Raw genomic sequence first — 181,054 nt, 5'->3', positions numbered from 1 at the left:
CGGAGCCCTGGGCCTCCATGACGGCGACCGGGGCGAAGTTCTCCGACGCGATCATCTCGAGGGTGGACTGCTGGCGGTGCAGCTCGGCGTCGAGCGCCGCCGCCACGTCCGGGTCGAGCTCGCGCAGGGATTCGTTCAGTACGGACATCAGAGGGTCAGCTCCCGGAGAACTCGGTGTACTCGGCGGCGGTCAGCAGGTCCTTCGGCTCCTCGGAGACGCGGACCTTGAACAGCCAACCCCCCTCGAACGGCGCCGAGTTGACCAGAGACGGGTCGTCCACGACGTCCTGGTTGGTCTCGGTGACCTCGCCGGTGACGGGGGAGTACAGATCGGAGACCGACTTCGTCGACTCCAGCTCGCCGCAGGTCTCGCCCGCGGTGATGGTGTCGCCGACCTCGGGGAGCTGGACGAACACGATGTCACCGAGCGCGTTCGCCGCGTGCTCCGTGATGCCGACCGTCGAGACGCCGTCCTCGGCGCCCGACAGCCACTCGTGCTCCTTGCTGTAGCGCAGCTGCTGGGGGTTGCTCATGATCTGAATTCTCCTGTACGCGGGTGGGTGCTGCGGAACGAGAGGGGTGTGCGCTGGGTTACTTCCGGCGCCCCCGGTGAGGACCGGGCGGGGCTACTTCTGGCGCTTGTAGAACGGCAGCGCCACGACCTCGTACGGCTCGTGGGTGCCGCGGATGTCCACGCCGACGCCCTTCGTGCCGGGGGCGGCGTGCGCGGCGTCCACGTAGGCCATGGCGATCGGCTTGCCGAGCGTGGGGGAGGGGGCGCCCGAGGTGACCTCGCCGATGACCTCGCCGCCGGCGACGACGGAGAACCCGGCGCGCGGCACGCGGCGGCCCTCGGCGACCAGGCCGACGAGCTTGCGCGGCGGGGCGGTCTCGGCGCGCTCGGCGGCGGCCTGCAGAGCCTCGCGCCCGACGAAGTCACCGGCCTTCTCGAACTTCACGACCCGGCCGAGACCGGCGTCGAAGGGGGTGAGCGCCGTCGTCAGCTCGTGCCCGTACAGCGGCATGCCCGCCTCCAGGCGGAGCGTGTCGCGGCAGGAGAGGCCGGCCGGGATCAGGCCGACCGGCGCGCCCGCGTCGGTCAGCGCCTGCCACAGCTTCTCGGCGTGCTCGGGGGCGACGAACAGCTCGAAGCCGTCCTCGCCGGTGTAGCCGGTGCGGGCGATGAGGGCGGGGACGCCGGCGACGGTGCCGGGCAGGCCCGCGTAGTACTTGAGGCCGTCCAGGTCGGCGTCCGTGAGCGACTTCAGGATGCCGGGGGACTCGGGGCCCTGGACGGCGATCAGCGCGTACGCGTCGCGGTCGTCGCGGACCTCGGCGTCGAAGCCGGCGGCGCGCTCGGTGATCGCGTCGAGGACGATCTGCGCGTTGCCCGCGTTGGCGACGACCATGTATTTAGGAAGATCGGCCTCGGTGTCACCGAGGCGGTAGACGATCAGGTCGTCGACGATCCCGCCGTCCTCCTGGCAGATCATGGTGTAGCGGGCGCGGCCGGGGCCGATCGTCGACATGTTGCCGACGAGGGCGTAGTCGAGGAGGTCGACGGCCTGCGGCCCGGTGACCGTGATCTCGCCCATGTGCGAGAGGTCGAAGAGGCCCGCCCTGGTGCGGACCGCGACGTGCTCGTCGCGCTCGCTGCCGTACCGCAGGGGCATGTCCCAGCCCGCGAAGTCGGTCATCGTGGCGCCGAGCGAGCGGTGCAGGGCGTCGAGGGCGGTCTTGCGGGGGGTGTTGCTCATGAGTGGTGCTCCAGGATCCCAGGGCATGACAGACGAGGTCGATGGTGGCCCTCCCCATCTGTCATCGGAACCTGAGAGGTTCGCCGGCGCCACACGGGCGGTCACGGCTTGCACCTTGGGTGGAGCGGCCGAGGGCCACCCGCTTTTCAGATATGCCTCGCCCGCGCGGTACGGGGCCTGAGAGATTCAAGGGAGGAACTTGCTCCTTCGGCGCTCCCGGGGACGCGTAGGCGTCCGGGAGCTCTCCCGCGCGGATTCAAGCGGCCGGTATGCAGTTGGTGGTGCCTCTCGGCGCGCACATCATTGCATGCCCGCCGTACGGGGAAACCACTTGTCCCGCATTACCTTCTCTTTACACTTGGCGGGACAGTGAACGGGCAGGCGTGGCGTGACCGGAGCGGGGAGGGCGATCACGGTGCACAAGGCAGTCGCGGGCGCGTACGTGGCGGCGGGGGCCGCGCGGCGCGCGGTGCCCGGCCAGCGGGCGGCGACGGGGCGCGGGCCCGTCGTCAGGGACCTGCGTGGCAGGGCGGGCCGCACCCCGCGCCGCCTCGGCTTCGCGCGGGGCGACCTGATCGTCGTCTCGGGCCTGCCCGGCAGCGGCAAGTCCACGCTGATGCGCCGCGTGGTCGGCGCGGGCGGAGCCGTGCGCGTCGACTCGCAGGACACCCGGGACCGCTGGGCGGCCCGCCTTCCGCGGCTGCTCCCGTACGCCGTCTACCGCCCGCTCGTGCGGCTCGCGCACTTCGCCGGGCTCCGGCGGGCCCTGCGCTCGGGCGGCAGCGTCGTCCTGCACGACTGCGGCACGCAGGCCTGGGTGCGGCGCTGGCTGGCCAGGGAGGCCGGGCGGCGGGGCGCCGAGCTGCACCTGATGCTGCTCGACGTCGACGCGGACACGGCGCTCGCGGGCCAGCGCGACCGGGGCCGCGGGGTCTCCCGGTACGCGTTCGCCCGGCACCGCCGCGCGGTCGCGGGCCTCGTGGAGTCCGCCGAGCGCGGCGCCCTGCCGTGGGGCTGCGCGTCCGCCGTCCTGCTCGACCGGGACGCGACGGACGTGCTGAACGGGATCGGGTTCGAGGGGAGCTGATCCGCGCGGCGTGCCGTGCGCGCGTGTGCGCAGGGACGCGCAGGGTGCCGGGGTGCCCGTACGCGCTAGGGTTCGGCCGCAGACAGAGCGGTTCCCGAGCGGGTGGTAGGCACATGGACATTCCGGCGCAGGCTCACGCACATCCCTACGGCGGGTGGCCGGCCAACGAGCTGGAGGAGGTGCTCGCCGCCTCCGTCGGGGTCGACTCGGCGGGCGGCCGGATCGTCGAGGTCCTCGGGCGCAGCCCCCTGTGGATACCGCTGCCCCAGGGCGGCGGACCCGGCAGCCCGAACCTCGACCTGCCGACGCTCGAGATCGACGGCCAGGCGTATGTGCCCGTCTTCAGCTCGGAAGCGCAGTTCCTCGCGGTCGTCGGCGACCGGATGGGCTGCACCGTGGCTCCCGCCGTCGAGTTCGCGCGCGGGCTGCCCCCGCAGGTCGGCATCGTGGTGAACCCGGACGGCGCGGTCGGCATCCCGCTGCCGCCGCTCGCCGTCGCCGAACTGTGCCGGTCGGGCCGCACCCCGCTGGACGGGCCCACCTCGGGCGGCCGGGTCACGCTCTACGAGCCCGACTGGCAGGAAGACCCGATGGACTTCCTGACCGCCGTGCGGGAGGAGTTCGAGGCGACCGGCATCGTGCGCTCCGCCCGCCGCTGCCTCGCCAGCGTCGAGGGCGACGACCCCGTCCTGTTCGTCGGCGTCGAGCTCTCGCAGTGGGAGGGGCCCGCGCGCAACCTCCCCATGGACGCCCTCGGCCGCGCCCTCGGCCGGTGCCCGGCGCCCTGGCCGGTGAACCTCGTCCTGCTCGACATCACCGAGGACCCGGTCGGGGACTGGATGCGCGCCACACTGCGGCCGTTCTACACGCAGGGCCACTGACGGCCCGGGTCCGACGGGCCGGGGTCTGACGGCCGGGGTCTGACGGTCCCGGCGGGCTTCCCGACAAGGAAAGGCCGACCGCGCGTACGTCAAGTCGGTGTCAGGATCGCCGCTTAAGCTGGTTTCATGACCTGTCTGGGCGGTTCCGCCGCGGGGAGCGGGTCGACATCGTCGGATACGTCACGAAGGGGCGGTTACGGGTGAGTGCGTCGGGCACGGCTGCGGCCGGGACGGTCGAGCACATGCTGCGCCAGGTGACGCCCGGGCGTTTCGACGCCTACGAGGCGCTCCTCCAGGCGCTCGCCGACCCGGGCACCGGCCAGGTGTGGATGCTGCTCTGGCACGGCCAGGCCGGCTCCCCCGACGCCCAGTACGGGAACATGGAGGTCGACGGCTTCTCGTACGCCCCCTGCGTCACCTCCGCCCAGGAGCTGTCCGCGTCCGGCTGGAGCCGGGCCTACGAGGTCGTCGGCGGCGTCGACGCGGCCCGCACCCTCTACCCCGACCACTACGGCCTCTGGCTCAACCCGCACGCGCCCGGCGGCGGCGTCGGCGTCCCGTGGCTCGACCTGCGCCGGATCGCGGGCGGCCTCGACCGCCAGCCGGCCGGACCGCTGCGCCTGAGCGACCCCGCCATCGAGATCCCGCAGTTCTACGCCCTGCTCGCGCAGAACGCGCACCGCACCACGGCGATCCGCTCGCTGCGCCGCGCCTGGGTCCAGCCCACGCTCGGCGCGCCCTACCTGGCGATCGGCCTCGACGTGTACGACACGTCGCCGGTGTCCGTGGACGCCGTGCGCGCCATGATGCAGCAGTCGGTCGTCGCCGTGCCCGACGGGCTGCCCGTCTCCACCGTCGCGATGTCGGACGAGCACGACCCCGTCGCCATGTGGCTGCGCGCCAACGCCCGCCCGTTCTACGACCGTGAGTCCCACGCGGCCCCCGCCGCCCCCTCCCCGGCCGCGGGCTACGGATACCCCCCGCCGCACGGGACGTACTGAGACGCCGGGACGTCCGGAACCGACCGGTCGTCAAGTGGCCTGACGCAGCGGCGGGTTGAACGAACCCGGCGCGGTGGGGGCTGCCGGTGAAGAGCCTGCTGCCGGCCGCCAACTGCGTGGCGGTGGGCGCCGTGTGGGAGACCGAGACACCCGTCGTCGGCCTGCTCCTCAATGGCCGGCCGGAGCGCACCGGCGCCGACGTCACCCTCGGGCTCTTCCTCAGCCAGCAGCCGATGCGCCTCGACCTGCGCGGCGCCAACTGGCGCACCGCGGCCCGCCGCGCCCTCGACGCGGAGAACGCCCTCCTGCCGCACCGCCGCTTCCCGCACTCGGAACTGCGCAGGCTGCTCGGCCGCAACCCCTTCGAAGTGACCTTCAACTACGTCCACTTCCACCCGCGCGACGAACTCCTCGCCGTCGGTCCGGCTCGTCCAGCGGCTGCTCGCCGCGCTGCACGCCCTGGTCACCGCCGAGGAGGCCGCCGCGCGCCTGCCCTGGTCGTGACCCGCCCTGGTTGACGGGCAGTTGGCGCATCACACCGGGTATGGGCGCAACCCCGGTCACGGTGGTGCATTCCGGACCCGGCGGCGCGTGACACGGCGCGCGCCGTCAGGGGAGCGAATTGTCCGCTCAGCCGGATTACGCGTCCGCATACTGCACGACTCCCGCCTCATCACGGTTGCGCAACCTTTCCCGGTGAGGTCTGGCGGCTGGTCACAGACGCATTGAAGACTCCCTGCAGACACGGGGTTTCGACTCTGTGTACGAGCTGAACGGTCGACTTCGAGGCCATGCCCCCGGACCGTCCAGCGTGTGAAACAGGATCAAGCCGCTACCCGCGGCGGGCATGGGCCGGCCACCGTCGGCCGAGAGGGGTCAACCACACCGTGACCGCACCGATCGACACCACCGGGGCCCAGGCCGAAGTGCAGCCCGAGGCTGTACTCGCCGGCGCCAAGGGGCAGCAGATCGAGGGGCGTTCCCTCGGGCGTATCGCCTGGAACCGTTTCAAGAGGGACAAGGTCGCCGTCGCAGGCGGCGTCATCGTCATCCTCCTGATCCTGGTGGCCGCACTGGCGCGCCCGATCCAGTCCCTCCTCGGCCTCGACCCGAACGCCTTCCACCAGGACCTCATCGACGCCAGCACCTCACTGCCCAAGGGCGGCATGGGCGGCATGAGCGCCGACCATCCCCTGGGCGTCGAGCCGAAGTTCGGCCGCGACATCCTGGCCCGCATCCTCGAGGGCTCCTGGGTCTCCCTGGTGGTGGCCTTCGGCGCGACCGTCCTGTCGAACGTCATCGGCGCGATCCTCGGCGTGGTCGCCGGGTATTACGGCGGCCGGGTCGACGCGGTCATCAGCCGCCTCATGGACACGTTCCTCGCCTTCCCGCTGCTGCTCTTCGCCATCTCCATCTCGGCGACACTGCAGGGCGGCGCGTTCGGGCTCGACGGGCTCCCGCTGCACATCTGCGTGCTGATCTTCGTGATCGGATTCTTCAACTGGCCCTATCTGGGCCGGATCGTGCGCGGCCAGACCCTTGCCCTGCGCGAGCGGGAGTTCGTGGACGCGTCCCGCGGCATGGGCGCCCGCGGCCCGTACATCCTGTTCCGGGAGCTGCTGCCCAACCTGGTCGGGCCGATCATCGTCTACTCGACGCTGCTCATCCCGACCAACATCATCTTCGAGGCTTCGCTGAGCTTCCTGGGAGTCGGCATCCAGCCGCCTCAGGCGTCCTGGGGCGGCATGCTCAACCAGGCCGTCGACTACTTCCAGGTCGACCCCCAGTACATGATCGTCCCGGGCCTCGCCATCTTCGTCACCGTGCTCGCGTTCAACCTGCTCGGTGACGGTCTCCGCGACGCTCTCGACCCGCGCAGTCGCTGAGTCAGGCCGCACGGAGAGCCAGAGAGCTCCACAAGTTTCCGACAATGGAGGGGATCCCGAGCATCATGCGACGGTCATCAATTGCCGCTGTTGCGGCCATCGGCAGTGTGAGCCTGCTGCTCGCCGGCTGCAGCAAGGCGGACGACGGCACCGGCGACGGCAAAGCGAAGGCGGCCGGGGCGGACGCCGCGACGAAGCACATGGTCAACGCGTCGACGAAGAAGGGCGGCACGGTCACCTACGCGATGTCGGACGTCCCCGACTCGTTCGACCCGGGCAACACGTACTACGCGTACATGTACAACTTCAGCCGGCTCTACGCGCGCCCGCTGATGACGTTCAAGCCGGACGCGGGCGAGAAGGGCAACACGCTCGTCCCCGACCTGGCCTCCGCGCCGGGCAAGGCGTCCGACGGCGGCAAGACCTGGACGTACACGATCCGCAAGGGTCTGGAGTTCCAGGACGGTACGCCGATCACGTCGAAGGACGTCAAGTACGCCGTCGAGCGCTCCAACTTCGCGCGTGACGTGCTGCAGCTCGGCCCGAACTACTTCCAGCAGTTCATGCAGGGCGGCGACAAGTACAAGGGTCCCTACAAGGACAAGAAGGGCAAGGGTCTCGACTCGATCGAGACCCCGGACGACAACACGATCGTCTTCCACCTGAACCAGGCGTTCCAGGAGTTCGACTACCTGGTCGCCACGCCGCAGACCGCGCCGGTGCCGCAGGCCAAGGACGACGGCATCGACTACGTCAAGCACATCGTGTCCTCGGGCTCGTACCAGTTCCAGAGCTACCAGGAGGGCAAGCAGGCCGTCCTGGTCCGCAACAAGAACTGGAACCCGAAGACGGACCCGCTGCGCAAGCAGTACCCGGACAAGATCGTCGTCAACCTGAAGGTCAACCAGTCGACGATCGACAAGGACCTCCAGGCCGGCGACACCCTGATCGACCTGCAGGGCAAGGGCGTCGAGACCCAGACCCAGGCGCAGCTCGTCAACGACAAGTCCAAGCTGGCCAGCACGGACAACACCTACGGTGGCCGACTCGTCTACATGGCGATCAACACCACGCAGAAGCCGTTCGACAAGGTCGAGTGCCGCAAGGCCGTCGAGTACGCGGTCGACAAGGTCTCCGTGCAGACCGCCGAGGGCGGCGCCATCCGCGGTGACATCGCCTCCACCGTCCTGCCGCCGGACATCACCGGCTACAAGAAGGCCGACACGTACGCGACGCCCGGCAACAAGGGCGACGTGGCCAAGGCCAAGGACCAGCTGAAGGCCTGCGGCAAGAAGTCGATCACGACGACGATCACCGCGCGCAGCGACCGTCAGGAAGAGGTCGACGCGGCCACGGCGATCATCGAGTCGCTGAAGAAGGTCGGCATCAACGCCAGCCTGAAGCAGTTCCCGTCGGGCAAGTACTTCACCGACTACGCGGGCGTCCCGGCGTTCGACAAGAAGAACAACGTCGGCCTGATGATGATGCAGTGGGGCGCCGACTGGCCGTCCGGCTACGGCTTCCTGCAGCAGATCCTCAACAGCAAGGCGATCGGCACCTCGGGCAACACGAACCTCTCGTACCTGAGCAACAAGCCGATCGACAAGCTCCTCGCCCAGTCGATCGCGGCCGGTGACGAGAACCAGCGCAACGACCTGTACGGCCAGATCGACCAGGCCGCCATGGACCAGGCCGCGCTCGTCCCGCTGACGTACTTCAAGATCCTGCTGTACCGCTCGCCCTACGCGACGAACCTGGTGTCGACGGCCGCCTTCAGCGGTCAGTACGACTACCTCAACATCGGCACCACGAAGAAGTAGCCCCGGAAGGCAGGTGAAGGCATTGGTGCCCGCGGGCTTCACGGCCCGCGGGCACCGGCGCCGGTCCCCGTGATCTCGTACATCCTCCGCCGGCTTGTCGCGGCAGTGATCCTGCTGCTGGTCGTGACCGCGGTCACCTTCGGCATCTTCTTCCTGCTGCCGAGGCTCGCCGGGCAGACCGCCGACCAGTTGGCACAGCAGTACATCGGCAAGAGCCCCACCCCGGCCGACGTCGCGATGGTCAAGCACAACCTCGGGCTCGACCAGCCCGTGTACCTCCAGTACTGGCACTTCATCAAGGGCATCGTCACCGGGGCCGAGTACAACCTCGGGCCCACCACGGCGCACTGCGACGCGCCGTGCTTCGGCTACTCGTTCAAGAACCATGTCGCGGTGTGGCCCGAGCTGACCGACCGGATTCCCATCACGCTGTCGCTGGCCGTGGGTGCGGCCGTGATCTGGCTCGTGGCCGGTGTGACCGTCGGTGTCGTCTCGGCCCTCAAGCCCGGCTCGTTCTTCGACCGTTCCTTCATGGGTGTCGCCCTGGCCGGTGTCTCGCTGCCCATCTTCTTCACGGGACAGCTCGCGCTGCTGCTCTTCACCTATCAGTGGCCGATCTTCGGCCGCACCTATGTGCCGCTCACCACGAACCCGGCGCAATGGGCCAACACCCTGTTTCCCGCCTGGTGTTCGCTCGCCCTGCTCTACTCCGCCATCTACGCGCGGCTCACCCGCTCGGGGATGCTGGAGACGATGAACGAGGACTTCATCCGCACGGCCCGCGCCAAGGGCCTGCCGGAGCGCACCGTCGTCGCCCGGCACGGGCTGCGCGCCGCGCTCACCCCGATCATCACCGTGTTCGGCATGGACCTCGGTCTGCTGCTCGGCGGCGCCCTGATCACCGAGCGGGTCTTCTCGCTGCACGGCATCGGTGAGTACGCCGTGCAGGCCATCAACGACAACGACCTGCCGCCGGTGCTCGGCGTGACGCTGCTCGCCGCGTTCTTCGTCGTGCTCTGCAATCTCCTGGTGGACCTTCTCTACGCCGCCGCCGACCCGCGGGTGAGGCTCTCGTGACCGAACTGTCCAAAACCGGTGCCGCCGTGGGCGAACCGGTCGCCGAGGGGCCCTCGAAGCCCCCGACCGCGTTCCTCGAAGTGCGGGACCTCAAGGTGCACTTCCCGACCGACGACGGCCTGGTCAAGTCCGTCGACGGGCTCAGCTTCAAGCTGGAGCGGGGCAAGACCCTGTCGATCGTGGGCGAGTCGGGCTCCGGCAAGTCCGTGACCTCGCTGGCGATCATGGGCCTGCACCGGCTCGGCGCGCGCGGCAAGAACGTGAAGATGTCCGGCGAGATCTGGCTCGACGGCAAGGAGCTGATCGGCGCCGCCCCGGACGACGTGCGCAGGCTCCGCGGCCGCGACATGGCGATGATCTTCCAGGACCCGCTGTCCGCGATGCACCCGTACTACACGGTCGGCAACCAGATCGTGGAGGCGTACCGCGTCCACAACAACGTGTCCAAGAAGGTCGCGCGCACGCGGGCCGTCGAACTGCTCGACCGCGTCGGGATCCCCGAGCCGGCCAAGCGCGTCGACAGCTACCCGCACGAGTTCTCGGGCGGTATGCGCCAGCGCGCGATGATCGCGATGTCCCTCGCGAACAATCCGCAGCTGCTCATCGCCGACGAGCCGACCACCGCCCTCGACGTCACCGTCCAGGCGCAGATCCTCGACCTGATCAGGGATCTGCAGAAGGAGTTCGAGTCCGCGGTCGTCCTCATCACCCACGACCTGGGTGTCGTGGCCGAGATCGCCGACCAGGTCCTCGTCATGTACGGCGGACGCTGCGTCGAGCGCGGCCCGGTCGAGCAGATCTTCGCCGAGCCGCAGCACCCGTACACCTGGGGCCTGCTCGGCTCGATGCCGCGCATCGACCGTGAGCAGACCGAGCGGCTCGTCCCCGTCAAGGGCCAGCCGCCGTCCCTGATCAACGTCCCCTCGGGCTGCGCCTTCCACCCGCGCTGCCCGTACGCGGACCTGCCCAAGGGCGGCATCACCCGCACCCAGCGGCCCGAGCTGCAGGAGGTCGGCGGCGACCACTTCTCCGCCTGCCACCTCAGCCCGGAGGACCGTACGCGGATCTGGACCGAAGAGATTGCGCCGAAGCTGTGAGTGAGCCCGTGAGCGAGACGCCCGTGAGCGTGACGAAGAAGGCGGAGCCGCAGGCCGCCGCCGTGCCCGCGCAGGCGACGTCCCCCGAGAACGGCGAGGTGCTGCTCAGGGTCGAGGGCCTGGTCAAGCACTTCCCGATCAAGAAGGGGATCCTGCAGCGGCAGGTCGCCGCGGTGAAGGCCGTCGACGGCATCGACTTCGAGGTCCGCAAGGGCGAGACCCTGGGCGTCGTCGGCGAGTCCGGCTGCGGCAAGTCGACCATGGGCCGGGTCATCACGAAGCTGATCGAACCCACCGGCGGGAAGATCGAGTTCGAGGGCCAGGACATCACCAAGCTCGGCACGCGGGGCATGCGCCCCCTGCGCCGGGACATCCAGATGATCTTCCAGGACCCGTACGGCTCCCTGAACCCCCGGCACACCATCGGCTCGATCGTCTCGGCGCCGTTCCGGCTCCAGGGCGTGGAGCCCGAGGGCGGGGTGAAGAAGGAGGTCCAGCGCCTCCTGGAGCTCGTGGGCCTCAGCCCCGAGCACTTCAACCGCTACCCGCACGAGTTCTCCGGCGGCCAGCGCCAGCGCATCGGCATCGCCCGCGCGCTCGCCCTCAAGCCGAAGCTCGTCGTGGCGGACGAGCCGGTCTCCGCGCTCGACGTGTCCATCCAGGCGCAGGTCGTCAACCTCATGGACGACCTGCAGTCCGAGCTGGGCCTGACGTACGTGATCATCGCGCACGACCTCTCCGTCGTACGCCATGTCTCGGACCGCATCGCGGTGATGTACCTCGGCAAGATCGTCGAACTCGCCGACCGCACCTCGCTGTACGAGGCGCCGATGCACCCGTACACCAAGGCCCTGATGTCGGCGGTGCCCGTCCCCGACCCCACGCGCCGGGGCGCCAAGAGCGAGCGGATCCTGCTCAAGGGCGACGTGCCCTCGCCGATCTCGCCGCCCAGCGGCTGCCGTTTCCACACGCGGTGCTGGAAGGCGACGGAGATCTGCAAGACGTCCGAGCCGCCGCTCCTCCAGTTGGCCCCGGGACGCCAGGTGGCCTGCCACCACCCGGAGAACGCCGAGGACCAGGCCCCGGACGACACCACGCTGCTCGCGGTCGCCAAGGAGGCGATCGAGGTGGTGACGCTGGCGCGGACGGACACGGAGCCGGAACCGGCGACTGAGTCGGAGCCGGATTCGGAGCCGGAGACCTCGGATGTGGCTGACGTGACGGACGCGGCTGACGAGACGGACGCGGCTGACTCGGGTGACGCGGCTGACTCTGGTGACGAGAGCGAAGTACAGCCGTCCGCCGATGCGGACGAGCCGGATGACGTACAGGAGTCAACCGACAAGTAGCGTGATTTGACCGAGAGGGTCATGTACACGCCCGGACGGGAGAGTGCAGAGTCTGCGTGTCCGTTACACCGGAACACGCGCGAAGGGACGACTCATGGCACTCTCCCGTTCGGCACGTCTGGCGGCGGTCGCAACCGCGGCCGCCTCGTTCTGCCTCATCGCCGCAGCCCCCGCCCCCACCCCCGGCTCCGACGGCATCGGCGACCCGTACTTCCCGCAGCTCGGCAACGGCGGCTTCGACGTACGCCACTACGGCCTCGACGTCGCGTACAACCCGGACACCGACCGGCTCGACGGTGTCACCACCGTCACCGCCCGCGCCACCCAGAACCTCTCCTCCTTCGACCTCGACCTCCAGAAGCTGGACGTCACCTCGGTCGAAGTGAACGGCAAAGACGCGCAGTTCACCCGCACCGGCGACGAGATACGCGTCACCCCGCGCGGCGCGCTGCACAAGGACAGCACGTTCACCGCGACCGTCACCTACGGCGGTGTGCCCGAGGCGCTCAACGGCCCCATCGTCTTCGGCTCCGACTACGGCTGGATGAAGACGGCCGACGGCGTCTTCGTCGCCTGCGAACCCAACGCCGCCTCCACCTGGTTCCCCTCCAGCGACCACCCCGCCGACAAGGCGACCTACGACATCACGATCAAGGCGCCCAAGGGCCTGACGGGCGTCTCGAACGGCCGGCTCGTCGAAACGCACGACGTCAAGGGCGGCCAGACGGTCACCCATTGGCGCGAGAGCAGGCCCATGGCGACCTATCTGGCGACCGCGAGCATCGGCAAGTTCGACGTGAAGACCGGCACGACCCCCGGCGGCACCCCCATCTACGTAGCCATCGACCCGGTTCTGAAGAACAGCAACAACGTGGACGTGTACGCCGTCACGGCGGAGGCCACCGACTACTGGTCCCAAGTCTTCGGCCCGTACCCCTTCGAGGAGACCGGCGCGGTCGTCGACGACATGCCGGAGGCCGGTTTCTCCCTGGAGACCCAGTCCAAGCCGAGCTACTCCGCCGTCCGCTCGGAGTCGACGATCGTGCACGAGCTGGCGCACCAGTGGTTCGGCGACTCCGTCTCGGTGAGGCAGTGGAAGGACATCTGGCTCAACGAGGGCTTCGCCAGCTACGCCCAGTGGCTGTGGGAGGAGCACAAGGGCCGCGGCACCGCGCACGATCTCGCCCGCGCGTACTACGGCAATCGGCCCGCCAGTGACCCGTTCTGGCAGATCACCGTCGACGACCCGCAGCGCGACACGATGTTCGCCTCCGCCGTCTACCGGCGCGGCGCCCTGACGCTCCAGGTGCTCAGGGAACGCATCGGCGACGACGCCTTCTTCACGCTCCTGAAGACCTGGACGCAGCAGCACCGTTACGGCAACGCGAGCACGGCCGACTTCACCCGGCTCGCCGAGAAGATCTCCGGACAGAACCTCGACGGTCTCTTCCGGACCTGGCTCTCCACGAAGGGCAAGCCCGCCTGGTGATGAAGGGCGAGCCTGCCTGGTGACGACGGGCGAGCCTGCCTGGTGACGACGGGCACCCGACCGTAGGTAACAATGTCGGGTGCTTCAGGAACTTTTCACCCCCTCCGTCCAGCATTGGCTGGACCTCGTCGGGATCTTCGTGTTCGCGATCTCCGGCGCGCTCCTCGCGGTCCGCAAGAACTTCGACGTCTTCGGCATCGCCGTACTCGCCGAGGTCACCGCGCTGGGCGGAGGGCTGTTCCGTGACCTGATCATCGGAGCCGTGCCGCCGTCCGCGTTCACCGACCTCGGGTACTTCGTGACCCCGCTGGTCGCCGCCGCCCTCGTGTTCTTCCTGCACCCCGAGGTGGAGCGCACCCAGGTCGCGGTGAACATCTTCGACGCGGCGGGTCTCGGCCTGTTCTGCGTCACCGGCACCGTCAAGGCGTACGACTACGGGCTCGGGCTCACGGCCTCCGCGGCGCTCGGCCTCGCGACCGCCGTGGGTGGCGGTGTGCTGCGCGACATCATCGCCAACGAGGTCCCGTCCCTGGTCCGCTGGGACCGCGACCTGTACGCGGTGCCGGCCATGGTGGGCTCGACGATCATCGTCGTGGCCATCCACTTCGACGCGCTGTCCGCGTTCACCAGCGGCGCCGCGGTGGTCACGGCGTTCGTGCTGCGGCTGCTCGCGATGCGTTTCCACTGGCGCGCGCCGCGGGCCTGGCACCGCAGGTCGTCGGCGACAGAGCTGCCGGAGGAGACGCCGTGAGTCCGGTGAGCTTCTCGGCAAAAGCTACCGCTTAGTAGTGACGTGTTGTACCGTACCTGCATGGCACAGGTATCGGTATCGTCCGCCGCGCAGGCGGTCATCGGTGACAGCGAGTTCGACCGCGACACCACGGTCACCCGGCGCGAGCCCGGCGTGTACGACATCGACCTCTCGGCCGGCTGGACGATCATCAACGCCGTCAACGGCGGCTATCTCCTCGCCGTGCTCGGCCGCGCCCTCGGTGACGCCCTGCCGCACAGCGACCCGTTCACCATCTCCGCGCACTATCTGACGGCGTCCCACCCCGGCCCGGCCGTGATCAGGACCGACGTCGTGCGCACCGGCCGCACCCTCTCCACCGGCCAGGCCTCCCTCTTCCAGTACGACGACGAGGGCGCCGAGGTCGAGCGGATCCGGGTCCTCGCCTCCTACGGCGACCTCGACGCACTCCCGGACGACGTCCGCACCAGCGCGAAGCCCCCGCACTTCCCGCCCGTCGAGCAGTGCTTCGGCGCCCAGGACGGGCCCTCGCCGGTCCAGGGCAGCTCCGCCATCACCGAGCGGCTCGACCTCAAGCTCGACCCGACGACGCTCGGCTGGGCGCTCGGCTCGCCCTCCGGCAAGGGCGAGATGCGGGCCTGGTTCGGCCTCGCGGACGGGCGTGACGCCGACCCGCTCTCGCTGCTCCTCGCCGTGGACGCGCTGCCTCCGACCGCGTTCGAGATGGGCCTGAAGGGGTGGGTCCCGACCGTCGAGCTGACGGTCCATGTGCGCTGCCGCCCCGCGCCCGGCCCCCTGCGCGTCTCCATCACCACCCGCAACCTCGCGGGCGGATTCCTGGAGGAGGACGCCGAGGTCTGGGACAGCGCCGACCGCCTCGTGGCCCAGTCCCGCCAGCTCGCCCGGGCGAAGCTCAGCTGACGCGTTCTTCTGACCCGTTCCTCTGATCCGTTCTTCGCCGGCCGCGCTCGCCGCTGCGTACCCTCCGCCCGGAGGAACTCGCTGAGCGCGCCGGTCAGTTCGGCCGGGGCGCCGCTCAGTCCAGCCAGTGCTTTCTGCCGAGTTGGACGAGCCGCAGTTGGCGAGTGGCCAGGTCGACCGCCGCGTCCATGTCCTCCTGTGCTGTCTCCAGGAACACGCACGCGGTCGTCAGCATGAGCTGGACGTGATGCCACGCCAGCATCCGCAGGTCGTCCCGGCTCCAGCCCGCCGACTCGGGGTCCGCCGCCAGCGCCTCGGCCACCTCCTCCGTGAACCGCGCCAACTGCCCGCCGATGGCCTCCCGTACCCGCTGCACGCCGCCGTGCCGCTCGCGCGCGACGAAGCGCACGTGGGAGGGGTGCGTGCGGACGTGACGGGCGATCAACTCCACGGTCCGGCCGAGGCGTTCCTCGTTGCTCCCGGTCGTGTTCAGCAACGTCGTGATCATCGCGTGCAGGCTGCCGAGCGCCTCCTCGACGAGCGCGACCCCGAGGTCCGCCGTCGAGTCGAAGTGCCGGTAGAACGCGGTCGGCGTGACCCCGACGGCCCGGGTGACCTCGCGCAGTCCGAGGCTCGACAGGCTCTGGTTCTCCAGCAGCTCCAACGCCGCGTCGAGCAGGGCCTGTCGGGTCTTCTGCTTCTGGGCCTGCCGGACGCCGAGGGTGTGACTCATGCCATGCAGTTAACACTTGTTCTCTGTAATCCGGAAGCCGGTACGAGCGTTAGACTCAAGAGTCAGTGAACGGTTGTAATCCCAACGGTCGCCGACCGGACCGGTCACCCCGACCATGAGAGGCACTCATGCTGTTCCTCGTAGCCGCCCTGCTTCTGCTGGGCGTCGCGCTGGGCTCCGTCGCCCACGCGCCGCTTCCCGTCACCTTTGTCGCCGCCGCCGTCATCGGCGTCTGGCTCGTCGTCTTCGCCGTGCGCGAGCGGTCCGCCCGCCGGCGCCACCAGCACTGATCCGTCCCGCTTCACCAGAGGGGGTACCACCATGCAACTCACCGCTGACACCGAAACCGTTCGTGATCCGCTGCCGCGCACCGCTGCGCGCGACGCCGACGGAATGGCCGTCGCCTCGTTCGTTCTCGGGCTGCTCGGACTGCTCGTCCTCAACCTCTTCCTCGGGCCCGTCGCCATCGTGCTCGCCGGACTCGCCCTGTGGCGCGGCACCGCCCGTCGCGGCCGTGCGCTGCTCGGACTCGGCCTCGGCATGGCCGACCTCGCGGTCCTCGCCGCGTTCGTCGCCGCCGACCACACGGTCTCCTGGAGCCTCGCGGGCTGACTCCCGTAACGGCCTGATGTAGCGCCCTGCGTGGGACGGGACCCCACGCGGCGCGGAGCACCGCGGCCGGGGCTCGTAGAATCGTGCCCACCATGGCCTACCTCGACCACGCCGCGACCACTCCGATGCTCCCGGAGGCCGTCGAGGTGATGACCGCCCAGCTCGCCGTCACCGGCAACGCGTCCTCGCTGCACGCAGCGGGCCGGCGCGCCCGACGCACCGTCGAGGAGTCCCGGGAGACCCTCGCCGAATCCCTCGGCGCCCGCCCCAGTGAGGTCGTCCTCACCTCCGGTGGCACCGAGGCCGACAACCTCGCGGTGAAGGGCCTGTACTGGTCCCGCCGGGACGCGGACCCCGCCCGGACCCGCGTCCTCGCCAGCCCCGTCGAGCACCACGCCGTCCTCGACGCCGTGCACTGGCTCGGAGAGCACGAGGGCGCCACCGTCGAGTATCTGCCCGTCGACACGTACGGGCGCGTGCACCCGGACGCCCTGCGCGAGGCGATCTCCCGCAACCCCGACGACGTGGCCCTCGCCACCGTCATGTGGGCCAACAACGAGATCGGCACGATCCAGCCCGTCCGTGAACTCGCCGACGTGGCCGCCGAGTTCGGCGTCCCGCTGCACGCCGACGCCGTCCAGGCCTACGGTCAGCTCCCCGTCGACTTCGCCGCGTCCGGCCTCGCCGCGATGACCGTGTCCGGCCACAAGATCGGCGGCCCCTACGGCATCGGAGCGCTGCTCCTCGGCCGGGAGTACACCCCCGTGCCCGTACTGCACGGCGGCGGGCAGGAGCGGCACGTGCGCTCCGGGACGCTCGACGTGCCGGCCGTCGCCGCCTTCGCCGTCGCCGGACGGCTCGCCGCCGAACATCAGGAGTGGTTCGCCCGCGAGATCGGCGGCCTGCGCGACGACCTGGTCGAGGCCGTGCGCGCGGCCGTCCCCGAGGCGATCCTCGGCGGCGACCCGGCCCCCGGCGGCCGGCTGCCGGCCAACGCCCACTTCACCTTCCCCGGCTGCGAGGGCGACTCGCTGCTCCTGCTCCTGGACGCGCAGGGCATCGAGTGCTCGACCGGCTCCGCGTGCACGGCGGGCGTGGCCCAGCCCAGCCACGTCCTGCTGGCCACCGGCACCGACCCGGACCTCGCCCGCGGCACCCTGCGCTTCTCCCTCGGCCACACGTCGACCCCGGCGGACGTCGAGGCCGTGGCGCGCGCGATCGCACCGGCGGTGGAACGGGCCCGGACGGCCGGACTGACGTAGGGCTCGCCCCCTCCTGGGGGCTACGCCTTCGCCGCGCGTCTCTCCGTGTACGCACGCCGCACCAGCTTCATGTACCGGTCCCAGTCCCAGTGCGGGCCCGGGTCGGTGTGATCCGTGCCCGGCACCTCGACGTGGCCGATGATGTGCTTGCGGTCGACGGGTATCCCGTAGCGCCGGCATATCCCGGCGGTGAGCCGCGCGGAGGACGCGTACATGGCGTCCGTGAAGTCGGCCGGGCGGTCCACGAACCCCTCGTGCTCGATCCCCACACTCCGCTCGTTGAATTCCCTGTTCCCCGCGTGGAACGCCACGTCCAGCTCGCGGATCATCTGCGCTATGTGCCCGTCCTTGCGCACCACATAGTGCGCGGCCGCACCGTGCCACGGGTCCTTGAAGACCTTCAGCGTGCCCTGGTAGCTGCCCTGCGTGACATGGATGATCACGCGGTCGATCGCGTAGTCGGCGGGGCGGTCCGCCCGCCGCCAGTTCGCCGCCGCCGCGGCCACCCACTCCGCGCCCCTGAAGTCGACCTCGCCGGCCTTGCGCGGCTTGTCGACGCCGGGCACCTGCCACCACATGTGCGCCAGGTCGCCGCGCGCGAGCAGCCCCACGCCCACGGCCGCCGCCGCGCCCCCGACGAGGAGTGTCCGCCGGCTGACGCCCCGGCCCGCGTCGCCCTTCCCGCGCCCCCCGGACTTCCCCCCGGGTTTTCCCTTCGCTCCCACGACCCGCCCCCGTTCACGTCGTACGAGATCCACAACGGATACTCGCGGGATTCGGTTCCCGCGGCCCCGTACCCTGTTAGGGCTATGACTTCGCAGACCCCGCAGAGCGCTCCCGCCCCCGCCCGCCCCCTGAGGGTCCTGGCCGCCATGTCGGGCGGCGTGGACTCCGCCGTCGCCGCCGCCCGCGCCGCGGAAGCGGGCCACGACGTGACGGGCGTCCACCTCGCCCTCTCCGCGAACCCGCAGTCCTTCCGCACCGGCGCCCGCGGCTGCTGCACGATCGAGGACTCCCGCGACGCCCGGCGGGCCGCCGACGTCATCGGCATCCCCTTCTACGTGTGGGACCTCGCCGAGCGCTTCCGCGAGGACGTCGTCGACGACTTCGTCGCCGAGTACGAGGCCGGCCGCACCCCGAACCCGTGCCTGCGCTGCAACGAGAAGATCAAGTTCGCCGCGCTCCTCGACAAGGCGCTCGCCCTCGGCTTCGACGCGGTCGCCACGGGCCACTACGCGAAGGTGATCGAGCACCCGGACGGCACGCGCGAGCTGCACCGCGCCTCCGACATGGCCAAGGACCAGTCGTACGTCCTCGGAGTGCTCGACGACCGGCAGCTCGCGCACGCGCTGTTCCCCCTCGGCGACACGGTCACCACGAAGGACGAGATCCGCGCGGAGGCCGAGCGCCGCGGCCTCGCCGTCGCCAAGAAGCCCGACTCGCACGACATCTGCTTCATCGCGGACGGCGACACCCAGGGCTTCCTGGCCGACCGCCTGGGCAGGGCCGAGGGCGACATCGTCGACGAGTCCGGCGACAAGGTCGGCACGCACGAGGGCGCGTACGGCTTCACGATCGGCCAGCGCAAGGGCCTGCGCATCGGCACACCGGCCTCCGACGGCAAGCCGCGCTACGTCCTGGACATCTCGCCCGTGAACAACACGGTGACCGTCGGCCCCGTCGGCTCCCTCGACGTCACCGCCCTCACGGCGATCAAGCCCCGCTGGTGCGGCACGGCCCCCTCGGGACCGGGCACGTACACGGCGCAGCTGCGGGCCCACGGCGGCGAGACGACGGTGACGGCGGAGCTGGTCGACGGCACGCTCGAGGTCTCCTTCGAGGAGCCCGTGCGCGGCGTCGCGCCCGGTCAGGCGATCGTGCTCTACGACGGCACGCGCGTGGTCGGCTCGGCGACGATCGCGACGACCACGCGCGCGAAGACGGCGGCCGCTCAGTAGTCGGCCGTCGGTCGGTCGTCAGCCGGTCGTCAGTCGGTCTCCACCTCGTAGAAGCACAGGTGGTCCTTGATCTCGGCCACCTCCGGCTTGGGATCGGGGTACGCCCACACCAGGTCGGGGGCGTCCGGCAGGGACCAGTAGGAGGCCGTTCCCTTGAAGGGGCAGTACGTGTGCGTGCCGGACGGCGTCAGCAGGTCCGTGCGGACGTCCGCCGCGGGGATGTAGTAACGCACCGGGCAGCCCGTCTCGCGCAGCAGCAGCGGGCGGGAGCTCTGCGCGAGCACCTGTCCGTCGTGGACGACGCGTACGGCACCGGTGCCCTGTTCGATCGTGATCGTGTGTCCATCAGCCATACCTGGGACAGCGCGCGCGGGGGCGCGGTTCTTCCCCCCGTACGGTAGGACGCATGAATATCTGCGTCTTCCTCTCCGCCGCCGACCTCGACGAGCGCTACACCCGGCCCGCCCGTGAGTTCGCCGAACTGCTCGGCAAGGGCGGGCACACGCTCGTGTGGGGCGGTTCGGAGAGCGGCCTGATGAAGGTCGTCGCCGACGGCGTGCAGGAGACCGGGGGGCGTCTCGTGGGCGTCTCCGTGGACTTCCTCGCGGCCAAGGCGCGGGCTGACGCCGACGAGATGGTGATCGCCCAGGATCTCGCCGAGCGCAAGCGGCTCCTCCTGGAGAAGGCCGACGCCGTCGTGATCATGGTGGGCGGTACCGGCACGCTCGACGAGGCCACCGAGATCCTGGAGCTGAAGAAGCACGGCAAGACCACCAAGCCGGTCGTCCTGCTGAACTCGGCGGGCTTCTACGACGGCCTCAAGGAGCAGTTCCGCCGCATGGAGGACGAGGGCTTCCTGCCGCTGCCTCTGACCGAGCTCGTGTTCTTCGCGGAGGAACCTGTCGGCGCGCTGGCGTACCTCGAAGAATCTCTCGGGGCCCGGTGATGCGAGCATGGCCCGTATGGCAACACATGTGATCACCGGGGCCGGATCAGGCATCGGCGCGGCCGTCGCGCGCCGTCTGCACGCACGCGGGGACGAACTCGTCCTCCACGCGCGCGACGCGGCCCGCGCGAAGCAGCTCGCGGCCCAGTTCCCGGGCTCGGGCACCCTCGTCGGCGACCTCGCCGACCCGGACAAGCTGTCATGGGCGTTCTCGCACCAGTCCCTGCCCGACCGGGTGGACTCACTGCTGCACATCGCGGGCGTCGTCGACCTCGGCCCGGTCGGCGACCTCACCCCCAAGTCGTGGCGCCACCAGCTGAACGTCAACCTGATCTCGCCCGCCGAGCTGACCCGGCACTTCCTGCCCCAGCTCCGGCTCTCCAAGGGCCACGTGATCTTCGTCAACTCGGGCGCAGGCCTCAGCGCGCACGCCGACTGGTCCGCGTACGCCGCCTCCAAGCACGGACTGAAGGCGCTCGCCGACTCCCTGCGCCAGGAGGAGCACGGCAACGGCGTGCGGGTCACGTCGGTCTACCCAGGCCGCACCGCCAGCGCCATGCAGGTCAAGGTGCACCAGCAGGAGGGCAAGCCGTACGACGCCGCCCGCTGGATCGACCCCGAGTCCGTCGCCACGACGATCGTCATGGCCCTCGACCTGCCGCGCGACGCCGAGATCAACGACCTGACGGTGCGTCCGGGCCGCTGAGCCCCCGGCACCCCGGGCCGGCCCGCGAGCCTTTACGTAGGCTTCGCGGGTGAGCGAAAACAGCAAGTTCAGGCCGGGGCCCGCCACCGGCGTCGGATCCATGCCCGGTGGCGACGCCCGCGAGGCGGCCAAGACGGTCGCCGGCAGCATCGAGGAGTTCCCGTACCTGGCGGAGCTGCCCGCGCGCGGACCCGGCGCCGACATGATCGGCCGGACCACCGGACTGCTCGTCGAGCTGTACGCGCGCGTGGAGCCCAGCGGCTGGCGGCTCGGCGACCGGCCCGGCCGGGACACCCGGCGGGCCAGGTCCTGGATGGGCGAGGACCTGGACGCCCTGGAGGAGTTCACACAGGGCTACGAGGGCCCGTTGAAGGTGCAGGCGGTCGGGCCCTGGACGCTCGCCGCCGCCCTGGAACTGCGTAACGGCGAGGTCGCCCTCTCCGACGAGGGCGCCTGCCGCGACCTCGCCGGCTCGCTCGCCGAGGGACTGCGCCTCCACCTCGACGACGTGCACCGCCGCGTCCCCGGCGCCGAGATCGTGCTCCAGCTCGACGAGCCGTCCCTCATGGCCGTGCTGCGCGGACAGGTCAGGAGCGCGAGCGGCTACCGCACCCACCGCGCCGTCGACCGGCAGCTCGTCGAGAGCACGCTCCGCGACGTACTGGCGGTCCACGACGGACCCGTCGTCGTGCACTCCTGCGCCCCCGACGTCCCGTTCGCCCTGCTGCGCCGTGCGGGCGCCGACGCCGTCTCCTTCGACTTCTCGCTCCTCACCGAACGTGACGACGACGCGATCGGCGAGGCCGTCGAGGCCGGCACGCGGCTCTTCGCCGGTGTCGTCCCCGGCACCGACACCCCATTGTCAGACCCTGCCGGTAGCGTCATGGGAGTCAGGACGCTGTGGCGCAGGCTGGGGCTGAATCCCGGCTCCCTCGCGGAGTCGGTCACGCTCACTCCGTCGTGCGGACTCGCGGGGGCCTCTCCCGCGTACGCGCGCGCCGCGCTCGCCCACTGCGTCCGGGCGGCGCGCTCACTCGCGGACAACCCGGAGTGACGGGCAGGGGACCGCACAGGGACGAACGGGAGGACGAGACGGTGGCCGGCGAACAGCAGCACGCACAGCCCGCACAGGTGCCCGCGACGGCACGGGAGCAGCACGCGCAGCTCGCCGAGCAGATCGAGGAGCACCGCTTCAGGTACTACGTGAGCGACCAGCCGGTCGTCAGCGACGGCGAGTTCGACACGCTCCTGCGCTCCCTGGAGGCGCTGGAGGAGCAGTACCCCGAGCTGCGCACACCCGACTCGCCGACCCAGAAGGTCGCGGGCGCCTATGAGACCGAATTCACCTCGGTCGAGCACCGCGAGCGCATGCTCTCCCTCGACAACGCCTTCGACGACGCCGAGTTGGCCGCCTGGGCCGACCGCGTCGCCAAGGACGTCGGCACGTCCGACTACCACTTCCTGTGCGAGCTCAAGGTCGACGGACTCGCGGTCAACCTCACGTACGAGGACGGCAGGCTCACGGGCGCCGCGACGCGCGGCGACGGCCGCACCGGCGAGGACATCACGCCGAACGTGCGCACGATCGCCGAGATCCCGCACCGCCTCAAGGGCGACCGCATCCCCGCACTCGTGGAGATCCGCGGCGAGGTCTTCTTCCCCATGGAAGCCTTCGAGGAGCTGAACGCACGCCTGGTCGAGGCCGGCGACAAGCCCTTCGCCAACCCGCGCAACGCGGCGGCGGGTTCGCTCCGCCAGAAGGACCCCCGCGTCACCGCGACCCGCCCGCTCCACATGGTCGTGCACGGCATCGGCGCCCGCGAAGGCTTCGACATCGACCGCCTCTCCCAGGCCTACGAGTTGCTCAGCGAATGGGGCCTGCCGACCGCGCGGCACAACAGGGTGGTCGACGACCTCGACGGCGTACGGGAGTTCATCGCGTACTACGGGGAGAACCGGCACTCCGTGGAGCACGAGATCGACGGCACCGTCGTCAAGCTCGACGAGATCCCGCTGCAGGGCCGCCTCGGCTCCACGTCGCGCGCGCCGCGCTGGGCCATCGCCTGGAAGTACCCGCCGGAAGAGGTCAACACCAAGCTGGTCAACATCCGGGTGGGCGTCGGCCGCACCGGCCGCGTCACGCCGTACGCGCAGGTCGAGCCGGTCACCGTGGCCGGCTCCGAAGTCGAGTTCGCGACCCTGCACAACCAGGAAGTCGTCAAGAAGAAGGGCGTCCTCATCGGGGACACCGTCGTCCTGCGCAAGGCCGGCGACGTCATCCCGGAGATCCTCGGCCCCGTCGCGGACCTGCGCGACGGCACCGAGCGGGAGTTCGTGATGCCCGCCGAGTGCCCCGAATGCGGCACACCCCTGCGGGCCATGAAGGAGGGCGACATCGACCTCCGCTGCCCGAACGCCCGCTCCTGCCCTGCCCAGTTGCGCGAGCGCCTCTTCTACCTCGCGGGCCGCAAGTCCCTCGACATCGAGAACTTCGGCTACGTCGCGGCCGCCGCCCTCACCAAGCCCCTGGAGCCGAGCGAGCCGGTGCTCGCCGACGAGGGCGACCTGTTCGACCTGACCATCGAGCAGCTCCTGCCCATCAGGGCGTACGTCCTCGACCAGGACAGCGGCCTGCCCAAGCGGGACCCCAAGACCGGCGAGGAGAAGATCGCCACGGTCTTCGCCAACCAGCAGGGCGAGCCCCGTAAGAACGCGCTGTCGATGCTGGAGAACATCGCGGCGGCCAAGGACCGGCCGCTCGCCCGGGTCATCACCGGACTGTCCATCCGGCACGTGGGCCCCGTCGCCGCCGAGGCGCTGGCCCGCGAGTTCCGCTCAGTCGACCGCATCGAGCAGGCCACCGAGGAGGAGCTCGCCGCCACCGACGGCGTCGGGCCGATCATCGCCGCCTCGCTCAAGCAGTGGTTCGCGGAGGACTGGCACCGGGAGATCCTGCGCAAGTGGCGGGCCGCCGGGGTCCGCATGGAGGAAGAGGGCGCGGGTGAGGAGCAGGGGCCGCGCCCGCTCGAAGGCCTCACGGTCGTCGTCACCGGCACCCTCGAGCACCACACCCGTGACGGCGCGAAGGAGGCCCTGCAGAGCAGAGGCGCCAAGGTGACGGGTTCGGTCTCGAAGAAGACCTCTTTCGTCGTAGTAGGTGACAATCCGGGATCGAAATACGACAAGGCGATGCAGCTGAAAGTCCCCGTTCTGAACGAGGACGGGTTCGCTGTCCTGCTCGAACAGGGGCCGGAAGCCGCCGCGGACGCCGCTCTTCCGACCGAGGAGTAGCGGTTGAAGGCCACCCGTTCGGCGCATACCAGATGCATACGGGTGGCTGGGGCGCATTCGGGCAACCGTCGCCGACCGCTGCCCCTGGAAGCCTTGTGCGGCCTACTGTTGTGGGGTGCGCCCTGCCGTGCCCGGCTGCGGATGGGGCACCCCCTGCCCATGACGGGCCCGGGGTACGGAACGAGGACGCGGTACGGCTGACGGAAATCGTCCGCATCGGATCGCGTGGCGTGGGCACCGCCGGCTGTGAGAGGGACGGGAATGGAACCGACCGAGAGCGCCGCTCCGGACTCACGGCTGCGCACGCGCTGGCGCGCGTGGCGAGGCACGGGAAGCACGGCGTCCGCCGCGCACGCCGTGCCGGGCACGGAAGGGTCCGCCCGGGACGAACACCCCACGGACGACGGCCCGGGAGGCGCCGGGCACGGCGGACCGGCGTACCGGCGCGGCTGGTGGCGCGGGGTTCTCGGGATCGGCGGCGCGGCACGCGCCGACGGCACGGACTCCTGTGCTTCGGGCGCGAGCGGCCGGCCGCGGAGCGCGGCCGGCTCCGGCGCCGCCCCCGGATCCGGTGCGCCCGCCCCGGGCTGGCCCGAGTCGGGTACGAACGGCGGAGCCGGGATCGGCGCCTACGGCGTCCCCGGCTCCGGCACGGCGGGCGCGTACGGCGCCTCCTCCGGAGCGGCGGTGAGCGGCGGTACCGGCTGGACCGGGGCCGTCGCTGACGGCCGGTCCGGCTGGACGGGCACCGACGCGGCGAACACCGGCGGCTGGCCGCACCGCGCGTCAGGACGCGGCGCGTACGGGGCCTTCGGCGAGAGCGGCGACGGCCGGGACCGTTCCTGGCTCGGCGCGCTGCCCCTGCTGCCCCTCGCGATCGTCTCCCTCGCCTGCATCACGCTCGGCACCGGCTTCTACCGCGCCTTCCTGGGCGACCACGCGCTCTTTCCGTCCGCCGCCGTCGGCTGGTCCCTCGCCGTCCTGACCGGCGTCATCGTCGGCCACCTCGTCGCGCTCGGCCGCGACCGCTGGTGGGGCGGCACGGGCTCGGGCGCGGCCTTAACGCTCGCGGTCCTGCTGCTCTACGGCTGGGTCCCCGCCGGCATGGTCAGCCTCACCGTCGTCGTCCTCGTCGGCATCGCCCGCCGGCACCGCTGGCGCCAGGGCGTCCTGCACGGCTCCGTCGACATCATCGGCATCGGCGCGGGCGCCCTCGTGCTCGCCGCGTTCGGCGAGGTCCCGTCCGTGGAAGCCCCATGGAGGCCGGAGACCTGGACGGTCTTCGACGCCCCCGAGGTGGCGCTCGTCGCGGCCGTCTACCTCGCGGTCACCCGCATGCTGCTCTGGTACGTCCACGCGCCGCGCACCCCCGGGCTGCCCACCGTCGCCCGCACCGCCCTCGTCCGGCAGGGCCTCGTCGGCGTCGCGCTGCTCGGCATCGCCCCGCTGATCTGCGTCGTCGCGGTCGCGCTGCCCGTGCTGCTGCCGCTGTTCGCCGTCCCGCTCATCGCGCTCGACTCCACGCTGTGGATCGCCCGCGCCCGCGCCGAGGAGCAGCTGCGTGACCCGCTCACCGGCCTGCCCAACCGGCAGTGGCTCCTGGAGCGGACCTGGTCCGCGCTCGACGACGCCGAGCGGATCGGCGCCCGCAGCGCCCTCATTTTGATCGACCTGGACCGCTTCCGGTCGGTCAACGACACCCTCGGTCACCTCGCCGGCGACCGGCTCCTGCTCCAGATCGCCGACCGGCTCCGGCTCGCCCTGCCGCGCGGCGCGGAGGCCGCCCGCCTCGGCGGTGACGAGTTCGCCGTCCTGCTGCCCGTCGCCGACTCCACGACGTCCGCCACCCGGGTGGCCCGGATGCTGGTCGCCGCGCTCGGCTCCCCGCTCGACCTGGACGGACTCACCCTCGTCCTGGAGGCCAGCGCCGGGCTCGCCGTCTTCCCCGACCACGCGCTCGACGCCGAAGGGTTGCTGCGCCGCGCGGACGTCGCCATGTACCAGGCGAAGCGGGACCGTACGGGCGTCGAGGTGTACGAGTCGAAGCGGGACTCCAACACCCCGGACCGCCTCGGCCTCCTCGGTGATCTGCGGCGCGCGCTCGACGCGGGCGACGTGGAGCTGCACTACCAGCCGAAGGTCCGCTTCGACGGACAGGTCGCCGGCCTGGAGGCGCTGGTGCGCTGGGTGCACCCCGAGCGGGGGAAGGTCCCGCCGGACGAGTTCATCGCCATCGCCGAGTCGTCCGGACTCATGCCCCATCTGACCGAGTACGTCCTGGAGACGGCGCTCGCGCAGGTCGCGCGCTGGCGGGCCCAGGGCCTGCGCGTACCGGTCGCGGTCAACGTGTCGCCGCGTGACGTGCACACCCCCGGATTCGCCGGCGCGGTCGCCGCGCGGCTCGCCCGGCACGGTGTCCCGCCCGGCGCCCTGCAGCTGGAGATAACCGAGCACGTACTGCTCGAAGACCCCCAGCGCGCCGCCGACACCCTCGCCGGCCTCACCGGGCACGGCGTGAAGATGTCCCTCGACGACTTCGGCACCGGCTACTCGTCCCTGGTCCATCTGCGCCGGCTCCCGGTCAGCGAGCTGAAGATCGACCGCTCGTTCGTGGCCCGCCTCGCCGTGGACAACGAGGACGCGGAGATCGTCCGCTGCACCATCGACCTGGCCCACTCGCTCGGCCTCCTCGTGGTCGCCGAGGGAGTCGAGGACGACGAGACATGGGAACGCCTGCGCGACCTCGGGTGCGACGCGGTGCAGGGCTGGCTGGTCGCCGCCGCGATGCCGCCGGACGAGACCACGGCCTGGCTGCGGGCACGCGGTTCCCGCGGCTGGCAGCGCCCCTCGGTCCTGGCGGCCGAGGCCGAGGACCAGTCGTCGGGACAGGCGGTCAACTGAGCCGTGCAGGGGTGACCGGGGGCATCACGGACCTCCGAAGGGGAAACCGTTTAACAGGCACGCCACCGTGCCCCATAGGATTGGGGCCAGTCGTCCCTTCCTGTCTGTCGTGCGACGCCCGGCACGCACGCTCGCCGCGTTGCCGAATCGTCCACGTGGCTCCGCCACGAGGACGCTCCGGCGCCTTGCGATCGCACGCACCAGACGGCGCACGACCCGCCCTCCGGGCGGACGACGGGAAGAAGACGACTGGCCCCGGCCCGAACCACACTCACTCACCCCAGAGGATCGCTGCATGCCTGGCATCACGCGCGAGGAGGTCGCACACCTCGCACGGCTGGCGCGTCTGGAGCTGAAGGACGAAGAGCTCGACCACTTCGCCGGACAGCTCGACGACATCATCGGCGCGGTCGCCCGCGTCTCGGAGGTCGCCGACCAAGACGTACCGCCGACCTCCCACCCGCTTCCGCTGACGAACGTCATGCGGGCGGACGAGGTCCGTCCGTCGCTCACCCCCGAGCAGGCGCTCTCCGGCGCCCCAGCCCAGGAGCAGCAGCGTTTCAAGGTGCCGCAGATCCTGGGGGAGGACTAACCACCATGACGGACAGCAACATCATCAAGCTCACCGCCGCCGAGATCGCCTCGAAGATCGCCGCCGGCGAGCTCACGGCCGTCGAGGTCACCGAGGCCCACCTGGCCCGGATCGAGGCCGTCGACGAGAAGGTGCACGCCTTCCTGCACGTCGACCGTGAGGGCGCCCTCACGCAGGCCCGCGCCGTCGACGCCAAGCGCGCCGCGGGCGAGAAGCTCGGCCCGCTGGCCGGCGTACCGCTCGCCCTGAAGGACATCTTCACCACCGAGGGCGTGCCGACCACCGTCGGCTCGAAGATCCTCGAAGGCTGGATCCCGCCGTACGACGCGACGCTGGTCAAGAAGCTCAAGGCCGCCGACGTCGTCGTCCTCGGCAAGACCAACATGGACGAGTTCGCCATGGGGTCGTCGACGGAGAACAGCGCGTACGGCCCGACCGGCAACCCGTGGGACGTCACCCGCATCCCCGGCGGCTCCGGCGGCGGTTCCTCCGCGGCCCTCGCCGCCTACGAGGCCCCGCTCGCCATCGGCACGGACACCGGCGGTTCCATCCGCCAGCCCGCCGCCGTCACCGGCACCGTCGGCGTCAAGCCGACCTACGGCGGCGTCTCCCGCTACGGCATGGTGGCGTTCTCGTCCTCCCTCGACCAGGGCGGGCCCTGCGCCCGTACGGTCCTGGACGCGGCGCTCCTGCACGAGGTCATCGCCGGGCACGACCCGCTCGACTCGACGTCCATCGACGCCCCGGTCCCGCCGGTCGTCGAGGCTGCCCGTAACGGCTCGGTCCAGGGCATGCGCGTCGGCGTCGTCAAGCAGTTCGCGGGCGAGGGCTACCAGGCCGGCGTCGTCCAGCGGTTCAACGAGTCGGTCGAGCTGCTCAAGTCGCTCGGCGCCGAGATCGTCGAGCTGGACTGCCCGACCTTCGACCTGGCCCTGTCGGCGTACTACCTGATCGCGCCGTCCGAGTGCTCCTCGAACCTGGCCCGCTTCGACGCCATGCGCTACGGCCTGCGGGTCGGCGACGACGGCACGAAGTCCGCCGAGGACGTCACCGCCCTCACCCGTGAGGCCGGCTTCGGCGACGAGGTCAAGCGCCGCATCATCCTCGGCACGTACGCGCTCAGCTCCGGCTACTACGACGCGTACTACGGCAGCGCCCAGAAGGTCCGCACCCTGATCACCCAGGAGTTCGAGCGGGCCTTCGAGCAGGTCGACGTCATCGTCTCGCCGACGACGCCCACCACCGCCTTCCCGATCGGCGAGCGCGCCGACGACCCGATGGCGATGTACCTGGCCGACGTGTGCACGATCCCGACCAACATGGCGGGCAACGCCGCCATGTCGCTGCCGTGCGGCCTCGCGCCGGAGGACGGCCTGCCCGTCGGGCTGCAGATCATCGCCCCCGCCATGAAGGACGACCGCCTTTACAAGGTCGGCGCCGCCGTCGAGGCCGCCTTCGTGGAAAAGTGGGGTCACCCGCTGCTCGAGGAGGCTCCGTCGCTGTGAGTGCCATGGCAAAGAAGGCCAAGAACTTCAAGAAGTCGAAGACCGGCGTGTACGTGTCCCTGGCGAGCACCGCTTTCGGCGCGATCAGTGTCGCGAAGCAGGCCAGGCTGGCCCGCAACGACCACGACACGCTGCGGCTGATCGACGCCGCGGTCTCCGCCGCCGCCATCGTTACCGGCCTGGCGATCCTCTACCGGGAGCTGAAGCGCCTGGGCGACGACGACGTCCTGCTGGGCTGAGAGGGAAAGTCTCACCGTGACCGTCACTGAACTGATGTCGTACGACGCGGCACTCGCGACGTACGACCCCGTCATGGGCCTCGAGGTCCATGTCGAGCTGGGTACGAAGACGAAGATGTTCTGCGGGTGCTCCACCGAGCTGGGCGCCGAGCCCAACTCGCAGACCTGCCCCACCTGTCTCGGCCTGCCCGGCTCGCTCCCGGTCGTCAACGCGATCGGCGTCGAGTCCGCCATCAAGATCGGCCTCGCGCTCAACTGCGAGATCGCCGAATGGTGCCGCTTCGCCCGGAAGAACTACTTCTATCCGGACATGCCGAAGAACTTCCAGACCTCCCAGTACGACGAGCCCATCGCCTTCAACGGCTACCTCGACGTACAGCTGGAGGACGGCGAGGTCTTCCGCGTGGAGATCGAGCGCGCCCACATGGAGGAGGACACCGGCAAGTCGCTGCACGTCGGTGGCGCGACGGGCCGTATCCACGGCGCCTCGCACTCCCTGCTCGACTACAACCGCGCCGGCATCCCCCTCATCGAGATCGTCACCAAGCCGATCGAGGGCGCCGGGGAGCGTGCCCCCGAGGTCGCGAAGGCGTACGTCGCCGAGCTGCGCGAGCTCATCAGGGCGCTCGACGTGTCCGAGGCCCGCATGGACAAGGGCCAGATGCGCTGCGACGTGAACCTGTCGCTGCGCCCGCACGGGCGCGAGGAGTTCGGCACCCGCAGCGAGACGAAGAACGTCAACTCGCTGCGTTCCGTCGAGCGCGCCGCCCGCTTCGAGATCCAGCGGCACGCCGCCGTCCTGTCGTCCGGCGGCACGATCGTGCAGGAGACCCGTCACTTCCACGAGGAGGACGGCTCCACCACGGCGGGCCGCATCAAGGACAACGCCGAGGACTACCGCTACTTCCCCGAGCCGGACCTGGTGCCCGTGGCGCCCGCCCGCGCGTGGGTGGAGGAGCTTCGGTCGACGCTGCCCGAGATGCCGCGCGTGCGCCGCAACCGGCTCCGCGAGGAGTGGGGCGTCAGCGAGCACGACATGCAGTCGATCCTCAACGCGGGCGCGGTCGACCCGATCGTCGCCACGATCGAGGCCGGCGCGGACGCCGGCTCGGCCCGCAAGTGGTGGATGGGCGAACTCGCCCGTCACGCCAACGAGTCGGGCAAGGCCCTGGACGAACTGCCCATCACCCCGGCGCAGGTCGCCCGGGTGGCGGCGCTCGTCGCGGCCGGCGACCTGAACGACAAGCTGGCGCGCCAGGTCATCGAGGGTGTCCTCGCGGGCGAGGGCACGCCGGACGAGGTCGTCGAGAAGCGCGGCCTGAAGGTCGTCTCGGACGAGGGTGCGCTGTCCACTGCCGTGGATGACGCGATCGCGGGCAACGCCGGCATCGCCGACAAGATCCGCGGCGGCAAGGTCCAGGCGGTCGGCGCGCTGGTCGGTGCCGTCATGAAGGCGACGCGCGGCCAGGCCGATGCGGCACGCGTCAAGGAACTGATTCTCGAGAAGTTGGGCGTCAGCGAGGGCTGAGGCGGTTGGTGCGGGGGCTCCGCCCCCGTACCCCCGCGTCCTTTGGCCTCAAACGCCGGCCGGGCTGAAAACAGCCCGGCCGGCGTTTGGCGTTGAAGGACACAGGGGGCAATTGGACCTTTGTCACGGACACTTGGACGTTTAGGTTTCGGCTGGTTCGTGTACTTCCGGGGGACATCTCGCGTGGCTACCGTCGCGGCTGAACCAGCCAATGGGTCGCATCAAGACCATTACGCGCGGAGGTCCCGTGTCCCCGTCCCCGTCCCCGGAGTTGTCCCGCAGGCGTCTGATGGCCGTCGGAGGCGGTGCCCTCGGCGTCGCCGTGGCCGGATCCTTCCTGCCGCCGTCACTGCAGCAGGCCGTCGCCGCGCAGCAGGAACCGCCGAAGGGCGGGCTCGACGCGATCGAGCACGTCGTGATCCTCATGCAGGAGAACCGGTCCTTCGACCACTACTTCGGCGCCCTGCGCGGCGTCCGCGGCTTCGGTGACCGCAACGCCGTCCGGTTGCCCGGCGGCAAGAGCGTGTTCGAGCAGCCCGGGCCCCTGCGGACCGTGCTCCCGTTCCCCGTACGGGAGGCCGCCGCCACGCAGAAGAAGGACCTCCAGTACATCGGCGCCCTCGACCACTCCTGGAGCGGTGGCGCCAAGGCCTGGCACGACGGCTGGATGGACGGCTGGGTCACCGCGAAGACCGCGGCGACGATGGCGTACTACACCCGCGAGGACATCCCGCTGCACTACGAGCTCGCCGACACCTTCACCGTCTGCGACGCCTACCACTCGTCCATCCACTCCTCGACGAGCCCCAACCGCAACCACCTGTGGAGCGGCAAGACGGGCTTCGAGGCCAACGGCAACCGTGCCGTGGGCAACGACGCCTACTCCGAGGGCACCCACCCCGGCTACGGCTGGGGCACGTACGCCGAGCGCCTGGAGCAGGCGGGCGTGAGCTGGCAGACGTACACGGAGTGGGAGAACTTCACCGACAACCAGATCGAGTTCTTCACGACCTTCAAGGCGATCGCCCGCAAGGTGCTCGCCGGGACCGGCCTCACCTACATGGAGGCCTTCTACACGAAGGTGCGCGACGCGAAGGACGACGCTGAGCGGGGCAAGCTCCTCGCGACGCTCGAGGACGGGGTCGCGACCCTGAGCAAGGGCGAGCGCTCGCTGTTCGAGCGGGGGCTGCGGCGCGTGCCCACCGGCAAGCTCGCCGACACGTTCGCGAAGGACGTGGCCGACGGCAAGCTCGCCCGCGTGACCTACCTGGTGCCCTCGGCCGTCGACTCCGAGCACCCCTCCGTCTCGTCGCCGATCCACAGCGCGACCATCGTCTACAAGGTCCTCGACGCGCTCGCCTCCCACCCCGACGTGTGGAAGCGCACCGCCGTCTTCATCAACTACGACGAGAACGACGGCTTCTTCGACCACGTGCCGCCGCCCGTGCCGGGCCCGGACAACACCGAGGAGCGCTATAAGGGCCTGCCCACCGGGCTCGGCGCGCGCGTGCCGATGCTGGTCGTCTCGCCGTGGACCGTCGGCGGGTACGTCTGCTCGGAGATCTTCGACCACACGTCCGTGATCCGTTTCCTGGAGCGCTGGACCGGCGTCCACGAGCCCAACATCAGCGACTGGCGGCGCCAGGTCACCGGCGACCTCACCGGCGCCTTCGACTTCCAGCGCGCCCAGCGGCGCCCCGAGATCCACCAGCCCGGAGCCGTCCCGGCGTTCAGCGGCCGCTGGTCCCCGCAGCCGCCCGCGCAGCAGTCGATGCCCGAGCAGGAGCCCGGCACCCGGCCCGCCCGCGCGCTCCCGTACCAGCCCGACGCGTACGCCTCCGCGGCCTCCGGCGGCCTTTCCGTCCGGCTCCTGAACACCGGCAGCTCCAGCGTGCACTTCGCTCTCCAGCCGTACGCCGGCGAGTTCGCGATACCGCAGCACCAGGACGTCGTCCGCGACGGCAGCTGGGACGTGCCCGTGCGGGGCGGCGCGTACGACTTCGTGGTGACGGGGCCGAACGGGTTCCGGCGCGAGTTCGCCGGCAAGGCCGACGCGGGCGCCGAGGTGACCACGACCCTCGACACGCGCGCGCGTGCCGTGCGGCTCAAGCTGCGCAACACGGGCGGTGACCCGCTTGTCCTCACCGTGGCCACGCTCGCGTACGGGAAGGCGGCGGACCGGACGGTGACCGTGCAGCCCGGGCGGTCGGTGACCGTGGTCCACGAGACGGGCGACGCCCACGGCTGGTACGACCTCCAAGTCACCGCCGGTCCCGGGGGAACCTTCCGGCGCCGCCTCATGGGGCACATCGAGAACGGCCACGCGAGCGTGTCCGGCTGACGAACCCGGCGGGGCCGCGCGGGAGTTCACATAAAGAAGTTGTGAGCTCCCGCGCCCCCGCGACCTGCGCCACGGCCCCTGTGAGTAAGCACACGAAAGCGACAAAGGATCTCTTGTTGCTGTAAGAGTGGCTTGCCATTGCTCATGTGTTCTTTGCGGGCGTTCCCGGTAAAGATCCAGAAAACACCCAGGGAGCACGTCCGTGGCAGCACTCGCACGCTGGTGTGCAAGGCACCGCCTCGTTGTCGTCCTGCTGTGGCTTCTCGCCCTCGGCGGCACCAGCGCGGCGGCGGCCGTTGCGGGCTCCTCGTACTCGAACGACTACGAGGCGCCCGGCACCGAGTCGGGTCGCGCCACGCAGCTCCTGAACGCCGGCTTCCCCGGCCTCGGCGGCGACAGCGACACCGTCGTCTGGCACACCGACGGCAGCATGGTCCGCGCCGCCGACGTGAAAGAGCGCATGACCCACACGCTCGACAAGATCGAGCACCTGCCCGGCGTCGCCGCCGTCACCAGCCCGTACGACGCCCAGGGCGCCGCGCAGATCAGCGCGGACGGACGCACCGCCTACGCCACGGTCACCTTCGACCGCCAGTCGAGCGACATCCCCAAGGCCGACGCCCGGCGCCTAGTCGACACCGCCAAGGCCGCCGAGACCAACGGCCCCGACGGGCTGCGCGTGGAGCTCGGCGGCAGCGCCGTCGCCCTCACCGAGTCGACCGGCGGCCATCTCTCCGAGATCGTCGGCGTCGTGGTCGCCGCCGTCGTCCTGCTGCTCGCCTTCGGATCCCTCGCCGCCAGCGCCCTGCCCATAGCGACGGCCCTGGTCAGCGTCGGCACCGCCGCCTCCGGCATCGTGCTCCTCGGGCACGTCATGACGGTCGCCGACTTCGCCCCGATGCTCGGCATGCTCGTCGGCCTCGGCGTGGGCATCGACTACGCGCTGTTCATCGTGACCAGGCACCGGCGCGGCCTGAAACAGGGCCTCCCGGTGAACGTGGCCGCGGAACGCGCCGTCGCCACCACCGGGCGCGCCGTCGTCTTCGCGGGCGCCACCGTCTGTATCGCGCTCCTCGGCATGCTGATCCTGCGCCTCAGCTTCCTCAACGGCGTCGCGATCGCCGCGTCCCTGACCGTGCTCCTCACCGTCGCCGCGTCCGTGACGCTGCTGCCCGCACTCCTTTCCTTCATCGGCATGCGTGCCCTCAGCAGGCGCCAGCGGCGCCGACTGGCCGAGCACGGGCCCGAGCCGGAACTGCCGACCGGGCTCGCCGCCCGCTGGGCCGCCTTCGTGGAGCGCCGGCCCCGCCTGCTCGGCGGCCTCGCCGTCGCCGTGATCGCGGTGCTCTCCGTCCCCACGTTCTTCCTCCACCTCGGCACGTCCGACCAGGGCAACAACGCCGCGTCCTCCACCACCCGGCAGGCCTACGACCTGCTCGCCGGGGGCTTCGGGCCCGGTGTGAACGGGCCGCTGACCCTCGTCACCCCCATAGACGGCGCCGGTGACCAGGTCGCCCTGAGCCGCCTGGAGTCCACGCTCGGCTCCGTCCAGGGCGTCGCCTCGGTGAGCCCGGCGACGTACGACCAGGCCGGCACCGCCGCCTTCCTGACCGTCGTGCCGGATTCCGCCCCCCAGTCGCAGAAGACCAGCGAACTCGTCGATCGGCTCCGCACCGACGTCATTCCCGCCGCCGAGAAGGGCACGACCCTCGACGTGCAGGTCGGCGGCGTCACCGCCAGCTACGACGACTTCGCCGGCGTCATCGTCGGCAAGCTGCCGCTCTTCGTGGGCGTCGTCATCGGCCTCGGCTGCGTCCTGCTGCTCCTGGCGTTCCGCTCGATCGGCATCCCCCTCAAGGCCGCCGCGATGAACGTCGCGGCCGTCGCCTCCGCCTTCGGGGTCGTCGTCGCGATCTTCCAGTGGGGCTGGGGCAGCGACCTGCTCGGCCTGGGCAGGGCGGGCCCCATCGAGCCCTTCCTTCCCGTGATCATGGTGTCGGTCCTCTTCGGCCTCTCGATGGACTACCAGGTGTTCCTGGTCAGCCGCATGTACGAGGAGTGGCTGGAGACCCGCGACAACCGGCGGGCCGTCCGCGTCGGGCTCGCCGAGACCAGTCGCGTGATCAACTCCGCCGCCGTGATCATGATCTCGGTGTTCCTGGCCTTCGTCCTCAGCGGCGACCGCGTGATCGCGATGTTCGGCATCGCGCTCGCCGCCGCCGTCGCCCTCGACGCGTTCGTCCTGCGCACCCTCCTGGTGCCCGCCCTGATGCACATGCTCGGCGGCGCCAACTGGTGGCTGCCGAAGTGGCTCGACCGCCGCCTGCCCCGCATCAGCATCGAGCCGCCCGAGTGCCGCACGCCCCATGACACGATTCCGGGACAGCGCCCGGAAGAGGACGACGCGATGCTGGACGCTCTGATCAAGGCCGAAGCCGAGGAACGGAAACAGGATGTACGCGATCTCCCTGGGTGACGACGGTGCGGAGCTGCGCCCCATGGAAACCTGGCACGCCGAGCAGTTCCTCGCCCACCTGGAGCGCGGCCGCGAGTTCATCGGGCAGCACATCGGCTTCGGCGCGCACGTCACGGACGTCGAGTCGGCGCGCGCCCTGCTCCGCTCCTACGCCGACAAGCGCGCCGCGGACACCGGCAGCATGCACGGGCTCTGGCTGGACGGGACGCTCGTCGGCGGCGTGATCTTCCGGATCTTCGACGCGGAGCACGGGACCTGCGAGGCCGGCTGCTGGCTGGAGCCCGCGGCCGCCGGCCGCGGTCTCGTCACGCGCGGCACGCGGGTCCTCATCGACTGGGCGGTCGAGGAGCGCGGCATCCACCGCGTCGAGTGGGTCGCCTCCTCCGCGAACGAGGCCAGCCTGAACGTGGCGCGGCGGCTCGGCATGAAGCGGGACGGGGTGCTGCGCGAGGCGGGCTCCCACCGGGGCCTGCGGCAGGACCTGGAGGTCTGGTCGGTACTCGCACCGGAGTGGCGCACGGGGCGGTGACCGGGGCGGTGACCGGGAACTTCGCGGTGGCTTCGCGCGTCATGGATCATGACTGCTTGATCATTTGAATGTGTGGAGTGCCGCACGGCGGCCGGGCCGCCGTCGGGGGAAGCGAGCGAACGCATGGCCATGGTGGGCCTCTTCTGGATCGCCGAGGGCGACGTCTACGTGGGCGCCAAGCCGTCCGGCCTGGCTCCCGGGGTGCGCCTGACCTCAGAGGGCGTGATGGGCCTCGGCGACCGGCAGTCGGGCCTCCAACTGTGGGAGGACGTGAGCGCCCTGACGGTGACGGACGTCCCGGTGAAGTCCCTGATGCGGCAGGTCGGCGTGGTCAAGGACCTGGCCCTCGGCACGGTGAAGCAGCTGGCGATGCCGGTGGGCGTCGGCATGGTCGACGAGGCCCCGCCGATCATGACGGTGCGCGTGACCTCGTCGGGCACCGTCCGCGAGCTCCAGGCCTACGGCGCCGCGGCCGTCGGCTACCCCCAGACCGAGGTCGACCTCTCCCTCGCCGTCCTGTCCCGCCTCACGGAGGGCGCCGCCACGATGGAGACGACGCTCGCGGCGATGTCGGACTGGGGCCGCGCGGGGGCGGGCGCGACACCCCGCGCGACGGAGCGGGAGCAACTGCTGCGGACGTGGGCGGGCCGGGAGTAGGGGCTGCCGCTTTCCGGCTTGACCGGCCTGATCCGGTCCGATCCGAGTCGGCCGAGCCGGAGGTTCTGGCCGGCCGGGCCCTCTGGAGGGCAGAGGTTCACACCGGACCCGTGCGGGCCCTCCCGAGGGGCGGGTCGCCGGGCGCCTGCCTAGCGTGGCCCTGTGAGCGAACAGGCAACCGACGGCCCGACCGGCACCCGGCACAGCGCGAAACACGGCTGGGCCGCCGCCCTCGCGGCTGTGCTCGCCGGCCTTGTGGCCATGGTGGTCACGGCCGCGCTCGGCCTGTGGGCCGCCGGCGCGACCGGGCTCCCCGGAAGCGCCTTCCCCCGAGTGGTCGCCGCCGTCGTGGTGATGGCGGCCGGCGGCTCCGTCGAACTGTCCGGGAATGCCGGGGAACTCGCCCGCACCCACGCCGACATCTCGGTCCTGCCGCTCTCCGTGACCCTCGCCGGGGCCCTCGTGATCGCCGCCGGATTTCTGCGGCCCCTGCGGCACCGGGCCATCGCGAGCGGCCGCGAACTCGCCGGCTGGGCCGGGCGCCTGGCCGTTCCGTGGGTGGTGGTCCTCGTCGTCCTCTCGGTCCTCGCCCGGCAGGACTTCGAGATTCCCGTGCAGGACCCGACGGGCGGCATCATCGAGGGCATCCTGGGCGGCGGACCCACGGTCGGGTTCCGGACGGACGTGCCCCTCACGCTCCTCTTCGGCGTGCTCTGGCTCGCGGGCGTCCTCGTCCTCGCCGTCCTCGTGTCGCGCGGCGCCCCGCTCCCCGCCCGCCTCGTCCGCTTCCAGGAGTCCGTGCGCCCGGCCGCGTACGCGATGGTCGCGCTGCTGCTCGCGTGCGTGGCCGTGGGCGTCGTCATCGGTCTCGTCGTCGCCGCGACCCGCGGCCACGCCGCCGAGACGTTCGCCGTGATCCTCCTCGGCCTGCCCAACCTCGTCTGGTTCGCCTACACCCTCGGCCTCGGCGCGTCCTGGGAGGGCAAGGTCGACGGCCCCTTCGGCCTGCCCATGCCGCACGTCCTCGCCGAGGTGCTGCGTACGCCCGACATCTCCACCGTCAACATCCGCACGCTCGCCGAGCACGACGGCCGCGTCTGGTGGACGGTCGCCGTGGCCGCGGTGCTGACGCTCGGGGCGGCGTTCGTCATGGCTCTGCGGTCACCCGCCCGGATGCGGGCCTGGCAGCACGCGCTCCACATGGCGGCGGCCCTCCTACTGACCGTGCTCGCCATCTGCCTGCTCGCCCGCATCTCCGCGCACTACGGCCTGTCGCTCCTCGGCATCGGCGACATCGGCGGCGGCCTCAGCGGCGAGGTGTCGCTGCGCCCGAACACGTGGACCGCCCTCGGCCTAGCCGTTCTGTGGGGACTGGTCACGGGGTTCCTCGGCGGCCTGCTCGCCTCCCGCCGCCACCGCCGCGGAGAGGTCGTCGAGGACCGCACCTAGTGCCTGCCGCCAGAGCCACCGGAGCCACCGGAGCCGCGGAGCCGTCAGAGCTGGGGGATGCGGGCCTTGAGCAGGCAGAACTCGTTGCCCTCGGGGTCGGCGAGCACGTGCCACTGCTCCTCGCCGGTCTGTCCGATGTCGGCCGGGCGCGCCCCGAGCTTCAGGAGGCGTTCGAGCTCGGCGTCCTGGTCGCGGTCGGTGGGGTTGACGTCGATGTGCAGCCGCGTCTTCCCCGGCTCCGGCTCGTCCCTGCGGCTGAGGATGATCGTCGGCTGGGCGCCGCCGAACCCTTCGCGCGGCCCGATCTCGAACATGTCGTCCCCTTCGCGGTCGAGTACGACGAAGTCCAGGACCTCGCACCAGAACCGCGCCAGCACCTCGGGTTCGCGGCAACCGAGCACGAGTTCACTGATACGACATGCCATGGACGAAACCTGCTCTCAGCGTCGGAACTGCCGGACACACGCTCGGGACCGTACCGGGAGGGGCGCGCGGGTGCGACGGGTTTTCGAAGGCCGTGGTGGCCGGACGGGTGCCCCTGCCGCTCACAGGCCGGGCACAGCGCGGACTCAGGTCGTTAAGAGAGCTCTCAGACTCCGTCCGTACGGTGCGGGGCATGGTTACGAAGACTGAAGACGAGACGACGGCCGAGACGGCCAAGACGACCGAGACGGCCGAGACCCCTGAGGCCACGAAGGACACGAAGGACACGAAGGTCACCAAGGACGCGGACGCCATCGAGGTCACCGATGGCACCGAAGGCACCGACGGCACCGAAACGGACGCGGACCTGGACGACGAGCCGTTCAAGGTCGCCGAGCCCGCGGAGAACTCCTCCGGAGTGGGACAGGGCGCCGGCGCCGTCGTCTCCGCCGCGCTCGGCGTCGTCGCGCTCAGCGGCAGCTGGGTCGCGACCGTCGCCTCGGCCCGCGAGTCCCTGATCGGCCAGCTCCAGACCTCTCAGAGCGCGAGCGTCGCCAAGCAGATCTCCGCGGTCTACGGCGACTCCTGGCACGCCACCGCCCTGGTCGGCGGGATCTTCTCGCTCCTCGCCCTGATCGTCGGCGCGGTGGTTCTGGTCAGGCCCGCCTTCGGCGCCCCGGGCAAGCCGCAGGCCGTGTGGATCAAGTCGGTCGCCTGGGCGGGTGTCTCGCTCGGCGTCATCGGGCTCGTCCTGGCGGTGGCCAAGTACACCGACATCCTGATGGCACTCCCCTCGGCCTCTTCCTGAGTCAGGTCGCTCTGAGGCCCTCACGGGTGCGGGTCCGTCCGAGGCCCACGGGTGCGGGGCCGTCTGAGTCCCCCCGTGGGCACGTCTAAGGCACCCCGTACCGGGAACATGCGGCACTCTCCCGATGTGGCCGACCCCCCTGGGAGACGAGTGTTGAGGCATCGCGACAGGCGATACCGACACCCACCCGTCACCAGGAGCACGAGATGTTCGAGTACCAGACCCGGATCCACGAAGTCCGCGCCGCCGAACTGGTCCGCCGGGCCGAGCGCAGCCGCCAGGTCCGCGAGGCGCGCGACGCCCGGCGCACGGAGCGGGCGGAGCGCCGCGCCGCCCCGGCCGGCCAGGACGCGGAGGGCCAGGATCAAAGTCCCGCGCGCCGCCACCGGTTCGCCCGCGCGGCGTGACGATGACGACGGACACATGGCCGGCGACAGCAGGTGCCGCCGCGTCGGGCCCCTGTGCGATGCTCGGGCCTGTGGAGACCAGGTGCGTCAGCCCGGTGTTCGTCGGCCGAGCCGGCGAACTGGGCGTACTAGAAAAGGCGCTCGCCCGTGCCACCACGGGGGAGCCTCAGGCATTGCTGCTCGGCGGGGAGGCGGGGGTCGGCAAGACCCGTCTCGTCGAGGAGTTCGCGCTCGCCGCACGCCGCGAGGGCGCCGTCGTCGCGCTCGGCGGCTGCGTCGAGATCGGCGCGGACGGACTCCCGTTCGCCCCCTTCTCGGCGGCGCTGCGGGCCCTGCGCCGTTCGCTGCCCGAGGAGTTCGGCGCCGCGGCCGCCGGACAGGAGACCGAACTCGCACGGCTGTTGCCCGAACTCTCCCCGGCGCCGGCCGGACGCGACGGCCGCCCCGACGAGGAGAGCATGGCCCGGCTCTTCGAGTTCACCGCCCGTCTCCTCGAACGCGTCGCCACCGACCGCACCGTCCTCGTCGTCCTGGAGGACCTGCACTGGGCCGACGCCTCCACCCGCCACCTCCTCTCCTACCTCTTCCGCACGCTGCGCAGCGGCCGCCTCGTCATCGTGGCCACCTACCGCGCCGACGACATCCACCGCCGCCACCCGCTGCGCCCTCTGCTCGCCGAGCTCGACCGGCTGCGCACCGTCACCCGGATCGAACTCGACCGGTTCAGCCGCGACGAGGTGTCCCGCCAGATCGCCGGGATCTTCGCGGCCGAACCCCGACAGGCCGTCGTCGACGACATCTTCGAGCGCTCCGACGGCAACGCGTTCTTCGTCGAGGAACTGGCCGTCGCCACCAGCGACGGCTGCTGCACCGGCCTGTCCGAGACGCTGCGCGACGTGCTCCTCGTCCGCGTCGAGAGCCTTCCCGACGACGCCCAGCGCGTGGCCAGGATCGTCGCGGAGGGCGGCTCCACCGTCGAGTACGCGCTGCTCGCGGCCGTCGCCCGGCTCGGCGAGGACGACCTGATCGAGGCCCTGCGCTCGGCCGTCGGCGCCAACATCCTGCTCGCCACCCCCGACGGGGACGGCTACCGCTTCCGGCACTCCCTGGTCCGCGAGGCCGTCGGCGACGACCTGCTGCCCGGCGAACGCTCCCGCCTCAGCCGCCGCTACGCCGAAGCCCTGGAGGCCGACCCCTCGCTCGTCCGCGCCGACGAACGCGTCACGCGCCTCGCCAGCTACTGGTACCGCGCCCACGACCCCGCCAAGGCCCTGCCCGCAGTCCTCGACGCGTCCGTCGAGGCCCGCCGCCGGCACGCCTACTCCGAGCAACTGCGGCTCCTGGAACGGGCGATGGAGCTCTGGGACGAGGCCCCCGAGGAGATCCGCGCCCGGCTGCGCCCCGTCGACTACACCGAGGTCTACCCTCCCTGTGGCTGCGACCCCGCCACCCCCCTTCGCTACCTCGACCTGATGGCCGAGGCGGCCGTCGCGGGCCGTCTGTGCGGCGAGCGCGAACGCGCCCTCAAGATCACCAAGCGCGCCCTGCGCCTCATCGACGACTCCGACGCCGAGAAGGACTCCCTTCGCTCGGCCTGGTTCTGGATCCAGCGCTCCCGTCTCGTCTCCTCCCTCGGCCGTGGCGACGGCTGGGCCGAGATCGCCACCGCCCAGGAACTCGTCCGCGGCCTGCCACCGTCCGAGGTCCACGCCGAGGTCCTCACCAACGTGGCCTCCTGGGGCATGCTCCACAACCCCGGCGAGGAGACCCTGGCCGCCGCCGAACGGGCCGTCGAGTACGCCCGCATGGTCCGGGCCGAGGAGATCGAACTCAACGCCAGACTCACCTTCGGCAGCCTCCTCGTCGACGCCGGCGACACCGACCGCGGCTTCGCGGAGATGTACGCCGTCCGTGACCGGGTCGTCGAGACCGGCCTCGTCCCGCAGATCGGCCGCGTCCACATCAACCTCTCGTCCGTCCTGGAGGGCGCCGGCCGCTCCCACGAGTCCGTGTCCGTCGCCGAGGCCGGCATGGACCTGTGCCGCCGCTACGGCCTCCTCGACGCGGAGGGCTGGATCCTGACCAACATGGCCGAGTCCCTCACGTCCCTCGGCCGCTGGACGGAGGCCGCCACTGTCGTCGACACGGCGCTGCGGTCCGCCCTGAGCGCCAAGCCGCGCGGCACGGCCGGCACCCGCCTCGCGGTCGTCGCTCTCGGCCGCGGCGACCACACCGAGGCGGCCGCCCAGCTCACCGCCGCCCGTACCCACTACGGCGCCCACGACTCCATGCCCCAGTACACCCTTCCGCTGTCCGCCCTCGCCGTGGGCATCGCGGCCGCCGCGGGCGGCACCCAGGGACTCCTCGACGCCCGCGCCGAACTCGCCCGCGTGGTCACCGAGGGCATCCCGCCCAGCAACCAGCGCTACGTCTGGCCCCTGCTCGCCACGGCAGCCGCGGCCGAGGCCGACGCGCGGGGCCTGCCTGCCGCGGACGCCGGCCGTGCCGGAGCCGTCGACCGCATCCGCACGGCCGCCAAGCGCCTGGGTACCCCCGTGCCGGTGTGGCTCGCCCACGAGCAGTGGGTACGCGCCGAACTCCTGCGCGCCGAAGGCCGCGACACCCCCGACGACTGGTCCCTCCCTCTCACCACCTTCGAGTCGCTCGACCGCCCCTACGACCTGGCCCGCGTCCGCTTCCGCGCGGCGGAGTCCCTTCTCGCGGCGGCCGCCATGCCGCCGACGGCCCAGGGCCCGGCACCGGCCCCCGCCGACGCCGACAGAACCCTCGAGGGCGAGCGGGAACGCGCCACGGAACTGCTGCGGCTCGCGGGCGCCGTCGCCGAACACCTCGGCGCGCGCCCCCTCGCCGAATCGGTCGCCCTCCTCGCCCGGCGCGCCCGCCTCACCCTGAACCCCGCCGCTCCCCGCCCCCGGACCCCGGCGGAACCGGCGGACCCGGCCCAGGAACTCGGCCTGACCAGCCGCGAACGCGATGTCCTGCGCCTCGTCGCCGCCGGACGCAGCAACCGCCAGATCGCCGAGGAGCTCTTCATCTCCCCGAAGACGGCGAGCGTCCACGTCTCCAACATCCTCGCCAAGCTCGGCGTCGCCGGCCGGGGCGAGGCGGCCGCCCTGGCCCACCGGCTGAGGCTGTTCGCCGCCGTGGGCTGAGGCGGGGCGGCGGGCGGGTCGCGGCCAGGGATGGCAGCCGGGGTGGATCGTTCAAGATCATTCCGGTTGGTCCCGATGTGCACTGCCGTACGCTGGTTCGAGTTCTCGGCCACCAGGAGGCGCCGTGTTCAACATGTTCGAGGAGCTGTTCTCGCCCGGACGCAAGCACACGAACGAGGAACGCAAGCGGCTCGAGCTCACGCGCGTCGACCTCAACGACGGCGACCCGGGCCGCGGCCCGATAGACCTCACCTCGGGCAAGGTGGTCGTCCGCGTCCCCACCCAGACCCCACCGGACGGGGCGCAACCCGAACCCGATCCCGATCCCGAGCCCTGAGCAGCGCCCGACCCCGACCCTGGTCCCGCCACCGGCATCCCCTGACCACCGTCTCCGGCGCGCCCAGCCGCTCACCGGCCGCCCCGAGCCCCTCAGCCCAAGACCCCGTCTCTCAGTCCCAAGACCCTCGAGCCCGTGGCAGCGACGCGATCTCCGCCAGGTCACGTTCCGTGAGCCGCAGCTCCGCCGCCCCCGCGTTCTCCACCGCCCAGCGCTCCCGCTTCGCACCCGGCACCGGCACCACGTGCCGGCCACGCCCCAGCACCCACGCCAGCGCCACCTGGGCCGGAGTCACCTCGTCCCCGTGCCGGGCGGCGATCCGGCGCAGGCCGGCCACGATCGACTGGTTGGCCGCCATCATCTCCGCGGTGAACCGTGGATGCCGGGCCCGCAGATCGTCCGGTTCGAACCCCTGCCCGGGCGTCAGCGTGCCTGTGAGGAACCCGTTGCCGAGCGGCATCGCGGCCAGGAATCCCACACCCCGCGACTCGCACCACGGCAACAGTTCTCCGAGCGCCTCCGGCGACCACACGGACAGCTCTGCCTCCACCGCGCTCACCGGGAAGACCTGCTGCACCCGCTCCAGCTGCCGGAGCGTTCCCGCGTGCAGCCCGGCGCCGCCCCGCCGCGTGGCCCGCGCCCCCACCGCGCACAGCCCGAGCGCCCGCACCTTCCCCGCGCCCACCAGCTCCGCCATGGCGCCCCACGTCTCCTCGACGGGCACCTCGGGGTCGGCGCGATGCAACTGGTACAGGTCGATGGTGTCCGTCTGCAGCCGGCGCAGCGACGCGTCGCAGGCCCGCTTCACATACCCGGGGCGCCCGTTGGCGACGACGTGCTGCTCCCCGACGAGGAGCCCGCACTTGGTCGAGACGAACGCGTCGGCCCGGCGCTCCTTCAGGACCCGCCCCAGGAGCAGCTCGTTCGTGAACGGCCCGTACATGTCCGCCGTGTCCAGCAGGGTCGACCCCCGGTCCAGCGCGGCATGCACGGTGCGCACGGACTCTTCCCCCCGCTGCCGCGAGCCGGTGTAGGCCCAGCTCATCGGCATGCATCCGAGCCCGATCGCGCCCACCTCGAGCGCTGCCGCCCCGATCGTCCTGCGCTCCACCTGGAAGTAGCCTCCCCCTGTGTGTTCGACAGGCACCCAAACTAACCTCTGGGACCCGGCCCGCCGCGCACAGCCTCCCGCCCACTAGCCTCCTGACCATGAGTGCTCAGGTATCCGCCGACGTATGGCTCCCGTTCCGTGAAGACGAGGTCCCCGGGCTGCCCGAGGGGCTCGACTACCGTTTCTGGGACGGCGGCCCCGACTTCCCCGCAGACCCGGCCGACTGCGCCTTCTACGTGGTCCCTTACATGAAGGGCGCGAACGTCGGTGTGCGCCCCTTCGCCCAGATGACGTCCGTACGGGTCGTGCAGACGCTCTCCGCCGGCGTCGACCACGTCCAGGGAGGCCTCGCGTCGCTCCGGCCCGGCGTACAGCTGTGCAACGCGCGCGGGGTGCACGAGGCGAGCACCGCCGAGCTCACCCTCGCCCTGATCCTGGCCTCACTCAGGGGCATCCCGGGGTTCGTGCGGGGACAGCAGAGCGAGGAGTGGCGCTCCGGCTTCTATCCGGCGCTCGCCGACAAGAACGTACTGATCATCGGCTACGGGTCCATCGGTGCCGCCATCGAGGACCGGCTCGCTCCCTTCGAGTGCGCGCGGGTGGTGCGCGTCGCGCGCTCCGCCCGCACCACCGAGCGCGGCCCGGTGCACCCGCTCGCCGAACTGCCCGTGCTGCTCCCCGAGGCGGACGTGGTGATCCTCTCGACGCCCCTCAACGAGGCGACCCGTGGGCTCGCGAACGCCGGCTTCCTGGCGCGACTCAAGGACGGCGCCCTGCTCGTGAACGTCGCGCGCGGCCCCGTCGTCGACACCAAGGCGCTCCTGGCCGAACTGGAGAGCGGCCGGATCACCGCCGCACTCGATGTCACCGATCCCGAACCGCTGCCCCAGGGGCACCCGTTGTGGCACGCTCCGGGAGTGCTCGTCAGTCCGCACGTCGGCGGTTCCACCTCCGCTTTCTGGCCGCGGGCCAAGCGCCTGCTCGCCGCCCAGCTCACCCGGTTCGCGGCGGGAGAGCCGGTGGAGAACGTCGTTCTGACAACTGAATGACAGCCGACTGACAGCCGCCTCACGACCGACTTGCAAGAGACCGACGACGGGCCGGGCCCACGCCCCCCGAACACTCTCTGCGCCCGTCCGGACGCGTCCCGTACGGGCATCACCGCTGGTCGTCACGGAGAGTAGAGAGGCTATGTCCCTGAGTGACGAGTCTGGTGTATCGTCCCGACTGGGGTAGCGCCGTGGAGAGTTCGGCGCCGGGGACGGACAACCGGGACTGCGAGGGGGGCGACGGGCGATGCACGGTCTATGGGCGAACGATCCGACGCGGCGGGGCCGCCGGCGACGGCCCGCGCGCGCACCGGCCCACAGAATCCGGCACGGCGGCCACGCCCCCCGCAGGGGCGGACGGCACCGGAGCGGCGCACGCCGCAGGCCTCAGCACGCCGGGCACGGACACCGGGACTCGGGGGCGGTGCGGACCGGAGTGGCCCCGTGAGCGCCCCCGTAGCCCTGCTCACCGGCCGCCGCCTGTTCCAGGGCGGAGGGGCGAGCCTCGCCTCACAGCTCGTGCTCGCGCTCCTGTGCGCCGGGTACGCCACGGGGGCGGCCCTCGGCTGGGGATCCGACCGACTGGCCCTGTTCATGGGCGACTTCGGCCTCAGTGCCGCCGCCGCAGTCGCCGCCGTGTCGAACTTCGCGTACGCGCGCAGCGGGCGCAGCCGCTTTCGACCCGCCTGGATCCTGTTCGCGGTCTCCTCCGCCATGGCATCCCTGGGCAACGGCGTGTGGGGCTGGTACGAGGTCGTCCTGCAGCGCCCCGTACCGACCCCGAGCCTCGCCGACCTGTTCTTCCTGTGCTTCGCCCCGCCCGCCATCGTGGGGCTGCTCGTCCTCGCCAAGCGCCCCGTGACCAAGGCCGGCTGGGTCTGCCTCGCGCTCGACTCCTGGCTCATCGCGGGCTCGCTGATCACACTGTCCTGGAGCCTCGCTCTCGCGCACGCCGCGCGGTTCGACGGCCCGAGCGTCGCCCGCACCGCGCTCTCCCTCGCGTACCCGCTGCTCGACATCGCGCTCGTCAGCATGGTGCTCGCGCTGCACTTCCGCCGTTCCCCCGGAAACCGCACGGCGGTGAACACGGCGATCGGCGCGCTCGCCCTGACCGTGATGTGCGACGCCCTCTTCACCTCGCCGCTGCTGCACGCGAGTTACCACTCGGGCGAGATCCTCGACGCCGGCTGGTTCGCCGGGTCGCTGCTGCTCGCGTACGCGCCCTGGGTGGGGCCGCGGAGAGGGGAGCACGAGGACGAGACGGCGTTCGCGCGGCGCGGCGGCCGCTACCAGGTCACCCGGCCCATCTCCGGATCCCTCGCGGCCCTCACCCCCTATCTCGCCGCCGCCGTCTGCACGCTGGGGATCCTCTACAACGTGCTGAACGGGCACCGAGTGGACCGGGTCGTCCTCTTCACGGCCTGCATGGTCGTCCTGGCCCTCGTCGTGCGCCAGGGCATCATGCTCCTCGACAACATCACCCTCACCCAGGAGCTGGCGCACAAGGAGAACCACTTCCGCTCCCTGGTGCAGGGCTCCAGCGACGTCATCATGATCGCCGCTCCGAACGGCATCCTCAGATACGTCAGCCCGGCCGCCGCCGGGGTCTACGGGCGGGACGCCGAGGAACTCGTGGGGTCCGAACTCGCGTCGATCATCCATCCCGAGGACCTGGGACGCGTCGTCCACGAGGTGCGCCGCTTCCTCGCCGCCAGCCAGATCGAGGAGCCCACGACCCGCATCGAATGCCGCTTCCGCTCGGGCGGTGGGGGAGGCTGGCTCAACGTGGAGTCGACGGTCAACCGCCACCACGGCGGCCTGATCTTCAACAGCCGCGACGTCACCGAACGGGTGCGCCTCCAGGCGCAGTTGCAGCACAACGCCGAGCACGACCCGCTCACCGACCTGCCGAACCGCGCCCTGTTCACCAAGCGGGTCGGCCACGCCCTCGGCGGCCGCCGCGCCACCGACCGCGGCACGGCCGTCCTCTTCATCGACCTCGACGGCTTCAAGCAGGTCAACGACACCATCGGCCACCAGGCGGGCGACGAGCTCCTCGTCCAGGCCGCCCGCAGACTGGCCGAATCGGTACGCTCCGGAGACACCGCCGCCCGCCTCGGAGGCGACGAGTTCGCGGCACTGATCGTCGGCGACGGCGGCCGGGACGACACCGCGCGCGAGCAGCACATCTACGAGCTCGCGGACCGACTCAGGGTCACCCTCTCCCAGCCGTACTCCATCGACGGCAACGATGTCCGGGTGGCCGCCTCCATCGGCGTCGCCTTCGCCGAACCCGACGTGTCCGCAGGGGAGTTGCTGCGGAACGCGGACCTCGCGATGTACCGCGCGAAGGCCGCGGGCAAGGGCCGTGTGGAGCTGTACGCGCCCCAGATGCAGGCCGACGTCGTCCGCAAGGCGCAGCTCGCCTCCCGGCTGCGCACCGCCCTGCACGACGGCGAGTTCGCCCTCCTGCACCAGCCCGTGGTGTCCCTCGGCAGCGGCCGGATCACGTCGGTGGCCGCGCAGGCGCGCTGGCGGTCGGCCCAGGGCATCCTCTTCACGCCCGCCGAGTTCCTGCGCACCGCGGAGGAGGGCGAGCGCACCTCCGAGCTCGGCCGGTGGATGCTGGAGGAGGCCGTCGAGCAGGCCGCCGAGCGGGGCCGCAGGGGCCATGCCGTACCGGTCGCGGTCCGGATGAGCGCCCGCAGACTCCTGGACCGGTCGCTGCCCCTCGGCTCCATCGAGGCGCTCCTCACCCGGCACGGGCTCGCCTCGGGCGCGCTCGTCATCGAGCTCGCCGACAGTGACCCCAGGGTGCCCCTCGACGAGCTGGAGCGCCGCCTCACCGCCCTGCGCAGGCTCGGGATCCGTATCGCCCTGGACGGCTTCGGAAGCGGATACGCGGCCATCACCGCGCTGCGCAGGCTGCCTGTCGATGTACTGAAACTCGACCGCAGTCTCGTAGAAGGAGTCGTGGAATCCGCCCGCCTGCACAAGATCACCAGCGGCCTGCTGCGCATCGCCGGCGACCTCGGTCTGAAGTCTGTGGCCGACGGCGTCGACCTGCCCGAGCAGGTCGTCGCGCTGCGCGCCATGGGCTGCACGCACGGGCAGGGCATGGCGTTCTCCGGTCCCCTCGACGAGTACCGGCTGCGCCGCGCGCTGGCCTCCGGGAGCTATCCCGTGCCCAGTGGACCGGCCGAGCCGGTGTTCGCGGGCATCCCGTCGCCGGCCGGCCGGACGACACTGCTCCGTTCACATGATGAGACTCCCGTCCCACCTACTTGACACACGCAGTGCGCCGGAGGGAGGGTCAGTGCCATGCGCACCCGAATTCTCGTACTTGGAAAGCGCGTCGGCTGAAGCTGGGACGCCGGTCCTGACACCGGATCCCCAGCGACCGCACCCGACGCGCTCCCCTCGCTTGCCTCACGGCACGAGGGGTTTTTTGTTGCACAGGCGCCTTTCCGGCAACTGACGCACACCGCCCAAACCTCGCAAAAACCCTCAGCATCGAGAAGAGAATGCCGATGACCGAGCAGGCCACCGGGGCCCACCATCCGCAGCCGCGGCCCCGAGGACAGCAGTCCGCCCCCGTCGAGCACGTCACGGGTGCGAAGTCCCTCATCCGTTCGCTCGAGGAGGTCGGGGCCGACACGGTGTTCGGCATTCCCGGCGGTGCCATCCTTCCGGCCTACGACCCGATGATGGACTCCACCCGGGTCCGTCACGTGCTCGTCCGCCACGAGCAGGGCGCCGGCCACGCGGCCACCGGCTACGCGCAGGCCACCGGGAAGGTCGGGGTGTGCATGGCCACGTCGGGCCCCGGCGCCACCAACCTGGTCACGCCGATCGCCGACGCGCACATGGACTCCGTGCCGCTCGTCGCGATCACCGGCCAGGTCGCCTCCAAGGCCATCGGCACGGACGCCTTCCAGGAGGCGGACATCGTCGGCATCACGATGCCGATCACCAAGCACAACTTCCTGGTGACCAAGGCCGAGGACATCCCCAAGACGATCGCCGAGGCGTTCCACATCGCCTCCACCGGCCGTCCGGGCCCCGTCCTCGTCGACATCGCCAAGGACGCCCTCCAGGCACAGACCACCTTCAGCTGGCCGCCGCAGACCGACCTGCCCGGCTACCGCCCGGTGACCAAGCCGCACGCCAAGCAGATCCGCGAGGCCGCGAAGCTGATCACCGCCGCGAAGCGGCCCGTCCTCTACGTCGGCGGCGGTGTGCTCAAGGCGCACGCCACGGCCGAGCTGAAGGTCCTGGCCGAGCTCACCGGAGCGCCCGTCACCACCACCCTGATGGCGCTCGGCGCATTCCCCGACAGCCACCCGCTGCACGTGGGAATGCCGGGCATGCACGGTGCGGTCACCGCCGTCACCGCGCTGCAGAAGGCCGACCTGATCGTCGCCCTCGGAGCCCGCTTCGACGACCGCGTCACCGGCAAGCTGGACAGCTTCGCCCCGTTCGCGAAGATCGTCCATGCCGACATCGACCCGGCCGAGATCGGCAAGAACCGCGCCGCCGACGTGCCGATCGTCGGTGACGCCCGCGAGGTCATCGCCGACCTGGTCCAGGCCGTGCAGAAGGAGCACAGCGAGGGCAACAAGGGCGACTACACCGCCTGGTGGAAGGACCTCAGCCGCTGGCGCGACACGTACCCGCTGGGCTACGACCAGCCCGAGGACGGCTCGCTCTCGCCGCAGAACGTCATCGAGCGCATCGGCCAGCTCGCCCCCGAGGGCACGATCTTCGCCGCGGGTGTCGGCCAGCACCAGATGTGGGCCGCGCACTTCATCCGCTACGAGCAGCCCGCCACCTGGCTCAACTCCGGCGGCGCCGGCACGATGGGCTACTCGGTGCCCGCCGCGATGGGCGCCAAGGCCGGTCAGCCCGACCGCACGGTCTGGGCGATCGACGGCGACGGCTGCTTCCAGATGACCAACCAGGAACTGACCACCTGCGCGCTCAACAACATCCCGATCAAGGTCGCCATCATCAACAACGGCGCCCTCGGCATGGTCCGCCAGTGGCAGACGCTGTTCTACAACCAGCGCTACTCCAACACCGTCCTGCACAGCGGCCCCGACGACGTGCAGGCCAACAAGGGCACGCGCGTCCCGGACTTCGTGAAGCTGTCCGAGGCCATGGGCTGCCACGCCATCCGCTGTGAGCGCCCGGAGGACCTGGACAAGGTCATCGCCGAGGCCAACTCCATCAACGACCGCCCCGTCGTCGTCGACTTCATCGTCCACGAGGACGCCATGGTGTGGCCGATGGTCGCCGCCGGCACCTCGAACGACGAGGTCATGGCCGCCCGCGGGGTCCGCCCCGACTTCGGCGACAACGAAGACGACTGAGACCGAGAGCGAAAGAGAGACCTTCAGTCATGTCCACCAAGCACACGCTCTCCGTCCTGGTCGAGAACAAGCCCGGTGTCCTCGCCCGGATCACCGCCCTGTTCTCGCGCCGCGGCTTCAACATCGACTCGCTGGCCGTCGGCATCACCGAGCACCCCGACATCTCGCGCATCACCATCGTGGTGAACGTGATCGAGGCCCTGCCCCTCGAACAGGTGACGAAGCAGCTCAACAAGCTGGTCAACGTCCTGAAGATCGTCGAGCTCGAGTCCGGCTCCGCGGTCCAGCGCGAGCTCGTCCTCGCCAAGGTCCGCGCCGACAACGAGACGCGCTCGCAGATCGTCGAGATCGTCCAGCTGTTCCGCGCCAAGACCGTGGACGTCTCCCCGGAGGCCGTCACCATCGAGGCCACCGGCTCCAGCGACAAGCTGGAGGCGATGCTCAAGATGCTGGAACCCTTCGGCATCAAGGAGCTCGTCCAGTCGGGCACCATCGCGATCGGCCGCGGCTCGCGTTCGATCACCGACCGGAGCCTGCGGGCGCTCGACCGCAGCGCCTGAGCCCCCAGGCGCTCTCCAGCGCCCTCTCGTATACCGAGACCCGAAACCTTTCCCGCTCACTCCCGCCGTACGGTGGGACGCAACACCTGCACACCAAGGAGAAAATCCAGTGGCCGAGCTGTTCTACGACGACGATGCCGACCTGTCCATCATCCAGGGCCGCAAGGTCGCGGTGATCGGTTACGGCAGCCAGGGCCACGCCCACGCGCTGTCGCTCCGTGACTCCGGTGTCGACGTCCGCGTCGGTCTGCACGAGGGATCCAAGTCCAAGGCCAAGGCCGAGGAGCAGGGTCTGCGCGTCGTGACGCCGTCCGAGGCCGCCGCCGAGGCCGACGTCATCATGATCCTGGTCCCGGACCCGATCCAGGCCCAGGTCTACGAGGAGTCCATCAAGGACAACCTGAAGGACGGCGACGCGCTGTTCTTCGGCCACGGCCTCAACATCCGCTACGGCTTCATCAAGCCCCCGGCCAACGTGGACGTGGCGATGGTCGCGCCCAAGGGCCCGGGTCACCTGGTGCGCCGTCAGTACGAAGAGGGCCGCGGCGTTCCGTGCATCGCGGCCGTCGAGCAGGACGCCACGGGCAACGGCTTCCAGCTGGCCCTCTCCTACGCGAAGGGCATCGGCGGCACCCGCGCCGGCGTCATCAAGACGACCTTCACCGAGGAGACCGAGACCGACCTGTTCGGTGAGCAGGCCGTCCTCTGCGGCGGTACGGCCGCGCTGGTCAAGGCGGGCTTCGAGACGCTGACCGAGGCCGGCTACCAGCCGGAGATCGCGTACTTCGAGTGCCTCCACGAGCTGAAGCTCATCGTCGACCTCATGTACGAGGGCGGCCTGGAGAAGATGCGCTGGTCGATCTCCGAGACCGCCGAGTGGGGCGACTACGTCACCGGCCCGCGCATCATCACGGACGCCACCAAGGCCGAGATGAAGAAGGTCCTCGCCGAGATCCAGGACGGCACGTTCGCCAAGAACTGGATGGACGAGTACCACTCGGGCCTGAAGAAGTACAACGAGTACAAGACCCAGGACGAGAACCACCTCCTGGAGACCACCGGCAAGGAGCTGCGCAAGCTCATGAGCTGGGTCGACAACGACGAGGCGTAAGCCTCGGGACTGCGGGGCCGGGGCCATCGCCCCGGCCCCGCAGTCGGTTCGGACGGCCCCCGGCGCTCCCGCGTCAACCGGCTTGTCCACCCCGTCCAGCCACGGACGGGTGATCCTTCCACCGTGGCGCAAGAGCACTTACGAAGCGCCACTAGACTGCTGAACACATTCGCGTCGGGCCCACAGCGTCGTGCGTCTTCCACGCGGCTCAGGGAGTGTTTTCGTCACTCCCTCAACCCTCCACCGCCTGCGGCCATCGGGACGGCCGTCCGCAATGGGACTTGTGAGGACTCACACGTGAGCACTGCTGCTGCAACCGGCAAACCCGTCGTACTCATCGCGGAAGAGCTGTCGCCCGCGACCGTCGACGCGCTGGGCCCCGACTTCGAGATCCGCCGGTGCAACGGCGCCGACCGGGGCGAGCTGCTCCCGGCCATCGCCGACGTCGACGCGATCCTGATCCGCTCGGCCACCAAGGTCGACGCCGAGGCGATCGCCGCCGCCAAGAAGCTGAAGGTCGTCGCACGAGCCGGCGTCGGCCTGGACAACGTCGACGTCTCCGCCGCCACCAAGGCCGGCGTGATGGTCGTCAACGCCCCGACCTCCAACATCGTGACCGCCGCCGAGCTCGCCTGCGGCCTGCTCATCGCCACCGCGCGCAACATCCCGCAGGGCAGCCAGGCCCTCAAGGCCGGCGAGTGGAAGCGCTCCAAGTACACGGGCGTCGAGCTGGCCGAGAAGACCCTCGGCGTCGTCGGCCTCGGCCGCATCGGCGCGCTCGTCGCGCAGCGCATGTCCGCGTTCGGCATGAAGGTCGTGGCGTACGACCCCTACGTGCAGCCGGCGCGCGCCGCGCAGATGGGCGTCAAGGTCCTCACCCTCGACGAGCTGCTCGAGGTCGCCGACTTCATCACGGTGCACCTCCCCAAGACCCCCGAGACCGTCGGTCTGATCGGCGACGAGGCGCTGCGCAAGGTCAAGCCGAGCGTCCGCATCGTGAACGCCGCGCGCGGCGGGATCGTCGACGAGGCGGCGCTGTACTCGGCGCTCAAGGAGGGCCGCGTGGCCGGCGCCGGCCTCGACGTGTACGCGAAGGAGCCCTGCACGGACTCCCCGCTGTTCGAGTTCGACCAGGTCGTCGCCACGCCGCACCTCGGTGCCTCCACGGACGAGGCGCAGGAGAAGGCCGGTATCGCCGTCGCCCGCTCCGTGCGGCTCGCGCTCGCCGGTGAGCTCGTCCCGGACGCGGTGAACGTGCAGGGCGGTGTCATCGCCGAGGACGTCAAGCCGGGCCTGCCGCTCGCCGAGCGCCTCGGCCGCATCTTCACCGCGCTCGCCGGTGAGGTGGCCGTCCGCCTCGACGTCGAGGTCTACGGCGAGATCACCCAGCACGACGTGAAGGTGCTCGAACTCTCCGCGCTGAAGGGCGTGTTCGAGGACGTCGTCGACGAGACGGTGTCGTACGTGAACGCTCCGCTGTTCGCGCAGGAACGTGGCGTCGAGGTCCGCCTCACGACGTCGTCCGAGTCGCCCGACCACCGCAACGTCGTCACCGTGCGGGGCACCCTCGGTGACGGCCAGGACGTGTCGGTCTCCGGCACGCTCGCCGGCCCCAAGCACCTCCAGAAGCTCGTCGCCGTCGGTCAGTACGACGTGGACCTCGCGCTGGCCGAGCACATGGTCGTCCTGCGCTACGAGGACCGTCCCGGTGTCGTCGGCACCGTGGGCCGCGTGCTCGGTGAGGCGGGCATCAACATCGCCGGCATGCAGGTCGCCCGGGCGGACGTGGGTGGCGAGGCGCTGGCGGTTCTGACCGTCGACGACACGGTCCCCGCGGGGGTTCTCGCCGAACTGGCCGAGGAGATCGGCGCGACGTCGGCGCGCTCGGTGAACCTGACGGACTAGTACGTACGTCGGAGGGGCCCGGTCACCTGTGTGGGTGGCGCGGGCCCCTTTTTTTGTTCCCCCACCCCGCCCCTTCCCGAAAGCCCTGGGGGCCGCGCCCCCTGACCCCCGCGATCGCCCTTCGGGCTCGTCCTCAAGCGCCGGACGGGCTGAATTTCCCGGCCCGGCCAAGCAAATTCAGCCCGTCCGGCGTTTGAGGACCGGGGTCTGGGGCGGAGCCCCGGTTCGGGAAGGGGCGGGGTGGGGGAGAAGGCCCCGCAGGGCCAGCACAGCCGCCCCCACAAGGACCACCGCCCCCGCCACCGCCGCAACATGCATCCCGCTGGTGAACGCCTCCCGGGCCGAGGCGAGGAGCGCGTCGCCAGCGCGAACCGGCAGGTGCCGGGCGACCGCGAGCGCCCCGCCCAGCGTCTCCCTCGCCTCCGCCGGCGCGTCACCGATCTCGCCGCGGTAGACCGCCGTGCCGATCGAGCCGAGGACGGCCATCCCGAGCGCGCCGCCGAACTCCTGGCCCGTTTCGAGGAGGGACGACGCCGCGCCGGCCTGCTCCGCGGGGGCCGCGCCGAGCGCCAGGTCCGTGAGCTGGGACCCCACGATCACCGCTCCGGAGGCGAGGACGCCCGCACCGGCCAGGACGGTCCACAGCGAGTCCGTGCCGGTCAGCGTCAGCAGCCCGTAGCCGCACGCGCTGGTGAGGAAGCCGACGGTGACGACGGTGCCACGGTTCACGCCCCGCTGGACGAGGACGGTGGCGACGGGTGCGGCGAACCCGATGAAGACGGTCGGGGCGAGAGCCCACAGCGCCGCTTCGAGCGCGCTCTTGCCGAGGACAGCCTGGAGGTACTGGGTCGTGAAGTACGCCGAGCCCATCATCGCGAACGCCGAGACGAGGTTCAGGGCGACGGCGGGCCCGAAGCCGCGGCCCCGGAACAGGGCCGGCGAGATCATCGGTGACGCGACCGTGCGCTGGCGGCGCACGAACAGGACGCCGAAGACGAGGCCGGCCAGGATCGAGGCGACGTAGGCCGGCTCGATGCCCTCGGACGGGATCTCCTTGATGCCGTAGACGAGGGGGAGCACAGCGGCCATCGACAGCGGGACGCTCAAGAAGTCGAAGCGGCCCGGCTTCGGGTCCTTGAACTCGGGGAGCAGGACCGGCGCGAGCAGCAGGAGCAGCGCCATCGCGGGCAGGTTGACGAGGAAGACCGAGCCCCACCAGAAGTGTTCGACGAGGATGCCGCTCATCACCGAGCCGAGCGCGATGCCGCCGGTCATGACACCGGACCAGATGCCGATGGCGGTGGCGCGCTGCTTGTCGTCGCGGAACATGTTGCGGACCAGCGCCATCGTCGTGGGCATCAGGGTGGCGCCGCCGATGCCGAGGACCGCGCGGGCCGCGATCAGCATCTCGGCGCTGTTCGCGTAGGCCGCGCCCACGGAGGCCGCGCCGAACGCGGCGGCGCCGATCAGCAGGAGCTTGCGGCGGCCGATGCGGTCGCCGAGCGCCCCCATCGTCATCAGCAGCCCGGCGAGCACGAACGCGTAGATGTCGAAGATCCACAGCTGCTGGGTGCCGGTCGGCTCCAGGTCCGCGCTGATCGAGGGGATCGCGAAGTAGAGGACGGAGACGTCCATCGAGACGAGGAGCAGCGGAAGCATCAGGACCGCGAGAGCCGTCCATTCGCGGCGCCCGGCCCGGGAGTTGGTGCTCGGAGTGTTCGTCATGTTCGCCATGGGCAGGACTGTACGGGCGTCTTACACGCCTGTCTAGTACGCGCGTATAGGTCGGGCGTATAAGCCGGGCGTATAGGTCGCGCGTATAGGACGGCCGTATGGATCGCGGTACCGTGACCGCATGGGACATCGCGAGGATCTGCTCGAAGGCGCCAAGCGCTGCCTTCTGGAGAAGGGGTTCGTGCGCACCACGGCGCGCGACATCGTCAAGGAGTCGGGGACGAACCTGGCGTCCATCGGCTACCACTACGGGTCGAAGGACGCGCTGCTCGGTCAGGCCTACATCGCCCTGGTCGAGGATTCGTCCGACCAGTTCGACGGGGGCGGGGAGCTGGCCACCGCGCCCGGCTCGCTCGAACGCTTCCACGAGGTGTGGGGCAACGTCATCGAGTCGATGGGCAAGCCGGGCTCGATCTGGCACCTCGGCATCGAACTGGTCGCCATGGGTGACAAGCTGCCCGCTGTGCGGGACCTCGTGGCGAAGGCGCAGCGCGAGGGCGGGCGCGGGGTCATCCCGATGTTCATGGGCGGCGAGGAGCCGCCCGCCGACGACCCCGCCGTCGACACCCTCGGCAAGCTCTACATGACCCTGATGTCCGGGCTCATCACCCAGTACATGCTCGACCCCGAGACCGCGCCGACCGCCGACGAACTCACCGAAGGCGTACGGCAGTTGATGGCCGCCACGGACCGGACGTCACAGGCGTGAAGCCTTCAGCCCCATGTGCAGCAGGAGACGGTCCTCGCCGTCGTCCAGGTCGAGGCCGGTGAGCTGCTCCACGCGCGACAGACGGTAGTAGAGGGTCTGGCGGTGGATGCCCAGCTCCGCCGCCGTGCGGCCCGCCTGCCCCGCGCAGTCGAGGAACGCCTCGGCGGTGCGGGCCAGTTGGCGGTTGGCGGGCATCAGCAGCGGGGCCAGGGCCGGGTCGTGCGCCGTGGCCGGGGGCAGTGCGGTGAGCAGCCGGTACGGGCCGATCGCCGCCCAGTGCGCGTCAGGCCCGAGGCTCGGCTCGGCGAGGGCCGCCCGCGCCGCCGCCGTCGCCTCCTGCCAGGCCGCGCCCAGCTCGCCCAGCTCGCGCCGCGCCGTCGCGAACCCCGCCGCGACGTCCGCCGAGCCGGCGCGCCCCCGCAGCTTCGCCGCCGCCGTGAGCGCCGGACCGAGCGCGTCCGCCGCGCGCAGCCGCACCAGGAGGGCGAGGGCCTGCCCGGCCGCGCCCCACGGCACCGTGCACAGCGCGTCGGCCGCCGGGATCGTACGGAAGGAAGGCGCGTCGTCCGGGTCGGCCGAGGGCCAGGGCGCCACGCACACCACCGCGTGCAGGCCGTCCGCGCGGGTGCCGAGCGCCGTCCGCAGCGCCGCCACCGCCATGTCCCGCTGCCAGCCGCGCTCGGCCGTGAGCACCTCGCGGAACTCGCGCGTCAGATCCGCGCCCGCCTGCGCCTCGTCGGCGAGCAGCGCGCCGACGCGGGACGCCACCTCCATCGCGGCGGTGAGCTGCTGCTCGGTCGGCCCCGGCTCGTCGTCGAGCAGCCACACGTAGCCGAGGACGACACCTCGATGGCGTACGGGCAGGCAGATGCGTCCCCGGTAGACGCCGGCCTCCGGGGTCGCCGGGATGCGGACCGGGCCGGTGGCGCGGGCGATGCCGAAGCCCTCGAACCAGGTGCGCACCGCCGGGGTGGAGCGCCGGGTCAGGATCGACCGGGTGCGGACCGGGTCGAGGGTGGATTCGTCGAACTCGCTGTCGCTGTCCTGCGCGCCGAACGCGATCAGCCCGAAATCCCGGTTCTCCAGTGTCGCCGGGGTGCCGAGCAGCGCGGAGATCTCGTCGACCAGTTCCTGGTAGTCGCCCTTCACCCCGCCATTCTCGCGCACCTCACGGAGCCCTTCATACATGTGTCTGAGGTGGCGGCCACAGATGCGTGACAGCTGTCGATGGCACAGGATCGGAGGGATCCTTAGATTTCACGGTGGTTCTCCGTGCCGTACCGGTTTGTTCCGGTGTACTTCGTTTACAGCGATCTACATCGTTCACACCGATACGGCCCCTCGTTCGTACTCCCCGTGGAGGTGCCCCGTGCTGGGTCCCGTGATTCTCGCCGCGTCACGCAGCGACAAGATGCGCCGTTTCATCTCGGCGGCCCCCGGCACCAAGCAGGTCGTCGACCGGTTCATCGCCGGTGAGACCGTCGACGACGTCGTACCGATCGTCGTGGACGCCTGCGCCAAGGGCCTCGAAGTCACCCTCGACGTGGTCGGCGAGGACATCACGACCCCCGAGCAGGCCGCCGCCGCGCGCGACGCCTACCTGGAGCTCGTCGCGCACCTCAAGGACCTCGGCCTCGGCACCAAGGCCGAGATGTCCGTCAAGCTGTCGATGTTCGGACAGGCGCTTGAGGGCGGCCACGAGCTCGCTCTCGCCAACGTCCGCCCGGTCGTCGAGGCCGCCGCCGAGATCGGCACCACGGTCACCCTCGACGCCGAGGACCACACCACCCTCGACTCGATGTTCGCCATCCACGAGGAGCTGCGGAAGGACTTCCCGCAGACCGGCTGCGTCATCCAGGCGTACCTCTTCCGCACCGAGGAGGACGCGACCCGGCTCGCCGCCGCCGGCAGCCGCGTGCGCATCGTGAAGGGCGCCTACAAGGAGCCCGCCTCCGTCGCGTACCAGGACAAGGCCGAGATCGACAAGGCGTACGTCCGCATCCTGAAGATTCTGATGGAGGGCGACGGGTACCCGATGATCGGGTCCCACGACCCGCGCCTGATCTCCATCAGCCAGGAGCTGGCCCGCCGCGCCGGGCGAAAGCTCGACGAGTACGAGTTCCAGATGCTGTACGGGATCCGCAGCGACGAGCACGTGCGGCTCGCCGCCGAGGGCCACCGCATGCGCGTCTACACCGCGTACGGCACCGACTGGTACGGCTACTTCATGCGCCGCCTCGCGGAGAAGCCCGCCAACCTGCTGTTCTTCGCCCGCTCCATCCTCACCAAGGGCTGAGCCCCACCCCTCTCAAAGGAGTTCAGAGACTCATGGACGCTGTAACCCAGGTCCCCGCTCCCGTCAACGAGCCGGTGCACGGCTACGCCCCCGGCACCCCGGAGCGTGCGCGCCTCGAGGCCAAGCTCAAGGAGCTGGCCGAGAACCCGATCGAGCTGTCGATGACCATCGGCGGCGTCAAGCGCCTCGGCGGCGGTGACGAGTTCACCGTCGTCCAGCCGCACAACCACAAGGCCGTCATCGGTACGGGCCGCGGCGCCACGCAGCAGGACGCGCAGGACGCGATCGACGCCGCGCTCGCCGCCGCCCCGGCCTGGCGCGCGATGTCCTTCGACGACCGCGCCGCGATCATCCTGCGCGCCGCCGAGCTGCTCTCCACCACGTGGCGCGAGACGCTTGCCGCGTCCACGATGCTCGGCCAGTCGAAGACCGCCCAGCAGGCCGAGATCGACACCCCCTGTGAGCTCGTCGACTTCTGGCGCTTCAACGTGCACTACGCGCGCCAGATTCTCGCCGAGCAGCCCCCGGCGAACTCCACCGGCGTGTGGAACCGCATGGACCACCGCCCGCTCGAGGGCTTCGTCTACGCGATCACGCCGTTCAACTTCACCGCCATCGCGGGCAACCTCCCCACCGCCCCCGCCCTCATGGGCAACGTGGTGGTCTGGAAGCCGTCCCCGACGCAGACCCACGCCGCCGTGCTGCTCATGCAGCTCCTGGAGGAGGCCGGTCTGCCCAAGGGCGTTATCAACCTCGTCACCGGTGACGGCATCGCGGTCTCCGAGGTCGCCCTGAACCACCGCGACCTGGCCGGCATCCACTTCACCGGCTCGACCAGGACCTTCCAGCACCTGTGGAAGACGGTCGGCACGAACATCGACAAGTACCGCACCTACCCGCGGCTCGTCGGTGAGACCGGCGGCAAGGACTTCGTCGTCGCCCACCCGAGCGCCGACCGCGCCGTCCTCAAGACGGCCCTGACCCGCGGCTCCTTCGAGTTCCAGGGCCAGAAGTGCTCCGCGTCCTCGCGCGCCTACGTCCCGGCCTCCATCTGGAACTCCGGCTTCAAGGAGGAGTTCGCGGCCGAGGTCGACGGCATCAAGATGGGTGACGTCACCGACCTGACGAACTTCATCGGCGCCCTCATCGACGACCGCGCCTTCGCCAAGAACAAGGCCGCGATCGACCGCGCCAAGGCCGACGACTCCTGCACGATCGTCGCGGGCGGCACCTACGACGACTCGGTCGGCTACTTCGTCCGCCCGACCGTCATCGAGTGCGCCGACCCGGCGAACGAGGTCTTCACGACCGAGTACTTCGGCCCGATCCTCGCCGTGCACGTCTACGACGACGCCAAGTACGACGAGATGCTGGAGCAGATGGAGTCCGTCTCGGACTACGCGCTCACCGGCTCGGTCATCGCGAACGACCGCGCCGCCGCCGCGCACACGATGGAGAAGCTCCGCTACGCCGCGGGCAACTTCTACATCAACGACAAGTCGACCGGCGCCGTCGTCGGCCAGCAGCCCTTCGGCGGCGGCCGCGCCTCCGGCACCAACGACAAGGCCGGCGCCCCGCAGAACCTGCAGCGCTGGACCCTGACCCGCGCCATCAAGGAGACGCTGGTCCCGCCGACCGAGTACGGCTACCCGCACATGGGCTGACACCCGCCCGGCGCCCTTCCGGCGCCTTCCTGACTCCCGCCTCCGACCTGGGCCCTGACCCCGGTCGGAGGCGGTGTCGTTTTCTGGGGCCCTCGGTGTCAGCTCAGCGCGTCCACGGCGATGCGGGTGATGTCGGCGGCGATCCGGTCCTCGCCCGGGGTGTCCGCGTCGAGCCGGGTCGTGTAGACGGAGATCACCAGCGGCGCCCGGCCGCCCGGCGGCCAGGCCACGGCCACGTCGTTGACCCCTCCGTAGGCCGGGGACCCGGTCTTGTCGCCGACCCGCCAGCCGGGCGGGAGACCCGCGCGGATCCGTTTGTCGCCGGTGGTGTTCTCCACCAGCCACCGGGTCAACTGGCCGCGGTCGAGCGGGTGGAGGGCGTCGCCGAGGACCAGCGCGCGCAGGTCCGCCGTCATGGCGGCCGGCGTCGTGGTGTCCCGCGGGTCGCCGGGGAGGTTCGTGTTGAGGTCGGTCTCCCACCGGTCGAGCCGGGTCTCGCGGTCGCCGAGCGAGCGGGCGAACGCGGTGACGCCGGAGGGGCCGCCGATCCTGCGCAGCAGCAGATTGCCCGCGGTGTTGTCGCTGTACGTGATCGTGGCGTCGCACAACTCCCGTACCGTCATGCCGGTTTCGAGGTGCATCGTGGTACGGGGCGAGGCGGCCACGAGGTCGTCGCGCGTGTAGCGGACCAGTACGTCGAGCAGCCCGGGCTCCTGCTCGCGCGCCCTGCGCAGGACCGCCGCGGCGGCCAGCACCTTGAACGTCGAGGCGATCGCGAAACGTTCGTCCGCGCGATAGGCGAGGCAGGCGCCGGTACCGGTGTCCAGGGCGTGCACCCCGATGCGGCCGGGGTACCCCGCCTCCAGCTCACGCAGCCGGCGCCGGGCGTCCGGAGCGGGTGCCGCGCTCACGGTGCCGGGCACGGAGAGGAGGCCGGGCGCCAGGGCCGCGGCGCCGAGGAGGGTCCTGCGGGAGGGAGATAAGTTCATGAACCCGAAGGTACGTGGGTGGGGGCGGGGAGCCGTGGTGATCGCGCAGGCCGGTCGGCCGGCGAGGCCGAGGACCCCCCACCGCGACCGGCCCCGCCCGCCCCGCCGTCTCCCCGGCGCCTCCCGGCGACGAATACGGCACTCACCGGGCACCCCGGCCCCGCGCACCCTGGTCCACGGAGGACTGCGCGCGGGCGTGCGTGATGCCACCGGACACCTCGCCCGGGTCGAGACAGGAGCGCCGATCGGCTTGCCGGGAAGGGGAGTTGGGGGAGTTGAGGGTGGCGAAGGGGCGGCGCCGGGGGAGCGGGGCGGGGGCCGGGGGCTTTGCCGGGGACGTGACGGGCTCGACCCGCACCACAGACTCCCTCGCACCCTGCCCCTGCCCCGGCCCCTGCCCCTGCCCCCGCCTCTGTGTCTGCCCCTGGCCCAGCCTCCGCCACACCCACCCCAGCCGTATCAGCGCCGTCACCGCCGAACCCGCCGCCATGACCGCGAGTACCGGCACGGCCAAGCCCGAGGCCGCGGCCACGATCGCCAGGAGGCAGCGCTCCGTCCTGCCGACCGGGCCGCCGCTGCGGCGCGGGGCGCCCGCCGCCGCGCCCGCCAGGGACACCCATGAAGGCAGCGTCGCCGCGAACGCCGCCGTCGCCACAAGCCACAGCGGGGCCGGCGGCAGAAAGCCCGCGACGACGAGCAGGTCGGCCGCGCGGTCACCCAGTTCGTTCAGGACCGCGCCGCGCCGCGTCGTCCGTCCGGTGTCGCGGGCGAGCGCGCCGGCCAGGTGCGCGCACGCGAGCCGCGCCGCGAGCAGCACGGCCACCGGCAGCGCGGCCAGTGGCGCCGGCAGGAAGGCGAGCGCCGCCGCCGCACCCCCCGCGCACCCGACACCGGCCGCCGTCAGCGCGCCGGGCGGGACCTGTCGGGCGGCGAGCGCGCGGCGCACGCCGGAGAGCCGGTCCGCGTACCGGGGCTTGAGAGCGTGGAGGCCGTTCATGCATACGACTGTGCCGCCGCCGGAGCGGCCTGAAATCGGCACGCGTACTCAACTGGCCTGTGAGTACCGTGTCCCGGTGACCATGCCGCGCACCGCACACACCGCCGACCTCACCCACGCCGAACTCCGGGACATCCGGGCCCTGTTGGACGACGCCTTCGACGGCGGGTTCAGCGACGACGACTGGGACCACACCCTCGGCGGCGTGCACGCCCTCGTCCATGACGGCACCGGCGCCCTCGTCGCGCACGGCTCGGTCGTGCAGCGCCGGGTCACGCACGCCGGCCGCTCGCTGCGCACCGGTTACGTCGAGGGCGTCGCCGTCCGCGCCGACGCCCGAGGGAGCGGACTGGGCGGGCAGGTCATGGCGGCTCTGGAGCGGGTGATCGACGGGGCCTACGTGCTGGGCGCGCTGTCGGCGTCGGAGGACGGAGTGGGGCTGTACCGGGCGCGTGGCTGGGAGGAGTGGGGCGGGGACTTCGCCGCGTACGGCCCCGGCGGGACGGTGCGGCTTCCGGACGACGAGAACCCGCCCTACCTGCGCCGCGTCACCGCCGCACTCGACCCGGCCCACCCGCTCCTCTTCGAGTGGCGAGGCGGCGACATCCTCTAGGGCGTGTCCGGCGCCCTAGGTCCTCAGACGTCGGCGCCCCGCACGATGATCTTGCCGACGTTCTCGCCGCGCAGCATGCCGAGGAACGCCTCCACGATCGACCCGAACCCGTTGACCACCGTCTCGTCGAGCCCCAGCCGCCCGCTCCGCAGATGCGGCACCGCGAACTCGTACAACTCCTCCTGCACATCACGGTAGTTGCGGACGAGGAAGCCCTCCATGCGCAGGCTCTTCTCCACGATGTCCGCGTGGTCGAAGAGGGGGACCGGCGCGTCCGGGGTGTTGTACTGGCCGATCGTGCCGATCCGCACCACCCGCCCGTGCTCGCGCAGCGCGCCGATCGCCGCGGCCAGCTGCTCACCGCCGACGTTGTCCACGAAGAGGTCGATGCCGTCGGGTGCCACCTCGGCGAGGGAGGCGGCGACGGGACCGGCCCGGTAGTCGAAGCCCGCGTCGTACCCCGCGTTCTCCACCGCGTACGCGACCTTCGCCGCCGACCCGGCGCTGCCCACGATCCGGCCCGCGCCCATCAGCCGGGCGAACCGCCCCGTCGCCGTGCCGACCCCGCCCGCCGCGGCCGACACGAACACGTCGTCGCCCTCGCGCAGCCGCGCGATCCGGGTCAGCCCGACGTACGCGGTCAGGCCGGTGCCGCCGAGGACGCTCAGGTGCGCCGAGAGCGGCACTCCCTCGAAGCGCGGCACGGTGCGGAGTTCGGCGGCGGGCACGACCGAGTGGGTACGCCAGCCGTGCCGGTGGAAGACGATCTCACCCTCGGAGAACCCCGGCGCGCGGGACGCGAGAACGCGGCCGAGCGTGCGGCCCTCCAGGGGCGCGTCGAGCGCGAAGTCGCCGTCCATCATCTCTCGGTGGTACGGGTCCACGGACCAGTACAGGTTCTCGACGAGCACCGTGCCGGGCGCCGGCGCGGGGACCGGCGACTCGACGAGGCGGAAGTGGTCGGCGGCGGTGGGGAAGCCGTGCGGGCGGGCGATCTGGTGCACGGTGAGCGCGTTCTCGGTCATGTCGGTGACCGTACGGAGGAATGCCCGGGCCGGGCAGAGGGTTTGGCTCATGGAACCGCCGTATCCATGAGCGGTCCTCATAGAAGCAGGTGAGCCAGCCGTCATGCCCGATATCGCGCCGCACGAACTCCGCATCCTCGTGGCCGTCGCGGACGACGGCGGCTTCTCCGCGGCGGCGGCCTCGCTCGGCCTGACCCAGTCCGCCGTCTCGCACTCGGTGCGCGGCAGCGAACGCAAGCTCGGCGCCGTCCTCTTCGACCGCGGCCGCTCCGGCGCGAGCCCCACGCCCGCCGGCGCCCGTGCCGTCGCCCACGCCCGCCGTGTGCTGCGCCTGCTCGACGTGATGGCCGCCGAGACGCGCGGCGCCGCCTCCGGGGCGGTGGCCGGTCCGCTGCGCATCGCCGCCTTCCGCAGCGCGGCGCTCCAGCTGCTTCCGCCCGCCCTCGAGCGGCTCGCCGCCCTGCACCCGGGCATCGAGCCCGAGGTGCGCGTGGTGCGCGAGTGGGGCGCGGGGACCGCGGGCGAGGTGGCGGAGGGGCGGGCCGATCTGGGCATCGCCACGATCGGCACCAGCTCGCCGGTGCCGCCGGGCCTGGTCGGCGACGTGCTCCTCGACGAGCCGTACGCGCTGGTGCACCCGGCCGGGCACCCGGAGCCGCGGTCGCTGCCTCTCGTGGACTGGGCGGAGAACTGCTCCTCCTATACGCGCGAGTGGTGGGACGGGCAGGACTGGATCCCGCGCGCGACGGTGCGGGCCGAGGATGACGGAGCGGTGCTCTCGATGGTGAGCAGTGGTCTCGGTATGGCGATCATGCCCGCGCTGTCCCTGACCGGAGCACCGCACACCGTCGAGATCACTGATCTCGGTCCGGAGCGGCCGTCGCGGTCGGTGGGCTATGTGACCACCCCCGAGCTGGCCGCGACCGACGCGGTACGCGCCCTGATCCGCGAACTCCGTCGCCTCAGGACGGGCCCGGAAGGCGCCCCCCAAGCGCCCCCCAAGCGCCCCCGAGGCGCCCGCACGCCTCCCCGCAAGCCGCCCCGAAAGTCGCCCCGAACACCCCCTGACCTCGGTGTTGATCACCCTCCCGCGTGAGTCCCGTCTCAGATAGTAGGAAGTCCGAGTAATGGTGGAGACAGATGCCGGGTCCTCGCTTAGCTTTGGAGGAGCCGAACGTCTCGCTCGATCCAGCGAATGGCGGTCGTGAGCGGAGCAGAAGGCAGGTAACCCCTGTGGCTCCAGGCTCCCCGCCTCTTCCGGCGCCTCGAAATCCCCCGTGATCTCAAGGAGTCGATCTCTCATGGCCACAGCGACGCCCGTCCGCCGCCGAGTCCGTCACACCTCGCCGTCCGGCGAGGACCGCAAGAACGCCGCCGCCGCTCTGCAGCGGGCGCTCGACCGCCGGGACAATGGTGGCGAGACCGGTCACGAAGTCAGCTGAGCGCCACGCCCGGCCTGTTCACTGCGGGTTGTGTGTGGCTGATCGCGCAGTTCCCCGCGCCCCTTACGGGGCGCTCCTGACCACCTCGAAATAGTCGATGCGCTGCCCGGTCTCGGCCAGTGCCGAGACCTTCAGCCTGGGGGACACGCCCGTCCCGCCGGCCTCCGCCTCGACCGCGAGGAACGAGAAGCCGGTGTACCGCACCCGCGACCACTGAACGGTGTCCGGGGCCGGCAGGCGTGACTTCGTCCAGTGGAACGTCACGATCGACTCGCGGTCGCGGACATGCCCCTCGTAGCTGTCCTCGACCCCGGGCCCGAAGCTGTAGAGGTCCTTGCCGGCGCCGCCCGCGGTGACGTACACGATGCCGTCGCGCGTCGGATCGGTCGACGCGCCGACCGGCACCGGCTTGCCGACCTCTCCGTTCCTGATCGCGTCCGTGCGCTCGTACACGTGGTTGTGGCCGTTGATCACCAGGTCCACCTGGTGCTCGGCGAACAGCGGCAGCCACGCCGCGCGCACCCCGCCGTCCGAGGCGTGCGTCGACGTCGAGTAGGCGCAGTGGTGGAAGAAGACCACCACGAAGTCGATGTCGTCGCGGGCGCGCAGCTCACCGAGCCGCCGCCCCAGCCAGGCGGTCTGCTTCCCGTCCGTGTAGCCGCGGTTGGCGGGGATCTCGTACGAGACGTCGTTGGCGTCGAGCGCGACGACGCCCACGTTCCCGTACACGAACGAGTAGACGCCCGGCGCGTTCGCCGGGTCGGGGCCGTTGTCCGGCAGGGTCCAGCGGGCCGACTGGCCGCCGTAGCCGTTGGGGGAGTACCAGGCCTCCATGTCGTGGTTGCCGGTCGTCACCATCCACGGCACCGACTTCGCGACCGACTCCGTCTGCGCGAGGAACTGGTCCCATACGCGCGCGTCGTACGTGTCCGACTCCCTGCCGTGCCCGGTGCCGTCGGCGTAGCAGATGTCGCCCGCGTGCAGGTGGAACGCGGGATTCTGACCCAGGATCAGCTGGTCGTTGGCGAGCGCGTCATAGCTGACGCCCTGGTCGCCGAAGGCCGTGAAGGTGAACTTCTCCGTGCGCGCCGGCGCCGTGCGGAAGGAGCCGACCGTCCCGATCCGCTCCGCGGACGCCGGGTCGAAGCCGTCGTGGCCCACCCCGTAGTAGTACGTCGTGCCGGGCGCGAGGCCGTCCAGGGCCGCGTGCAGGTAGTGCTGTTCGACCGCCGGGAGCTTGCCGGACAGGGCCGGGGTGTGCAGGGCGCGCACTTCCGCCTCGATCTTCCGGCTCAGGTCCCAGGGTTTCAGGCCCACCCGTACGAAGGGCCTGCGCACCGCGAACGGCACCTGCCAGGAGATCCGCATCTGCGTCTTCGGGTCGGCGCCGAAGGCGAGATGCCGGGCGAAGGGGGCGACGAGGGAGCCGTCGACCCGCGCGGCCGCCGAGCGCACGGGGGCGGCGGGCGCCGCGTACACCGTGGAGGCCGAACCGCTCAGGAGCGCCAGGCCGCCGAGGCTCCCCGCGGTCCCGGCCAGCGCGCGCCGCCTGCTGAACCGGGCCCGCAGGTACTCGTGCTGTTCCGGCATGCTCAGGCGGCGGGCCAGCTGCTCGGGTATCCCGACGTTCGGAGTGGGGGGTCCGGGGGGTGTCCCCCTGGAAGACACAGTCATAGGAAGGCAACTTCCCAGCAACACGGAACGACGGCCATACCTACGGGTGAACAGAATCTGACGGCTCGACAGTCACGGCGGCCCGGCACTCCACATACCGCCGTCCGAATGGCGGACAGCCAGTGTCATTCCATGGGACGGCGAGTAGGGTGCCCGTATGTCGGCAAGCTCTCGCATCCTCAATCTCGCAGTGATCCCCGGTGACGGCATCGGCCAGGAGGTCGTGGCCCAGGGGCTCAAGGTCCTCGGCGCCGTCCTCCCGCAGGATGTGAAGCTGGAGACCAAGGAGTACGACTTCGGCGCGCGGCGCTACCACGCCACCGGTGAGACCCTCACCGACGCGGACGCCGAGGCCCTCAAGCAGCACGACGCCATCCTGCTCGGCGCCATCGGTGACCCCTCGGTCCCGTCCGGCGTCCTGGAGCGCGGCTTCCTGCTCAAGCTCCGCTTCCTCTTCGACCACCACGTCAACCTCCGCCCGAGCAAGCTGCTCCCGGGTGTGGCGACGCCCCTCAAGGGCGAGCCGGAGATCGACTTCATCGTGGTCCGCGAGGGCACCGAGGGCCCGTACACGGGTAACGGCGGCTCGATCCGCACCGGCACCCCGCACGAGGTCGCCACCGAGGTCTCCGTCAACACGGCCTTCGGTGTCGAGCGTGTGGTCCGTGACGCGTTCGCCCGCGCCCAGGCCCGCCCCCGCAAGAAGCTCACGCTGGTCCACAAGAACAACGTGCTGTCCTTCGCGGGCCACCTGTGGACGAACATCTTCAACAAGGTGGCGGCCGAGTTCCCCGAGGTCACCACCGACTACCTGCACGTGGACGCGGCGACGATCTTCCTCGTCACCGACCCCGAGCGCTTCGACGTGATCGTCACCGACAACCTCTTCGGCGACATCATCACCGACCTCGCCGCGGCCGTCTCCGGCGGCATCGGCGTCGCGGCCTCCGGGAACATCAACCCGTCCCGCGAGTTCCCGTCGATGTTCGAGCCGGTCCACGGCTCGGCCCCCGACATCGCCGGCCAGGGCAAGGCCGACCCCACGGCCACCGTCCTGTCCGTCGCGCTCCTGCTGCGCCACCTCGGCTACGAGGCCGAGGCCGTCCGTATCGAGGACGCCGTCTCCGCCGACCTGGCCGAGCGCGGCACCACGGCGCGTACGACCGACGAGATCGGCGACGCGCTCGCCGGCCGAGTAGCCGGCTGACACCCGCCGAGCCACTTAGAGCACTTCCAGCATTTAAGTAGCCGCCGGGTCGCTTCCGCACCCGGCGGCTTCACCTTTGCGGTCCCCGGGTGCCACCATCAACCCCAGGACCGCACCTCACGCCGCACCCGTACGGGCAGTTTTCGTGCGCCGGACCTCACGAGCGATAATCGAACGTGGGGCCGCGGTGAACGCAGAAGCTCGGACGACCAAGTAGTCGGTTGGTTCGGGCTTCCGTTGCGCGAGCGTGGATGCGGTCCGTCACACACAACCGGTGAAGGACACGCAACCATGACGACGCCCACGATCGAGCTCAAGCCCTCCTCCACCCCGCTGTCCGACGCGGAGCGTGAGGCGATCCTGGCCGGCCCCGGATTCGGCCGCCACTTCACCGACCACATGGTGACGATCAAGTGGACCGAGGGCCGCGGCTGGCACGACGGACAGCTCGTGCCGTACGGGCCGCTCTCCCTCGACCCGGCGACCAACGTCCTGCACTACGCGCAGGAGATCTTCGAGGGCCTCAAGGCCTACCGGCAGCCCGACGGTGGCGTCGCCACCTTCCGCCCCGAGATGAACGCCAAGCGCTTCCAGGCCTCGGCCCGCCGTCTGGCGATGCCCGAACTGCCGGTCGAGACGTTCATCGAGGCGTGCGACCTGCTGGTCCAGCAGGACAAGGCGTGGGTCCCGGCGCACGGCGGCGAGGAGTCCCTCTACCTGCGTCCCTTCATGATCGCGACCGAGGTCGGCCTGGGCGTGAAGCCCGCCAACGAGTACCTCTTCATCGTGATCGCCTCGCCCGCGGGCGCCTACTTCGCCGGTGGCGTCAAGCCGGTGTCGATCTGGCTGTCCGAGGACCGCGTCCGCGCCGTCCCCGGCGGCATGGGCGACGCCAAGACCGGCGGCAACTACGCGGCGTCCCTGCTCGCCCAGGCCGAGGCCAGCGCCCACGGCTGCGACCAGGTCGCCTACCTCGACGCCGTCGAGCACAAGTGGGTCGAGGAGCTGGGCGGCATGAACCTGTACTTCGTGTACGGGGACAAGATCGTCACCCCGGAGCTGACCGGTTCGCTCCTCGCGGGCGTCACCCGTGACTCGCTCCTCACGGTCGCCCGCGACCTCGGCTTCGAGTCCGTCGAGGGCCGCGTCTCCATCGACCAGTGGCAGGCCGACACCGAGAACGGCACGCTGACCGAGGTCTTCGCCTGCGGCACCGCCGCCGTGATCACCCCCGTCGGCACCGTCAAGCGCGCCGGCGGCGAGTGGCAGCAGTCGGCGGGCGAGCCCGGCAAGGTCACGCTGAAGCTGCGCGAGGCCCTCCTCGACATCCAGCGCGGCACGACCGAGGACAAGCACGGCTGGATGCACCCGCTGGGCTAGTCCCGGACACCCCGCCGGCCCGCCGGCGGGGGCGAGCGCATCGTGGTGAGAACGAATGACCCGGCAACGTCGAGTTGCCGGGTCATCTGTCATCTCGGGTGTGCGCGGTGGGACGGTGGTGTCCCGGCGGCCGCGACCCGATGACGCCCCGCCGGAGGCGTCATCGGGTCGCGGCCGCCACGGCCTCCGCCGCCGGCTGCGCCGCCTCGGTGGTGGCCGGGACAGTGGGGGGCTTCTGCCCGATGTTCAGCGTCAGGTAGGCGACGGTCGTGATGGTGGCGGACAGCAGGAAGCTGAAGTCGATACCACCGGTGTGCGCGACCAGGGGGCCGGTGTAGGTCGGGGTCGCGTCGACGCAGAGGACGCCGACGATCGCGCCGATCGCCCAGGCGACGGCGGCGCGGACGTTCCAGCCGGCCTGGAACCAGTAGATGCCTCCGACGGTGCCGCGGTTGTAGACCTGGAGCGACTCGGAGTCGTACACGCCCTTGCAGCGGAAGTGGTTGAGCAGCGTGATGACCGCCCACGGGGTGCCGAGGGCGGTCAGGATCAGTACGAACGCGGTCATGGCGTCCGTCGCGTTCCACAGGAAGTGGCCGGCGTAGACGAGGACGGTGGAGGCGCCGGCGATGACGTACGTGCACTGGGTGCGGCTCGCCTTCGGCAGGATCGCGTCCATGTCCAGGCCCATGCTGTAGAGCATCAGACCGGCGTTGCCGACCGAGCCGGCGGACGCGGCGAGCACCAGCGGGACCAGGTACCAGCCCGGGGCCGCCGAGACGAGGCCCACGGCCCAGTCGTCGGCGTGCACGGCGATGGCGCTGAACGTGCCGAACAGCTGCGGGATCAGCAGGCCGGCCATCAGGCCCGCGTAGGTGCACAGGTAGACGGCCTTGCTGCTGTGGCGCCTGGGCGAGATGTAGCGGGTGTAGTCGCCGAGCAGGGTGATGAAGGCGATCGGACCGCTGAGGCCCGCGGCGACGGCGGAGAGGATCCAGGTCGGCCAGAAGCCGCCCAGCGCGTAGCCGCTCGGATCGGGCGCGGCGGTGGTGAAGTGCGGTGCGTAGGCGACGACGCCCAGGATCAGCAGGATCGTCATCCCGATGGCCAGTACCCGGCTCATACGGAGCAGCAGCCGGAAGCCGAACACGGCGCCGAAGGCGGTGGCGAAGGCCAGCACGGCGTAGACGATGCCGGTGGTCACGCCGTTCGCGGGGAGCCCGACGACGCGGTGCAGGGCGCCGACCACCGAGTCACCGCCGACCCAGAGGGTCAGCGCGGTGTAGCCGAGGGAGAGCAGCAGGCCGATGATCGAGCCGAGGAGCCGGCCCCGTACGCCGAAGGCCCCGCCACTGCTGGTGGAGAGGTTGGTCGCGGTGCGCAGGGAGACCAGGGAGAGCGGCGCGACGAGGATGCTGCCGACGACGGTGCCGGTGACCAGCGCCGTGAAGGAGTCCCACCATCCGAGACCGAACGTCACCGGCAGCGCGCCGAAGATGATCACGCCGAGCGCGAGGTTGGAGCCGAGAAGGATGCTGACCAGGTCCCGTGGACGACTCGTGCGTTCTTCGTCCGGGACGGTGTCGACACCGCGCGTTTCGATCGGCATGCGTGCTCTCCTGGGGGGCGGATTCACGAGTTAGAGCGTCGCTCAATGACGTTTTAATGTGACTGACATGCCAACGCGCGTCAACACTTCACGGACAGGAAATCGATTGTTAGAGTGATGCTCTAAATTGAAGCCCGTCCAGTGGTAGTGGCTCACGTCGAAAGCGACGGACAGCGGGCGGGACGGCTTCAGGCAACGACTTGGGACACGGAGGTGTGGTGGCGTGCGTCTGACCCCCACGGAGCGCGACCGGCTGCTGCTGTTCGGGGCCGCCGAGCTGGCCAGGGCCAGGAAGGCCAGGGGCCTGCGGCTCAATGTCCCCGAGGCGACGGCCCTGATCGCGGACACGGTGTGCGAGGCGGCCAGGGACGGCCGGCGGCTCGCCGAGGCCATCGAGGCGGCCCGCTCCGTCCTCGGCCCGGGCGACGTGCTCCCCGGCGTCTCCGACGTCGTGACCGAGGTCCATGTCGAGGCCGTCTTCGACGACGGGTCCCGGCTCGCCGTCGTGAGCGACCCGATCGGCTCGTCGCTCGGCGAGGACGCGCCGGGCGCGCTGCTCCCGGGCCCCGAGCACGACGACCCGCCCGCCGAGGTGACGCTCACGGCGACCAACACCGCGACCGTCCCCGTCTCCGTCACCTCCCATTTCCACTTCTTCGAGGCCAACCCGCGCCTCGACTTCGACCGCGAGGCCGCCTACGGCATGCGCCTCGCCGTCCCCGCCGGGTCCTCCGTGCGGTTCGGGCCGGGGGAGAGCGTCGAGGTGGGCCTGCTGCCCATCGGCGGCGCGCGCGTGGCGATCGGCTTCGCCGGCCTCGTCGACGGCCCGCTGGACGCGCCGGGCGCCAAGGCGGAGGCCCTCCGCAGGGCCGCCGCCTGCGGATATCTGGGAGTGAAGGGAGCGGGCGCATGAGCAGGCCCACCAAGCACAGCGATCACTGCGCGCCGGGCAGCCGGCACATCGACCCCCACGCGTACGCCGCGACCCACGGCCCGCGCGCCGGTGACCGCGTCCGCCTCGGCGACTCGGGCCTGACCGTCCGGGTCGAGTCCGACGCGCAGGCGTACGGCGACGAGTTCCTGGCCGGGTTCGGCAAGACGGCCCGCGACGGACTGCACCTCAAGGCCGCCGCCGTCCGCGAGACCTGCGATGTCGTGATCAGCAACGTCGTCGTGATCGACGCTGTGCAGGGGATCCGGAAGGTTTCCATCGGCATCCGCGAGGGCCGGATCCACGCCATCGGGCGCGCCGGCAACCCCGACACCCTCGACGGCGTCGACGTCGTCGTCGGCACCGGCACGTCCATCGTGTCCGGCGAGGGCCTCATCGCCACCGCGGGCGCCGTCGACACCCACGTACACCTGCTGTCGCCACGGATCATGGAGGCGTCGCTCGCCTCCGGCGTCACCACGATCATCGGCCAGGAGTTCGGGCCCGTGTGGGGCGTCGGTGTCAACTCGCCCTGGGCGCTGCGCCACGCCTTCAACGCCTTCGACGCCTGGCCCGTCAACATCGGCTTCCTCGGCCGGGGTTCGTCCTCGCACGACGCCCCGCTCGTCGAGGCGCTCGCCGAGGGCGGCGCGTCCGGCTTCAAGGTGCACGAGGACATGGGCGCCCACACCCGCGCCCTGGACACCGCCCTGCGCGTCGCCGAGGAGCACGACGTCCAGGTCGCCCTGCACAGCGACGGCCTGAACGAGTGCCTGTCGGTCGAGGACACCCTGAAGGTGCTCGAGGGGCGGACCATCCACGCCTTCCACATCGAGGGCTGCGGCGGCGGACACGTACCGAACGTCCTGAAGATGGCCGGCGTCCCGAACGTCATCGGGTCGTCCACCAACCCCACCCTGCCCTTCGGCCGCGACGCCGTCGCCGAGCACTACGGCATGATCGTCTCGGTCCACGACCTGAAGACCGACCTGCCGGGCGACGCCGCGATGGCCCGCGACCGGATCCGCGCCGGGACGATGGGCGCCGAGGACGTCCTGCACGACCTGGGCGCCATCGGCATCACGTCCTCGGACGCGCAGGGCATGGGCCGCGCCGGCGAGACCGTGCGCCGCACCTTCGCCATGGCCGCGAAGATGAAGGGCGAACTCGGCCCGATGGACGGCGACGGCGCGCACGACGACAACGCGCGCGTCCTGCGCTACATGGCGAAGCTGACCATCAACCCCGCCATCGCGCACGGCCTCTCCCACGAGATCGGCTCCATCGAGGTCGGCAAGCTCGCCGACATCGTGCTGTGGCGCCCCGAGTTCTTCGGCGCCAAGCCCCAGCTCGTCCTCAAGTCCGGCTTCCCCGCGTACGGCGTCGTCGGCGACCCGAACGCGGCCACCGACACCTGCGAACCCCTCGTCCTGGGGCCGCAGTTCGGCTCGTACGGCGCGACGGCCGCGGACATCTCCGTCGCCTTCGTCGCCCAGGCCGCCATCGACCAGGGCAACGACAAGATGCCCACCCGCCGCCGTCGCGTCGCCGTCCGCGGCACCCGCGGCATCGGCCCCGCCGACCTGCGCCTCAACTCCCGCACCGGCTCCATCGACGTCGACCAGCGCACCGGACTCGTCACCCTCGACGGCAGTCCCGTCCAGTCCGAACCGGCCGACTCCGTCTCCCTGAACCGTCTCTACTTCCTGTGAGGACCCCCTCATGAGCAGCTTCCACATGCCCCCCGAGTGGGCCCCGCACGAGCGCACCTGGATGGCGTGGCCGAGCCCCAACCCGACCTTCACCAACGACGCCGAGCTGGCCGAGGCGCGCGAGGCCTGGGCGTCCGTCGCCCGCGCCGTACGCGGCTTCGAGCCGGTCACGGTCGTGGTCGGCACCGGCCAGACCGACTCGGCCCGCGCGCTCCTCGGCGACGACATCGACCTCGTCGAGCGCGACCTCGACGACGCGTGGATGCGCGACATCGGCCCCACGTTCGTCGTCGGCGACGACGGTGAACTGGCCGCCGTCGACTGGACGTTCAACGGCTGGGGCGCCCAGGACTGGGCCGTCTGGGAGCACGACTCGAAGATCGCCCGCCACATAGCGGACCTCGCCGGCGTGCCCGTCCACTCCACCTCGCTCGTCAACGAGGGCGGCGGCATCCACGTCGACGGCGAGGGCACCGTGCTCCTCACCGAGACCGTGCAGCTCGACCCCGACCGCAACCCCGGCCTCACCAAGGCCGAGGTCGAGCAGGAGATCCACGCCCGGCTCGGCACCACCAAGGCGATCTGGCTGCCGCGCGGCCTGGCCGGCGACTACGGCACGTACGGCACCCGCGGCCACGTCGACATCGTCGCCGCGTTCGCCGCGCCCGGCGTCGTCCTGGTCCACTCGCAGCAGGACTCCGCCCACCCCGACCACGAGCTGAGCCTGCAGCTCATCGCCCAGCTCAAGGGCGAGACCGACGCCAAGGGCCGGCCCCTGGAGGTCGTCGAGGTCCCCGCGCCGACCGTCCTCAAGGACGACGAGGGCTGGGTCGACTACTCGTACATCAACCACTACCTGTGCAACGACGGCGTCGTCCTGTGCTCGTTCGACGACCCGAACGACGAGGTCGCGGCCGGGATCTTCCGCGGTCTCTTCCCGGACCGGACCGTGCAGCTCGTGGACGCCCGTACGATCTTCGCCGGGGGCGGTGGCATCCACTGCATCACCCAGCAGCAGCCGAAGATCACGTCCGCACACTGAAACATCCGCAGGAGTCCCCGTGGCCCAGGCCCGCCGGAAGCACGCCCCTCCGCGCGAAGAAGTCCTCGCCGCCGCCATGGAGATGATCGCCGAGCGCGGCCTGGAGAAGCTCACCATGGCCGCGCTCGGCCGCGAGGTCGGCATGAGCAGCGGCCATCTGCTCTACTACTTCGGTTCCAAGGACGAGCTGCTGCTGCGGACCCTGGAGTGGAGCGAGGGCCGCCTCGGCGGGGAGCGGGCGCGGCTCCTCGTCGGCGGCGGCACGGTCCGCGAGCGCATCGACGCCTACGTCGACCTGTACGTCCCCGACGCGGAGGGTGATCCGCACTGGACGCTGTGGCTGGAGGTCTGGAACCGCTCGCAGAACGCGGACGACGACGCGCGCGAGCGGCAGGCCGCGATCGAGCGGGCCTGGCACCGCGACCTCGTCGCCCTGCTCGCCGAGGGCATCTCCAGCGGCGAGATCCCGTCGCTCGATCCCGACCGCTTCGCGTCCCGGCTGCGGGCGCTGCTCGACGGCTTCTCCATCCACGTCGCGATCGGCCTGCGCGGCACGGACCGCGGCCGGATCCTGTCCCACGTACGGGAGTTCCTGGACGAGGCGCTCGGTTAGGGCCTCTCGTTCGGATCATGGCCGGGGTCGCGACTCCCGCAGCTACCGCTGGGGGTGCCCCCATTCGCACGGCGCCTCGCCGCGTTGCCGAAACGCCCGGACAGCTCCGCTGTCAGGACGCTCCGGTGCCCTGCGATGCACCGCACCGGACGCCGCGACCTGTCCGACCCTGATCCGCCGGACACGCCCTAACCGGCCGAAACGAACCGCAGGAGCGTGCCCGGGGTGGCCTGGGCCGCGGCGGCGAGGGCGGTCTCGGGGACCACGCCGATCACCGGGTAGCCGCCGGTCGTCGGGTGGTCGTGCAGGAAGACCACCGGGCGGCCGTCGGGCGGCACCTGTACCGCGCCGAGCACCATGCCCTCGCTGGCCAGCTCGCCCGTCAACTCCCGTTCCAGGGCCGGTCCTTCGGTGCGCAGGCCGATGCGGTTGCTGTGCGCGGACACGCGGTAGGCCGCGGCCGTGAACGTGCGCAGGGCCCCGGCGGTGAACCAGTCGGCGCGGGGGCCGAGCCGCACGGGCAGCGTCAGCGCGGCCGGCGGGGCGGGCCAGGGGGCGGCGGGCGGCAGCGGCGGGCAGGGGCCGGGGGAGCCGACGGGCAGCACGTCGCCGTTGCCCAGGGGAGCGGGACCGAGCCCCGACAGAAGATCCGTCGAGCGGCTGCCGAGCACGGGCTCGACGGTGATCCCGCCCGCCACGGCCACGTACGAGCGCACGCCCGAGGCCGCCGTCCCCACGTCGAGGACCGCGCCCGCGGGCACCCGCACCGGGGCGCCCCACGGCACCGGCGTGCCGTCGACGGTGACCGGGCAGGGCGCACCGCCGACGACGACGGTGACCGCCCGGTCGGGCCGCAGGGCGCACCCGGTGAGCGTGGTCTCCAGGACGGCGGCGTCACCGGGGTTGCCGAGCAGCCGGTTGGCGAGCCGCATCGCGGGCGCGTCCAGCGCTCCGGAGCGCGGAACTCCCAGGTGGGCATGGCCCGTTCGGCCCGCGTCCTGGATCGTGGTGAGGGCCCCGGCGCGGACCACGGTGAACTTGGCGGCGGTCATGCGTCACCTCTGACGAAGCGCACGCGGGTGCCGGGGGTCAGCAGCGCCGCCGCGTCCCGGGACGGGTCCCACAGCGGCGCCGGGTCCGGCATCGTGCCGATCAGCTGCCAGCCGCCGGGCGTCGCGCGCGGGTAGACGGCGGTGTAGGGGCCGGCGAGCGCGAGCGCCCCGGCGGGGACACGGGTGCGCGGGGTCGCGTGGCGCGGCACGTGCAACGCGTCGGGCAGGCCCGTGAGATAGCCGAAGCCGGGGGCGAAGCCACAGAACGCGACGCGGTACGTGTACGAGGAGTGGCGGGCCGCGACCTCGTCCTCGCCGATGCCCCAGAGGGCGGCCACCCCGGCGAGGTCCGGACCGTCGTAGACCACGGGGATCTCGACGACGGCGCCCTCCCCGGGAGCGTGCAACGGGACGTCCCAGGTGGCGAGTTGGCGGGTCAGGAGCTCCGGGTCGCCCACGCCGTCGAGCAGGACCGTGCGCGCGCCCGGCACGATCTCGGCGACCGGAGGCAGCGTCCCGGCGGCGCGGCGGCGCAGCAGTTCCGCGTGGAACGCGCCGGTGCGCTCGGCGTCCGGCAGCTCCACGAGCAGCGCGTGCCGCCCGGCGGGGCGTACCGCCATCGACGGCGGGGCGGCCGTCACGCGAACGCCCCGACCTTGACCCCGGCCTCTTCGAGCGCCTGACGCACCCGGGCCGCGAGCCGGGCCGCGCCCGGGGTATCGCCGTGCAGGCACAGGGAGCGGGCGGCGACCGCGACGGGAGTGCCGTCCACGGCGTCCACCGCACGGTCGACGGCGAACGCCACCGAGCGGCGCACCACGGTGTCCTCGTCGGCGACCACGGCATGCGCCTCGCCGCGCGGCACGAGCGTGCCGCCGGAGGTGTAGGCGCGGTCGGCGAAGGCCTCCGGCACGGCTTCGAGACCGGCGTCCCGGGCGGCGTCGAGCAGCCGGGAGCCGGGAAGGCCGAGCACGGGCAGCGAGCCGCCCGCGAGCCGGACGCCCGCGACGACGGCGCCCGCCTGATCCTCATCGTGGACCGTGCGGTTGTAGAGGGCGCCGTGCGGCTTCACATAGGCCACCTCGGCCCCGGCCGCCTCGGCGAACACCCTCAACGCGCCGATCTGGTACGCGACTTCGGCCGCCAGCTCGCCGGCGGGCACGTCCATCGCGCGCCGCCCGAACCCGGCCAGGTCGCGGTACGACACCTGGGCCCCGATCCGTACGCCGCGCTCGGCCGCGAGGTCGCACACGCGGCGCATCACGGAGGGGTCGCCCGCGTGGAAGCCGCAGGCGACGTTGGCGCTGGTCACGACGGAGAGCAGCGCCTCGTCGTCGGTGAGGGTCCAGCGGCCGAAGCCTTCGCCGAGGTCGGCGTTGAGGTCGAAGAGTTCGAAGAGGTCGGGGCGCACGTCGGTAAACGTAGAGGATTGTTGAACGATCCGACAAGGGGTCGATTTTTGTCACGGACGCCCCCGACCCCTTGTTCGATCGTTGAACGATCCTCTACGGTCCGTGCATCCCCCACGGAGCCGGAAGCGCATGATCCGGTCCGTGTCCCCTCGTGCCCTGAAGAAGGCCGCCGCATGATCGTTCTTCTCGGCGTGCTCGTGGTGATCCTCGGATTCGTCACGCGCCGCAACCCCGTCCTCGTGGTGGGCGTCGCCGGTATCGTCACCGGACTGCTCGGCAGAATGAACCCGCTGGAGGTCCTCGCGGCCTTCGGCAGGTCCTTCGCCGACAGCCGCTCGGTCACCGTCTTCGCCATCGTCCTGCCGGTGATCGGCCTCCTGGAGCGGTACGGCCTGCGCGAGCAGGCCCGCACCCTCATCGGCCGGCTCGGAAAGCTCAGCGCGGGCCGCTTCCTCGCCGTCTACCTGCTGATCCGCCAGGTCACCGCGGCCTTCGGACTCAACAGCATCGGCGGCCCCGCCCAGACCGTGCGCCCGCTCGTCGCGCCCATGGCCGAGGCCGCCGCCGAACGCACCACCGGCGGCCCGCTGCCCGACCGGCTGCGCGAGAAGGTCCGGTCGTTCGCCGCCTCGTCCGACACCGTGGGCCTGTTCTTCGGCGAGGACTGCTTCATCGCGATCGGCTCGATCCTGCTCATCACCGGGTTCGTGAACTCGACGTACCACCAGCAGCTCGAACCGACCCAGCTGGCCCTGTGGGCGATCCCGCTCGCCGTCTGCGCCCTCGTCGTCCACGGCGCCCGGCTGCTGCTCCTGGACCGGAAGCTGGAACGCGAGATGGCGCTGCACGCCGCAGAGAACGAACTGCCGCCGCCCCCGCGGGCCGCGGCGTCCCGCACGGGCAACGGGTCCGAGGAGGCCGGCAAGTGATCAAGGTCGAATGGCTCTACTGGCTCATCGGGCTCGTCTTCGTCGTCATGGCCGCCCAGATGGCGGCCGACCGCACCAACCCCAAGCGCTGGACGTCCGCCGCGTTCTGGGGACTGCTGGGACTGACCTTCCCCTACGGCACCGGCGTCGTGAACGCCGAGCTGAACGCGGCGCAGCCGGGCTCCGCGAGCTGGACGCTGCCCGCCGAACCCCTCGGCCTCGCCGTCCTCGCCCTCATCGTGCTCGCCGGATTCAACTTCATCGGCAAGGGCGTCCCCGTCACCACCACCACCGCCCAGCGCGAGGCCTCCGCGGCCCGGCTCGGCAGCAAGATCTTCATCCCCGCCCTGACGATCCCGGTCGTCGCCATCGTCTGCGCGTCCTTCCTCGACGGGTCGGGCCTGTTCGAGACGGGCAAGGCCACGCTCATCGGCCTGGGCCTCGGCTGTATCGCCGCCCTCGCCGTCGGCATGTTCGTCACCGGCGAGCGGAAGATCTCCGTCCCCCTGCACGCGGGGCGCTCCATGCTGGAGGCCATGGGCTCGGCCCTGCTGCTGCCTCAGCTGCTTGCCGTGCTCGGCTCGATCTTCGCCGTCGCCGGCGTCGGCACCCAGGTCGGCACGCTCGTGAACGACGTCCTGCCGAACAACTCCAAGTACCTCGCCGTGATCGCGTACTGCGTCGGCATGTTCCTGTTCACCGTGATCATGGGCAACGCCTTCGCCGCGTTCCCCGTGATGACGGCGGCGATCGGCTGGCCCGTCCTCATCCAGCAGATGCACGGCAACGAGGCCGCCGTCCTCGCGATCGGCATGCTGGCGGGCTTCAGCGGCACGCTCTGCACGCCGATGGCCGCGAACTTCAACATCGTCCCGGCCTCGCTCCTCGAACTGAAGGACCAGTACGGCCCGATCAAGGCACAGCTGCCGACCGGACTCGTGCTGCTCGGCTGCAACATCGTGATCATGGCGCTGTTCGCCTACTAGGCAGCGTTCGGAAAGCGTTCGGAAAGCGATCGGAAAGCGATCGGAACGAGTCCAGAAAGCCAGAAAGGGCTGACCCGATGACCCGTGTCCTCATCACCGGCTTCGAGCCGTTCGGCGGCGAGCGCGTGAACCCCTCGTGGCAGGCGGCCTCCCTCGTCGCCGACCAGCCGCCCGCAGGGCTCACCGTCACCGCGGTCCAGCTCCCGTGCCTCTTCGGGGAGTCCCTCGCCGTCCTGCGCCGCGCCGTCCAGGAGACCCGCCCCGACCTGGTCGTGTGCGTCGGCCAGGCGGGCGGCCGCCCCGGCGTCACCGTGGAACGCGTCGCCGTCAACGTCGACGACGCCCGGATCCCCGACAACGCGGGCGCCCGGCCCATCGACGAGCCGGTCGTCCCGGGCGGGCCCGCCGCCTACTTCTCCACGCTGCCGATCAAGGCGTGCGTCGCCGCGATGCGGGAGGCCGGGGTGCCGGCCGCCGTCTCCAACACGGCGGGCACGTTCGTCTGCAACCACGTGGCGTACGGCCTCGGCCACCTCATTGCCACCGAACTCCCCGGCGTACGCGGCGGGTTCGTGCACGTGCCGTGGGCGCCGGAGCAGGTCCCCGACGGGACCGCCGCGGCCCTGCCCGCCGAGACCGTCGCCCGCGGACTGCGGGCCCTGCTGCTCGCCGCCGCGGGCACGACGGTGGACGTCAGGGTGACGGAAGGCGCGACGCACTGACCCCGGCCCCGGCCGCCCACCAGGAAGGACCTCCCATGCCCGACGCCGCCGACGTCGCCCGCCTCGCCCTGGCCAACGTCACCCGCGAATACCCCAACTTCCCCGCCCACCTGGTCAGTTCGGCCGACGAGGACACCCGCCCGAGTGCCCTCCACCCCGCCTTCTACGGCGCCTACGACTGGCACTCGTCCGTCCACATGCACTGGCTGCTCGTCCGGCTCCTCAAGGAGCTGCCCGACCCCGCGCAGGTGGCCGAGGTCACCGCCGTACTCGACCGGCACCTCACCCCCGGCCACCTCGCCACGGAAGCCACCTACCTCCAGGGCCGGCCGTCCTTCGAGCGGCCGTACGGCTGGGCCTGGCTGATCGCGCTCGCGGCCGAGTGCCGCGCCCACGGCGGACCCGACGGCGAGCGCTGGGCCGACGCCCTCGCCCCCGCCGTCACCACCGTCGACCGGCTGCTCCTGGACTGGCTGCCCAAGGCCACCTATCCCGTGCGCCACGGCAACCATCCCAACAGCGCGTTCTCGCTCGGCCTCGTCCTCGACACGGGGGAGCGGGCCGGGCTGCCCGCGGCCACCCTGGACGCCGTACGGGAGCGGCTGCGGTCCTGGTTCGGCGACGACCACGACGCGCCCGCCCACTGGGAGCCGTCGGGGCAGGACTTCCTGTCCCCGGCGCTGACCGAGGCCGACGCGATGCGGCGCGTGCTCGCGGGGCCGGAGTTCGAGCCGTGGCTGGACCGGTTCCTGCCCGCCCTGCGCGCCGGAACTCCCTGCCCCCTCCTGGAGGTTCCGGTCGTCTCCGACCACGCCGACCCGCAGATCGGCCACCTCCTCGGCCTCGCCCTCAGCAAGGCGGCGGCGCTGCGCACCGTCGCGGGCGCGCTGCCGGACGGTCCCGTCCGCACGCGCCTCGCCGAGGCGGCGGACGCCCACCTGGCGGCGGGCCTGCCCGCCGTGGACCGCGGCGACTTCACCACCGATCACTGGCTGGCCACCTTCGCCGTGCTCGCCCTCGACGCCTGACCGCCAAGCCATGACCACAAAGAACGCAAGTAGGCGCGATCGTTGCCTGTGACGCCCTTGTCACGGAGTGAAGCGGTCCGGCAGCGTGGCCGTCCATGGGACGAGAGCAATGGAAGAAGATCCTGGTCGGGTCGGCCGGGAACATGGTCGAGTGGTTCGACTGGTTCGTGTACGCGAGCTTCGCCACCTACTTCGCCGGGGCCTTCTTCCCCGACGGGAACCCGACCGCGCAGCTGATGAACACGGCCGGCATCTTCGCCGTCGGCTTCTTCATGCGGCCCGTGGGCGGCTGGCTGCTCGGCAGGGTGGGTGACCGCAAGGGCCGCAAGGCGGCACTCACCCTGACCGTCACCCTCATGTCGGCGTCCGCCGTGCTCATCGCGATCGCGCCCACCTACGCGGTGGCCGGGTACGGCGGCGCCGTCGTCCTGCTCGTCGCCCGTCTCCTGCAAGGACTTTCGGTCGGCGGCGAGTACGCGGCCAGCGCCACCTACCTCACCGAGGCGTCCGACCCGAGCCGCCGCGGCTTCGCCTCCAGCTTCCAGTACGTCTCCATGACCGCAGGTCAGATCGTCGGCCTCGGCCTCCAGATCGTGCTCCAGCGCACCATGTCCGACGGCGCGCTGCACAGCTGGGGCTGGCGCATCCCGTTCATCGTCGGCGCGCTCGGCGCCGCGGTCATCTTCTACCTGCGGCGCAACATGCTGGAGACCGACGTCTACGAGGAGTCCGCCGACGACGCGGGCGCCGATCAGAAGGGCACCATCAAGGCTCTGTGGGCGCACCGGCGCGAGGCGTTCCTGGTGATGGCGCTGACGATGGGCGGCACCGTCGCCTACTACACGTACACGACGTACCTCACCAAGTACCTGTCGAACTCCGCCGGTCTGAGCAAGGAGACCGCGACGCTCGTCTCGTTCTGCGCGCTGATCGTCTTCGCCTGCATCCAGCCGCTCGCGGGCCGGCTCTCCGACCGGATCGGCCGCCGCCCGCTCCTGATCACCTTCGCGGTCGGCTCCACCTTCCTGACCGTGCCGATCATGACGATGCTCAAGCACGCGGGCTCGTTCTGGCCGGCCCTCGGCCTCGCCCTGCTCGCCCTCGTCGTGGTCACCGGCTACACGTCGATCAACGCGTGCGTGAAGGCCGAGCTCTTCCCGACCGGCATCCGCGCCCTCGGCGTCGCCCTCCCGTACGCCATCGCCAACGCCCTCTTCGGCGGCACGGCGGAGTACGTGGCCCTGTGGTTCAAGGACGCGGGCGCGGAGTCGGGCTTCTACTGGTACGTCGCCGGGTGCGCGGCGGTGTCCCTGATCGTCTACCTGACGATGCGTGAGACGAGGGACATCGACCTGAACCGGGTCGCGGTCCCGGCGCCCGGGGCCGCGCAGCGCCCGGCCGAAGCGGTCTGAGCCCACATCGTGAGACCACGGCCCGGGCCACGCCCGGGCTGTGGCACACTGCCGACGTGCTCTCGTTCGCCATGATTATTGGCAGCAGGCGCGCCGGTCCGCAGTGACCGCCACGTACGACCACGTACGGGCGGACATCGTCGTCTCGACCCGCGCGCAGACCTCTCGCACCCGCGAGGGGTTTTTTCGTTTCCTGGCCCACCTCAAGCCGGGACCGGAGCGCGAGGGATCATAGGGGGACGGTGGAGCCGGTCATTCCGGTAGACCGAGATCCGACACAGGAGCCAGATCAGCATGACGGACGCAACCGACGACCATTACCCCGCTTCCCGCGTCGACGACGACTTCCACGTCTTCGACACCACACTGCGCGACGGCGCGCAGCGTGAGGGCATCAATCTGACCGTCGCGGACAAGCTGACCATCGCCCGGCACCTGGACGACTTCGGCGTGGGCTTCATCGAGGGCGGCTGGCCGGGCGCCAACCCCCGCGACACCGAGTTCTTCGCCCGCGCCCAGGCGGAGATCGACTTCAAGCACGCCGAGCTCGTCGCGTTCGGCGCCACCCGCCGCGCCGGCTCCAAGGCCAGTGAGGACCCGCAGGTCAAGGCCCTCGTCGCGTCCGGCGCCCCGGTCGTCACCATCGTCGCCAAGTCGCACGACCGGCATGTCGAACTCGCCCTGCGCACCACCCTCGACGAGAACCTGGAGATGGTCCGCGACACCGTCTCCTACCTGCGCGAGCAGGGCCGCCGCGTCTTCGTCGACTGCGAGCACTTCTTCGACGGCTACCGCGCCAACGCCACGTACGCCAAGGCCGTCGTCACGGCCGCGCACGAGGCAGGCGCCGACGTGGTCGTCCTGTGCGACACCAACGGCGGCATGCTCCCCGCGCAGGTCCAGGCGATCACCGCCACCGTCCTCGCCGACACCGGGGCCCGCCTCGGCATCCACGCCCAGGACGACACCGGCTGCGCCGTCGCCAACACCCTCGCCGCCGTCGACGCGGGTGCCACCCACGTCCAGTGCACGGCCAACGGCTACGGCGAGCGCGTCGGCAACTCCAACCTCTTCCCGGTCGTCGCCGCCCTGGAGCTCAAGTACGGCAAGAAGGTCCTCCCCGAGGGCGCGCTGCGGGAGATGACCCGCATCTCGCACGCCATCGCCGAGGTCGTCAACCTCACCCCGTCCACGCACCAGCCCTACGTGGGCGTCTCGGCGTTCGCCCACAAGGCGGGCCTGCACGCCTCCGCGATCAAGGTCGACCCGGACCTCTACCAGCACATCGACCCCGACCTCGTCGGCAACCGCATCCGCATGCTCGTCTCCGACATGGCGGGCCGCGCGTCCATCGAGCTCAAGGGCAAGGAGCTCGGCGTCGACATCTCCGACGACCGCGAGCTCGTCGGCCGCGTCGTCGAGCGGGTCAAGGAGCGCGAGCTCGAGGGCTACACGTACGAGGCCGCCGACGCCTCCTTCGAGCTGCTGCTGCGCGAGGAGGCCGAGGGCCGGGCGCGGCGCTACTTCCGCGTCGAGTCGTGGCGGGCCATCGTCGAGGACCGCCCCGACGGCACCCACGCCAACGAGGCGACCGTGAAGCTGTGGGCCAAGGGCGAGCGCATCGTCGCCACGGCCGAGGGCAACGGCCCGGTCAACGCCCTCGACCGCGCCCTGCGCGTCGGCCTTGAGCGGATCTACCCGCAGCTCGCCAAGCTGGAGCTCGTCGACTACAAGGTGCGCATCCTGGAGGGCAAGCACGGCACGTCCTCCACGACCCGGGTCCTGATCTCCACGACCGACGGCGCGGGCGAGTGGTCCACCGTCGGCGTCGCCGAGAACGTCATCGCCGCGTCGTGGGGCGCCCTCGAGGACGCGTACACGTACGGCCTGCTGCGGGCCGGGGTCGAGCCGGTCGAATAGCACGCCTCAGGGCCCCGTGTGCTGCCCTCCGGTACGGGCAGCACGCGGGCCCCTCCTGCGTTAGCGTCGAGGTATGAGGCCCACGCGCCGGGCATCGCGCCTGATATCCGCCCTGTCCGGAACACTGCTCGCCCTGGGGGCCATGGCGGCGGTGACACCGGGGGCCAGGGCTGCCGCCCCCTCCGATGTCTCCACCGTGGCCGACGCCCTGCGGCACAGCCCCGTGTACGTCGACCCGGCCGCCTCCGAGCAGCTGGCCGCCGGGGACGCCGACGCCCTCACCAAGAAGATCAAGGACGCGGACAAGCCCGTCATGGTGGCGGTGCTGCCCGCTGGCTTCCCGACGCAGGCGCTGTTCACGAACCTGCGCACCAAGACCGGCATCACCGGCGTCTACGCGATCCGCCTCGGCCAGAGGTTCGACGCCAGGGCCGACCGGCAGGTGATGTCGCCGGCCGCCGTCAGAAACCTGACCAGCAGCGTCCAGGGCGAGAACGTCACCAAGCAGCTCAACGACTTCGTCGACACGGCCGTCCGCAACGCGAACGGTACGGCGCCCGCCGAGTGGGGCGCGGGCGGCGGCGGCAGCCCGGTCGGGCCCCTGATCGGCATCGGCGCGGTCGTCGTCGCGGGCGGCGGTGTCACATACGCGGTGCTCCGCAGGCGGCGCCGGCAGCACGAGGAGGAGCAGCGGGCCGCCCTGGAGCAGCTGCGCGTCGTCGTCGACGAGGACATCACGGCGTTCGGCGAGGAGCTGGACCGGCTCGACTTCCACCCCGCCGAGCCGGGCGCGGACGACGCGATGCGCGCCGACTACGAGCGGGGGCTCGACTCGTACGAGAAGGCGAAACAGTTCATGGCCGCCGCCGAGCGCCCCGAGGACGTGCGCGGGGTGACGCAGGCCCTGGACGACGGGCGGTTCTCGCTGGCCATGCTGGCCGCGCGCCGCGAGGGCCGGCCGCTGCCCGAGCGCCGGGCGCCCTGCTTCTTCGACCCGCGGCACGGGCCCTCCGTGACGGACGCGCCCTGGGCGCCGCCGACCGGCGCCGAGCGGGAGGTCCCGGTCTGCGCGGCCGACGCGGCCCGGATCAAGGACGGCGCCGACCCGATGGTCCGCACCGTCGACACGGGCTACGGCGAGCGCCGCCCCTACTACGAGGCGGGCCCCGCCTACGGCCCCTGGGCCGGCGGCTACTTCGGCGGCGGCATCCTGCCCGGCCTCCTCTTCGGCACGCTGCTCGGCACGATGATGTCGAGCCCCGCCTACGCGGCCGAGTACGGCTCCGGGTACGGGGACTTCGGCCCCGGAGCCGGGTACGACGGCGGGGACTACTCGGGGGCGGACTTCGACTCGAGCGACTTCGGTGACTTCGGGGGCGGCGGCGGGGACTTCGGCGGGGGAGGCGACTTCGGGGGCGGCGGCGACTTCGGCGGAGGCGGCGGCTTCTGAGCGCCGCCGGGTGCCTTGCCCGGCGCCCACGCCCGCAGGTATTCCCCGGCGGTCGGCTTCGGGACGTGCGCCCCCTCGCCGTACAGCGCGTGCGAGAGGCGCACCCGGAGCCGTTCGCCGCGCGGCACCCGGCGCCGCACACCGTTCGCGTCGGTCGCGGGCGGGAGCTCCAGGGGCGCGGGCTGCTCGTGCGCGGTCAGGGTGTGCAGCTCCGCCTGGCTGAGCGGGACATGGGTCTCGACGTACTCGCCGTTCGGGAGGCGCGTGATCCGGCCCGACTCCCTGCCGTGCAGCACCAGGTCACGGTCGCGGCGCAGCAGACCGAGGCAGATCCGCCGGGTCACGACGAAGGTGATCACCGGGCCCACGACGAGCGCGCCGCGCACGCACCAGGTGACCGCGTTCAGCGAGATGTGGAAGCGGGTGGCCCAGATGTCGTTCCCGCCGCCCACCAGGGCCACGAGGAAGAACGTCAGCCACGCCACCCCGAGCGCCGTGCGCACCGGCCTCTCGCGCGGCCGGTCCAGGAGATGGTGCTCGCGCCGGTCACCCGTGACCCAGGCCTCCAGGAACGGATACGCGCCGATCACCACCAGGACGGCGGGGAACACGACCAACGGGATGAGCACGCCGAGGGCCAGCGTGTGCCCCCACAGCGTGATCTCCCAGCCCGGCATCACCCGCAGCAGCCCCTCCGCGAACCCCAGGTACCAGTCGGGCTGCGCACCCGTGGACACCTGGTCGACGCGGTAAGGCCCGTAGTTCCAGACGGGGTTGATGGACGCGACGGCCGCGATGAACGCGACGATGCCGAACACCAGGAAGAAGAAGCCGCCCGCCTTGGCCAGGTACACCGGGAAGAACGGCGCGCCCACCACGTTGCGTTCGGTCTTTCCCGGACCGGGGAACTGCGTGTGCTTGTGGTACACGACGAGGATCAGATGGGTCAGCACGAGCGCCGCCATGATGCCGGGGAACAGCAGCACGTGCACCGAGTAGAACCGCCCCACGATGTCGTGCCCCGGGAACTCCCCGCCGAACAGGAACATCGACAGATACGTCCCGACGACCGGCACCGACAGGATCGCCCCGTCGAGGAAGCGCATGCCGGTGCCGGAGAGCAGGTCGTCCGGCAGTGAGTACCCCAACAGGCCCTCGAACAGGCCGAGTACGAGGAGCAGCCAGCCGAACAGCCAGTTGAGCTCGCGCGGTTTGCGGAACGACCCCGTGAAGAAGTGCCGCATCATGTGGACGAGCATCGCCGCGACGAAGAGCAGCGCCGCCCAGTGGTGGATCTGCCGGATCAGCAGGCCGCCCCGCACGTCGAAGCTGATGTCGAGCGTGGAGGCGTACGCCTCGGACATCCGGATGCCGTTCAGCGGGACGTAACTGCCGTGGTACTCCACCTCGTTCATCGACGGGTGGAAGAACAGGGTGAGATAGACCCCGGTCAGGACCAGGATCACGAACGTGTAGAGACAGATCTCGCCGAGCAGGAACGACCAGTGGTCGGGGAAGACCTTGCGCAGGTACTTCCTGGAGAGGGTGTGCAGTCCCAGGCGGCCGTCGGCCCAGTCCGCGACGCGTTCACCGGCCGGGGCCCGCCCCCTCCCGCGCACCGTCCCCGTGCTGCCTTCCGTGGCCCTTCCGGACATGGGCTCGCTCCTCCCGTGTGGCGCTCACCCCTTGGACGGCCACGGCGGGCGGGTTTGTGACACCACGGAGCCACGATGTGGCACAGGTCACATGGCTAGGGCCTCTCGTTTGGATCATGCCGGGCTCGCGGGGCCTGGCACCGCACCTCGCGGCGTTGTCGTCAGTCGCCTACTCCCCCAGCTACCGCTGGGAGGTGCCCCCACCGCGTGGGCTCCTTCCTCCGCCTTGCGATGCACGGCACCAGGCCCCGCTCCCCCCGCGGCGGCAGCCGCACATGACGCCGTCGGCCTGATCCAAACGAGAGGCCCTACCCCAGCAGCTTCGCCTGCCAGCGGTGGAAGACCTCTTCGGGAGCGCCGTGGCACGACCACGGGACCCGGGCCGCCTGCCCGTCCAGGAGCTGGAACAGGTACGTGGCCTCCTCGGTCAGGTCGGCGTAACACGACGCGTGCGCCAGGGTGTTGAGGTCCGCGATGTCCTGCGCGTACGCGTAACTCCGCTGGGCGATCCACAGGTTCCAGGTGCGCCGGGCCTGCGACGCGGTGTTCTCGTTGTTCCAGAACTGGAGCAGGCCGATCGCCTGCGCGCCCTCCCGCTCGACCCGGTAGCGGTACTCCTCGACCCGGGCGACCTGAGGCAGCACGGCGAGCGGCGACCCGGGCGGGAGGGTCGCCGTCACGTCCTGCGCGAAGTTGTACATGACCCCGTGCGAGCCGTGCCAGCGCGCTGACAGATGACGCAGCACCTGGTGGTGGCCCTCGCGGTTGTACGGGTCACGCTGGTGCAGCTCCTTCCACCAGAGCTCCATCGAGGGGTGCCCGCCCGGGAAGAGGCGCGCGACCGTCATCAGGGAGACCCAGGGCACCGGATCCGCGGGGTAGGCGTCCGCGGCGCGCAGCGCGGTGCGCACGGCCAGCTCCAACTGGCCGGGGTCCACGGGGTTTCCGGGGCCCGCCGCCATGGCCAGGTTGAACGCCCGCATCACCTCGGTCTCGGCGCGCAGGACGAGCGCGTCGGCGTTGCGGGGCTGAGACTCGTGCCAGGACTCCGCGACCGACGTGCCGGCGGTGGCCTGGGCGAGCAGCCGCATCCGGAACGTGCGCCGGTCCCAGTCGGAACCGGTCGCGGCGCACAGCTCGGCGAGGCCCTGCCAGCGGCCGATCGCGATGTCCTGCCGGGCCGACGCCAGGGCCCGGTCGCCGTTCGTGGGATCGAAACGGACGGTCATCGGGGCCTCGCCAGTCGGTAGTGAGTGGTGACGTGTGAGTGGTGGTGGACGACGACGGGGGTCAGAAGTCCGTGGACAGGGTGTCACCGCTCGACGCCGCGTACACCGGCGTCTCGTTCCCGTACTCGGCGTGCACCTGCTCGGCGCGGGCCGCGTCCAGGCGGGCGGGCCGGTAGTACGCGGCGCCCTTGGCGCGGTACCAGAGCATCGGGACGATGCCCACGGCGATGCCGCCGACACCGATCGCGATCGCCGTGGACGACAGGCTGCCGAGGGACTCGACGAACACCCAGATCATGAAGAGCGCGCCGGCCAGCGGCCACAGACCGCCGAAGAAGAAGTTGGCCGCCGACTTGAACAGCAGCTTGCGGTACGCGACCACGACGGCGAGGCCCGCGAGGCCGTAGTAGACCGCGATCTGGAGTCCGATCGCGGCGACGGCGTCCTCCAGGACGGCCGAGACCGAACCGAGCGCGGTCGACGCCACGAAGAGCCCGAGGGCGACGACGCCGACGACGACGATCGCGACCCACGGCGTCTGCCAGCGCGGGTGCGACTTGCCGAGGGCGGACGGCAGCGTCTTGTCACGGCCCATCGAGAACAGGGAGCGCGTCACCTGGATCAGCGTGGTCTCCAGGGTGGCGATGGTGGACAGCATCACGGCGACGATCAGCAACTTGCCGCCGGGGCCCGGCAGTACGCGGTCGCCGAGCAGCCCCATGATGTTGTCGCTGGTCGCGATCTCCTTGGGCGTGAGCAGCATGTTGGTGGCGATCGTGAAGACCTCGAAGAGGACGAACACGATGGCGACGCCGATCAGCCCGGCGAGCCCGGACGTCTTGCGGCTGTTACGGGTCTCCTCGCTGAGGTTGCTGGTGACGTCCCAGCCCCAGTAGTAGAACGCGGCGATCAGCGCGCCCGCGGCGAACCCGGAGGGCCCGTCGAAGTGGGAGAACCCGAGCCAGGACCAGGAGAACTCGTTGACGCGCTTGTCGCTGAACACGGCGGCGAAGGCCACCACGAGCAGGATGACCAGCTCGATCCCGGACATCACGAGCTGCGCGTGGACGGTCAGCTTGGCGCCCATGAGGACGACGCACAGCATGGCCAGGAACCAGACGGCGCCGACGGCCGCGGCGAGCGCGGTGTTCCCGGCGTGGGACGGCGCGACGAGTTCGAGCGTCATCGCGCCCGCGGGGAGCGAGCCCGCGACCATGAAGATGGTCGCCGAGATCACCAGGGACCAGCCGCTGATGAAGCCGAGGAAGGGGTGCAGGGCGCGGCCGACCCAGGAGTAGCTGGCGCCCGCGTTCACGTCCAGGCGGCCCAGGTAGTTGAAGGCCCAGGCGATGCCGAGCATGGGTATCGCGCAGTAGAGGAGCGCGGCCGGCGCGGCCAGGCCCACCGTGCCGATCAGTACGGCGGTGGTGGCGGCGATCGAGTAGGCGGGCGCGCTGCCAGCGACCGCCATGACGATGCTGTCGGAGGTGCCGAGGGCGTTGGCCTGAAGCCCTCTGTTCGTGCTCATCGGACGGTGGCGCCTTTCGGGGAGCGGCAGACGGCCCGACCGGCGACGCCGACATGACCCGGCGGGGTGAGGGAGCCCGGGGTCATGGGGTGGGGCCGCTTGTGCGGAGCGCGGGGGGACGGACCGGCGAGCGACGGAAATCGCCCGGCAGTCCGACGCAGCGTAACGCCGCATGGTGCCTAAGTGAAGGGAGTGTAAGGAGGCGTCTCATCTTCCGATATACCGGAATGTAACCTTCAACTTCCCGTGGCGAGGCCAGGGTTACGTGTGCGCCAACGCCGAGCGCCCGCCCTTCGTCCGTGGGGGAACGGGAAGGGCGGGCGCGCTCAGGGGGTGGGCGGCGCGGGGCGCCGGCTCACCGAGGGGGCGATCAGGCGTTCTTGATCGCCGAGATGTCGAAGACCAGCTTGATCTTGTCCGAGACCAGGACGCCACCGGTCTCCAGGGCCGCGTTCCAGGTGAGGCCCCACTCGGAGCGCACGATCTGGGCCTTGCCCTCGAAGCCGACGCGCTCGTTGCCGAACGGGTCCTTCGCCGAGCCGTTGAACTCCAGGTCGATGGAGAGCGGCTTGGTGGTGCCGAGGATCGTCAGGTCACCGGTGATCCGGTAGTCGTCGCCGCCGAGCGCCTGCGCGGACGTGGAGCGGAACGTCATCGTGGGGAACTCGTCCGTCTTGAAGAAGTCGGAGCTCTTCAGGTGTCCGTCGCGGTCGGCGGAGCCCGTCTCGATGCTGTCCATCTTGACGTCGATCGACGCGGTCGACTTCGACGGGTCGCCGCCGTCCAGGTGCAGGGCGCCGGTGAAGTCCTGGAAAGAGCCCTTGACGTTGGTCACCATGGCGTGGCGGGCCACGAAACCGATCGTGGAGTGCGACGGGTCGATGGTGTAGTCGCCGGACAGGGCGGCGAGGTCGGCACTGACCGCGTCGGTGGTGGTGGCGGTGGTGGCGTCGTTCTTACGGCCGAAGAGACCCATGACGTGCTCCTTGGGGACGGGGCGGGGCGGTTGGTCGTTGAATGTTTAACCTTCAACGAGAATGACTGTAGCGCCATTCTGTTCAACTTTCAACATCAAGCGCAAAGTCTCCCCACGATTACACCGCGTCATGGCGTGACGCGCTCTGGCGGACGCGCGTAGAACTCGGGCACTATCTCCCTGCCCCACCTGCACAGCCGTCTCACAGTCAGCACGGTCTCCAGCAGGAAGGACCCCTCCCATGAGAATCCGCTCGGCCGCGAGCGCGCTCGCGCTCGTCCTCTGCGCCCTCTTCGCCCCAGGCTTCGGGGTGCTCGGCTCCGCCACCGACGCCCAGGCCGCCACCAAGATCAGTCACGCCACCGCGACGTCGATGTTCCGCGAGGTCGGCATCACCTGGTCGTCCTCCGGCGGCTGCTCCGACCGCAACAACCCCACCTGTACGTCCTTCGAGCAGCTCAACCTCGCCACCGCCCAGGGCGCCCAGACCCTCAAGCGCGCCACCGGCTGCGCCCTGAACATCACCGGCGGCACCGAGACGGGCCACGCGAGCGGCACGTACTCGCACTGGAACGGCTACAAGCTCGACTACGGCAAGAACACCTGTGTCACCAGCTACATCAAGAACACCTTCACCTACATCGGCCTGCGCGGCGACGGAGCCCCGCAGTACAAGTCGGGCTCCGGCAACATCTACGCCGACGAGGGCAGTCACTGGGACGTCCTCTACTACAACTGCGGCGGCTGCTGACCGAACCGGCGGCTACACGCGGTGACTTGGACTTCCGGGCGGTGGTTGTTGGACTGCCGCCGCCCGGAAGGCCCTGCTCCGTTGACCGGGCCGTGTCACCGCGGATACCCAGTCCTCTATGTCACGAAGATCTCGCGCCGCAGGCTCCGTCGCCGTCGTCGCCGCATCGTCCGCCGTGTTCGCCCTCACGGGCCCCGTGCTGCCGGCCGCCGCCGACCCCACGCCCGCCGTGGCGCAGGCCGTCATCGGATCCGCGCAGCTGTCCGTCGCCGTCGCCGACGACTTCCCGCGCGTCCTGTCGTACACCGACCGCGCCTCGGGCGCGCAGCTCCTCGGCAGCACGAGCCCGGTGGACAAGGTCACCCTGAACGGCAAGGCGTACGCCGTCGCGGTCAAGGGCACCCCCGAGGTCACCGGCTCCACGGCCGCGTACACCCTGACCTTCCCCGACCTCGCCGGTGTCGAGATCGACGCCTCGCTGAGCGTCAGCGGGCGCGCCACCACCTTCAAGGTGACCGCCGTGCGCGACACCGACGCCTTCCGGGTCGGCACGATCGACATCCCCGGGCACGACCTCGTCTCCGTGGGCAGTTCGGACGGCGGCGCCGAGACCGCGTTCACGACGCTCGACAACGACTCGACGCGCACCGCCGACGTGTTCGGCAAGGTCACGGCCGGCACCCCGGCCGACGCCTCGCCGGCCGGCGCCTCGTACGCCATCGTCAACACCGGCTCGCTCGCCGCCGCCGTCGAGTCCAACTCGACGTACGACAAGCCCAGCGGCAAGACCAATGGTGACGACGCCCGCTTCTGGCACCAGGCCCGCAAATCCGCCGACGGTTCCACCCGCGTCGGCGTCTGGTCGGGCCAGTGGACCTACCGCGGGGACGGTGCGCCCACCCCCGCCACCGGCAATGACCTGCCGTGGGCGAAGGTCGTCGTCACCCCCGACGCCAACGGCGACGGCAAGGTCGACTGGCAGGACGGCGCGGTCGCCTTCCACGACATCGGTGTGAAGGCGAAGGGCAGCGACGGCACCCCCGACCGGGTCATCACGCACATCCCGTTCAACTTCGCCAGCCAGGCCACGCACCCCTTCCTGCGCACCCTCGACGACGTCAAGCGGATCTCTCTCGCGACCGACAACCTCGGCCAGTTCGCCCTCCTCAAGGGCTACGCCTCCGAGGGCCACGACTCCGCGCACCCCGACTACGGCGGCAACACCAACAAGCGCGCCGGCGGCCTCAAGGACCTCAACAAGCTCCTCAAGACCGGCAAGAGGTTCGGCACCAGCTTCGGCGTCCACGTGAACGCCACCGAGGCGTACCCCGTCGCCAAGAACTTCAGCGGCGACCTCGTCGACCCCAAGGCCCCGGGCTGGAACTGGCTCGACCAGAGCTACTACATCAACCAGCGCCGCGACATCAACAGCGGCGACCTCGCCGCCCGCTTCAAGCAGCTGCGCGACGAGACCGACCCGAACCTCACGACGATCTACGTCGACGTCTACTACACGCACGGCTGGATCGCCGAGCGGACCGCCGAGGCCATCCGGTCGCAGGGCTGGAACATGGCCACCGAGTGGGCCGACAAGTTCGAGCGCCAGTCCCTGTGGTCGCACTGGGCCAACGACCTCGACTACGGGCCCAGGACGAATAAGGGCCTCAACTCGAAGATCATCCGGTTCATCCGCAACGGCGAGAAGGACGTCTGGAACAACGACCTCGTCCTCGGCCAGAGCGCCATCGACGAGTTCGAGGGCTGGACCGGCGAGAACGACTGGAACTCCTTCTACGACAACATCTGGCAGCGCGACCTGCCCGCCAAGTTCCTCCAGCACCAGCGGATCACCCGCTGGAACGGCGACGACATCACCCTCACCGGCGGGCTGCGCGGCACCGTCGAGGACGGCCGCCGCACCTTCTACGACCACGGCAGGAAGGTCCTCGACGGGACCGACTACCTGCTCCCGTGGGACGGCGGCAAGAAGCTCTACCACTACAGCAGGAGCGGCGGCACGACGAGCTGGGACGTGCCCGGCTCCTCGTACACGGTGTACAAGCTCACCGACAACGGCCGCGTGAAGACCGGCACCGTGCGCGCCTCCGGTGGGAAGATCACGCTGAAGGCCGACGCCAAGCAGCCGTACGTGCTCTACCCGGCCGACGAGACGCCCGACGCGGTCGACCCCGCCTGGGGCGAGGGCACACACGTCAAGGACCCCGGCTTCAACGACGACCGCCTGACGGCCTGGGACAAGACCGGCACCGTCAAGCGCGACACCGACGACCACGGCCGTAACAGCGCCGCCCTGAGCGGCACCGGCACCGCCGCCGTCGAGCAGCGCGTCAGCGGCCTGGACGCCGGCAAGCACTACACCGCCTCCGCCTGGGTCGAGGTCGAACCGGGCAAGTCCCGCCGCACGACGCTGAGCGCGGGCGGCAGGTCCGTGGCCGTCGAACGCTCGACGCTGGAGAACACCATCGCCGCAAGCGACTGGGGCGGCACCTCCATGCAGCGCGTGAAGGTCAACTTCACGGCGCCCGCGAACGGCCGCGCCACGCTGCGGATCGAGGCGGCCGAGGGCTCGCCGGCGACCGTGCGCGTGGACGACGTACGCCTCGTCGCCGACGCGCCCACCATGAAGCCCGGCACCGTCGTCCACGAGGACTTCGAGAACGTCGACCAGGGCTGGGGCCCCTTCGACAAGGGCGACGCGGGCGGTGTCACCGACCCGCGCACGCACATCGCGCAGCAGCACGCCCCGTACACCCGGGCAGGCTGGAACGGGAAGCTCGTCGACGACGTCATCGACGGCGGCGAGTCCCTGAAGTCCCACGAGGAGAACGACGGCGTCGTCTACCGGACGTCCCCGGCCGACGTGCCGATGACCGACGGGCACGCCTACAAGGTCGAGTTCGACTACCAGTCGAGCCACGCGGGCGCCTACCAGTGGGTGAGCGGCTACGACCGCGTCGCCGCCGACGGCACCCCTGACCAGGTCGAGACCGCGAGCACCCCGATCGGTCAGCAGCGCACGACCGGCCACTACGAGGGCACGGTCACGGCCGGCTGCGGTGACACCTGGACGGGCCTGCGCAAGCTCGAAGGGGCCCCGGACGGCGCCGACTTCGTTCTCGACGACTTCACCGTCACCGACCTCGGCCCGGCCAAGGACAAGGCGGCCTGCGGCACCCTCGCCCTGACGTCGGACGAGACCCTGGAGCCCGGTCAGAAGAACAAGGTCGAGGCCACCTTCACCAACTACGAGGCGAGCGAGGTCGACGGCGCGTCCGTCGCGCTCGACCTGCCCGAGGGCTGGAAGGCCGAGCCGGCGGGCCCGGTCGCGCTCGGTCCGGTCGCCCCCGGCGCCAAGGCCACCGCCACCTGGCAGGTCACCCCGCCGGTGGACGCCAAGTACCAGCCGTACCAGCTGAGTTCGAAGGTCACGTACCAGGTCGGTGACAGCGCGCGGACGCTGACCGCGGGCGCCACCGTGCGCACCCTCCCGCCGCCGCCCACCAAGGACACGTACGCCAGTGACCTGGACTGGACGTCCGCCACGAACGGCTGGGGGCCGGTCGAGCGCGACCTGTCCAACGGCGAGCAGGGGCAGGGTGACGGCACGCCCATCAAGATCGGCGGCGTCTCGTACGCCAAGGGTCTGGGCACGCACGCGCCCGCCAAGGTGCGCTACTACCTCGGCGGCCAGTGCACGTCCTTCACCGCCGAGGTCGGCGTCGACGACATCCAGACGACCCGCGGCAGTGTGCAGTTCTCCGTCGCGGCGGACGGCACGGAGAAGGTGAAGTCGCCGGTCCTCAAGGCCGCCGACAACGCCTGGTCGCTCACCGCCGACGTCACCGGCGCCAAGTACGTCGACCTGGTCGTCGGCGACGGCGGCGACGGCAACGGGAACGACCACGCCGACTGGGGCAATGCCCGCTTCCATTGCGGCAGTTGATCCCACCGGCTCCCGGGCCCCGCTCCCCGGAGCGGGGCCCTTTCCGCGCACACCGTAGACAGCGCTTTCTACGACTGATTAGGTGCAGCTCCATGACACCCACGCGTCGCACGTTCCTCATCGCGTCCACGCTCCTCGCGGGCACCGCGCTCGCCCTGCCGGCCGAGGCCGCCTCGGCCCGGTCGGCCTCGGCCGCCTCCGCCGCGGACGACGAGTACGACACCCTGCGCAGGCGCTGGCTGGAGATCTCCCTCGGCACCGGCTACGACGCCACCGCCGAGCCCTACGCCTCCCGCCTGAAGCAACTCGGCGACCTCGCCCGCGGCTTCAGAGCGACGATGACGCCCACCGCCACATCCCTGTGGCCCGGCTACCCCTTCGACCCCCCGGCCGGCATCACCCAGGGCTACAGCCGCCTGTGGACGATGACGCAGGCGTACGTGCAGCAGGGCACGGGATCGACCGGCGACGCGGGCCTCCTCGCCGACGTCATCAAGGGCTTCGACCATCTCTCCACGACCGTCTACAAGGCGACCACCGCTCCGTACGGGAACTGGTGGGAGTGGCAGATCGGCAGCCCCCGCCTCCTGATGGACATCGTCGCGGCCCTGTACGACCACCTCACCCAGGACCAGCGCGACGCCGCGTTCGCCGCCGTCGACCACTTCATCCCCGACTCGGTGCTCCGCACCTACTCGGGCACCTCCACCGGCGCCAACCGCGTCGACCTGTGCCGTTCCGTCGCCCTGCGCGGGATCCTCGGCAAGAACCCCGACAAGACGGCCCTGGCCCGCGACGCCCTCTCGCCCGTCTTCCCCTACGTCACCAGGGGCGACGGCCTCTACGCCGACGGGTCCTTCGTCCAGCACACGTACATCGCCTACTCCGGCACCTATGGGCAGGTCATGCTCGACGGGCTCGGCCGCCTCTTCGCGCTGCTCGCCGGGTCGACCTGGGCCGTCACCGACCCGAACCGGCAGATCATCCTCGACAGCGTCGAGCACGCCTACGCCCCGCTGATCCTCGACGGCCTGATGATGGACAGCGTCAACGGCCGTGCCATCAGCCGTGGTTACCTCAAGAGCGACGACCTCCACGTCATGCGCAGCGACCACTTCCACGGCCAGGGCCTGATCGCCGCCATGGCACAGCTCGCGGCCGGCGCGAGTCCCGCCGAGCGGGAACGCTGGCACGGGCGCATCAAGGGCTGGATCGAGCGCGACACCGTGACACCGCTCCTGACGGCGAAGCAGTTCGGGGTCGCGGACCTGTCCCGGCTGCACGCCATCGCGGACTCCGCCGTCGAGGCGGCCCCGGAGCCCGTCGGCCACACCCTGTTCGCCTCCATGGACCGCGCGGTGCACAAGCGCCCCCGCTTCGCCGCGAACATCTCCATGTCCTCGGACCGCATCGCGTACTACGAGTGCGGCAACGGCGAGAACCCGCGCGGCTGGCACACGGGGGCCGGCATGGTGTTGTGGTGGGCGGCGGGGGAGCGCTCCGATCAGTACACCGACTGGTTCTGGCCGACCGTCGACTACTACCGGCTGCCCGGCACGACCGTGTCCACCAAGCGCCTCGCCGACAAGGCCGGCGGCGAGTGGGGCGCGTCCCGGCCCGCCGTGAAGTGGGTCGGCGGCGCCACGGACGGCGAGTTCGCGGCGGTCGGCCAGCACGTCAAGGGCCTGGGCTCGACGCTCCAGGCCCGCAAGTCGTGGTTCTGCCTCGCCGACAGCGTGGTCTGCCTCGGCGCCGGGATCACCGCGGCCGACGGCGTACCCGTCGAGACCGTCGTCGACAACCGCAACCTCGGCGAGGGAGGCACGCAGGACTTCACCGTCGGCTCCGGAACGCGTCCGGGCTGGGCCCACCTCGAAGGCCACGGCGGCTGGGTCTTCCCGGGCGGCGCCCCGCTGAAGCACCTGCGCGAGGACCGCGCCGGCGCGTGGTCCGACATCAACACCACCAGCTCCACCGAGCGCCGCACCCGCCGCTGGCAGACGCTCTGGCTGGACCACGGCACGGACCCCACCGACGCCGCCTACTCCTACCTCCTGATGCCGGGCGCCTCGAAGGAGGCGGTGGCGGAGCGCGCGGACGACCGCGGCTGGCTGTCGGTCCTCGCCAACACGGCCGCCGTCCAGGCAGTCGCCGTGCCCTCCCAGGGGGTGACCGCGGCGAACTTCTGGCAGGAGGGGAGCGCGGGAGACCTCACCGTGTCGGCCCCGGCGAGCGTCCTGGTGCGCAGGAAGGGGCCTGCGGCGACACTGGTCGTCAGCGAACCGCCGCGCACCGGGCAGTCCGTGGACGTCGTCTGGGACCGGCCCGTGCGCTCCGTCGTCAGCCACGACCCGTCCGTCGAGGTGGTCGCCACGGGCCGTAGGCTGCGGCTGCGCGTCACTCCGGGGACGGCATGCGTGAGCCATCGGTGTGAGGTGACTCTCAACTGACCCATTTGTGTGACCCCTACAAGGCGGCAGGGCCCTGAGCAGTCACTTCGGCTGCATAAGGGCGGCGTTCTGTTCGGGCTAACCAGGAAAACGGGCCGGAGACTGTACGGAGTCGACGGCCCGTTTTGCTTGGTCGCCTTCGTAAGGTCGCTACATGACCGTTTTGGACGACACCGCATCGGCCGGTTCCCCCGGAGATGAGCCCACTGACGCGCGCGGGCGCGTCGCAGAGCTGCACGCGATCCGTGAGCAGGCGCTGCGCGGGCCCAGCGACAAGGCGACCGAGGCCCAGCGCGCGAAGGGCAAGCTGACCGCGCGTGAGCGGATCGAGCTGCTGCTCGACGCGGGATCGTTCAACGAGGTCGAGCAGCTGCGCCGGCACCGGGCCACCGGCTTCGGCCTGGAGACCAAGAAGCCGTACACCGACGGTGTCATCACCGGCTGGGGCACGGTCGAGGGCCGGACGGTCTTCGTCTACGCGCACGACTTCCGGATTTTCGGCGGCGCCCTGGGCGAGGCCCACGCCACCAAGATCCACAAGATCATGGACATGGCCATCGCGGCCGGTGCCCCGCTGGTCTCCCTGAACGACGGCGCGGGCGCCCGTATCCAGGAGGGCGTCTCCGCCCTCGCCGGTTACGGCGGCATCTTCCAGCGCAACACCAAGGCGTCCGGTGTCATCCCGCAGATCAGCGTGATGCTCGGCCCGTGCGCCGGCGGCGCGGCCTACAGCCCCGCCCTCACCGACTTCGTCTTCATGGTCCGCGAGACCTCGCAGATGTTCATCACCGGCCCGGACGTCGTCAAGGCGGTCACCGGCGAGGAGATCACCCAGAACGGCCTCGGCGGCGCGGACGTGCACGCCGAGACCTCGGGCGTCTGCCACTTCGCGTACGACGACGAGGAGACCTGCATCGCCGAGGTCCGCTACCTCATCTCGATGCTGCCCTCGAACAACCGTGAGAACCCGCCGACCGTGGCCTCGGAGGACCCCGCCGACCGCCGCTCGGACGTCCTCCTCGACCTGGTCCCGGCCGACGGCAACCGCCCGTACGACATGGCCAAGGTCATCGAGGAGCTCGTCGACGACGGCGACTACCTCGAGGTCCACGAGCGCTGGGCGCGCAACATCATCTGCGCCCTGGCCCGCCTGGACGGCCAGGTCGTCGGCATCGTCGCCAACCAGCCCTCGTCCCTCGCGGGCGTCCTGGACATCGAGGCCAGCGAAAAAGCTGCCCGCTTTGTCCAGATGTGCGACGCTTTTAACATTCCGATCGTGACTTTCCTGGACGTCCCCGGCTTCCTGCCGGGCGTCGACCAGGAGCACGGCGGGATCATCCGGCACGGCGCCAAGCTGCTGTACGCGTACTGCAACGCGACGGTGCCGCGGATCTCCCTCATCCTGCGCAAGGCGTACGGAGGTGCCTACATCGTCATGGACTCCCAGTCGATCGGTGCCGACCTCACCTACGCCTGGCCCACCAACGAGATCGCCGTGATGGGTGCCGAGGGCGCCGCCAACGTCATCTTCCGCCGTCAGATCGCGGACGCCGAGGACCCCGAGGCCATGCGCACCCGCATGGTCAAGGAGTACAAGGCAGAGCTGATGCACCCGTACTACGCGGCCGAGCGGGGCCTGGTCGACGACGTCATCGACCCCGCCGAGACCCGCGAGGTGCTCATCCGCTCCCTCGCGATGCTGCGCACGAAGCACGCCGACCTGCCTTCGCGCAAGCACGGCAACCCCCCGCAGTAACCCCACAAGGAGATCACTGCACATGTCTGCACCCGACATCCGCGTTGAGAAGGGCCACGCCGAGCCCGAGGAGGTCGCGGCCCTGACCGCGATCCTGCTGGCCCGCGCCGCCGCCGCACCGACCGACATCCCCGCGTTGCGCGGCCGCGACAAGGCCGGGTGGCGCCGCCTGGAGCGCCAGCACGGCTTCCGGGCGCCCCACAGCTGGCAGGGCTAATCAGCCCGTGGGGGTCCCCCCGGACGGAGTCTGGGGGAGTTTGAGGACGAGCCCGAAGGGCGAAAAAGCCCCCGGTGACCCGAAGGTCACTGGGGGCTTTCCCATGTCCGGGGCAGCGCCGCAGGCTAGCGCAGGCGAGCCATCAGCGCGTGCTCCACGAGAGTGATGAGCGCCGACTTGGCGTCCGCGCGGTGTCGGGCGTCGGTGGTGATGATCGGGGTGTCCGGGCCGATCTGCAGCGCCTCACGGACCTCGTCCGGCTGGTACGGCTGATTGCCCTCGAAGCCGTTCAGCGCCACCACGAAGGGCAGTCCGCTGTTCTCGAAGTAGTCGACGGCGGGGAAGCAGTCGGCGAGACGGCGGGTGTCGACGAGCACGATCGCGCCGATGGCGCCGCGGACGAGGTCGTCCCACATGAACCAGAAGCGGTCCTGTCCGGGGGTGCCGAACAGGTAGAGGATCAGGTCCTGGTCCAGGGTGATGCGGCCGAAGTCCATGGCCACCGTGGTGGTGGTCTTGTCTCCGGTGTGGGTGAGGTCGTCGATGCCCGCGGACGCGGACGTCATGACGGCCTCGGTGCGCAGCGGGTTGATCTCCGAGACGGCGCCCACGAAGGTGGTTTTGCCGACGCCGAAGCCGCCGGCCACCACGATCTTCGCGGACGTGGTGGAGCGGGAAGGCCCTCCGCTAGAGCTTGCGAAGTCCACTGAGCACCCTTTCGAGCAAAGTCACGTCTGGCTGGCCGCCGGCGTTCTCGTCGCCGCCGGGCTGATGAATGGCGACCAGGCCCGCCTCCGCCAAGTCGGCGACGAGAATCCTGGTCACGCCGAGGGGGATGGAGAGCAGGGCCGAGACCTCGGCCACCGACTTGATCTCTCGGCAGAGGGTGCAGATCCGCTGGTGCTCGGGCAACTGGCCCTGCAACTGGTGCGGCTGCGCGGTCGTGCTGACCAGCGCCTCGATGGCGAGCTGGTAACGCGGCCTGGTGCGGCCACCCGTCATGGCGTAGGGACGCACCAGGGGGTTGTTGGCAGCCGGCGCAGGGGTCTCGGGACGCCGCTGCGGCTGCACGGGCTGGATGCGCGGTGCGGCCGGCTGGTCGTACGGCCCCGGCTGCCGCGGCTGCGGCGGGTTCGGGGGCGCGTACGACGGACGCCGGTGGCTCGGCGCGGAGGGGAAGTTGTACCGGTTCGGCGCGTCACCCTGACCCGGACCCTGACCCTGACCCTGGCCCTGGCCAGGCCCGTAGGACCAGTTCGCCGATGAACCGCTCGGGGGTGTTGCAGAACCAGTCACGTACTCCTCCTCCAACTGTGCCGGACACCATCACCGTGGAGCCGCGTCCCGAAACCTTACGGCCACGGAACGCGAAAACGCACCGCCTGTCTGTCAGTTGAGAAGGCTCCCCTGAAGCTCCTGCCGCAGGTCCGGAGTGAGAACCGTTCCCGCGCGGTCGACAAGAAGTGCCATCTCGTACCCGACGAGGCCAATGTCCGCCTCCGGGTGTGCGAGGACAGCAAGAGAAGAACCGTCGGAGATGGACATGATGAAGAGGAATCCTCGCTCCATCTCCACAACTGTCTGGTTCACGCTGCCGCCCTCGAAGATGCGGGACGCTCCCGCGGTCAGCGAGGTAAGTCCCGACGCGACGGCCGCCAGCTGGTCGGCACGGTCACGCGGGAACCCTTCGGACATCGCCAGAAGGAGTCCGTCGGCGGAGACCACCACCGTGTGCGACACCCCGGGGGTGTTGTCCACGAAGTTGGTGATCAACCAGTTCAGGTTCTGTGCCGCCTGGCTCATCGGGCTCACACTAACGCTCCTGGTTGTAGGTGCTGTCAGGACCACTGTGCTGATTCGTGGCCTGGCCGTTCGTGTCACTTCCTGCTTCACGTCCCCGCTGCACGCCCCGGCGCAGGTTGCTCAGCCTGCCCCTGACGTCCTCCGGCGCGCGGGAGACCTGGGGGCCGCCCTGCGGGGTCGATTCCGCCGTGCCCTCGACCAGGTTGGCCTTGGGCACCCGGCGCGGCAGGCCGGAGGAGGTGACTCCGCCCGCCTTCGGCTTACGGAGCTGCTCCGCGCGAACCCAGCGCTCGTCGTTGGACGAACGCCAGTCGTCGGTGCCGCCGCCGGTGCTGCCGCCGCCGTTGTCCTGGGTGGTGTTGTCGGCACGGTCGTCCGACGAACTCGCCGTCGGTGCACCGCGCCGCGGAAGTCCGGCGTCGGTGAGCGAGTGTGCGGCCGACGGGGCGGGCCCGGCCGGCGCGGCGGGACCGTGCGCGTCGAAGCCTACGCGCTCCTGCTCACCGGCGTCAGCGAGCTGAGCGGATTCCGCTTGTGCGGGGTACTCGGATCCGTACTGATCCTGGTAACCGTCGCGCGTGGGCCAGTCGTCCTGCTGCGAGCCGCGCCGCGGGCCGCCGCCGAAGGCCGGGAAGGTCTCCTGCGCCGGTTCCGCATAGCCGTCCTGGGACGCGTAGCCGGACTGCGAGGCGAAGAACGAGTCGTCGTAGGACCCGGTCTGCGGCTGCTCTTCGTACGTCTGACGGTCCGTCGCGTAGACGGCCGAGGAGTCCTCGTACGTCTGCTGCGGACGGTCGTCGTACGCGGGCTGCGCGGGGTTGTACGCGGCCTGTTCCTGCCGCTCGAACGGGTCGGCGGCCGGGGCGGTCACCTCGTCGCGGAACAGCGGACGGCCGTCGTCCTCGCCGGTGTGCGTCTGGGCCTCGAGGGCCGCGCGGCGCTCCTCGCGCATCAGGGAACGGCCGACCGGGTCCAGGTCGCGCAGGTCGTCAGGGACGTCGCCGTACTGACTGTCGTCGAAGCCGAGCTCCGCGGCGGTGCGCAGCGGGGCCGGCTCGTACGCCGACTGCGACGGGATCATCGAGGAGACGGTGAACTCGGACTCGGGGAGCTGGTCGCCGCTGCCACCGTGGGTGATGACGTCGGGCAGCATGACGAGCGACGTCGTGCCGGCCTGCTCGCCCGAGGGACGCAGCTGGACCCGGATGCCGTGCCGGTCGGACAGGCGGCCGACCACGAACAGGCCCATGCGCTGCGAGATCGCGGCGTCCACGGTCGGCGGGTTGGCCAGCTTGTGGTTGATGTCCGCGAAGTCCTCGGCGGTGAGGCCGATGCCCTTGTCGTGGATCTCGATCATGACGCGGCCGTCGGGGAGACGGGTCGCGGTGACGCGGACCTTGGTCTGCGGCGAGGAGAACGTGGTGGCGTTCTCCAGGAGCTCGGCGAGCAGGTGCACGAGGTCGGTCACGGAGCGGCCGTGGATCTCGGCCTCCGGGACGCCCGACAGCTCGATGCGCTCGTACTGCTCCACCTCGGAGGAGGCGGCGCGCAGGACGTCGACCAGGGGGACCGGCTGGTCCCAGCGGCGGCCGGGCTCCTCGCCGGCGAGGACCAGGAGGTTCTCGCCGTTGCGGCGCATACGGGTCGCGAGGTGGTCCAGGCGGAAGAGGTTCTCCAGCTGGTCCGGGTCGGCCTCGTTGTTCTCCAGGTCGGTGATCAGGGTCAGCTGGCCCTCGATCAGCGACTGGTTGCGCTGCGACAGGTTGGTGAAGATCGCGTTGATGTTGCCGCGCAGCAGGGCCTGCTCGGAGGCGAGCCGGACGGCCTCGCGGTGCACCTGGTCGAAGGCGCGGGCGACCTCGCCGATCTCGTCCGTGGAGTTGATCGGGATGGGCGTGACACGGGTGTCGACGCGGCCCGGGTCGGTACGGGAGAGCTGGTCGACGAGCATCGGCAGGCGCTGCTCGGCGACGTCGAAGGCGGCGGTGCGCAGGCGGCGCATCGAGCGGCTCATCTGCTGTGCCATGAGGCCGGCCAGGACGAACGCGGCGAGCAGGGCGACGAGCACGATGGCGCCGGTGACGAAGGTGGACTGCTTGGCGTCGTCGGCGATGCCGGCGGCCTCGTTCACCGCCTTGTCGGCGAGGTCGGACTCGATGGTGCGGTACGCGTTGAACTTGGCGGTGTTGACCGCCCACCAGTTCTCCGCGGTGACGCCGCGCTGCGCGATGGCCTGCCGGGCCAGGGGCTGCGTGGAGGGCAGCATGGCGATGACGGCGACCATGTCCCTGGGGTCGGCCGGCGGCGGGACGTACGTCTTGCCCTGGGCCTTCGCGGCCATGGCGGCCTGCTTGGCCTGCTTCGCGCCGTCGGTCTTCAGCTGCTTCTTGGCGGCGTCGAGCTTGTCGACGTCGGCCTGGGTGCCACCGCCCTGGTACTCCTCGATGGCGATGCCCTCGAGGTAGGCGTAGGAGGAGAGGGCGATCTTCTGCTTGCCGAAGCTGGTCGCCGACGGGCCCGGCTTGACCAGCAGGTGCGTGCCGATGGAGCGCTCGAGGGACAGCGCGGCCTTGGAGAGCGAGATCGCGTAGACGGTGCGGCCGTAGCTGGTGATGTTTCCGGTGCCCAGACCGAGCTCGTTGGCGAACTCCATCAGCGGGTGCTGGATCGCGACGTAGCCCTCTTCGGTCATCACGCCGGGCAGCTTGCTCGTGTAGGCGGCGGCCCGCAGTTTCTCCAGGCCGGGCTCGACCTTCTTGAACTGCGCGAGACGGCGCTCCAGGCCTTCCTTGGCCGGCATGTTCTTCGCGGCGGCGTCGAAGGCGTGGGCCGCCTCGTCCGTCGCGGCGCGGGCCTTGAGGACCTTCGGGTCGTTCCGCTTGCCCAGGAGCAGCGGAGCGGCGGTGATGTCGCGCTCGTCGATGAGGGTGTTGGCGTACGTCAGCGACGCCTGCACCAGACGCGCCGTGTTCTCGGCGTCGTTGGCCTCGTTCCAGGTGTCGATCGAGCTCTTGACCTGGAAGCCACCCATGATCAGACCCACGAGCACGGGTATGAGCAGGATCGCGTTCAGCTTCGTCGGCACACGCCAGTTGCGCGGCGACATGCGGCCGCCGGACGGCGCCGGGGCCTGCTCGGCCCGTGACGCCCGTGCGGCAGGCGCCGCCGTACGCGGCGGCGGGGTGAAGTTGCCCCGCGCCGAAGACGGCTCGGGACCGTTCTTGCTTCGCCTCACTCGACCAACAACCTCTCGGCGTCGGCACCTACGCTGTGCCGCTGTCTCCAGGCCCTAACCTACTGGGCAGTTCAGCGCATTCCAGCACGTCAGGCGGTTCTCTTCCAAACACTGGGAACCGGAAGCTCCGAGTGACGTATGCCCCAGATAAAACGGTCATAAAGAGCGAGCCCCGCCAAAAGGCGGGGCTCTTGTGCGCGCAGTGGAACCGGGTGTGCGCGACGTGTGTCGGAGGCACCGGAATTCTCTGTCGAAACGTTATGAACGCGGAGGCCGACCGTGTCATAGGACACAGCGGCCTCCGGGAGCACTACGACAACTGCCGTATGGATCTACCCACTTGGTGGCCGGATTTCCGGCGTTCCGGCTACTTCAGACGGGCCATCAGGGCGTGCTCGACCAGGGTGATCAGGCCACTCTTTGCATCCGCACGGTGTCGGGCGTCGGTGGTGATGATCGGGGTGTCCGGGCCGATCTGCAGCGCCTCACGCACCTCGTCGGGCGTGTAGGGCTGGTGCCCCTCGAAGCCGTTGAGGGCGACGACGAAGGGCAGTCCGCTGTTCTCGAAGTAGTCGACGGCGGGGAAGCAGTCGGCGAGACGGCGGGTGTCGACGAGCACGATCGCACCGATGGCGCCGCGCACGAGGTCGTCCCACATGAACCAGAAGCGGTCCTGTCCGGGCGTACCGAAGAGGTACAGGATCAGGTCCTGGTCCAGGGTGATGCGGCCGAAGTCCATGGCGACGGTGGTCGTCGTCTTGTCTCCGGTGTGGGTGAGGTCGTCGATGCCCGCGGACGCGGACGTCATGACGGCCTCGGTGCGCAGCGGGTTGATCTCCGAGACGGCGCCCACGAAGGTGGTTTTGCCGACGCCGAAGCCGCCGGCCACCACGATCTTCGCGGACGTGGTGGAACGGCCGCCTCCGCCGTTAGAGCTTGCGAAGTCCACTGAGCACCCTTTCGAGCAGTGTCACGTCAGGCTGGCCGCCGGCGTTCTCGTCGCCGCCGGGCTGGTGGATCGCCACCAGTCCCGCTTCCGCCAGGTCCGCGACGAGGATCCGGGCCACACCGAGAGGCATCGTCAGCAGGGCCGAGACCTCCGCCACCGACTTGACCTCGCGGCACAGGTGGCAGATGCGCTGGTGCTCGGGGAGCAGCCCGATCAGCTGGGCCGGGTCGGCGGTCGTGCTGACCAGCGCCTCGATGGCGAGCTGGTAGCGCGGCCGGGTCCGGCCACCGGTCATCGCGTAAGGACGCACCAGCGGCTGGTCGCCTTCAGGACCGTACGAGGCGTGCGGAGACACACCGTACGGGTCGTGAGAGGCGGTGGGCGGGGTCATGGATCCTCCGGGCGGGACAGCAGGTGGTCTGCATGCCGTCTGACGGGGCCGGTGGGGGGACGTGGCGGCCGGACGGTGCGGTCGTACGTGCGTGTGGGGGAGGTCGTGACTAGTGCAGCAGGCTGCCCTGCAGTTCGGCGCGCAGGTCAGGGGTGAGTACGGAACCCGCGCGGTCCACGAGCAGCGCCATCTCGTAGCCGACGAGGCCGATGTCGCACTCGGGGTGCGCGAGCACCGCGAGGGACGAGCCGTCCGATACCGACATGAGGAAGAGGAAGCCACGCTCCATCTCCACCACGGTCTGGGACACCGTGCCGCCCTCGAAGATGCGGGACGCGCCCGCGGTCAGCGAGGTGAGGCCCGACGCGACGGCCGCCAGCTGGTCGGCGCGGTCCCGGGGGAACCCCTCCGACATGGCGAGCAGCAGGCCGTCCGCGGACACGACGACGGTGTGGGAGACCCCCGGCGTGTTGTCCACGAAGTTGGTGATCAACCAGTTCAGGTTCTGTGCCGCCTGGCTCATCTGGGTCAACTAACGCTCCTGCTGGTGAGTGGGCCTCGGAAAACTGCCGGTCTGGCCCGTGCTACCGGCCTGGCGACCCTGCTGAATGCCCCGACGGAGATTGGTCAGCCGGCCACGGACTTCGTCAGGCGAACGCGAGACCTGCGGCCCGGCTGGGTGCTGCTGCTGTTGAGCCGTACCCGCGACAAGGTTCGCACGCGGGACGCGACGCGGGAGCCCGGAGACGGTGACCCCGCCGGCCGAGGGCTGGCGGACCCGCTCGGCCTGGCGGCCGAGCTCGTCGTTGGGCGACTGGCGCCAGTTGGCGGGCGCCTGGGCCTGCTGGGGCGCCGCGGGTGCGGCTGCCGCCGGGCGGGCGGGCGCGGGGGACGCGGGCGACGGAGACTGCTGCTGCTGCTGCTGCTGCTGCTGCGGCGAGCGCTGCGGCAGGCCCGAGCCCGGGCGGCCGTTGTTCTGCTGGGGCGCGGGACCCTGCGGCTGGTCCGGCTGCTGCTGCCCGGCCTGCTGTCCCGACTGCTGGCCGTGGAACCAGTTGGTCTCGAGGGTGTCGAACAGCGGCGTACGGCCGTCGCCGGGCCCGGCCGGCGGCAGGGCGTCCTGGCGCTCGGGGCGCGGCTGGGCCGGGAGTCCCTGGTCCTGGGAGCCCTGGCCGGGCGGGCGCGGCATGGAGAAGTCGGCCGCGTCACGGGAGCCGAGCTGCGGCAGGTCACGCGCGGGACCGCCGCGACGGCCCTGCTGCCCGGCGTCGTCGTGACTCGGGGCCGCGAACTGGCCGGTGGCGGCAGGGTCCTGCGGGACGGGGCGCAGCCCGTCGTCGTAGGAGGGAGCCGCGAACTGGCCGGTGTGGTGGCCCTGGTGCTGCGGGTTCTGGTTCTGCGGGCTCTGGTGGTTCGGGTTCTGGTGGTTCGGGTTCTGCGACTGGCCCTGGTGGCCGCCGAAGACGTCGTTACGGACGAAGGGACCGTCGTTCTGACCCTGACCCTGGTCGTGCGGGGCGGGACCACCGGGGAACGGCGCGTCGAAGTCGGGCCGGGCGAACTCGGCCGTCGAGCCGGGGCCCTGCCGGTCGTCCACCTGCGGGAACTGCGACGTGGAGTCCGACTCGTCGTGCCCGCGCGGCGCGTCGAGCGAGGCACGCGGCACCGGCGGCTGAGCGTCGTCGCTGCCCCAACTCGGCACGCGAGGCTGGGGGTTGCCCCCGGGCAGCTCGGCGCGCGGCCCGCCACGCGGCGGCAGGACCGGGCGGCGGCCCTGCTCGGGCGCCTGGTTCGTCCGCTCCTTGGACGGCACGGGACCGTTCTGGCCCGGGCCCTGGCCGAGACCCTGGCCCTGCGGCTGACCCTGGCCGGGACCGCCCTGCGGACCCTGCGCGCCGAACATGCCGGCGCCGGCCGGACGGCCCTGCTGCGAAGACTGCTGAGACTGCGGGGCCTGCGGAGACAGCTGCGGCTGCTGGGACCGGGGTTCCTGAGGCGCCTGCGGGCCGTTGCCGTCGCGGCTGGGCAGCGCCGCACGCGGACCCGAGCCCGCGACCTGCGGACGCGCCGCGCCCGGACCGGCGTTGAGCCGGCCCGCACCACCGGGTCCGCCGGGTCCACCGGGACCACCCTGAAGGGCGGGGCCGGTCCCGCGCCGGGCGGCGGCCACACCGGCGGCGGCCTGCGCCGCGGCGGGACCACCGGTGGGGGCAGCACCGGGGCCACCCTTGCCGGGAGCCTTCTTGCCGCCCTGGGCGACGTCGACGGGCAGCATGACGAGCGCCGTCGTACCGCCGGAGTCGGACGGGCGGAGCTGGATACGGATGCCGTGGCGCTGCGACAGACGGCCGACCACGAACAGACCCATGCGGCGGGAGACCGACACGTCCACGGTGGGCGGCGACGCGAGCCGCTCGTTGATCGCGGCCAGGTCCTCGGGGGAGAGGCCGATACCGGTGTCGTGGATCTCGATCAGCACACGGCCGTCGGGCAGCGCGTGACCGGTGACCTTGACCTTGGTCTGCGGCGACGAGAACGACGTGGCGTTCTCGAGGAGCTCGGCGAGCAGGTGCACGAGGTCGTTGACGACGCGTCCGGCGACCTCGGTCGCGGGGACCGACGCCAGCTCGATGCGCTCGTACTGCTCCACCTCGGAGGCCGCGGCACGGAGCACGTCGACCAGCGGGACCGGGCGGGTCCAGCGGCGGCCGGGCTCCTCACCGGCGAGGACGAGGAGGTTCTCACCGTTACGACGCATGCGGGTCGCGAGGTGGTCGAGCTTGAACAGCGAGGACAGCTGGTCGGGGTCGGCCTCGCGCGACTCCAGCTCGGAGATGAGCGAGAGCTGGCGCTGGATCAGACCCTGCGAACGGCGCGAGAGGTTGGTGAACATCGCGTTGACGTTGCCCCGCAGGAGGGCCTGCTCGGCGGCGAGGCGGACCGCCTCGCGGTGCACGTCGTCGAAGGCCGAGGCCACCTGGCCGATCTCGTCGCGCGAGTGCACACCGACGGACTCGACGGAGGTGTCGATGTCCTGCGGGTCCGACTCGGACAGCTGCTTGACCAGCTCGGGCAGGCGGTCCTGGGCGACCTTGGTCGCGGTGTCCTGGAGCCGGCGCAGCGAGCGGATCATGGACCGGGCCACGACGAACGCGCCGACGAGCGAGACGCCGAGGACGAGCAGGATCAGCGCACCGTTGATGATGGCCGTGCGCTCGGACTCGTTGCGCAGCTCGCGGGCCTGCTGCTCCATCTGGTTGAGCAGCGTCAGCTCGATCTTGGACATTTCCTGCAGACGCTGGCTGTCCGCGTCGACCCAGTCCTTGTAGGACCGCTTGTCCTGGATCCTGATGCCGCCCTCCTGGCTGAGGGCGCGGCGGGCGTACTGGTCGGCGGCCTTGATGGTCGCGTTGCCCGAGTCGATGGGCTTCATCAGCTCGGTGGCGGCGACGTTGCCGTAGACGGAGCTGAAGCCCTTGAGGTCCGACTCCTGGTTCTCCAGGGCGGCCTCGCCGTAGCGGCGGTCCGTCTCGGAGAGCTGGCCGTAGTCACGCTTGTTGGGAGGCAGGGCGGCCGCGATGATGGCGCGCTGCACGGACGCGTACTCCTTGGCGGAGGAGAACGACGCCAGGGCGCGCGTGCGCTTGATCATCTCGGGGTTGCTGGTCGCCTGCGCCATGTCGGTGGAGAGCGAAAGCAGCTGCTCGACGAGGCGGCTGTAGGCGTCGATCGTCTGGGACGAGGTGCTGCGGTCCCGGAACGCGTCCTGCCGGATGCCCTTGAGGTTGTTGAGCTGGCCGGCGATCTGCGTGACGTGGTCCTGCACACCGTCGAGACCACTGTTGTTGGTCCCGTCGGTGATCTCGTACGTGCCTTCCATGAAGGCCTTGCGCGCGCGGTCGGTCCTCTCGCGCGCGCCCTTGACGGTGTAGTCCTCGGACGCCTTGCCGCCGTTGGCCAGCGGGCCGGCCGACTGGTCGCGCTCCTCCTGGAGCGCGGACGCGAGCTCGGTGGCCTGCTTGGTCATGTCGGTGAGCAGCTTCATGTTGTCGAGCTGCTGGATGTCGCTCATCGACTCGGTGATGCGCAGCGCGCCCAGCGAGGTCGCGGCGACCACGGGGAGGGCGAGCAGCGACACGAGGCGGGTGGAGATACGCCAGTTGCGCAGGGCCATGCGCGAGCCGGGGCCGGTGGGGGCCTTGGGCCGGGGGGCGGCCTTGGGCGCACTGCCGGCCGAGGGCCCCGTACCGCCCTCGACGGACGCGGTCCGGCCCGGGTTCTGGGCGTGCTGGGGCGAGGAACTGCCTGTCATCGGGCCAGTCCCGCCGCGCGGCTCCGGCTCCGCCGCAGCGCTGCCATCCCTGTTCTTACGTCCCTGCACTAGCGTCGCAACCTCTGGACCAGGCGTCCCCCCGCGTGCGCGGATGGGACGGTGTCGGCGTAGTTCGGGGCGAGCTGACACGCCCCCTGTCGGTCGTCGGTGACCGGCGCTCCTCCCCCTTTCCGCCGCGACTCGGCGCTGCGTTGCGCCCCGTGCGCGCCGGCTCGATCTCGCGGCGGTCCCGCGAATTCCAGCACAGTGCAGGATCTCCAACAAGGGCCGCGGTACAGGGCGGGGTCAGTGTGACGCCGTGTGAGGATTGCGTCACGAGACGTAGAAAGTGATCTAGTCGATAACGGACTTCTCCGGACGTTCCACCTACACCCCGGGGGTGTCCCAGTCGCCATGATCGGCCGCGGAATGGTGGCTTCAGTCAGGGAATGTCTGTTTCAGCTGGCCGTATTTCGGGTCCGAATTGACACGAATGCCCGCCCTCTGGTGAGCAAACTCACATGAAGAAGATCGCCTCCCCCTCGCTTTTGACGGGAATCAGATGTTTAGCCTGACGCTTTACAGGGATGGCGAATCCGACAACCGGCGCCCTGCGGGCGCCCGCACCGACAAGGTCACGAGCGACAGATGAAGACTGTGAAGTCCGCGATGTTCCGCAACATCGCCAACCCGCGGCGCACCACCCTGGCGCACCTCAAGGACGCCGACGAGCTGCAGACGGCGCCGGAGCAGCCGGAGTACTCCGTGGACCTCCCCACCCAGACCGCCAACACGCGCCGCACGATCCTGATGGTCGCCCCCGAGACGACCCCGGTGGCCTGAACCCAGATCCGCTGAAACCCGCGCCCCTGACTCCGCGCCCCGAAGGGGCGCGGGGCCGTATCGATGTGCGGCTCCGCCGCGCGGGCGCGACCAGCCCCCACCGGCGGCGAGCAGGGCAACAAGCCCCTGGCCCCCCACCCGCGCTAGCCTGAAGCGTCACACTCCACCAGGCACAAGCAACAAAAGGGGCGCAGCCAACCCGTGCGGATCGCCAGATTCTCCATCGACGGCAATGTCGCCTTCGGCGCGGTCGAGGGCGACAGTCCCCCCGGAACGACCGAGGGACTTGTCCTCGACATCATCAAGGGCATCCCCTTCGCGGACTTCGAGCTCTCCGGCACGAAGGTCCCGCTGAGCAAGGTCAGGCTCCTGCCGCCGGTCCTCCCGAACAAGGTCGTCGCCTTCGGCCGCAACTACGCGGCGCACGCGAAGGAACTGGGCAACGAGGTCCCGGACACCCCCTTCGCGTTCTTCAAGCCGTCCACCTCGGTGATCGGCCCCGGCGACCAGATCGCGTACCCCTCCTTCTCGCAGGAGCTGCACCACGAGGCCGAGCTCGCCGTGGTCATCGGCCGCATGTGCCGCGAGGTCCCGCGCGAGCGCGTCAAGGACGTCATCCTCGGCTACACCTGCGCGAACGACGTCACCGCACGTGACGTGCAGAAGCGTGAGAAGCAGTGGGCCAGGGCCAAGGGCTTCGACACCTCCTGCCCGCTCGGCCCCTGGGTGGAGACGGACGTCGACCCCAGCGACCTGACGATCCAGTGCACGGTCAACGGACAGCAGCGCCAGCTCGGCCGCACGTCCCAGATGATCCACTCGATCGAGGACCTGATCGTCAACATCTCCGAGGCCATGACGCTGCTTCCCGGCGACGTGATCCTCACGGGCACCCCGGAAGGGGTCGGCCCGCTCAACGTCGGCGACGAGGTCGCCGTCACCATCGAAGGCATCGGCACTCTCACCAACAAGGTGATCAAGCGTGGCTAACGCGACGAACGTACGCGTACGTTTCTGTCCCTCCCCGACCGGCAACCCCCACGTGGGCCTGGTCCGCACCGCCCTCTTCAACTGGGCCTACGCCCGGCACAACCAGGGCACCCTGGTCTTCCGCATCGAGGACACCGACGCGGCCCGCGACTCCGAGGAGTCGTACGACCAGCTGCTCGACTCGATGCGCTGGCTGGGCTTCGACTGGGACGAGGGCCCCGAGATCGGCGGCCCCCACGCCCCGTACCGCCAGTCGCAGCGCATGGACATCTACAAGGACGTCGCCGAGAAGCTCCTCGCCGCCGGCAACGCCTACCCCTGCTACTGCACCACCGAAGAGCTGGACACCCGCCGCGAGGCCGCCCGCGCCGCCGGCAAGCCGTCCGGCTACGACGGCCACTGCCGCGACCTCACGGACGAGCAGAAGCAGGCGTACGAGGCCGAGGGCCGCAGCCACATCGTCCGCTTCCGCATGCCGGACGAGGCGACCACCTTCACCGACCTGGTCCGCGGCGACATCACCGTCCAGGCGGAGAACGTCACCGACTACGGCATCGTGCGCGCCAACGGCGCCCCGCTGTACACCCTGGTCAACCCGGTCGACGACGCCCTCATGGAGATCACCCACGTCCTGCGCGGCGAGGACCTGCTCTCCTCCACCCCCCGCCAGATCGCCCTGTACAAGGCGCTGATCGAGCTCGGCATCGCCAAGGGCATCCCCGAGTTCGGCCACCTCCCGTACGTCATGGGCGAGGGCAACAAGAAGCTGAGCAAGCGCGACCCCCAGGCCTCGCTCAACCTCTACCGGGAGCGCGGCTTCCTCCCCGAGGGTCTGCTCAACTACCTCTCCCTCCTTGGCTGGTCCTTCTCCGCGGACCAGGACGTCTTCTCGATCCCGGACATGGTCGCCAAGTTCGACCTCGCGGACGTGAACGCCAACCCGGCCCGCTTCGACCTCAAGAAGGCCGAGGCGATCAACGCGGACCACATCCGCATGCTGGACGTGAAGGCGTTCGCGACGGCCTGCGAGCCGTGGCTGCGCGCCCCGTTCGCCAACTGGGCGCCCGAGGACTTCGACCAGGCGGCCTGGGAGGCCATCGCCCCCCACGCGCAGACCCGCGTCACCGTCCTGTCCGACATCACGGCCAACGTCGACTTCCTCTTCCTGAAGGAGCCGGTGGAGGACGAGGCGTCCTGGACCAAGGCGATGAAGGGCGACCCGGCCGCCCTCCTGACCACGGCCCGCGCCAAGCTCGAAGCGGCGGACTGGACGTCGGCCGACTCCCTCAAGGAGGCCGTCCTGGCCGCCGGCGAGGAGCACGGCCTCAAGCTCGGCAAGGCGCAGGCCCCGGTCCGCGTCGCCGTCACCGGCCGCACGGTCGGCCTCCCCCTCTTCGAGTCCCTGGAGATCCTGGGCAAGGAGAAGACGCTGACCCGCATCGACGCGGCCCTGGCGAAGCTGGCGGCGTAACGCGCCTGACTAAGCTCGGCCGCATGCCGATCCGCGCGGTCCTGTGGGACGTAGACGACACGATCTTCGACTACGCGAACGCCGACCGCGCCGGGATGAGCGAGCACCTGCGGGCCGAGGGCCTGGCCGACGGATTCACCTCCGTCGGCCAGGCCCTCGCCCGTTGGCGGGCCCTCACCCGCGAGCACTGGGCGCGCTTCGAGTCGGGCGAGACCGACTGGGAGAGCCAGCGCAGGGACCGTGTGAGGGGCTTCGTGGGGCGCGGGAGCGAGGACATGAGCGACGCCGAGGCGGACGCCTGGTTCGGGCGCTACATCGTCCATTACGAGGCCGCCTGGGCACTGTTCCCCGACACCGTCCCCGCGCTCGACCTGCTCGCCGGCCGCTACCGGCACGCGGTCCTGTCGAACTCCTCGCTCCACAACCAGGACCGCAAGCTGCGCGTCCTCGGCGTCAGGGACCGCTTCGAGGCAGTCGTCTGCGCCGCCGAACTCGGCGTGGCCAAGCCGGAGGCCGCCGCCTTCCACGCCGCCTGCGACGCCCTGGAACTGCCCCCGCACGAGGTCGCGTACGTCGGCGACCAGCCGGACATCGACGCCCGCGGCGCCATGGAGGCGGGCCTGACTGGCATCTGGCTGGACCGCGCGGAGACCGGCGGCCGGCCCGAACTCACCCGCATCACGGGCCTCGACCAGCTTCCCGCCCTGCTGGCCCCTGATACCCGTTTTGGAGCGCCGTCCACCTTCGGGTAATGTTCTTCCTGCGCCGAGGGGAGCGGGACAAGAGCCCGGGACCGAAGCGTAAATCAAAAAGAACCCCGCAAGGGGTTGTGTTTTGATGGCCTATGGTGTAATTGGCAGCACGACGGTTTCTGGTTCCGTTAGTCTAGGTTCGAGTCCTGGTAGGCCAGCTCGCAGAGCTTATCTGCATCGCGGATTCCAGATCCGCAAAGCCCCCGTTGTGTAGCGGCCTAGCACGCTGCCCTCTCAAGGCAGTAGCGCCGGTTCGAATCCGGTCGGGGGTACAGATCCTTCCCAGGGGGACAGTCCGGGTCGCACCCGCTGTGTCTCATGCAGGATCGCTAGGGCCCCCGTTGTGTAGCGGCCTAGCACGCCGCCCTCTCAAGGCGGTAGCGCCGGTTCGAATCCGGTCGGGGGTACTGATCACAGGCCGGAAGGCTTGGATCGCAGTGGGCTATGGTGTAATTGGCAACACGACGGTTTCTGGTTCCGTTGTTCTAGGTTCGAGTCCTGGTAGCCCAGCTGGATCGCGACAGTAGTCAAGATCCTTGCCCCCGTTGTGTAGCGGCCTAGCACGCCGCCCTCTCAAGGCGGTAGCGCCGGTTCGAATCCGGTCGGGGGTACAACACAGCAAGAGGCCCTCCCCAGCAGGGGAGGGCCTCTTCGCGTATCCGGTCTCACGTGCTCGCCGAGGGCTCAACTCGGGCCGGTCGCCGCGGCGTTGGGGCGACCGGCCCGAGTGGGCACGAGGTGGCGGGAGAAGGGTCAGCCGGAGCGGCGCAGGGCCTCGGAGAGGCGGCCCGCCGCATCGATGACGGCCTGCGCGTGCATCCGGCCCGGGTGGCGCGTCAGGCGCTCGATCGGACCGGAGACCGACACCGCGGCCACGACGCGGTTGGAAGGGCCGCGTACAGGCGCTGAGACGGACGCGACGCCCGGCTCCCGCTCACCGATCGACTGGGCCCAGCCGCGGCGCCGTACGCCCGACAGGGCCGTCGCCGTGAAGCGGGCGCCCTGGAGGCCGCGGTGGAGGCGCTCGGGCTCCTCCCAGGCCATCAGGATCTGCGCCGACGAGCCGGCCTTCATCGTGAGCGTGGAGCCCACCGGCACGGTGTCCCGCAGGCCCGACAGACGCTCGGCGGCGGCCACGCAGATGCGCATGTCGCCCTGCCGGCGATAGAGCTGCGCGCTCTCGCCCGTCACGTCACGGAGGTGGGTGAGCACGGGGCCCGCCGTCGCAAGCAGGCGGTCCTCGCCCGCCGCGGCGGCCAGCTCGGCCATCCGCGGGCCGAGAATGAAACGGCCCTGCATGTCACGCGCCACCATGCGGTGGTGTTCCAGTGCCACGGCGAGACGGTGAGCCGTGGGTCTTGCCAGTCCGGTCGCCGCGACCAGCCCCGCGAGGGTGGCCGGACCGGACTCCAGGGCGCTGAGAACAAGGGCCGCCTTGTCCAGAACGCCGACGCCGCTAGAGTTGTCCATGCGTCGATACTCGCGTCTCACTCTGTGAAACGCAAGTTCAATTTCCCGTGGAACTTGCCACTCTGTACGTATAGCGGCCCGCGGACCAACGGGCCGGGACGTTCACGTCCGGTACGAGGGGTACGGACGTCGGCGACCACGATCTCTAGTTGGGCCGGCTCACGATGCCGGCCGGAGGGAAAGCGATGGGTAGGACACTCGCGGAGAAGGTCTGGGACGACCACGTCGTCCGGCGCGCCGAGGGCGAGCCCGACCTCCTCTTCATCGATCTGCACCTGCTGCACGAGGTGACCAGCCCGCAGGCCTTCGACGGCCTGCGCCAGACCGGTCGCCAGGTGCGGCGGCTCGACCTCACCATCGCGACCGAGGATCACAACACCCCGACCCTCGACATCGACAAGCCGATCGCCGACCCGGTCTCGCGCGCCCAGCTGGAGACGCTGCGCAAGAACTGTGCCGACTTCGGTGTGCGCCTGCACTCGCTGGGTGACGTCGAGCAGGGCGTGGTGCACGTGGTCGGCCCGCAGCTGGGTCTGACCCAGCCGGGTACCACGGTCGTCTGTGGCGACTCCCACACGTCCACGCACGGCGCGTTCGGCGCGCTGGCCTTCGGCATCGGCACCTCCCAGGTCGAGCACGTACTGGCCACCCAGACGCTGCCGCTGGCCCGCCCGAAGACGATGGCCATCACCATCGACGGCGAACTGCCCGAGGGTGTCACCGCCAAGGACCTGATCCTCGCGATCATCGCGAAGATCGGCACGGGCGGCGGCCAGGGCTACATCCTGGAGTACCGCGGCTCCGCCATCGAGAAGCTCTCGATGGAGGCCCGCATGACCATCTGCAACATGTCGATCGAGGCCGGTGCCCGCGCGGGCATGATCGCTCCCGACGAGACCACCTTCGCCTACCTCGAGGGCCGCGCGCACGCGCCCAAGGGCGAGGACTGGGACGCCGCGGTCGCGTACTGGAAGACGCTGAAGTCGGACGATGACGCGGAATTCGACGCCGAGGTGGTCATCGACGCCGCCGCGCTGTCGCCGTTCGTCACCTGGGGCACCAACCCCGGCCAGGGCGCGCCCCTGTCGGCGAACGTCCCCGACCCTGCTTCGTACGAGGACGCTTCGGAGCGCCTGGCCGCCGAAAAGGCCCTGGAATACATGGGGTTGACCGCCGGACAGCCGCTGCGCGACGTCAAGGTCGACACCGTCTTCGTAGGTTCGTGCACCAACGGCCGCATCGAGGACCTGCGCGCCGTCGCCGCGATCGTCGAGGGCCGCAAAGTCGCCGACGGCGTACGGATGCTGGTCGTGCCGGGCTCGGCGCGCGTGGGTCTGCAGGCCGTCTCCGAGGGCCTGGACAAGGTCTTCAAGGAGGCCGGCGCCGAATGGCGGCACGCGGGCTGCTCGATGTGCCTGGGCATGAACCCCGACCAACTCGCCCCCGGCGAGCGCTCCGCGTCCACCTCGAACCGCAACTTCGAGGGACGGCAGGGCAAGGGCGGCCGTACCCACCTGGTCTCGCCGCAGGTCGCCGCGGCCACGGCCGTCCTCGGCCACCTGGCCTCCCCGGCCGACCTGTCCGACACCGACGCCCGTACGCCCGCTGGAGTCTGATCAGCCATGGAAGCTTTCACCACGCACACCGGCCGGGCCGTCCCGCTGCGCCGCAGCAACGTCGACACCGACCAGATCATCCCCGCCCACTGGCTCAAGAAGGTCACCAGGGACGGTTTCGAGGACGGGCTCTTCGAGGCCTGGCGCAAGGACCCCGAGTTCGTGCTGAACAAGGCCGAACGGCAGGGTGCCACGGTCCTGGTGGCCGGCCCCGACTTCGGCACCGGCTCCTCCCGCGAGCACGCGGTGTGGGCCCTGCAGAACTACGGTTTCAAGGCCGTCATCTCCTCCCGGTTCGCCGACATCTTCCGCGGTAACTCGCTGAAGAACGGCCTGCTGACCGTGGTCCTCGACCAGAAGGTCGTCGACGCGCTCCAGGAGCTCGTGGAGAACGACCCGCAGGCCGAGATCACGGTCGACCTGGAGGCGCGCGAGGTGCGCGCCGAGGGCATCACCGCGGCCTTCGAACTCGACGAGAACGCCCGCTGGCGGCTGCTGAACGGCCTGGATGACATCAGCATCACGCTGCAGAACGAGGACGACATCGCGTCCTACGAGTCGAAGCGTCCCGCCTACAAGCCGCAGACCGTGCAGATCTGAACTCTGCAAGGCTGATTCCGGCCATCGCGACGAGCATCTGTACCCCCAATCGTGGACGGTTGGGGGTACAGCTGTGTCGGGCCCCGGAACGCTCCGGCCGGGCCGCTCGGGCGGCCCCAACTTCCCTGGTCCTCAAGGGTGTTCATGAGGTACGTGCCCCTGGCGGCCCCCTCCCGCGCAGGGCGCCCGGAGGGGCCCAGAAGGCGCGCCAGACACGGCAGTTACCCCCTGCGGAGGCGACAACTCGCCCCAGATGGCACAATCTGTGCATGGGACACGACGGCCAACTCCAGCTCTATACGGCGGTCGCGAACCAACTCAAGGAAGCGCACTCCAGAGTGCGTGCACTGCAAGTCCCGGAGGGCGTACGGATGGCGCTGACCCGGAAGCTGCTGGTCATTACGGCCGCGGCCAAGCACGATCTCGCCGATGCGGCAAGGCGTCTGGACCGATTCATGGTGGACCTCGACGAGGGTCGATTCTCGGAAGAGGACCACTGAAGAACTTCGTGACAGCCCGAGTACGTTGCGGCACAAGGGTGATTAGCCCGTTTCGTGTTTGATTTGCGGTATATATCTGCCTAACGTGCGAAAACGCCGGAGCGGATACGTTCCGGCAATGTCTCCGAAGGGGAAGACGTGAACAAGGCGCAGCTCGTAGAAGCGATTGCCGACAAGGTCGGCGGCCGTCAGCAGGCCGCGGACGCCGTCGACGCGGTCCTGGACGCCATCGTCCGTGCCGTCGTCAGCGGGGACCGGGTCTCGGTCACCGGCTTCGGCTCGTTCGAGAAGGTCGACCGCCCGGCCCGCTACGCCCGCAACCCGCAGACGGGTGAGCGCGTGCGGGTCAAGAAGACCTCCGTTCCGCGTTTCCGTGCCGGTCAGGGCTTCAAGGACCTGGTCGCGGGCTCGAAGAAGCTCCCCCGTGGTGGAGAGGTCGCGGTCAAGAAGGCGCCCAAGGGCAGCCTGACCGGCGGCGCCGCCGCGACGGTCAAGAAGGCCGCGGCGAAGAAGGCCACCGCCAAGAAGGTCACGGCGAAGAAGGTCACCGCCAAGAAGGTCACGGCCAAGAAGACGACGGCCGCGGCGAAGAAGACCACGGCCAAGAAGACGACGGCCGCGGCGAAGAAGACCACCGCGACGGCGAAGAAGACCACCGCCAAGAAGGCCGCGCCGGCGAAGACCGCCGCGAAGAAGGCCACCGCGAAGAAGACGGCGCCCGCCAAGAAGGCCACGGCCAAGAAGGCGCCCGCCAAGAAGTCCACGGCGCGCAAGACCACCGCCAAGAAGACCACCGCCCGCAAGAAGTAAGGGACGGGCGGCCTCAAGGGCTCCTCACGCGCCGGGCCGGGCTCCCCCAGGGGAGCCCGGCCCGCGGTGTGTCCGGGGAAGGCCCGGCCAAGGGCCGCTCAGAGTGTCTGCAGCGTCACCAGCGTGATGCGCCGCGCGTCCCCTTCGCCCTCGACCTCGATACGGACCCGCTGCCCGGGCCGCAGCAGCCGCAGACCGCCCGCGTCGAACGCCGGGGCGTCGAAGGACACGGGGGTCCCGTCGTCGAGTAGCACGCTGCCGGAGCGGGAGTCGGAGTCGTATGTGTACGCGGTGGCCTGCATGAAGTCAGCGTACTCAGTCCGGGATCAGCAGCCCGGCGGCCGCCCCCGCGGTGCGCGGGCCGACGCCGAGCGCCAGCGCCACCCGCAGGTCCTCGCCGGTGTCCACGTCCTGGCGTACGGAGTCGACGCCCGTCAGCGGGAGTTCCACGGCGCCCGAGGCGGCATGCCGAATGCGGGACGCGGTGCCGAATGCGGGGCGCAATTCCGTTCCCGGAGCCGATGCGAGAAGAGTGGTGCCGATTCCCGCCGCATCGGGGAGAAATGCCCGGGGAAATAGGGTCGCCTCCGCGAGAACCCGGGACAATTCCACCGGCCGGAGCGCCGGCAGATCGGCGTTGAGTGCCGCGACGGCGGCACCGGGGCGCCGGGCCCGCGCCGCCGCCGCACCGTGCGCGAGGGCCGCGTTCAGGCCCGCCGCCGGGGCGTCGGGGACGATCAGGGCGCCCAGGGCGGCCAGCTCACGCCCGGCGAGGACATCGTCCGTGACGACCACCACATCCCGCACGCCCGCCGAGGCGCTCGCGGCGGCCACCGTGTCCTGCGCGAACGCCAGCGCGAGTCCGGGACGCACCCCGTCGCCCGCCGTGGGCGCCAGCCTGCTCTTGGCCCGCACCAGGGGTTTCAGCGGTATCACCAGGGTCCACTGCACGTGAGGTCCGTCCCTTCGCGTCGCGCTCATTGTGGCCCGGTGTGTGAGGTGGGCATAAACGTCCGGGCGTACGGTGTTCTCGACAGACCGGCGGCCTGGGGCGACACTTGTGCGGCTGACCAGGTCCGAGAGGGCCTTCAGGGTCCATGGAGAAAGGTGTCCGAGTGTCCCGCCGCAGAATCGGCTTCTGGTACCGCCTGGCGGCGGTCATCGCTAAACCGCCGCTGGTGGTTCTGATCAAGCGGGACTGGCGCGGAATGGAGAACATTCCGGCCGACGGCGGATTTATCACCGCGGTGAACCACAATTCGCACATCGACCCGTTCGCGTACGCCCACTTCCAGTACAACACCGGGCGCGTTCCGCGATTCCTCGCCAAGCACGGGCTCTTCAAGAAGGGCTTCATCGGCGCCGTCATGCGCGGCACCGGACAGATCCCCGTCTACCGCGAGACCACCAACGCGCTCAGCGCGTTCCGTGCCGCCATCGACGCCGTCGAGCGCGGGGAGTGCGTCGCCTTCTACCCCGAGGGCACCCTCACCCGCGACCCCGACCTGTGGCCCATGACCGCCAAGACGGGCGTCGCGCGCGTCGCACTGCAGACCAAGTGCCCTGTCATTCCCGTCGCGCAGTGGGGCGCCAACCTCGTACTCCCGCCGTACGCGAAGAAGCCCGACCTGCTGCCGCGCAAGACGCACCACGTCCTCGCGGGACCGCCGGTGGACCTGGAGCGCTTCTACGACAGGGAGATGACCCCGGACCTCCTCAAGGAGGCCACCGAGGCCATCATGGACGCGATCACCGCACTGCTCGGTGAACTGCGCGGCGAGCAGCCCCCGCAGCGGCGTTACGACCCCCGCGAGGCCCGCATCGCGCAGCGCCGCAAGGCCAGCGCGGCCGTGGAGGCCGTGGAGGTCAACACCCTTGAGGGGCAGGCCGGTTCGGCCACCCTGGAGCACGGAAGTCCTGAGGAGAGCAAGTGACCCGACCCGTCAAGGCGGCCGTCTTCGGAACCGGCTCCTGGGGCACGGCCTTCGCCATGGTGCTCGCCGACGCGGGGTGCGACGTCACCCTGTGGGCGCGCAGGCCCGAACTGGCCGAAGCGGTCAACTCCACGCGTACGAACCCGGACTACCTCCCCGGCATCCAACTCCCGGAGAACATCCGGGCCACCACGGACCCCGCAGAGGCCGCGGACGGCGCCGAGTTCACCGTTCTCGCCGTGCCGTCCCAGACGCTGCGCGCCAACCTCGCCGAGTGGGCGCCGCTCCTCGCGCCCGACACGATCCTCGTCTCCCTCATGAAGGGCGTCGAACTCGGCTCCGCCATGCGGATGAGCGAGGTCATCGAGGACGTCACCAAGGTCGGCGAGGACCGCATCGCGATCGTCACCGGACCCAACCTCGCCCGCGAGATCGCCGCCCGCATGCCCGCAGCGGCCGTCGTCGCCTGCCGTGACGAAGCGGTGGCCCAGCGTCTCCAGGCGGCCTGCCACACGCCCTACTTCCGCCCGTACACGGAGACGGACGTGGTCGGCTGCGAACTCGGGGGAGCCGTGAAGAACGTCATCGGGCTCGCAGTCGGCATCGCCGACGGCATGGGCCTGGGTGACAACGCGAAGGGCTCGCTCATCACCCGCGGCCTCGCGGAGACCGCCCGGCTCGGCCTCGCGCTGGGCGCCGACCCGCTCACCTTCTCCGGACTCGCGGGCCTCGGCGACCTCGTCGCCACCTGCTCCTCGCCCCTGTCGCGCAACCACACCTTCGGCACCAACCTGGGCAAGGGCATGACGCTCCAGGAGACCATCGCCGTCACCAGGCAGACCGCCGAGGGCGTCAAGTCCTGCGAGTCGGTGCTCGACCTGGCGCGCCGGCACGGCGTCGACATGCCGATCACCGAGACCGTCGTCGGCATCGTCCACGAGGGGAAGTCGCCGGTCGTCGCCCTGAAGGAGATGATGTCGCGCAGCGCCAAGCCCGAACGGCGCTGACGCGGGGCTCTCCGGACGCTGACTCCGGCCCTACCAGCAGGTACGCTCAATCCGATATGAGCAGCGAGAACCTTCCCCAGAGCAGCCGCCCGTCGGGCCAGAAGCCCCGTGTGGCCGTCGTCTTCGGCGGTCGCAGCTCCGAGCACGGCGTTTCCGTCGTCACCGCAGGCGCCGTGCTGCGCGCCATCGACCGCACCAAGTACGACGTGCTGCCGATCGGCATCACGCGGGAAGGTCGCTGGGCCCTGACGGCCGACGAACCCGAGCGGATGGCCATCACCGACCGCAAGGTCCCGGACGTCGCCGACCTCGCCGAGTCCTCCGAGGGCGGCGTCGTCCTGCCCGTCGACCCGTCGAGCCGCGAGGTCGTCTACACGGAGCCCGGCTCCGTGCCCAAGGTCCTCGGTGACGTCGACGTCGTGTTCCCCGTCCTGCACGGCCCGTACGGCGAGGACGGCACCATCCAGGGCCTGCTCGACCTGTCCGGGACGCCCTACGTCGGCTGTGGCGTCCTCTCCTCGGCCGTCGGCCAGGACAAGGACTACATGAAGCGGGTGTTCACCTCGTTCGGGCTGAAGGTCGGCCCCTACCTGGTGATCCGGCCGCGCGAGTGGGAGCGCGATCAGGAAGGCGCCCGCCGCCGCGTCGCGGACTTCGTCGGCGAGCACGGCTGGCCGCTGTTCATCAAGCCCGCGCGCGCGGGCTCGTCGATCGGCATCACCAAGGTCGACTCCTTCGACGGCCTCGACGAGGCGATCGAGGAGGCCCGCAGCCACGACCCGAAGATCATCGTGGAGGCGGCGCTCGTCGGCCGCGAGATCGAGTGCGGCGTCCTGGAGTTCGAGGACGGGCCGCGCGCGAGCGTGCCGGCCGAGATCCCGCCGGTCCAGTCGCACGACTTCTACGACTTCGAGGCCAAGTACATCGACTCGGCGTCCGGCATCGTCCCGGCGCCGCTCACCGACGGGCAGACCGCCGAGGTGCAGCGGCTCGCGGTCGAGGCGTTCGACGCGGTGTCCTGCGAGGGCCTGGTGCGCGCCGACTTCTTCCTCACCGAGGACGGCGAGTTCGTGATCAACGAGATCAACACGCTGCCCGGCTTCACCCCGATCTCCATGTACCCGCGGATGTGGCAGGAGAGCGGCGTGAGCTACCAGGAGCTGGTGGACCGCCTCATCCAGGCGGCGCTGAACCGGTCGACGGGGCTGCGCTAGCGGCGCCCGCACCCGGGCACGTCAGTCGGCGATCCCTTCGGGGATCGCCTTCTTGATGGGTTCGGCGAAGTCGACCAGGGGACCGGCGCCCTCTGCGGCCAGCGCCTTCGGCAGGGTCACCTCCACGTACGCGAGGCGCAGCGTGGTCGTGAGCACCTGCGTGCCGTCGTCCCGCTTCTCGTAGGCCCAGCCCACGCCGTTCACCTTCACCGGGAGCGCCTGGGGGTCGTCCATGAGGGCGGGCCGCGCGACACCGCAGCGCAGTATGATCGCCGGATCTCCCCACCCCGCGGTCAGCTCGGACCGCGGAGAGGGGTCGTTCCTTCCGTGCCCGTCCACATTCTCCGGAAGGCGCTTGTGCAGGTTCCGGCACAGGCCGGTGACCTTGGCGTCCGGGGTGGGAACCGCTGCGTGCGCCGTGTCGTCTGCTGAGGAGCAGCCCGAGACGGCGAGCAGCACGGTCAGGGCGGGGAGCCCGAGGGCAAAGCGCGGCCGGTGACGGAAGAAGTTCACCGGCCAAGGTTAGACGGGGGCTACAAGTGCACGACCGGGCAGGTCAGGGTGCGGGTGATGCCGTCCACTTGCTGGACCTTGGCGACCACCATGCGGCCCAGCTCGTCGACTGTGTCGGCCTGTGCGCGCACGATGACGTCATAGGGACCTGTCACGTCCTCGGCCTGGATCACCCCCGGGATCTTGCCGATCGTCTCGGCTACGGTCGACGCCTTGCCGACTTCGGTCTGAATCAGGATGTACGCCTGTACCACGGAACCTCCAGGGCGGCCACGAGGATCATGTGGGGAGAAGAGACGCCACGGTATCGCGTCGCCGCTCGCCGCGGGGAGACCCGCGGTGGCTGTGGCGTACACACTGCGACTGACGGACGGCGGGCACCGGTCGACGGGCCGGTCCCGCCCATGACAATGACCGTACCCATGACAGAGACGGCTCGCGACCGCAAGCGGACCGGGGCAGAAGGGGCAGTACGCGCATGAAGGGCACCGTCGGCGAGCTCGGCGAGTTCGGGCTCATCCGAGAGCTCACCTCCCGGCTCACCACCACCCCGGCCGTACGACTCGGCCCGGGCGACGACGCGGCCGTGGTGGCCGCGCCGGACCGCAGGGTCGTCGTGAGCACGGACATCCTCCTCGAAGGGCGGCACTTCCGCCGCGACTGGTCCACGGCCTACGACGTCGGGCGCAAGGCGGCCGCGCAGAACCTCGCGGACATCGCCGCGATGGGCGCCGTCCCGACCGCTCTCCTGCTCGGCCTGGTCGTCCCGGCCGAACTCCCCGCCAGCTGGCCGAACGAGCTGATGGACGGCCTGCGCGACGAGTGCCAGGTCGCCGGCGCGGCCGTCGTCGGCGGCGACGTCGTACGCGGGGACACGATCACCGTCGCGATCACCGCGCTCGGCGACATGCGCAACCACGAGCCGGTCACGCGCTCCGGCGCGCAGCCCGGCGACGTCGTCGCGGTGACCGGCTGGCTCGGCTGGTCCGCGGCCGGCCACGCGGTCCTCTCGCGCGGCTTCCGCTCGCCCCGCGCCTTCGTCGAGGCCCACCGCAGGCCCGAGCCGCCGTACCATGCGGGCCCCGCGGCCGCCGGGCTCGGCGCCACCGCCATGTGCGACGTCAGCGACGGCCTCATCGCCGACCTGGGCCACATCGCGGAGGCCAGCAAGGTCCGGATCGACATCAAGTCCGGCAAGGTCGACGTGCCGTCGCAGATGAACGACATCGGGCAGGCCGTCGGCGTCGACCCGATCCAGTGGGTGCTCACCGGGGGAGAGGACCACGCCATCGTGGCCACCTTCCCGCCGGACGTGAAGCTGCCCGCTCGCTGGAAGGTCATCGGCGAGGTCCTCAACCCGTCCGCGCTGCCCCAGGTGACCGTCGACGGCGCCGCCTGGACGAACAAGGGCGGCTGGGACCACTTCGGGGACATAGAAGCCTGACGGACGGCGTCCAGGGGCGCGGCGGCACCACCGCCGCGCCCCCGTGACCCCGTGGGCCCGCCTCAGCGGCCCGCGAACGGGCCGGGCGCGCCCAGGAGGGCCGGATAGTCCTTCAGGTCGAGCGCGGTCGCGGCCTTCTCCGTCAGACGCTTGAAGAACCCGGCGAGCAGGCGCGAGCTGAGCAGCCGGTACATCCGGTCGCGGCTGCGGATCCGCCGCTCCGTGGGCGGCGCGAAGAACGGGCCCGCGTTGCCCGAGATCTTCTGGCAGCCCTTCGCGAAGTCCGCGATCTGCGCCTCGTAGGCGGCGAAGGCGCTGCGGTGGTCGCCGCCGGCCAGCGCCAGCTCACCGGCCAGGACGTACGCGCCGACGATCGCGACGCCGGTGCCCATGCCGCCCATCGTGGCGCCGTACCCGGCGTCGCCGAGGAGCACCACGCGGCCCTCGGCGAGCCGGTCGACGTGGATCTGGGCGATGGCGTCGAAGTACAGGTCGTCGGCGTCCCGCAGCGCCTCGATGACGCGCGGCGCCTCCCAGCCCATGCCGGCGAACCGGTCGGTGAGGATCTTCTTCTGCTGCGCTATGTCCTTGCGGTCGTAGTCGAGCCGCTCCGAGCGGAAGACCAGCAGGGCGCCCGCGCGGTCCGGGTCCCCGTCGTAGTTGCTGACGCCGACCGCGCGGCCCGGGTCGCTGTGGAGCAGCCCCGCGCGGTCGAGGCCCAGGTGGTTGGGGACGGCGAAGCCGGCCACGTAGTGGTCGAGGAAGCGCAGGTACCGGGACTCGTCGCCGAAGGCGAGGCGGCGGGTGGGGGAGTGGAGTCCGTCGGCGGCCACGACGAGGTCGAAGCGGCGCGGCGCGGCCCGCTCGAAGGTGACATCGACCCCGTTCCCGTCCTCGTCCATGGTGGCGATCGAGTCGCCGAAGACGTACTCGACCCTGCCCACGCTGTGCTCGTAGAGGATCCGGGCGAGGTCGCCGCGGAAGATCTCCACGTCGCCGCTCATCATCTCGGCGGGCAGGTCGACGCGGGGGGTGCCGTCGGCGTCGACGACCGTCTGGCGGCCCATGTGGGTCTGCCGGGTGTGGATGTCGTCCCAGATGCCGAGCGCGGTCAGGACGGTGCGGTGCACGGAGCCGCGGAAGTCGACGGCGAAACCGCCCTCGCGCAGGGCGGGGGCCTTCTCGACGACGGTGACATGGGCGCCGTACCGGGACAGGGCGAGCGCGGCGGCCGGGCCGGCGACGCTGGCGCCGGAGACGAGGACACGGAGGTGGGAGAGGCGGCCTGCGGAGCCGGCGGTCAGGTGTGCGCTGGTGTTCGTCATGTGCCGAGCGTCGCGGGCGCCGCTGACCGCACGCTTACCGGTCGCTGACCGCCGCTGACCGCATCGCCCGGCCCTCCTCGAACGCCTTCTCGTACGTCTCCGGGGACAGCGCCTCACGGGCCCGCGCCGCTACGGGGGCGGTGTCCCGGTCCCCGGCGAGCGAGAGGCCGCGCAGCCCCGCACCGGCCCCCAGGAGAACGGCGGCCTCCCGCGGATCGTCCGCCACGGAGGCGAACGCCTCGGCCACGTCGGCGAGTTCGAGGGCGCGGGAGGGGCCGTCACAGAGCGCGCGGGCCTGCCCGAACCAGTCGTGGGCCTCCTCGGCCCCCGACACGGCGAGGGCGACGCGGCCCAGGCCGATCAGGGTCCGTACGGTCTCGCCGACGCTGAACCAGTTCGCGGCGCACAGTTCGAGAGCCGCCTCGTAGTGCGCGCGGGCCCGCTCCGTGTCCCCGCCGGCGCGGGCCACGTCGCCGAGCCCGCGCCACGCGCTCGCCACCTTGTCGGGGACGGCTGCCGCGCGGGCCATCGCGGCCGACCGGGTGAAGTGGTCGGCGGCGTCCCGGAGTTGGTCCTGATGCAGGAGCACGTACGCGCGGCGGTGCAGCAAGTCGGCCGTCTCCTCCGGGGCTTCGAGCGCGGCCACGTGCGTGAGGCCCTCGTCGAGGAGTGCGAGGGCCCGCTCCCGCTCACCGCGCCAGTCGGCGAACATGCCCAGCGGATCGAGGCAGTTGGCCATGCCCCAGCGGTCCCCGGTCGCCCGGAACCCGTCGAGGGCGCGCGCGAAAAGCTCCTCGGAGGCGTCGGGGCGGCCCGCGAAGAACTCCTGGAAGCCGAGGCCCACATCGAGCAGCGCGAGCCCCCACGGCGCCTCCCCGACCTGCCGGCGCACCCGCTCCTTCACGGCGTGCTGCGGGCCGTGCGCCACCGACCACAGGACGACCACGAACGGCCGCCGCAGCGCGTGGTCCAGACGGGCGAGCACGGCCTCCGCGCGGGCCAGACGCGCCGGTTCGGCCGGGTCGTTCCCGTCGCCCGCGACCGTGTTGATCACACACAGGACGTACTCCTCCGCCATCCCCTCCGGCGGCTCGTCCCCGAGCGCGGCGAGCAGTTCGCGCGCCAGTGGCACGTGCTCGCCGTGCAGCCCCCGCAGCCGCCAGAACCACGACAGGTCCGCCATGAGCCGCAGCCCGGCGCGCGCGTCCGTGCGCACGAGATGGCGCAGGGCCGCCGACAGGTCGTCCCGCTCCGCCCAGAGGCCGGCCAGCCACGGCAGTTGCCCGCCCCCGCGCAGATGCGGCTCCGCCTCGGCGGCCAGCGCCCGGAAGTACGCGGCGTGCGCGTCCCGCAGCCGGGACACCTCGCCCTCACCGGCCAGCCGCTCCGCACAGAACGCGCGGATCGTCTGGAGCATCCGGTAACGCCCGTCGGCCGCCTCCAGGAACGACTTCTCCGTGAGCGAGGCCAGCAGGTCCTCCGGGTACGGCACCCCGCACACCGCCCCGACCGCGGCGAGGGTCGCGCCCCCGGACGACCCTCCGGAGAACACGGCCATCCGTCGCGCGAGTTCCCGCTCCTCGTCCTTGAGGAGTTCCCAGCTCCACTCGACGACCGCGCGCAGCGTGCGGTGCCGGGGCGCCTTGGTGCGGTCGCCCCGGGACAGCAGCCTGAAGCGGTCGTCCAGGCGGGCGGCGAGCTCGTCGACGGTGAGGGTGCGCAGCCTGGCGGCGGCGAGTTCGATGGCGAGCGGCAACCCGTCGAGCGCCTCACAGATCCCGCGGACGGCCTCCACGCGCGCGTGCAGATCGGCATCGGGCCGTACGGCGGCGGCCCGGTCCATGAACAGGCGTGCGGCGGGACCGGCCGCGAGCGGGGGCACCGGGCACAGCGCCTCACCGGTGATGCCGAGCGCCTCCCGGCTCGTGGCGAGGATCCGCAGCCCCGGACAGGCGCCGAGCAGCAGGCCCGCGGTGCGGGCCGCGTCGTCCACGACGTGCTCGCAGTTGTCGAGCACGAGCAGCACCTCCCGCTCCTGCAGCGCGTCGATCAGGCGGCCCACCGGATCCCCCTGAGGCCCGCGGAATCCCCCGCGCACCCCGAGCGCCGCGAGGAGCGCGTACGGCAGCTGCTCACCGTCGGCGAGCGGCGCGAGCTCGGCCCAGCACACCCCGGGCCGGTCCCGCGCGGCCTCGGCGGCGAGCCGCGTCTTGCCCGCGCCGCCGGGCCCGGTCAGCGTCACGAGCCGGGATCCGGCGAGCAGCGCACCGATCCGGGAGAGCTCGTCGGTCCGGCCGACGAACCGCGTCAGCTGGGCGGGAACGCCTCGCCCGCGCGCGGGTTCCCGCCCCCGCAGGAGTTCGAGGTGCAGCGCCGAGAGCTCCGCCGACGGGTCGGCCCCCAGCTCGTCGGCGAGGACGCGCCGCACCTCCTCGTACACGGCGAGCGCCTCCGCGGGCCGCCCGCCCGCGTGGAGGGCGCGCATCAGCTGACCGTAGAGGCGTTCGCTCAGGGGGTGCGCGGCGATCAGGTCCCGCAGTTCGGGGACGAGGCCGGCCCCGGAGCCGAGGGCGAGTTCCGCTTCGATTCGGGTCTGTGCGGCGGTGAGCCTGACCTCTTTGAGATGGCTGCCGAAAGCGGCCGGGAGGTCGGCGAGCGCGGGACCGCGCCACAGCCCCAGCGCCTCGTGGAGGAGGGCGGAGGCGCGCGCGGGGTCCCCGGCGGTGAGCGCCTGCCCGCCCTGGGCGGCCAGCCGCTCGAAACGGTGCACGTCCACGTCGTCGGGCCCGACGGCCAGGCGGTAGCCGGCCGGGATCGCACCGATGTCCAGGGAGAGCCGCTTGCGCAGCCGCGAGACCTGCGACTGCAGCGCGTTCGCCGCACCGGCCGGGGGCGCTTCCCCGTACAGGCCGTCGATGAGGCGCTCGGCCGGGACGGTGCGGCCCGCCTCCAGGAGCAGCAGCGTGAGCAGCGCGCGCGGACGCGGACCGCCGGGGTCCAGGGGCGTGCCGTCGGGGGCGCGTACGTCGAGGGGGCCGAGGATGCCGAAGCGCATTGGGCAGATTGTGGCAGGGGTTACACGCGGCCCTCCATAAAACGGCCGGGCACAAAGCGGCTGGGCATAAAAAAGACCGGCCCCCGAAGGGACCGGTCTTCTAAGCAACCAGCTAGGTGGCCGCGCTACGCGTTACGTCAGCGCGAGACCTTGCCGGCCTTGATGCACGAGGTGCAGACGTTGAGGCGCTTCGGCGTCCGACCGACCACTGCACGCACACGCTGGATGTTCGGGTTCCAGCGACGGGACGTACGGCGGTGCGAGTGCGAAATGTTGTTGCCGAAGCTCGGCCCCTTGCCACAGACGTCGCAGTTGGCAGCCACGGGTCACTCCAAGACTTCAGATGCACTTACGGTTGATCCCGGCATGCCGGGATCGGATCGGAGGATCTGAGTGGCGGTGCCAGGGGAAGGCCCGATGGATATCGGGCAACCGGAGCAGCATACAACGGCTGCTTCGGTTCAACGAAACTACCATGGCTGCCCCGGCCATCGCCCCCGGCCCTCTTCCGGAGGGGCCCCCACCGAGGTCTACGCTGCGATGCCAGTCCGGCTGTTCAAGGAGGCTGCAGGTGCCGCAGGTGCTCGACGTCCACGCGGTGCGCGCCTGGTGCGCACTGGCCCTGGAGGCGCTCGGGCGGGACCGCGAGGAGATCGACGCGATCAACGTCTATCCCGTCGCGGACGGGGATACCGGCACGAATCTCTATCTGACCGTCGAGTCCGCCGTGCAGGCCGTGGAAGCGGTCTTCACGGGCCACGAGCCCGCACCTCCCGCCCTCCCCGACGTCGTGCACGCGATGGCCCACGGAGCCCTCATAGGAGCCCGCGGAAACTCCGGGACGATCCTCGCGCAGCTCCTTCGCGGCATGGCCCAGGTGCTCGCGGCCGAAGCGGGCGAAGCGGGTGAAGGGGGCGGCGCCGGTGGCGCGGGCGGCGTCGGCGGTGAGGCGGATCACAGCGGAAGCGCCGACGGGAACAGCCTGCGCCTCGCGCTGCGCCGGGCCGCCGAGTCCGCCCGGGAGGCGGTCGCGCACCCCGTGGAGGGCACGGTCCTGACGGTGGCCGCCGCTGCCGCCGACGCGGCGGAGGCTGCCGGGGGCCCGGCCGGCGACTGCGGAACCGTGGCCCGCGCCGCGTACGACGGCGCCCTCGTGGCCCTCGACGCGACGCCGGGACAGCTCGCGGTCCTCGGGCGCGCGGGCGTCGTGGACGCGGGCGGGCGCGGGCTCGTCGACGTCCTCGGCGCGCTGACCCAGGCGCTCTCGGGCTCCCCGGTGCCGCCGGCGGGCGGCCGGGGCGTGCACCACGCGCGCGTGGCGGTCGACCTGCCGCTGGACTGCACCGAGGGCGAGGGCCCCGCCTTCGAGGTCATCTACCTCCTGGAAGCCGACGACGAGGATGTCGCCCGGCTGCGGACCCGGCTCGACGGCCTCGGCGACTCCCTCGTCGTCGTCGGCGGCGACGGCCTGTGGAACGTCCATGTGCACGTCGACGACGCGGGCGCCGCCGTCGAGGCGGGCGTCGAGGCCGGCCGCCCGTACCGCATCCGCATCACCCACTTCGCCGCCGGCGACGCCCACACGAGCCATGCCGTGTCCGCGCCCACCGGGGAACGCGCCCAGCGCGCCATCGTCGCCGTGGTCCCCGGCGAGGGGCTCGCCGGGCTCTACGGCGAGGCCGGCGCCACCGTCGTACCGGAGCGGCCCGGCGAGGCGCCCGGCAGCGGAGAGCTGGTCGAGGCGATCCGGCGGGCGCACGCGCGCGAGGTGGTGCTCCTGCCGAACGACGCCGAGCTGCGCCACACCGCCGCCGCCGCGGCCGAGCAGGCCCGCACCGAGGGCGTGCGGGTCGCCCTGATCCCCACCCGGTCCGCCGTCCAGGGCATCGCCGCGCTCGCCGTCCACGAACCGGAGCGCCGCTTCGACGAGGACGTCGTCGCGATGACGTCGGCCGCGGGCGCGACCCGCTACGCCGAACTCGCCGTCGCCGAACGGCAGTCGTGGACCATGGCCGGCATCTGCCAGGCCGGTGACGTCCTCGGCCTCATCGACGGGGACGTCGCCGTGATCGGCGACGAGGTGGCGCACACGGCCCGTACGACCCTCGACAGGATGCTGGCCGCGGGCGGCGAGATGGTCACCCTCGTCCTCGGCGACGCCGTGCCCGACGAGGTCGCCGACCAGCTCGAACGGCACGTACGCGAGACGTATCTGGCCGTCGACACCGTGGTCTACCGCGGCGGACGGAACTCGGCGCTCATGCTGATCGGCGTGGAGTAGCCCCCGCGTCGCCCCCTTTGTCAGTGGGGTGGTGTGCAATGGATCTCGTGCCCGCGCTCGAAGAACCGCTGAAGAAAGCGCTCGGTCCCGCCACCGCGAAGGTGATGGCCGAGCACCTAGGCCTGCACACGGTCGGTGACCTGCTCCACCACTATCCGCGCAGATACGCGGAGCGCGGCGAGCTCACCCGCCTCGCCGACCTGCCGCTCGACGAGCACGTCACCGTGGTCGCCCAGGTCGCGACCGCCCGCATCCTGAAGTTCAACGGAGGCACCGGCCAGCGCCTCGAAGTGACCATCACGGACGGCAGCGGCCAGCTCCAGCTGGTCTTCTTCGGCCGCGGCATCCACAAGCCGCACAAGGACCTGCTGCCCGGGACGCGCGCGATGTTCGCGGGCAAGGCCTCCGTCTTCAACCGCAAGATGCAGCTCGCCCACCCGGCGTACGAGCTGCTGCGGGCCGACGCCCTGGACGCGGGCGAGGCCGACGAGGCGATCGGCTCCTGGGCCGGCGCCCTCATCCCGATCTACCCGGCCACCGCCAAGCTGGAGTCCTGGAAGATCGCCAAGGCGGTCGACATGGTGCTGCCCAGTGCCCAGGAGGCCCTCGACCCCCTGCCGGACTCCCTGCGTGAGGGCCGCGGCCTCGTCCCGCTGCCCGAAGCACTCCTGAAGGTCCACCGGCCCCACACGAAGGCGGACGTCGCCGACGCCCGGGCCCGCCTCAAGTGGGACGAGGCGTTCGTCCTCCAAGTCGCCCTCGCCAGGCGGAGGTTCGCCGACGCGCAGCTGCCCGCCGTGGCCCGCGTCCCCCGGCCGGACGGCCTGCTCACGGCCTTCGACAAGAAGCTCCCGTTCACCCTCACCGACGGCCAGGAGAAGGTCTCCAAGGAGATCTTCGACGACCTGGCCACCGAGCACCCGATGCACCGGCTGCTCCAGGGAGAGGTGGGCAGTGGCAAGACGATGGTCGCCCTGCGCGCCATGCTCGCCGTCGTCGACGCGGGCGGACAGGCCGCGATGCTCGCGCCCACCGAGGTCCTCGCCCAGCAGCACCACCGGTCCGTCACCGAGATGATGGGCGAGCTCGCCGAGGGCGGCATGCTCGGCGGCGCGGAGCACTCCACCAAGGTCGTCCTGCTCACCGGCTCCATGGGCGTCGCGGCCCGCCGCCAGGCGCTTCTCGACCTGGTCACGGGCGACGCGGGCATCGTCATCGGCACCCACGCCCTGATCGAGGACAAGGTCCAGTTCCACGACCTGGGCCTGGTCGTCGTCGACGAGCAGCACCGCTTCGGCGTCGAGCAGCGCGACGCCCTGCGCGGCAAGGGCAAGCAGCCGCCGCACCTGCTGGTCATGACGGCCACCCCCATCCCCCGTACGGTCGCGATGACGGTCTTCGGCGACCTGGAGACCTCCGTCCTCGACCAGCTGCCCGCCGGGCGCTCGCCGATCGCCACCCATGTCGTGCCCGCCGCCGACAAGCCGCACTTCCTCGCGCGCGCCTGGGAGCGCGTGCGCGAGGAGGTGGAGAGCGGGCACCAGGCGTACGTCGTCTGCCCCCGCATCGGGGACGACCAGGACGAGAGCGCCAAGAAGGGCAAGAAGAAGTCCGCCGAGGACGAGGCCGAGAAGCGGCCCCCGCTCGCCGTCCTCGACGTCGCCGAGGAGCTCGCCCACGGCGCGCTCCGGGGACTGAAGGTCGAGGTCCTGCACGGACGGATGCAGCCCGACGACAAGGACGCCGTGATGCGCCGCTTCGCCGCGGGCGAGACGGACGTCCTGGTCGCGACCACGGTCATCGAGGTCGGGGTGAACGTGCCGAACGCCACCGCCATGGTGATCATGGACGCCGACCGCTTCGGCGTCTCCCAGCTCCACCAGCTGCGCGGCCGCGTCGGCCGTGGCGCGGCGCCCGGCCTGTGCCTCCTCGTCAGCGAGATGCCGGAGGCCAGTCCGGCCCGCGCCCGCCTCGGCGCCGTCGCCGCCACGCTCGACGGGTTCGAGCTCTCCCGTATCGACCTGGAGCAGCGCCGCGAGGGCGACGTGCTCGGCCAGGCCCAGTCCGGCGTCCGCTCCTCCCTGCGCATGCTGGCCGTCATCGAGGACGAGGAGATCATCGCCGAGGCCCGCGAGGAGGCCACCAAGGTCGTACGGGCCGATCCGGATCTGGAGCACCTGCCGGGCCTGCGCACGGCCCTCGACGCGCTCCTCGACGAGGAACGCGAGCAGTACCTCGACAAGGGCTGAGGGCAAGGTACGGCGAGAGGTGGGGCAGGATCCGGGCAAGGGCTGGCACGCCGCGCCCCGGCGAGGGCTGACAAACTGGAGGTCGTCAGCCCCTTCCCCCTCCCTCGCCCTCCCTCTTCTCCCTCTAGGACTCAGATGACCCGCGTGATCGCCGGCCGGGCCGGCGGACGTCGCCTGTCCGTCCCGCCGGGCAACGGCACCCGTCCCACGTCCGACCGGGCGCGCGAAGCCCTGTTCTCCACCTGGCAGTCGCTGCTCGGCGGCGCCCCCCTGGACGGCGAGCGCGTGCTCGACCTGTACGGCGGCTCGGGCGCCGTGGGCCTGGAGGCGCTGTCACGCGGTGCCGCTCACGCGCTCCTCGTCGAGGCCGACGCCAAAGCGGTCCGCACCATCCGCGAGAACGTGAAGTCCCTCGGTCTGCCGGGCGCGGAGGTCAGAGCGGGCAAAGCGGAACAGATCGTCCGGGGTTCGGCCCCGTCCACCCCCTACGACCTGGTCTTTCTCGACCCGCCGTACGCCGTCTCCGACGACGATCTTCGGGAGATTCTGCTCACACTCGCCGCCGGGGGCTGGCTCGCGGACGAAGCGCTCGTCACCGTGGAGCGCAGCACCAGGGGCGGTGTCTTCGCCTGGCCGGACGGTTTCGAGGCCCTGAGGTCCCGTCGTTACGGCGAGGGAACGTTTTGGTACGGTCGCGCCGCCCTGAAGAGCACCGTCACGTGCGAGGAAGCACCGTGACCGGACCGGAGAGCGAGGGACTCACGTTGCGCCGCGCCGTCTGTCCGGGGTCGTTCGACCCCATCACCAATGGCCACCTCGACATCATCGGCCGAGCGTCCAAGCTGTACGACGTCGTGCACGTCGCGGTGATGATCAACCAGTCGAAGCAGGGCCTCTTCTCGATCGAGGAGCGCATCGAGCTGATCCGCGAGGTCACCGCCGAGTTCGGCAACGTGGAGGTCGAGTCGTTCCACGGACTGCTCGTCGACTTCTGCAAGCAGCGCGACATCCCGGCCATCGTGAAGGGCCTGCGCGCCGTCAGCGACTTCGACTACGAGCTGCAGATGGCCCAGATGAACAACGGGCTCACGGGGGTGGAGACCCTCTTCGTCCCCACCAATCCCACCTACAGCTTCCTGTCCTCCTCCCTGGTCAAGGAGGTCGCGGCCTGGGGCGGCGACGTCTCCCACCTGGTGCCGCCGGCGGTCTTCGCGAAGCTCACCGAGCGCCTCCCCAAGAAGTGACACTCGGGCGCCAGTTGGCCGTACAGTCGCCTTGTCCGTCTCCAACACCCCTGTAGAGAGTGGCGAGCACACGGTGGACGTGCAACAGAAGCTCGACGAGATCGTCGCCGCGGTCGGCAATGCCCGGTCCATGCCCATGTCGGCCTCGTGCGTGGTCAACCGCGCCGACCTGCTCGCCATGCTCGAAGAGGTGCGCCAGGCACTGCCCGGCTCCCTGGCCCAGGCCCAGGAGCTCATCGGCGGCCGCGAGCAGATGGTCGAGCAGGCCCGTCAGGAGGCCGAGCGGATCATCGAGACCGCGCACGCCGAGCGCGGTTCGCTGATCTCCGACACCGAGGTCGCGCGCCGCTCCCAGGACGAGGGGGAGCGGATCCTCGCCGAGGCGCGCAAGGAGGCCGAGGAGATCCGCGCGGAGGCCGACGACTACGTCGACTCCAAGCTCGCCAACTTCGAGGTCGTCCTCACCAAGACCCTCGGCTCCGTGGGCCGCGGCCGCGAGAAGCTCCTCGGCACCGGCCCGGGCGTCGACGACCAGGGCTACGAGGACGAGGACGCCCCCGAGCGCAGCCACGACCCCGAGACCCTGCGCCGCGACGCCGACACCTACGTGGACGCCAAGCTCGGCGCCTTCGAGGCGGTCCTCGCCAAGACCCTGGAGGCGGTCGGCAAGGGCCGGTACACGCTCCAGGGCCGCGTCGCCAGCGACGAACTCGGCACCCTCGGCGAGGACGGCACGGGCGGTCAGCACACGAGCGACGCCGACTACCTCGCCGGGCTCGCGGAGATCGGCAACGCCCCGGCGGAGCCGGACCGCGAGGCCCTCCGCACCCCGCAGATCCCGGCCCAGCAGCCGGTGTACGCGCAGGCGCAGGACCCGCAGCAGGACCTGTACGCCGGGTACCAGCAGCCGCAGCAGACGCAGCAGCCCTACGGTCAGCAGGACCCGTACGCGGCGTACCAGCAGGACCCGTACGCGTACCAGCAGCAGGATCCGTACGCCTACCAGCAGCAGGGCTACGAGCAGGCCCAGGCGGGGTACGGGCAGCCGCAGGCGCAGCCCGGGCCGGCGGCGCTCGAGGAGACCAGCCTCTTCGACACGGGCATGATCAGCGCCGAGCAGCTGAGGCAGTACGAACAGGGTCGCTGACACCGGATTGGGCCGTGAGCGAAAGGTCCAGTATCCTGGCTCTTCGGTCGCGTGTACGCCCGCGATCACAGCTGCCCGGATCATGTCGGGGCAGCCCCCTTGAGCAAATTGAGCTTCGAAGACCGAAAGCAGGACCAGCCCTGAGTACGCACCTCGACCACCGCAACCCTCTCGTGTTCGATACGCACGAGCTGGGACGGCGTCCTGGTGCCCAGCAGCGGCTGACCCGCACGGTCGACGCCCCCGTGGACTTCGGTATCGAAGGGGTCGTCGGAGTGCCGGAAGGCGCACCGGTGGAGCTCGACATCCGTCTCGAGTCGGTCATGGAAGGTGTGCTTGTCACAGGCACCGCCCGTGCATCGGCGAAGGGGGAGTGCGTAAGGTGTCTGGAGCCGCTCGGCCTCGAGGTCGACGCGGACTTCCAGGAGATGTTCTCGTACCCTGACGCCGACGACCGGGGCCGCTCTGCGGAACCGGCCGACGACGCCGAGGAAGACGAGGACAGGCTCTTTCTCGAGGACGGCTTGTTCGACCTCGAGTCTGTGCTGCGTGATGCGGTGGTGCTCGCACTGCCGATGCAGCCGGTGTGCCAGGAAGACTGCCCGGGTCTGTGCTCCCAGTGTGGAGCGCGGCTCGCGGACGACCCGGACCACCACCACGACGCCGTCGACATCCGTTGGGCGGCACTGCAGGGACTCGCCGGGACCATCCAGGACGGCGAGAAGGACGAGATGAGCGGCGCCGAAGCTGGCGTCGACGAGAAGCAGGAGAAGTAGCCGTGGCTGTTCCGAAGCGGAAGATGTCGCGCAGCAACACGCGCCACCGCCGGTCGCAGTGGAAGGCTGCGGTCACCCCCCTGGTTTCGTGTGAGCGTTGCCAGGAGCCGAAGCAGCAGCACATCGCGTGCCCGAGCTGCGGCACCTACAACAAGCGCCAGGTCCTCGAGGTCTGAGCGGCTGGTGAGAGGCGCAATGTCTGAGTCGAACAAGACGGACAATGCCTCGTCCCACACGCTTCTGGAAGGGCGGCTCGGGTACAAGCTCGAGTCCGCCCTTCTGGTGCGTGCACTGACCCACCGTTCGTACGCGTACGAGAACGGCGGTCTGCCGACGAACGAGCGGCTCGAGTTCCTCGGGGACTCGGTGCTCGGCCTCGTCGTCACGGACACGCTGTACACCACCCACCCCGACCTGCCCGAAGGCCAGCTGGCCAAGTTGCGGGCCGCGGTGGTCAACTCGCGTGCACTGGCGGAGGTCAGCCGTGGGCTCGACCTGGGTTCCTTCATCCGGCTCGGCCGGGGCGAAGAGGGCACGGGCGGCCGGGACAAGGCGTCCATCCTCGCCGACACCCTTGAAGCGGTGATCGGTGCGGTCTATCTCGACCAGGGTCTGGACGCGGCGGGCGAACTCGTCCACCGTCTCTTCGATCCCCTGATCGAGAAGTCCTCGAATCTGGGTGCGGGCCTGGACTGGAAGACCAGTCTCCAGGAACTCACCGCGACCGAGGGACTCGGTGTTCCCGAGTACCTGGTCTCGGAGACCGGCCCCGACCACGAGAAGACCTTTACTGCTGCCGCCCGCGTCGGAGGCGTCTCGTACGGCACCGGCACCGGCCGCAGCAAGAAGGAAGCGGAGCAGCAGGCCGCCGAGTCGGCATGGCGCGAGATTCGCGCCGCCGCCGACGAGCGTGCCAAGGCGGACCAGGCGGCGGACGCCGCCCCGGCCACCTTGGCGGCCGAGGGGAACGCCGACTCCCCCTCGGCGTCGGCCTGACGCCCGCATCCGAACTGTCCGGTGCCGGCCGTCCCTCGGGACGGCCGGCACCGTTCGTTTCGCAACAGAGAGCTTTCCGGAGGAGTCACCGTGCCCGAGCTGCCCGAGGTCGAGGTCGTACGGCGCGGACTCGAACGCTGGGTCGCCCACCGCACCGTCGCCGACGTCGAGGTCCTGCACCCGCGCGCCGTGCGCCGGCACATAGCGGGCGGCGAGGACTTCGCGCACCGCCTCAAGGGGCAGCGCTTCGGCGTACCCGAGCGGCGCGGGAAGTATCTGTGGCTGCCGCTGGAGCCGACCGGCGGCGCCGTCCTCGCCCACCTGGGCATGAGCGGACAGCTGCTCGTCCAGCCGGCCGAGGCCCCCGACGAGAAGCACCTGCGCATCCGGGTCCGCTTCGCCGACGCGCTCGGCACGGAGCTGCGCTTCATCGACCAGCGCACCTTCGGCGGCCTCTCGCTGCACGAGACGGGCCCCGACGGACTGCCGGACGTCATCGCGCACATCGCACGCGACCCGCTGGACCCGAAGTTCGACGACGCCGCCTTCCACGAGGCGCTGCGCCGACGCCGTACGACCATCAAGCGGGCCCTGCTCGACCAGTCGCTGATCAGCGGGGTCGGCAACATCTACGCGGACGAGGCGCTCTGGCGTTCGCGGCTGCACTACGAGCGGCCGACCACCGGCTTCACCCGCCCCCGCACCGCCGAACTCCTCGGCCATGTACGGGACGTGATGAACGCGGCCCTCGCCGTCGGCGGCACCAGCTTCGACAGCCTGTACGTGAACGTGAACGGCGAGTCCGGCTACTTCGACCGCTCCCTCGACGCCTACGGGCGCGAGGGCGAGCCGTGCCGGCGCTGCGGGACGACCATCCGCCGGCGCCCGTGGATGAACCGCTCCAGCTACTTCTGCCCGCGCTGTCAGCGCCCGCCGCGCGCCCCGGCCGCCGTGTCGTAACGGGCGCGGGCCGCGAGCACGTCGTCCATCCGTCCCTCGACGAACCGGATGAGGGCGAGGAGCCGGTCGGCGACCTCGCGCCCGAGCGGCGTCAACTCGTAGTCCACGCGCGGGGGGTTGGTCGGCTGCGCCTCGCGGTGCACCAGGCCGTCCCGCTCCAGCGCGTGCAGGGTCTGGGACAGCATCCTCTCGCTGACGCCGTCCACGCGCCGCCGCAGTTCGTTGAAGCGGCAGCCGCCCTCGTGCAGCGCGCCGAGCGTGAGCGACCCCCAGCGCCCCGTCACATGCTCAAGCGTGCCGCGGGACGGGCACGCGCGGGAGAACACGTCGTACGCGAGGTCGCCGGCGGTCGATTCCATGCCGTCACCCTACTCCGGCACAGCGCGAACCTCCGGCTTGCGCTAACTGATGGTTAGCGCAAGCCGGAGGTTCGCGAGGGTCAGAAGCCGAAGTCCTGCGTCCACCACGGGCCGCCCGACCCGAAGTGCACGCCGATGCCGATCGTCTTGTAGCTGCAGTTGAGGATGTTGGCGCGGTGGCCGGCGCTGTTCATCCAGGCGTTCATGACGGCCTTGGCGTCGGCCTGGCCCCGGGCGATGTTCTCGCCGCCCAGATCCGTGATGCCGGCCTTCTTCGCGCGGTCCCAGGGGGTCTTCCCGTCCGGGTCGGTGTGGTCGAAGAAGCCGCGTGCCGCCATGTCGTCGCTGAAGTTCTCGGCGAGATTGCCGAGACCGCCGTTGGCGGTCACCGGGGTGCAGCCCACCTTGGCCCGCTCCTGGTTGACCAGCGCGAGCACCTGGGACTCGGCCGCCGCCTCGGAGGACAGGGCCCGCAGGCTCGGCACCGCGGGCTTCGGCCGTGCGGTGGCGGTCCGCGACGGGGCGGCGGTCTTGGGAGACGTCGCCGCGCCGCCGGAACCGGAACGCGAAGCGGAAGCCGATGACTTGCTCGGCGACGGCTTCTTCGAAGGCGTCTTGGCGGGCGCCTTCGACGGGGTCTTCGAGGGAGTCTTCGAGGGAGTCGCCGACGGCTTCGACCGAGATTGCGAAGGCGAAGCGGAAGGAGAAGCGGAGCGCGGTGTATCGGGGCTCGCGGACGACGGGGCACGGTCGGCACTGCCGTCCCTGCCGCCCTGCGTCTGCAGCCCCGAGGGGGAGCCGGCGGCGTGCGCCTTGTCGGTGCCGTGGCCGCCGAGCGAGTAGTTCTCCAGGCCGGGGAGCGCGCCGGAGGCGACGGCCACGACGCCCAGCGCCACGGCGACCGAGACCCCGAGGAGCCCCGCCCGCACGGGCCTGCCGACACGCTTCCTGCGCCGGTGTGAACCGCTGTCCTGACCGTCGGCCGGGGGGTGTGCGTCGCCGGCACCCGGGTTGCCCGAGTCCCCGAAAACCGCGTCGAACGCGGCTATTCCGTAGGGGTCGGCGGCGTGCGGGTCGTGCGCGCCGGTGTGCCCGGGCTCGTACGAGCCGTCGTGTCCGCCCGGTGTGCCGGTGGTGGTGTCCGTGGCCCGGCCGGTGGCGGCGCGGCCGGCGGCGGAGCGTCGGTGGCGTCCCATCTTGTGGCCTTCCTCGTCCTCGCTGTGGTCAATGCGACTCACTCGTACGAGTGAGGCTCATCGGTCCGCGACGGTACCCCAAGACGGAAGGGGGCGAATGCTCCGAGTGCGATCGGCCGGTTAGCGTGCACCCATGAACGAAGACGTACGACTCACCGCCTGGGTGCGCGGACGCGTCCAACGTGTGGGTTTTCGCTGGTTCACGCGTGCGAAGGCACTCGAGATCGGCGGCCTGAGTGGCTTTGCTCTCAATTTGGACGACGGACGGGTCCAGGTCGTCGCGGAGGGGCCGTCCGAGGGGTGTCAGGGACTCCTCGACTGGCTCCGCGACGGCGACACGCCCGGCAGGGTCGACGGAGTCACGGAGATCTGGGACACACCCCGCGGCGGATACGCCGACTTCGCGATCCGCTGAGAAGGGTCCGCAGGCCAGGACCGTGCGAGTGACACCTGGCATGCCCCTGGCAACCGCTCGGGGCAGGAATGACCTGGTGGTTGCCAATAAGGACTTGTCGTGGCAGGCTCGCGAAGTAAGGATGATCTCCACGCCCCCAGGGGCCCGAAGTGAGGCCGCGCCGGACCGTTCACGGCGCCGCGCCCCCGGGTTTACCCACGGATACGGGGTGTGATCGTGTTGACCGTCAAACTTTTTGGTGAGACTCTGGAAGCCCCGCGCACCTTAGCTGTTTGGCATGTATGAACGGCAGCAAGACAACGAGTGCCAGGCACCGCGGGTGCGAATCCCTCACGACCCACACCGCATAGGTCGGTCACTCATTGTGGAGGACCATCCATCATGGCAAAGGCGCTTCTCGGTTACGTCGGCGGCAGTGACCCGCGACTCCTCGCCGAGATGCGACGGCTCCAGCAGCGCGTCCAGGACCTCGAGTCCGAACTCGTTCGGATCCAGGCCGAGAACGACGCGCTCGCGGCTGCCGCTTCTCACGAATCGCTCCTGGAGAGCATCGACGTACCCCAGGCGGAGCCTGCGCTCACCTGACCACATCCATACACGACACCAGTGGTCAGGCAGCCCGATTCAATCAGCCGCTTGATCAGATTGCTCAGATCTGCAAGGGACGCTTCAGCGTCCCTTCTTTCTGACTTTCCGGCCTCTGCGCCGCTCTGTACAGCGCCCCCTCGGATGCCCCGTGCCCCGACGTGCTTCTTCACCGTCTGGTGTGCCCTGCACCCTCCTGGGTGAAACCGCGGGTTCATGGAGTGAGACACGCGCGGCGGGTAGAGTCCGGCGGCGTGCACCTCAAGGCTCTGACCCTGCGCGGGTTCAAATCGTTCGCCTCGGCCACCACGCTGCGGTTCGAGCCGGGCATCACCTGCGTCGTCGGCCCCAACGGTTCCGGCAAGTCCAATGTCGTGGACGCGCTCAGCTGGGTCATGGGCGAGCAGGGTGCCAAGTCGCTGCGCGGCGGCAAGATGGAGGACGTCATCTTCGCCGGCACGACCGGCCGCCCGCCACTCGGCCGCGCCGAGGTGTCCCTCACCATCGACAACTCCGACGGCGCGCTGCCCATCGAGTACGCCGAGGTCACCATCACGCGGATCATGTTCCGCAACGGTGGCAGCGAGTACCAGATCAACGGTGACACCTGCCGGCTGCTCGACATCCAGGAACTCCTCTCCGACTCCGGCATCGGCCGCGAGATGCACGTCATCGTCGGGCAGGGCCAGCTCGACTCCGTGCTGCACGCCGACCCGATGGGGCGCCGCGCCTTCATCGAGGAGGCGGCCGGCGTACTCAAGCACCGCAAGCGCAAGGAGAAGGCGCTGCGGAAGCTGGACGCGATGCAGGCCAACCTCGCGCGCGTGCAGGACCTGACGGACGAGTTGCGGCGGCAGTTGAAGCCGCTGGGGCGCCAGGCGGCCGTCGCGCGCCGGGCCGCCGTCATCCAGGCCGACCTCCGTGACGCACGCCTGCGGCTCCTCGCCGACGACCTCGTACGGATGCGGGGCGCGCTGCGCGCCGAGATCGAGGACGAGGCTGCGCTCAAGGAACGCAGGGACACCGCCGAGGCCGAGCTGAAGAGGGCACTCCAGCGCGAGGCGCTCCTGGAGGCCGAGGTGCGGCAGCTCAGCCCACGCCTGCAGCGCGCCCAGCAGACCTGGTACGAGCTGTCGCAGCTGGCCGAGCGCGTGCGCGGCACGGTCTCGCTGGCCGACGCGCGGGTCAAGAGCGCCACGTCCGCGCCCGCCGAGGAGCGGCGCGGCCGCGACCCCGAGGACATGGAGCGCGAGGCCGCCCGGATCCGCGAGCAGGAGGCCGAGTTGACGGCCGCGCTCGAAGCGGCCGAGCGGGCCCTCGACGACACCGTTGCCCACCGTGCCGATCTGGAAAGGGAGTTGGCCGCCGAGGAGCGCCGCCTCAAGGATGCCGCGCGGGCCATCGCCGACCGGCGCGAGGGCCTCGCCCGGCTCAACGGGCAGGTGAACGCGGCCCGTTCGCGGGCCGCCTCCGCGCAGGCCGAGATCGACCGGCTCGCCGCCGCGCGGGACGAGGCGCGGGAGCGTGCCGTCGCCGCGCAGGAGGAGTACGAGCAGCTCAAGGCGGAGGTCGACGGCCTCGACGCCGGGGACGCGGAGCTGGGCGAGCGGCACGACGCGGCCAGGTCCGCCCTCGCCGAAGCCGAGTCCGCGCTCACCTCCGCCCGGGAGGCCCTGACGTCCGCCGAGCGCAAGCGGGCAGCGGTGGCGGCCCGGCACGACGCCCTCGCGCTCGGGCTGCGCCGCAAGGACGGTACGGGCGCGCTGCTCGGCGCCCGCGACGCGCTGACCGGCGTCCTCGGCCCTGCGGCCGAACTGCTCTCCGTCACGCCCGGCTTCGAGGTCCCGGTCGCCGCGGCCTTCGGCGCCGCGGCCGACGCCGTCGCCGTCACCACCCCCGCCTCGGCCGCGGAGGCGATCCGCCTGCTGCGCAAGCAGGACGCGGGGCGCGCGGCGCTGCTGCTGGCCAGGGACGGGGCGGACCTCGCGCCGGACGACGCGCCGGAGAGCGACGGCCCGCCGCTCGCCGCCGATCTGGTGCGGGGCCCCGCCGAGCTGATGCCCGCGGTGCGGCGGCTGCTGCGCGGGATCGTGGTCGTGGGAACGCTTGAGGACGCCGAGGACCTGGTCTACGCGCGGCCCGAGCTGACCGCCGTCACCGCCGAGGGGGACCTGCTCGGCGCGCACTTCGCGCAGGGCGGATCGGCCGGCGCGCCCAGCCTCCTCGAAGTGCAGGCCTCCGTCGACGAGGCCGCCGCCGAACTGGCCGAACTCGGGGTGCGCTGCGAGGAGTTGACCGAGGCGCAGCACACCGCCGCCGCCCGGCGCGCCGAGGCCGCCGCGCTCGTGGAGGAGCTGGGGGAGCGGCGCCGGGCAGCCGACCGGGAGAAGTCGTCCGTCGCGCAGCAGCTCGGCCGGCTCTCCGGGCAGGCCCGTGGCGCCGCCGGAGAGGCCGAGCGCAGCGCCGCCGCGGCGGCCAAGGCGCAGGACGCCCTCGAGCAGGCCGTACAGGACGCCGAGGAGCTGGCCGAACGGCTCGCCGTCGCCGAGGAGATGCCGGCCGACGAGGAACCGGACACCTCCGTGCGCGACCGGCTCGCCGCCGACGGGGCCAACGCCCGCCAGACCGAGATGGAGGCCCGGCTCCAGGCGCGTACGCACGAGGAGCGGGTGAAGGGCCTTGCCGGGCGCGCCGATTCGCTGGACCGGGCGGCGCGTGCGGAGCGTGAGGCACGCGCGCGTGCCGAGCGGCAGCGCGCCCGGCTGCGCCACGAGGCGGCGGTGGCCGGGGCCGTCGCCGCCGGCGCCCGTCAGCTCCTCGCCCATGTGGAGGTCTCCGTCGGACGGGCCGAGCAGGAACGGGCGTCCGCCGAGAGCGCCAAGGCCGAGCGGGAGCGGGAGCTCGTCGCCGAGCGGGGCCGCGGCCGGGACCTGAAGGCGGAACTCGACAAGCTGACGGATTCGGTTCACCGGGGCGAGGTGCTCGGCGCCGAGAAGCGGCTGCGGATCGAGCAGCTGGAGGCGAAGGCGCTGGAGGAACTCGGCGTCGAACCGGCGGGGCTCGTGGCGGACTACGGGCCGCAGCAGCCCGTACCGCCCTCGCTGCCCGCCGAGGGCGAGGAACTGCCCGAAGACCCGGAACATCCGCGCAACCAGCCGCGCCCGTTCGTCCGGGTGGAGCAGGAGAAGCGCCTCAAGTCAGCCGAACGGGCGTATCAGCAGCTGGGAAAGGTGAATCCGCTCGCCCTGGAGGAGTTCGCCGCCCTGGAGGAGCGCCACAAGTTCCTCAGCGAGCAGCTCGAGGACCTGAAGAAGACGAGGAGCGACCTCCTTCAGGTGGTGAAGGAGGTCGACGAGCGCGTCGAGCAGGTCTTCACCGAGGCGTACCGGGACACGGCCCGCGAGTTCGAGGGGGTCTTCGGCAGGCTGTTCCCCGGTGGCGACGGCCGGCTGATCCTGACCGATCCCGACAACATGCTCACCACGGGAGTCGACGTGGAGGCCCGCCCTCCGGGCAAGAAGGTCAAGCGGCTCTCGTTGCTCTCCGGCGGCGAGCGCTCCCTGACCGCCGTGGCGCTGCTCGTCTCGATCTTCAAGGCGCGCCCCAGCCCCTTCTATGTGATGGACGAGGTCGAGGCCGCGCTCGACGACACCAACCTGCAGCGCCTCATCCGGATCATGCAGGAGCTCCAGGAGGCCTCGCAGCTCATCGTGATCACGCACCAGAAGCGCACGATGGAGGTCGCCGACGCGCTGTACGGGGTGTCGATGCAGGGCGACGGGGTGTCGAAGGTGATCAGCCAGCGGCTGCGCTAGCCGCGCGCGCCCAGAGTTCATTACTTGAATGAAGCTCGTCACCTGCGCGTCTATAAAGCCCTGCTACCCCCCTCTTGACTTCGAAACTTGAAGGCATAGTCTCTGCAACGTTGCTTTTACCTTCAGTGGTGGGCGGCGCGAAGTTGTGCGCCACTGGAAGGGCTCTCACCCCCACCCCGGCACCGTTGCCGTGGCCCGAGGAGTACACGTGACCAGCACAGCGAAGCCGCCGGCTGCCCGGGAAGCGCATCCCGATCATCTCGGCCACGTCATCTTCATCACGGCGGCTGCCGCCATGGGCGGCTTCCTCTTCGGCTACGACAGTGCCGTGATCAACGGAGCCGTCGTGGCCATCCGCGACCGCTACGGCATCGGCTCCGGAACGCTCGCCCAGGTCATCGCCATCGCACTGATCGGCTGCGCCATCGGCGCGGCCACCGCCGGCCGGATCGCCGACCGCATCGGCCGCATCCGCTGCATGCAGATCGCGGCCGTCCTCTTCGCCGTCAGCGCCGTCGGCTCCGCACTCCCCTTCGCCCTCTGGGACCTGGCCTTCTGGCGGATCATCGGCGGCTTCGGCATCGGCATGGCCTCGGTCATCGGCCCGGCCTACATCGCCGAGGTCTCGCCCGCCGCCTACCGCGGCCGGCTCGGCTCCTTCCAGCAGGCCGCGATCGTCGTCGGCATCGCCATCTCGCAGCTCGTCAACTACGGGATCCTGCAAGCCGCCGGCGGCGACCAGCGCGGTCAGGTCATGGGCCTGGAGGCCTGGCAGGTCATGCTCGGCGTGATGGTCATCCCGGCCGTCCTCTACGGCATGCTGTCCTTCGCGATCCCCGAGTCGCCGCGCTTCCTCATCTCGGTCGGCAAGGAGGCCAGGGCCAAGGAGATCCTCGCCGAGGTCGAGGGCACGAAGATCGACCTGGACGCCCGCGTCGCCGAGATCGAGCACGCGATGAAGAGCGAGCACAAGTCCACGTTCAAGGACCTGCTCTCCGGCAAGGGCAACGGCGGCCTCTACTTCAAGCCGATCGTCTGGATCGGCATCGGCCTCTCCGTCTTCCAGCAGTTCGTCGGCATCAACGTCGCGTTCTACTACTCCTCGACGCTGTGGCAGTCGGTCGGCGTGAACCCGACGGACTCGTTCTTCTACTCGTTCACCACGTCGATCATCAACATCATCGGCACCGTGATCGCGATGGTCCTGGTGGACCGCGTCGGCCGCAAGCCGCTGGCCCTGGTCGGTTCCGCGGGCATGGTCATCGGTCTCGCCCTGGAGGCCTGGGCGTTCTCGTACGACCTGGTGGACGGGAAGCTGCCGGCCACGCAGGGCTGGGTCGCCCTGATCGCCGCCCACTTCTTCGTCCTGTCCTTCGCGATGTCCTGGGGCGTCGTCGTCTGGGTCTTCCTCGGCGAGATGTTCCCGAACAAGATCCGTGCGGCGGCGCTCGGTGTGGCCGCCTCCGCGCAGTGGATCGCCAACTGGGCGATCACCGCGAGCTTCCCGTCGCTGGCCGACTGGAACCTCTCCGGCACGTACATCATCTACACAGTCTTCGCCGCGCTCTCGATCCCCTTCATGCTCAAGTTCGTGAAGGAGACCAAGGGCAAGGCGTTGGAGGAGATGGGTTAAGTCCCCGCTGCCATCTCCTCACCCTCGTCACTGCCCCGGCTCAGACCTCCTGGTCGTCGAGCCGGGGCAGTACGTTTTCGCAGAACAGCTGCAGGCTGCGCCAGCCCTCGTCGACCGGCATCCCGCCCGACAGAGGGTGCAGCACATAGGTGTCGAGGGCCTGCTCCACGCACTCGTCGGGCGTGAGGATCCGGTAGACGCCCTCGGCGCGCAGCTCGTCGACCGTCGTCGCGCCCGACTTCACCGCCGACTTGATGTCCGAGGACTGCCAGGAGGCGTACGTTCGCGCCTCGTGCAGGAAGTGCTCGCCGTACTCGGCCCAGACGCGGTCGGGGTCCTCGGCGACGTGCAGCAGCGCGGTCTCCGCGGCAGGCATCATCGTCCAGCCCTCGGTGCCGTGCTCGACGAGCTGCTCCTTGTAGTACGCCTCGAGGTCGGGCAGATGCGCGCTCGGGAAGAACGGCAGGCCGAGCCGGGCCGCGCGCTTCGCCGCCGCCTTCGAGGAGCCGCCGACCAGGAGCAGCGGGTGGGGCTGGGTGTACGGGCGCGGCGTGACGCGGACCGTGCGCCCGCGGAACTCGAACTCCTCGCCCGTCCAGGCCTTGAGCAGCGTCTCCAGAAGCTCGTCCTGGAGCCGGCCGCGCCGCTTCCACTCCACGTCGAACTGCCCGTACTCCTCGGGCCGGTAGCCGATGCCCGCGACGGTGACGAGCCGGCCGCCGCTCAGCAGGTCGAGTACGGCGATGTCCTCCGCGAGGCGCAGCGGGTCGTGCAGCGGGCCGATGATCGCGGAGACCGTGACGGCGATGCGCCGGGTCGCGCCGAAGACGGCGCCGGCGAAGGTGAACGGCGAGGGCAGCCAGTTGTTGGCGACGCCGTGGTGCTCCTCGGTCTGGACGGTGGCGATGCCGCGGTCGTCGGCGTACGCCGCCATCTCCACGGCGGCCTTGTAGCGGGCGCTCAGTGACTCGGGTGTGGCCGCGGGGTCCACCAGGTTGAAGCGCACGACCGTGACGGGCATGAGAAATCCCCCTTCACCCGGCGGGGACGGGGGCCGCCGGTGAAGGGGGACGGTAGCTGACGGAACGTCAGACAGCCAGGGTCTCGCGCTCCTCTTCGGCCGGGGCCTCGGGCGTCACGACGGCGGGCTTGGGCAGGACCACGTAGAGCAGGCCCGAGATCACGATCGTGGCGACCCAGCCGAGGCCGTACTCACCGATCGGGTTGTTCGCCGCGAGCGGGCCGGTGAACCAGTCCGACGTGGTGAACAGCAGGCCGCCGGCCAGGCCGATCGCCCACGCGGCCACGGCCGCCGGGCTGAAGCCGCCCTTGTACCAGTAGGCGCTGGCGCGCGTGGTGTCGACGAGGGCCTTCGCGTCGTACTCCGTGCGGCGCAGCATGTCGGCGCCGAAGACACCGACCCAGGCCGAGAAGGCCACGGCGAGCAGCGAGAGGAAGGCGATGAACGAGCCCATGAAGCTGGTCGCGACGAGCATCAGGATGCCGCCGAAGACGAGCGAGATCAGGGCGTTCACCGAGACGGCCCAGTGACGCGGGACCTTGAAGCCGAGCGTCTGGGCCGTGAAGCCGGCCGAGTACATCGACATCGCGTTGATCAGCAGCATGCCGACCAGGGCGATCAGGAGGTACGGGACCGCGATCCACAGCGGCAGGATCTCGCCGAGGAAGGAGACCGGGTCGGCGGCCGAGGCCAGGGACGGCGTGGAGACCGCCATGACGGCGCCCATCAGGACCATCGGCAGGACGACGATGCCGGCGCCACCGACGGAGTTGCGCACGATCGCCACCGACGAGGCCGTGCGCGGCAGGTAGCGCGTGAAGTCCGGCGACGCGGGGATCCAGCTGACGCCGCCCGCGGCGATCAGGCCGATGCCGGCGAACATCAGCGACGTCTTGCCCGCGGGCTGGTGGAAGACCCGGGCCCAGTCGGTGTTGGCGATCAGATAGACGAGCACGAGCACCGAGAAGAGGCCGAAGAGGTAGGTCGCGTACTTGTTGCACTTCTGTACGGCGTTGATCCCGAGGCCGGAGATCACGAACGTCGCGACGACGAAGAGCAGCAGCGTGACGATCACCAGGACCTTGTTGCTCTTCACGCCGAAGAGGATGTCCAGGACGGTGAGCACGGCGTAGGCGCCGGTCACCGCGTTGATCGTCTCCCAGCCCCAGCGGGCGACCCAGATCAGCGAGCCCGGCAGCAGGTTCCCCCGCTGGCCGAAGACCGCGCGGGACAGGGCCATGCCCGGGGCGCCGCCGCGCTTGCCGGCGATGCCGATCAGGCCGACGAGGCCGTACGACACGACGGGGGCGGCGATCGCGACGACGAGCGCCTGCCAGAAATTGAGCTTGTACGCGACGATCAGGCTCGCGCCCATCGTGAGCAGCAGGACGCTGATGTTGGCGGCGACCCAGGTCGGGAACAGCTCACGGGTCCTGGCGGTGCGCTCGGACTCGGGGACGGGCTCGATGCCGCGCGTTTCGAGGGCGCCTTCGGTTTCGGCGGTCTTGCTCATGCGGTGGGGTTCCGTGCCTCTCGCTCGGCTCATTTCCCTGGGGCGGGAGAGCCGGTGGGGGGTGTGGGGAGGGGACGCGTTGGACTCTACGCGCGTTGACGCGGCCTCTTCCATCGTACTTTAGTCCGAGTAATGCACTCAAGAGGCTTATGTTCTTCGGAGGAAACCACAAGCGGCCGCAACCGCCGTGTTCCGGGGGCCCATGGCTGATACTGGACGAGTTATGGAAATCGTCATCCTTGCTGTAGTCATCGCCGTGGTCGTGGTCGGCGCACTCGTCGGCGGGCTCGTGGTCGGCAGCCGCGGGAAGAAGCGGCTGCCCCCGCCGCCCCCCTCTGTTCCCGACATCACCGCCCCTCCGGCCGAGCCGCACATCGGCGAAGAGGCCGAGACGCCGCGCGACGAACCCCGCCGCACGATCGAGGAGGTCGACCTCCCGGTCAGCGGGGCGGAGCCGTCCGCGCCCACCGCGGTCGCGGAGCCCCCGGCTCCCGCCGCGCCCGAGATCGAGGTTCCGGAGCCGACCGCGGGGCGCCTCGTGCGCCTGCGCACCCGGCTCTCCCGCTCGCAGAACGCGCTCGGCAAGGGGCTGCTCACGCTCCTCTCGCGCGAGCACCTGGACGAGGACACCTGGGAGGAGATCGAGGACACGCTGCTCACCGCCGATGTCGGCGTGCAGCCCACGCAGGAGCTCGTCGACCGGCTGCGCGAGCGCGTCAAGGTGCTCGGCACCCGCACGCCCGACGAGCTGCGCGCGCTGCTGCGCGAGGAGCTGCTCCAGCTCCTCGTCCCGGAGTTCGACCGCTCGGTCAACACCGAGGCGCTGGAGGGCCCGGGCATCGTGATGGTCGTCGGGGTCAACGGCACCGGCAAGACCACCACCACCGGCAAGCTCGCCCGCGTCCTGGTCGCCGACGGCAAGAACGTGGTGCTCGGTGCCGCCGACACGTTCCGCGCCGCCGCCGCCGACCAGCTGCAGACCTGGGGCGAGCGCGTCGGCGCCCGCACCGTGCGCGGCCCCGAGGGCGGCGACCCCGCGTCGATCGCCTTCGACTCCGTCAAGGAGGGCATCGAGGAGGGCGCCGACGTCGTCCTCATCGACACCGCGGGCCGGCTGCACACCAAGACCGGCCTCATGGACGAGCTCGGCAAGGTGAAGCGCGTCGTCGAGAAGCACGCGCCGCTCGACGAGATCCTGCTCGTCCTCGACGCGACGACCGGGCAGAACGGCCTGGTCCAGGCCCGCGTCTTCGCCGAGGTGGTGGACATCACCGGCATCGTGCTCACCAAGCTCGACGGCACCGCCAAGGGCGGCATCGTCATCGCCGTGCAGCGCGAGCTCGGCGTGCCGGTGAAGCTGATCGGCCTCGGCGAGGGCCCCGACGACCTGGCGCCCTTCGAGGCGGAGGCGTTCGTGGACGCGCTGATCGGCGAGTAGCCGCGCGGTCACGAGGAAGCGCCCGCCCCTGACACGGTCAGGGAGCGGGCGCTCTCGTGTGACGGGGTGCCGTCAGCCGGCCGGGGAGCGATGGGCGACGTACGCCAGGGTCCCCAGGACGAGGCGGGCCTGCGGTGGCTGTGTCGCCGTGTCGAGCGAGGGGGCGCGCAGCCAGCGGACCGGGCCGAGGCCGCCGCGGTCGGAGGGCGGGGCGGTGATGAAGCTGCCGGGGCCGAGCGCGTGCAGGTCGAGGGCGGCGTCGTCCCAGCCCATGCGGTAGAGCAGCGAGCCGAGTTCGGCGGCGGAGCCCGGTGCGACGAAGAAGTGGGCGCGCCCCTCGGGGGTCACCGTGACGGGGCCGAGGGGGAGCCCCATGCGCTCCATGCGGACGAGCGCGCGACGGCCGGCCGCCTCGGGTACGTCGAGGATGTCGAACGCCCGGCCGACGGGCAGCATCACCGCGGCGCCGGGGAACTGCCCCCAGGACTCGGTCACGTCGTCGAGCGTCGCGCCCGCGGGCACGGTCGGCGCCTGGTCGAGGGGGTGGGCGCCGGGGGAGGGGCAGTCGGCTCTGCCGCAGGAACAGGCGCCGGCCGAGGCGCGCGCACCCGGCACCGCCTCCCAGCCCCAGAGCCCGGTGAACTCGGCCACCGAGGTGCAGTCCGACGCGCGGCCCGAAGTGCGGCCGCGGCGGCGCGCGCCGGTCCGGATGTCGAGAATCCCGCGGCTGCCGCCGATCGTGAAGCCCATGCCCCCTCCAACGGGTCCTGCGCACCGGTGGTTACGAGACGGAATCGGATCGTGACCCTCTGCTGCGGTCGAGGTCGTGAACCACCGGCTCGGGGCGGCGTCACGTCACTTGGGGGTGGTGCGCCCGGTGTCGCGCGCCCCGGCGTACACCGCTCCGCCCACTTTCGGCCGTCCTATGTCAAGTGAATCGTGTGTCGCGCTCCCCCAGTTCATTCGAAGGGGTGGCGAATGGTGGCGTTTCCGGGTTCGCCATGGCCGGAGGGGTGATCGTAGGATTACTTTCGGTACACAAGCCCCGGGAACACATGCAATTTTGGGTATGCCGCAGGCAAGTCGGTTTCCTGTTCGAGGAGTGACAACTGCCGGACGGGCGGCCGTGGTTGACGGCATGCTGGTAGGGCTTGGCACACGTCGCACCGCGCAACGGCGGGGTGGCGAAGAGGTGGCTTCAGGGATGGGGGCGTTCCAGTGGGCGGCAGCGACGGAAGCGTGACGAACGCTGAGAAGCTCCCCAACGAGCTGCTGAGCTCTTGGTTCCTGCGCAGCGGCTGGTCCAAGGGCGAGCTGGCACGCCAAGTGAACCGGCGTGCCCGCCAGTTGGGCGCCAACCACATCTCCACGGACACCTCGCGCGTACGCCGCTGGCTCGACGGGGAGAATCCGCGCGAGCCGATCCCGCGGATCCTGTCCGAGCTGTTCTCCGAGCGCTTCGGCTGCGTCGTCGCCGTCGAGGACCTCGGGCTGCGCGCCGCGCACCAGTCGCCCTCCGTGTCCGGCGTCGACCTGCCGTGGACTGGTCCGCAGACCGTGGCCCTGATCGGCGAGTTCTCCCGCAGTGACCTGATGCTGGCGCGGCGCGGCTTCCTCGGCAGCGCCCTCGCGCTCTCCGCGGGCCCCGCCCTCATCGAGCCCATGCAGCGCTGGCTCGTGCCCACGCCCGGCACTCCGGTGGCGGAGCCGGACCCCTCGGCCCTGGGCCGCGGCCACCGGCTCTCGAAGCCCGAGCTCGACCTCCTGGAGTCCACGACGGTCATGTTCCGTCAGTGGGACGCCCAGTGCGGCGGCGGGCTGCGCCGCAAGGCCGTCGTCGGCCAGCTGCACGAGGTGACCGACCTGCTGCAGGAGCCACAGGCCGAGGCCACCACGAAGCGCCTCTTCAAGGTCGCGGCCGAACTGGCCGAGCTGGCGGGCTGGATGAGCTACGACGTGGGCCTCCAGCCCACCGCCCAGAAGTACTTCGTCCTCGCCCTGCACGCCGCCAAGGAAGCCGGCGACAAGCCGCTCGGCTCGTACATCCTCTCCTCCATGAGCCGGCAGATGATCCACCTCGGCAGGCCCGACGACGCGCTCGAACTGATCCATCTCGCCCAGTACGGCAGTCGGGACTGCGCCAGTCCGCGGACCCAGGCCATGCTGTATGCGATGGAGGCCCGCGCGTACGCGAACATCGGGCAGCCCGGCAAGTGCAAGCGGGCCGTGCGGATGGCCGAGGAGACGTTCCACGACGCCGACGACTGGGACGAGCCGGACCCCGACTGGATCCGCTTCTTCTCCGAGGCCGAGCTGCACGGGGAGAACTCCCACTCGTACCGCGACCTCGCCTATGTGGCGGGCCGCAGCCCCACGTACGCCTCGATGTCCGAGCCCCTGATGCGGCGGGCCGTCGAGCTTTTCGGGAAGGACTCCGAGCACCAGCGGTCGTACGCGCTGAACCTGATCGGGATGGCCACCGTGCATCTGCTCCAGCGCGAGCCCGAGCAGTCCACGGTGCTGGCCGAGCAGGCCATGGTGATCGCCAAGAAGGTCCGCTCCGAGCGGGTCAACACCCGGATCCGCAAGACCGTCGACACCGCGGTCCGTGACTTCGGGGACGTCGCCGAGGTCGCGCACCTCACCGACCAGCTCGCCATCCACCTGCCCGAGACAGCCGAAGCGGTCTGACCCCGGTCCCCGGCCGCGGCCGGCCCGTCCCGGACAGCCCGACCCGGCTCCCCCGCGCCAGGCCGACCGGACGGCCCGCCGCGGCCGGTTCCCGCCGGTCGCGTCACGGTAACGACCGTCCCGCCCGGCATCCGGCAGTTCATTGACGCGTAACACGCACGACGTCTTCGTCACTGCGGCGAAACATCGAGGGGCGTCCACGGAAACCGCGCTGCGCCAGTCTCATGGCGCATAACCGGCCCACCCCTCTTGACCGCACAGGCTTCGCCCGCACGGGGCCGTACCAACGACGAGGAGACGCCGATGCCCCCAGGCATCACGCTTGCCGCAGACACGCCCACGCTGTCTGCCGCCAACACAGGGTTCATGCTGATCTGTTCCGCCCTGGTGATGATCATGACGCCGGGACTCGCCTTCTTCTACGGAGGCATGGTCCGCGTCAAGTCCACCCTGAACATGCTGATGATGAGCTTCATCAGCCTCGGGATCGTCACGATCCTGTGGGTTCTCTACGGCTTCTCCGCCGCCTTCGGCACCGACCACGGCAGCATCATCGGCTGGAACTCGCACTACGTCGGGCTCAGCGGCATCGGCCTGACGCAGCTGTGGGACGGCTACACCATCCCGGTCTACGTCTTCGCCGTCTTCCAGCTGATGTTCGCGATCATCACGCCCGCGCTGATCAGCGGCGCGCTCGCCGACCGCGTGAAGTTCAGCGCCTGGGCGCTGTTCATCACGCTGTGGGTCACGATCGTGTACTTCCCCGTCGCGCACTGGGTCTGGGGCACCGGCGGCTGGGCGTTCGACCTCGGCGTCATCGACTTCGCCGGCGGAACCGCGGTGCACATCAACGCGGGTGCGGCCGCTCTCGGTGTGATCCTCGTCATCGGCAAGCGCGTCGGCTTCAAGAAGGACCCGATGCGGCCGCACTCCCTGCCGCTCGTGATGCTCGGCGCCGGTCTGCTGTGGTTCGGCTGGTTCGGGTTCAACGCAGGCTCGTGGCTCGGCAACGACGACGGCGTCGGCGCGCTGATGTTCGTCAACACCCAGGTCGCCACTGCCGCCGCCATGCTCGCCTGGCTCCTCTACGAGAAGATCCGGCACGGCGCGTTCACCACGCTCGGCGCCGCCTCCGGAGCGGTCGCGGGCCTCGTCGCCATCACCCCGTCCGGCGGCTCCTGCTCGCCGCTCGGCGCGATCGCCATCGGCGCCATCGCGGGCGTCCTGTGCGCCATGGCCGTCGGCCTCAAGTACAAGTTCGGCTACGACGACTCCCTCGACGTCGTCGGCGTCCACCTCGTCGGCGGTGTCATCGGCTCGGTCCTCATCGGCTTCTTCGCCACCGGCGGCGGCCAGTCCGACGCCAAGGGCCTCTTCTACGGCGGCGGCCTGACCCAGCTGTGGAAGCAGCTCGCCGGCGTCGGCGCGGTCCTCGTGTACTCGCTCGTCGCCTCCGCGATCCTCGCCTTCCTGATCGACAGGACGATGGGTATGCGGGTCAGTGAGGACGACGAGGTCTCCGGCATCGACCAGGTCGAGCACGCCGAGACCGCGTACGACTTCAGCGGCGCGGGCGGCGGCACGGCCCCCCGTTCGGCCGCGCCCGGGCCGGTCCAGGAGGCAGCAGCAGCGCAGACCAAGAAGGTGGACGCATGAAGCTCATCACGGCCGTCGTCAAGCCGCACCGGCTCGACGAGATCAAGGAAGCCCTCCAGGCCTTCGGCGTCCAGGGCCTGACCGTCACCGAGGCCAGCGGCTACGGCCGCCAGCGCGGCCACACCGAGGTCTACCGCGGCGCCGAGTACACCGTCGACCTCGTACCGAAGATCCGCATAGAGGTACTGGTCGAGGACGACGACGCCGAACAGCTCGTCGATGTCGTGGTCAAGGCCGCACGGACCGGCAAGATCGGGGACGGCAAGGTCTGGGCCGTCCCGGTCGAGACGGCGGTCAGGGTCCGCACCGGTGAACGCGGACCGGACGCGCTGTAATCGGACGCGCTGTACTTGCATGAGAGGAGTCGCTGGGTGACGAGTGTGGAAGTGCAGACCGACAAACCGGACGACGACAAGTCGGCACCCAGCGGCTACGCGGCGGCCCGGCTGCGGCTCCTCCAGGGGGAGACGCGGCCCGGGCCGCCGCGCCGTGCCGCGCTCGCCGGACTGACCGACGACTGGCTCGCCGCCCTGTTCGACGCCGGGGCGGGCGCGCTCACGGGAGTGTCCCTCGTCGCCGTCGGCGGCTACGGACGCGGCGAGCTCTCCCCGCGCAGCGACCTCGACCTGCTGCTCCTGCACGACGGCAACGCGGACCCCGGCGCCGTCGCCTCGCTCGCCGACCGCGTCTGGTACCCCGTGTGGGACCTCGGGCTCGCCCTCGACCACTCCGTCCGCACACCGGCCGAGGCCCGTAGGACCGCGGGCGAGGACATCAAGGTGCAGCTCGGGCTCCTCGACGCCCGGCACCTCGCGGGGGACCCCGGACTGACGGCGGGCCTGCGCACCGCCGTCCTCGCCGACTGGCGCAACCAGGCACCGAAACGGCTGCCCGAACTGCGCGAGCTGTGCGAGGAACGGGCCGAGCGCCAGGGCGAGTTGCAGTACCTCCTCGAACCCGACCTCAAGGAGGCCAGGGGCGGGCTCAGGGACGCCACCGCGCTGCGCGCCGTCGCCGCTTCCTGGCTCGCGGACGCCCCCAGGGAAGGCCTCGACGACGCGCGCCGCCGCCTCCTCGACGTACGCGACGCACTCCACCTGGCCACCGGCCGCGCCACCGACCGCCTCGCCCTCCAGGAACAGGACCAGGTCGCCGCCGGACTCGGCCTCCTCGACGCCGACACCCTGCTCCGTCAGGTCTACGAGGCCGCGCGCACCGTGTCCTACGCCAGCGACGTCACCTGGCGCGAGGTCGGCCGAGTCCTCACGTCACGGTCCGTGCGGCCCCGGCTGCGGGCCATGCTCGGCGGCGGCACCAAACCGGTCACCGAGCGCTCGCCGCTCGCCGAAGGCGTCGTCGAGCAGGACGGCGAGGCGGTACTCGCCCGCGCCGCCCGGCCCGAGCGCGACCCCGTCCTCCCGCTGCGCGCCGCCGCTGCCGCCGCCCAGGCCGGACTCCCGCTGTCCCTGCACGCCGTCCGCAGGATGGCCGCCGCCGCACGGCCCCTGCCCACGCCGTGGCCCGCCGAGGCCCGCGAACAGCTCGTCACGCTGCTCGGCGCGGGGCGGCCCACCGTCGAGGTGTGGGAAGCGCTGGAGGCCGAGGGCCTGATCACGCGGCTGCTGCCCGACTGGGAGCGGGTGCGGTGCCGGCCCCAGCGCAACGCCGTGCACACCTGGACCGTCGACCGGCACCTCGTCGAGACGGCCGTACGCGCCGCCGACCTCACGCGCCGCGTCGGCCGCCCCGACCTGCTGCTCGTCGCCGCGCTCCTGCACGACATCGGCAAGGGCTGGCCCGGCGACCACTCCGTGGCCGGCGAGACCATCGCGAGGGACGTGGCCGCGCGCATCGGCTTCGACCGCACCGACGTCACCGTCGTCGCCACCCTCGTACGCCACCACCTGCTGCTCATCGAGACGGCGACGCGGCGCGACCTGGAGGACCCGGCTACGGTGCGGGCCGTCGCGGACGCCGTCGGATCCGTGGGGACGCTCGAACTGCTGCACGCGCTGACGGAGGCGGACGCCCTCGCGACCGGGCCCGCCGCCTGGTCGTCGTGGCGCGGGTCACTCGTCAGCGACCTGGTCAGGAGGGTCGCCGCGGTCCTCTCGGGCGAGGCCACGGGCGCGGGAGAGGGTCCGGCCGAGGCAGAGCCGACGGCCGAACAGGAGCGGCTGGCCGTGGAGGCGTTCCGCACGGGCGGCCCGGTGCTGTCCCTGCGGGCCCAGACCGAGGCCCCGGCCGGCGAGGCCGCTCCCGCCGACCCGGAGCCGCTCGGCGTCGAACTGCTCATCGCCGTCCCCGACCAGCCCGGCGTGCTGCCCGCCGTCGCCGGGGTCCTCGCCCTGCACCGGCTCACCGTCCGCACGGCGGAGCTGCGCACCCTCGACCTGCCCGCCCAGGTGCCGGGCACGGCCCTGCTCCTCGACTGGCGGGTCGCCGCCGAGTACGGATCCCTGCCCCAGGCCGCCCGGCTGCGCACGGACCTCGTACGGGCGCTCGACGGCTCCCTGGACATCGCCGCCCGGCTCGCCGAACGCGACGCCGCCTACCCGCGGCGGCGCGGCACCGTGCCGCCGCCGCCCCGGGTCACCGTCGCCTCCGACGCCTCCCGGCACGCGACGGTGATCGAGGTGCGGGCGCAGGACGCCCCGGGCCTGCTGCACCGGATCGGCAGGGCTCTCGAGACGGCGGATGTGCGGGTGCGGTCCGCGCACGTGTCGACGCTCGGGTCGAACGCCGTGGACGCGTTCTATGTCACGCGGGCGGACGGCGCCGCGCTCCCCGAGGCGGACGCGGCCTCTGTGGCGCGTGCGCTGGAAGGGGCGCTGCGGGAGTAGAGGGCAGGTGAGGTCCGCCCCAGGGACGGCTTCGTACGAATGGGGTGGAGACCCCACTGGACACCTCCGGATACCCTGGAGGACGACCTGTCCGCCCGCCCTTCAACCCGAGGATTCGCGACCGCCGTGTTCGACACTCTTTCCGACCGCCTCGCAGCGACATTCAAGAACCTCCGCGGCAAGGGGCGCCTCAGCGAGGCGGACATCGACGCCACGGCGCGCGAGATCCGTATCGCCCTGCTCGAAGCGGACGTGGCGCTGCCCGTCGTCCGCGCCTTCATCAAGCAGGTCAAGGAGCGTGCGGCCGGCGCGGAGGTCTCGCAGGCACTGAACCCCGCCCAGCAGGTCATCAAGATCGTCAACGAGGAGCTCATCGGCATCCTCGGCGGCGAGACCCGGCGCCTGCGGTTCGCCAAGAACCCGCCGTCCGTGATCATGCTCGCGGGTCTGCAGGGTGCCGGTAAGACGACCCTCGCCGGAAAGCTCGGCCACTGGCTGAAGGGGCAGGGTCACGCGCCGCTGCTCGTCGCCTGTGACCTCCAGCGCCCGAACGCCGTGAACCAGCTGAGCGTCGTCGCCGAGCGCGCCGGCGTCGGCATTTTCGCCCCCGAGCCGGGCAACGGCGTGGGCGACCCCGTCCAGGTCGCCAAGGACTCGATCGAGTTCGCCCGGCAGAAGCAGTACGACGTCGTCATCGTCGACACCGCCGGCCGCCTGGGTATCGACCAGGAGCTGATGCAGCAGGCCGCGGACATCCGCGACGCCGTCTCGCCCGACGAGGTCCTCTTCGTCGTCGACGCCATGATCGGTCAGGACGCGGTCAACACGGCCGAGGCCTTCCGCGACGGCGTCGGCTTCGACGGTGTCGTGCTCTCCAAGCTCGACGGTGACGCCCGTGGTGGTGCCGCCCTGTCGATCGCGCACGTCACCGGCCGCCAGGTCATGTTCGCCTCGAACGGCGAGAAGCTGGACGACTTCGACGCGTTCCACCCGGACCGCATGGCGTCCCGCATCCTCGGCATGGGCGACATGCTCACGCTGATCGAGAAGGCCGAGCAGACCTTCTCGCAGCAGGAGGCCGAGAAGATGGCCTCCAAGCTGGCCTCCAAGAAGGGCCAGGACTTCACGCTCGACGACTTCCTGGCCCAGATGGAGCAGGTCAGGAAGATGGGCTCCATCTCCAAGCTGCTCGGCATGCTGCCCGGCATGGCGCAGATGAAGGACCAGATCAACAACCTCGACGAGCGTGACGTCGACCGTACGGCCGCCATCATCAAGTCGATGACCCCGGCCGAGCGTGCCGACGCCACGATCATCAACGGCTCGCGCCGCGCCCGTATCGCCAAGGGCTCCGGTGTCGAGGTCAGCGCCGTCAAGAGCCTCGTCGAGCGGTTCATGGAGGCCCGCAAGATGATGTCCCGCATGGCGCAGGGCGGCGGCATGCCGGGGATGCCCGGGATGCCGGGCATGGGCGGCGGTCCCGGCCGGCAGAAGAAGAAGCAGAAGGCCGCCAAGGGCAAGCAGCGCTCCGGCAACCCGATGAAGCGCAAGCAGCAGGAGCTCGAGGAGGCCGCGCGCCGCGAGGCCGCCGAGCAGGGCGGCAACGCGTTCGGCCTGCCGGCCGCCGCTCAGGACGAGAAGTTCGAACTGCCGGACGAGTTCAAGAAGTTCATGGGCTGACGTGGGCTGACGGGTCACTCGCTGACTCCGTAGACGTACGTGTAAGGGGCGCTCGCTATTGCGGGCGCCCCTTACGCATGTCTACGGGGGAAGGCTCCCGTCCCCGACTGGCAAGGGCCACGGATGTGTGCGGTCATGAGCGAGAGGCGTGACGGCAGGAGGAGAGAGGCGTGGCCAACCCCGTACCCCCGCGCGACCGGACCGACCAGCCGTGGCGCTCCGAGGGTGCGCCGCCTCCGCCGCCCTCCAAGCCCAAGAAGAAGATGCCGGGCGGCTGGGGCGGCCTCATCCTCACGGCCCTGATCGTCTACCTCATCGCCAACCTCGCCCTGTCCTTCTTCAACAAGGGCAACGAGCCGACGATCTCGTACACCGAGTTCAGCAAGCAGGTCGCCGACGACAACGTCACCAAGATCTACTCCAAGGGCGACGCGATCCAGGGGCAGCTCAAGAAGGAGCAGCCCACGCCCGGGCGCGGCGGCCACAACTACACCAAGTTCACGACCCAGCGCCCGTCCTTCGCGGACGACAGCCTCTGGGTGAACCTGGAGAAGCACCACGTCGTCGTCACGGCCGAACCGGTCGTCCGGGAGCGCAGCTTCCTCGCCAACCTCCTCATCTCGCTCGCCCCGATGGTGCTGCTCGTCGTGCTGTGGATCTTCATCGCGCGCCGGATGCAGCAGGGCGGCATGGGCGGTGGCTTCGGGGGAGGCATGCTCGGGCGCAAGCAGCCCCCGAAACCGGTCGAGCTGCACCCCGGCACGAAACGCACCACGTTCGCCGACGTCGCCGGGATCGACGAGGTCGCGGGCGAGGTCGACGACGTCGTCGACTTCCTCAAGAATCCCGACGCCTACCGCGAGATGGGCGCCAAGATGCCCCGCGGCGTCCTCCTGTCGGGCCCGCCCGGAACCGGCAAGACCCTGCTGGCCCGGGCCGTCGCGGGCGAGGCCGGCGTCCCGTTCTTCTCCGCGTCCGCCTCCGAGTTCATCGAGATGATCGTCGGCGTCGGCGCCTCCCGCGTACGCGAACTCTTCGCCGAGGCCCGCAAGGTGGCGCCGTCGATCATCTTCATCGACGAGATCGACACCATCGGCCGGGCCCGCGGCGGCGGCTCCGGCATGGGCGGCCACGACGAGCGCGAGCAGACCCTCAACCAGATCCTCACCGAGATGGACGGCTTCTCCGGCTCCGAGGGCGTCATCGTCATCGCCGCCACCAACCGCGCCGACGTCCTCGACCCGGCCCTCACCCGCCCCGGCCGCTTCGACCGCGTCGTGACCGTCAGCCCGCCCGACCGCGGCGGACGCGAGGCCATCCTCAAGATCCACACCCGGCAGATCCCGCTCGCCGACGACGTGGACCTGACCCAGGTCGCCCGCACGACCCCCGGCATGACCGGCGCCGACCTCGCCAACCTCACCAACGAGGCCGCGCTCCTCGCCGTCAAACGGCAGCAGAGATCGGTCACCCAGTCCGACCTCTCCCGGGCCCTCGAGAAGGTCCAGCTGGGCGCCGAACGGCCGCTGGTCATGCCGGACGAGGAACGCCGCCGCACCGCGTACCACGAGAGCGGCCACGCCCTGCTCGGCATGCTCCAGCCCGGCGCCGACCCCGTCCGCAAGATCACCATCGTGCCGCGCGGCCGCGCCCTCGGCGTCACCCTCTCCACCCCCGAAGTCGACCGCTACGCCTACACGGAGGAGTACCTGCGCGGCCGCATCATCGGCGCCCTCGGCGGCATGGCGGCCGAACACGTCGTGTACGGGGTCGTCACCACCGGCGCCGAGAACGACCTCGAACAGGTCACGAACATCGCGCGCGGCATGGTCGCCCGCTGGGGCATGAGCGACCGCATCGGCCGCCTCTCCGCCCTGCCCGGCGACGCCCAGCAGGCCTACGGACTCTCCGCCGCCCCGCACACCCTCGACTCCATCGACCACGAGATGCGCCGCATCGTCGACGAGTGCTACGAGGAGGCCTGCACCAAACTCCGCGACCACCGCGGCCAGTTGGACGCCCTGGCCGCGGCGCTCCTGGAGAACGAGACCCTGGACGAGGCGGAGGCCTACCGCGTCGCCGGCGTCACCCGCCTCACGAAGGAGCAGTAGCCGGCGTCGCTGTCACGTGGTGCGCGCGATCACGTAGCGGAACACGTTCGGCATCCACACCGTCCCGTCCCGCCGCTGATGCGGATGCAGTGCCTCCGTCATCTCCTTCTCGACCTGGGCCGGGTCCGTGGCGCCGATCGCCGCGTCGAACAGGCCCGTCGACAGCAGCCCCCGCACCGCGCTGTCCATGTCCGCGTACCCGAACGGACAGGCGACCCGGCCCGAACCGTCCGGCCTCAGACCGGCCCGGTGCGTGATCTCCTCCAGGTCGTCGCGCAGCGCCGGCCGCCAACTCCCCGCGCCGCGCAGCGGATCCGCGAGCTTCGTCGCGACCCGCAGGACCGACGACGTCGCACACCGCTCCGGCGGCCCCCACCCGGCGAGCACCACGGGAGCGCCCCGCTCGGCCAGCGGCGCGGCCGACTCCAGGAGCGCGCAGAGCCCTTCGGAGTCACCCGCCGTGCCGCCGACCGGCTGGAACGCGGTGATCAGGTCGAACGGCGGATCGCCCGGACCCACCGCGTCCGCAGGGTCCCCTTCGACCAGTCGCGCGCCTCCACGCGCGCGCGTGCCCCACGCATCGGCCCGGTCGCCCTGGAGGGACTCGCTCTGGAGGGATTCGCCCTGGAGACGCTCTCTGGCGAGCGCGAGCCGCTCGGGCGCGGCCGCCTCGACACCGGTGACCGCCGCGCCCCGCGCCGCCGCCATCAGGAGGGCGAGCCCCGAGCCGCAGCCGAGGCCGAGGAGCCGGGTGCCGGCCGCGCCGCCGACCTCCAGTCGTTCGTAGACCGCTTCGTAGAGCGGGACCAGCATCCGTTCCTGAATCTCCGCCCAGTCACGCGCGCGTGCACACCGGTCCACGGAGGGCACGCGCCCCGCGTGGGAGCGGTGCCGTCGCACGAGCGTAGGTGTCATCGAAAGCGCCCCAATCCGCCGAGAGTTACTGCCGTGGCGTGTTCCTGCGGTTCGTCCGCCCCCGTACACGTGCGCTCCCCGTTCCCCCGTATGCCAGAGAACTCCCCATCCGCCGCCGCGTCTAGGGGGTGTTCGGCAGGGCGTGCGGATGCCGCGCGCGGGCCCACGTCGGGCGGCTGTCCGGGGGAAAAATGATTGCTGATCGGGCGTAACCGCGCCGTAGCATGCGCGCCATGGCCAAGACACCCGTTCTCACGCCTCAGGCGGAGGACTTCCCGCGCTGGTACCAGGACATCGTCAGCAAGGCCGAACTGGCCGAGAACGGTCCGGTGCGCGGCACCATGGTCATCCGACCGTACGGCTACGGCCTGTGGGAGCGGATGCAGCAGGACATGGACGCCCGGATCAAGGAGACGGGCACCCAGAACGCGTACTTCCCGCTCCTGATCCCGCAGTCCCACCTCCACAAGGAGGCCGAGCACATCGAGGGGTTCGCCCCCGAGCTCGCCGTGGTCACGCACGGCGGCGGCAAGGAGCTGGAGGAGCCCGCCGTCGTCCGCCCCACCTCCGAGATGATCGTCAACGAGTACTTCGCCAAGTGGGTGCAGAGCTACCGCGACCTGCCCCTCCTCATCAACCAGTGGGCGAACGTCGTGCGCTGGGAGCTGCGCCCCCGCCTCTTCCTGCGCACCACGGAGTTCCTCTGGCAGGAGGGGCACACCGCGCACGCCACGTACGAGGAGGCCCGCGACTTCGCGGCCCGCGTCCACCGGCACGTGTACGCGGACTTCATGGAGAACGTCCTCGCCATGGACCTCGTCCTCGGCCGCAAGACCGCCCATGAGCGCTTCGCCGGCGCGATCAACACCCTCACGCTCGAAGGCATGATGGCCGACGGCAAGGCCCTCCAGATGGGCACCAGCCACGAGCTCGGCCAGAACTTCGCCAGGGCCTTCCACACCCAGTACCTGTCCAAGGAGGGCAAGCAGGAACTGGTCTGGCAGACCTCCTGGGGCTCGACCACCCGCATGATCGGCGCCCTCGTGATGATGCACGGCGACGACAACGGCCTGAGGATCCCGCCCCGGCTGGCACCCACCCAGGTCGTGGTGCTCGCCATCAAGGGGGACGACGCGGTGCTGGCCAAGGTCCATGAGATCGGCGACGCGCTGAGGGCGGCCGGAATCCGCGTCCACGTCGACGACCGCACGGACACCCCGTTCGGCCGCCGCGCCGTCGACTGGGAACTCAAGGGAGTGCCCGTACGCGTCGAGATCGGCCCGCGCGACCTGGCGAACGGCACCGCGATGCTGGCCCGGCGCATTCCTGGGGGCAAGGAGGCGATCGCCGTCGACAGGCTCGCCGCACTGCTGCCCACCGTCCTGGAGGAGGACCAGGCACTGCTCCTGAAGCAGGCCCGCGAGCGCCGCGAGTCCCGCACGGCGGAGGTGACCACGGTCGACGAGGCCGTGGAGGCCGCCACCGCCGGAGGCTGGGCGCGCATCCCGTGGGCCACCCTCGGCGAGGCGGGCGAGGCCGCACTCGCCGAGCACTCCGTCTCCGTACGGTGTCTGGTCACCGAGGACGGGGCGGTGCCGGACGCGGACGACGCGCCGGGTAACGTCGCGGTCGTGGCACGCGCGTACTGAGCCACCGCACGGCGGCTCCCCTCCGGGGCGTACGTACGCCTACGTACCACCTTGGTGTGAGCTGTGAGGCTTCTCCGCAGATCAGCGCACCCGCCCTCGTCCGGACGCATGAGCGGCAACTGACGGGTACGTGCAAATTATTTGGGATGGCCCGGAATAGGAACACAGAGGCATCCCGGCTCGTTGTCACGACGTGAGCACGACACCACCTGTTCTCGCCGCAGAGCTGGCACAGGCGTGGGCCGACATTCAGCGGCACCACCCCGAGCTGCCAGATCTAGCCGCGCCCGAATCCCTGATCGGGGAGTCGTCGTCCGCCTGCGGACACGAGCTCTCCTTCGAGCGACTCCTCCATGAGGCAGTCCATGGCATCGCCGCCGCGCGAGGTGTACGCGACACCTCCCGCGCCGGCCGGTACCACAACCGCAGATTCCTCGCCATCGCCGAGGAGCTGGGCCTCGACCACCCCGAGGAGCCGCATCCGAGCAGCGGCTTCTCACTGGTCACGCTCAACCCCGAGGCGAAGCAGCGTTACCGGCAGACGATCGAGCGGCTCAAGGGCGCCCTCAAGGCGCACACCGCGGCCACGGCCGCGGACACCAAGCGCAGCTTCCGCGGCCCGGCCGCGCGGCACGGCTCCTCCGGGGGCGGCGTCCGCGTCAAGGCGGTCTGCGACTGCGGGCGCAATGTGCGCGTGGTGCCCTCGGTGCTCGCCCAGGCACCCATCGTCTGCGGCGGCTGCGGCAAGCCGTTCCGCATCCCGGAAGCCGTCGGCGCCGGCGTCGGGTGAGGTCCCCGAGTGGGGGTGGGACCTGCGGTGAGGTGGCCGGACCCCGTTCGGCCGCACCGGCGACGTATGGCACAATGAACAGCTGTACTCGACAGCCGCACAGGAACCCTCTCGCCTCCGGCTGACGCGTCCATCGGGCACTCCGAGTACCGCAACCCCACGTGGCATCCCGTTGTGCCCAACCACGTCAAGACCAGGAGACACCACTCCAGTGGCAGTCAAGATCAAGCTGAAGCGTCTGGGCAAGATCCGTTCGCCTCACTACCGCATCGTCGTCGCCGACTCCCGTACCCGCCGTGACGGCCGGGCCATCGAGGAGATCGGCCTGTACCACCCGGTGCAGAACCCCTCGCGCATCGAGGTCAACTCCGAGCGTGCCCAGTACTGGCTCTCCGTCGGCGCCCAGCCGACCGAGCCGGTCATGGCCATCCTGAAGCTCACCGGTGACTGGCAGAAGCACAAGGGCCTTCCGGCCCCGGCGCCGCTGCTCGTCGCGGAGCCCAAGGACAAGCGCGCCGCGTTCGAGGCCTTCACCAAGGGTCTCGAGGGCGACGACGCCAAGGGCGAGGCCATCACCCCGAAGGCCAAGAAGGCTGACAAGAAGGCGGACGAGGCCCCGGCGGCCGAGTCCACCGAGTCCACCGAGGCCTGAGCATGCTCGAGGAGGCTCTTGAGCACCTCGTGAAGGGCATCGTCGACAACCCCGACGATGTGCAGGTCGCCTCGCGCAACCTGCGCCGTGGACGCGTACTCGAGGTCCGGGTCCACCCCGACGACCTCGGCAAGGTGATCGGCCGTAACGGCCGCACCGCGCGCGCCCTGCGTACCGTCGTGGGCGCCATCGGCGGCCGCGGTGTCCGCGTCGACCTCGTCGACGTGGACCAGGTTCGCTGAGCCGGACCAACGGTTCGGCGACACATGAAGCACCGGCTCGGGCCGGGGAGGGCCTCAGGGCCGTCCCCGGCCCGTGGCCGTATGACAGGAGAGTTGTTCACGTGCAGCTGGTAGTCGCGCGCATCGGCCGCGCCCACGGCATCAAGGGCGAGGTCACCGTCGAGGTACGCACCGACGAGCCCGAGCTGCGGCTCGGCCCCGGTGCCGTGCTCGCCACCGACCCCGCCTCCGTCGGGCCGCTGACGATCGAGACCGGCCGCGTGCACAGCGGCCGCCTCCTGCTGCGTTTCGAGGGCGTACGCGACCGTACGGGCGCCGAGGCGCTGCGCAACACCCTCCTCATCGCCGAGGTCGACCCGGAGGAACTGCCGGAGGACGAGGACGAGTACTACGACCACCAGCTGATGGACCTGGACGTGGTCACCGTGGACGGCGTCGAGGTCGGCCGGATCACCGAGATCTCGCACCTGCCCTCGCAGGACCTGTTCATCGTGGAGCGCCCCGACGGCAGCGAGGTGATGATCCCCTTCGTCGAGGAGATCGTCACCGAGATCGACCTGGAGGAGCAGCGGGCGATCATCGACCCGCCGCCCGGCCTCATCGACGACCGCGCCGAGATCGTCTCCACCCGGGACGACGGCCCCGCGGAAGCCGGCAAGGCGGGCGACGACAAGGCGGGAGACGTCTGATGCGGCTCGATGTCGTCACGATCTTCCCCGAGTACCTCGACCCGCTGAACGTCTCTCTCGTCGGCAAGGCACGCGCGCGCGGGCAGCTCGACGTACGGGTGCACGACCTCAGGGAGTGGACGTACGACCGGCACAACACGGTCGACGACACCCCCTACGGCGGCGGACCCGGCATGGTCATGAAGACCGGGCCCTGGGGTGACGCCCTCGACGACGTGCTCGCCGACGGCTACGAGAACGGGTCCCACGGCCCCGCCCTCGTCGTCCCCACGCCCAGCGGACGCCCCTTCACCCAGGAGCTCGCCGTCGAGCTCTCCGAGCGCCCCTGGCTGGTCTTCACGCCCGCGCGCTACGAGGGCATCGACCGCCGCGTCATCGACGAGTACGCGACCCGTATGCCGGTCTACGAGGTGTCCATCGGCGACTACGTGCTCGCCGGCGGTGAGGCCGCCGTACTCGTCATCACGGAGGCCGTCGCCCGGCTGCTGCCCGGCGTCCTCGGCAACGCGGAGTCCCACCGGGACGACTCGTTCGCTCCCGGCGCCATGGCCAACCTCCTCGAAGGGCCCGTGTACACCAAGCCCCCCGAGTGGCGCGGCCAGGGCATCCCGGACGTCCTCCTGAGCGGCCACCACGGCAAGATCGCGCGCTGGCGCAGGGACGAGGCGCTGCGGCGCACGACCCGCAACAGGCCCGACCTCGTGGAGCGTTGCGATCCCTCGGCCTTCGACAAGAAGGACCGCGAGATGCTCTCCATCCTGGGCTGGCGGCCGGGTCCCGACGGCCGATTTGGGCGAGACCCCGACGCCGTGGAAGAATAGGCCGCTGCTGTACGTCCAGCGTGCGCCCCTGCCACAGGGGGAACGACGTCCGCCCGACGCGATCAGCTACCGAATCCTCATTTCGAAGATCCCGCCGATGACCTGTGGCATCGGTGAAGAAAGCAGACGATCATGTCTCACCTGCTCGACTCCGTCGACAGCGCGTCGCTGCGCAGCGACATCCCGGCCTTCCGCCCGGGTGACACCGTCAACGTCCACGTCCGCGTCATCGAGGGCAACCGCTCCCGTGTGCAGCAGTTCAAGGGCGTAGTCATCCGCCGCCAGGGCGCCGGTGTCCGCGAGACCTTCACGGTCCGCAAGGTCTCCTTCTCCGTCGGCGTCGAGCGCACCTTCCCGGTGAACAGCCCGATCTTCGAGAAGATCGAGCTCGTCAGCCGCGGTGACGTCCGTCGCGCCAAGCTGTACTACCTCCGTGAGCTGCGCGGCAAGGCCGCGAAGATCAAGGAGAAGCGCGACAACTGAGCTCGCGCACGGCGTCACAGCGGGGCCGGATAGCATCTGGCCTCGATGGACACCCAAGCACAGCCGACGGAACGCGACCGCCCCTCCCACCCCTCCGATCACTCTGATCACGAGGGGGAGGAGGAGCGGTCGCGTTCCGCGTTTCTGCCGGACGTGGTGTCCCTGCTGCCCGGCGGCCGCCTGACCCTGTCGGCGCTGCTCTGCCTCGTTCTCCTGCTCGTCGTGAGCGTCTTCGTCATGCAGCCGTTCGAGATCCCCAGCGGTTCCATGGAGCCCGCGTTGAGGGCCGGGGACCGCGTTCTCGTAAACAAGGTGGCGTACCGTTTCGGTGCCGAGCCGCAGCGGGGTGACGTCGTGGTCTTCGACGGCACCGGCTACTTCGGCGACGCCGACTACATCAAGCGGGTCGTGGGCGTGGGGGGAGACCATGTGGTCTGCTGCGACAGCAGGGGGAGGATCGCGGTGAACGGCGAACCCGTGGACGAGCTCGCGATCCTGTACCCCGGGAACGCCCCCTCGGCGGTCCCCTTCGACCTCGTCGTGCCCGACGGCACCCTCTTCCTGCTCGGCGACCACCGGGGCGACTCCCGGGACTCACGCGACTACCTGGGCGCGCCCGGCGGCGGCATGATCCCCGTGGGCTCGGTGATCGGCGAGGCCCGGTGGATCGCCTGGCCGACGGGCCACTGGGGCTCCCTGTCCCGTGACGACGTCTACGCGCGCGTGCCCGCACCCGGCGGTGCCCATGGGTAACCGCGGACGCGCTCCTTCCCGCGGGGGCGGCGACACGGGCCGGCCGGGCGGGAGGCGTCGCGCAGGTGGCGACACCCGTCTGCCCACCGGGACGCGTCGCGCCGGCGAGCCCGCGCTGCCGGGCCGCGCGGAGCGGCGGAAACTGGCACGCAAGGTCAAGCGGCGCCGACAGCGTTCCGCGATCAAGGAGATCCCTCTCCTCATAGGCGTGGCGCTGCTGATAGCACTCGTCCTGAAGACGTTCCTCGTCCAGGCGTTCGTGATCCCGTCGGGCTCCATGGAGCAGACGATCCGGATCGGCGACCGGGTCCTCGTCGACAAGCTCACTCCGTGGTTCGGCGCGAAGCCGCACCGCGGCGACGTCGTGGTCTTCAAGGACCCCGGCAAGTGGCTGGAACAGGAACAGGGCACGAAGAAGGACGCGCCCGTCGGCGTCAAGCAGGTGAAGGAAGGTCTCACCTGGATCGGCCTTCTGCCGTCCGACGACGAACGCGACCTCATCAAGAGGGTCGTCGCGGTCGGCGGCGACACCGTCAAGTGCTGCGACAAGCAGGGCCGGATCACGGTCAACGGGACGCCTCTGAACGAGCCGTACATCCATCCCGGTGACGTGCCCTCCAAGTTCGACTTCGAGGTCAAGGTGCCGAAGGGGCGTCTGTTCGTGCTGGGTGACCACCGCTCGAATTCGGCCGACTCCCGCTTCCACCGCACGGAGGCGTTCGCCGGCACCGTCTCGGAGGAGTCGGTGGTGGGCCGGGCCCGCGTGATCGCCTGGCCGGTCGGTCACTGGCGGATGCTGAAGGAGCCGGACACGTACGCCTCGGTGGCCGACGCGCAGAACGGGGCGGTCGCAGCCCCGCGGCGGTCGCATAGGGTGGCCCCCGCGGATCTGAACGGATTGATCCCTCTCCCGAGCCCTGCGGAACTCCCGCTCGTTATGGGAGTGGTGGGCCTGCATCGCGTATGGGACAGGCAGCGGCACGGAGTGAGGAGTGGATGTGGGGGACTTGGCGGTCGGCGCACGGTCAGGGCATGGGCCCGACGAGCAGCCCGGGCGGTCCGACGACGGAGCGGGACGGGCCGCGACGGGCGCTGTGAACCTCGAGAGTGACGACATGGACGGTGAAGGACCCGGCGGTGGCCCGGGCGGCGGTGCGGGCGGTTCGGGCGGCGGGAGCAGGGCCGGAGGGCGGGCTCCCAAGAAGCCCCGCTCCTTCTGGAAGGAGCTTCCGCTCCTCGTGGTCATCGCGCTGGTCCTGGCGCTGGTGATCAAGACGTTCCTGGTCCAGGCGTTTTCGATCCCGTCGGCTTCGATGGAGAACACCCTGCAGATCGGCGACCGGGTGCTCGTCGACAAGCTGACCCCGTGGTTCGGCGCCGAGCCGGAGCGCGGCGAGGTCATCGTCTTCCACGACCCGGACGGCTGGCTGAAGGACGAGCCGACGGCCGAGCCGAACCCGGTGCAGCGCGTCCTCGGCTGGATCGGCCTCATGCCGTCCACGAACGAGAAGGACCTCATCAAGCGGGTCATCGGCGTCAGCGGCGACACCGTCGAGTGCAACGGGACCGGCCCGCTCAAGGTCAACGGCAAGGCACTGAACGAGCCCTACGTCTACGCCGGGAACACCCCGTGCAGCGACGACAACATGGGCGGCAAGTTCAAGGTGACCGTGCCCATCGGCAAAGTTTGGGTCATGGGCGACCACCGCCAGGACTCCATGGACTCCCGGTACCACCAGCAGGACAGCCACCAGGGCTTCGTCCCCGTGGACAACGTCGTGGGCCGTGCGATCGTCGTCGCCTGGCCGCCCACTCGCTGGGCCACGCTGCCGGTGCCGGACACGTTCGACCAGCCGGGCGTCAAGACCGCGATGGGCGCGGCTCCGGGCGTGCTCGGGCTCGCGGGCGCCGCACCGCTCGTCCTCTGGCGCAGGCGCCGGCTTACCCAGGGGAACACCCGGGTTTCTGAGGCGAACACCGCCGGGTAGGGTGCCGTCCCAGATCGCCGATCTTCCACGGCGAATCTCCGAGGCGGGGAGCAACTGGGATGAGCAGGACACATCGTACGGACGAGGGCCAGGGTCGGCTCGGCAGCACGCTGTCGGGGTTGGCCGTGGCCCTCGGCTGTGTGCTGTTCCTGGGCGGGTTCGTGTGGGGCGCCATCGTGTACCAGCCGTACACCGTGCCCACCGAGTCGATGACGCCGACGATCGGAGCGGGTGACCGGGTCCTCGCACAGCGGATCGACGGCAGTGAGGTGAAGCGCGGCGACGTCGTCGTCTTCACGGACGCGACCTGGGGCGACATGCCCATGGTCAAGCGCGTCGTCGGTGTCGGCGGCGACAAGATCGCCTGCTGCCAGGCGGGCAAGCTGACGGTCAACGGCAAGCAGATCGACGAACCGTATCTCCCCAAGGGGCAGGGCGCTTCGGCCACGGGTATCCCGTCCACCACGGTCCCCGAGGGACGCCTGTTCCTGCTCGGTGACGAGCGCAGCGGCTCCCTCGACTCCAGCGTGCACATCGGCGACTCGAACCATGGCACGGTGCCGCGCAGCGCGGTGGCCGCCCGGGTCGACGCCGTGGCCTGGCCGATGAACGGCATGCTCGCGCGGCCCACGAACTTCGAGTCGCTGCCGGGCGGGATCTCGCAGCCGGGCCCCCTGCAGCTGGTCCTGGGCGCCGTGGTCGCGGGCGCGGTCCTGGTGCTCGGCGGCGCCGCGTACGGGCCGATCGCCAAGCGCTCGGGCCGCAGCCGCGGCCGGGCGGGCGCCTCGGAGCGGGAGCGGGCCCTTGCAGGCTGAACCGACCGGCATCGGCCGGGAGCCGCGCAAGGTCGCACGGGTCGTCCTGCTCGACCCCGACGACCGCGTACTGCTGCTGCATGGGCACGAGCCGGGGGACACCGCCGACGACTGGTGGTTCACCCCGGGAGGCGGCCTGGAGGGCGACGAGACCCATGAGCAGGCCGCGCTGCGCGAGCTCGCGGAGGAGACGGGCATCACCGACGTCGAGCTCGGCCCGGTCCTGTGGGAGCGCACCTGCTCCTTCCCGTTCGCCGGCCGGCGCTGGGACCAGCACGAGTGGTTCTTCCTGGCCCGTACGACCGCGGCGGTGGCCGAGGCGGAGATCGTCGGCGAGGGCCTGACGGACCTGGAGCGGCGCAGTGTCGCCGGAGCACGTTGGTGGACGTGCCGGGAACTGACCGAGGCACATGAGACGGTGTATCCGACCAGGCTCGCCGGGCTGCTGCGACGGCTGCTCGACGAGGGTCCCCCGAGTCGCCCCGAAGTCCTCGACACGGAAATCGTCTAGAGGCCCGCGGGGCTGACGCACAATAGGGGGACGCACGGCTGAAGGGGAACATGCCATGAGCGCCGAGGACCTCGAGAAGTACGAGACCGAGATGGAGCTGAAGCTCTACCGGGAGTACCGCGACGTCGTCGGTCTGTTCAAATATGTGATCGAGACCGAACGGCGCTTCTATCTCACCAACGACTACGAGATGCAGGTGCACTCGGTCCAGGGTGAGGTTTTCTTCGAGGTGTCCATGGCGGATGCCTGGGTCTGGGACATGTACAGGCCCGCACGCTTCGTGAAGCAGGTACGGGTACTCACGTTCAAGGACGTGAATATCGAGGAGCTGAACAAGAGTGACCTGGAGCTTCCGGGTGGCTGAGTGACGAGTTTCGGACGGGTTCCGGTCGCCGGGTCGGGTGACCGGGTTGTCCACAACCCGTGAGTAGTGCACCAAGATCCACTTCTTCGGCGCCCATGCCTCAGCGTGGGCGTCGGAGGTGGTGCCGACATGAACGCGTCCAGGGCACGCAACGCACTCGGCAGGTACGGCGAGGAGCTGGCCGCACGGCGGCTGGCCGAGTCCGGAATGACGGTCATCGAGCGCAACTGGCGCGCGGGCAGGACCGGTGAGATCGACATCGTCGCCCGGGAGGGCGACGCCCTCGTCGTCTGCGAGGTGAAGACCCGCAGGGCGACCGGCCCCGCCGGGAACTACGAACATCCGATGGCCGCGGTGACCCCCGTCAAGGCACAGCGGCTGCGCGACCTCGCACAGCGCTGGGTGCAGGAACACGGGGGAGCGCCACCCGGCGGCGTACGCATCGATCTGGTCGGGGTCCTGCTGCCGGCCCGCGGCGCACCCGTCGTCGAGCACGCGCGGGGGGTGGCCTGATGGGATTCGCGCGTACGTGTTCCGTGGCCCTCGTCGGGGTCGAGGGCGTCGTCGTCGAGGTCCAGGCCGACCTCGAGCCAGGGGTCGCCGCGTTCACCCTGGTCGGACTGCCCGACAAGAGCCTGTCGGAGAGCCGTGACCGGGTCAGGGCGGCGGTCGTGAACTCCGGCGGCGAGTGGCCGCAGAAGAAACTCACCGTGGGGCTCAGCCCGGCCTCCGTGCCCAAGAGCGGCAGCGGATTCGACCTCGCCGTGGCCAGCGCCGTACTGGGCGCGGCCGAGCGGATCGACCCGCGGGTCCTCGCCGACGTCGTGATGATCGGCGAGCTGGGGCTCGACGGCCGGGTCCGGCCCGTCCGCGGCATCCTCCCGGCCGTCCTCGCCGCGGCCGACGCGGGGTACGAGCAGGTCGTGGTCCCCGAGTGCTCGGCCGGCGAGGCCGCGCTCGTCCCGGGCGTCTCCGTCCTCGGCGTACGGAGCCTGCGCCAGCTCATCGCGGTCCTCACGGACGAGCCGGTCCCGGACGAGCCGCCGGACGAGACGGGACGCCCCGATCCGCTGCTCGCGGGCCTCAGCATCCCGGGCCAGGGCCTCGGCGCGGGCCTCGCCGGGATGCCGCACGACGCCCACATCCTCGATCTGGCCGATGTCGTCGGGCAGCGCGCCGCCCGCACGGCGATCGAGGTCGCGGCCGCCGGGGCCCACCATGTGCTCCTGCAAGGTCCGCCGGGCGCCGGCAAGACCATGCTCGCCGAGCGGCTCCCGCTGGTCATGCCGCCGCTCACCCGCGAGGAGGCTCTCGAAGTGACGGCCATCCACTCGGTGGCCGGGATGCTGCCGCCGGGCAAGCCGATGGTCGACGCCGCGCCCTACTGCGCGCCCCACCACTCGGCGACGATGCAGTCGCTCGTCGGCGGCGGACAGGGGATGCCGCGGCCGGGCGCGGTGTCGTTGTCCCACAGAGGGGTGCTTTTTCTGGACGAGGCGCCGGAGTTCAGCGGCCGGGCGCTCGACGCGCTGCGCCAGCCGCTGGAGTCGGGCCATGTGGTCATCGCCCGCAGTGCGGGGGTGGTGCGTCTGCCCGCCCGCTTCCTGATGGCCCTGGCCGCCAATCCCTGCCCGTGCGGCAACCACTCGCTCTTGGGCGGCGGCTGCGAATGCCCGCCGGCGGCGGTCCGCCGCTATCAGGCGCGGCTCTCCGGCCCCCTGCTCGACCGGGTCGACCTCAAGGTGGACGTGGAGCCCGTCACCCGCGCGGAACTGTCCGGGAGCGGCTCGCGGGGCGAGAGCACGCTGGTCGTCCGCGAGCGGGTGCGGGCCGCCCGGGAGCGCGCCGCGGCCCGGCTCGCGGACACACCCTGGCGGACGAACAGCGAAGTGCCCGGGCACGCGCTGCGCATGCGGTGGCCCGCGCTGCCAGGAGCCATGGACGAGGTCGAAACCGATCTGGAACGGGGCTTCCTGACGGCCCGAGGGGTCGACCGGGTACTCCGTGTGGCGTGGACCGTGGCCGACCTCTGCGGCCGCGACCGACCACACGCACAGGACGTGGCACTCGCGCTCCAGCTGCGCACCGGGATCTCGCGCGGAGTGGCCATGGCCATCGGGGGGCCGGCGTGAGGGGTTCGGAGGGGGCAGGAGGTTCCGATGGGGCAGAAGTTTTTGTGGGGGCAGAAGTTGTCGGTGGGGCAGGGGTTTCCGAGGGGCCAGGGGTGGGTGACGGGGCTCGGCTCGCGCGGGCCGCGTTGACCCGGATCGTGGAGCCCGGTGACGAGGTGGTGGGGCGGTGGTTGCGGGAGTTCGGGGCCGAGGAGGTCGTGCGGCGGGTCGTCGGGGGTGGGGCGCCTCTGCCCGGGGTGAGTGACGGGCGCTGGGCGGGGCTGCGGGCCAGAGCGGCCGATGTGCGGCCCGAGCGGGATCTGGAGCTGGCGGCGGGAGTGGGCGCGCGGCTCGTGTGTCCCGGGGACACCGAGTGGCCGGCCCAGCTGGACGATCTCGGTGACGCGCGCCCCGTCGCCCTGTGGGTGCGAGGGCGGCCGTCCCTGCGGATGTGGGCGCTGCGCTCCGTCGGGGTCGTGGGGGCGCGGGCCTGCACGGACTACGGGGCGCGCGTCGCGGCGAGTCTCGGCGCGGGGCTCGCGGAGCGCGGCAGCGTCGTCGTGTCGGGCGGCGCGTACGGGGTGGACGCGGCCGCCCACCGGGGAACGCTCGGGGCGAGCGGCGCCACCGTGGCGGTCCTCGCGTGCGGCGTCGACCGGCCCTACCCGCGTGGTCACATCGAGTTGATCGAGCGGATCGCGGAACAGGGGCTCGTCATCGCGGAGTTGCCGCCTGGTGATCATCCGACACGGAGCAGGTTCATCCTCCGCAACCGCGTGATCGCCGCTCTGACCAGGGGGACCGTCGTCGTGGAGGCCGCCTACCGCAGCGGAGCGCTCGGCACGGCGCGCTGGGCGCAGCGGCTCGGCCGTCACACGATGGGGGTGCCCGGACCGGTCACGAGCACCCGCTCCGCCGGGGTGCACGAACTGCTACGCGGGGAAGCCGTTCTCGTCACCGATGCGGCGGAAGTCATGGAGCTGGTCGGGGACATGGGGGAGCTGGCGCCGCCGCGCCGAGGCCCCGTCCTGCCGCACGACCTGCTCGCGCCGGGCGCCGCCGCCGTCCTGGCCGCGCTGCCCTCGCGCGGCGCGGTCGGGGCCGGGGACGTCGCCCGGGCCGCGGGCACCGGAGTCGACGACGCGATCGGGAGGTTGTACGAACTGCGCTCACTGGGGTTCGTCGAACGACTTGGCGACGGCTGGCAGTTGACACGCCAGGCGATCCAGCCTGTCTTGCCCGAAGGGGACGATCAGTGACGGAGGGTGTTGCGCCGTCCGGATGACGGGCCGAAGCCCTTGGCATTACGGGGTGTTGGCGATGCGGGCCCGTCACGTACAGCGACGGACACGGCCGTGCAAGTCGCCCAACGGAACGTATCTGCGCACGTGCGATCCCATAGCCTTCGCACACTGCGACTCTCCAGTCACGCTACGCTCACCAGGATTCCGGCTCGTTCCGTTCAATCCGGAATCAGTCCGGCGAAGAAGAACAACGACGACCAGATCGGTAACCGAACATCAGACAGGCAACTCGGGACCTTCCGCACCAGTCCCGCGCCAGGCACCCACATCCCCAGTCCACGGCAGAACGGCACAAGGCGACGAATGCCCCAGCACACCTCCGGGTCTGACCGGGCTGCGGTTCCCCCCGCCGCCCGTGGCAGCGTGCGGCCTCCGGCTCCCTCGTCGCTCGAGGAGCTGTGGAGGTCGTACAAGGCGACGGGCGACGGGCGGCTGCGCGAGCAGCTCATCCTGCACTACTCGCCGCTGGTCAAGTACGTCGCGGGCCGCGTCAGCGTCGGCCTGCCGCCCAATGTCGAACAGGCCGACTTCGTGTCCTCAGGGGTCTTCGGACTGATCGACGCGATCGAGAAGTTCGACATCGAGCGCGAGATCAAGTTCGAGACGTACGCGATCACCCGGATCCGGGGCGCCATGATCGACGAACTCCGGGCGCTCGACTGGATTCCGCGCTCCGTACGGCAGAAGGCGCGCAATGTGGAGCGGGCCTACGCCACCCTCGAGGCGCAGCTGAGACGGACCCCCTCGGAGAGCGAGGTGGCCGCGGAGCTCGGCATCAAGGTCGAGGAACTGCATGCGGTCTTCAGTCAGTTGTCCCTCGCGAACGTCGTGGCGCTCGAGGAACTGCTGCACGCCGGCGGTGAGAGCGGCGACCGCCTCAGCCTCATGGACACGCTCGAGGACCAGGCCGCGGACAACCCCGTCGAGGTCGCCGAGGACCGCGAGCTGCGGCGCTATCTCGCGCGGGCGATCAACACGCTGCCGGAACGCGAGAAGACCGTGGTGACGCTCTACTACTACGAGGGCCTCACCCTCGCGGAGATCGGCAACGTACTCGGGGTGACCGAGAGCCGCGTCAGTCAGATCCACACCAAGTCCGTCCTCCAGCTCCGCGCGAAGCTGGCGAGCTTCCGCCGCTGACGGCCCGCGACGCCCGCGGCGCGGAATCGTCCCTGCCGGTGAGCGTGGGGCGGTGCACAGGCGGGACGACTCCCGCGGCGCGCGTCCCGTCCGTAAAGTGGTGACGTGCCAAGGATTCGAGCGGCCTCAGTGGCCGAGCACCGGTCGATGCAGCGCGGCGCCCTTCTGGACGCGGCGCGCACCCTGCTGTCCGAGGGCGGGACGGAGGCGCTGACCTTCCCCGCGCTCGCCGAACGCACCGGGCTCGCCCGGTCCTCCGTGTACGAGTACTTCCGCTCGCGGGCCGCCGTCGTGCAAGAGCTCTGCGAGGTCGACTTTCCCGTGTGGGCGGCGGAGGTCTCCGCCGCGATGGAGCGGGCCGCCGATCCCGAGGGCAAGGTCGAGGCGTACGTGCGGGAACAGCTCTCGCTGGTGGGGGACCGGCGTCACCGGGCCGTCGTCGCCATCTCGGCGAGCGAACTGGACTCCGGGGCCCGCGAGAAGATCCGCGCCGCGCACGGCGGCCTGGTCGCGATGATCGTCGAGGCGCTCGGCGAGATGGGCCACGAGGAGCCGCGGCTCGCGGCGATGCTCCTTCAGGGGGTCGTGGACGCGGCGGTCCGGCGGATCGAACTGGGCGCGGCCGAGGACCCGGCGGCGATCACGGAAGCGGCCGTGAGTATGGCCCTGCGGGGCGTTCGAGGCTGAGCCACAGCTCCGCGGGCGGGACCGGCAGCAGGCGGGACGGCCCCCGGCGCAGCAGCCACGGCGGCAGCAGGGACAGCGGGTCCAGATACACCTTTCCCCGGAGCAGGCCCCAGTGCAGGCAGGAGG

158 protein-coding genes, 5 tRNA genes, 2 pseudogenes and 2 riboswitches (1 of these 167 running past the window's edge) are annotated in these 181,054 nt (G+C 71.1%); of the genes and pseudogenes, 120 read left to right on the top strand and 45 right to left on the bottom strand.

Annotated elements, in window-relative coordinates:
• From EOT10_RS22420 to gcvT, 3 genes and pseudogenes are all read right to left on the bottom strand, one after another.
• Positions 1-148 (bottom strand): annotated as a pseudogene (locus EOT10_RS22420) (serine hydroxymethyltransferase); the annotation flags it as partial.
• Positions 149-155: 7 nt separating this feature from the next.
• On the bottom strand, positions 156-533 hold the full coding sequence (gcvH, locus tag EOT10_RS22415; protein WP_127830063.1) for a glycine cleavage system protein GcvH: 378 nt from the start codon (positions 531-533) through the stop codon (positions 156-158).
• A 93-nt stretch (positions 534-626) separates the two neighbouring features.
• Positions 627-1,757 carry a glycine cleavage system aminomethyltransferase GcvT gene (gene gcvT / locus EOT10_RS22410; protein ID WP_127830062.1) on the bottom strand — a complete coding sequence of 377 codons (1,131 nt, stop codon included), beginning with the start codon at positions 1,755-1,757 and terminating at the stop codon, positions 627-629.
• Between the two features lie 48 nt (positions 1,758-1,805).
• A riboswitch (glycine riboswitch) is annotated at positions 1,806-1,913 on the bottom strand.
• Positions 1,914-2,016, bottom strand: a riboswitch (glycine riboswitch). It lies immediately after the preceding riboswitch.
• Between the two features lie 183 nt (positions 2,017-2,199).
• Here gcvT and EOT10_RS22405 point away from each other — a divergent pair.
• The 12 genes from EOT10_RS22405 to EOT10_RS22350 all read left to right on the top strand — a co-directional run bounded on the left by EOT10_RS22405 (position 2,200) and on the right by EOT10_RS22350 (position 15,116).
• Positions 2,200-2,844, top strand: coding sequence for an AAA family ATPase (locus tag EOT10_RS22405; RefSeq protein ID WP_431313311.1), 645 nt, complete (start codon positions 2,200-2,202; stop codon positions 2,842-2,844).
• A 113-nt stretch (positions 2,845-2,957) separates the two neighbouring features.
• Positions 2,958-3,725 carry an enhanced serine sensitivity protein SseB gene (locus EOT10_RS22400; RefSeq protein WP_127830060.1) on the top strand — a complete coding sequence of 256 codons (768 nt, stop codon included), beginning with the start codon at positions 2,958-2,960 and terminating at the stop codon, positions 3,723-3,725.
• Positions 3,726-3,925: 200 nt separating this feature from the next.
• The gene (locus EOT10_RS22395; RefSeq protein ID WP_127830059.1) at positions 3,926-4,726 is read left to right on the top strand and encodes an enhanced serine sensitivity protein SseB C-terminal domain-containing protein; all 801 of its coding nucleotides are present in this window, start codon (positions 3,926-3,928) and stop codon (positions 4,724-4,726) included.
• 86 nt (positions 4,727-4,812) lie between these two features.
• The gene (locus EOT10_RS22390; RefSeq protein ID WP_189491918.1) at positions 4,813-5,244 is read left to right on the top strand and encodes a condensation domain-containing protein; all 432 of its coding nucleotides are present in this window, start codon (positions 4,813-4,815) and stop codon (positions 5,242-5,244) included.
• Positions 5,245-5,613: 369 nt separating this feature from the next.
• Complete coding sequence (locus tag EOT10_RS22385) at positions 5,614-6,612, top strand: ABC transporter permease (RefSeq protein WP_127830057.1); 999 nt, start codon at positions 5,614-5,616, stop codon at positions 6,610-6,612.
• A 65-nt stretch (positions 6,613-6,677) separates the two neighbouring features.
• Positions 6,678-8,432: an ABC transporter substrate-binding protein gene (locus EOT10_RS22380; protein ID WP_223281135.1), complete on the top strand. Its 1,755-nt coding sequence runs from the start codon at positions 6,678-6,680 to the stop codon at positions 8,430-8,432.
• Positions 8,433-8,501: 69 nt separating this feature from the next.
• On the top strand, positions 8,502-9,509 hold the full coding sequence (locus tag EOT10_RS22375) for an ABC transporter permease (RefSeq protein ID WP_127830055.1): 1,008 nt from the start codon (positions 8,502-8,504) through the stop codon (positions 9,507-9,509).
• Complete coding sequence (locus EOT10_RS22370; RefSeq protein WP_127830054.1) at positions 9,506-10,606, top strand: ABC transporter ATP-binding protein; 1,101 nt, start codon at positions 9,506-9,508, stop codon at positions 10,604-10,606. Before EOT10_RS22375 ends, EOT10_RS22370 begins: the two co-directional genes overlap by 4 nt.
• A 23-nt stretch (positions 10,607-10,629) precedes the next feature.
• Positions 10,630-11,955 (top strand): ABC transporter ATP-binding protein, encoded by a 1,326-nt coding sequence (locus EOT10_RS22365; protein ID WP_127830082.1) that lies wholly within the window; start codon positions 10,630-10,632, stop codon positions 11,953-11,955.
• 94 nt (positions 11,956-12,049) lie between these two features.
• The gene (locus EOT10_RS22360; protein WP_127830053.1) at positions 12,050-13,444 is read left to right on the top strand and encodes a M1 family metallopeptidase; all 1,395 of its coding nucleotides are present in this window, start codon (positions 12,050-12,052) and stop codon (positions 13,442-13,444) included.
• 79 nt (positions 13,445-13,523) lie between these two features.
• The gene (locus tag EOT10_RS22355; RefSeq protein ID WP_127830052.1) at positions 13,524-14,195 is read left to right on the top strand and encodes a trimeric intracellular cation channel family protein; all 672 of its coding nucleotides are present in this window, start codon (positions 13,524-13,526) and stop codon (positions 14,193-14,195) included.
• Between the two features lie 60 nt (positions 14,196-14,255).
• The gene (locus EOT10_RS22350; protein WP_127830051.1) at positions 14,256-15,116 is read left to right on the top strand and encodes a thioesterase family protein; all 861 of its coding nucleotides are present in this window, start codon (positions 14,256-14,258) and stop codon (positions 15,114-15,116) included.
• 115 nt (positions 15,117-15,231) lie between these two features.
• Here the strand turns inward: EOT10_RS22350 and EOT10_RS22345 are convergent, their stop codons facing one another.
• Complete coding sequence (locus tag EOT10_RS22345; protein WP_127830050.1) at positions 15,232-15,849, bottom strand: TetR family transcriptional regulator; 618 nt, start codon at positions 15,847-15,849, stop codon at positions 15,232-15,234.
• 128 nt (positions 15,850-15,977) lie between these two features.
• On the opposite strand from EOT10_RS22345, the gene EOT10_RS41370 reads away from it, so the two are divergent.
• The 3 genes from EOT10_RS41370 (at position 15,978) to EOT10_RS22335 (ending at position 17,723) form a co-directional block, all read left to right on the top strand.
• On the top strand, positions 15,978-16,139 hold the full coding sequence (locus EOT10_RS41370; protein ID WP_189491915.1) for a hypothetical protein: 162 nt from the start codon (positions 15,978-15,980) through the stop codon (positions 16,137-16,139).
• 31 nt (positions 16,140-16,170) lie between these two features.
• Positions 16,171-16,461 carry a DUF4190 domain-containing protein gene (locus EOT10_RS22340; RefSeq protein ID WP_127830049.1) on the top strand — a complete coding sequence of 97 codons (291 nt, stop codon included), beginning with the start codon at positions 16,171-16,173 and terminating at the stop codon, positions 16,459-16,461.
• 92 nt (positions 16,462-16,553) lie between these two features.
• Positions 16,554-17,723 (top strand): cysteine desulfurase family protein, encoded by a 1,170-nt coding sequence (locus tag EOT10_RS22335; protein ID WP_127830048.1) that lies wholly within the window; start codon positions 16,554-16,556, stop codon positions 17,721-17,723.
• A gap of 20 nt (positions 17,724-17,743) precedes the next feature.
• Here the strand turns inward: EOT10_RS22335 and EOT10_RS22330 are convergent, their stop codons facing one another.
• A complete protein-coding gene (locus EOT10_RS22330) occupies positions 17,744-18,448 on the bottom strand; it encodes an N-acetylmuramoyl-L-alanine amidase (protein WP_127830047.1) in 705 nt (234 codons plus the stop codon).
• Positions 18,449-18,532: 84 nt separating this feature from the next.
• Between EOT10_RS22330 and mnmA the strand changes: the two genes are divergently transcribed.
• Positions 18,533-19,681: a tRNA 2-thiouridine(34) synthase MnmA gene (gene mnmA / locus EOT10_RS22325; RefSeq protein WP_127830046.1), complete on the top strand. Its 1,149-nt coding sequence runs from the start codon at positions 18,533-18,535 to the stop codon at positions 19,679-19,681.
• Between the two features lie 29 nt (positions 19,682-19,710).
• On the opposite strand, the gene EOT10_RS22320 is transcribed toward mnmA, so the two are convergent.
• Positions 19,711-20,034, bottom strand: coding sequence for a DUF427 domain-containing protein (locus EOT10_RS22320; RefSeq protein ID WP_127830045.1), 324 nt, complete (start codon positions 20,032-20,034; stop codon positions 19,711-19,713).
• 53 nt (positions 20,035-20,087) lie between these two features.
• Between EOT10_RS22320 and EOT10_RS22315 the strand changes: the two genes are divergently transcribed.
• The 14 genes from EOT10_RS22315 to EOT10_RS22245 all read left to right on the top strand — a co-directional run bounded on the left by EOT10_RS22315 (position 20,088) and on the right by EOT10_RS22245 (position 38,841).
• Positions 20,088-20,627, top strand: coding sequence for an LOG family protein (locus tag EOT10_RS22315; protein ID WP_127830044.1), 540 nt, complete (start codon positions 20,088-20,090; stop codon positions 20,625-20,627).
• 7 nt (positions 20,628-20,634) lie between these two features.
• Complete coding sequence (locus tag EOT10_RS22310; RefSeq protein ID WP_127830043.1) at positions 20,635-21,333, top strand: SDR family oxidoreductase; 699 nt, start codon at positions 20,635-20,637, stop codon at positions 21,331-21,333.
• Positions 21,334-21,382: 49 nt separating this feature from the next.
• Positions 21,383-22,387, top strand: a complete 1,005-nt coding sequence (locus tag EOT10_RS22305; protein ID WP_127830042.1) for a methionine synthase — start codon at positions 21,383-21,385, stop codon at positions 22,385-22,387.
• 41 nt (positions 22,388-22,428) lie between these two features.
• A complete protein-coding gene (gene ligA, locus EOT10_RS22300) occupies positions 22,429-24,624 on the top strand; it encodes an NAD-dependent DNA ligase LigA (RefSeq protein ID WP_127830041.1) in 2,196 nt (731 codons plus the stop codon).
• 261 nt (positions 24,625-24,885) lie between these two features.
• Entirely contained in the window at positions 24,886-27,525 is a 2,640-nt protein-coding gene (locus EOT10_RS22295) for an EAL domain-containing protein (protein ID WP_223281134.1), read from the top strand.
• A gap of 295 nt (positions 27,526-27,820) precedes the next feature.
• Positions 27,821-28,117: an Asp-tRNA(Asn)/Glu-tRNA(Gln) amidotransferase subunit GatC gene (gatC, locus tag EOT10_RS22285; RefSeq protein ID WP_016642027.1), complete on the top strand. Its 297-nt coding sequence runs from the start codon at positions 27,821-27,823 to the stop codon at positions 28,115-28,117.
• Positions 28,118-28,122: 5 nt separating this feature from the next.
• Positions 28,123-29,622, top strand: a complete 1,500-nt coding sequence (gene gatA, locus EOT10_RS22280; RefSeq protein WP_127830039.1) for an Asp-tRNA(Asn)/Glu-tRNA(Gln) amidotransferase subunit GatA — start codon at positions 28,123-28,125, stop codon at positions 29,620-29,622.
• A 5-nt stretch (positions 29,623-29,627) separates the two neighbouring features.
• Positions 29,628-29,861: a hypothetical protein gene (locus EOT10_RS22275; protein WP_189491943.1), complete on the top strand. Its 234-nt coding sequence runs from the start codon at positions 29,628-29,630 to the stop codon at positions 29,859-29,861.
• A gap of 16 nt (positions 29,862-29,877) precedes the next feature.
• Complete coding sequence (gene gatB, locus EOT10_RS22270) at positions 29,878-31,389, top strand: Asp-tRNA(Asn)/Glu-tRNA(Gln) amidotransferase subunit GatB (protein WP_127830037.1); 1,512 nt, start codon at positions 29,878-29,880, stop codon at positions 31,387-31,389.
• 247 nt (positions 31,390-31,636) lie between these two features.
• Positions 31,637-33,730: a phosphocholine-specific phospholipase C gene (locus tag EOT10_RS22265; RefSeq protein ID WP_262985437.1), complete on the top strand. Its 2,094-nt coding sequence runs from the start codon at positions 31,637-31,639 to the stop codon at positions 33,728-33,730.
• Positions 33,731-33,932: 202 nt separating this feature from the next.
• Positions 33,933-36,206 (top strand): MMPL family transporter, encoded by a 2,274-nt coding sequence (locus EOT10_RS22260; protein WP_127830035.1) that lies wholly within the window; start codon positions 33,933-33,935, stop codon positions 36,204-36,206.
• Positions 36,184-36,735, top strand: coding sequence for a GNAT family N-acetyltransferase (locus EOT10_RS22255; protein ID WP_127830034.1), 552 nt, complete (start codon positions 36,184-36,186; stop codon positions 36,733-36,735). The genes EOT10_RS22260 and EOT10_RS22255 overlap by 23 nt, the downstream gene beginning before the upstream one ends.
• Positions 36,736-36,858: 123 nt before the next feature.
• Positions 36,859-37,392: a hypothetical protein gene (locus EOT10_RS22250; protein WP_127830033.1), complete on the top strand. Its 534-nt coding sequence runs from the start codon at positions 36,859-36,861 to the stop codon at positions 37,390-37,392.
• Between the two features lie 162 nt (positions 37,393-37,554).
• Positions 37,555-38,841, top strand: coding sequence for a streptophobe family protein (locus EOT10_RS22245; RefSeq protein WP_127830032.1), 1,287 nt, complete (start codon positions 37,555-37,557; stop codon positions 38,839-38,841).
• A 44-nt stretch (positions 38,842-38,885) separates the two neighbouring features.
• Here EOT10_RS22245 and EOT10_RS22240 read toward each other — a convergent pair whose 3' ends face one another.
• A complete protein-coding gene (locus tag EOT10_RS22240; protein ID WP_127830031.1) occupies positions 38,886-39,266 on the bottom strand; it encodes a VOC family protein in 381 nt (126 codons plus the stop codon).
• Positions 39,267-39,457: 191 nt separating this feature from the next.
• Here EOT10_RS22240 and EOT10_RS22235 point away from each other — a divergent pair, with 191 nt between their 5' ends.
• The 4 genes from EOT10_RS22235 to EOT10_RS22220 all read left to right on the top strand — a co-directional run bounded on the left by EOT10_RS22235 (position 39,458) and on the right by EOT10_RS22220 (position 43,989).
• A complete protein-coding gene (locus EOT10_RS22235) occupies positions 39,458-40,072 on the top strand; it encodes a hypothetical protein (RefSeq protein WP_127830030.1) in 615 nt (204 codons plus the stop codon).
• Between the two features lie 206 nt (positions 40,073-40,278).
• Complete coding sequence (locus EOT10_RS22230) at positions 40,279-40,479, top strand: hypothetical protein (protein ID WP_127830029.1); 201 nt, start codon at positions 40,279-40,281, stop codon at positions 40,477-40,479.
• Between the two features lie 59 nt (positions 40,480-40,538).
• The gene (locus EOT10_RS22225; RefSeq protein WP_127830080.1) at positions 40,539-43,652 is read left to right on the top strand and encodes a helix-turn-helix transcriptional regulator; all 3,114 of its coding nucleotides are present in this window, start codon (positions 40,539-40,541) and stop codon (positions 43,650-43,652) included.
• 133 nt (positions 43,653-43,785) lie between these two features.
• A complete protein-coding gene (locus tag EOT10_RS22220; protein ID WP_431313310.1) occupies positions 43,786-43,989 on the top strand; it encodes a DUF6191 domain-containing protein in 204 nt (67 codons plus the stop codon).
• A 112-nt stretch (positions 43,990-44,101) separates the two neighbouring features.
• Here the strand turns inward: EOT10_RS22220 and EOT10_RS22215 are convergent, their stop codons facing one another.
• Positions 44,102-45,100, bottom strand: a complete 999-nt coding sequence (locus EOT10_RS22215) for an aldo/keto reductase (RefSeq protein WP_127830079.1) — start codon at positions 45,098-45,100, stop codon at positions 44,102-44,104.
• Positions 45,101-45,198: 98 nt separating this feature from the next.
• Between EOT10_RS22215 and EOT10_RS22210 the strand changes: the two genes are divergently transcribed.
• The 6 genes from EOT10_RS22210 to serA all read left to right on the top strand — a co-directional run bounded on the left by EOT10_RS22210 (position 45,199) and on the right by serA (position 55,097).
• Positions 45,199-46,149, top strand: coding sequence for a 2-hydroxyacid dehydrogenase (locus EOT10_RS22210; protein WP_127830027.1), 951 nt, complete (start codon positions 45,199-45,201; stop codon positions 46,147-46,149).
• A 444-nt stretch (positions 46,150-46,593) separates the two neighbouring features.
• On the top strand, positions 46,594-49,437 hold the full coding sequence (locus EOT10_RS22205; protein ID WP_431313308.1) for a putative bifunctional diguanylate cyclase/phosphodiesterase: 2,844 nt from the start codon (positions 46,594-46,596) through the stop codon (positions 49,435-49,437).
• Positions 49,438-49,679: 242 nt separating this feature from the next.
• A complete protein-coding gene (locus tag EOT10_RS22200; RefSeq protein ID WP_189491912.1) occupies positions 49,680-51,521 on the top strand; it encodes an acetolactate synthase large subunit in 1,842 nt (613 codons plus the stop codon).
• A gap of 29 nt (positions 51,522-51,550) precedes the next feature.
• Positions 51,551-52,081, top strand: a complete 531-nt coding sequence (gene ilvN / locus EOT10_RS22195; protein WP_127830024.1) for an acetolactate synthase small subunit — start codon at positions 51,551-51,553, stop codon at positions 52,079-52,081.
• Positions 52,082-52,190: 109 nt separating this feature from the next.
• Positions 52,191-53,192, top strand: coding sequence for a ketol-acid reductoisomerase (ilvC, locus tag EOT10_RS22190; RefSeq protein WP_127830023.1), 1,002 nt, complete (start codon positions 52,191-52,193; stop codon positions 53,190-53,192).
• A 297-nt stretch (positions 53,193-53,489) separates the two neighbouring features.
• Positions 53,490-55,097 (top strand): phosphoglycerate dehydrogenase, encoded by a 1,608-nt coding sequence (gene serA, locus EOT10_RS22185; protein WP_127830022.1) that lies wholly within the window; start codon positions 53,490-53,492, stop codon positions 55,095-55,097.
• Positions 55,098-55,274: 177 nt separating this feature from the next.
• On the opposite strand, the gene EOT10_RS22180 is transcribed toward serA, so the two are convergent.
• Complete coding sequence (locus EOT10_RS22180) at positions 55,275-56,831, bottom strand: MFS transporter (protein WP_127830021.1); 1,557 nt, start codon at positions 56,829-56,831, stop codon at positions 55,275-55,277.
• 121 nt (positions 56,832-56,952) lie between these two features.
• Here EOT10_RS22180 and EOT10_RS22175 point away from each other — a divergent pair, with 121 nt between their 5' ends.
• On the top strand, positions 56,953-57,540 hold the full coding sequence (locus EOT10_RS22175; protein ID WP_127830020.1) for a TetR/AcrR family transcriptional regulator: 588 nt from the start codon (positions 56,953-56,955) through the stop codon (positions 57,538-57,540).
• Here the strand turns inward: EOT10_RS22175 and EOT10_RS22170 are convergent.
• Entirely contained in the window at positions 57,529-58,728 is a 1,200-nt protein-coding gene (locus tag EOT10_RS22170; RefSeq protein WP_127830019.1) for a PucR family transcriptional regulator, read from the bottom strand. The two genes, EOT10_RS22175 and EOT10_RS22170, sit on opposite strands and share 12 nt — an antisense overlap.
• 181 nt (positions 58,729-58,909) lie before the next feature.
• Here EOT10_RS22170 and EOT10_RS22165 point away from each other — a divergent pair, with 181 nt between their 5' ends.
• A complete protein-coding gene (locus EOT10_RS22165) occupies positions 58,910-59,836 on the top strand; it encodes a proline dehydrogenase family protein (protein WP_127830018.1) in 927 nt (308 codons plus the stop codon).
• Between the two features lie 32 nt (positions 59,837-59,868).
• A complete protein-coding gene (gene pruA, locus EOT10_RS22160; protein WP_127830017.1) occupies positions 59,869-61,500 on the top strand; it encodes an L-glutamate gamma-semialdehyde dehydrogenase in 1,632 nt (543 codons plus the stop codon).
• Positions 61,501-61,598: 98 nt separating this feature from the next.
• Here pruA and bla read toward each other — a convergent pair whose 3' ends face one another.
• Together bla and EOT10_RS42080 are read right to left on the bottom strand one after the other, a co-directional pair.
• A complete protein-coding gene (gene bla, locus EOT10_RS22155; protein WP_127830016.1) occupies positions 61,599-62,489 on the bottom strand; it encodes a class A beta-lactamase in 891 nt (296 codons plus the stop codon).
• A gap of 142 nt (positions 62,490-62,631) precedes the next feature.
• The gene (locus EOT10_RS42080; protein WP_223281132.1) at positions 62,632-63,486 is read right to left on the bottom strand and encodes a CDP-alcohol phosphatidyltransferase family protein; all 855 of its coding nucleotides are present in this window, start codon (positions 63,484-63,486) and stop codon (positions 62,632-62,634) included.
• 82 nt (positions 63,487-63,568) lie between these two features.
• Here EOT10_RS42080 and EOT10_RS22145 point away from each other — a divergent pair, with 82 nt between their 5' ends.
• On the top strand, positions 63,569-64,099 hold the full coding sequence (locus tag EOT10_RS22145; protein WP_189491933.1) for a GNAT family N-acetyltransferase: 531 nt from the start codon (positions 63,569-63,571) through the stop codon (positions 64,097-64,099).
• A 23-nt stretch (positions 64,100-64,122) separates the two neighbouring features.
• On the opposite strand, the gene EOT10_RS22140 is transcribed toward EOT10_RS22145, so the two are convergent.
• On the bottom strand, positions 64,123-65,124 hold the full coding sequence (locus EOT10_RS22140; protein WP_127830015.1) for an NADP-dependent oxidoreductase: 1,002 nt from the start codon (positions 65,122-65,124) through the stop codon (positions 64,123-64,125).
• Between the two features lie 103 nt (positions 65,125-65,227).
• On the opposite strand from EOT10_RS22140, the gene EOT10_RS22135 reads away from it, so the two are divergent.
• Entirely contained in the window at positions 65,228-66,220 is a 993-nt protein-coding gene (locus EOT10_RS22135) for a LysR family transcriptional regulator (RefSeq protein WP_127830014.1), read from the top strand.
• A gap of 205 nt (positions 66,221-66,425) precedes the next feature.
• Positions 66,426-66,566 (top strand): hypothetical protein, encoded by a 141-nt coding sequence (locus EOT10_RS41365; protein WP_189491908.1) that lies wholly within the window; start codon positions 66,426-66,428, stop codon positions 66,564-66,566.
• 63 nt (positions 66,567-66,629) lie between these two features.
• Here EOT10_RS41365 and EOT10_RS22130 read toward each other — a convergent pair whose 3' ends face one another.
• A complete protein-coding gene (locus tag EOT10_RS22130) occupies positions 66,630-68,156 on the bottom strand; it encodes a purple acid phosphatase family protein (protein ID WP_223281131.1) in 1,527 nt (508 codons plus the stop codon).
• A 241-nt stretch (positions 68,157-68,397) separates the two neighbouring features.
• Between EOT10_RS22130 and EOT10_RS22125 the strand changes: the two genes are divergently transcribed.
• Positions 68,398-69,447, top strand: a complete 1,050-nt coding sequence (locus EOT10_RS22125) for a 3-isopropylmalate dehydrogenase (RefSeq protein ID WP_127830012.1) — start codon at positions 68,398-68,400, stop codon at positions 69,445-69,447.
• 291 nt (positions 69,448-69,738) lie between these two features.
• Positions 69,739-70,827, top strand: a complete 1,089-nt coding sequence (locus EOT10_RS22120; protein ID WP_127830011.1) for a branched-chain amino acid aminotransferase — start codon at positions 69,739-69,741, stop codon at positions 70,825-70,827.
• Positions 70,828-70,987: 160 nt separating this feature from the next.
• Here EOT10_RS22120 and EOT10_RS22115 read toward each other — a convergent pair whose 3' ends face one another.
• Complete coding sequence (locus EOT10_RS22115; protein ID WP_127830010.1) at positions 70,988-72,436, bottom strand: cytosine permease; 1,449 nt, start codon at positions 72,434-72,436, stop codon at positions 70,988-70,990.
• 223 nt (positions 72,437-72,659) lie between these two features.
• Between EOT10_RS22115 and ureA the strand changes: the two genes are divergently transcribed.
• The 4 genes from ureA (at position 72,660) to EOT10_RS22095 (ending at position 76,734) form a co-directional block, all read left to right on the top strand.
• The gene (gene ureA / locus EOT10_RS22110) at positions 72,660-73,349 is read left to right on the top strand and encodes an urease subunit gamma (protein WP_127830009.1); all 690 of its coding nucleotides are present in this window, start codon (positions 72,660-72,662) and stop codon (positions 73,347-73,349) included.
• Entirely contained in the window at positions 73,346-75,079 is a 1,734-nt protein-coding gene (locus EOT10_RS22105) for an urease subunit alpha (RefSeq protein WP_127830008.1), read from the top strand. Before ureA ends, EOT10_RS22105 begins: the two co-directional genes overlap by 4 nt.
• Positions 75,080-75,089: 10 nt before the next feature.
• Positions 75,090-76,121, top strand: coding sequence for an agmatine deiminase family protein (locus EOT10_RS22100; protein ID WP_127830007.1), 1,032 nt, complete (start codon positions 75,090-75,092; stop codon positions 76,119-76,121).
• A 76-nt stretch (positions 76,122-76,197) separates the two neighbouring features.
• A complete protein-coding gene (locus tag EOT10_RS22095; RefSeq protein ID WP_431313309.1) occupies positions 76,198-76,734 on the top strand; it encodes a TetR/AcrR family transcriptional regulator in 537 nt (178 codons plus the stop codon).
• A gap of 188 nt (positions 76,735-76,922) precedes the next feature.
• Here the strand turns inward: EOT10_RS22095 and EOT10_RS22090 are convergent, their stop codons facing one another.
• Genes EOT10_RS22090 through EOT10_RS22080 form a run of 3 tightly spaced genes read right to left on the bottom strand, consistent with a single transcriptional unit; the run spans position 76,923 to position 79,197 of the window.
• On the bottom strand, positions 76,923-77,786 hold the full coding sequence (locus EOT10_RS22090; protein ID WP_127830005.1) for a 5-oxoprolinase subunit C family protein: 864 nt from the start codon (positions 77,784-77,786) through the stop codon (positions 76,923-76,925).
• Positions 77,783-78,406 (bottom strand): 5-oxoprolinase subunit B family protein, encoded by a 624-nt coding sequence (locus EOT10_RS22085; RefSeq protein ID WP_127830077.1) that lies wholly within the window; start codon positions 78,404-78,406, stop codon positions 77,783-77,785. Before EOT10_RS22085 ends, EOT10_RS22090 begins: the two co-directional genes overlap by 4 nt.
• A gap of 17 nt (positions 78,407-78,423) precedes the next feature.
• On the bottom strand, positions 78,424-79,197 hold the full coding sequence (locus tag EOT10_RS22080) for a LamB/YcsF family protein (protein ID WP_127830004.1): 774 nt from the start codon (positions 79,195-79,197) through the stop codon (positions 78,424-78,426).
• Positions 79,198-79,371: 174 nt separating this feature from the next.
• Between EOT10_RS22080 and EOT10_RS22075 the strand changes: the two genes are divergently transcribed.
• The 8 genes from EOT10_RS22075 to EOT10_RS42075 all read left to right on the top strand — a co-directional run bounded on the left by EOT10_RS22075 (position 79,372) and on the right by EOT10_RS42075 (position 87,645).
• Positions 79,372-80,127 carry a DUF969 domain-containing protein gene (locus EOT10_RS22075; protein ID WP_127830003.1) on the top strand — a complete coding sequence of 252 codons (756 nt, stop codon included), beginning with the start codon at positions 79,372-79,374 and terminating at the stop codon, positions 80,125-80,127.
• A complete protein-coding gene (locus tag EOT10_RS22070; protein ID WP_127830002.1) occupies positions 80,124-81,113 on the top strand; it encodes a DUF979 domain-containing protein in 990 nt (329 codons plus the stop codon). Before EOT10_RS22075 ends, EOT10_RS22070 begins: the two co-directional genes overlap by 4 nt.
• A gap of 77 nt (positions 81,114-81,190) precedes the next feature.
• Positions 81,191-81,835, top strand: a complete 645-nt coding sequence (gene pcp, locus EOT10_RS22065; RefSeq protein ID WP_127830001.1) for a pyroglutamyl-peptidase I — start codon at positions 81,191-81,193, stop codon at positions 81,833-81,835.
• Between the two features lie 35 nt (positions 81,836-81,870).
• A complete protein-coding gene (locus EOT10_RS22060; RefSeq protein WP_127830000.1) occupies positions 81,871-82,863 on the top strand; it encodes a DUF2891 domain-containing protein in 993 nt (330 codons plus the stop codon).
• A gap of 95 nt (positions 82,864-82,958) precedes the next feature.
• Positions 82,959-84,275 (top strand): MFS transporter, encoded by a 1,317-nt coding sequence (locus EOT10_RS22055; protein WP_127829999.1) that lies wholly within the window; start codon positions 82,959-82,961, stop codon positions 84,273-84,275.
• Positions 84,276-84,378: 103 nt separating this feature from the next.
• A complete protein-coding gene (locus tag EOT10_RS42635) occupies positions 84,379-84,510 on the top strand; it encodes a hypothetical protein (RefSeq protein WP_262985435.1) in 132 nt (43 codons plus the stop codon).
• Positions 84,511-84,569: 59 nt separating this feature from the next.
• Positions 84,570-86,195, top strand: a complete 1,626-nt coding sequence (gene cimA, locus EOT10_RS22050) for a citramalate synthase (protein ID WP_127829998.1) — start codon at positions 84,570-84,572, stop codon at positions 86,193-86,195.
• 73 nt (positions 86,196-86,268) lie between these two features.
• Positions 86,269-87,645: a hypothetical protein gene (locus EOT10_RS42075; RefSeq protein WP_127829997.1), complete on the top strand. Its 1,377-nt coding sequence runs from the start codon at positions 86,269-86,271 to the stop codon at positions 87,643-87,645.
• A 38-nt stretch (positions 87,646-87,683) separates the two neighbouring features.
• Here EOT10_RS42075 and qcrB read toward each other — a convergent pair.
• The 4 genes and pseudogenes from qcrB to EOT10_RS22020 all read right to left on the bottom strand — a co-directional run.
• Positions 87,684-89,300 (bottom strand): annotated as a pseudogene (gene qcrB, locus EOT10_RS22040) (cytochrome bc1 complex cytochrome b subunit); the annotation flags it as partial.
• A 308-nt stretch (positions 89,301-89,608) separates the two neighbouring features.
• The gene (locus EOT10_RS22030; protein WP_127829995.1) at positions 89,609-90,529 is read right to left on the bottom strand and encodes a hypothetical protein; all 921 of its coding nucleotides are present in this window, start codon (positions 90,527-90,529) and stop codon (positions 89,609-89,611) included.
• 61 nt (positions 90,530-90,590) lie between these two features.
• Positions 90,591-92,057 (bottom strand): APC family permease, encoded by a 1,467-nt coding sequence (locus EOT10_RS22025; RefSeq protein ID WP_127829994.1) that lies wholly within the window; start codon positions 92,055-92,057, stop codon positions 90,591-90,593.
• A gap of 370 nt (positions 92,058-92,427) precedes the next feature.
• On the bottom strand, positions 92,428-93,033 hold the full coding sequence (locus EOT10_RS22020) for a YceI family protein (RefSeq protein WP_127829993.1): 606 nt from the start codon (positions 93,031-93,033) through the stop codon (positions 92,428-92,430).
• A 241-nt stretch (positions 93,034-93,274) separates the two neighbouring features.
• Here EOT10_RS22020 and EOT10_RS22015 point away from each other — a divergent pair, with 241 nt between their 5' ends.
• The 5 genes from EOT10_RS22015 to EOT10_RS21995 all read left to right on the top strand — a co-directional run bounded on the left by EOT10_RS22015 (position 93,275) and on the right by EOT10_RS21995 (position 102,171).
• Entirely contained in the window at positions 93,275-93,784 is a 510-nt protein-coding gene (locus EOT10_RS22015) for a hypothetical protein (RefSeq protein ID WP_127829992.1), read from the top strand.
• A 118-nt stretch (positions 93,785-93,902) separates the two neighbouring features.
• Positions 93,903-97,748: an endo-alpha-N-acetylgalactosaminidase family protein gene (locus EOT10_RS22010; RefSeq protein WP_127829991.1), complete on the top strand. Its 3,846-nt coding sequence runs from the start codon at positions 93,903-93,905 to the stop codon at positions 97,746-97,748.
• A gap of 92 nt (positions 97,749-97,840) precedes the next feature.
• The gene (locus EOT10_RS22005; protein WP_127829990.1) at positions 97,841-100,198 is read left to right on the top strand and encodes a polysaccharide lyase 8 family protein; all 2,358 of its coding nucleotides are present in this window, start codon (positions 97,841-97,843) and stop codon (positions 100,196-100,198) included.
• A gap of 154 nt (positions 100,199-100,352) precedes the next feature.
• Entirely contained in the window at positions 100,353-101,954 is a 1,602-nt protein-coding gene (locus EOT10_RS22000) for an acyl-CoA carboxylase subunit beta (protein WP_127829989.1), read from the top strand.
• A 22-nt stretch (positions 101,955-101,976) separates the two neighbouring features.
• Positions 101,977-102,171, top strand: coding sequence for an acyl-CoA carboxylase epsilon subunit (locus tag EOT10_RS21995; RefSeq protein ID WP_127829988.1), 195 nt, complete (start codon positions 101,977-101,979; stop codon positions 102,169-102,171).
• Positions 102,172-102,296: 125 nt separating this feature from the next.
• Here the strand turns inward: EOT10_RS21995 and EOT10_RS21990 are convergent, their stop codons facing one another.
• The 8 genes from EOT10_RS21990 to EOT10_RS21955 all read right to left on the bottom strand — a co-directional run bounded on the left by EOT10_RS21990 (position 102,297) and on the right by EOT10_RS21955 (position 112,930).
• The gene (locus EOT10_RS21990; RefSeq protein ID WP_127829987.1) at positions 102,297-102,878 is read right to left on the bottom strand and encodes a GTP-binding protein; all 582 of its coding nucleotides are present in this window, start codon (positions 102,876-102,878) and stop codon (positions 102,297-102,299) included.
• Positions 102,859-103,467: a DUF742 domain-containing protein gene (locus tag EOT10_RS21985; RefSeq protein WP_127829986.1), complete on the bottom strand. Its 609-nt coding sequence runs from the start codon at positions 103,465-103,467 to the stop codon at positions 102,859-102,861. The genes EOT10_RS21990 and EOT10_RS21985 overlap by 20 nt, the downstream gene beginning before the upstream one ends.
• Positions 103,468-103,560: 93 nt before the next feature.
• On the bottom strand, positions 103,561-103,974 hold the full coding sequence (locus EOT10_RS21980) for a roadblock/LC7 domain-containing protein (RefSeq protein ID WP_127829985.1): 414 nt from the start codon (positions 103,972-103,974) through the stop codon (positions 103,561-103,563).
• A 10-nt stretch (positions 103,975-103,984) separates the two neighbouring features.
• A complete protein-coding gene (locus EOT10_RS21975) occupies positions 103,985-107,209 on the bottom strand; it encodes a sensor histidine kinase (RefSeq protein WP_127829984.1) in 3,225 nt (1,074 codons plus the stop codon).
• 367 nt (positions 107,210-107,576) lie between these two features.
• Positions 107,577-108,158 (bottom strand): GTP-binding protein, encoded by a 582-nt coding sequence (locus EOT10_RS21970; RefSeq protein WP_100595019.1) that lies wholly within the window; start codon positions 108,156-108,158, stop codon positions 107,577-107,579.
• Positions 108,139-108,549: a DUF742 domain-containing protein gene (locus tag EOT10_RS21965; protein ID WP_127829983.1), complete on the bottom strand. Its 411-nt coding sequence runs from the start codon at positions 108,547-108,549 to the stop codon at positions 108,139-108,141. Before EOT10_RS21965 ends, EOT10_RS21970 begins: the two co-directional genes overlap by 20 nt.
• 109 nt (positions 108,550-108,658) lie before the next feature.
• Positions 108,659-109,072: a roadblock/LC7 domain-containing protein gene (locus tag EOT10_RS21960; RefSeq protein WP_127830076.1), complete on the bottom strand. Its 414-nt coding sequence runs from the start codon at positions 109,070-109,072 to the stop codon at positions 108,659-108,661.
• Between the two features lie 9 nt (positions 109,073-109,081).
• Positions 109,082-112,930, bottom strand: a complete 3,849-nt coding sequence (locus tag EOT10_RS21955; protein WP_127829982.1) for a sensor histidine kinase — start codon at positions 112,928-112,930, stop codon at positions 109,082-109,084.
• 579 nt (positions 112,931-113,509) lie between these two features.
• Between EOT10_RS21955 and EOT10_RS21950 the strand changes: the two genes are divergently transcribed.
• The 9 genes from EOT10_RS21950 (at position 113,510) to EOT10_RS21910 (ending at position 117,528) form a co-directional block, all read left to right on the top strand.
• On the top strand, positions 113,510-113,704 hold the full coding sequence (locus EOT10_RS21950) for a hypothetical protein (protein WP_189491905.1): 195 nt from the start codon (positions 113,510-113,512) through the stop codon (positions 113,702-113,704).
• A 201-nt stretch (positions 113,705-113,905) separates the two neighbouring features.
• Entirely contained in the window at positions 113,906-114,694 is a 789-nt protein-coding gene (locus EOT10_RS21945) for a fumarylacetoacetate hydrolase family protein (RefSeq protein WP_127829981.1), read from the top strand.
• Positions 114,687-116,165, top strand: a complete 1,479-nt coding sequence (gene gltX / locus EOT10_RS21940) for a glutamate--tRNA ligase (protein ID WP_127829980.1) — start codon at positions 114,687-114,689, stop codon at positions 116,163-116,165. The genes EOT10_RS21945 and gltX overlap by 8 nt, the downstream gene beginning before the upstream one ends.
• Before the next feature lie 23 nt (positions 116,166-116,188).
• The gene (locus tag EOT10_RS21935; protein ID WP_127829979.1) at positions 116,189-116,917 is read left to right on the top strand and encodes an HAD family hydrolase; all 729 of its coding nucleotides are present in this window, start codon (positions 116,189-116,191) and stop codon (positions 116,915-116,917) included.
• A gap of 86 nt (positions 116,918-117,003) precedes the next feature.
• Positions 117,004-117,075: transfer RNA gene (locus EOT10_RS21930), tRNA-Gln, on the top strand.
• A gap of 41 nt (positions 117,076-117,116) precedes the next feature.
• Positions 117,117-117,189: transfer RNA gene (locus EOT10_RS21925), tRNA-Glu, on the top strand.
• A 62-nt stretch (positions 117,190-117,251) separates the two neighbouring features.
• A tRNA-Glu gene (locus EOT10_RS21920) sits at positions 117,252-117,324 on the top strand.
• 31 nt (positions 117,325-117,355) lie between these two features.
• Positions 117,356-117,427: transfer RNA gene (locus tag EOT10_RS21915), tRNA-Gln, on the top strand.
• A 28-nt stretch (positions 117,428-117,455) separates the two neighbouring features.
• Positions 117,456-117,528: transfer RNA gene (locus tag EOT10_RS21910), tRNA-Glu, on the top strand.
• A 142-nt stretch (positions 117,529-117,670) separates the two neighbouring features.
• On the opposite strand, the gene ndgR is transcribed toward EOT10_RS21910, so the two are convergent.
• Positions 117,671-118,387, bottom strand: coding sequence for an IclR family transcriptional regulator NdgR (gene ndgR, locus EOT10_RS21905; protein WP_127829978.1), 717 nt, complete (start codon positions 118,385-118,387; stop codon positions 117,671-117,673).
• 185 nt (positions 118,388-118,572) lie between these two features.
• Between ndgR and leuC the strand changes: the two genes are divergently transcribed.
• From leuC to EOT10_RS21885, 4 genes are all read left to right on the top strand, one after another.
• The gene (leuC, locus tag EOT10_RS21900; RefSeq protein ID WP_127829977.1) at positions 118,573-120,003 is read left to right on the top strand and encodes a 3-isopropylmalate dehydratase large subunit; all 1,431 of its coding nucleotides are present in this window, start codon (positions 118,573-118,575) and stop codon (positions 120,001-120,003) included.
• A gap of 6 nt (positions 120,004-120,009) precedes the next feature.
• Complete coding sequence (leuD, locus tag EOT10_RS21895; RefSeq protein WP_127829976.1) at positions 120,010-120,603, top strand: 3-isopropylmalate dehydratase small subunit; 594 nt, start codon at positions 120,010-120,012, stop codon at positions 120,601-120,603.
• 269 nt (positions 120,604-120,872) lie between these two features.
• The gene (locus EOT10_RS21890; protein WP_127829975.1) at positions 120,873-121,103 is read left to right on the top strand and encodes an SCO5555 family protein; all 231 of its coding nucleotides are present in this window, start codon (positions 120,873-120,875) and stop codon (positions 121,101-121,103) included.
• A gap of 138 nt (positions 121,104-121,241) precedes the next feature.
• Positions 121,242-121,913: an HU family DNA-binding protein gene (locus EOT10_RS21885; RefSeq protein ID WP_127829974.1), complete on the top strand. Its 672-nt coding sequence runs from the start codon at positions 121,242-121,244 to the stop codon at positions 121,911-121,913.
• Positions 121,914-122,011: 98 nt separating this feature from the next.
• On the opposite strand, the gene EOT10_RS42070 is transcribed toward EOT10_RS21885, so the two are convergent.
• The gene (locus EOT10_RS42070) at positions 122,012-122,215 is read right to left on the bottom strand and encodes a hypothetical protein (RefSeq protein WP_223281130.1); all 204 of its coding nucleotides are present in this window, start codon (positions 122,213-122,215) and stop codon (positions 122,012-122,014) included.
• 13 nt (positions 122,216-122,228) lie between these two features.
• Positions 122,229-122,864, bottom strand: coding sequence for a 2-phospho-L-lactate guanylyltransferase (cofC, locus tag EOT10_RS21880; RefSeq protein WP_223281129.1), 636 nt, complete (start codon positions 122,862-122,864; stop codon positions 122,229-122,231).
• 164 nt (positions 122,865-123,028) lie between these two features.
• Here cofC and EOT10_RS21875 point away from each other — a divergent pair, with 164 nt between their 5' ends.
• The 3 genes from EOT10_RS21875 to EOT10_RS21865 are packed head-to-tail and all read left to right on the top strand — an operon-like array spanning position 123,029 to position 126,068.
• Positions 123,029-123,847 carry a lysophospholipid acyltransferase family protein gene (locus EOT10_RS21875; RefSeq protein ID WP_127829973.1) on the top strand — a complete coding sequence of 273 codons (819 nt, stop codon included), beginning with the start codon at positions 123,029-123,031 and terminating at the stop codon, positions 123,845-123,847.
• Positions 123,844-124,854 (top strand): NAD(P)H-dependent glycerol-3-phosphate dehydrogenase, encoded by a 1,011-nt coding sequence (locus EOT10_RS21870; RefSeq protein WP_127829972.1) that lies wholly within the window; start codon positions 123,844-123,846, stop codon positions 124,852-124,854. The genes EOT10_RS21875 and EOT10_RS21870 overlap by 4 nt, the downstream gene beginning before the upstream one ends.
• A gap of 56 nt (positions 124,855-124,910) precedes the next feature.
• A complete protein-coding gene (locus EOT10_RS21865) occupies positions 124,911-126,068 on the top strand; it encodes a D-alanine--D-alanine ligase family protein (protein ID WP_127829971.1) in 1,158 nt (385 codons plus the stop codon).
• Between the two features lie 21 nt (positions 126,069-126,089).
• Here EOT10_RS21865 and EOT10_RS21860 read toward each other — a convergent pair whose 3' ends face one another.
• Entirely contained in the window at positions 126,090-126,581 is a 492-nt protein-coding gene (locus EOT10_RS21860) for a DUF3515 domain-containing protein (protein ID WP_127829970.1), read from the bottom strand.
• A 20-nt stretch (positions 126,582-126,601) separates the two neighbouring features.
• Positions 126,602-126,835: an Lrp/AsnC family transcriptional regulator gene (locus EOT10_RS21855; protein ID WP_037625030.1), complete on the bottom strand. Its 234-nt coding sequence runs from the start codon at positions 126,833-126,835 to the stop codon at positions 126,602-126,604.
• Positions 126,836-127,059: 224 nt separating this feature from the next.
• On the opposite strand from EOT10_RS21855, the gene EOT10_RS21850 reads away from it, so the two are divergent.
• The gene (locus tag EOT10_RS21850) at positions 127,060-128,025 is read left to right on the top strand and encodes a thiamine-phosphate kinase (protein ID WP_127829969.1); all 966 of its coding nucleotides are present in this window, start codon (positions 127,060-127,062) and stop codon (positions 128,023-128,025) included.
• Positions 128,026-128,087: 62 nt separating this feature from the next.
• Here EOT10_RS21850 and EOT10_RS21845 read toward each other — a convergent pair whose 3' ends face one another.
• The 3 genes from EOT10_RS21845 to rpmB all read right to left on the bottom strand — a co-directional run bounded on the left by EOT10_RS21845 (position 128,088) and on the right by rpmB (position 132,728).
• Positions 128,088-129,350, bottom strand: coding sequence for an FAD-dependent monooxygenase (locus EOT10_RS21845; protein WP_127829968.1), 1,263 nt, complete (start codon positions 129,348-129,350; stop codon positions 128,088-128,090).
• A 34-nt stretch (positions 129,351-129,384) separates the two neighbouring features.
• Positions 129,385-132,405 carry an AfsR/SARP family transcriptional regulator gene (locus EOT10_RS21840; RefSeq protein ID WP_127829967.1) on the bottom strand — a complete coding sequence of 1,007 codons (3,021 nt, stop codon included), beginning with the start codon at positions 132,403-132,405 and terminating at the stop codon, positions 129,385-129,387.
• Positions 132,406-132,542: 137 nt separating this feature from the next.
• The gene (gene rpmB, locus EOT10_RS21835; RefSeq protein ID WP_003951095.1) at positions 132,543-132,728 is read right to left on the bottom strand and encodes a 50S ribosomal protein L28; all 186 of its coding nucleotides are present in this window, start codon (positions 132,726-132,728) and stop codon (positions 132,543-132,545) included.
• A gap of 152 nt (positions 132,729-132,880) precedes the next feature.
• Here rpmB and EOT10_RS21830 point away from each other — a divergent pair, with 152 nt between their 5' ends.
• From EOT10_RS21830 to mutM, 9 genes are all read left to right on the top strand, one after another.
• Positions 132,881-134,686 carry a DAK2 domain-containing protein gene (locus EOT10_RS21830; RefSeq protein WP_127829966.1) on the top strand — a complete coding sequence of 602 codons (1,806 nt, stop codon included), beginning with the start codon at positions 132,881-132,883 and terminating at the stop codon, positions 134,684-134,686.
• Positions 134,687-134,724: 38 nt separating this feature from the next.
• Positions 134,725-136,935: an ATP-dependent DNA helicase RecG gene (gene recG / locus EOT10_RS21825; protein ID WP_127829965.1), complete on the top strand. Its 2,211-nt coding sequence runs from the start codon at positions 134,725-134,727 to the stop codon at positions 136,933-136,935.
• Between the two features lie 135 nt (positions 136,936-137,070).
• A complete protein-coding gene (gene rsmD / locus EOT10_RS21820; RefSeq protein ID WP_127829964.1) occupies positions 137,071-137,673 on the top strand; it encodes a 16S rRNA (guanine(966)-N(2))-methyltransferase RsmD in 603 nt (200 codons plus the stop codon).
• A 26-nt stretch (positions 137,674-137,699) separates the two neighbouring features.
• On the top strand, positions 137,700-138,179 hold the full coding sequence (gene coaD, locus EOT10_RS21815) for a pantetheine-phosphate adenylyltransferase (RefSeq protein ID WP_189491927.1): 480 nt from the start codon (positions 137,700-137,702) through the stop codon (positions 138,177-138,179).
• A gap of 73 nt (positions 138,180-138,252) precedes the next feature.
• Positions 138,253-139,326 carry a F0F1 ATP synthase subunit B gene (locus tag EOT10_RS21810; protein ID WP_127830074.1) on the top strand — a complete coding sequence of 358 codons (1,074 nt, stop codon included), beginning with the start codon at positions 138,253-138,255 and terminating at the stop codon, positions 139,324-139,326.
• A 140-nt stretch (positions 139,327-139,466) separates the two neighbouring features.
• Positions 139,467-140,102 (top strand): YceD family protein, encoded by a 636-nt coding sequence (locus EOT10_RS21805; RefSeq protein ID WP_189491924.1) that lies wholly within the window; start codon positions 139,467-139,469, stop codon positions 140,100-140,102.
• A 2-nt stretch (positions 140,103-140,104) separates the two neighbouring features.
• Positions 140,105-140,278: a 50S ribosomal protein L32 gene (gene rpmF / locus EOT10_RS21800; protein WP_030676011.1), complete on the top strand. Its 174-nt coding sequence runs from the start codon at positions 140,105-140,107 to the stop codon at positions 140,276-140,278.
• 19 nt (positions 140,279-140,297) lie between these two features.
• A complete protein-coding gene (gene rnc / locus EOT10_RS21795; RefSeq protein WP_127829962.1) occupies positions 140,298-141,098 on the top strand; it encodes a ribonuclease III in 801 nt (266 codons plus the stop codon).
• A gap of 90 nt (positions 141,099-141,188) precedes the next feature.
• A complete protein-coding gene (gene mutM, locus EOT10_RS21790) occupies positions 141,189-142,058 on the top strand; it encodes a bifunctional DNA-formamidopyrimidine glycosylase/DNA-(apurinic or apyrimidinic site) lyase (RefSeq protein ID WP_127829961.1) in 870 nt (289 codons plus the stop codon).
• On the opposite strand, the gene EOT10_RS21785 is transcribed toward mutM, so the two are convergent.
• On the bottom strand, positions 142,022-142,417 hold the full coding sequence (locus tag EOT10_RS21785; RefSeq protein WP_127829960.1) for a winged helix-turn-helix transcriptional regulator: 396 nt from the start codon (positions 142,415-142,417) through the stop codon (positions 142,022-142,024). The genes mutM and EOT10_RS21785 overlap by 37 nt on opposite strands.
• A gap of 80 nt (positions 142,418-142,497) precedes the next feature.
• Positions 142,498-143,655 (bottom strand): CAP domain-containing protein, encoded by a 1,158-nt coding sequence (locus EOT10_RS21780; RefSeq protein ID WP_317617358.1) that lies wholly within the window; start codon positions 143,653-143,655, stop codon positions 142,498-142,500.
• 91 nt (positions 143,656-143,746) lie between these two features.
• Between EOT10_RS21780 and EOT10_RS21775 the strand changes: the two genes are divergently transcribed.
• The 4 genes from EOT10_RS21775 (at position 143,747) to EOT10_RS21755 (ending at position 150,061) form a co-directional block, all read left to right on the top strand.
• Positions 143,747-144,028 carry an acylphosphatase gene (locus EOT10_RS21775; protein WP_127829959.1) on the top strand — a complete coding sequence of 94 codons (282 nt, stop codon included), beginning with the start codon at positions 143,747-143,749 and terminating at the stop codon, positions 144,026-144,028.
• 381 nt (positions 144,029-144,409) lie between these two features.
• The gene (locus EOT10_RS21770; protein ID WP_098245029.1) at positions 144,410-144,613 is read left to right on the top strand and encodes a hypothetical protein; all 204 of its coding nucleotides are present in this window, start codon (positions 144,410-144,412) and stop codon (positions 144,611-144,613) included.
• A gap of 254 nt (positions 144,614-144,867) precedes the next feature.
• Complete coding sequence (gene smc / locus EOT10_RS21760; RefSeq protein ID WP_127829958.1) at positions 144,868-148,428, top strand: chromosome segregation protein SMC; 3,561 nt, start codon at positions 144,868-144,870, stop codon at positions 148,426-148,428.
• 208 nt (positions 148,429-148,636) lie between these two features.
• Positions 148,637-150,061 carry a sugar porter family MFS transporter gene (locus tag EOT10_RS21755; RefSeq protein WP_127829957.1) on the top strand — a complete coding sequence of 475 codons (1,425 nt, stop codon included), beginning with the start codon at positions 148,637-148,639 and terminating at the stop codon, positions 150,059-150,061.
• A 40-nt stretch (positions 150,062-150,101) separates the two neighbouring features.
• Here EOT10_RS21755 and EOT10_RS21750 read toward each other — a convergent pair whose 3' ends face one another.
• Together EOT10_RS21750 and EOT10_RS21745 are read right to left on the bottom strand one after the other, a co-directional pair.
• The gene (locus EOT10_RS21750; protein ID WP_127829956.1) at positions 150,102-151,082 is read right to left on the bottom strand and encodes an LLM class flavin-dependent oxidoreductase; all 981 of its coding nucleotides are present in this window, start codon (positions 151,080-151,082) and stop codon (positions 150,102-150,104) included.
• Positions 151,083-151,149: 67 nt separating this feature from the next.
• Positions 151,150-152,595 (bottom strand): cytosine permease, encoded by a 1,446-nt coding sequence (locus EOT10_RS21745; RefSeq protein ID WP_127829955.1) that lies wholly within the window; start codon positions 152,593-152,595, stop codon positions 151,150-151,152.
• A 223-nt stretch (positions 152,596-152,818) separates the two neighbouring features.
• Here EOT10_RS21745 and ftsY point away from each other — a divergent pair, with 223 nt between their 5' ends.
• Positions 152,819-154,033, top strand: a complete 1,215-nt coding sequence (gene ftsY, locus EOT10_RS21740; RefSeq protein ID WP_127829954.1) for a signal recognition particle-docking protein FtsY — start codon at positions 152,819-152,821, stop codon at positions 154,031-154,033.
• Between the two features lie 72 nt (positions 154,034-154,105).
• Here ftsY and EOT10_RS21735 read toward each other — a convergent pair whose 3' ends face one another.
• Complete coding sequence (locus tag EOT10_RS21735; RefSeq protein ID WP_127829953.1) at positions 154,106-154,783, bottom strand: bifunctional DNA primase/polymerase; 678 nt, start codon at positions 154,781-154,783, stop codon at positions 154,106-154,108.
• A 468-nt stretch (positions 154,784-155,251) separates the two neighbouring features.
• On the opposite strand from EOT10_RS21735, the gene nsdA reads away from it, so the two are divergent.
• The 6 genes from nsdA to ftsH all read left to right on the top strand — a co-directional run bounded on the left by nsdA (position 155,252) and on the right by ftsH (position 165,014).
• Positions 155,252-156,724, top strand: a complete 1,473-nt coding sequence (gene nsdA, locus EOT10_RS21730) for a transcriptional repressor NsdA (protein ID WP_127829952.1) — start codon at positions 155,252-155,254, stop codon at positions 156,722-156,724.
• 303 nt (positions 156,725-157,027) lie between these two features.
• Positions 157,028-158,380, top strand: coding sequence for an ammonium transporter (locus tag EOT10_RS21725; RefSeq protein WP_127829951.1), 1,353 nt, complete (start codon positions 157,028-157,030; stop codon positions 158,378-158,380).
• Complete coding sequence (locus tag EOT10_RS21720) at positions 158,377-158,715, top strand: P-II family nitrogen regulator (protein WP_127829950.1); 339 nt, start codon at positions 158,377-158,379, stop codon at positions 158,713-158,715. The genes EOT10_RS21725 and EOT10_RS21720 overlap by 4 nt, the downstream gene beginning before the upstream one ends.
• A gap of 36 nt (positions 158,716-158,751) precedes the next feature.
• Complete coding sequence (locus EOT10_RS21715; RefSeq protein WP_127829949.1) at positions 158,752-161,223, top strand: [protein-PII] uridylyltransferase; 2,472 nt, start codon at positions 158,752-158,754, stop codon at positions 161,221-161,223.
• A 126-nt stretch (positions 161,224-161,349) separates the two neighbouring features.
• Positions 161,350-162,903, top strand: a complete 1,554-nt coding sequence (gene ffh / locus EOT10_RS21710) for a signal recognition particle protein (protein WP_127829948.1) — start codon at positions 161,350-161,352, stop codon at positions 162,901-162,903.
• Positions 162,904-163,073: 170 nt separating this feature from the next.
• Positions 163,074-165,014 (top strand): ATP-dependent zinc metalloprotease FtsH, encoded by a 1,941-nt coding sequence (gene ftsH / locus EOT10_RS21705; RefSeq protein ID WP_127829947.1) that lies wholly within the window; start codon positions 163,074-163,076, stop codon positions 165,012-165,014.
• A 12-nt stretch (positions 165,015-165,026) separates the two neighbouring features.
• On the opposite strand, the gene EOT10_RS21700 is transcribed toward ftsH, so the two are convergent.
• A complete protein-coding gene (locus EOT10_RS21700; protein ID WP_127829946.1) occupies positions 165,027-165,929 on the bottom strand; it encodes an SAM-dependent methyltransferase in 903 nt (300 codons plus the stop codon).
• Positions 165,930-166,162: 233 nt separating this feature from the next.
• On the opposite strand from EOT10_RS21700, the gene proS reads away from it, so the two are divergent.
• The 18 genes from proS to EOT10_RS21610 all read left to right on the top strand — a co-directional run bounded on the left by proS (position 166,163) and on the right by EOT10_RS21610 (position 180,928).
• Complete coding sequence (gene proS, locus EOT10_RS21695; protein ID WP_127829945.1) at positions 166,163-167,578, top strand: proline--tRNA ligase; 1,416 nt, start codon at positions 166,163-166,165, stop codon at positions 167,576-167,578.
• Between the two features lie 193 nt (positions 167,579-167,771).
• Entirely contained in the window at positions 167,772-168,368 is a 597-nt protein-coding gene (locus EOT10_RS21690) for a hypothetical protein (RefSeq protein WP_127829944.1), read from the top strand.
• A gap of 211 nt (positions 168,369-168,579) precedes the next feature.
• Positions 168,580-169,020 (top strand): 30S ribosomal protein S16, encoded by a 441-nt coding sequence (gene rpsP / locus EOT10_RS21685; protein WP_127829943.1) that lies wholly within the window; start codon positions 168,580-168,582, stop codon positions 169,018-169,020.
• 2 nt (positions 169,021-169,022) lie between these two features.
• Positions 169,023-169,262 (top strand): RNA-binding protein, encoded by a 240-nt coding sequence (locus tag EOT10_RS21680; RefSeq protein WP_014176063.1) that lies wholly within the window; start codon positions 169,023-169,025, stop codon positions 169,260-169,262.
• Between the two features lie 101 nt (positions 169,263-169,363).
• Positions 169,364-169,951 (top strand): ribosome maturation factor RimM, encoded by a 588-nt coding sequence (gene rimM / locus EOT10_RS21675; RefSeq protein ID WP_127829942.1) that lies wholly within the window; start codon positions 169,364-169,366, stop codon positions 169,949-169,951.
• Positions 169,951-170,772, top strand: a complete 822-nt coding sequence (gene trmD, locus EOT10_RS21670) for a tRNA (guanosine(37)-N1)-methyltransferase TrmD (RefSeq protein ID WP_127829941.1) — start codon at positions 169,951-169,953, stop codon at positions 170,770-170,772. Before rimM ends, trmD begins: the two co-directional genes overlap by 1 nt.
• Positions 170,773-170,904: 132 nt before the next feature.
• Complete coding sequence (rplS, locus tag EOT10_RS21665) at positions 170,905-171,255, top strand: 50S ribosomal protein L19 (RefSeq protein ID WP_127829940.1); 351 nt, start codon at positions 170,905-170,907, stop codon at positions 171,253-171,255.
• A 45-nt stretch (positions 171,256-171,300) separates the two neighbouring features.
• Positions 171,301-172,008 carry a signal peptidase I gene (gene lepB / locus EOT10_RS21660; protein ID WP_127829939.1) on the top strand — a complete coding sequence of 236 codons (708 nt, stop codon included), beginning with the start codon at positions 171,301-171,303 and terminating at the stop codon, positions 172,006-172,008.
• Positions 172,001-173,119 (top strand): signal peptidase I, encoded by a 1,119-nt coding sequence (gene lepB / locus EOT10_RS21655; protein ID WP_127829938.1) that lies wholly within the window; start codon positions 172,001-172,003, stop codon positions 173,117-173,119. The genes lepB (EOT10_RS21660) and lepB (EOT10_RS21655) overlap by 8 nt, the downstream gene beginning before the upstream one ends.
• Positions 173,007-173,996 (top strand): signal peptidase I, encoded by a 990-nt coding sequence (gene lepB / locus EOT10_RS21650; protein ID WP_189491902.1) that lies wholly within the window; start codon positions 173,007-173,009, stop codon positions 173,994-173,996. The genes lepB (EOT10_RS21655) and lepB (EOT10_RS21650) overlap by 113 nt, the downstream gene beginning before the upstream one ends.
• Before the next feature lie 59 nt (positions 173,997-174,055).
• Positions 174,056-174,811, top strand: a complete 756-nt coding sequence (gene lepB, locus EOT10_RS21645; protein WP_127829937.1) for a signal peptidase I — start codon at positions 174,056-174,058, stop codon at positions 174,809-174,811.
• Positions 174,801-175,322, top strand: a complete 522-nt coding sequence (locus tag EOT10_RS21640; protein WP_127829936.1) for an NUDIX hydrolase — start codon at positions 174,801-174,803, stop codon at positions 175,320-175,322. Before lepB (EOT10_RS21645) ends, EOT10_RS21640 begins: the two co-directional genes overlap by 11 nt.
• Before the next feature lie 55 nt (positions 175,323-175,377).
• Positions 175,378-175,686, top strand: coding sequence for a DUF2469 domain-containing protein (locus tag EOT10_RS21635; protein ID WP_003965949.1), 309 nt, complete (start codon positions 175,378-175,380; stop codon positions 175,684-175,686).
• Positions 175,687-175,815: 129 nt separating this feature from the next.
• A complete protein-coding gene (locus EOT10_RS21630; protein WP_127829935.1) occupies positions 175,816-176,199 on the top strand; it encodes a YraN family protein in 384 nt (127 codons plus the stop codon).
• Positions 176,199-177,818, top strand: coding sequence for a YifB family Mg chelatase-like AAA ATPase (locus EOT10_RS21625; RefSeq protein WP_127829934.1), 1,620 nt, complete (start codon positions 176,199-176,201; stop codon positions 177,816-177,818). Before EOT10_RS21630 ends, EOT10_RS21625 begins: the two co-directional genes overlap by 1 nt.
• Positions 177,819-177,910: 92 nt before the next feature.
• Positions 177,911-179,056, top strand: a complete 1,146-nt coding sequence (gene dprA / locus EOT10_RS21620; RefSeq protein ID WP_127829933.1) for a DNA-processing protein DprA — start codon at positions 177,911-177,913, stop codon at positions 179,054-179,056.
• A 348-nt stretch (positions 179,057-179,404) separates the two neighbouring features.
• Positions 179,405-180,241, top strand: coding sequence for an RNA polymerase sigma factor WhiG (gene whiG / locus EOT10_RS21615; RefSeq protein ID WP_127829932.1), 837 nt, complete (start codon positions 179,405-179,407; stop codon positions 180,239-180,241).
• A gap of 129 nt (positions 180,242-180,370) precedes the next feature.
• Complete coding sequence (locus tag EOT10_RS21610) at positions 180,371-180,928, top strand: TetR/AcrR family transcriptional regulator (protein ID WP_127829931.1); 558 nt, start codon at positions 180,371-180,373, stop codon at positions 180,926-180,928.
• On the opposite strand, the gene EOT10_RS21605 is transcribed toward EOT10_RS21610, so the two are convergent.
• A protein-coding gene (locus EOT10_RS21605; protein WP_127829930.1) for a M23 family metallopeptidase crosses the window boundary here: on the bottom strand, positions 180,882-181,054 show its 3' end. The gene runs 415 nt beyond the window's last position; 173 of the gene's 588 nt are visible here — the last part of the coding sequence; its start codon lies beyond the right edge, outside the window; the stop codon is at positions 180,882-180,884. The genes EOT10_RS21610 and EOT10_RS21605 overlap by 47 nt on opposite strands.

This window comes from Streptomyces antnestii (assembly GCF_004005495.1).
Lineage (GTDB): Bacteria > Actinomycetota > Actinomycetes > Streptomycetales > Streptomycetaceae > Streptomyces > Streptomyces antnestii.
Note: the sequence above shows the minus strand (reverse complement) of the source record. Positions and strands in the feature narration are given on the sequence as shown.

Excerpts from the sequence above, each read along its gene's own strand:
- gcvH (WP_127830063.1), bottom strand. The coding sequence starts at position 533 with ATGAGCAACCCCCAGCAGCTGCGCTACAGCAAGGAGCACGAGTGGCTG.
- gcvT (WP_127830062.1), bottom strand. The coding sequence starts at position 1,757 with ATGAGCAACACCCCCCGCAAGACCGCCCTCGACGCCCTGCACCGCTCG.
- EOT10_RS22400 (WP_127830060.1), top strand. The coding sequence starts at position 2,958 with ATGGACATTCCGGCGCAGGCTCACGCACATCCCTACGGCGGGTGGCCG.
- EOT10_RS22380 (WP_223281135.1), top strand. The coding sequence starts at position 6,678 with ATGCGACGGTCATCAATTGCCGCTGTTGCGGCCATCGGCAGTGTGAGC.
- EOT10_RS22360 (WP_127830053.1), top strand. The coding sequence starts at position 12,050 with ATGGCACTCTCCCGTTCGGCACGTCTGGCGGCGGTCGCAACCGCGGCC.
- EOT10_RS22350 (WP_127830051.1), top strand. The coding sequence starts at position 14,256 with ATGGCACAGGTATCGGTATCGTCCGCCGCGCAGGCGGTCATCGGTGAC.
- EOT10_RS22345 (WP_127830050.1), bottom strand. The coding sequence starts at position 15,849 with ATGAGTCACACCCTCGGCGTCCGGCAGGCCCAGAAGCAGAAGACCCGA.
- EOT10_RS41370 (WP_189491915.1), top strand. The coding sequence starts at position 15,978 with ATGCTGTTCCTCGTAGCCGCCCTGCTTCTGCTGGGCGTCGCGCTGGGC.
- EOT10_RS22340 (WP_127830049.1), top strand. The coding sequence starts at position 16,171 with ATGCAACTCACCGCTGACACCGAAACCGTTCGTGATCCGCTGCCGCGC.
- EOT10_RS22335 (WP_127830048.1), top strand. The coding sequence starts at position 16,554 with ATGGCCTACCTCGACCACGCCGCGACCACTCCGATGCTCCCGGAGGCC.
- mnmA (WP_127830046.1), top strand. The coding sequence starts at position 18,533 with ATGACTTCGCAGACCCCGCAGAGCGCTCCCGCCCCCGCCCGCCCCCTG.
- EOT10_RS22320 (WP_127830045.1), bottom strand. The coding sequence starts at position 20,034 with ATGGCTGATGGACACACGATCACGATCGAACAGGGCACCGGTGCCGTA.
- EOT10_RS22315 (WP_127830044.1), top strand. The coding sequence starts at position 20,088 with ATGAATATCTGCGTCTTCCTCTCCGCCGCCGACCTCGACGAGCGCTAC.
- EOT10_RS22310 (WP_127830043.1), top strand. The coding sequence starts at position 20,635 with ATGGCCCGTATGGCAACACATGTGATCACCGGGGCCGGATCAGGCATC.
- EOT10_RS22295 (WP_223281134.1), top strand. The coding sequence starts at position 24,886 with ATGGAACCGACCGAGAGCGCCGCTCCGGACTCACGGCTGCGCACGCGC.
- gatC (WP_016642027.1), top strand. The coding sequence starts at position 27,821 with ATGCCTGGCATCACGCGCGAGGAGGTCGCACACCTCGCACGGCTGGCG.
- gatA (WP_127830039.1), top strand. The coding sequence starts at position 28,123 with ATGACGGACAGCAACATCATCAAGCTCACCGCCGCCGAGATCGCCTCG.
- EOT10_RS22275 (WP_189491943.1), top strand. The coding sequence starts at position 29,628 with ATGGCAAAGAAGGCCAAGAACTTCAAGAAGTCGAAGACCGGCGTGTAC.
- EOT10_RS22255 (WP_127830034.1), top strand. The coding sequence starts at position 36,184 with ATGTACGCGATCTCCCTGGGTGACGACGGTGCGGAGCTGCGCCCCATG.
- EOT10_RS22250 (WP_127830033.1), top strand. The coding sequence starts at position 36,859 with ATGGCCATGGTGGGCCTCTTCTGGATCGCCGAGGGCGACGTCTACGTG.
- EOT10_RS22240 (WP_127830031.1), bottom strand. The coding sequence starts at position 39,266 with ATGGCATGTCGTATCAGTGAACTCGTGCTCGGTTGCCGCGAACCCGAG.
- EOT10_RS22235 (WP_127830030.1), top strand. The coding sequence starts at position 39,458 with ATGGTTACGAAGACTGAAGACGAGACGACGGCCGAGACGGCCAAGACG.
- EOT10_RS22230 (WP_127830029.1), top strand. The coding sequence starts at position 40,279 with ATGTTCGAGTACCAGACCCGGATCCACGAAGTCCGCGCCGCCGAACTG.
- EOT10_RS22225 (WP_127830080.1), top strand. The coding sequence starts at position 40,539 with ATGCTCGGGCCTGTGGAGACCAGGTGCGTCAGCCCGGTGTTCGTCGGC.
- EOT10_RS22220 (WP_431313310.1), top strand. The coding sequence starts at position 43,786 with ATGTTCGAGGAGCTGTTCTCGCCCGGACGCAAGCACACGAACGAGGAA.
- EOT10_RS22210 (WP_127830027.1), top strand. The coding sequence starts at position 45,199 with ATGAGTGCTCAGGTATCCGCCGACGTATGGCTCCCGTTCCGTGAAGAC.
- EOT10_RS22200 (WP_189491912.1), top strand. The coding sequence starts at position 49,680 with ATGACCGAGCAGGCCACCGGGGCCCACCATCCGCAGCCGCGGCCCCGA.
- ilvN (WP_127830024.1), top strand. The coding sequence starts at position 51,551 with ATGTCCACCAAGCACACGCTCTCCGTCCTGGTCGAGAACAAGCCCGGT.
- EOT10_RS22180 (WP_127830021.1), bottom strand. The coding sequence starts at position 56,831 with ATGGCGAACATGACGAACACTCCGAGCACCAACTCCCGGGCCGGGCGC.
- EOT10_RS22175 (WP_127830020.1), top strand. The coding sequence starts at position 56,953 with ATGGGACATCGCGAGGATCTGCTCGAAGGCGCCAAGCGCTGCCTTCTG.
- EOT10_RS22170 (WP_127830019.1), bottom strand. The coding sequence starts at position 58,728 with ATGTATGAAGGGCTCCGTGAGGTGCGCGAGAATGGCGGGGTGAAGGGC.
- pruA (WP_127830017.1), top strand. The coding sequence starts at position 59,869 with ATGGACGCTGTAACCCAGGTCCCCGCTCCCGTCAACGAGCCGGTGCAC.
- bla (WP_127830016.1), bottom strand. The coding sequence starts at position 62,489 with ATGAACTTATCTCCCTCCCGCAGGACCCTCCTCGGCGCCGCGGCCCTG.
- EOT10_RS42080 (WP_223281132.1), bottom strand. The coding sequence starts at position 63,486 with ATGAACGGCCTCCACGCTCTCAAGCCCCGGTACGCGGACCGGCTCTCC.
- EOT10_RS22145 (WP_189491933.1), top strand. The coding sequence starts at position 63,569 with ATGCCGCGCACCGCACACACCGCCGACCTCACCCACGCCGAACTCCGG.
- EOT10_RS22140 (WP_127830015.1), bottom strand. The coding sequence starts at position 65,124 with ATGACCGAGAACGCGCTCACCGTGCACCAGATCGCCCGCCCGCACGGC.
- EOT10_RS22135 (WP_127830014.1), top strand. The coding sequence starts at position 65,228 with ATGCCCGATATCGCGCCGCACGAACTCCGCATCCTCGTGGCCGTCGCG.
- EOT10_RS41365 (WP_189491908.1), top strand. The coding sequence starts at position 66,426 with ATGGCCACAGCGACGCCCGTCCGCCGCCGAGTCCGTCACACCTCGCCG.
- EOT10_RS22130 (WP_223281131.1), bottom strand. The coding sequence starts at position 68,156 with ATGCCGGAACAGCACGAGTACCTGCGGGCCCGGTTCAGCAGGCGGCGC.
- EOT10_RS22125 (WP_127830012.1), top strand. The coding sequence starts at position 68,398 with ATGTCGGCAAGCTCTCGCATCCTCAATCTCGCAGTGATCCCCGGTGAC.
- EOT10_RS22120 (WP_127830011.1), top strand. The coding sequence starts at position 69,739 with ATGACGACGCCCACGATCGAGCTCAAGCCCTCCTCCACCCCGCTGTCC.
- EOT10_RS22115 (WP_127830010.1), bottom strand. The coding sequence starts at position 72,436 with ATGCCGATCGAAACGCGCGGTGTCGACACCGTCCCGGACGAAGAACGC.
- EOT10_RS22105 (WP_127830008.1), top strand. The coding sequence starts at position 73,346 with ATGAGCAGGCCCACCAAGCACAGCGATCACTGCGCGCCGGGCAGCCGG.
- EOT10_RS22100 (WP_127830007.1), top strand. The coding sequence starts at position 75,090 with ATGAGCAGCTTCCACATGCCCCCCGAGTGGGCCCCGCACGAGCGCACC.
- EOT10_RS22095 (WP_431313309.1), top strand. The coding sequence starts at position 76,198 with ATGGAGATGATCGCCGAGCGCGGCCTGGAGAAGCTCACCATGGCCGCG.
- EOT10_RS22090 (WP_127830005.1), bottom strand. The coding sequence starts at position 77,786 with ATGACCGCCGCCAAGTTCACCGTGGTCCGCGCCGGGGCCCTCACCACG.
- EOT10_RS22085 (WP_127830077.1), bottom strand. The coding sequence starts at position 78,406 with ATGGCGGTACGCCCCGCCGGGCGGCACGCGCTGCTCGTGGAGCTGCCG.
- EOT10_RS22075 (WP_127830003.1), top strand. The coding sequence starts at position 79,372 with ATGATCGTTCTTCTCGGCGTGCTCGTGGTGATCCTCGGATTCGTCACG.
- pcp (WP_127830001.1), top strand. The coding sequence starts at position 81,191 with ATGACCCGTGTCCTCATCACCGGCTTCGAGCCGTTCGGCGGCGAGCGC.
- EOT10_RS22060 (WP_127830000.1), top strand. The coding sequence starts at position 81,871 with ATGCCCGACGCCGCCGACGTCGCCCGCCTCGCCCTGGCCAACGTCACC.
- EOT10_RS22055 (WP_127829999.1), top strand. The coding sequence starts at position 82,959 with ATGGGACGAGAGCAATGGAAGAAGATCCTGGTCGGGTCGGCCGGGAAC.
- cimA (WP_127829998.1), top strand. The coding sequence starts at position 84,570 with ATGACGGACGCAACCGACGACCATTACCCCGCTTCCCGCGTCGACGAC.
- EOT10_RS42075 (WP_127829997.1), top strand. The coding sequence starts at position 86,269 with ATGAGGCCCACGCGCCGGGCATCGCGCCTGATATCCGCCCTGTCCGGA.
- EOT10_RS22030 (WP_127829995.1), bottom strand. The coding sequence starts at position 90,529 with ATGACCGTCCGTTTCGATCCCACGAACGGCGACCGGGCCCTGGCGTCG.
- EOT10_RS22025 (WP_127829994.1), bottom strand. The coding sequence starts at position 92,057 with ATGAGCACGAACAGAGGGCTTCAGGCCAACGCCCTCGGCACCTCCGAC.
- EOT10_RS22020 (WP_127829993.1), bottom strand. The coding sequence starts at position 93,033 with ATGGGTCTCTTCGGCCGTAAGAACGACGCCACCACCGCCACCACCACC.
- EOT10_RS22015 (WP_127829992.1), top strand. The coding sequence starts at position 93,275 with ATGAGAATCCGCTCGGCCGCGAGCGCGCTCGCGCTCGTCCTCTGCGCC.
- EOT10_RS22010 (WP_127829991.1), top strand. The coding sequence starts at position 93,903 with ATGTCACGAAGATCTCGCGCCGCAGGCTCCGTCGCCGTCGTCGCCGCA.
- EOT10_RS22005 (WP_127829990.1), top strand. The coding sequence starts at position 97,841 with ATGACACCCACGCGTCGCACGTTCCTCATCGCGTCCACGCTCCTCGCG.
- EOT10_RS22000 (WP_127829989.1), top strand. The coding sequence starts at position 100,353 with ATGACCGTTTTGGACGACACCGCATCGGCCGGTTCCCCCGGAGATGAG.
- EOT10_RS21995 (WP_127829988.1), top strand. The coding sequence starts at position 101,977 with ATGTCTGCACCCGACATCCGCGTTGAGAAGGGCCACGCCGAGCCCGAG.
- EOT10_RS21980 (WP_127829985.1), bottom strand. The coding sequence starts at position 103,974 with ATGAGCCAGGCGGCACAGAACCTGAACTGGTTGATCACCAACTTCGTG.
- EOT10_RS21965 (WP_127829983.1), bottom strand. The coding sequence starts at position 108,549 with ATGACCCCGCCCACCGCCTCTCACGACCCGTACGGTGTGTCTCCGCAC.
- EOT10_RS21960 (WP_127830076.1), bottom strand. The coding sequence starts at position 109,072 with ATGAGCCAGGCGGCACAGAACCTGAACTGGTTGATCACCAACTTCGTG.
- EOT10_RS21950 (WP_189491905.1), top strand. The coding sequence starts at position 113,510 with ATGAAGACTGTGAAGTCCGCGATGTTCCGCAACATCGCCAACCCGCGG.
- EOT10_RS21935 (WP_127829979.1), top strand. The coding sequence starts at position 116,189 with ATGCCGATCCGCGCGGTCCTGTGGGACGTAGACGACACGATCTTCGAC.
- ndgR (WP_127829978.1), bottom strand. The coding sequence starts at position 118,387 with ATGGACAACTCTAGCGGCGTCGGCGTTCTGGACAAGGCGGCCCTTGTT.
- leuC (WP_127829977.1), top strand. The coding sequence starts at position 118,573 with ATGGGTAGGACACTCGCGGAGAAGGTCTGGGACGACCACGTCGTCCGG.
- leuD (WP_127829976.1), top strand. The coding sequence starts at position 120,010 with ATGGAAGCTTTCACCACGCACACCGGCCGGGCCGTCCCGCTGCGCCGC.
- EOT10_RS21890 (WP_127829975.1), top strand. The coding sequence starts at position 120,873 with ATGGGACACGACGGCCAACTCCAGCTCTATACGGCGGTCGCGAACCAA.
- EOT10_RS42070 (WP_223281130.1), bottom strand. The coding sequence starts at position 122,215 with ATGCAGGCCACCGCGTACACATACGACTCCGACTCCCGCTCCGGCAGC.
- EOT10_RS21865 (WP_127829971.1), top strand. The coding sequence starts at position 124,911 with ATGAGCAGCGAGAACCTTCCCCAGAGCAGCCGCCCGTCGGGCCAGAAG.
- EOT10_RS21850 (WP_127829969.1), top strand. The coding sequence starts at position 127,060 with ATGAAGGGCACCGTCGGCGAGCTCGGCGAGTTCGGGCTCATCCGAGAG.
- EOT10_RS21845 (WP_127829968.1), bottom strand. The coding sequence starts at position 129,350 with ATGACGAACACCAGCGCACACCTGACCGCCGGCTCCGCAGGCCGCCTC.
- EOT10_RS21840 (WP_127829967.1), bottom strand. The coding sequence starts at position 132,405 with ATGCGCTTCGGCATCCTCGGCCCCCTCGACGTACGCGCCCCCGACGGC.
- EOT10_RS21830 (WP_127829966.1), top strand. The coding sequence starts at position 132,881 with ATGGCTGCCCCGGCCATCGCCCCCGGCCCTCTTCCGGAGGGGCCCCCA.
- recG (WP_127829965.1), top strand. The coding sequence starts at position 134,725 with ATGGATCTCGTGCCCGCGCTCGAAGAACCGCTGAAGAAAGCGCTCGGT.
- rsmD (WP_127829964.1), top strand. The coding sequence starts at position 137,071 with ATGACCCGCGTGATCGCCGGCCGGGCCGGCGGACGTCGCCTGTCCGTC.
- rnc (WP_127829962.1), top strand. The coding sequence starts at position 140,298 with ATGTCTGAGTCGAACAAGACGGACAATGCCTCGTCCCACACGCTTCTG.
- EOT10_RS21785 (WP_127829960.1), bottom strand. The coding sequence starts at position 142,417 with ATGGAATCGACCGCCGGCGACCTCGCGTACGACGTGTTCTCCCGCGCG.
- EOT10_RS21775 (WP_127829959.1), top strand. The coding sequence starts at position 143,747 with ATGAACGAAGACGTACGACTCACCGCCTGGGTGCGCGGACGCGTCCAA.
- EOT10_RS21770 (WP_098245029.1), top strand. The coding sequence starts at position 144,410 with ATGGCAAAGGCGCTTCTCGGTTACGTCGGCGGCAGTGACCCGCGACTC.
- EOT10_RS21750 (WP_127829956.1), bottom strand. The coding sequence starts at position 151,082 with ATGCCCGTCACGGTCGTGCGCTTCAACCTGGTGGACCCCGCGGCCACA.
- EOT10_RS21745 (WP_127829955.1), bottom strand. The coding sequence starts at position 152,595 with ATGAGCAAGACCGCCGAAACCGAAGGCGCCCTCGAAACGCGCGGCATC.
- ftsY (WP_127829954.1), top strand. The coding sequence starts at position 152,819 with ATGGAAATCGTCATCCTTGCTGTAGTCATCGCCGTGGTCGTGGTCGGC.
- EOT10_RS21735 (WP_127829953.1), bottom strand. The coding sequence starts at position 154,783 with ATGGGCTTCACGATCGGCGGCAGCCGCGGGATTCTCGACATCCGGACC.
- EOT10_RS21725 (WP_127829951.1), top strand. The coding sequence starts at position 157,028 with ATGCCCCCAGGCATCACGCTTGCCGCAGACACGCCCACGCTGTCTGCC.
- EOT10_RS21720 (WP_127829950.1), top strand. The coding sequence starts at position 158,377 with ATGAAGCTCATCACGGCCGTCGTCAAGCCGCACCGGCTCGACGAGATC.
- EOT10_RS21700 (WP_127829946.1), bottom strand. The coding sequence starts at position 165,929 with ATGACACCTACGCTCGTGCGACGGCACCGCTCCCACGCGGGGCGCGTG.
- proS (WP_127829945.1), top strand. The coding sequence starts at position 166,163 with ATGGCCAAGACACCCGTTCTCACGCCTCAGGCGGAGGACTTCCCGCGC.
- EOT10_RS21680 (WP_014176063.1), top strand. The coding sequence starts at position 169,023 with ATGCTCGAGGAGGCTCTTGAGCACCTCGTGAAGGGCATCGTCGACAAC.
- trmD (WP_127829941.1), top strand. The coding sequence starts at position 169,951 with ATGCGGCTCGATGTCGTCACGATCTTCCCCGAGTACCTCGACCCGCTG.
- rplS (WP_127829940.1), top strand. The coding sequence starts at position 170,905 with ATGTCTCACCTGCTCGACTCCGTCGACAGCGCGTCGCTGCGCAGCGAC.
- lepB (WP_127829939.1), top strand. The coding sequence starts at position 171,301 with ATGGACACCCAAGCACAGCCGACGGAACGCGACCGCCCCTCCCACCCC.
- lepB (WP_127829938.1), top strand. The coding sequence starts at position 172,001 with ATGGGTAACCGCGGACGCGCTCCTTCCCGCGGGGGCGGCGACACGGGC.
- lepB (WP_127829937.1), top strand. The coding sequence starts at position 174,056 with ATGAGCAGGACACATCGTACGGACGAGGGCCAGGGTCGGCTCGGCAGC.
- EOT10_RS21635 (WP_003965949.1), top strand. The coding sequence starts at position 175,378 with ATGAGCGCCGAGGACCTCGAGAAGTACGAGACCGAGATGGAGCTGAAG.
- EOT10_RS21630 (WP_127829935.1), top strand. The coding sequence starts at position 175,816 with ATGAACGCGTCCAGGGCACGCAACGCACTCGGCAGGTACGGCGAGGAG.
- EOT10_RS21625 (WP_127829934.1), top strand. The coding sequence starts at position 176,199 with ATGGGATTCGCGCGTACGTGTTCCGTGGCCCTCGTCGGGGTCGAGGGC.
- whiG (WP_127829932.1), top strand. The coding sequence starts at position 179,405 with ATGCCCCAGCACACCTCCGGGTCTGACCGGGCTGCGGTTCCCCCCGCC.